The organism is Sinorhizobium sp. (genome assembly GCF_059070375.1).
Genome location: NZ_JCACWC010000003.1, coordinates 255,232 through 478,697, shown reverse-complemented (window position 1 = coordinate 478,697; position 223,466 = coordinate 255,232). Strand labels below are relative to the sequence as shown.

Annotated in this window: 220 protein-coding genes, 2 tRNA genes, 1 other RNA gene and 3 pseudogenes (1 of these 226 running past the window's edge); 112 read left to right on the top strand and 114 right to left on the bottom strand. The window is 63.6% G+C overall.

Features of this window, described 5'->3' with window-relative positions; translation table 11 throughout:
* On the top strand, nt 1-673 hold the 3' portion of the coding sequence (locus tag AC5J09_RS14330; RefSeq protein ID WP_100669737.1) for a pyrimidine 5'-nucleotidase. Its footprint begins 41 nt before the window's first position; 673 of the gene's 714 nt are visible here — the last part of the coding sequence; its start codon lies off the left edge, out of view; the stop codon is at nt 671-673.
* Here AC5J09_RS14330 and AC5J09_RS14325 read toward each other — a convergent pair whose 3' ends face one another.
* Nucleotides 674-1,573 carry an LOG family protein gene (locus tag AC5J09_RS14325; protein ID WP_100669738.1) on the bottom strand — a complete coding sequence of 300 codons (900 nt, stop codon included), beginning with the start codon at nt 1,571-1,573 and terminating at the stop codon, nt 674-676. It abuts the gene before it with no gap.
* A gap of 294 nt (nt 1,574-1,867) precedes the next feature.
* Here AC5J09_RS14325 and dapD point away from each other — a divergent pair, with 294 nt between their 5' ends.
* The 3 genes from dapD to AC5J09_RS14310 all read left to right on the top strand — a co-directional run bounded on the left by dapD (nt 1,868) and on the right by AC5J09_RS14310 (nt 5,159).
* Nucleotides 1,868-2,725, top strand: coding sequence for a 2,3,4,5-tetrahydropyridine-2,6-dicarboxylate N-succinyltransferase (dapD, locus tag AC5J09_RS14320; protein ID WP_026168518.1), 858 nt, complete (start codon nt 1,868-1,870; stop codon nt 2,723-2,725).
* Between the two features lie 2 nt (nt 2,726-2,727).
* Complete coding sequence (locus tag AC5J09_RS14315) at nt 2,728-3,114, top strand: DUF805 domain-containing protein (protein WP_494297866.1); 387 nt, start codon at nt 2,728-2,730, stop codon at nt 3,112-3,114.
* A gap of 152 nt (nt 3,115-3,266) precedes the next feature.
* The gene (locus tag AC5J09_RS14310) at nt 3,267-5,159 is read left to right on the top strand and encodes a DEAD/DEAH box helicase (RefSeq protein ID WP_494297865.1); all 1,893 of its coding nucleotides are present in this window, start codon (nt 3,267-3,269) and stop codon (nt 5,157-5,159) included.
* A 64-nt stretch (nt 5,160-5,223) separates the two neighbouring features.
* Here the strand turns inward: AC5J09_RS14310 and AC5J09_RS14305 are convergent, their stop codons facing one another.
* Nucleotides 5,224-5,541 carry a DMT family transporter gene (locus tag AC5J09_RS14305; RefSeq protein ID WP_018094031.1) on the bottom strand — a complete coding sequence of 106 codons (318 nt, stop codon included), beginning with the start codon at nt 5,539-5,541 and terminating at the stop codon, nt 5,224-5,226.
* 87 nt (nt 5,542-5,628) lie between these two features.
* Here AC5J09_RS14305 and AC5J09_RS14300 point away from each other — a divergent pair, with 87 nt between their 5' ends.
* Complete coding sequence (locus AC5J09_RS14300; RefSeq protein WP_494297864.1) at nt 5,629-6,033, top strand: winged helix-turn-helix transcriptional regulator; 405 nt, start codon at nt 5,629-5,631, stop codon at nt 6,031-6,033.
* A gap of 10 nt (nt 6,034-6,043) precedes the next feature.
* Here the strand turns inward: AC5J09_RS14300 and AC5J09_RS14295 are convergent, their stop codons facing one another.
* Nucleotides 6,044-6,952, bottom strand: a complete 909-nt coding sequence (locus AC5J09_RS14295; protein WP_437407929.1) for a LysR family transcriptional regulator — start codon at nt 6,950-6,952, stop codon at nt 6,044-6,046.
* A gap of 139 nt (nt 6,953-7,091) precedes the next feature.
* Between AC5J09_RS14295 and AC5J09_RS14290 the strand changes: the two genes are divergently transcribed.
* From AC5J09_RS14290 to AC5J09_RS14270, 5 genes are all read left to right on the top strand, one after another.
* Nucleotides 7,092-7,907, top strand: a complete 816-nt coding sequence (locus tag AC5J09_RS14290; protein ID WP_100669742.1) for an alpha/beta hydrolase — start codon at nt 7,092-7,094, stop codon at nt 7,905-7,907.
* 51 nt (nt 7,908-7,958) lie between these two features.
* A complete protein-coding gene (locus AC5J09_RS14285; RefSeq protein ID WP_018094027.1) occupies nt 7,959-9,173 on the top strand; it encodes an efflux RND transporter periplasmic adaptor subunit in 1,215 nt (404 codons plus the stop codon).
* A gap of 131 nt (nt 9,174-9,304) precedes the next feature.
* Nucleotides 9,305-12,490: an efflux RND transporter permease subunit gene (locus AC5J09_RS14280; RefSeq protein WP_100669743.1), complete on the top strand. Its 3,186-nt coding sequence runs from the start codon at nt 9,305-9,307 to the stop codon at nt 12,488-12,490.
* Nucleotides 12,491-12,677: 187 nt separating this feature from the next.
* Entirely contained in the window at nt 12,678-13,871 is a 1,194-nt protein-coding gene (gene dapE / locus AC5J09_RS14275; RefSeq protein ID WP_100669744.1) for a succinyl-diaminopimelate desuccinylase, read from the top strand.
* Nucleotides 13,858-14,454 carry a hypothetical protein gene (locus AC5J09_RS14270; RefSeq protein ID WP_100669745.1) on the top strand — a complete coding sequence of 199 codons (597 nt, stop codon included), beginning with the start codon at nt 13,858-13,860 and terminating at the stop codon, nt 14,452-14,454. Before dapE ends, AC5J09_RS14270 begins: the two co-directional genes overlap by 14 nt.
* Before the next feature lie 201 nt (nt 14,455-14,655).
* On the opposite strand, the gene truA is transcribed toward AC5J09_RS14270, so the two are convergent.
* The 3 genes from truA to def all read right to left on the bottom strand — a co-directional run bounded on the left by truA (nt 14,656) and on the right by def (nt 16,972).
* Nucleotides 14,656-15,399, bottom strand: a complete 744-nt coding sequence (truA, locus tag AC5J09_RS14265) for a tRNA pseudouridine(38-40) synthase TruA (protein ID WP_018094023.1) — start codon at nt 15,397-15,399, stop codon at nt 14,656-14,658.
* Complete coding sequence (gene fmt / locus AC5J09_RS14260) at nt 15,399-16,334, bottom strand: methionyl-tRNA formyltransferase (RefSeq protein WP_100669746.1); 936 nt, start codon at nt 16,332-16,334, stop codon at nt 15,399-15,401. Before fmt ends, truA begins: the two co-directional genes overlap by 1 nt.
* Before the next feature lie 113 nt (nt 16,335-16,447).
* Complete coding sequence (gene def, locus AC5J09_RS14255) at nt 16,448-16,972, bottom strand: peptide deformylase (RefSeq protein WP_003527648.1); 525 nt, start codon at nt 16,970-16,972, stop codon at nt 16,448-16,450.
* Between the two features lie 149 nt (nt 16,973-17,121).
* On the opposite strand from def, the gene AC5J09_RS14250 reads away from it, so the two are divergent.
* The 3 genes from AC5J09_RS14250 (at nt 17,122) to AC5J09_RS14240 (ending at nt 22,045) form a co-directional block, all read left to right on the top strand.
* The gene (locus AC5J09_RS14250) at nt 17,122-18,327 is read left to right on the top strand and encodes a DNA recombination protein RmuC (RefSeq protein WP_494297863.1); all 1,206 of its coding nucleotides are present in this window, start codon (nt 17,122-17,124) and stop codon (nt 18,325-18,327) included.
* Nucleotides 18,328-18,430: 103 nt separating this feature from the next.
* Nucleotides 18,431-19,330, top strand: coding sequence for a ribokinase (locus AC5J09_RS14245; RefSeq protein ID WP_494297862.1), 900 nt, complete (start codon nt 18,431-18,433; stop codon nt 19,328-19,330).
* A 348-nt stretch (nt 19,331-19,678) separates the two neighbouring features.
* Entirely contained in the window at nt 19,679-22,045 is a 2,367-nt protein-coding gene (locus AC5J09_RS14240) for a methyl-accepting chemotaxis protein (RefSeq protein ID WP_494297861.1), read from the top strand.
* Nucleotides 22,046-22,126: 81 nt separating this feature from the next.
* Here the strand turns inward: AC5J09_RS14240 and AC5J09_RS14235 are convergent, their stop codons facing one another.
* A complete protein-coding gene (locus AC5J09_RS14235) occupies nt 22,127-23,071 on the bottom strand; it encodes a nucleoside hydrolase (protein WP_494297860.1) in 945 nt (314 codons plus the stop codon).
* 164 nt (nt 23,072-23,235) lie between these two features.
* Between AC5J09_RS14235 and AC5J09_RS14230 the strand changes: the two genes are divergently transcribed.
* Nucleotides 23,236-23,667 carry an Hsp20 family protein gene (locus tag AC5J09_RS14230; RefSeq protein WP_018094017.1) on the top strand — a complete coding sequence of 144 codons (432 nt, stop codon included), beginning with the start codon at nt 23,236-23,238 and terminating at the stop codon, nt 23,665-23,667.
* A 48-nt stretch (nt 23,668-23,715) separates the two neighbouring features.
* Entirely contained in the window at nt 23,716-23,973 is a 258-nt protein-coding gene (locus tag AC5J09_RS14225; protein WP_018094016.1) for a BQ00720 family protein, read from the top strand.
* A gap of 131 nt (nt 23,974-24,104) precedes the next feature.
* Here AC5J09_RS14225 and trmB read toward each other — a convergent pair whose 3' ends face one another.
* From trmB to mutS, 18 genes are all read right to left on the bottom strand, one after another.
* Nucleotides 24,105-24,803, bottom strand: a complete 699-nt coding sequence (gene trmB / locus AC5J09_RS14220; protein WP_275596886.1) for a tRNA (guanine(46)-N(7))-methyltransferase TrmB — start codon at nt 24,801-24,803, stop codon at nt 24,105-24,107.
* Between the two features lie 224 nt (nt 24,804-25,027).
* Nucleotides 25,028-26,308: a methionine adenosyltransferase gene (gene metK, locus AC5J09_RS14215; RefSeq protein WP_100669750.1), complete on the bottom strand. Its 1,281-nt coding sequence runs from the start codon at nt 26,306-26,308 to the stop codon at nt 25,028-25,030.
* 302 nt (nt 26,309-26,610) lie between these two features.
* Nucleotides 26,611-27,030, bottom strand: coding sequence for a helix-turn-helix domain-containing protein (locus AC5J09_RS14210; protein WP_003527670.1), 420 nt, complete (start codon nt 27,028-27,030; stop codon nt 26,611-26,613).
* Nucleotides 27,031-27,166: 136 nt separating this feature from the next.
* Nucleotides 27,167-28,762 (bottom strand): apolipoprotein N-acyltransferase, encoded by a 1,596-nt coding sequence (gene lnt, locus AC5J09_RS14205; RefSeq protein WP_494297859.1) that lies wholly within the window; start codon nt 28,760-28,762, stop codon nt 27,167-27,169.
* A 153-nt stretch (nt 28,763-28,915) separates the two neighbouring features.
* On the bottom strand, nt 28,916-30,079 hold the full coding sequence (locus AC5J09_RS14200) for a hemolysin family protein (protein WP_275596888.1): 1,164 nt from the start codon (nt 30,077-30,079) through the stop codon (nt 28,916-28,918).
* A 12-nt stretch (nt 30,080-30,091) separates the two neighbouring features.
* Nucleotides 30,092-30,598, bottom strand: a complete 507-nt coding sequence (ybeY, locus tag AC5J09_RS14195; RefSeq protein ID WP_494297858.1) for an rRNA maturation RNase YbeY — start codon at nt 30,596-30,598, stop codon at nt 30,092-30,094.
* Nucleotides 30,599-30,614: 16 nt separating this feature from the next.
* Nucleotides 30,615-31,670 (bottom strand): PhoH family protein, encoded by a 1,056-nt coding sequence (locus AC5J09_RS14190; RefSeq protein ID WP_100669754.1) that lies wholly within the window; start codon nt 31,668-31,670, stop codon nt 30,615-30,617.
* 4 nt (nt 31,671-31,674) lie between these two features.
* On the bottom strand, nt 31,675-33,093 hold the full coding sequence (gene miaB / locus AC5J09_RS14185; RefSeq protein WP_018094010.1) for a tRNA (N6-isopentenyl adenosine(37)-C2)-methylthiotransferase MiaB: 1,419 nt from the start codon (nt 33,091-33,093) through the stop codon (nt 31,675-31,677).
* A gap of 113 nt (nt 33,094-33,206) precedes the next feature.
* Nucleotides 33,207-34,076, bottom strand: coding sequence for a lyso-ornithine lipid O-acyltransferase (gene olsA / locus AC5J09_RS14180; protein WP_494297857.1), 870 nt, complete (start codon nt 34,074-34,076; stop codon nt 33,207-33,209).
* Between the two features lie 220 nt (nt 34,077-34,296).
* Nucleotides 34,297-34,800, bottom strand: coding sequence for a GNAT family N-acetyltransferase (locus AC5J09_RS14175; protein ID WP_275596890.1), 504 nt, complete (start codon nt 34,798-34,800; stop codon nt 34,297-34,299).
* 60 nt (nt 34,801-34,860) lie between these two features.
* Nucleotides 34,861-35,517 (bottom strand): tRNA (adenosine(37)-N6)-threonylcarbamoyltransferase complex dimerization subunit type 1 TsaB, encoded by a 657-nt coding sequence (gene tsaB / locus AC5J09_RS14170; protein ID WP_494297856.1) that lies wholly within the window; start codon nt 35,515-35,517, stop codon nt 34,861-34,863.
* Between the two features lie 235 nt (nt 35,518-35,752).
* Nucleotides 35,753-36,319, bottom strand: a complete 567-nt coding sequence (locus AC5J09_RS14165) for a NifU family protein (protein WP_100669759.1) — start codon at nt 36,317-36,319, stop codon at nt 35,753-35,755.
* A gap of 156 nt (nt 36,320-36,475) precedes the next feature.
* Nucleotides 36,476-36,967: a universal stress protein gene (locus AC5J09_RS14160; protein ID WP_003527692.1), complete on the bottom strand. Its 492-nt coding sequence runs from the start codon at nt 36,965-36,967 to the stop codon at nt 36,476-36,478.
* 52 nt (nt 36,968-37,019) lie between these two features.
* Nucleotides 37,020-38,084 carry a tryptophan--tRNA ligase gene (gene trpS / locus AC5J09_RS14155; protein WP_018094004.1) on the bottom strand — a complete coding sequence of 355 codons (1,065 nt, stop codon included), beginning with the start codon at nt 38,082-38,084 and terminating at the stop codon, nt 37,020-37,022.
* Between the two features lie 91 nt (nt 38,085-38,175).
* Nucleotides 38,176-38,565: a VOC family protein gene (locus AC5J09_RS14150; protein ID WP_275596892.1), complete on the bottom strand. Its 390-nt coding sequence runs from the start codon at nt 38,563-38,565 to the stop codon at nt 38,176-38,178.
* Entirely contained in the window at nt 38,562-40,169 is a 1,608-nt protein-coding gene (gene murJ, locus AC5J09_RS14145; protein WP_494297855.1) for a murein biosynthesis integral membrane protein MurJ, read from the bottom strand. Before murJ ends, AC5J09_RS14150 begins: the two co-directional genes overlap by 4 nt.
* Entirely contained in the window at nt 40,166-43,015 is a 2,850-nt protein-coding gene (locus tag AC5J09_RS14140; RefSeq protein WP_494297854.1) for a [protein-PII] uridylyltransferase, read from the bottom strand. The genes murJ and AC5J09_RS14140 overlap by 4 nt, the downstream gene beginning before the upstream one ends.
* Nucleotides 43,016-43,116: 101 nt before the next feature.
* Entirely contained in the window at nt 43,117-45,867 is a 2,751-nt protein-coding gene (mutS, locus tag AC5J09_RS14135; protein ID WP_494297853.1) for a DNA mismatch repair protein MutS, read from the bottom strand.
* A 102-nt stretch (nt 45,868-45,969) separates the two neighbouring features.
* Between mutS and AC5J09_RS14130 the strand changes: the two genes are divergently transcribed.
* Entirely contained in the window at nt 45,970-48,255 is a 2,286-nt protein-coding gene (locus tag AC5J09_RS14130) for an NADP-dependent malic enzyme (protein WP_100669765.1), read from the top strand.
* A gap of 278 nt (nt 48,256-48,533) precedes the next feature.
* Here the strand turns inward: AC5J09_RS14130 and olsB are convergent, their stop codons facing one another.
* The 5 genes from olsB to AC5J09_RS14105 form a co-directional block, all read right to left on the bottom strand.
* Complete coding sequence (gene olsB, locus AC5J09_RS14125; RefSeq protein ID WP_018093998.1) at nt 48,534-49,424, bottom strand: l-ornithine N(alpha)-acyltransferase; 891 nt, start codon at nt 49,422-49,424, stop codon at nt 48,534-48,536.
* 117 nt (nt 49,425-49,541) lie between these two features.
* Nucleotides 49,542-51,824, bottom strand: a complete 2,283-nt coding sequence (locus AC5J09_RS14120) for a hybrid sensor histidine kinase/response regulator (RefSeq protein ID WP_494297852.1) — start codon at nt 51,822-51,824, stop codon at nt 49,542-49,544.
* A 47-nt stretch (nt 51,825-51,871) separates the two neighbouring features.
* Nucleotides 51,872-52,372, bottom strand: coding sequence for a signal peptidase II (lspA, locus tag AC5J09_RS14115; RefSeq protein WP_100669767.1), 501 nt, complete (start codon nt 52,370-52,372; stop codon nt 51,872-51,874).
* Nucleotides 52,369-53,229, bottom strand: a complete 861-nt coding sequence (locus AC5J09_RS14110; protein WP_275596897.1) for a TrmH family RNA methyltransferase — start codon at nt 53,227-53,229, stop codon at nt 52,369-52,371. Before AC5J09_RS14110 ends, lspA begins: the two co-directional genes overlap by 4 nt.
* The gene (locus AC5J09_RS14105) at nt 53,226-54,401 is read right to left on the bottom strand and encodes a class I SAM-dependent methyltransferase (RefSeq protein ID WP_494297851.1); all 1,176 of its coding nucleotides are present in this window, start codon (nt 54,399-54,401) and stop codon (nt 53,226-53,228) included. Before AC5J09_RS14105 ends, AC5J09_RS14110 begins: the two co-directional genes overlap by 4 nt.
* Before the next feature lie 171 nt (nt 54,402-54,572).
* Here AC5J09_RS14105 and AC5J09_RS14100 point away from each other — a divergent pair, with 171 nt between their 5' ends.
* Nucleotides 54,573-55,031 (top strand): SRPBCC family protein, encoded by a 459-nt coding sequence (locus AC5J09_RS14100; RefSeq protein WP_018093993.1) that lies wholly within the window; start codon nt 54,573-54,575, stop codon nt 55,029-55,031.
* 28 nt (nt 55,032-55,059) lie between these two features.
* On the opposite strand, the gene AC5J09_RS14095 is transcribed toward AC5J09_RS14100, so the two are convergent.
* From AC5J09_RS14095 to sppA, 3 genes are all read right to left on the bottom strand, one after another.
* Nucleotides 55,060-55,404, bottom strand: a complete 345-nt coding sequence (locus tag AC5J09_RS14095) for a hypothetical protein (protein WP_018093992.1) — start codon at nt 55,402-55,404, stop codon at nt 55,060-55,062.
* 191 nt (nt 55,405-55,595) lie between these two features.
* Nucleotides 55,596-55,907, bottom strand: a complete 312-nt coding sequence (locus AC5J09_RS14090; RefSeq protein ID WP_003527713.1) for an integration host factor subunit beta — start codon at nt 55,905-55,907, stop codon at nt 55,596-55,598.
* Between the two features lie 104 nt (nt 55,908-56,011).
* Complete coding sequence (gene sppA / locus AC5J09_RS14085) at nt 56,012-56,971, bottom strand: signal peptide peptidase SppA (RefSeq protein ID WP_275596899.1); 960 nt, start codon at nt 56,969-56,971, stop codon at nt 56,012-56,014.
* 339 nt (nt 56,972-57,310) lie between these two features.
* Between sppA and lptC the strand changes: the two genes are divergently transcribed.
* The 6 genes from lptC (at nt 57,311) to ptsN (ending at nt 62,591) form a co-directional block, all read left to right on the top strand.
* Nucleotides 57,311-57,979: an LPS export ABC transporter periplasmic protein LptC gene (gene lptC, locus AC5J09_RS14080; protein WP_494297850.1), complete on the top strand. Its 669-nt coding sequence runs from the start codon at nt 57,311-57,313 to the stop codon at nt 57,977-57,979.
* Between the two features lie 31 nt (nt 57,980-58,010).
* Nucleotides 58,011-58,571: an LptA/OstA family protein gene (locus AC5J09_RS14075; RefSeq protein WP_018093989.1), complete on the top strand. Its 561-nt coding sequence runs from the start codon at nt 58,011-58,013 to the stop codon at nt 58,569-58,571.
* Between the two features lie 19 nt (nt 58,572-58,590).
* Entirely contained in the window at nt 58,591-59,397 is an 807-nt protein-coding gene (gene lptB, locus AC5J09_RS14070; protein WP_379937238.1) for an LPS export ABC transporter ATP-binding protein, read from the top strand.
* 173 nt (nt 59,398-59,570) lie between these two features.
* Entirely contained in the window at nt 59,571-61,115 is a 1,545-nt protein-coding gene (gene rpoN, locus AC5J09_RS14065; RefSeq protein WP_494297849.1) for an RNA polymerase factor sigma-54, read from the top strand.
* 264 nt (nt 61,116-61,379) lie between these two features.
* The gene (gene hpf, locus AC5J09_RS14060) at nt 61,380-61,952 is read left to right on the top strand and encodes a ribosome hibernation-promoting factor, HPF/YfiA family (protein ID WP_100669775.1); all 573 of its coding nucleotides are present in this window, start codon (nt 61,380-61,382) and stop codon (nt 61,950-61,952) included.
* Between the two features lie 174 nt (nt 61,953-62,126).
* Complete coding sequence (gene ptsN / locus AC5J09_RS14055; RefSeq protein ID WP_100669776.1) at nt 62,127-62,591, top strand: PTS IIA-like nitrogen regulatory protein PtsN; 465 nt, start codon at nt 62,127-62,129, stop codon at nt 62,589-62,591.
* A 121-nt stretch (nt 62,592-62,712) separates the two neighbouring features.
* On the opposite strand, the gene grpE is transcribed toward ptsN, so the two are convergent.
* Both grpE and hrcA read right to left on the bottom strand, forming a co-directional pair.
* On the bottom strand, nt 62,713-63,339 hold the full coding sequence (gene grpE / locus AC5J09_RS14050; RefSeq protein WP_026168514.1) for a nucleotide exchange factor GrpE: 627 nt from the start codon (nt 63,337-63,339) through the stop codon (nt 62,713-62,715).
* 158 nt (nt 63,340-63,497) lie between these two features.
* On the bottom strand, nt 63,498-64,577 hold the full coding sequence (gene hrcA / locus AC5J09_RS14045) for a heat-inducible transcriptional repressor HrcA (RefSeq protein WP_003527730.1): 1,080 nt from the start codon (nt 64,575-64,577) through the stop codon (nt 63,498-63,500).
* Nucleotides 64,578-64,834: 257 nt separating this feature from the next.
* On the opposite strand from hrcA, the gene rph reads away from it, so the two are divergent.
* From rph to hemW, 4 genes are all read left to right on the top strand, one after another.
* Nucleotides 64,835-65,554 carry a ribonuclease PH gene (rph, locus tag AC5J09_RS14040; RefSeq protein ID WP_018093983.1) on the top strand — a complete coding sequence of 240 codons (720 nt, stop codon included), beginning with the start codon at nt 64,835-64,837 and terminating at the stop codon, nt 65,552-65,554.
* Between the two features lie 122 nt (nt 65,555-65,676).
* Entirely contained in the window at nt 65,677-66,090 is a 414-nt protein-coding gene (locus AC5J09_RS14035; protein WP_494297848.1) for a VOC family protein, read from the top strand.
* A 30-nt stretch (nt 66,091-66,120) separates the two neighbouring features.
* Entirely contained in the window at nt 66,121-66,765 is a 645-nt protein-coding gene (gene rdgB / locus AC5J09_RS14030) for an RdgB/HAM1 family non-canonical purine NTP pyrophosphatase (protein ID WP_018093981.1), read from the top strand.
* Nucleotides 66,766-66,776: 11 nt separating this feature from the next.
* Nucleotides 66,777-67,958: a radical SAM family heme chaperone HemW gene (gene hemW, locus AC5J09_RS14025; protein ID WP_324762777.1), complete on the top strand. Its 1,182-nt coding sequence runs from the start codon at nt 66,777-66,779 to the stop codon at nt 67,956-67,958.
* 16 nt (nt 67,959-67,974) lie between these two features.
* Here hemW and AC5J09_RS14020 read toward each other — a convergent pair whose 3' ends face one another.
* The 8 genes from AC5J09_RS14020 to mutM all read right to left on the bottom strand — a co-directional run bounded on the left by AC5J09_RS14020 (nt 67,975) and on the right by mutM (nt 75,816).
* Nucleotides 67,975-68,841, bottom strand: a complete 867-nt coding sequence (locus AC5J09_RS14020) for a nuclear transport factor 2 family protein (protein ID WP_411932582.1) — start codon at nt 68,839-68,841, stop codon at nt 67,975-67,977.
* Between the two features lie 15 nt (nt 68,842-68,856).
* Nucleotides 68,857-69,339 (bottom strand): SRPBCC family protein, encoded by a 483-nt coding sequence (locus AC5J09_RS14015; RefSeq protein ID WP_100669778.1) that lies wholly within the window; start codon nt 69,337-69,339, stop codon nt 68,857-68,859.
* 73 nt (nt 69,340-69,412) lie between these two features.
* Nucleotides 69,413-70,684, bottom strand: a complete 1,272-nt coding sequence (locus AC5J09_RS14010) for an RNA polymerase sigma factor (protein ID WP_494297847.1) — start codon at nt 70,682-70,684, stop codon at nt 69,413-69,415.
* A complete protein-coding gene (locus AC5J09_RS14005) occupies nt 70,681-71,055 on the bottom strand; it encodes a YciI family protein (protein WP_018093976.1) in 375 nt (124 codons plus the stop codon). The genes AC5J09_RS14010 and AC5J09_RS14005 overlap by 4 nt, the downstream gene beginning before the upstream one ends.
* A gap of 124 nt (nt 71,056-71,179) precedes the next feature.
* Nucleotides 71,180-72,622: a chromosomal replication initiator protein DnaA gene (gene dnaA / locus AC5J09_RS14000; protein WP_033047210.1), complete on the bottom strand. Its 1,443-nt coding sequence runs from the start codon at nt 72,620-72,622 to the stop codon at nt 71,180-71,182.
* Between the two features lie 1,003 nt (nt 72,623-73,625).
* The gene (gene rpsT, locus AC5J09_RS13995; protein ID WP_003527759.1) at nt 73,626-73,892 is read right to left on the bottom strand and encodes a 30S ribosomal protein S20; all 267 of its coding nucleotides are present in this window, start codon (nt 73,890-73,892) and stop codon (nt 73,626-73,628) included.
* A 191-nt stretch (nt 73,893-74,083) separates the two neighbouring features.
* Nucleotides 74,084-74,857: an enoyl-CoA hydratase gene (locus AC5J09_RS13990; RefSeq protein WP_494297846.1), complete on the bottom strand. Its 774-nt coding sequence runs from the start codon at nt 74,855-74,857 to the stop codon at nt 74,084-74,086.
* Between the two features lie 53 nt (nt 74,858-74,910).
* Entirely contained in the window at nt 74,911-75,816 is a 906-nt protein-coding gene (gene mutM / locus AC5J09_RS13985) for a bifunctional DNA-formamidopyrimidine glycosylase/DNA-(apurinic or apyrimidinic site) lyase (protein WP_494297845.1), read from the bottom strand.
* A 181-nt stretch (nt 75,817-75,997) separates the two neighbouring features.
* Here mutM and ubiE point away from each other — a divergent pair, with 181 nt between their 5' ends.
* From ubiE to AC5J09_RS13965, 4 genes are all read left to right on the top strand, one after another.
* Nucleotides 75,998-76,774 (top strand): bifunctional demethylmenaquinone methyltransferase/2-methoxy-6-polyprenyl-1,4-benzoquinol methylase UbiE, encoded by a 777-nt coding sequence (ubiE, locus tag AC5J09_RS13980; protein ID WP_494297844.1) that lies wholly within the window; start codon nt 75,998-76,000, stop codon nt 76,772-76,774.
* A gap of 4 nt (nt 76,775-76,778) precedes the next feature.
* Entirely contained in the window at nt 76,779-78,353 is a 1,575-nt protein-coding gene (gene ubiB, locus AC5J09_RS13975) for a 2-polyprenylphenol 6-hydroxylase (protein ID WP_494297843.1), read from the top strand.
* Nucleotides 78,354-78,440: 87 nt separating this feature from the next.
* Nucleotides 78,441-79,220 (top strand): SDR family oxidoreductase, encoded by a 780-nt coding sequence (locus tag AC5J09_RS13970; RefSeq protein WP_494297842.1) that lies wholly within the window; start codon nt 78,441-78,443, stop codon nt 79,218-79,220.
* A 104-nt stretch (nt 79,221-79,324) separates the two neighbouring features.
* Nucleotides 79,325-79,930 carry an ankyrin repeat domain-containing protein gene (locus AC5J09_RS13965; protein WP_026168511.1) on the top strand — a complete coding sequence of 202 codons (606 nt, stop codon included), beginning with the start codon at nt 79,325-79,327 and terminating at the stop codon, nt 79,928-79,930.
* A 4-nt stretch (nt 79,931-79,934) separates the two neighbouring features.
* Here AC5J09_RS13965 and AC5J09_RS13960 read toward each other — a convergent pair whose 3' ends face one another.
* On the bottom strand, nt 79,935-80,840 hold the full coding sequence (locus AC5J09_RS13960) for an NAD(P)/FAD-dependent oxidoreductase (RefSeq protein ID WP_100669784.1): 906 nt from the start codon (nt 80,838-80,840) through the stop codon (nt 79,935-79,937).
* A complete protein-coding gene (locus tag AC5J09_RS13955; RefSeq protein WP_100669785.1) occupies nt 80,830-81,288 on the bottom strand; it encodes an Rrf2 family transcriptional regulator in 459 nt (152 codons plus the stop codon). The genes AC5J09_RS13960 and AC5J09_RS13955 overlap by 11 nt, the downstream gene beginning before the upstream one ends.
* 141 nt (nt 81,289-81,429) lie before the next feature.
* Between AC5J09_RS13955 and coaBC the strand changes: the two genes are divergently transcribed.
* On the top strand, nt 81,430-82,635 hold the full coding sequence (coaBC, locus tag AC5J09_RS13950; RefSeq protein WP_324762770.1) for a bifunctional phosphopantothenoylcysteine decarboxylase/phosphopantothenate--cysteine ligase CoaBC: 1,206 nt from the start codon (nt 81,430-81,432) through the stop codon (nt 82,633-82,635).
* On the opposite strand, the gene AC5J09_RS13945 is transcribed toward coaBC, so the two are convergent.
* Nucleotides 82,627-83,442, bottom strand: coding sequence for a class II glutamine amidotransferase (locus AC5J09_RS13945; protein WP_100669787.1), 816 nt, complete (start codon nt 83,440-83,442; stop codon nt 82,627-82,629). The genes coaBC and AC5J09_RS13945 overlap by 9 nt on opposite strands.
* A 250-nt stretch (nt 83,443-83,692) precedes the next feature.
* Between AC5J09_RS13945 and AC5J09_RS13940 the strand changes: the two genes are divergently transcribed.
* The 7 genes from AC5J09_RS13940 (at nt 83,693) to AC5J09_RS13910 (ending at nt 92,438) form a co-directional block, all read left to right on the top strand.
* Nucleotides 83,693-84,823 (top strand): Gfo/Idh/MocA family protein, encoded by a 1,131-nt coding sequence (locus AC5J09_RS13940; protein WP_100669788.1) that lies wholly within the window; start codon nt 83,693-83,695, stop codon nt 84,821-84,823.
* A 276-nt stretch (nt 84,824-85,099) separates the two neighbouring features.
* Nucleotides 85,100-85,954, top strand: a complete 855-nt coding sequence (locus AC5J09_RS13935; protein ID WP_100669789.1) for a MurR/RpiR family transcriptional regulator — start codon at nt 85,100-85,102, stop codon at nt 85,952-85,954.
* A 119-nt stretch (nt 85,955-86,073) separates the two neighbouring features.
* Nucleotides 86,074-88,026 (top strand): bifunctional 5-dehydro-2-deoxygluconokinase/5-dehydro-2-deoxyphosphogluconate aldolase, encoded by a 1,953-nt coding sequence (locus AC5J09_RS13930; protein ID WP_275596915.1) that lies wholly within the window; start codon nt 86,074-86,076, stop codon nt 88,024-88,026.
* Nucleotides 88,027-88,075: 49 nt separating this feature from the next.
* The gene (iolD, locus tag AC5J09_RS13925; RefSeq protein WP_411922675.1) at nt 88,076-89,929 is read left to right on the top strand and encodes a 3D-(3,5/4)-trihydroxycyclohexane-1,2-dione acylhydrolase (decyclizing); all 1,854 of its coding nucleotides are present in this window, start codon (nt 88,076-88,078) and stop codon (nt 89,927-89,929) included.
* Nucleotides 89,930-90,172: 243 nt separating this feature from the next.
* Nucleotides 90,173-91,072, top strand: coding sequence for a myo-inosose-2 dehydratase (iolE, locus tag AC5J09_RS13920; protein ID WP_440852717.1), 900 nt, complete (start codon nt 90,173-90,175; stop codon nt 91,070-91,072).
* An 84-nt stretch (nt 91,073-91,156) separates the two neighbouring features.
* A complete protein-coding gene (gene iolB, locus AC5J09_RS13915; protein WP_100669792.1) occupies nt 91,157-91,957 on the top strand; it encodes a 5-deoxy-glucuronate isomerase in 801 nt (266 codons plus the stop codon).
* Between the two features lie 76 nt (nt 91,958-92,033).
* The gene (locus AC5J09_RS13910) at nt 92,034-92,438 is read left to right on the top strand and encodes a GFA family protein (protein WP_018093958.1); all 405 of its coding nucleotides are present in this window, start codon (nt 92,034-92,036) and stop codon (nt 92,436-92,438) included.
* 4 nt (nt 92,439-92,442) lie between these two features.
* Here the strand turns inward: AC5J09_RS13910 and AC5J09_RS13905 are convergent, their stop codons facing one another.
* Both AC5J09_RS13905 and AC5J09_RS13900 read right to left on the bottom strand, forming a co-directional pair.
* Entirely contained in the window at nt 92,443-93,426 is a 984-nt protein-coding gene (locus AC5J09_RS13905; RefSeq protein ID WP_494297841.1) for an NAD-dependent epimerase/dehydratase family protein, read from the bottom strand.
* A gap of 71 nt (nt 93,427-93,497) precedes the next feature.
* Nucleotides 93,498-94,022 carry a helix-turn-helix transcriptional regulator gene (locus AC5J09_RS13900; protein WP_494297840.1) on the bottom strand — a complete coding sequence of 175 codons (525 nt, stop codon included), beginning with the start codon at nt 94,020-94,022 and terminating at the stop codon, nt 93,498-93,500.
* Nucleotides 94,023-94,134: 112 nt separating this feature from the next.
* Here AC5J09_RS13900 and AC5J09_RS13895 point away from each other — a divergent pair, with 112 nt between their 5' ends.
* Nucleotides 94,135-94,944 carry an AraC family transcriptional regulator gene (locus AC5J09_RS13895; protein ID WP_494297839.1) on the top strand — a complete coding sequence of 270 codons (810 nt, stop codon included), beginning with the start codon at nt 94,135-94,137 and terminating at the stop codon, nt 94,942-94,944.
* 84 nt (nt 94,945-95,028) lie between these two features.
* Nucleotides 95,029-95,973 (top strand): DMT family transporter, encoded by a 945-nt coding sequence (locus AC5J09_RS13890; protein ID WP_494297838.1) that lies wholly within the window; start codon nt 95,029-95,031, stop codon nt 95,971-95,973.
* Here AC5J09_RS13890 and AC5J09_RS13885 read toward each other — a convergent pair.
* The gene (locus AC5J09_RS13885; protein ID WP_018093953.1) at nt 95,942-97,525 is read right to left on the bottom strand and encodes a peptide chain release factor 3; all 1,584 of its coding nucleotides are present in this window, start codon (nt 97,523-97,525) and stop codon (nt 95,942-95,944) included. The two genes, AC5J09_RS13890 and AC5J09_RS13885, sit on opposite strands and share 32 nt — an antisense overlap.
* Nucleotides 97,526-97,623: 98 nt before the next feature.
* Between AC5J09_RS13885 and dut the strand changes: the two genes are divergently transcribed.
* Nucleotides 97,624-98,106 (top strand): dUTP diphosphatase, encoded by a 483-nt coding sequence (gene dut, locus AC5J09_RS13880; protein WP_100670033.1) that lies wholly within the window; start codon nt 97,624-97,626, stop codon nt 98,104-98,106.
* Here dut and AC5J09_RS13875 read toward each other — a convergent pair.
* Nucleotides 98,099-98,536, bottom strand: a complete 438-nt coding sequence (locus tag AC5J09_RS13875) for an Lrp/AsnC family transcriptional regulator (protein ID WP_003527801.1) — start codon at nt 98,534-98,536, stop codon at nt 98,099-98,101. The two genes, dut and AC5J09_RS13875, sit on opposite strands and share 8 nt — an antisense overlap.
* 135 nt (nt 98,537-98,671) lie before the next feature.
* On the opposite strand from AC5J09_RS13875, the gene AC5J09_RS13870 reads away from it, so the two are divergent.
* Nucleotides 98,672-99,586 (top strand): DMT family transporter, encoded by a 915-nt coding sequence (locus AC5J09_RS13870; protein ID WP_494297837.1) that lies wholly within the window; start codon nt 98,672-98,674, stop codon nt 99,584-99,586.
* On the opposite strand, the gene AC5J09_RS13865 is transcribed toward AC5J09_RS13870, so the two are convergent.
* Nucleotides 99,583-100,215, bottom strand: coding sequence for a LysE family translocator (locus AC5J09_RS13865; protein WP_494297836.1), 633 nt, complete (start codon nt 100,213-100,215; stop codon nt 99,583-99,585). The genes AC5J09_RS13870 and AC5J09_RS13865 overlap by 4 nt on opposite strands.
* A 164-nt stretch (nt 100,216-100,379) precedes the next feature.
* Here AC5J09_RS13865 and AC5J09_RS13860 point away from each other — a divergent pair, with 164 nt between their 5' ends.
* The gene (locus AC5J09_RS13860; RefSeq protein ID WP_494297835.1) at nt 100,380-100,997 is read left to right on the top strand and encodes a LysE family translocator; all 618 of its coding nucleotides are present in this window, start codon (nt 100,380-100,382) and stop codon (nt 100,995-100,997) included.
* A gap of 137 nt (nt 100,998-101,134) precedes the next feature.
* The gene (gene cysK, locus AC5J09_RS13855) at nt 101,135-102,103 is read left to right on the top strand and encodes a cysteine synthase A (RefSeq protein WP_494297834.1); all 969 of its coding nucleotides are present in this window, start codon (nt 101,135-101,137) and stop codon (nt 102,101-102,103) included.
* Nucleotides 102,104-102,293: 190 nt separating this feature from the next.
* Here cysK and AC5J09_RS13850 read toward each other — a convergent pair whose 3' ends face one another.
* The 4 genes from AC5J09_RS13850 to rsmI form a co-directional block, all read right to left on the bottom strand.
* Nucleotides 102,294-103,826 (bottom strand): YifB family Mg chelatase-like AAA ATPase, encoded by a 1,533-nt coding sequence (locus AC5J09_RS13850; protein ID WP_411922685.1) that lies wholly within the window; start codon nt 103,824-103,826, stop codon nt 102,294-102,296.
* Between the two features lie 179 nt (nt 103,827-104,005).
* Entirely contained in the window at nt 104,006-104,953 is a 948-nt protein-coding gene (gene gshB, locus AC5J09_RS13845) for a glutathione synthase (protein WP_026168508.1), read from the bottom strand.
* A 191-nt stretch (nt 104,954-105,144) separates the two neighbouring features.
* The gene (locus AC5J09_RS13840; RefSeq protein ID WP_018093945.1) at nt 105,145-105,513 is read right to left on the bottom strand and encodes a YraN family protein; all 369 of its coding nucleotides are present in this window, start codon (nt 105,511-105,513) and stop codon (nt 105,145-105,147) included.
* Entirely contained in the window at nt 105,503-106,465 is a 963-nt protein-coding gene (gene rsmI / locus AC5J09_RS13835; RefSeq protein WP_494297833.1) for a 16S rRNA (cytidine(1402)-2'-O)-methyltransferase, read from the bottom strand. Before rsmI ends, AC5J09_RS13840 begins: the two co-directional genes overlap by 11 nt.
* Nucleotides 106,466-106,708: 243 nt before the next feature.
* Here rsmI and dnaN point away from each other — a divergent pair, with 243 nt between their 5' ends.
* A complete protein-coding gene (gene dnaN / locus AC5J09_RS13830; RefSeq protein WP_100669803.1) occupies nt 106,709-107,827 on the top strand; it encodes a DNA polymerase III subunit beta in 1,119 nt (372 codons plus the stop codon).
* Between the two features lie 437 nt (nt 107,828-108,264).
* Here dnaN and AC5J09_RS13825 read toward each other — a convergent pair whose 3' ends face one another.
* Together AC5J09_RS13825 and AC5J09_RS13820 are read right to left on the bottom strand one after the other, a co-directional pair.
* Complete coding sequence (locus tag AC5J09_RS13825; RefSeq protein ID WP_018093942.1) at nt 108,265-108,543, bottom strand: helix-turn-helix domain-containing protein; 279 nt, start codon at nt 108,541-108,543, stop codon at nt 108,265-108,267.
* Nucleotides 108,512-108,784, bottom strand: a complete 273-nt coding sequence (locus AC5J09_RS13820; protein ID WP_411932564.1) for a BrnT family toxin — start codon at nt 108,782-108,784, stop codon at nt 108,512-108,514. The genes AC5J09_RS13825 and AC5J09_RS13820 overlap by 32 nt, the downstream gene beginning before the upstream one ends.
* 266 nt (nt 108,785-109,050) lie before the next feature.
* On the opposite strand from AC5J09_RS13820, the gene pmtA reads away from it, so the two are divergent.
* From pmtA to AC5J09_RS13790, 6 genes are all read left to right on the top strand, one after another.
* Entirely contained in the window at nt 109,051-109,653 is a 603-nt protein-coding gene (gene pmtA, locus AC5J09_RS13815; RefSeq protein WP_494297832.1) for a phospholipid N-methyltransferase PmtA, read from the top strand.
* Between the two features lie 14 nt (nt 109,654-109,667).
* Nucleotides 109,668-110,249 carry a histidine phosphatase family protein gene (locus tag AC5J09_RS13810; protein WP_494298908.1) on the top strand — a complete coding sequence of 194 codons (582 nt, stop codon included), beginning with the start codon at nt 109,668-109,670 and terminating at the stop codon, nt 110,247-110,249.
* A 7-nt stretch (nt 110,250-110,256) separates the two neighbouring features.
* Nucleotides 110,257-110,973 (top strand): orotidine-5'-phosphate decarboxylase, encoded by a 717-nt coding sequence (gene pyrF, locus AC5J09_RS13805; RefSeq protein WP_275596929.1) that lies wholly within the window; start codon nt 110,257-110,259, stop codon nt 110,971-110,973.
* Nucleotides 110,974-111,066: 93 nt separating this feature from the next.
* On the top strand, nt 111,067-111,354 hold the full coding sequence (locus tag AC5J09_RS13800; protein ID WP_100670036.1) for a DUF1330 domain-containing protein: 288 nt from the start codon (nt 111,067-111,069) through the stop codon (nt 111,352-111,354).
* Nucleotides 111,355-111,474: 120 nt separating this feature from the next.
* Nucleotides 111,475-112,455: a complex I NDUFA9 subunit family protein gene (locus tag AC5J09_RS13795; RefSeq protein ID WP_494297831.1), complete on the top strand. Its 981-nt coding sequence runs from the start codon at nt 111,475-111,477 to the stop codon at nt 112,453-112,455.
* Nucleotides 112,456-112,675: 220 nt separating this feature from the next.
* Complete coding sequence (locus tag AC5J09_RS13790) at nt 112,676-112,837, top strand: hypothetical protein (protein WP_100669808.1); 162 nt, start codon at nt 112,676-112,678, stop codon at nt 112,835-112,837.
* A gap of 110 nt (nt 112,838-112,947) precedes the next feature.
* On the opposite strand, the gene AC5J09_RS13785 is transcribed toward AC5J09_RS13790, so the two are convergent.
* Nucleotides 112,948-113,754, bottom strand: coding sequence for an undecaprenyl-diphosphate phosphatase (locus AC5J09_RS13785; RefSeq protein ID WP_324762750.1), 807 nt, complete (start codon nt 113,752-113,754; stop codon nt 112,948-112,950).
* Nucleotides 113,755-113,910: 156 nt separating this feature from the next.
* Between AC5J09_RS13785 and AC5J09_RS13780 the strand changes: the two genes are divergently transcribed.
* The 10 genes from AC5J09_RS13780 (at nt 113,911) to AC5J09_RS13735 (ending at nt 125,470) form a co-directional block, all read left to right on the top strand.
* Nucleotides 113,911-114,603, top strand: coding sequence for a glutathione S-transferase family protein (locus tag AC5J09_RS13780; RefSeq protein ID WP_018093934.1), 693 nt, complete (start codon nt 113,911-113,913; stop codon nt 114,601-114,603).
* A gap of 10 nt (nt 114,604-114,613) precedes the next feature.
* Nucleotides 114,614-115,777, top strand: a complete 1,164-nt coding sequence (queG, locus tag AC5J09_RS13775) for a tRNA epoxyqueuosine(34) reductase QueG (RefSeq protein ID WP_494297830.1) — start codon at nt 114,614-114,616, stop codon at nt 115,775-115,777.
* Complete coding sequence (locus AC5J09_RS13770) at nt 115,774-116,649, top strand: SDR family oxidoreductase (protein WP_494297829.1); 876 nt, start codon at nt 115,774-115,776, stop codon at nt 116,647-116,649. The genes queG and AC5J09_RS13770 overlap by 4 nt, the downstream gene beginning before the upstream one ends.
* A gap of 461 nt (nt 116,650-117,110) precedes the next feature.
* Nucleotides 117,111-117,485, top strand: a complete 375-nt coding sequence (locus AC5J09_RS13765; RefSeq protein WP_324762747.1) for a septal ring lytic transglycosylase RlpA family protein — start codon at nt 117,111-117,113, stop codon at nt 117,483-117,485.
* Between the two features lie 136 nt (nt 117,486-117,621).
* Complete coding sequence (locus AC5J09_RS13760; protein ID WP_494297828.1) at nt 117,622-118,911, top strand: RsmB/NOP family class I SAM-dependent RNA methyltransferase; 1,290 nt, start codon at nt 117,622-117,624, stop codon at nt 118,909-118,911.
* 153 nt (nt 118,912-119,064) lie between these two features.
* On the top strand, nt 119,065-120,345 hold the full coding sequence (locus AC5J09_RS13755) for an imelysin family protein (RefSeq protein ID WP_494297827.1): 1,281 nt from the start codon (nt 119,065-119,067) through the stop codon (nt 120,343-120,345).
* Nucleotides 120,346-120,393: 48 nt separating this feature from the next.
* Nucleotides 120,394-121,944: a di-heme oxidoreductase family protein gene (locus AC5J09_RS13750; protein WP_494297826.1), complete on the top strand. Its 1,551-nt coding sequence runs from the start codon at nt 120,394-120,396 to the stop codon at nt 121,942-121,944.
* Nucleotides 121,944-123,071 (top strand): imelysin family protein, encoded by a 1,128-nt coding sequence (locus tag AC5J09_RS13745; RefSeq protein WP_494297825.1) that lies wholly within the window; start codon nt 121,944-121,946, stop codon nt 123,069-123,071. Before AC5J09_RS13750 ends, AC5J09_RS13745 begins: the two co-directional genes overlap by 1 nt.
* A gap of 218 nt (nt 123,072-123,289) precedes the next feature.
* A complete protein-coding gene (gene corA / locus AC5J09_RS13740; RefSeq protein ID WP_494297824.1) occupies nt 123,290-124,279 on the top strand; it encodes a magnesium/cobalt transporter CorA in 990 nt (329 codons plus the stop codon).
* 51 nt (nt 124,280-124,330) lie between these two features.
* The gene (locus AC5J09_RS13735; protein ID WP_494297823.1) at nt 124,331-125,470 is read left to right on the top strand and encodes a DUF1513 domain-containing protein; all 1,140 of its coding nucleotides are present in this window, start codon (nt 124,331-124,333) and stop codon (nt 125,468-125,470) included.
* Here AC5J09_RS13735 and AC5J09_RS13730 read toward each other — a convergent pair.
* Nucleotides 125,416-125,970, bottom strand: a complete 555-nt coding sequence (locus AC5J09_RS13730) for a GNAT family N-acetyltransferase (RefSeq protein ID WP_494298907.1) — start codon at nt 125,968-125,970, stop codon at nt 125,416-125,418. The two genes, AC5J09_RS13735 and AC5J09_RS13730, sit on opposite strands and share 55 nt — an antisense overlap.
* Before the next feature lie 81 nt (nt 125,971-126,051).
* Between AC5J09_RS13730 and AC5J09_RS13725 the strand changes: the two genes are divergently transcribed.
* From AC5J09_RS13725 to guaA, 4 genes are all read left to right on the top strand, one after another.
* A complete protein-coding gene (locus tag AC5J09_RS13725) occupies nt 126,052-126,507 on the top strand; it encodes a TspO/MBR family protein (RefSeq protein ID WP_494297822.1) in 456 nt (151 codons plus the stop codon).
* A gap of 80 nt (nt 126,508-126,587) precedes the next feature.
* Complete coding sequence (locus AC5J09_RS13720) at nt 126,588-127,040, top strand: PaaI family thioesterase (protein WP_018093923.1); 453 nt, start codon at nt 126,588-126,590, stop codon at nt 127,038-127,040.
* Nucleotides 127,037-127,675 (top strand): 5'-methylthioadenosine/S-adenosylhomocysteine nucleosidase, encoded by a 639-nt coding sequence (locus tag AC5J09_RS13715; protein ID WP_324762740.1) that lies wholly within the window; start codon nt 127,037-127,039, stop codon nt 127,673-127,675. The genes AC5J09_RS13720 and AC5J09_RS13715 overlap by 4 nt, the downstream gene beginning before the upstream one ends.
* Nucleotides 127,676-127,780: 105 nt before the next feature.
* Nucleotides 127,781-129,343 (top strand): glutamine-hydrolyzing GMP synthase, encoded by a 1,563-nt coding sequence (gene guaA, locus AC5J09_RS13710; RefSeq protein ID WP_324762739.1) that lies wholly within the window; start codon nt 127,781-127,783, stop codon nt 129,341-129,343.
* A gap of 76 nt (nt 129,344-129,419) precedes the next feature.
* Here guaA and AC5J09_RS13705 read toward each other — a convergent pair.
* From AC5J09_RS13705 to AC5J09_RS13695, 3 genes and pseudogenes are all read right to left on the bottom strand, one after another.
* Nucleotides 129,420-129,530, bottom strand: a pseudogene (locus tag AC5J09_RS13705) (DUF5131 family protein); the annotation flags it as partial.
* 35 nt (nt 129,531-129,565) lie between these two features.
* On the bottom strand, nt 129,566-129,997 hold the full coding sequence (locus AC5J09_RS13700) for a type II toxin-antitoxin system VapC family toxin (RefSeq protein WP_494297821.1): 432 nt from the start codon (nt 129,995-129,997) through the stop codon (nt 129,566-129,568).
* A complete protein-coding gene (locus tag AC5J09_RS13695; RefSeq protein WP_494297820.1) occupies nt 129,994-130,293 on the bottom strand; it encodes a hypothetical protein in 300 nt (99 codons plus the stop codon). Before AC5J09_RS13695 ends, AC5J09_RS13700 begins: the two co-directional genes overlap by 4 nt.
* Before the next feature lie 380 nt (nt 130,294-130,673).
* Here AC5J09_RS13695 and AC5J09_RS13690 point away from each other — a divergent pair, with 380 nt between their 5' ends.
* From AC5J09_RS13690 to ybaK, 5 genes are all read left to right on the top strand, one after another.
* Entirely contained in the window at nt 130,674-131,261 is a 588-nt protein-coding gene (locus AC5J09_RS13690; RefSeq protein WP_494297819.1) for a hypothetical protein, read from the top strand.
* Between the two features lie 94 nt (nt 131,262-131,355).
* A complete protein-coding gene (locus tag AC5J09_RS13685) occupies nt 131,356-132,417 on the top strand; it encodes a peptidase M14 (RefSeq protein WP_494297818.1) in 1,062 nt (353 codons plus the stop codon).
* A 96-nt stretch (nt 132,418-132,513) separates the two neighbouring features.
* Nucleotides 132,514-133,683 (top strand): tyrosine aminotransferase, encoded by a 1,170-nt coding sequence (gene tatA / locus AC5J09_RS13680; RefSeq protein WP_494297817.1) that lies wholly within the window; start codon nt 132,514-132,516, stop codon nt 133,681-133,683.
* An 84-nt stretch (nt 133,684-133,767) separates the two neighbouring features.
* Nucleotides 133,768-134,118: an ArsC family reductase gene (locus tag AC5J09_RS13675; protein ID WP_100669823.1), complete on the top strand. Its 351-nt coding sequence runs from the start codon at nt 133,768-133,770 to the stop codon at nt 134,116-134,118.
* Between the two features lie 3 nt (nt 134,119-134,121).
* Nucleotides 134,122-134,595 (top strand): Cys-tRNA(Pro) deacylase, encoded by a 474-nt coding sequence (gene ybaK, locus AC5J09_RS13670; RefSeq protein ID WP_494297816.1) that lies wholly within the window; start codon nt 134,122-134,124, stop codon nt 134,593-134,595.
* Between the two features lie 25 nt (nt 134,596-134,620).
* Here the strand turns inward: ybaK and AC5J09_RS13665 are convergent, their stop codons facing one another.
* Complete coding sequence (locus AC5J09_RS13665) at nt 134,621-135,073, bottom strand: MarR family winged helix-turn-helix transcriptional regulator (protein ID WP_494297815.1); 453 nt, start codon at nt 135,071-135,073, stop codon at nt 134,621-134,623.
* An 80-nt stretch (nt 135,074-135,153) separates the two neighbouring features.
* Between AC5J09_RS13665 and AC5J09_RS13660 the strand changes: the two genes are divergently transcribed.
* Nucleotides 135,154-135,840: a glutathione S-transferase family protein gene (locus AC5J09_RS13660; RefSeq protein ID WP_494297814.1), complete on the top strand. Its 687-nt coding sequence runs from the start codon at nt 135,154-135,156 to the stop codon at nt 135,838-135,840.
* A gap of 71 nt (nt 135,841-135,911) precedes the next feature.
* Nucleotides 135,912-137,168, top strand: a complete 1,257-nt coding sequence (locus AC5J09_RS13655) for an aminopeptidase (protein ID WP_324762732.1) — start codon at nt 135,912-135,914, stop codon at nt 137,166-137,168.
* Nucleotides 137,169-137,304: 136 nt separating this feature from the next.
* Here the strand turns inward: AC5J09_RS13655 and AC5J09_RS13650 are convergent, their stop codons facing one another.
* Nucleotides 137,305-138,189, bottom strand: a complete 885-nt coding sequence (locus tag AC5J09_RS13650; RefSeq protein ID WP_494297813.1) for an EamA family transporter — start codon at nt 138,187-138,189, stop codon at nt 137,305-137,307.
* A 215-nt stretch (nt 138,190-138,404) separates the two neighbouring features.
* Here AC5J09_RS13650 and AC5J09_RS13645 point away from each other — a divergent pair, with 215 nt between their 5' ends.
* Entirely contained in the window at nt 138,405-138,899 is a 495-nt protein-coding gene (locus AC5J09_RS13645) for a MarR family winged helix-turn-helix transcriptional regulator (protein WP_275596948.1), read from the top strand.
* A gap of 8 nt (nt 138,900-138,907) precedes the next feature.
* On the opposite strand, the gene AC5J09_RS13640 is transcribed toward AC5J09_RS13645, so the two are convergent.
* From AC5J09_RS13640 to AC5J09_RS13630, 3 genes are all read right to left on the bottom strand, one after another.
* Entirely contained in the window at nt 138,908-139,498 is a 591-nt protein-coding gene (locus AC5J09_RS13640) for an NAD(P)H-dependent oxidoreductase (protein WP_494297812.1), read from the bottom strand.
* Nucleotides 139,498-141,078, bottom strand: coding sequence for an exodeoxyribonuclease VII large subunit (gene xseA, locus AC5J09_RS13635; RefSeq protein WP_324762728.1), 1,581 nt, complete (start codon nt 141,076-141,078; stop codon nt 139,498-139,500). The genes AC5J09_RS13640 and xseA overlap by 1 nt, the downstream gene beginning before the upstream one ends.
* 134 nt (nt 141,079-141,212) lie before the next feature.
* Nucleotides 141,213-142,004, bottom strand: a complete 792-nt coding sequence (locus AC5J09_RS13630; RefSeq protein WP_100669831.1) for a helix-turn-helix domain-containing protein — start codon at nt 142,002-142,004, stop codon at nt 141,213-141,215.
* Between the two features lie 126 nt (nt 142,005-142,130).
* Between AC5J09_RS13630 and AC5J09_RS13625 the strand changes: the two genes are divergently transcribed.
* Entirely contained in the window at nt 142,131-142,541 is a 411-nt protein-coding gene (locus AC5J09_RS13625) for a hypothetical protein (protein ID WP_379937113.1), read from the top strand.
* Nucleotides 142,542-142,585: 44 nt separating this feature from the next.
* Here the strand turns inward: AC5J09_RS13625 and AC5J09_RS13620 are convergent, their stop codons facing one another.
* Nucleotides 142,586-143,572: a Gfo/Idh/MocA family protein gene (locus tag AC5J09_RS13620; RefSeq protein WP_379937114.1), complete on the bottom strand. Its 987-nt coding sequence runs from the start codon at nt 143,570-143,572 to the stop codon at nt 142,586-142,588.
* A gap of 217 nt (nt 143,573-143,789) precedes the next feature.
* Here AC5J09_RS13620 and AC5J09_RS13615 point away from each other — a divergent pair, with 217 nt between their 5' ends.
* Nucleotides 143,790-144,740 (top strand): aldo/keto reductase, encoded by a 951-nt coding sequence (locus AC5J09_RS13615; protein WP_275596953.1) that lies wholly within the window; start codon nt 143,790-143,792, stop codon nt 144,738-144,740.
* A gap of 16 nt (nt 144,741-144,756) precedes the next feature.
* Here AC5J09_RS13615 and AC5J09_RS13610 read toward each other — a convergent pair whose 3' ends face one another.
* Nucleotides 144,757-145,389 (bottom strand): hypothetical protein, encoded by a 633-nt coding sequence (locus AC5J09_RS13610; protein WP_275599951.1) that lies wholly within the window; start codon nt 145,387-145,389, stop codon nt 144,757-144,759.
* 38 nt (nt 145,390-145,427) lie between these two features.
* On the bottom strand, nt 145,428-146,198 hold the full coding sequence (locus AC5J09_RS13605; protein WP_324762723.1) for an SDR family oxidoreductase: 771 nt from the start codon (nt 146,196-146,198) through the stop codon (nt 145,428-145,430).
* Nucleotides 146,199-146,419: 221 nt separating this feature from the next.
* Between AC5J09_RS13605 and AC5J09_RS13600 the strand changes: the two genes are divergently transcribed.
* Nucleotides 146,420-146,911 carry a YciE/YciF ferroxidase family protein gene (locus tag AC5J09_RS13600; protein WP_018093900.1) on the top strand — a complete coding sequence of 164 codons (492 nt, stop codon included), beginning with the start codon at nt 146,420-146,422 and terminating at the stop codon, nt 146,909-146,911.
* A gap of 33 nt (nt 146,912-146,944) precedes the next feature.
* On the opposite strand, the gene AC5J09_RS13595 is transcribed toward AC5J09_RS13600, so the two are convergent.
* Nucleotides 146,945-147,835: a LysR family transcriptional regulator gene (locus tag AC5J09_RS13595; protein ID WP_018093899.1), complete on the bottom strand. Its 891-nt coding sequence runs from the start codon at nt 147,833-147,835 to the stop codon at nt 146,945-146,947.
* Nucleotides 147,836-148,020: 185 nt separating this feature from the next.
* Here AC5J09_RS13595 and AC5J09_RS13590 point away from each other — a divergent pair, with 185 nt between their 5' ends.
* Nucleotides 148,021-149,016: an aldo/keto reductase gene (locus tag AC5J09_RS13590; RefSeq protein ID WP_494297811.1), complete on the top strand. Its 996-nt coding sequence runs from the start codon at nt 148,021-148,023 to the stop codon at nt 149,014-149,016.
* 151 nt (nt 149,017-149,167) lie between these two features.
* The gene (locus AC5J09_RS13585; protein WP_100669838.1) at nt 149,168-149,527 is read left to right on the top strand and encodes a nuclear transport factor 2 family protein; all 360 of its coding nucleotides are present in this window, start codon (nt 149,168-149,170) and stop codon (nt 149,525-149,527) included.
* Nucleotides 149,528-149,739: 212 nt separating this feature from the next.
* Here the strand turns inward: AC5J09_RS13585 and pheT are convergent, their stop codons facing one another.
* The 5 genes from pheT to infC form a co-directional block, all read right to left on the bottom strand.
* Nucleotides 149,740-152,166: a phenylalanine--tRNA ligase subunit beta gene (gene pheT, locus AC5J09_RS13580; protein WP_494297810.1), complete on the bottom strand. Its 2,427-nt coding sequence runs from the start codon at nt 152,164-152,166 to the stop codon at nt 149,740-149,742.
* 33 nt (nt 152,167-152,199) lie between these two features.
* Nucleotides 152,200-153,282 carry a phenylalanine--tRNA ligase subunit alpha gene (pheS, locus tag AC5J09_RS13575; RefSeq protein WP_004435478.1) on the bottom strand — a complete coding sequence of 361 codons (1,083 nt, stop codon included), beginning with the start codon at nt 153,280-153,282 and terminating at the stop codon, nt 152,200-152,202.
* A gap of 145 nt (nt 153,283-153,427) precedes the next feature.
* Entirely contained in the window at nt 153,428-153,832 is a 405-nt protein-coding gene (gene rplT, locus AC5J09_RS13570) for a 50S ribosomal protein L20 (protein ID WP_004435481.1), read from the bottom strand.
* A gap of 36 nt (nt 153,833-153,868) precedes the next feature.
* Complete coding sequence (gene rpmI, locus AC5J09_RS13565) at nt 153,869-154,072, bottom strand: 50S ribosomal protein L35 (protein ID WP_004435490.1); 204 nt, start codon at nt 154,070-154,072, stop codon at nt 153,869-153,871.
* A 238-nt stretch (nt 154,073-154,310) separates the two neighbouring features.
* Nucleotides 154,311-154,847, bottom strand: coding sequence for a translation initiation factor IF-3 (gene infC, locus AC5J09_RS13560; protein ID WP_014527030.1), 537 nt, complete (start codon nt 154,845-154,847; stop codon nt 154,311-154,313).
* Between the two features lie 217 nt (nt 154,848-155,064).
* On the opposite strand from infC, the gene AC5J09_RS13555 reads away from it, so the two are divergent.
* Together AC5J09_RS13555 and AC5J09_RS13550 are read left to right on the top strand one after the other, a co-directional pair.
* The gene (locus AC5J09_RS13555; protein WP_494298906.1) at nt 155,065-155,916 is read left to right on the top strand and encodes an alpha/beta hydrolase; all 852 of its coding nucleotides are present in this window, start codon (nt 155,065-155,067) and stop codon (nt 155,914-155,916) included.
* Between the two features lie 283 nt (nt 155,917-156,199).
* The gene (locus AC5J09_RS13550; protein ID WP_026168499.1) at nt 156,200-156,820 is read left to right on the top strand and encodes a transglutaminase-like cysteine peptidase; all 621 of its coding nucleotides are present in this window, start codon (nt 156,200-156,202) and stop codon (nt 156,818-156,820) included.
* A gap of 329 nt (nt 156,821-157,149) precedes the next feature.
* Here AC5J09_RS13550 and mbfA read toward each other — a convergent pair.
* The 3 genes and pseudogenes from mbfA to efp all read right to left on the bottom strand — a co-directional run bounded on the left by mbfA (nt 157,150) and on the right by efp (nt 160,289).
* A pseudogene (gene mbfA / locus AC5J09_RS13545) lies at nt 157,150-158,132 on the bottom strand (iron exporter MbfA).
* Nucleotides 158,133-158,281: 149 nt separating this feature from the next.
* Entirely contained in the window at nt 158,282-159,523 is a 1,242-nt protein-coding gene (cfa1, locus tag AC5J09_RS13540; RefSeq protein WP_494297809.1) for a cyclopropane-fatty-acyl-phospholipid synthase, read from the bottom strand.
* Nucleotides 159,524-159,719: 196 nt separating this feature from the next.
* Complete coding sequence (gene efp, locus AC5J09_RS13535) at nt 159,720-160,289, bottom strand: elongation factor P (RefSeq protein WP_004435501.1); 570 nt, start codon at nt 160,287-160,289, stop codon at nt 159,720-159,722.
* 161 nt (nt 160,290-160,450) lie between these two features.
* On the opposite strand from efp, the gene epmA reads away from it, so the two are divergent.
* Both epmA and AC5J09_RS13525 read left to right on the top strand, forming a co-directional pair.
* The gene (gene epmA / locus AC5J09_RS13530; protein ID WP_494297808.1) at nt 160,451-161,503 is read left to right on the top strand and encodes an EF-P lysine aminoacylase EpmA; all 1,053 of its coding nucleotides are present in this window, start codon (nt 160,451-160,453) and stop codon (nt 161,501-161,503) included.
* Entirely contained in the window at nt 161,500-162,552 is a 1,053-nt protein-coding gene (locus tag AC5J09_RS13525) for a lysine-2,3-aminomutase-like protein (protein ID WP_494297807.1), read from the top strand. Before epmA ends, AC5J09_RS13525 begins: the two co-directional genes overlap by 4 nt.
* Before the next feature lie 69 nt (nt 162,553-162,621).
* Here AC5J09_RS13525 and AC5J09_RS13520 read toward each other — a convergent pair whose 3' ends face one another.
* Nucleotides 162,622-163,287, bottom strand: a complete 666-nt coding sequence (locus tag AC5J09_RS13520) for a YiaD family glycine zipper/OmpA-like lipoprotein (protein WP_033047230.1) — start codon at nt 163,285-163,287, stop codon at nt 162,622-162,624.
* A gap of 261 nt (nt 163,288-163,548) precedes the next feature.
* Here AC5J09_RS13520 and AC5J09_RS13515 point away from each other — a divergent pair, with 261 nt between their 5' ends.
* Entirely contained in the window at nt 163,549-164,187 is a 639-nt protein-coding gene (locus AC5J09_RS13515) for an exopolysaccharide biosynthesis protein (protein WP_100669845.1), read from the top strand.
* A gap of 36 nt (nt 164,188-164,223) precedes the next feature.
* Here the strand turns inward: AC5J09_RS13515 and AC5J09_RS13510 are convergent, their stop codons facing one another.
* Nucleotides 164,224-164,751, bottom strand: a complete 528-nt coding sequence (locus AC5J09_RS13510; RefSeq protein WP_379937124.1) for a GNAT family N-acetyltransferase — start codon at nt 164,749-164,751, stop codon at nt 164,224-164,226.
* Nucleotide 164,752: 1 nt separating this feature from the next.
* A complete protein-coding gene (locus AC5J09_RS13505; protein ID WP_494298905.1) occupies nt 164,753-165,331 on the bottom strand; it encodes a helix-turn-helix domain-containing protein in 579 nt (192 codons plus the stop codon).
* 191 nt (nt 165,332-165,522) lie between these two features.
* Here AC5J09_RS13505 and AC5J09_RS13500 point away from each other — a divergent pair, with 191 nt between their 5' ends.
* The 3 genes from AC5J09_RS13500 (at nt 165,523) to rnk (ending at nt 169,524) form a co-directional block, all read left to right on the top strand.
* Nucleotides 165,523-166,788 (top strand): MFS transporter, encoded by a 1,266-nt coding sequence (locus AC5J09_RS13500; protein WP_494297806.1) that lies wholly within the window; start codon nt 165,523-165,525, stop codon nt 166,786-166,788.
* Between the two features lie 49 nt (nt 166,789-166,837).
* The gene (gene lepA / locus AC5J09_RS13495; protein ID WP_018093883.1) at nt 166,838-168,673 is read left to right on the top strand and encodes a translation elongation factor 4; all 1,836 of its coding nucleotides are present in this window, start codon (nt 166,838-166,840) and stop codon (nt 168,671-168,673) included.
* Between the two features lie 443 nt (nt 168,674-169,116).
* The gene (gene rnk / locus AC5J09_RS13490; protein ID WP_018093881.1) at nt 169,117-169,524 is read left to right on the top strand and encodes a nucleoside diphosphate kinase regulator; all 408 of its coding nucleotides are present in this window, start codon (nt 169,117-169,119) and stop codon (nt 169,522-169,524) included.
* Between the two features lie 111 nt (nt 169,525-169,635).
* On the opposite strand, the gene AC5J09_RS13485 is transcribed toward rnk, so the two are convergent.
* Complete coding sequence (locus AC5J09_RS13485) at nt 169,636-170,088, bottom strand: DoxX family protein (RefSeq protein WP_494297805.1); 453 nt, start codon at nt 170,086-170,088, stop codon at nt 169,636-169,638.
* Between the two features lie 202 nt (nt 170,089-170,290).
* On the opposite strand from AC5J09_RS13485, the gene AC5J09_RS13480 reads away from it, so the two are divergent.
* Entirely contained in the window at nt 170,291-170,572 is a 282-nt protein-coding gene (locus AC5J09_RS13480) for an Rdx family protein (RefSeq protein WP_004435540.1), read from the top strand.
* A 149-nt stretch (nt 170,573-170,721) separates the two neighbouring features.
* On the opposite strand, the gene AC5J09_RS13475 is transcribed toward AC5J09_RS13480, so the two are convergent.
* Nucleotides 170,722-171,348, bottom strand: coding sequence for a ribonuclease D (locus tag AC5J09_RS13475; protein ID WP_494297804.1), 627 nt, complete (start codon nt 171,346-171,348; stop codon nt 170,722-170,724).
* A gap of 205 nt (nt 171,349-171,553) precedes the next feature.
* On the opposite strand from AC5J09_RS13475, the gene AC5J09_RS13470 reads away from it, so the two are divergent.
* The 3 genes from AC5J09_RS13470 to cya1 all read left to right on the top strand — a co-directional run bounded on the left by AC5J09_RS13470 (nt 171,554) and on the right by cya1 (nt 175,163).
* Complete coding sequence (locus AC5J09_RS13470) at nt 171,554-171,883, top strand: hypothetical protein (protein WP_437408001.1); 330 nt, start codon at nt 171,554-171,556, stop codon at nt 171,881-171,883.
* A gap of 85 nt (nt 171,884-171,968) precedes the next feature.
* The gene (locus AC5J09_RS13465) at nt 171,969-173,015 is read left to right on the top strand and encodes a hydroxyacid dehydrogenase (protein WP_494297803.1); all 1,047 of its coding nucleotides are present in this window, start codon (nt 171,969-171,971) and stop codon (nt 173,013-173,015) included.
* A 150-nt stretch (nt 173,016-173,165) separates the two neighbouring features.
* Nucleotides 173,166-175,163: an adenylate cyclase Cya1 gene (gene cya1, locus AC5J09_RS13460; protein ID WP_494297802.1), complete on the top strand. Its 1,998-nt coding sequence runs from the start codon at nt 173,166-173,168 to the stop codon at nt 175,161-175,163.
* A gap of 126 nt (nt 175,164-175,289) precedes the next feature.
* Here the strand turns inward: cya1 and AC5J09_RS13455 are convergent.
* Nucleotides 175,290-175,376: transfer RNA gene (locus tag AC5J09_RS13455), tRNA-Leu, on the bottom strand.
* 394 nt (nt 175,377-175,770) lie between these two features.
* On the opposite strand from AC5J09_RS13455, the gene AC5J09_RS13450 reads away from it, so the two are divergent.
* Nucleotides 175,771-176,298 (top strand): BA14K family protein, encoded by a 528-nt coding sequence (locus tag AC5J09_RS13450; RefSeq protein WP_494297801.1) that lies wholly within the window; start codon nt 175,771-175,773, stop codon nt 176,296-176,298.
* 61 nt (nt 176,299-176,359) lie between these two features.
* On the opposite strand, the gene AC5J09_RS13445 is transcribed toward AC5J09_RS13450, so the two are convergent.
* Nucleotides 176,360-176,692, bottom strand: a complete 333-nt coding sequence (locus tag AC5J09_RS13445; RefSeq protein ID WP_026168498.1) for a DUF6665 family protein — start codon at nt 176,690-176,692, stop codon at nt 176,360-176,362.
* A gap of 238 nt (nt 176,693-176,930) precedes the next feature.
* On the opposite strand from AC5J09_RS13445, the gene AC5J09_RS13440 reads away from it, so the two are divergent.
* Together AC5J09_RS13440 and AC5J09_RS13435 are read left to right on the top strand one after the other, a co-directional pair.
* A complete protein-coding gene (locus tag AC5J09_RS13440; RefSeq protein WP_494297800.1) occupies nt 176,931-178,526 on the top strand; it encodes a hypothetical protein in 1,596 nt (531 codons plus the stop codon).
* 255 nt (nt 178,527-178,781) lie between these two features.
* A pseudogene (locus AC5J09_RS13435) lies at nt 178,782-178,865 on the top strand (GIY-YIG nuclease family protein); the annotation flags it as partial.
* A 341-nt stretch (nt 178,866-179,206) separates the two neighbouring features.
* Here AC5J09_RS13435 and rpsA read toward each other — a convergent pair.
* From rpsA to aroA, 3 genes are all read right to left on the bottom strand, one after another.
* Nucleotides 179,207-180,913, bottom strand: a complete 1,707-nt coding sequence (gene rpsA, locus AC5J09_RS13430; protein WP_003534399.1) for a 30S ribosomal protein S1 — start codon at nt 180,911-180,913, stop codon at nt 179,207-179,209.
* Between the two features lie 162 nt (nt 180,914-181,075).
* A complete protein-coding gene (gene cmk, locus AC5J09_RS13425) occupies nt 181,076-181,714 on the bottom strand; it encodes a (d)CMP kinase (protein ID WP_494297799.1) in 639 nt (212 codons plus the stop codon).
* A complete protein-coding gene (gene aroA / locus AC5J09_RS13420; RefSeq protein ID WP_494297798.1) occupies nt 181,714-183,081 on the bottom strand; it encodes a 3-phosphoshikimate 1-carboxyvinyltransferase in 1,368 nt (455 codons plus the stop codon). The genes cmk and aroA overlap by 1 nt, the downstream gene beginning before the upstream one ends.
* Nucleotides 183,082-183,365: 284 nt before the next feature.
* Here aroA and AC5J09_RS13415 point away from each other — a divergent pair, with 284 nt between their 5' ends.
* The 4 genes from AC5J09_RS13415 (at nt 183,366) to AC5J09_RS13400 (ending at nt 185,759) form a co-directional block, all read left to right on the top strand.
* Nucleotides 183,366-183,755, top strand: coding sequence for a TIGR02300 family protein (locus AC5J09_RS13415; protein WP_003534381.1), 390 nt, complete (start codon nt 183,366-183,368; stop codon nt 183,753-183,755).
* Between the two features lie 245 nt (nt 183,756-184,000).
* A tRNA-Ala gene (locus tag AC5J09_RS13410) sits at nt 184,001-184,076 on the top strand.
* Between the two features lie 194 nt (nt 184,077-184,270).
* Nucleotides 184,271-185,059: a YdcF family protein gene (locus AC5J09_RS13405; RefSeq protein ID WP_494297797.1), complete on the top strand. Its 789-nt coding sequence runs from the start codon at nt 184,271-184,273 to the stop codon at nt 185,057-185,059.
* 64 nt (nt 185,060-185,123) lie between these two features.
* The gene (locus AC5J09_RS13400) at nt 185,124-185,759 is read left to right on the top strand and encodes a trimeric intracellular cation channel family protein (RefSeq protein WP_494297796.1); all 636 of its coding nucleotides are present in this window, start codon (nt 185,124-185,126) and stop codon (nt 185,757-185,759) included.
* A gap of 30 nt (nt 185,760-185,789) precedes the next feature.
* Here AC5J09_RS13400 and irrA read toward each other — a convergent pair whose 3' ends face one another.
* Nucleotides 185,790-186,212: an iron response transcriptional regulator IrrA gene (gene irrA, locus AC5J09_RS13395; RefSeq protein ID WP_018093869.1), complete on the bottom strand. Its 423-nt coding sequence runs from the start codon at nt 186,210-186,212 to the stop codon at nt 185,790-185,792.
* 377 nt (nt 186,213-186,589) lie between these two features.
* Between irrA and fabA the strand changes: the two genes are divergently transcribed.
* The 3 genes from fabA to fabI are packed head-to-tail and all read left to right on the top strand — an operon-like array spanning nt 186,590 to nt 189,186.
* Nucleotides 186,590-187,105 (top strand): 3-hydroxyacyl-[acyl-carrier-protein] dehydratase FabA, encoded by a 516-nt coding sequence (fabA, locus tag AC5J09_RS13390; RefSeq protein WP_003534377.1) that lies wholly within the window; start codon nt 186,590-186,592, stop codon nt 187,103-187,105.
* Between the two features lie 49 nt (nt 187,106-187,154).
* Nucleotides 187,155-188,375 (top strand): beta-ketoacyl-ACP synthase I, encoded by a 1,221-nt coding sequence (gene fabB, locus AC5J09_RS13385; RefSeq protein WP_018093868.1) that lies wholly within the window; start codon nt 187,155-187,157, stop codon nt 188,373-188,375.
* 4 nt (nt 188,376-188,379) lie between these two features.
* Nucleotides 188,380-189,186: an enoyl-ACP reductase FabI gene (gene fabI / locus AC5J09_RS13380; RefSeq protein WP_018093867.1), complete on the top strand. Its 807-nt coding sequence runs from the start codon at nt 188,380-188,382 to the stop codon at nt 189,184-189,186.
* An 83-nt stretch (nt 189,187-189,269) separates the two neighbouring features.
* On the opposite strand, the gene AC5J09_RS13375 is transcribed toward fabI, so the two are convergent.
* The 10 genes from AC5J09_RS13375 to rimP form a co-directional block, all read right to left on the bottom strand.
* Entirely contained in the window at nt 189,270-190,286 is a 1,017-nt protein-coding gene (locus AC5J09_RS13375; protein ID WP_494297795.1) for a class I SAM-dependent methyltransferase, read from the bottom strand.
* An 80-nt stretch (nt 190,287-190,366) separates the two neighbouring features.
* Nucleotides 190,367-192,520 (bottom strand): polyribonucleotide nucleotidyltransferase, encoded by a 2,154-nt coding sequence (pnp, locus tag AC5J09_RS13370; RefSeq protein ID WP_411922713.1) that lies wholly within the window; start codon nt 192,518-192,520, stop codon nt 190,367-190,369.
* A gap of 365 nt (nt 192,521-192,885) precedes the next feature.
* The gene (rpsO, locus tag AC5J09_RS13365) at nt 192,886-193,155 is read right to left on the bottom strand and encodes a 30S ribosomal protein S15 (protein WP_003534369.1); all 270 of its coding nucleotides are present in this window, start codon (nt 193,153-193,155) and stop codon (nt 192,886-192,888) included.
* Nucleotides 193,156-193,392: 237 nt separating this feature from the next.
* On the bottom strand, nt 193,393-195,111 hold the full coding sequence (locus AC5J09_RS13360) for a sensor histidine kinase (RefSeq protein ID WP_494297794.1): 1,719 nt from the start codon (nt 195,109-195,111) through the stop codon (nt 193,393-193,395).
* Between the two features lie 193 nt (nt 195,112-195,304).
* A complete protein-coding gene (gene truB / locus AC5J09_RS13355; RefSeq protein WP_100669859.1) occupies nt 195,305-196,240 on the bottom strand; it encodes a tRNA pseudouridine(55) synthase TruB in 936 nt (311 codons plus the stop codon).
* Between the two features lie 12 nt (nt 196,241-196,252).
* Nucleotides 196,253-196,660: a 30S ribosome-binding factor RbfA gene (gene rbfA, locus AC5J09_RS13350; RefSeq protein ID WP_100670045.1), complete on the bottom strand. Its 408-nt coding sequence runs from the start codon at nt 196,658-196,660 to the stop codon at nt 196,253-196,255.
* Between the two features lie 158 nt (nt 196,661-196,818).
* Entirely contained in the window at nt 196,819-199,488 is a 2,670-nt protein-coding gene (gene infB / locus AC5J09_RS13345; RefSeq protein WP_100669860.1) for a translation initiation factor IF-2, read from the bottom strand.
* 105 nt (nt 199,489-199,593) lie between these two features.
* Complete coding sequence (locus tag AC5J09_RS13340) at nt 199,594-200,286, bottom strand: RNA-binding protein (RefSeq protein WP_003534364.1); 693 nt, start codon at nt 200,284-200,286, stop codon at nt 199,594-199,596.
* Nucleotides 200,287-200,291: 5 nt separating this feature from the next.
* Entirely contained in the window at nt 200,292-201,920 is a 1,629-nt protein-coding gene (nusA, locus tag AC5J09_RS13335) for a transcription termination factor NusA (protein WP_275596976.1), read from the bottom strand.
* Between the two features lie 45 nt (nt 201,921-201,965).
* Complete coding sequence (gene rimP / locus AC5J09_RS13330; protein WP_003534362.1) at nt 201,966-202,583, bottom strand: ribosome maturation factor RimP; 618 nt, start codon at nt 202,581-202,583, stop codon at nt 201,966-201,968.
* A 211-nt stretch (nt 202,584-202,794) separates the two neighbouring features.
* Between rimP and AC5J09_RS13325 the strand changes: the two genes are divergently transcribed.
* The gene (locus AC5J09_RS13325) at nt 202,795-204,450 is read left to right on the top strand and encodes an MFS transporter (RefSeq protein ID WP_018093857.1); all 1,656 of its coding nucleotides are present in this window, start codon (nt 202,795-202,797) and stop codon (nt 204,448-204,450) included.
* Between the two features lie 31 nt (nt 204,451-204,481).
* On the opposite strand, the gene AC5J09_RS13320 is transcribed toward AC5J09_RS13325, so the two are convergent.
* From AC5J09_RS13320 to ffs, 6 genes are all read right to left on the bottom strand, one after another.
* A complete protein-coding gene (locus AC5J09_RS13320) occupies nt 204,482-205,720 on the bottom strand; it encodes a lytic murein transglycosylase (protein WP_494297793.1) in 1,239 nt (412 codons plus the stop codon).
* A 37-nt stretch (nt 205,721-205,757) separates the two neighbouring features.
* Nucleotides 205,758-206,363 carry a recombination mediator RecR gene (recR, locus tag AC5J09_RS13315; RefSeq protein WP_494297792.1) on the bottom strand — a complete coding sequence of 202 codons (606 nt, stop codon included), beginning with the start codon at nt 206,361-206,363 and terminating at the stop codon, nt 205,758-205,760.
* Nucleotides 206,364-206,414: 51 nt separating this feature from the next.
* Nucleotides 206,415-207,026: a LysE family translocator gene (locus tag AC5J09_RS13310; protein ID WP_100669865.1), complete on the bottom strand. Its 612-nt coding sequence runs from the start codon at nt 207,024-207,026 to the stop codon at nt 206,415-206,417.
* A gap of 76 nt (nt 207,027-207,102) precedes the next feature.
* Nucleotides 207,103-207,426, bottom strand: coding sequence for a YbaB/EbfC family nucleoid-associated protein (locus tag AC5J09_RS13305; RefSeq protein WP_003533413.1), 324 nt, complete (start codon nt 207,424-207,426; stop codon nt 207,103-207,105).
* Nucleotides 207,427-207,533: 107 nt separating this feature from the next.
* Nucleotides 207,534-209,420 carry a DNA polymerase III subunit gamma/tau gene (locus AC5J09_RS13300; protein ID WP_494297791.1) on the bottom strand — a complete coding sequence of 629 codons (1,887 nt, stop codon included), beginning with the start codon at nt 209,418-209,420 and terminating at the stop codon, nt 207,534-207,536.
* A 97-nt stretch (nt 209,421-209,517) separates the two neighbouring features.
* Nucleotides 209,518-209,615: signal recognition particle sRNA small type (gene ffs, locus AC5J09_RS13295), an RNA gene on the bottom strand.
* A 64-nt stretch (nt 209,616-209,679) separates the two neighbouring features.
* Between ffs and AC5J09_RS13290 the strand changes: the two genes are divergently transcribed.
* From AC5J09_RS13290 to AC5J09_RS13275, 4 genes are all read left to right on the top strand, one after another.
* Nucleotides 209,680-210,126 (top strand): HIT domain-containing protein, encoded by a 447-nt coding sequence (locus tag AC5J09_RS13290; RefSeq protein WP_018093852.1) that lies wholly within the window; start codon nt 209,680-209,682, stop codon nt 210,124-210,126.
* A gap of 2 nt (nt 210,127-210,128) precedes the next feature.
* Nucleotides 210,129-211,109: an NAD(+) diphosphatase gene (gene nudC, locus AC5J09_RS13285; RefSeq protein ID WP_494297790.1), complete on the top strand. Its 981-nt coding sequence runs from the start codon at nt 210,129-210,131 to the stop codon at nt 211,107-211,109.
* A gap of 6 nt (nt 211,110-211,115) precedes the next feature.
* Nucleotides 211,116-211,802 (top strand): helix-turn-helix transcriptional regulator, encoded by a 687-nt coding sequence (locus tag AC5J09_RS13280; protein ID WP_494297789.1) that lies wholly within the window; start codon nt 211,116-211,118, stop codon nt 211,800-211,802.
* A 98-nt stretch (nt 211,803-211,900) separates the two neighbouring features.
* On the top strand, nt 211,901-212,269 hold the full coding sequence (locus AC5J09_RS13275) for a VOC family protein (protein ID WP_100669868.1): 369 nt from the start codon (nt 211,901-211,903) through the stop codon (nt 212,267-212,269).
* A 131-nt stretch (nt 212,270-212,400) separates the two neighbouring features.
* On the opposite strand, the gene AC5J09_RS13270 is transcribed toward AC5J09_RS13275, so the two are convergent.
* The 3 genes from AC5J09_RS13270 to AC5J09_RS13260 form a co-directional block, all read right to left on the bottom strand.
* Nucleotides 212,401-212,538 (bottom strand): DUF1127 domain-containing protein, encoded by a 138-nt coding sequence (locus AC5J09_RS13270; RefSeq protein ID WP_003533421.1) that lies wholly within the window; start codon nt 212,536-212,538, stop codon nt 212,401-212,403.
* A 168-nt stretch (nt 212,539-212,706) separates the two neighbouring features.
* Nucleotides 212,707-213,561 (bottom strand): prephenate dehydratase, encoded by an 855-nt coding sequence (locus AC5J09_RS13265; RefSeq protein ID WP_494297788.1) that lies wholly within the window; start codon nt 213,559-213,561, stop codon nt 212,707-212,709.
* A gap of 24 nt (nt 213,562-213,585) precedes the next feature.
* Entirely contained in the window at nt 213,586-214,338 is a 753-nt protein-coding gene (locus tag AC5J09_RS13260) for a 3-deoxy-manno-octulosonate cytidylyltransferase (RefSeq protein WP_494297787.1), read from the bottom strand.
* A 153-nt stretch (nt 214,339-214,491) separates the two neighbouring features.
* Here AC5J09_RS13260 and AC5J09_RS13255 point away from each other — a divergent pair, with 153 nt between their 5' ends.
* Both AC5J09_RS13255 and AC5J09_RS13250 read left to right on the top strand, forming a co-directional pair.
* Nucleotides 214,492-215,235 (top strand): c-type cytochrome, encoded by a 744-nt coding sequence (locus AC5J09_RS13255; RefSeq protein WP_275596984.1) that lies wholly within the window; start codon nt 214,492-214,494, stop codon nt 215,233-215,235.
* A 172-nt stretch (nt 215,236-215,407) separates the two neighbouring features.
* A complete protein-coding gene (locus AC5J09_RS13250; protein WP_494297786.1) occupies nt 215,408-216,505 on the top strand; it encodes a branched-chain amino acid aminotransferase in 1,098 nt (365 codons plus the stop codon).
* 30 nt (nt 216,506-216,535) lie between these two features.
* On the opposite strand, the gene AC5J09_RS13245 is transcribed toward AC5J09_RS13250, so the two are convergent.
* A complete protein-coding gene (locus AC5J09_RS13245) occupies nt 216,536-217,480 on the bottom strand; it encodes an AEC family transporter (protein ID WP_100669871.1) in 945 nt (314 codons plus the stop codon).
* A gap of 193 nt (nt 217,481-217,673) precedes the next feature.
* Between AC5J09_RS13245 and AC5J09_RS13240 the strand changes: the two genes are divergently transcribed.
* A complete protein-coding gene (locus AC5J09_RS13240) occupies nt 217,674-217,943 on the top strand; it encodes a BON domain-containing protein (protein ID WP_275596985.1) in 270 nt (89 codons plus the stop codon).
* Nucleotides 217,944-217,956: 13 nt separating this feature from the next.
* Here AC5J09_RS13240 and AC5J09_RS13235 read toward each other — a convergent pair whose 3' ends face one another.
* Entirely contained in the window at nt 217,957-218,883 is a 927-nt protein-coding gene (locus AC5J09_RS13235; protein WP_494297785.1) for a LysR family transcriptional regulator, read from the bottom strand.
* Between the two features lie 130 nt (nt 218,884-219,013).
* Here AC5J09_RS13235 and AC5J09_RS13230 point away from each other — a divergent pair, with 130 nt between their 5' ends.
* Complete coding sequence (locus tag AC5J09_RS13230) at nt 219,014-220,489, top strand: MFS transporter (RefSeq protein WP_494297784.1); 1,476 nt, start codon at nt 219,014-219,016, stop codon at nt 220,487-220,489.
* Between the two features lie 368 nt (nt 220,490-220,857).
* Here the strand turns inward: AC5J09_RS13230 and AC5J09_RS13225 are convergent, their stop codons facing one another.
* Together AC5J09_RS13225 and AC5J09_RS13220 are read right to left on the bottom strand one after the other, a co-directional pair.
* Entirely contained in the window at nt 220,858-221,766 is a 909-nt protein-coding gene (locus tag AC5J09_RS13225; RefSeq protein WP_494297783.1) for a DUF8453 domain-containing protein, read from the bottom strand.
* Entirely contained in the window at nt 221,766-222,104 is a 339-nt protein-coding gene (locus AC5J09_RS13220) for a hypothetical protein (RefSeq protein WP_494297782.1), read from the bottom strand. Before AC5J09_RS13220 ends, AC5J09_RS13225 begins: the two co-directional genes overlap by 1 nt.
* A 263-nt stretch (nt 222,105-222,367) precedes the next feature.
* Between AC5J09_RS13220 and AC5J09_RS13215 the strand changes: the two genes are divergently transcribed.
* The gene (locus AC5J09_RS13215) at nt 222,368-222,553 is read left to right on the top strand and encodes a hypothetical protein (protein ID WP_494297781.1); all 186 of its coding nucleotides are present in this window, start codon (nt 222,368-222,370) and stop codon (nt 222,551-222,553) included.
* A 61-nt stretch (nt 222,554-222,614) separates the two neighbouring features.
* Nucleotides 222,615-223,166 (top strand): hypothetical protein, encoded by a 552-nt coding sequence (locus tag AC5J09_RS13210; RefSeq protein WP_494297780.1) that lies wholly within the window; start codon nt 222,615-222,617, stop codon nt 223,164-223,166.
* A 27-nt stretch (nt 223,167-223,193) separates the two neighbouring features.
* On the opposite strand, the gene AC5J09_RS13205 is transcribed toward AC5J09_RS13210, so the two are convergent.
* The gene (locus AC5J09_RS13205) at nt 223,194-223,421 is read right to left on the bottom strand and encodes a hypothetical protein (protein WP_494297779.1); all 228 of its coding nucleotides are present in this window, start codon (nt 223,419-223,421) and stop codon (nt 223,194-223,196) included.
* Nucleotides 223,422-223,466 lie beyond the last annotated feature (45 nt).

Here is a 223,466-nt window from a genome sequence, read left to right as displayed (position 1 = left end):
CCATGTCACCGACTGGGTCTTCGACCTCGACAACACGCTCTATCCGCATCACGTCAATCTGTTCTCACAGATCGACCGCAACATGACGGCCTATGTTGCCGAACTCCTGTCGCTGGAGCCTGCGGAGGCGAAGAAGCTGCAGAAGGAATACTACCGCGACCACGGCACCACGCTTCAGGGCCTGATGCTTCATCACGGCATCGACCCCAACGATTTCCTCGAAAGAGCCCACGCCATCGACTACAGCGTGGTGCCGGCCGACCCGGCGCTCGGCGAGGCGATCAAGGCGCTGCCCGGACGCAAGTTCATCTTTACCAACGGCAGCGTCGCCCATGCGGAGATGACCGCGCGGGCGCTCGGCATCCTGGACCATTTCAACGATATCTTCGACATCGTCGCCGCCGGCTTCATACCGAAGCCCGCCGGCGACACCTACGACAAGTTCATGGGCCTTCACCGCATCGACACGGCGAATGCGGTCATGTTCGAGGATCTGCCGCGCAATCTGGTCGTCCCGAAGGCGCTCGGCATGAAGACCGTGCTGCTCGTGCCGCGCAATCTCGAATACGAATTTGCCGAGGCCTGGGAAACGTCGAGCGACGCGGACGATCAGATCGACTACGTCACGGAAGATCTGGCGGCTTTCCTGCGCGGTGTGGTTTCGACCGCGTAACTACCGCCGTCCGGACGCCATCGGGACCGAGCGGGGGTCGACCTTCTCGTAAAACCCGGCAATGATCTCCCATGCCTCTTCGGCCGTCTCCACGAAGTGCAACAGGTCGATGTCGTTGGGCGCGATGGTTCCGAACTCGGCCAGCGCCTCGAAATTGATGATGCTGCGCCAGAACTTCTCGCCGAACAGGATGAGCGGCACCAGGGCAAGCCGGCCGGTCTGCATCAGCGTCATGGTTTCGAACAACTCGTCGAGCGTGCCGAAGCCGCCGGGAAAGACCGTGACCGCCTTGGCGCGCAGCAGGAAATGCATCTTGCGGATGGCGAAATAGTGGAAATTGAAGGACAGGTCCGGCGTGACGAACTGGTTCGGCGCCTGCTCGTGCGGAAGCACGATGTTCAGGCCGATCGAAGGTGCGCCGACGTCGGCTGCGCCGCGGTTTCCCGCCTCCATGACGCCGGGACCGCCGCCCGTGACCACCACATATTCCTTGTAATCGAGCTTTGCCGACTGCTCCGAGCACAATCGCGCGAACTTGCGCGCCTCGTCATAATAGACCGACGCAGCCTCGAGATTCTTGCGCTGGATGTCGTTCTTGGCGGCCCAGGCTTCGCCGCCGGGCTCCGGAATGCGCGCCCCGCCGAACATCACCACGGTGGAGTTGATACCGCGCTCCTCGAGCATCATCTCGGTCTTCAGGAGCTCGAGCTGCAGGCGGACGGGCCTCAGTTCCTCACGACACAGGAAATCGTCGTCGATATAGGCGAGACGATAGGTGGGCGAAGCCGATTGCGGCGTCAAAGGCACGCTCGATGCACGTTGCCTGCTCTGGGAGCTGTCTGCCAGCGGATCCCAGACCCCATCCTTGCGGCGCAGAGTCCGCTTCTTCATGCGTGCCATGTTTCGTTTCCCGTCGCGTTTCGAACACCCGAGACCTCGTCCGGACGCGTCCCTTCGGGTCTTTCTCGGTCATAGAGGCGTCCCTACTGCCGGATTAGTCGAGACTTGCCAAGTCCCGTTGAGGAGCGCGAGCCGAAAAGGCCTTCAACTTTTTGAGGATCATGCTCCATCGGCGCGAGGTTTCGGCGAAGCCGCGCGACATCTTGAATCGCTGCATAATCCGTGAAGCTGGTTCCGATTCGGGGAATTATGCAGTAGAGCTTGCAGCACAACGCCGAACTCGAAGGAATTCCGATGACGAACCACGACCTCGCCTCCCTGTCGCAGACGATCGAGACCGCTTTCGAAGGGCGCGACGCCGTCAACACCGGCACCCGCGGCGCGGTTCGCGACGCCGTGGAAACGGCGCTGAACCTGCTCGACAGCGGCAAGGTACGCGTCGCGCAACGGGGTGAGGACGGCACCTGGACGGTCAACCAGTGGCTCAAGAAGGCGGTGCTCCTCTCCTTCCGCCTCAATCCGATGGAACTCGTCAAGGGCGGCCCGGGTGAAGCCGTCTGGTGGGACAAGGTCCCCTCCAAATTCGACGGCTGGAGCGTCAACGAATTCGAGAAGGCCGGGTTCCGCGCCGTTCCGAACTGCGTGGTCCGCCGCTCCGCCTATATCGCACCGAATGCGGTGCTGATGCCCTCCTTCGTCAATCTCGGCGCCTATGTCGGCGAGGGTACGATGGTCGACACCTGGGCGACCGTCGGCTCCTGCGCGCAGATCGGCAAGAACGTGCATCTTTCCGGCGGCGTCGGCATCGGCGGCGTGTTGGAGCCCATGCAGGCCGGGCCGACCATCATCGAGGACAATTGCTTCATCGGCGCCCGCTCCGAGGTGGTCGAAGGCTGCATCGTCCGCGAAGGTTCGGTGCTCGGCATGGGCGTCTTCATCGGCAAGTCGACGAAAATCGTCGACCGTGCGACGGGCGAGGTGATGTATGGCGAAGTGCCGCCCTACTCCGTCGTCGTCGCCGGCTCCATGGCCTCCGGCTCCACCATGGCCAATGGGCAGCCGGCGCCGAACCTCTATTGCGCCGTGATCGTCAAGCGGGTCGACGAGAAGACCCGCTCCAAGACCGGTATCAACGAACTGCTCCGGGACTGACGATGGCCAAGGAGGGGCGGCAGCCGAGCATGACGTGGCTGTTCTTCAGCCCCTCCGGCCGTATCGGCCGCCTGCCTTTTCTCCTCGCCTGGCTCTTCTGGTTCGCCGTCGGCTCCATCTTCCTGGCGCAGGTGATGAAGAACGAGGTGGACGACGCGGCGCTCGCGTTCTCGACGCTGGCTCTGATCCTCTCCGGCGTGCTTTCGACCGTCTCCATCGCCATGCTGGCGATCAAGCGCCTGCACGATATCGGCTATCCCGGTCCGCTGGCGCTCTGCCTCTTCATCCCGGTTCTGAGCCCGATCGTTTTCATCGGTCTCTGCCTCTGGCCGGGCGCAAACAGGGCAAACGAGTATGGCAGCCGCCGCAACGCGCCGGCCGGAGATTGATTCCGCCCTGTACATTTCAACGCTCACCAAGTATGTAGCGCGGCAACTGAATAGGGCCGCGACCACGTTGGCCGCGGCAATCGACGCCTGATGACGGCCTGCACCGAGGTCCGCTCTTCCGCCGACGACAACCGAAATCCGAAAGAAGAGACATGACAGAATTCGCAGGGATCGCGCCGGCGATCGCCGAGGCGTTGGCAAAACGCGGTTACGAGACGCTGACGCCGGTTCAGCAAGCCATGCTGGATCCGTCGCTCGGCACCGCCGACGCGCTCGTCTCCGCCCAGACCGGCTCCGGCAAGACCGTGGCCTTCGGCCTCGCACTGGCGCCGACGCTCATCGGTTCGGCGAGGAAATTCGCGCAGGCCGGCGCACCGCTTGCACTCGTCATCGCGCCGACGCGCGAATTGGCGCTGCAGGTCATGCGTGAGCTCGACTGGCTTTACGAGATGGCGGGGGCCACCATCGCCTCCTGCGTGGGCGGCATGGACATGCGCAGCGAACGGCGCACGCTGGAACGCGGCGCCCATATCGTCGTCGGCACGCCGGGGCGGCTTTGCGACCATATCCGCCGTGGATCGCTCGATATATCGGGACTGAAGGCCGTCGTACTCGACGAGGCCGACGAGATGCTGGACCTCGGTTTCCGCGAGGACCTGGAGTTCATTCTCGAGGCGTCGCCGGCGGATCGCCGCACGCTGATGTTCTCTGCCACCGTGCCGCGCTCGATCGCGACGCTCGCCAAGAATTACCAGCGCGACGCCGTCCGCATAGGCGTCACCTCCGAGCAGAAGCAGCATGGCGACATCGAGTACCGCTCGCTGCTCGTGGCGCCGAGCGACCGTGAGAATGCCATTATCAACGTGCTGCGCTTTTACGAAGCGAGGAATGCGATCGTCTTCTGCTCGACGCGCGCCGCGGTCAACCATCTGACCGCCCGCTTCAACAATCGCGGCTTTTCGGTCGTGGCGCTCTCCGGCGAGCTCAGCCAGAACGAACGCACCCACGCACTGCAGGCCATGCGCGACGGCCGCGCCCGCGTGTGCATCGCGACCGACGTTGCGGCGCGCGGGATCGACCTTCCGGGCCTCGAGCTCGTGATCCATGCCGACCTGCCGACCAACTCCGACACGCTGCTGCATCGCAGCGGCCGGACCGGTCGCGCCGGCCAGAAAGGCGTGAGCGCGCTGATCGTGCCCGTGAATGCCCGCCGCAAGGCCGAGCGGCTGCTTGAAAACGCACGGATTACCGCCGCCTGGGCAAAGCCCCCGTCGGCCGACGAGGTGGCACGCCGCGACGACGAGCGCATCGCCGCCGATCCAGCCCTTGCCGAAGCGCCGCGCGAGGATGAACAGGCGATCGTCGAGACGCTGATCAGCCGGTACGGGGCGGAAAAGATCGCCGCGGCCTTCGTCCGGCAGTTCCGCTCGAACCGTTCCGCTCCGGAGGAGCTCGTGGAGGTCGCCGTCTACGACGATCGCAGGAAACCGCGTCGCGACGGCCCGGCTTTCACGGCCGACAGCGACCCGGCTCCGCGAGCCGACTTCGCCGACGGCCAGTGGTTTTCCCTCTCCGTCGGGCGCAAGCAGAACGCCGAGCCCCGTTGGCTGATCCCGATGCTTTGCCGTTACGGCAAGCTGAGCAAGCGCGATATCGGCGCGATCCGCATGCAGCCCGAGGAAACCTATGTCGAGATGACGGCCGACGGCGCAGAACGCCTTCTTGCCGCGATCGGCCCGAACCGGCTGCTGGAAAAGGGTATTCGCGTCAAAACCCTTCCCGGTGCCCCGGACACCTCCCGGCCGCGGCAGGACAAGCCGGACTTCGAGAGGAAGCGGCCGCCGGCGGCCGCATCGGAGCGCGAGCACAAGGACTTCAAGCCGAAGCGCAAGTTCGACAAGCAGCCTCCCGTCGCGCAGGATGCGCATCCGGACAGCCGAGGCGCGAAGCCCTGGAGCAAGAAGAAGGGCAAGCCCGAAGCGCAGAAAACCGGCGACTTCAAGCCTGGTGCCAAGCGCAACAACGCCAAGAAGCGCCAGCCTTGAGATGGCATTTCCCGCCGGGTGATCGGCATCGCGGCGGGAACCTTGAGATGACCCCCCCTACGGATCAGGCCTCCAGGAAGCGCAGACCTGCGACGGCGACGATGATCATGGCAATGCAGGCAAGCCTGAGCCAGGACACCGGATCGCCGAAGAGAACCATGCCCAGCACGGTGATGCCGACCGCACCGATGCCGGTCCATGCGGCATAGGCCGTGCCGGCAGGCAGGTCGCGCATCGCGATGGTGAGCAGATAGACACTGCCCAATGCTGCGCCCACGCCGATGATGCTGGGAACCGGCCGGGTCCAGCCGTCTGCATATTTGAGCGCAAGCCCCATGACGATCTCGACGGCGCTCGCCGCCACAAGCATGATCCACGCCATTCCTGTTCTCCAATGATTTGAACTCTGGCGTCAATCTTGTAGCATGGGCACTGAAGTGCAATTACGCACCTTTTGGTAACCGTCAAAATGTCTGCGAACCCGGCTTCCACGCCCCCGACCGCCATGCAATCGACGCCCAGTGTTTTCGATCCGACATGTTCCTCGCGTCACGCGCTGGAGCTCGTGGCCAGCAAATGGGCGATGCTGATCATCTCCGCGCTGGAGTCCGGCCCGATGCGCAACGCCGCGCTCATGCGCAGGCTCGGCGACGTCTCGCAGAAGATGCTGACGCAGACGCTGAAGGAACTGGAGCGAAACGGGCTGGTGATCCGCGAGGACAAGGGGACCGTGCCGCCGCATGTCGAATATCGGCTGAGCGAGGTGGGCCGCTCGCTGAGCGACGCGCTGGTCGTGCTCGACCGCTGGGCGGAGACGCATTTCGGGAAGCTCGACGCCGCGCGCGAGCGCTACGACGCGCAGACGAACAGGTGAGAACGGGTCGTCACTCCCCGTTCTGCGACTGCGCCATGACCTTCACGACCCAATCGGCGAAAACGCGCAAACGGCTGCTCAAATGACGGTTCGGCGGATAGACGAGATAGATCGGCATCGGCTCGACCTGCCATTCGGGCAGAACCGGAACCATCGTCCCGCTGCGAAGGTCCTCGCGCACCATGAAGAGCGGCGCCTGGATGACGCCCAATCCCGCCCGGGCGGCGGCAAGATAGGTGGTCGATTCGTTCGCAGCCACCGTATAGCGCCCACTGACCTCGATCTCCTCGTTGCCGCGCCGGAAATGGAACGGCATCTGCTGACCGGTCTTCGGCAGAAAATAGCCGACCACGTAGCAATTCTTCTCCAGATCGGAAGGGTGCTGCGGCACCGGGTGCCGCTCGAGAAAATCCCGCGAGGCGCAGGCGACGAACTTCATCTCCGTGATGCGCCTGGCGATCAGCGACTGATCCGTCAGGGTACCGGCACGTATGGCGCAATCGACGTTCTCCGCGAGATAGTCGATCGTTCGGTCGGAAACCCCGAGATCGATCTGGATATCAGGGTACTTCTCGTGGAACTCGGGCAGCGCCGGAATGATTACCAGATTGGCGAAGGCGCTTGCCGTCTCGACTCTCAGCCGCCCCTTCGGCAGGCTCTGGGCCGTCGAGAGGCTGCCGTCCAGTTCGTCGAGGTCGGAAAGCAGCCGTGCGGCGCGTTCGTAATAAAGCGCACCGTCCGGCGTCACCAGGACGCGCCGCGTGGTACGATTGAGCAGTTTCGTGCGCAAATGCGCCTCCAGTCCCTGGATGAGATTGGTGACGGTCGCCTTCGGCATGTTGAGGGAGGCGGAGGCACGGGTAAAATTGCCGGTCTCCACAACCCGAAGAAAGGCGCGCATGGCCGTGAGTTGGTCCATTTTCAATAACCGAATTGTTCGAAATACCGAATAGTGTAATCACAACCCGCGGACTATTCCAGACGAAAGACAATGATATGCTGCAAACATCGCGAGTTGTCCCTCATCTAGGGATTCACCCGTGGCGGAGACAAGAGAGATGAACGCGCAATTTACGGAAGAGACGATGCAGACGAGCAAAGGCTCGTGCCGCGCCCGTGTCTACCGCGGCGCATCGCTGCTCGCGCCGCCGCCGATCGTACTGCATCTCCATGGCGGCGGCTTCGTCGACGATTCGATCGCGGCGGGCGAAAACGTGGCCAATTCCCTGGCGGCCGCGGGCGCGGTCGTCATCTCGCCGGAATATCCTTCGGCTTGCATGAACCCGTTTCCGGCGGCACTCGACTGCGCCTATGCGATGCTTTCGTCGATGCGCAGCCGCTGTCCGCAGTTCGCGCACAAGAAGTCGATGCTGTTCGTCGCCGGCGAAGAGGCGGGCGGCAATCTCGCGGCCGGCCTGGCGCTGATGGCGCGCGATCAGTTTCTGACCGACCTCAAAGGCCAGATCCTGCTGTCGCCGCTGCTCGACCCATGCCTGGCAACGGCTTCGTTTCGCAAGTTCTGTCCGCAGAGTTCGGTGCAATCGATCGCCGAAGGCTGGCAACAATATCTCGGCGAGCGCAGCGGGCTCACGCATCCCTATGCGGCGCCGGGCCATTGCAGCCGGCTCGGCGGTCTCGTTCCGGCCCTCGTCGTCACCAGCGAGGAGTGTCCGATGCGCGACGAGGCCGAAGCCTATGCCGAGCGTCTCCGCAAGGCCGGCGTTCCGGTGGAAACGCATGTGCTGCCGGGGCGTGCCTCATGGCTGCCTGTCGGCGGTGCGGCGCAGGAAATCTTGCCATCGCATGAAGAAATCCTATCCGGCATCTTTTCCCGCTTTTTCAAGCAGGCGGGAGCGAAGCCGGCCAAAGAGTAACAAATAAGACAGTAAGCACAGAGCCGGGCTCCCAACCGGCAAGGAGAAAACATGACATCGACAGTAACCCGCCGGGTCCTGTGGGGCGCCGGCTTGAGCATCCTTTTGTCCGTCGGCGGCGGCGCAGCCGTCTTCTTCGGGCTGCCCCAGCGTTTCCAGGCGGATGCCGCGACCGAAGCGCCCGCAGCAGCAGCGACCCCGCCGGCCGTTCCGGTTTCCGTCGCCAAGGCCGAATCGCGCCGCATCACGACCTGGGAGAGCTTCTCCGGCCGGCTCGAAGCGATCGAGCGCGTCGAGATCCGTCCCCGCGTCGGCGGCGCGATCCTGAGCGCCCATTTCCGTGAAGGCGCGCTGGTCCGGAAAGGCGATCTGCTCGTGACGATCGACCCCGAACCCTTTGCCGCAGCAGTCGAGCGCGCCGAGGCTCAGGTCGCCGCAGCCGAGGCCCGTGTCGCGCTCGCCAAGACCGAACTCGAACGCGGCCGCAAACTGGTGACCACCAACGCTATCCCGCAGAGCGGGGTCGACCAGAGGCTCAGCGTCTACGACGAGGCGCGGGCGAACCTCCGCTCGGCGAAGGCCGCCCTCCAGACCGCCAGACTCGATCTGGAATATACCGAAGTGCGTGCGCCGATCAGCGGCCGCGTCGGCAGGCTCAACGTGACGGCGGGCAATCTGGTCTCCGCCGGCTCCGCCTCGCCGGTGCTGACCACGCTCGTATCCGTCGACCCGATCTATGCCAGCTTCAATGCCAGCGAAGAGGTCGTGGCGGCAGCCCTGGCGAAGCTTTCCGCCTCGGCGGCAAGGACCGAGGCGATCGAACGCATTCCCGTCGAGGTCGGCACTTCCGCCGACGAGGGAACGCCGATCACCGGCCATATCCAGCTCATCAACAACGAGGTGGACGCGGCAACCGGCACGATTCGCCTTCGGGCGGAACTCGCCAATGCCGACGGCCGCCTGATCCCGGGCCAGTTCGTGCGAATCCGGATCGGCGATCCGCAGCCCGAGGAAAAGCTGGTGATCAGCGACCGCGCCATCAGCTCGGATCAGGACAAGAAATTCGTCCTGGTCGTCGGCGCCGACAACAAGGTGGAGTACCGCCAGGTCACGCTCGGGCCCGTCGCGGACGGTCTGCGGATCGTGGAGAACGGCCTGAAGCCGGGTGAGAACATCGTGGTCAACGGCCTGCAGCGCGTGCGCCCCGGAGTCGTGGTTGCCCCGCAACCGGCCGAACAGGCTACCGCCTCGATCGCCAAGCCATAAAGCGCCTGCGCCCTGCCGAACCATAGAGGCAGGGCGCCCACAACACATTCCTACGGCATGCACCGGTGCTCGCAGCGAACATTTTCGCCGCAGACGCTCCCTGCTTGCCTGAAGTTCCCAAGGGGGATGCCATGAATTTCTCACGCTTCTTCGTCGACCGCCCGGTCTTCGCGGGCGTTCTCTCCGTGATCATCTTCGTCGCGGGCCTGATCGGCATGACCGGCCTGCCGATTTCCGAATATCCGGAAGTCGTTCCTCCGCAGATCGTGGTCAGGGCGCAATATCCGGGCGCCAACCCGGCTGTCATCGCCGAAACCGTCGCTACGCCGCTCGAAGAGCAGATCAACGGCGTCGAGGGCATGCTTTACATGCAGAGCCAGGCGACCGCCGACGGTCTGATGACGCTGACCGTCACCTTCGAGCTCGGAACCGACCCGGACCAGGCTCAGCAGCTGGTGCAGAACCGCGTCTCGCAGGCCGAGCCGCGGCTGCCGGAAGAGGTGCGCCGGCTCGGCGTCACCACCGTCAAGAGCTCGCCCGACCTGACGCTCGTCGTGCACCTGATTTCGCCCAACGGGCAATACGACATCAACTATCTGCGCAATTACGGCGTCCTGAACGTCAAGGACCGGCTGGCGCGCGTAGACGGCGTCGGCCAGGTGCAGATATTCGGCGGCGGCGACTATTCCATGCGCGTCTGGATCGACCCCGAAAAGGCCGCAGAGCGCGGGCTTGCAGCGAGCGACATCGCCAATGCCGTCCGTGGACAGAACGTCCAGGCAGCCGCCGGCGTCATCGGCGCTTCGCCGTCGGTTCCCGGCCTCGACCTGCAGCTCTCCGTCAACGCTCAGGGCCGCCTCAAGACACCCGAGGATTTTGCCGACATCGTCGTCAAATCGGGCGATAGCGGGGAGATCACGCGCCTCGGCGACGTCGCCCGCGTCGAAATGGGGGCGGCGGACTATTCGCTGCGCTCGCTTCTCGACAACAAGGCTGCCGTCGGCATGGGCGTGTTTCAGGCGCCCGGCTCCAACGCCATCCAGATCTCCGAAAACGTCCACAAGGTCATGGCCGAGCTGAAGCAGACCATGCCGGATGGCGTCGATTACGAGATCGTCTACGACACGACGCAGTTCGTCCGGGCGTCGATCGAATCGGTCATCCACACCCTGCTCGAAGCCATCGCGCTCGTGGTCGTCGTCGTCATCGTCTTCCTGCAGACCTGGCGCGCCTCGATCATCCCGCTCGTTGCCGTGCCCGTCTCGATCGTCGGTACCTTCGCCGTGATGTATGTCTTCGGCTTCTCGATCAACGCGCTCAGCCTCTTCGGCCTGGTGCTGGCGATCGGCATCGTCGTCGACGACGCCATCGTCGTCGTCGAGAACGTCGAACGAAATATCTCCCAGGGTCTCTCGCCGGTGCAGGCAACCTATCGCGCCATGCAGGAGGTGTCTGGGCCGATCATCGCGATCGCGCTGGTTCTCGTCGCGGTATTCGTGCCGCTCGCCTTCATCACCGGGCTCACCGGCCAGTTCTACCGCCAGTTCGCGCTGACCATCGCGATCTCGACGGTGATTTCAGCCCTCAACTCGCTGACGCTCTCGCCGGCGCTCGCCGCCCTTCTCCTGAAGGACCACCACGCCCCGAAGGACCGTCTGACGCGGGTCATGGATCGGTTGTTCGGCTGGTTCTTCCGCGGCTTCAACCGCTTCTTCGGAGCGAGTTCGGAGGCCTATGGCCGCGGCGTCGGCGGCATCCTTACCCGCAAGTCGCTGGTCATGGGCGTCTATGTCGTCCTCCTCGGGGTCACTTTCGTGCTCTTCCGCGCGGTGCCCGGCGGCTTCGTGCCGGCCCAGGACAAGCAATATCTCATCGGTTTCGCGCAGCTTCCGGACGCGGCGACGCTCGATCGCTCGGAAGACGTCATCCGGCGCATGAGCGAGATCGCCCTCAAGCACCCGGGCGTCGAACACGCCATCGCCTTCCCGGGCCTGTCGATAAACGGCTTCACCAACTCGTCCAACTCCGGCATCGTCTTCGTGTCGCTGAAGCCGTTCGAGGAGCGTACGACGCCCGAACTTTCGGGCGGGGCCATCGCCATGCAATTGAACCAGGAGTTCGGGGCGATCCAGGATGCCTTCATCGCCATGTTCCCGCCACCGCCCGTCCAGGGCCTCGGCACGACCGGCGGCTTCAAGCTGCAGATCGAAGACAGGAACGGCCTCGGCTACCGGACGCTTGACGATGCGACCAAGGCTGTCCTCGCCAAGGCGATGGCGGCACCCGAACTCGCCGGGCTCTATTCGAGCTACCAGATCAACGTGCCGCAGCTCTATGCCGACCTCGACCGCACCAAGGCGCGCCAGCTCGGCGTCGCGGTCACGGACGTGTTCGAGACGCTGCAGATCTATCTGGGCTCGCTCTACGTCAACGACTTCAACGCGTTCGGCCGCACCTACAGCGTGCGCATCCAGGCCGATGCGAGCTATCGCAGCCACGCCGACGACATCGGCAAGCTGAAGGTGCGTTCGCAGACGGGCGAGATGATTCCGCTGTCGGCCCTGCTCAACGTCGAGCAGACGGTCGGCGCCGAGCGGGCGATCCGCTACAACGGCTTCCTCGCCGCCGACATCAATGGCGGACCGGCACCCGGCTTCTCCTCCGGCCAGGCGCAGGCGGCCATCGAGCGGATTGCGGCCGAGACGCTGCCGCCCGGCATTTCGTACGAGTGGACGGACCTGACCTATCAGCAGATCCTCGCCGGCAATTCGGGCATCCTCGTCTTTCCGCTGGCGCTGCTGCTCGTCTATCTCGTGCTTGCGGCCCAGTATGAGAGCCTGCTGCTGCCGATCGCGATCATCCTGATCGTGCCGATGGGCATCATGGCCGCGCTGACGGGCGTCTGGCTGACCGGCGGCGACAACAACGTCTTCACCCAGATCGGCCTCATCGTTCTGGTGGGTCTGTCGGCAAAGAACGCGATCCTGATCGTCGAATTCGCCCGCGAACTGGAACTGTCCGGCAGCAATGCCGTCAGTGCCGCGATCGAGGCGAGCCGCCTCCGGCTCAGACCGATCCTGATGACCTCGATGGCCTTCATCATGGGCGTCGTGCCGCTCGTCACCTCCACCGGTGCCGGGGCGGAAATGCGCTCCGCCATGGGTGTGGCGGTGTTTGCCGGGATGATCGGCGTCACGGCCTTCGGCATCTTCATGACGCCCGTCTTCTATGTGCTCATCCGCAAGCTTTCCGGCGAAAGGCCCCTGAAGCACACCGGAGCGCATATCGAAGCCCCGCATCTCGCCCCCGGCGAGTAGCCTTTCCTGCCCTCCCAAAACGGGGTCGATGGCGGGCCGGACATCTGTCCGGCCCGTTCTCTTTTCAGCGCCCCGGGAAACCCGCTTGGTTCATCGGACGTGACAGCGAGTGGCTGATCGGATAAACCGGCAATCTCTGTTCCCGGACTACCTTTTCTGGCCCACCGGCTTCGCAGGCATACCTTCCATGTTCCCGACCGATCCCGTCTCCAATCTCGCTGCCCTCATTCGCTGCCCCTCCGTCACACCCGCCGAGGGAGGCGCGCTGACGACTCTTGAAGCCATGCTGGCACCGGTCGGCTTCAAGGTCGACCGGGTCGTGGCGAAGGAACCCGGAACGCCCGACATCGAAAACCTTTACGCCCGGATCGGGGGCGACGGACCGCATCTGATGTTCGCCGGTCACACCGATGTGGTGCCGGTCGGCGACGAGGCCGCCTGGAGTCGACCGCCCTTCTCCGCCGCGATCGCCGAAGGTGAAATGTACGGACGCGGCGCAGTCGACATGAAGGGCGGCATTGCCTGTTTCGTGGCGGCCGTCGCCCGCCATATCGAGAAGCATGGCGCGCCTAAGGGCTCGATCTCCTTCCTCATCACCGGCGACGAGGAAGGCCCGGCGATCAACGGCACGGTGAAGCTCCTCGAATGGGCGGCGGCGAGGGGCGAGCGCTGGGACGCCTGTCTCGTCGGCGAGCCGACCAATCCGGACGGCATCGGCGACATGATCAAGATCGGCCGGCGCGGGTCGCTCTCCGGCCGGATCACCGTTCACGGCGTCCAGGGCCACGCGGCCTATCCGCATCTTGCGGACAATCCGGTGCGCAGCATCCTGCAGCTCGCAAAGGCCCTGATGGATCCGCCCTTCGACGAAGGAACGGAAAATTTCCAGCCTTCGAACCTCGAAGTCACGACCATCGACGTCGGCAATTCCGCAGTCAACGTCATTCCCGCGAGGGCGAGCGCCGCCTTCAACATCCGGTTCAACGACCGCTGGACGGCCGAAAGCCTGATGGCGGAGATCGTCGCGCGTCTCGACCGCGCAGCAGCCGATAGCGCGCTGAGGCCCGGGCGGGCTCCGGCCAGATACGAGATCGTCTGGAACGAGCGTCCGAGCCACGTCTTCCTGACGCGCAACAACGCGCTCATCGATTCGCTTTCAGGTGCCGTGGAGGCCGTCACCGGGCGGCAGCCGCAGCTGTCGACCACCGGCGGCACATCGGACGCGCGCTTCATCAAGGACTATTGCCCGGTCGTCGAATTCGGCCTCGTCGGCAAGACCATGCACATGGTTGACGAACGCGTCGCCCTTGCGGATCTCGAAACCCTGACCGGGATCTACGAAACCTTCATCGCCCGCTGGTTCGGTCATGCCGCTGCTTGAGGAAGTCCTTGTCTATATCAAGGGGCTGTGGCTGCTGATCCAGGGCAACCACGAAGGCTATCGCTGGCTGGACATCAGCGAGAGCGGGTTGTGGCGCTCCTTCACGGCGATCCTGTGGACGCTGCCGGCGCTGGCCGTGGGCTGGGCCTCGTGGCGGCTCTATTATCTCTCGGTGATGCCGACCGGCACGACAGTCGGCATCGGCTTCTTCGGGAAGCTTCTCGCCGTCGATCTCGTGAGCTGGCTGCTGCCGATCGTGCTGATCGCCGTCCTCTCGCGCCCGCTCGGCTTTTCCGCCCTGGTGGTGCCGGTAATCGTCACGACCAATTGGCTCCAGGTCCCGTTGACCTATGCCATGGCGGTACCGGCCGCGTTGCTGCTGGTCATACCCGGCAGCGCCGGTATGGCAGCCCTGTTGTGGCTTCTGCTGCTTGTCGCCAGCTCCGCGCTGCTCTTCCGCCTCTTGCGGACCGTTACCGCCAAGCAGAACCTGCTCGCCGCCGCCCTTGCCGCGATCTTTCTGCTGTCACCGCTGATGATCATGCAGTTCCTGCAGCGCCTGCTCGGCTTGATGCCGGGTTGAGCGGCGGCGTTCGTGAAAGCCCCTCATCCGCCTGCCGGCACCTTCTCCCCATATGATGGGGAGAAGGGACAAGCGGCATGCTCTTCGCGCTCCGTGCAGCCGCTTGCGTGAAAGGTGAACCGAGCGAGCGCCGCTTGTCCCTTCGCCCCGCGTGCGGGGAGAAGGTGGCCGGCAGGCCGGATGAGGGGCTGCTGTTTCCAGCTAGTAATCCACCCGCATGAAGTAAAGCCCGTCCGGCGGGGCGACCGGGCCGCACGCCTTGCGGTCGCGTGCTTCGAGTGCGGTCTGCAGGTCATCCGGCGTCCATTTGCCCTCGCCCACGAGCTTCAGGGAGCCCGCGAAGGAACGGATCTGGTTGTGGAGAAAGCTTTGTGCCGTGGCGCGGATTTCGATGAGCTCGCCCGCACGGGTCACGTCCAGCCGGTCGAGCGTGCGCAAGGGGCTCGTCGCCTGGCAGTGGGCCGAGCGGAAGGTGGTGAAATCGTGATGGCCGACGAGGCGCTGCGCCGCCTCGTGCATGGCGTCGTGATCGAGCGGCTTCGGCACCCACCAGGCGCGCCGCGCCTCCAGCGCCAGTGGCGACCGGCGGGAAACGATCCGATAGAGATAATGCCGGCGGATTGCAGAGAAACGCGCATCGAAATCGCCGGGGGCTTCCGCGACATCGAGGATCGAGACCCGTTCGCCGGCGAGCGCCAGATGCGCGTTGAGGGCGTTTTGCAGCGTGTACGACTTCCACTCGCGCGTGAGATCGAGATGCGCCACCTGCCCCCTGGCATGAACGCCGGAATCGGTGCGCCCGGCGCCGCGGATCGAGACCGTCTCGCGGGTGAGCGACAGGACCGCCTTCTCGATGGCGCCCTGGATCGAGGGACCGTTGTCCTGCCTCTGCCAGCCGACATAATCGGAACCGTCATATTCGACGGTCAGGCGATAGCGGGGCATCAGGCGATCCTCGCGCCGGCAGCGATGGGCGTGCCGCGCAGGAAATCGGCCGAGGCGAGCGCCTTGCCGCCCGCACGCTGCAATCTCGTCATCCGCACCGCGCCTTTTCCGCAGGCGATGCTGAGAGTATTATCAAGCACTTCTCCGGGAGCACCTTTCCCTTCCGACATCTCGGAGCCAAGCACCTTGACGCGTTCGTGGCGGCCGGCAATGTCGAGTTCGAACCAGGCGCCGGGAAAAGGCGAGAGGCCGCGGATATGGTTGTGCACGTCGGCCGCCGGCCGGGAGAAATCGATGCGGGTCTCTTCCTTCGAAATCTTGGCGGCATAGGCGACGCCCTCTTGCGCCTGCGGCGCGAGTGGAAGCTCGCCGGCCTCGAGCCTGGCCATGGCCTCCGTCATCAGCACCGCTCCGACCTGCATCAGCCGGTCGTGCAATTCGCCGGCCGTCATCGTCTCGTCGATCGGAACCGACTGCGCGAGAGCGACGGGGCCGGTATCGAGCCCCTTGTCCATTTTCATCACCATCATACCGGTCTCACGGTCGCCGGCCATGACCGCCCGCTGGATCGGCGCCGCCCCCCGCCAGCGCGGCAGGAGCGAGGCATGGCCGTTATAGCAGCCGAAGCGGGTGCCGGAGAGTATTTCCTCCGGCAGCAGCAGCCCGTAGGCAACGACGACCGCCACGTCCGCACCGAAATCCCGGAAGGTCTGACGGTCCGCGGCGTCCTTGAAGTTGACGGGCGCCAACACCGGAATGCCGAGGCGCTCGGCAGCCTGATGCACGGAGGATTTCTTGAGGTCGAGGCCGCGCCGGCCGGCCGGCCGCGGCGGCTGCGTATAGACGGCGGCGATCTCGTGACCCGCCCCGGCGAGCGCCAGGAGCGTCGGTACGGAAAATTCCGGCGTGCCCATGAAGATGATGCGAAGCGGCAAGTGGCGGCCTCCGTCTCTTTCGATTGCCCGTGAGCGGGGCGGCTCCAGCTCGAACGCGGCCGCGACGCTAGATCACAATGTTTCAGGCCGGGTCGACCTAAGACATGAACGGATCAGATCGCCTTTGCGCCGCGCGTCTTGGCCGCCTTGGTGAACCTGCGAATCACCATATCTCGCTTGAGCTTGGAGATGTAATCGATGAACAGGACGCCGTTCAGATGGTCGATCTCGTGCTGCAGGCAGGTGGCGAGCAGGCCCTCGGCCTCGACCGCCTGTTCCTTGCCCTCGCGATCGACATACTCGACCGTGATCGCGGCGGGTCGCTCGACCTCGGCGTAATAGTCGGGGATCGAAAGGCAGCCTTCCTCATAGACCGAACGCTCCTCGGACGAGCGGACGACCTTCGGATTGATGAAGACGAGCGGCTGTTTCTCCTCTCCCTCCTTCGTCACATCCAGAACCAGGAGGCGCTTCGGCACGCCGATCTGTATCGCGGCGAGACCGATGCCCGGCGCGTCGTACATGGTTTCCAGCATATCGTCGGCGAGCCGGCGAATATCGGCGTCAATGGTCTCCACCGGTGTCGACACCTGGCGCAGAACCGGATCGGGAAGAATGATGAGCGGCTTGATCGTCATGTCGATCCCCATAGCCGATCTTTCCCTCGACGCGCAAGAAAATTGCCATTGCCAAACCCGTGGCGCTCCAAGTGGGAACGACCGGCACGCGAAAATGTATGTTCTCGTTTTGATCTGGTTTTCGCACGCGAATCTGTTAGTCTGCGGCCATGGAGCCCATCCCCTTTTCCTTCGATCAGCCGCTGTTCCTCGTCGGCGCCCTGCCCGTCACGGCCGGCCTCCTCGTCACAGCCGCCGCCCTTCTCGTGGTGCTGTTCTCGGCCATTATGGTGCGGCGCGCCCGTTCGGCTCGCGCGATCGACCGCGAAGAGCAAATGTCGGCGCTCATCGCGGCGCAGACGGAGATGCAGGGACGGATCGCCGCCATGACCGAGGTGCTGGGCGCCCGGCAGGCGGAACTGAACCAGTCGCTCAGCCAGCGCATCGACGGAATGACGCATCGCATCGGCGCCTCGATCAGCGAGCAGACGAAGGCGACGCACGAAAATCTGCGGCGGCTCCAGGAGCGGCTCGCGGTGATCGACAACGCGCAGAACAACATCCAGTCGCTCGCCAAGGATATGGCCGGGCTGCAGAGCATCCTCGCCAACAAGCAGACGCGCGGCGCCTTCGGACAGTCGCGCATGGAGGCGATCGTCGCGGACGGCCTGCCGATGGGCGCCTTCGCCTTCCAGGCGACGCTTTCCAACGGCGCGCGGCCGGATTGCACCATCCGCATGCCGAACGGCCAGCCGCCGCTGGTCATCGACGCGAAGTTTCCGCTCGAGGCCTGGAATTCCATGAGGGACGCGGCGAGCGCCGAACGGCGGCAACAGGCCGCGCAGGCCTTCCGCCGCGACATGGAGGTGCATATCCGCGATATCTCCGGCAAATATCTCCTGCCGGGCGAGACCCAGGATATGGCCTTCCTCTTCGTTCCCTCCGAATTGATCTTCGCCGAAATCCATGAGCATTTCGAAGCGATCGTCCAGAAGGCGCACCGCCAGCGGATCGTCATCGTCTCTCCGTCGCTCCTGCTCCTCTCGATCCAGGTCATCCAGGCGATCCTGAAAGACGCCCGCATGCGTGAGCAGGCCCACCTGATCCAGGGCGAAGTCGTACGGCTGATGGAAGACCTCTCGCGTCTCGATGAGCGCGTACGCAAGCTCCAGGGCCATTTCGCCATGACGCAGAAGGATGTCGAGGACATCCTGATCTCCTCGGACAAGCTGACCCGTCGGGGCGCCAAGATCGAGGCGCTCGAGCTGCAGGCCGAGGCCGATCCGAGACACGGCGAAAAGCCGGGCGACGGTAGCGGGCGCCCGATGGACGGGCGCATGGGGCAATTGAAGCTGAGAGTGGTTGACGAGGACTGACGGCGTCGGGCACTCTCCGGCAAATGCGTGTGTCGCCCGAAACCCTGCAGCGGTTTGGAATGACGACAGGCGAAAAACAAAGAAGCCGACGGGACGCCTCCACATGATCACTGTTTTTGGATCCATCAACATGGATCTGATCGCCACCACCGCACGCCTTCCGAAGCCCGGCGAAACTGTTGCCGGAATGGACTTTTCCACTGCGGCGGGCGGCAAGGGCGCAAACCAGGCGCTCGCGGCACGCCGCGCCGGCGCCTCGGTGCGCATGGCAGGTGCCGTCGGCTCCGACGCCTTCGCCGAGGGCGCGCTGGCGCTGCTCAAGGAGGCCGGCACCGATCTCGATCTGACGAAGACCGTCGGCGAGCCGACCGGCACGGCACATATCATCGTCGGCGGCGACGGCGAAAACGTCATCGTTGTGGTCGCCAGCGCCAATGCACGCGTGAGCGAGGACGACGCCGCGAACGCTGTTGCAAGAATGTCTGCTGCCGACACGCTGATGCTCCAGCTCGAAATTCCAGCGGCCTCGGTGGAGAAGGCACTCTCCGAAGCAAAACGGCGCGGCGTCCGATCGATCATCAACATCGCGCCGCTGACGCCGGATGCGGCGCGCCTCGGCCGCATGGCCGATATCGTCATTGCCAACGAGACCGAGTTCGAGCTGCTCGCCGGCAAAGCGGGCATCGCCGGCGCCGAGCGGGAAGAGGCTATGAAGGGGCTGCACGCCGAGACCCGCCAGACCGTGATCGTAACGCTTGGCGCTGAGGGCGTGGTGGCGATTCACGAAGGCGAACTCCATCGCGCGAAGGGGCTCACGATCGAGCCCGTCGATACGGTCGGTGCCGGAGATACCTTCTGCGGCTATCTCGCCGCCGGCCTCGACGCCGGCCTCGCCTTTTCCGAGGCGCTCCGCCGCGCCGCGGTTGCGGGATCGCTGGCCTGCCTCAAGCCCGGCGCGCAGCCCTCGATACCGCTTGCCGCCGAGGTCGCCGCCCGGCTCTAGCGCACCTTGCAGGAAAGTGTGCCACCGTTTTCCGTCCGGAAGCGCACAGGTTCAGACTGTTTCAGTGTTTCCATGAAACATTGAAACGCGCCGGAAGACCGTGAGATAAGCCGCCCGCCGGCAACGCCGACGCGCAAATCCTGCCGCTTGAACCCGGAATCAGGTGCGGCGTTGGCCGTATTTTAATCTTTGATCGTCTAATCAGGTCAGCGAGAAGGCCAACTCCGGTTCGGCCGCTCCTCCATGCCGGTCGGCATCTGGCGCTCCATGAGGGAGCTTCACCCACAGTTCCGAATATGTCGCGCCGCGGGTTCAGCACCTGCGGACCTCTCAGTGCGTGAGGATTTCATGTTCAAGTTCCAAGCCAGATCGCTGGCGACAAAATTGATCGCGGTGACGGGAGGCACGATCGCCCTCGTGCTGCTCGCGTCGAATTACGTGCTTATCTCCCAGACGCGGGATCGTGTCGAAACGCTGGTCTTCGACGGCGCGAAGACGGAAGCGCGGGCGATCGCGGCCGACATCGCGGGAAGCGTCGGCGAACTTGCCGCCGCCGCGCGGACCATGTCGGGCGTTCTCGGGCGCGGCCATGCCGGGCAGTCCACCGACCGTGCAGGCGCAATCAATCTCCTGAAGGCCAACCTGGAGCAGCATAGCTTTGCCTTCGGCAGCTGGTTCGCCGAAGAGCCCAAGGCCTATGACGGGAAGGACGTCGTCGACAACACGGAGCTTGGCGGCAATGCCGACGGTGCGTTCACGCCCTATTGGTCCAAGGACCGCAACGGAAATATCCAGCTCTCGACGTTCAAGGCCGATTATGCGGCCGAGTGGTACGGCCTCGCGGCGAAAAGCGGCAAGGGCGCCATCACGCAGCCATATCTCGCCGAGGGCACCGATGTCCCGACCACGATGACGTCGATCGCCTATCCCGTCATGTCGAACGGCAGAATGATCGGCGTTTCGGGTGTCGATATTTCGCTCGCCGCACTCGCGGACCGTCTCTCGGCGGTCAAGCCTTTCGGCTCCGGCCGGGTCTACCTGCTGTCGCAGAGCGGCAAGTGGCTCGCCGCACCCATCCCCGAACTGCTGATGAAGGAATATGACGGCGAAGGCGCCGAGTTGGTGAAAGACGCCCTTTCCGCCGGCACGCCCCGCATGATCGAGAACCTGACTTACGACGGTAACGAGCCTTTCGACCGTGTGGTCTATCCTTTCAGCCTGCCCGACGTGAGTGCGCAATGGCTGGTTCTGGTCGATGTTCCGCGCTCAGCCATCAATGCGCCGGTACGCGATCAGACCTATATGATGATCGTCGGCGGTCTGATGGTCCTCGGCGCGGTGCTCGCCGGCCTCTATTTCGCCGTTCGCCGCTTCGTCCAGAAGCCGCTTGCCGGCCTCGTGGGCGACGTCGAGACGCTCAGCAACGGAGAATATACCCGGCCGATTTCCGGTCAGGAACGCTCCGACGAGACAGGCGCCGTCGCCAGGTCTCTCGAGGGCTTCCGTCACCAGCTCGCCGACAACAGGCGGCTTGAAAGCGAGGCACGTCACGAGAGAGAGCAGGCCGAACTCGAACGCGGACGTTCGGAAAACGAACGCACCGAGGCCAGCGCTCTGCAGCGCGACATCGTCGCACGTCTCGGCAAGGCCCTGTCGCATCTCTCCGCCGGCGACCTCGCCTTCCGCCTTACCGGCGACTTCCCCGGCGAATACGCCCAGCTGAAACGCGATTTCAACGCGACGATGGAGAGCCTCGAAGAGACGATCCGCACCGTCAACCACTCTGTCGTCAATATCGGCAGCGGCACCAGCGAGATCTCAGGCGCCGCCAACGACCTGTCGCATCGGACGGAACAGCAGGCAGCAAGTCTCGAGGAGACCGCGGCCGCCCTTGACGAACTGACCTCGCAGGTGAACGCCAGCGCCGAAAACGCCAAGGTCGCCGCGAAATCCGTCGAGGTCGCAAGCAGCGACGCGGAACAGTCCGGCGAGGTGGTGCAGAAGGCGATCGCCGCGATGAATGGCATCGAGCAGTCGTCGCATGAAGTCAGCCGGATCATCGGCGTCATCGATGAAATCGCCTTCCAGACCAACCTTCTGGCGCTCAATGCCGGGGTCGAGGCCGCCCGCGCCGGCGATGCCGGCAAGGGCTTCGCGGTCGTCGCACAGGAGGTCCGCGAACTCGCGCAGCGCTCTGCCAATGCCGCAAAGGAAATCAAGACGCTGATCAATACATCGGCGGGCCAGGTTCGCGAGGGCGTCGACCTCGTGGGCAAGGCAGGCGGCGCGCTCGAGAAGATCGCCGAGCAGGTGGTGCAGATCAACGGGCTCATCCGCCAGATCTCAAGCTCCGCCTCGGAACAGGCGGTGGGCCTCAAGGAGATCAATTCCGCCGTCAATCAGATGGACCAGGTGACACAGCAAAACGCTGCCATGGTGGAAGAGACGACCGCCGCCAGCATGGCGCTGAACGACGAGGCTCGCGCCTTAAGCGCGCTGGTCGCCCGTTTCCAGATCGCCCCGCAGGCCGTTCAGACCCAGGCCTCGGCCGAAATGCTGCGCGGTACGGCCGAGCGGATGCGTGCGGCTGCCCCCGCGGAAAACCGTCCCGCCCAGGCGCCGCGCAGTCCCGCCTACTCGAATTCGACTCAAAAGGTGCTTGCCAAAACATCCGGCGCCAATGCGCTCGCGCAGGACAACTGGGAAGAATTCTGATCGCGGTCCGCACCGGCTGCAAGACGGCGTCCGATCCTCATCGGGCGCCGTCGTCTTTTCCGGGCAAGGCGTACATGGCTCTCAGAGACGGGCCAACCGCTCGATCAAGAGCTCGAAGAAGCCCTCGTCGTCGATGTGCCGCATGACCTTGGCGTTGTGCGCGCGGCCGGTGACCTGCCACCAGTCGACCACGGTCATGCCCGTGGTGAGCGGAGACGCCGTTTCGATCTCGACGTTGCAGTCCCGCCCTGTGAAGAGCTCCGGCCGCAGGATATAGGCGATCACGGTCGGATCGTGCAGCGGCCCGCCGTCGGTGCCGTATTTCTCGATGTCGAAACGCTCGAAAAATTCCAGCATCTCGGCAAGGGCCGTTGCCGCCGGGTTGCCGATCGCGCGGATTTTCTCCACGCGAACCTTCCGTGTCAGAACGCGATGGGTGACATCGAGGGGCATCATCACGATCGGGATGCCGGAGCGGAAGACGATCTCGGCTGCCTCCGGATCGACATAGATGTTGAATTCCGCCGCAGGCGTTATGTTGCCGCCCTCGAAGAAGCCGCCGCCCATCATCACGAGCTCGCGTATCGAAGGCGCGATTTCCGGGGCCTTCGTCAAGGCCAGCGCGATATTCGTCAGCGGTCCGAGCGTACAAAGCGTCACGGCGCCCGGCGCCTCCGCACGCAGCGTTTCGACGATGAAGTCGACGGCGTGCTGCTCTTGAAGCGGCATCGTCGGCTCGTCGAGCGCAGGGCCATCGAGCCCCGTCTTCCCGTGCACGTGCTCGGCCGTGACGAGCGGGCGGGCGACCGGCCGCTCGGCACCTGCGAAGATCTTCACGTCGGTCCTGTTGCAGAGCTCGCAGACGATGCGGGCGTTGCGGGCCGTCAGTGTCAGCGGGACATTGCCGGCAACCGCGGTGATGCCGAGGACCTCGATTTCCTCTGGGCTGCCGAGGGCCAGCATGATTGCCGCCGCGTCGTCCTGGCCCGGATCCGTGTCGATGATGATTTTTCTTGCGCTTGACACTTTTCATCTCCCTGCAGGACCGTCACTCTCAAGTCAGAGACTATGATTTGCGCGGCCTGCGGAGGCAAGCCGCTTGCACTCACTGCACACAGCCACCATATTGCAGGCAGGATGCTGCTTGGCAGGTCCGACACATGGTCGCTTGAGCTGCAAGGGCTTGGAGAATGAGCAGAATAACGCCTTTTACGAGCCCGCTTCTGGTGGGTTTCGACAGCATGGAAAAGACCCTTGAGCGCATCGCGAAGGGCAATGACGGCTATCCCCCCTACAATATAGAGCGAATTCGCGGCGATTCTGCCGCCGACGCGCCGGAACGCCTGCGCATAACGCTCGCGGTCGCGGGCTTCTCGGAGGAAGACCTCGACGTGACGACCGAGGAAAACCAGCTCGTGATCCGCGGCCGTCAGATCGAGACCGGTGAAAGGGAATATCTGCATCGGGGCATCGCCGCCCGGCAGTTCCAGCGGACCTTCGTGCTGGCCGATGGAATGCAGGTTCTCGGCGCGGAATTGCGCAACGGCCTCCTTGCGGTGGACCTGGTGCGCCCCGAGCCCGCCCGTATGGTAAAGAAAATTAATATTTCGGTCCCAGAATAGGATAACCGGCGAGATTTTTTCCTGCGCCGGCGACCACGGAGCATGACCATGGGACTGAAAGCCATCAACACATCGCTGTCGAAGAACGACCTTGCGCATCTTGGCGCAGGCGAGGTCGGCTATATCCGCAAGATGCGTTCTGAGGAGGTCTCCCGTTGCTTTCCGGAAGCGCCCGAGATGGGGCCTGGAATCGATCTGTGGGCCCTGTTCGGCGCCGATGGAACGCCTATCCTGCTGACGGACAACCGCTCCAGCACCTTCTTCAAGGCGGCGGAAGACGACCTTCGCACCGTCACTTTGCATTGAGCGGGTAAGAATTGCCCCTCTCCTCGCAGACGGAGAGGGGACTTAAGCAGCGGCCGCGAACCCCCTTCGCCCCGCGCGCGGGAGAAGGTGGCCGGCAGGCCGGATGAGGGGCCAAACTCCAGACGCCCGGTTCACCTACGCCGAAAGGTCAGATAGGCCGAACTGCGCCCTTCCCGGCGGGCCTTGGCTTCGTAGCGCGTGCTCGGCCATCCGGCGAAAGGCGTCAGCCAGTCGGCCGCTGTCTCCGCCGTCCATTCGAAAGCCGCGTGGTCGCGGCAATGGATGAGCGTCCAGTTGATATAGCTGTCGATGTCCGAGGCAAAGCAGAAGACGCCGCCCGGCTTCAGGATGCGTGCGAAGCGGTCGAGATTGACCGCGGAGACGAAACGCCGCTTCCAGTGCTTCCGCTTCGGCCATGGATCGGGATAAAGCAGGTCGATCTGGTCGACGGATGCCGCCGGCAGCCAATCCAGCACCTGCGTCGCGTCGTCATCGTAGAGGCGGACGTTCCTGATCGCCTTCGCCTCGATCTGCCCGAGCAGCTTCGCCATCGAATTGACGAAGGGCTCCACCCCGATGAAGCCGGTCGCGGGGTCTTCCGCAGCACGGTGGATCAGGTGCTCTCCGCCGCCGAAGCCGATCTCCAGGCGGATTCTTTCGACGGGCTCGGGAAAAAGCGCCGTCAGATCGGCCGGAGCCGGCTTCTCGAGATCGAGCTTCAAAAGGGGCAGTAGGTGTTCGAGATGGGCCGCTTGGCGCTCCCGCAAGGGCTTGCCCTTGCGGCGGCCGAAGAAAGCCTCCGTTGCTCTGGCACCGCGCGTTTCGGTCATGTCGTTCTTCCCATAGATGAAGCAGGCTGCGGGTAGAGGACGCACATCGTTTTCCTCATCCAGCTCCGCATCCATGATTTCCGATCGAGCCAAGCCCGAAATCACAATGAAGGAGGCGGACGCTCCTCTCCGGAGCGCCCGCCTGACTGTTGCCACGGCTGATAACAGGCGGCTGCGATATCTTCAATACGCGGCTTCTTCCGAAGCTGCCTCGCCGGCAGGGCTTACGCCGCGCGGCTCGCCGCTCTTCCGTTGACGGACGAGGAGTCGCTCTCGATCGCCTCTTTCAGCGGCTTGACCAGGTCGAGCTTCTCCCAGGAGAAGGAACCGTCGCGGCCGGCCTTGCGGCCGAAATGGCCGTAGGCGGAGGTCTTGGCATAGATCGGCCGGTTGAGGTCGAGATGGCGGCGGATGCCCGTCGGCGACAGGTCCATCGTCTTGCGGATGGCGCTCTCCACCTGATCTTCCGAGACCTTTCCGGTGCCGTGCAGGTCGACATAGATCGACAGCGGCTGGGCTACGCCGATCGCGTAGGAAAGCTGGATGGTGCAGCGCTCGGCGAGACCCGCCGCTACGACGTTCTTGGCAAGGTAGCGGGCCGCATAGGCGGCCGAGCGGTCGACCTTGGTCGTGTCCTTGCCGGAGAAGGCACCGCCGCCATGCGGAGCTGCGCCGCCATAGGTGTCGACGATGATCTTGCGGCCGGTAAGGCCCGCGTCGCCGTCCGGTCCACCGATGACGAACTTGCCGGTAGGATTGATGTACCAGGTGCAGTCGTCGGCGATCTTCAGGTCCCCGAGCGCCTCACGGATATAGGGTTCGACCACGGAGCGGACCTTGGTGGAATCCCAGCTCTCGTCGAGATGCTGGGTGGAAAGAACGATCGAGGTGGCCTCGGCCGGCTTGCCGTCGACGTACCGCACCGTCACCTGGCTCTTGGCGTCCGGACCAAGCTTGGCGACTTCGCCTTCGCCCTTCTTGCGGGCCGCGGCGAGCAGATTGAGGATGCGGTGCGAATAGTAGATCGGCGCCGGCATGAGCTCGGCGGTCTCGCGGCAGGCATAGCCGAACATGATGCCCTGATCGCCCGCGCCTTCTTCGCCCTGCTTGTCGGCGGCATTATCCACGCCCTGCGCGATGTGTGCGGACTGGAAGTGCAGAAGAACGTCGATTTTCGCAGTCTTCCAATGGAAGCCGTCCTGCTCATAGCCGATGTCGCGGATCGCCTTGCGGGCCGCCGACTTGAACTTCGAGGGATTGATGACGTCGACGCCGTTCTTGTCTTTCTTGAGAAGGCTCGGCGGCAGCCTGACCTCTCCGGCGATGACCACACGATTGGTCGTCGCCAGCGTCTCACAGGCGATGCGCACAGTCCACGGATCGACGCCGGTCTTTGCGGCTTCGCGGTAGACCAGATCCACGATTTCGTCGGAGATACGGTCACACACTTTGTCCGGATGACCTTCGGCTACGGATTCACTTGTGAACAGGTAGTTTGCGCGCATGCGGGAAGTCCCCTCAATGAAAGAAGCGGTCCAAACGTTTAGTGGTTTTGCCGGTGAAAAACAAGCACACAACGACATAAATATATCTTTATATCGGCATCGCTGCGACGTTCCGCTTTCCCGAAAATGCGGACTTGAGGGAAAATTTTCGCTCGCGGGAGTGAGCCGCCGCCAGCGCGCCTTGTCGGATGCGCAGCATCGAAGCGCTGCCGTCCCTATCGGCAGGGTTGGAGCCCGGACAGCAGTCTCCATACGAAAAAAGCGGCTTGATGCCGCTTCTTTCGTGCCGGGCGACTTGCCGCCTATTCGCTCTCCGCCTCGGCGGCCAGTGCTTTAACGAGGTCTACCAGCTTGCGCCGGACCTTCGGGTCGGAAATTTTCACGAAGGCGCGGTTGAGCTGCAGCCCTTCCGAGGAGGACAGGAAATCGACGACGTAGTTGGAGCTCGACGCCTCGGCCATCCCCGGCCCGGTGCCGCCGCCATCGCCCGGAGCATCCTCGAAGAAGAACGACACCGGCACGTTGAGTATCTGCGAAATGTTCTGCAGCCGGCTCGCACCGACGCGGTTCGTGCCTTTTTCGTACTTCTGGATCTGCTGGAAGGTAATCCCCAGACTCTCGCCGAGCTTCTCCTGGCTCATGCCAAGCATCGTCCGACGAAGGCGAATCCTGCTACCGACATGAATGTCGATCGGGTTCGGTTTCTTCTTATTCTCGATCATATTCGCCTTCCTAAACACGCTGTTTACGTTACCAGCAACCCCGCATTGCAAAATATGCGCTGCGGCAACCCTGTCACGCTCGACGGCAGGCGAAGGTTGATGGCGAAATACACTATGCAATTTTAGGGGTTTTACGTCAATTCTTCCTAATATTAAAACCTGAGCGCGATATTACTGCAACCACAAATAGAATTCCCATCGTCAGCCAAAAAATTTGGCTGCGCGTTGCGATATTTGTGAGCGTAGGCAGTTTTCCCGGCAGAATTGTGTCTAGAACCCCCTTGTAATTGTAGCCCAATACTAGCACTAAAACACCACGTGCATCAACAACTGCTGAAATACCAGTATTCGCGGCACGAATCATCGGAGTTCCGGTTTCGACCGCGCGGAGCTGCGCCTGATGGAAATGCTGGCGCGGGCCGGGGGTATCGCCGAACCAGGCGTCGTTGGTGATGTTGAGGAGCGCGTCTGCGAGCCGGGCATTGCCGTCCACCTCGTCGGCGAAGATCGCCTCGTAACAGATCATCGGATAGATCCGCCGGCCGCCCGGCAAGGTCAGCATCGGGCGGGTGCTGGCCGCCGAGAAACCGCCCGGCATCGAGGCCGCGACGGAGCTCAGGCCCCAGGAGGTCAGCAGATCCTCGAACGGGAGGTATTCACCGAAAGGCACCAGATGCACCTTGTCCGCCGCACCGACGATCTGCCCTCGATCGTCGATGACATAGACCGAATTGTAATAGCGCGGCGGCAGTCCGGCACCGGCATCCTCGACCCTGACGGCGCCGGCGACGAGAACTTGCCCGTCCTGGAGAACATCGGCGATCCGCGCCAGGGCGTCGGGATTGTCGGTGAGGATGAAAGGGATCGACGTTTCCGGCCAGACGACGATGTCCGGCCGTTTGGCGCCATCCTGGACCGGAGCGGCCGTCAGCGAGAGATGGTCCTCGAAAATCGACGCACGCTCGCGGTCGTCGAGCTTCTTGGCCTGGTCGATCACCGGCTGGACGACGCGGACGGTCATCTCCGGCTGGAGCGGCACCGGTGCCGGCTGGGCGAGCCGGTAAAAGCCGAAAGCGACATGCGCCACAAAGAGCGCTGCGGCGATGGCGAGACCGGCGCGCGCGCCCTTGCCCGTCCAGATCAGAGCCGGCGCGGCGAAGACGAAAACGGCCAGCATGTTGATCGTCGAAAGATTGACGACGCTGGCGGACTGCATCATCAAGGGCATCGGCATGGCCGCATAGCCGATGGCATTCCAAGGGAAGCCGGTAAAGAGAAAGCCGCGCAGCCATTCGGCGATGCCGAAGCCGAGCGCGAGGGCGGCGATCCGGCCCCAGCCGTCCGACCAGAGGCTGCGGGCAATGACGACCGCCAGCGCGTAAAAGAGCCCCAGAACGGCCGGGAGGCCGACGACGGTGAGCGGCAGCGCCCAGGCGAACGCGTCCGCCTCGACCAGAAGCGCATTGCCCAGCCACCAGAGACCACCCAGGAAATATCCGAAGCCGAAGGACCAGCCGATCGCCGCGGGCGGCATCAGCCGCCGCAGCACGCCGTCGCCGGGATCGGGCGCCACCCCGTCGATCAGCCAGACAAGGACGGGAAAGGAGACGAAAGCCGCCGCGAAAATGCCGAAAGGCGGCTGGGCAAGCACCGCCAGAAGGCCGGCGAGAAAGCCGACGAATGTTCGGGACACGCCCGAGAGAAGTATGATTCTGCCTGCCAGTCTTTCCATTCAACCTCCCGTCGGCGCCGGACGTGGGGGAGACCTTGCGCGGGACCCTGTCCTCGAGGATTCAAGGACACACGCAGCACGACCGAATCAATCGGCGGCAGTCTTCCAAAAAAGTGGCTGCTTGTCCCCTCTCAAGGCGACGGCGAGCCGGCCCTATTCGAACGAGGACGGGGGCTGGGCACCCGCCCCAGTGGGGCCGGCCGTGGTGAACGCATCGGGCAACGGCTCCTTCTCGACCTTCGGCAGGCGGCGGCGTGACGGCGGACGCTTGCGCATGATCCTGACGCGTTTGACGCGACGCGGATCGGCATCGAGAATCTGGAATTCGAAGCCGGGAATCGCCTGGACCACCTCGCCGCGGACAGGAATCCGGCCGAGCGATGCGAAGACGAGTCCGCCCAGCGTATCGACATCCTCGAGTTGCTCGCGCACGTCGAAGTCCGGTCCGACGGCCTCGGCGATCTCCTCGAGCTCCACCCGGGCGTCGGCGACGAAGACGTCGTCCGAGCTGCGCGCGAACATCACTTCCTCGTCGTCATGCTCGTCCTCGATGTCGCCGACCACCATTTCGACGATGTCCTCGAGTGATACGAGACCGTCCGTTCCGCCGTATTCATCGATGACGAGTGCCATCTGGATGCGCGCGGCCTGCATGCGCTGCATGAGATCCGAGGCGAGCATCGACGGCGGCACGAACAGGAGCTGCCGGACGATCCCCGCCTCCTCCACCGTCTTGTCGAGATCGACGCGAGAAAGATCGAAGCCTGCCTTCATCTGCCGGGGCGCCCTTTCGGGCTTGTCGCCATTCGCCGTCGTCGCCGCATGGGCTTTGCCGTTGCGGCGGCGGTTGCGCGCCTGCTTGGTCACATAGGCAAGAAGGTCACGGATGTGCACCATGCCGCGAGGGTCGTCGAGCCCCTCGCTGTAAACCGGCATGCGCGAGCGTCCCGACTCCTCGAAGAGCACCATGAGCTCGCCGATGGTGATATTCTGGTCCACCGCTTCGATGTCGGCTCGCGGAACCATCACGTCCTCGACCCGAACCTCGCGGAAGCGGAGGATGTTGTTGAGCATAGCCCGCTCTTCGGGCGAGAAAGCCGCATTGCCTTCGGCGTCCGTCATGAGCGCATCGGCGAGATCCTCGCGCAGGCTCGACGGGCTCACACCGCGCAACAGACGCGCGGCACGGCTCCAAAATGATGATGTGGATTTGCTGCCCTCGAATCGGGCGGCGGTACTACTACCGGCCTCGGTGTCGCCGGAGGCTTCCGCCTCCTCGGTCGCGACAGCGGCCGGCTGTGTCTTGAAGTCGCTCATCGTTCCAAACTGTCAATGCGGGGGTTGGTCCCCGTAGGGATCAGATAGGCCAAGACGCGCCAAAATGCGAGTCTCCAACCCCTCCATTCTCTCCGCTTCGTCGTCTTCGATATGATCATACCCGAAAAGATGCAGGAATCCATGAACGAGAAGATGCGTCAAATGGGCGTCGAAGGGCTTTTCGAGCTCCACCGCCTCCCGCCTGAGCGTCTCATGGGCGACCACGATGTCGCCGAGCATCGGCCCCGGCAACCTGCCCGGCGTCACCGGAAAGGCGGGAAAGGACAGAACATTCGTCGCCTTGTCCTGGCCTCGCCACTCCGCGTTGATCGCCCTGATCGACTGATCGTCGGTGAAGACCAGCGACAGCTCCGCCGCCTGTGCCGGCAGCGGCTGCTTCTCCTCACGCGCGAGAAAATCGGCCGCTGCCTCGAGAACACGCTCGCAAAAAGACCGAAGCTCGTCTTCGGGCGGCCAGTCTCCTGCCTCGACGCTGATCTGAATGTCCAATGCCGTCATGATAAACGCGGCCGCCTCAGCGATCGCTCTGCTCGCTCTCGTCGTGAACCGCCGTCTGGCTGTCATAGGCCCTGACGATCCGCGCCACCAGAGGATGACGGACGACGTCGGCATCCTTGAAGCGGATCACCGAGACTCCCTCCACGCCCTTGAGTATCTGCAGCGCCTCCACGAGCCCGGACTTTACGCCGCGCGGCAGGTCGACCTGACTCGGATCGCCGGTGACGATCATCCGACCGTTCTCGCCGAGACGGGTCAGGAACATCTTCATCTGCATCGACGTCGTGTTCTGCGCCTCGTCGAGGATCACGGCGGCATTGGCAAGCGTGCGCCCGCGCATGAAGGCGAGCGGCGCGATCTCGATGACCCCCGCGGTGATTGCCCGCTCGACCTTGTCGCCCGGCATCATGTCGTACAGCGCGTCATAGAGCGGACGCAGATAGGGATCGACCTTCTCCTTCATGTCGCCGGGCAGGAACCCGAGACGCTCGCCCGCCTCTACAGCCGGACGCGAGAGGATGATCCGGTCGACCGCGCCACGCTCCAGGAGCTGGGCGGCATGGGCGACGGCGAGATAGGTCTTGCCCGTGCCCGCAGGACCGACGCCGAAGACGAGCTCGGCCCGCTCCATGGCGCGGATATAGGAATCCTGCATCGGCGTGCGCGCAGCGATTGTCTTCTTGCGCGTCGAAATCTGCGCCATTGTCAATTTGGCTTTGCGCTCCATCGTCGGCAACTGCAGCTGATCGTCGGCGGCGACCGCCATGCGGATCGCACCTTCGACATCGGATGTATCGATCGAAGCGCCACTCTGCAGCCTTCCGTAGAGATAGTCGAGGGCACGGCGCGCCTGATTGGTTGCGACGACGTCACCGGAGATGGCGACGGAGTTTCCCCGCGGCCGGGCGTCGATGCGCAATCGCTCTTCCAGCAATTTCAGATTCTGGTCGAACTGACCGAAGAGCTCGCTCGCAAAGCGGTTGTTCTCGAAGGTGAGCACGAAGTGATTGGCGTCCGTCGCGGATGTCTTCGACTGGCGAGATGAGGAAGAAATCAGTTCGTGTCCGTTCAAGCGGTCAGCTCCTCGCGTCCGATTCCCCGATCATCTCGGCAAACAGGCTGTTCGGCCCGGCCTTGGTGATTCGCACTCTGATAATGTCACCGATTTGCGATGCTTTTGCATCAACATTCACGGGCTGCAGCCACGGCGACCGGCCGACGAGCTGCCCCGGCATGCGGCCCGGCTTCTCCAGGAGCAGGTCGATCTCCCGACCCACACAGGCCTCGGCGAAACCGCGCTGCTGCTTTACGAGCAAAGCCTGCAATATTTCCAAACGCTTGGCCTTCACGTCCTCGGGAACCTGTTCCTTGAGCTCGGCGCCCGGCGTGCCGGGACGCGTCGAATACTTAAACGAGAAAGCCTGTGCATAGTTCACTTCCTCGACAAGTCGGAGGGTATCCTCGAAGTCCTGATCGGTCTCGCCGGGAAAGCCGACGATGAAATCGCCCGAAAGCGCAAGGTCGGGCTGCGCCGCACGAATGCGCTCGACGAGCGCCAGGTATTCGGCAGCCGTATGGCGCCGGTTCATCGCCTTCAGGATACGGTCGGAGCCCGACTGGACCGGCAGGTGCAGATAGGGCATCAGCTTCGCCATCGACCGGTGCGCCTCTATGAGGCTGTCGTCCATGTCGCGCGGATGGCTGGTGGTATAGCGCAGGCGTGCAAGGCCGTCGATTTCGCCGAGGCGCCGCAAGAGGTCGCCAAGGCTCCATTCGCGCCCATGCGGACCCTCGCCGTGCCAGGCGTTGACATTCTGTCCGAGCAGGGTGATTTCGCGCACGCCGCCCTCGACGAGCTTCTCCGCCTCCGCCACGATCTGTGACACCGGGCGCGAGACTTCCGAGCCGCGCGTGTAGGGTACCACGCAGAAAGTGCAGAACTTGTCGCAGCCTTCCTGGACGGTCAGGAAAGCCGTGACGCCCCGCGCACGGGTCTTGGCCTTATCGGGCGCCGGCAGATGGACGAACTTGTCCTCGATGGCATAGTCCGTTTCCACGATACGCTGGCCGGCGCGAGCCCGCTTCAGCGCCTCGGGAAGGCGATGATAGGTCTGAGGGCCTATGACGAGATCGACCGCCGGGACGCGGCGGAGAATCTCGTCGCCCTCCGCCTGGGCCACGCAGCCGGCGACGCCGATCAGCATCTCGCGGCCCTCGCGCGCCTTTGCCTTCTTCAGTTCGCGCAGGCGACCGAGCTCGGAATAGACCTTCTCGGCAGCCTTTTCGCGGATATGACAGGTGTTGAGCAGCACGAAATCGGCGTCTTCCAGGACATCGGTCGCAACATAGCCGTCGCGCGAGAGCGCATCCGACATGCGGTCGGAGTCATAGACGTTCATCTGACAGCCATAGGTCTTGACGAAGACCTTGCGCGCCGGAACGTTCAGGTCGCCCGCCTCGGGCGACGTCGACAGAAGAGCGGTTTCCTGGGTCATGCGGGTTCTTTAGTGCATAGCGCCCCAAAGTTGAAGCATTTTCGGGCCGGCACGGCGCGAGCCGCGACCGGCCACCCTTTCAGGGTGATCCCGGATTGAGGCATTTGAGAGTGCTACCGCGACCTTCGCGCGTCCGACGGGACGTCGGGCGCCGCAGAGAGCGCGGCAGCCGGCTCGACCTTCGCGGCGGATCGGGAACGCCCTCGCAGCCGATCCGACAGCATTTTGCGGATCCGCTGCTCGATGAGGCGGCTCACTTCCTTGCGGTTCGCGTGCCGGTCATAATCCACCGCCTCGCCGAAATCGACATCGACCTCCAGGGCTCCCTCTCTGAGCACCCCGAGAAGGTGCGGCACCAGACCGATGTCGCCCGGCCATGCGGCGATCGGCCGATGATAGCGACCCATCGGCATGCCGTGGATGCCGGTGTAGGAAATCGCCAGCGGCTGGACATGAACCACGCCGGTCGGCGACTGCGGGACCGCCGAAGCGGCCGCGCCGAACAGCGAGGTCTTGATGTCGAGCAGCCGGTTGCCGTCGGAGGTCGTTCCTTCCGGGAAGAGCACGACGATTTCCCCATCGGCGAGCCGTCGCCCGATATCATTGACCTGGTGACCGGTGGTGCGCTTCTGCTCGCGCTCCACGAAAACCGATGCCTGAAGGCGGGCGAGAAGCCCGAATACCGGCCAGCTCTTGACGTCCGACTTGGCAACGAAAACGACGTCCGCCACCGAGGAAAGCACCAGGATATCCTTCCAGGAGACGTGATTGGCGCTGAGGAGCAAGGGACGCCGGCGGTCGAGCTCGCCATGGACGCGGACGCGCAGGCCGAGCAGCAGGCAGGCGACGCGATGCCAGTGACGCGGCAGCCGGCGCCGCGGTTTCAGATCGAGCCAGAGACAAAGGATCTGGACCGGCATCAGCACCAGCGAGACCATGACGAGCAGCATGCCGCAAAGAGCGACCCGCACCCAATTGATCATCCGCAGGCACCTTCCAAACTGCGCTTCACCGTTTGCGTGAAATCATGAACGTGATCTATTCCAATGGGTTGAGACGCGGGATACGGGCGAAAACCGCACACGCCTTCCTCATCTCGCTCCAGAGCATTTCCAGGAAAAGTGTGTAACGATTTTCCGTCCGGAAGTGCGTTGGCCCAAAGGGTTAGAGCGTTTCAGTGTTTCCATGAAACAGCGAGATGCTCTAACGAAGATCGAGCCGCATGACAAGCGCCGCGCTGCGCTCGCCGGGCCGCACCTGGTAATAGGCCTTCCGCTCCCCGACCTTACGGAAGCCGAGCTTTCCGTAGAGACCGATCGCGGCCTGGTTCGTCTCGTCGACTTCCAGGAACAGTGCCTCTGCTCCCTTGACGGCGGCCTCCCGCATCGCCGCCTGCATGAGGCGCCAGCCGAGACCGGAGCGCGCGTAGCGGGGGTCGACCCCAATCGTCAGTATCTCGGCCTCGCCGGCGACCGCCCGCGACAGGACGAAGCCGCCGAAGGCCGGCCGGAACATGCCGTTGGCATTGGTCTGGCGCGCGACGAATCCGAACACTGTCTCCTGACTCAGGAGCCCATGGATTTCGCCGTCGCTCCAGGCGGCGGCAAAGCGCTGGCGATGCAGCGCGGCCGCGGCGCCGAGATCGGCCTCTTCAAGCGCAAAAATGTCGAATTCGGCGCGGCGGGTGAAATAGTCGGTAAGGCTCATCGGGGCGTTTCTTGGACGTTCTGGAGAGTATACGGGCGAATGGCGCTTGGCGTCTTCCGGTCAGGCACGGGTCACGGCGAATCCGGCCTGGGGCTTGGCGTCCGGTCCGCGCAGATAAAGCGGCTTAGGACGCGCAGAAGCCGGATCGGCCGCCGCGCCCAGCCGGGCGAGGATCGCCATATCGATCTCGTCCGGCTTGCCGCCCGCCGCGCCGGTGACGGCAAAGGCACCGGAGCCGCAGACGATGCCGGCGAAACCGGAAAAGCGCCGGCGCGCTTCCTCGGCGGCCAGGATTTCCGCCTCCCCTTGCGGCCGTCCCGAAGCATCGAAGGCCTGGAGGTAAAGCTCGCCCCGTTTGGCGTCGAGGACGACGAGCACCGGCTGGCCTGCCTGTTTCAGCCGCGCGCTTTCGGCGACGACCTGAAGCGTCGTGACCCCGACTGCCGGCTTTCCGAGCGCCAGGGCAAGGCCGCGCGCAGCGGCAACGCCGACACGGATTCCGGTGAACGATCCTGGACCTATCGTCACGGCAATCCGATCGATCTCGCCGAGTTCCCGGCCCGAGACGCTCAAGGCCTCATCCACGAATTCCATGAGGCGCTCCGCATGGCCACGTCCGATTTCCGCGCCCGCGCATGCCAGAAGCTCTCCGGAGCCGCCGTCGTAGACGGCAGCGAAACAACCGGACCCGGATGTATCAATGGCAAGAACTAGCATTTCAGCCGCGGTCTCCTCCCTGCGTCCTGCGATCGGTGCGGCTGCGAGGGTGCGCAACCGCAATTACCGCATCTACAAGTCGCTGCGGCACGTCAGAATCACACCTGTGATTCTATCCCAAAAACCACACCGGCATAAGGAATATGGAAAACGATATAAGGAAAATGAAGCCGAACTGGAAGCGAAGGATGCGCGGGCCCGCCATGCAGGTTTCCGCGCCTCGACCCGCTTCGGATCAGACGGATTCGACCGCTTCGACTTCAGGAACGAAGTGGCGCAACAGGTTCTGCACGCCGTGCCTCAAGGTCGCGGTCGAAGAGGGGCAGCCGGCGCATGCGCCTTTCATGTTCAGGAACACCGTTCCGTCCTTGAAGCCGCGGAAGGTGATGTCGCCGCCGTCCTGGGCGACGGCGGGCCGAACCCGCGTCTCGAGCAGTTCCTTGATCGTGGCGACGATCGCCTCGTCGCCCTCGTCGAAGAACTCGTCCTCCTCATCCGTCTGCTCGGCACGACCGGCGCCCGACATGATCGGCTGCCCCGACATGAAATGCTCCATGATCGAGCCGAGGATCGCGGGCTTCAGGTGCTGCCACTCCTGCGCTTCCTTGCTAACGGTTATGAAGTCATAGCCGAAATAGACGCCAGTGACGCCGGGGATCGAGAAGAGCCGAGCCGCAAGGGGCGATCCTGCAAGGGCCTCTTCTTCGCTCCGGAATTCGGCGGTGCCGTTCTCCATCACCACCTTGCCCGGCAGGAATTTCAAAGTGGCGGGATTCGGTGTGGCTTCGGTCTGGATGAACATGTCTCACTCCGTTCTGCCGGGAGCGCTCCTCGACCGGCTTTTTAGAATTGTTCCAAAATATAGGAGCCTCGGGTGGAGCCCGCAAGGCGTAATAGCGTGATTCAAAGCGCTACAGCGACCTTTGCTCATGTGATGGGACGCGCAGCGCTGTGGAGATCAGGTCAACGCGTCGATTTCCTCATCCGTCAGAAGGTCTGGAATGACCGTGACCGGAATCGGGAAGGCCGCGGCCTTCCCGGCAATGGACGAAACGAGCGGCCCCGGGCCTTCCTTCGCCGATCCGGCCGCCAGCACCAGGATCGCGATGTCACGGTCCTCTTCGATGGCGGCGTGAATCTGTTCCGTGGCGATGCCCTCGCGAATGACGATTTCCGGCTCGATGCCGATCCGTTCGCGCACCGTCTGCGCGATCTTGGCGAGCGTCGCCTCGGCCTCATCCCGCGCTTCGGCGCGCATGATCTCCTCGACGCCCAGCCATTGCTGGAAGTCGCCGTCGGCGATCACGTAGAGCAGCACGAGGCCGCCATTGGAGTTCTTCGCGCGCATACCGGCATAATGCACGGCGCGGCCGCATTCGGGCGTGTCGTCGATCACCGCCATGAACTTGCGGCGATGGCCTTCCATTCGTGAGAGTCGGGTTGAAACCATGCGGTGAACATTACAACGCCGCGCGGCGCCCGCAAGGTCTCATTTTCGTGAACTACTGCAAAAAGCCGATGATTTCGCGGACCTCGCGCATGGTCTTCTCGGCGCGTTCCCGGGCGCGCTCCCCGCCCTTGCGCAGGATAGCGTCGATATGCGCGGTATCGCCCATCAACCGGCGCATCTCGCCCGTGATCGGCGAAAGCACGCTGACGGCGAGGTCGGCCAGAGCCGGCTTGAAGGTCGAGAATTGCTGGCCGCCGAATTCGGCAAGCACCTCTTCTTTCGACCTGTCGGCGAGCGCGGCGTAAATTCCGACGAGATTTTCGGCCTCCGGTCGATCCTTAAGACCGTCCGCTTCGCTCGGAAGCGCGTCCGGATCGGTTTTGGCCTTGCGGATCTTCTTCAGGATCGTATCGGCGTCGTCCATCAGATTGATCCGCGACAGGTCGGATGGATCCGATTTCGACATCTTCTTGGTGCCGTCGCGCAGCGACATGACGCGCGGTGCCGGGCCGCCGATCAGGGGTTCGACCGGGGGGAAATAGGCATGGATCGGCTCTTCTCCGACGACGATGTCGACGCCGTAACCCCGCGTCCGAATATGCTCCATGAAGTCGATGTTGAACTTCTGGGCGATGTCGCGGGTGAGTTCCAGGTGCTGCTTCTGGTCGTCGCCGACGGGCACGTGGGTGGCGCGATAAACGAGGATGTCGGCCGCCATCAGGCTGGGATAGGCGAGCAGGCCGAGCGAAGCGTTTTCACGGTCCTTGCCGGCCTTGTCCTTGAACTGGGTCATCCGGTTCATCCAGCCGATGCGGGCGACGCAGTTGAAGATCCAGGCGAGCTCGGCATGCTGCGGCACGGCCGACTGGTTGAAGACGATGTGCTTTTCGGGGTCGATGCCCGAGGCGATGAAAGCCGCCGCGATCGACCGGATCTGGCCCGGCAGGTCCTCATGCACGAGCTGCGCGGTGATCGAGTGCAGGTCGACGACGCAATAGATGCAATCGTTGTTTTCCTGAAGGGCGACGAACTTGCGGATCGCGCCGAGATAATTGCCGAGATGCAGGTTGCCGGTCGGCTGAACACCGGAAAATACGAGCGGCTTGAATTCGTTCATGTCGTCCCCAATCGGGCTTGTGGAGGGCCCGGCTCCAGTTGATATCCGCCGCGCTTATGCACGGCGGGCCGGGCGCAATCAAGAGGCATGGTCACGCGGGCTGGAGGAGATCCCACCTATTGCCGAAGGGATCGGCGAAGACGGCAACGGTTCCGTAGACCTCATGGCGGGGCGCCTCGAGGAACGTCACGCCTGCCGAAAGCATGGCGGCGTGATCGCGGCCGAAGTCGTCGGTAAACAGAAAGAAGCCGACCCGCCCGCCGGTCTGATTGCCGATCGCGGCGCGCTGCCTTTCGCCCTCGGCCCTGGCGAGCAGGAGCGCGGTCTCCGCCGCACCTTTCGGCCGCACGACGACCCAGCGCTTGCCGCCGCCGAGATCGCTGTCATCGAGGAGGTCGAAGCCGAGCTTGCCGCAGTAAAAGGCGATGCCCTCGTCGTAGTCGGGCACGACGATGGCGACGCGGGCAATCGACTGTCTCATTGCCGATCCGCCCCTTCGCTCGCCCGCTCGGCGGACGAGGCCGGTCCGCCCCGTTTGACGCTGCGGCGGATCATCGAGAGGCTTGCGCCGCCGGTCCCGAACGCGACCGCGAAATAGATCGCCATCGCGGCGGCGATCAGGCCGCAGAGCGTAAGGGCGCGGGTCGCAAGCGGTGCGGCGGAAGAAAGGGGCAAGGCGAGCCAATCCACGGCAAAGTGCAACGCGGCCGCCATGACGGCAGCGGCGATCACCAGCCGGGGAATCCTCGTCAGCAAGGGAATATCGCGCCCCCAGTGCCCACGCCAGACGAGCGTCGCGAAAAGAAGCAGGGCGTTCACCCAGCCGGCGACGATTTCGGCCGTCGCGATGCCGCTGGCGGCAAGCGACGGAAAGAGCGTCAGCGCCAGGGAGACGTTCACGGCCACGGAAATTCCGGCGAAGATCATCGGCGTGCGGGTGTCCTCGCGGGCGAAGAAACCGGGAATGAAGGCCTTGATCAGCACGAAGGCCGGCAGGCCGAGGCCGTAGATCGCCAGAATATGCCCGACGACGACGGTGGATTCCGGCGAGAACTGGCCACGCTCGAAGAGGAGCCGGACGATCGGCTCCGACATGACGAGCAGTGCCGCCGCGGCGGGAAGTGTCAGGAACAGCGTGAATTCGACGGAACGGTTCTGCAGGTTTGCCGCCTCGTTGAGATTGCCGCCGCGCAGAGCCCGCGCAAGCTCGGGCAGAAGCACGGTCGCAACGGCAATGCCGACGACGCCGAGCGGCAGTTGATAGATGCGGTCGGCATAGACGAGCGACGAGACGGCGCCTTCCTTTGCAGAAGCGATATTGGTGTTGATCAGGAGGTTGATCTGCGTGATGCCGCCGGTGATCGCCGCGGGAAGCGCCAGCACCAGCAGGCGTTTGACGTTCGCCGTCAGCCGGGGTCGGCGAAAGCCGATCCGGATTCCGGCATTGCGCACCGCGACCCAGACGATCGCCAGTTGCACGAGGCCCGCGGCCAGCACCCCCCAGGAGAGATCATAGCCGACCGCGACCGCATCCTGGCCGCTGTACCAGGCATAGGCCAGCACGCCGATCAGGATGAAGTTCAGGAAGACCGGCGCGATGGCTGCCGCGAAATAGCGGTGCAGCGAATTGAGCATGCCCGCCATCATTGCCGCCAGCGACATGCAGGCGAGATAGGGAAACATGATCGTCGCGAAGGTGACGGTGCTTGTGAATTTCGCGGGGTCGTCGGCAAATCCGGGAGCGATCAACTGCCCGACGATGAAAGGCATCGCCAGTTCCATGGCGATCGTCAGCAGAACAAGAACGGTGAAGAGGACGCCGAAGACCTCCTCGGAAAAGCGCCGTGCGCCTTCCATGCCGTGCGCCTCGATCTCCCTGGCGAAAAGCGGCACGAAGGCCGAATTGAACGCCCCTTCGGCAAAAAGCCTGCGAAAGGTGTTCGGCAGCCGGAAGGCGGTGTTGAAGGCGTCGGCGACCGGGCCGGTGCCGAGCGCGGCCGCCATGAAGGTTTCCCGGATAAAGCCGAAGAGCCGGCTTCCGAGCGTTGCGCCGCCGACGGTAGCGAATTTCTTGACCAGACTCATGTTTCGGCTTTTGTCGTTTTGGAACCGTGGGGTACGCGGGACACAGGGGTCGGCGCAATGATGCCGGAGGGCATGCGCTCGCGCGCTTCGTCCACCTCGCCCGCCAGTACCGCCTTGAGGCGCGCCGCGATGTTCATCTGCCGGTTCTCGCTGGTGATCTTCGAGCCGACCAGATCGGTGACGTAGAAGGTGTCGATCACCTTTTCGCCGAAGGTGGTGATATGGGCCGAGGCGATGTCGAGCGACAGGTCTGACAGCACCGCGGTCACTTCGGAAAGCAGACCGGTCCGGTCGAGGCCTTCGACCTCGATGACGGTGAACTTGTTCGACAGCGTATTGCTGATGGTCACCTCCGGCGTCACGGTGAAGGCCCTGCTGCGCTTCTTCACACGCGTCCGGCTGGCGATCACCTCGGGCAGCCTCTTGCGGCCGGAGAGCACGTCCTCGATCAGCTTGCCGATGCTTGCCGCCCGGCGCGTCTCGTCCTCGGCGACCGAGAACTCGCGGTTGACGAGAATGGTATCGAGCGCCCGGCCGTCCGATGTCGTGTGGATCTGCGCGCCGACGATGTTGGCGCCAGCCGCGGCGCAAGCACCGGCGATGACGGTCAGCAGGCGCGGATGGTCGGGCGACAGCACCGTGATTTCGGTGATGGCGTGGAAGTCATGGGTCCGCACCATGGTCGCGAGCGTCCGGCCCGCATTGTCCGCCTCACGGATGAAGCCCGCATGACGCACCTGCTCCTCGAGCGCCACGGTCAGAAGATAGGGCTGGTAATGCAGCCGCACATAAGCCTGGCGCTCTTTCTTCGGCCAGTCGGCGAGCGCCTCCTCCAGCATATGGGCGGCGTGCTTCGCCCGCTCCTTGCGCGACAGTTCCGAAAAGCCGCCCGAGAGCAGAAGCTCGGTCTCGTAGTAGAGCGTGCGCAGGAGCTGGCCCTTCCAGCCGTTCCAGACGCCGGGCCCGACGGCGCGGATGTCGCAGACGGTGAGGATGAGCAGCATCTTCAGTCGTTCGAGGGATTGGACCCGTTCGGCGAAATCGACGATGGTCTTGCGGTCGTTAAGGTCGCGGGTCTGCGCGACCATCGACATGGTCAGATGTTCCTCGACCAGCCAGACCACCATTTCCGTCTGTTTCGGGGTCAGCCTGAAGCGCGGGCAAAGCTTTCGCGCGACCTTGGCGCCGGCCACCGAATGATCCTCCGGGCGGCCCTTGGCGATGTCGTGCAGCAGAACGGCGACGTAGAGCGCCTCGCGGTCCTCGATGCCAGGCATCAGCATCGCCGTCAGGGGATGCGCCTCCTCCTCCAGGCCCCGCTCGATGCGGGAGAGGACGTCGACCGAGCGCAGGAGATGCTCGTCCACCGTATAGTGGTGATACATGTTGAACTGCATCATCGAGACGATCTTGCCGAATTCGGGAATGAAACGGCCGAGCACCCCCGCTTCATTCATCCGGCGAAGGATCAGTTCCGGATTGCGCCGCGAGGTAAGTATCGACAGGAAGAGCCGGTTGGCCTCTTCGTTTTCGCGCAAGTGGGGCGTGATCAGGCTCAAAGAACGGGTCACCTGCTTCAGCGCCGCCGGATGAAATTCGAGCCCGTTGATGTCGGCGATGTGGAACAGGCGCATGAGGTTTACCGGGTCGCGCTTGAACACGTCGGTGCTCGCAAGTGCGATGCGCCCGCCGTCATCGACGAAATCGAGCGTGCCCGCGATCTTGCGGACGCGATTGCGGAAGCGGCTTATGACGCCCGTTATCCCGGGCGTGTCCTTGGCCTGCTGGTCCTCCAGCGCCGAGCAGAAGATGCGGGTCAGGTCGCCGACGTCCTTGGCCACCAGGAAGTAGTGCTTCATGAAGCGTTCGACCGCCGAGAGCCCGGGGTGATCGTGATAGCCGAGCGCCTCGGCGATCTCGCGCTGGATGTCGAATGAGAGGCGCTCCTCCGCCTTGCCGGTCAGGAAATGCATGTGGCAGCGCACCGCCCAGAGAAAATCCTCGGCCTTCTGGAAGAGCTTGTACTCCTGCTTCGAAAGCACGCCGAGCTTGACGAGATCGGCGGAGTCCTTGACGCGGTAGAAATATTTCGAAATCCAGAAGAGCGTGTGCAGGTCGCGCAAGCCGCCCTTGCTTTCCTTGACATTCGGCTCGACGAGGTAGCGCGTGTCGCCCGCCTTGCGATGGCGCTCGTCCCGCTCTGCGAGCTTGGCGGCAATGAATTCCGGGCCGGTATTGCGGACGATCTCGTGGTCGAAGCGCGTTTCGAGTTCGTTCGCCAAGACCGCGGACCCGCAGACATAGCGGCATTCGAGGATTGCCGTGCGGATGGTCATGTCTGCACGCGACAGGCGGATGCATTCCTCGATCGTTCGCGTTGCGTGGCCGACCTTGAAGCCGAGGTCCCACAGGATATAGAGCATGAATTCGATCGCCGGCTCCGCCCAGACCGCCTTCTTGGCGGGCAGGAGGAAGAGCAGGTCGATATCCGAGCCGGGCGCGAGCGTTCCGCGGCCGTAGCCACCGACGGCGGTGACCGCGATGCGCGAAGCCTCGGGAGCCTTCGCGGCGTCGAAAATCTGGTTCAGCACGAAGTCGTGCAAGAGGGTAATCAGCTGGTCCTGAAGCCAGGAGATGCGCTCCGCGCATTTTATTCCTGCGCCGTCTGCGGCGAGCAGTTCGCGCGCTTTTGCGCGGCCCGCGACATTTGCCTCCTTGAAGGCCGCAAGCAAGGCCCGGCGCATCGGTTCGCGCTGTTCGGCATGAGCGGAGGCGATGAAGTCGCACCTGGCCCGAAGCGCCGACACGTCCAGGATTTCGGGAAAGGAGGTTTGGTGTCTGGCCATGAAGTGCCGAGGGGCGTCCTGTCCGACTTAGATCATTTGTTGCAAGCGCCGCTGTATAGCCCTTTTGCCGGCCGAATGACAGGGGAAATAGCCCGGCGAAATCAGCGGTTGGAAAGCTCCTTCTTGAGCGCGTAAAGCGCGTCGAGCGCCTCGCGCGGCGTCATGTCGTCCGGGTTGAGCGCCTTCAGGGACTCCTCGACCTTCGAAGGACCCGACGATGCCCTCGCCGCCTCCTCTCGCCGGACGGCGACCTGGAACAGCGGCAGGTCGTCGATCAGCTGGCTCGCCGGATTCTTGCGGTCGGCATCCTCGAGCTTGGCGAGCACATCCCTCGCGCGGGCGACGACCGACGGCGGCAAGCCTGCAAGGCGGGCGACCTGGATGCCGTAGGAGCGGTCGGCTGCGCCCGGGCCCACTTCGTGCAGGAATATGACGTCGCCGTCCCACTCCTTGACGCGCATGGTCGCGTTCGACAGCCGCACGAGCTTTTCGGAGAGCACGGTCAACTCGTGGAAATGGGTCGCGAAGAGCCCGCGGCAGCGATTGACCTCGTGCAGATGCTCGACCGCCGCCCAGGCGATTGACAGGCCGTCGAAGGTCGCGGTGCCGCGCCCGATCTCGTCGAGGATCACCAGCGAGCGGTCCGTCGCCTGGTTGAGGATCGCCGCCGTTTCGACCATCTCGACCATGAAGGTCGAGCGCCCGCGGGCGAGATCGTCCGAAGCGCCGACGCGCGAGAAGAGCCGGTCGACCACGCCGATATGCGCGGCGGCCGCGGGCACGAAGGATCCCGTCTGGGCCATGATCGCGATCAGCGCGTTCTGGCGCAGGAAAGTCGACTTGCCGCCCATGTTGGGACCGGTGAGGAGCCAGATCGCGCCGCCCTGCTCGCCGTTCGGCGGAGAAAGATCGCAGCCGTTGGCGACGAAAGGATTGGCAGCCTGGCGCCGCAAGGCCTGCTCCACGACGGGGTGGCGTCCTCCCTCGATCGCGAACATTCGCGAGCGGTCGACCGTAGGGCGCGTGTAATTCTGCTCCTCCGCAAGCACCGCGAGCCCGGCCGAGACGTCGATCGTCGCGAGCGCCAGCGCTGCCGCCTTGATCGCCTCGGCCTCGGCGACCACCTCGCGCGTCATGGCCTCGAAGGTCTCGACCTCGATCGCCAGCGCCCGGTCCGCGGCATTGGCGATCTTCGTTTCGAGCTCGGCAAGCTCGGTCGTGGTAAAGCGCATCGCATTCGCCATGGTCTGGCGATGAATGAAGCGGGCGCGGCCGGCATCGGTGTCGGTCATCGATCCGGCGTTGCCGGCGGTCACCTCGATGAAGTACCCCAGCACGTTGTTGTGCTTGATCTTCAGCGACTTGATGCCGGTTTCTTCGCAATATTGCAGCTGCAGCCCTGCGACCACGCGGCGCGACTGATCGCGCAGCGCCCGCATCTCGTCGAGTTCGGCGCTCGCGCCCTCGCGGACGAAGCCGCCGTCGCGTTTCAGAAGCGGCAGTTCCTCGGCAAGGGTTGCGTCGAGGCGCGCGAGCAATTCCCCCGGCAAGGCCGCGATCGTGTTGCGCGCTTCGGTCAATTCCGCCGAGAGCTCGGCGCCCGTAAGGAGCGCCGATATCGCCGCCGCGGCCCGCATGCCGGCCTGGATGGCACCGAGATCGCGAGGGCCGCCGCGGCCGAGCGCGAGCCGCGACAGGGCCCGCGGCATGTCCGGCGCCCTGCGAAGAGCGTCGCGAACATCCGTCGTAAACCGCGGCTGATCGGCCAGCACCTCGATCGAATCGAGCCGCTGGTTGATCCGCTCCGGGTCGGTCAGAGGCGACATCAGCCTTTCGGCGAGCAGCCTGGCGCCCCCGCTCGTCATCGTACGGTCGAGCGACTTGAGCAGGCTGCCTTCGCGGGAGCCGAAAAGCGTCTTGGCGAGCTCCAGATTGGCGCGGGTCGCCGGATCGATGAAGAGTGTCGAGGCGGCGCTTTCCCTTTCCGGAATGCCCAGCGCCGGGCGCTCCTGGAGCTGGGTTTTCTCGACATAGGAGACCGCCGCCGAAGCGGCCGCGAGCTCGGCGCGCGAGAAGCTGCCGAAACCGTCGAGCGTCCCGACGCCGTAATAGCGCGATATGCGCCCCTCCGCCGTCGCGCTGTCGAAGAGGACGGCCGGCTGCGGCACCGCGACGCGCCCGAGCACGTCGAAGACGGCCCTGAGATCGGGATCGTGAAACACGGTGTCGGGCACGATCAGCTCGCGCGGTTCGATGCGCAATATGTCGGCGAGCAGGCGGCTCTCCGCCGTCTCGGCGAGGCGGAAGATGCCCGTCGAAATGTCGATCCAGGCAAGGGCGTAGGCCGGCTCCGAGCCGCTCCTGATGCGCGCCAGCGCCATCAGATAGTTCGATTCCGAAGGCGAGAGCAGCTTCTCCTCGGTGATCGTTCCCGGCGTCACCAGGCGCACGACATCGCGGCGCACGACCGATTTGCTGCCGCGCTTCTTCGCTTCGGCCGGGTCCTCCACCTGTTCGCAGACGGCGACACGGTAGCCGGATGCGATCAGCTTCTGCAGGTAATCGTCGGCCGCATGCACCGGCACGCCGCACATCGGAATTTCCTGCCCCATGTGCTGGCCGCGTTTCGTCAGCGTGATACCGAGCGCGCGCGAGGCCTCGACCGCATCCTGGAAGAACAGCTCGTAGAAATCGCCCATGCGGTAGAACAGGAGCGAATCCGGATTGTTCGCCTTGATCTCGATGAACTGCTCCATCATCGGCGTGGCAGTGGAGCGGCTCTCCTCGCTTGCGAGATCGGACACGGAAAGGACGTCGCCCGAACGGTTCGATGCATCCATCAGGAAATTCATGATTGTTCCAAAAAAAGAGATGTCACACTATCCGCAAGCATTTATAGACGACAACAACAAAGAGGCTGACCAGGAGGGTCGCCCACAGGAGGTTGAGGAAACATGCCGGGTATCGACAAGACCGACCGCGCAATGACCAGCGTCACGGCGCAGGAAGCGCTCGATTTTCACTCTCAAGGTCGCCCCGGAAAACTGGAAATCTCGCCGACCAAGCCGATGGCGACGCAGCGCGACCTTTCGCTTGCCTATTCGCCCGGGGTCGCCGTTCCAGTCAAGGCGATCGCCGACGATCCGGCGACGGCATACGACTACACGGCTCGCGGCAACATGGTTGCGGTGATTTCCAACGGCACGGCGATCCTCGGCCTCGGCAATCTCGGCGCACTCGCCTCGAAGCCCGTCATGGAGGGCAAGTCCGTCCTCTTCAAGCGCTTCGCCGACGTCGATTCGATCGACCTCGAGGTGGATACCGAAAACGTCGACGAATTCATCAACTGCGTCCGCTTTCTCGGTCCCTCCTTCGGCGGAATCAATCTCGAGGACATCAGGGCGCCGGACTGTTTCATCATCGAGCAGCGGCTGCGCGAAGTCATGGACATTCCCGTCTTCCATGACGACCAGCACGGCACCGCGATCATCGCCGCGGCAGGCCTCGTCAATGCGCTGACCCTGACCGGCCGCGACTTCAAGACGGCCAAGCTCGTCTGCAACGGCGCGGGCGCGGCGGCGATCGCCTGCATCGAGCTCATCAAGGCGATGGGCTTCAACCCGGCGAACATCATCCTCTGCGATACCAAGGGGGTCATCTACAAGGGCCGTACCGACGGCATGAACCAGTGGAAGTCCGCCCATGCGGTCGAGACCGACCGCAGGACGCTCGCCGAGGCACTTGACGGCGCCGACGTATTCTTCGGCCTTTCGGCCAAGGGCGCGCTTTCCGCCGACATGGTCCGCTCCATGGGCGCACGGCCGATCATCTTCGCCATGGCCAATCCCGATCCGGAAATCACGCCTGAAGAAGTGGCCCTGATCCGCGACGACGCGATCGTCGCGACCGGCCGCTCGGATTATCCGAACCAGGTCAACAATGTTCTCGGCTTCCCCTATATCTTCCGCGGCGCGCTCGACGTGCGCGCCTCGACGATCAACGATGCGATGAAAATCGCCGCGGCGGAAGCGCTCGCCAATCTCGCCAAGGAAGACGTTCCGGACGACGTCGCCGCTGCCTATCAGGGCAACCGCCCGCGTTTCGGGCCGCAATATATCATTCCCGTCCCCTTCGATCCGCGCCTCATATCGGCGATCCCGATGGCTGTTGCAAAGGCGGCCATGGAGACGGGCGTCGCCCGCAAGCCGATCGAGGACCTCAAGGCCTATGGACAGCAGCTTTCGGCGCGGCGCGACCCGATCGCCTCGACGCTGCAGCGCATCGTCGAGCGCGTTCGCCGCCAGCCGAAGCGGATCGTCTTTGCCGAAGGCGAGGAAGTGCAGATGATGCGCTCGGCGATCGCCTATGCCAACCAGCAACTCGGCACGGCGCTCCTGCTCGGGCGCGAGGAAGTGATGCGCGAAACGGCCGAGCGCGAAGGCATCGACCTCGACCGTGCCGGCATTCAGATCGTCAATGCGCGCCTGTCGAAGCGCGTCGGCGCCTATACCGATTTCCTCTATTCGCGCCTGCAGCGGAAGGGCTATCTCTTCCGCGACGTGCAGCGTCTGATCAATACCGACCGCAACCATTTCGCCGCCTCGATGGTGGCGCTCGGCGATGCGGACGGTATGGTGACGGGCCTTACGCGCAACTATTCGACCGCGCTCGAAGACGTGCGCCGCTGCATCGACCCAAAGCCCGGCCACCGGGTGATCGGCGTGTCCATTGCGCTCTGCCGCGGCCGTACGGTGCTCGTCGCCGATACCGCGGTGCACGACATGCCGACGTCCGAGGAGCTGGCGGATATTGCCGAGGAAGCGGCCGGCCTCGCCAAGCGGCTGGGCTATGTCCCGCGGGTGGCGATGCTCGCCTATTCGACCTTCGGCCACCCTTCCGGCGAACGCTCGGAGCGGGTACGCGAGGCGGTAAAGATCCTCGACCGGCGCCGCGTGGATTTCGAATATGACGGCGAAATGGCCGCCGACGTGGCACTCAATGCGCGGGTGATGGAGCAGTATCCGTTCTGCAGGCTTTCCGGCACCGCGAACGTGCTCGTCATGCCGGCTTTCCACTCGGCCTCGATCTCGACGAAGATGCTCCAGGAGCTGGGCGGCTCGACCGTGATCGGCCCGCTGCTGGTCGGCCTCGACAAGTCGGTCCAGATCGCCTCCATGTCGGCAAAGGACTCCGACCTCGTCAACCTGGCCGCGATCGCTGCCTATAACGCCGGGACGTGACGCGGGTCGGCGGAAAGCCGGAAAGCTGCTGACACTTCGGCTGTTGCGCGTCGCCAGGCTATGGTTGGAGCAAGCCTCAAGATCGCGCGAGCGCTCAAAACAAGAGCCCGCTTCCCGGGAACGGAGGCGGGCTCAATGTATCATGGCTGACCAATTTCGTTCGTGATGAAAAGTCGAGATTTGCTCGCGGAGCTACCCTCGCAGGCAGAGCGGCGAATGTTCTCCTTTATGGTTCAATATGCTTCCGTCATGAAAATTCGAGGTGCGGCGATAGACGATCAGGACACCGACGAGGAGAAACGCCCCGCATCGGCGCCGTAATAGTTCAGGTAACGCCCGGAAATATTGCTGATCGGCAGGACGATCAGAACGTCGGTGGTGCGGAACGCTTGATCGACCACCGCCCCCTCGCCGACCATCGCACCGAGCCGCATATAGCCCTTGATCAGCGGCGGAAGCGCCGCGAGCGCTTTCTTCGGGTTGATCGCCTCCGGAGGCATCAGATCCATCGTCCGGTAGAGCTCCGGCCGGGCGGAAACCGCCCACTCGTCCCGGACCCGGACGTTATGATGCAGAAAGGAGAGCGCGAGCGCGTGCTCTTCGGGAACCACGCCCGGAAACGAACCGCAGCCGAACATCGCATCGATCCCGTGCTTCAGCGCATAGGCCCAATTGCCCTGCCACAGCAGTTCGACCGTGCGCCTGGTGCGATATTCCGGCAGCACGCAGGAACGTCCGAGTTCCATGAAGCGCTTGTCGGGATGACGCGAGAGAAGTTCGCCTATCGCAAACTCCGAGGCCGAGTAGAAGCCGCCGGTCCGCTCGGCAACGTCCTGGCGCAGCAGGCGGTAGGTTCCGACGATCTGCTCCTCCGCATCGCCCTCGATGGATGTATCGAGGACCAGCAGGTGGTCGCAGATCGCATCCCAGCTGTCGATGTCGCGCTTGCGTCGGCCGGCCTCGGGCGCCACCTGCGCCTTCATCTCCTCGACGAACACCCTGTAGCGGACTGCCTGCGCCGCATCGACCTCGGCTGCCGAACGGGCAAGGCGGGTCTCGAGATTGGCGATCCGTCCGAGAACATCGCCAGCCGGAGCCGCAACTGCCTTGCGGATGTAAGCATTGGAGGTGTCAACCACGCCCATCGAATCCAGAAGTTCGATCGTCATATCGTGTCATCCCGAACCGTCATTGCTGCCGGGCTTAGACCACGTTTCTGCAACAACATAGTGACACCAGGGCCGTATACAACCCCGACGCGGCCCGGTGCCCCGAAGCGAGGGATTCTAATTCGTAACGGGGTCCATGAGGCGGGTGACTTCGGCAAGGAGCCGCTGCGGGTCGGCGGGTTTCGCCAGCACGGCGTCCGCTCCCGCGGCTCGAAGGCGCTCATCGAGATCGCCGCGCGCGTCCGCGGTCAGGACGAGGACCGGCACCCGCCGCCTGCCTCCCGCGGCCTCCGCTTCACGAAGACGCCGGAGCACGTCGAGACCATCTCCGCCCGGCATGTTGAGGTCGGTGACGATCAGCGGCGGCGGGGCGGAACCGGCCGAGCGGAGTGCGGCTTCGAGCGTCTTGAAGTCCCCGACATGATCGACGGCACGCCCGGTACGGCTGAGAACCGACCGCAGGACGAGTGCATTCACAGGGTCGTCCTCGGCAAGCAGGATGGCGCGAATGTCCGCCGTCGCGACCATCGACGCCGGCTCCTCCCGCAGCACCGGTCTGTTGTCGTTGATCGCGTCGCGTTTCTCCATTCCTCTGAGCCGCCCGAGCAGCACCTCGACCAGCGATCTCTCTCGAAGCGGGCGGATCAGCCAGGCCTCATATCCGCCGAGCCGGCTCACCGGATGGCTTGCGCGCTCCTCGGGGCTGATGAGATAGGTTCTGCGCAAACGCACGCCGGCGATCGCCGGCTCGCGAGCAAGAAGCTCGCGAAACTGCGCCGCATGACGGTGATCGACGATGACATCCGTCAGCGGCAGCCGATTGCCGAGCGCGCCGGCCACGACCCGTTCTGCGATTGCAAGTGTCGAAGCCCGGTGGCACGTACCGCCCAGCGTCTGGATCGTGGCGGCAAGCGCGGCCGAGGAGGGCCCCTCGGGCGCCATGACAAGCACCTGTGCACCCGCCAGAATGCCGCGCCGAACGGGAACGGTCGAGAGACCGGCGCCAGCCATCGGGAAGCGGATCTCGAACCGGCTTCCCTCGCCGGACATGCTCGTGGCGGTCAGGCTGCCGCCGAAGGCCTCCATGATCCGCCGGGATATCGCGAGGCCGAGCCCGGTGCCTTTGGCACGCTGGGCGTCATCGCCTGCCTGCTCGAACTCTTCGAAAACGCGCGCGAGCTCGTCGGCGGACATGCCGGGGCCGCTATCGTCGATCCGGATGCGCATGGAGCCGTTCTCGATATCGACGGAGACGAAGACGCCGCCCTTCTCGGTGAATTTCACCGCGTTGCCGACCACGTTGAACAGCACCTGGCGCAGGCGCGCCGCATCGAAGAGCATCCGCTCCGGTACCTCGATGGCGACCGTTGCGCCGATCTCGATGTTCTTCTCGTGCGCGCGGGGCGAAAGCATCTCGACCACGTTCTCGACTGTCTGGCGCAGATCCTCCTGCGACGGGCGCAGCTGGAACCGTCCGGCGGCAAGCGACGAAAAATCGATCAGGTCCTCGACCAGTTGAACGAGGGTGTGGCCGGACTGCTGCATGCCGGCGAGATAGTTCTTCTGCTCTTCCGACAACCGCGTCTCGGCAAGCAGCCGGCTCATGCCGAGGATGCCGGAGAGCGGGGTACGGATTTCGTGACTGACGGTGGCGAGCAGACGGGACTTCGCCCGGCTCGCCTCCTCGGCGCGCCGCCGCGCCTCCTCCCTCCGGCTTGCTGCCAGCATTTCCTCGGTAACATCGCGAGCGATGCTGTGGCGCATCAACCGGCCGCGCGCCGGGTCGCGGACATGCACGTCGTGCCAGTCGTAGAGCCGCGTGCCCGCGGGCGTATAGATATGCACAAAGTAGCGGTCTGGGCCCGGCTTCGGCTCGAAGCGCAGTCCCAGCTCCGCGCAGGTCAGCCCTCGCGCGTCCCCGCATCCGCAAAGCTCATGGAAGGCGCCATTGGCCTGCATGATCCTGCCATCAGGGTCGCGGACGATGGCGAGATCGCCCATGGCGTCATGGATCGTCGCAAGCGCCGCGGGTTCAATGCCTTGCCGTGCGGGGTCCTGCGCAGTCTCGCCGGCACCGACGACCCATTTCCCGGACGCCTCGTCGCGGCCGGACAAGAGCAGGAAGGCGCCGGCCATGCCGCCAGCCGCGATGATCGCCGGCAGCAGGTGCAGACCCGCGCTCGCACCGACGGCGAGGAGCAGCATTGCGGCAACGATGCCGGCGAGAGCATAGGCGATGCGCGCGACCGGCGGCCCTGCCGAGGGGTAGCCCAACGACCGGCGCTGCCAGATGACGGCGGCGCCGAGCTTCACCGTGGGTGCCGCTGATGCCGTCCTGCCGGCTCCCGACCCCGTGTCCGCGCCAGCCCTCATCCGCTCTCGAAACATCCGCTCGCTCATGCCCGCGGACTAGCACGGCAAGCCTTCCGAATGCCTTCAGCCGACGCCTAAAGTTTTAGGGAACGCTCCTTTTTCGCCTGCAGCAGTTCATCGAGAATGATCGCGCCGGCGCCGACGGTGATGAAACTGTCCGCAAGGTTGAAGACGGCAAAGGACCAGGTGGCCGTGTAGAACAGGATATAGTCGATGACATAGCCGAAGAGCAGCCGGTCGACGAGATTGCCGAGCGCCCCGGCAATGATCATCGCGTAGCCCAGATGGGCGAAGAACCGGTCCTTCGGCGTGCGGCGCCACAGCCAGAGCACGAAGGTGACGACCGCCAGCCGGATGCCGACGATGAACCACCCCTCCATGCCGGAGAGCATCGAGAAGGCGACGCCGTAATTGTAGGTTCGGTAGAGGGCGAGCATCGGCACGACCGGCACGCCCTGTTGGAACGGCAGATACGCCTCCACCAGATATTTGACGAACTGGTCGGCGGCGAGCGCGACCAGAATGAAGAGCGCGATCGGGAGCGGCCGCGAGAAAAGTGTCTGCTCCTCCTTCATCGGCCGCCATCCAGAGACAGGAGGTGGCGCCGAGCCTCGAACAGCATGATGCCGGTCGCGATGGCGAGATTGAGCGAATCGGCACGCCCCGCCTGCGGAATGCGGGCGAGTGCGCCAGCCTCGCGCGCGAGTTCCACCGGCAGGCCCGCCTGTTCATTGCCCATCAGAAGCACGACCGGCTTCGATTTGTAGTCGATCGTGCGATAGTCGACGGAACCCGCCAGATGGGTCGCGACCACCTGAACGCCGGCCGCTCTCTGCCAGCGTATGAAATCCTCCGTATTCGCCCGCGCGATCGGCATGGCGAAAACCGAACCCATGGTTGCCCGCACGGTCTCGAGCGAAAAGGGATCCGTGGTTTCGCCGACCAGGATTATCCCGGAAGCCCCGGCCGCGTCGGCGGTGCGGATGATGGTGCCGAGATTGCCCGGGTCGCGCACGCGGTCGAGCGCCACATAGGTCTCCCCCTCCTGGGGACGAATATCCTTGAGCGGAGAGTAGCGCTGCTCGAAGATGCCGACGACCATCTGCGGATTGTCGCGTCGTGTGATGGTGGAGATCACCTTCTCGTTGACTTCGAGGACGAGCCCGCCTCTGGCGACCGTTTTCGCGGCCACCTGCTCGACCTGAGGCTTGCCCTTCGCCGCCTTGGCATAGACGAGCGTCTTGATCTTCCAGCCGAGATCGAGCGCGTCGATGACGAGCTTCAGCCCCTCGGCCATGAAGGAGCGCGTCTCGTCGCGATGCTTCTTCTGCGTCAGGGCCCGGATATCCTTGACGATCGGATTGGTGAGGCTGGTGACCTCCTTCACCTGCCCGACGCGTGCCGTGCCGTGGTCGCTTCTTTCGTTGATCATTTCGGCACCCAGCGGCTGAAGAGAGAGGTGGAGAGTGCGCGGCCCGGTGCAGTGCCGTCGAGGCCGCCCTCGCGGATGATGAGTTCGCCCGATTCCACCCGACCGCCACGCCCGCGCATGGTCTCGCGCATGAGCTCGTGGATCGAATAGAAGCTCGCCCGGATCGAATAGGCGGTGAGCACGAGGCCCCGGGCGTCCGGCGACAGGATCTCGCGGCAGATGTCCAGCATCGCGGCCAGGTGATCGAACAATTGCCATACTTCGCCGTTCGGACCGCGGCCGAACTTCGGCGGGTCGGCGAGGATGATGTCGTAACGGCTGCCCCGCCGCTCCTCGCGTTGGATGAACTTCATGGCGTCGTCGCAGATCCAGCGGATCGGCAATGTCTCGGCGCGCGCCAGGACCTGGTTCTCGCGCGCCCAGCCGATCGCCTTTTTGGAGGCATCGACATGCGTGACCTCCGCGCCCGCCTTGGCGGCGATCAGCGAGGCGACGCCGGTATAGCCGAATAGATTGAGAACCTTCAGAGGCCGGCCGGCTGCGGCTACCTGGTCGCGCATCCACGACCAGTGGGCGAGCTGTTCCGGAAAGACGCCGACATGGCGGAAGGAGGTGAACCGGCCGAGGAAATCCGTATCGAGGAGCTGCATCGGCCAGGTCTCGCCGAGCACCTCGCCCGGAAAACGCCAACGCCCCATGCCGTCCTCTTCGGTATCGCCGGTGAAGACGGCATCGGCCCGCTCCCATATCGATGCCGGCAGGGCCTTCGGCCAAAGCGCCTGTGCCTCGGGGCGGACGATACGATAGGGACCGTATTGTTCGAGCTTCTCCCCATCACCGCTGTCGACCAGGTGATAGCCCGCAGCAGCGGCGGTCTCGAGGATAAGCGGCACCCTCTCGGCCGGCTTCTCGCCGCTTCTCGGCTCGATGCGCCGCGTCGGAGCACTCTCCTGGACGGACGGCCGCTCGCCCTTGCGCGGCGCCGTTTCCGGGGGCGGCCCTCCTGCCGCTGTCTTGGGCCCGGTCTTCGCCCTGGCCCCCCCCTTCGTCCTGGGCCCGGCGCCTTTTGCGGGCGGCAGCCGTTGGTCGTGGCGGCCGCCGCGCGCCTCGGCGCCCCGGCTTTTTGCCGCCGTCACCGATGCGTTCTTCGATCGCCGGTCTTTTTCCTTCACGCGCTGATCCTTGGACTTCGTTCAACCATTCGGCGCAGCCACTCTCGACCGATTTTACGCGCCTTCGCCACGTCCGTAGCATGTTCAGCCTGCAAATAGCATCGCCGGTGCTCTTGGCAAAGCCGTTTCCGATTGCGAAGATCGCCAACAAGAGTGGACGGGAGGACCGGCATGAATATGAGCGGAGAGGAACGTATCGCGGCTGACCGAGACGCGGTTTGGCGTGGCCTGAACGATGCGGACATTCTGAAGCGATGCATTCCCGGCTGCCAGTCTCTTGAATTGAAATCGCCAACCGAGCTTGCGGCCGTGGTCAAGATCAAGATCGGCCCCGTTTCCGCATCCTTCAACGGCACGGTCGTTCTGTCGAACCTCAATCCCCCCGCGAGCTACACCATATCCGGCGAGGGCAAGGGCGGAATAGCAGGCTTCGCCAAGGGCGGCGCCGACGTCACGCTACTGGACGAGGGCGCGGAAACCGTGCTGCGCTACGACGTCACGGCGGAGATCGGCGGCAAGCTTGCCCAGCTTGGCTCGCGCCTCGTCGATTCGACGGCGCGCAAGCTCGCCCAGCAATTCTTCGCGGATTTCAACTTGGCGGTCAGCGGCAAGGCCGAGGCGGCGAGCTGAGGGCTCGGAACGCGCTCAGCACCGATCCTCAGCCTTGCGGCGCGGGTAGGCTCGCTTGCGTCGCCAGCTTCTCCGCCTGGCCGCGCTGCTTTTCGGCCTCGCGATGCCATTTCAGCGCCTCGTGGGCCTCGCTGCGCGCGCGACGCCGATATTTTCCCTGGGTGAACCAGGTCACGGCAGCGCCGAGCACGAGACCGACAATGACGGCGAGAAAGAGAAATACGAAAAACGGAGCCGAGATCGAAAGCACGCTGTCGGCGGGATTGAACGGATTCAGCGCAAGCGTTGCCGTCTGGCGGTTGGCCACGCTCAGGACGATCAGCAGCACTCCGAGCGGAACGAAGACGACGATATTGATGAGTTTCTTGAGCATGCACCCGCTCCGACCAGAATGTTAATGCATGTCGCCCGGAATTGTGGGGCGGCTTCGCGACAACGACATGCATACGAATAGTGACATAAAGCGGGCCGCCTTGTTTCGACACGCTTATGAGGCGGAGAGCCGCACGATGTGCGGAACTCGGCGCCCGCGCGAGAGGCGCCGATCCCTGTGCGCCTCGTTCGTCAGTCGTCTTCACCGTTATTGTTGTCGTTCATCCCCGGATTGAGCCGCTCACGCAGTTCCTTGCCGGTCTTGAAGAAGGGCACCCACTTTTCTTCGACGAAGACGGAATCGCCGGTGCGTGGGTTGCGGCCGGACCGCGATGGCCGGTTCTTGACCGAGAATGCGCCGAAACCGCGCAGCTCCACCCGGTTGCCGGCAGCAAGCGCGTCCGTGATCTCATCGAGTACCGCATTGACGATATTTTCGACATCGCGGTGGTAGAGATGCGGATTGCGCGCCGCCACAATCTGCACCAGCTCTGACTTGATCACGTTCGCCCCCCTTGGTTTTTTTGGCTTGTTTGTCTGCGTTTGCGCATTCGGGAAGGCTCGCCTGGAGCTACGGCCTCGTGACGCGGCTAGCACACGTGCCTTCCTCAATGCCCTTCAACCTGCCAAACCGAAACAAGACCGTCAAGAAACAACTTGTCCAGGCCGGTCTTTTCGAGGCTCTTCATCGTCGGAAAAGCCTCATATCCCAACGCCTTGACCGCTTCGGCCAGGAGCGATCCGAGGCCGAAGGACAGCGCGCCGCTCGGCGCTTCCCAGTCGAGGACGGGAAGGTCCTTCGAGACCTTTCGTTCGGCCAGAAACGCCCTGATTTCATCATCGCCGCCGAGCTCGTCTACCAGTTTACCTTCCAGCGCCTGCCGCCCGGTGAAGATCCGGCCATCCGCAAGGGCCAGCGCTTCCGGCCGCTGCAGTTTGCGCCGCTCGGCCACCAGATCGACGAACCATCCGTAGCTGTCGTCGATCATCGCCTGAATCATGGCTCTCGCCTCGTCGCTCGGAGGATGAAACGGCGACGGTTCGGCTTTGAGAGGCCTCGATTTTATCGATTCAAGCGAGACGCCGAGTTTGTCCATGAGGGTCTTGACCTGCGGATACTGGAAAATGACGCCGATGGAGCCGGTGATCGAGGTCTCCCCGGCAACGATCCGGTCGCCTGCAAGGGCGATCAGATAGCCGGCCGACGCGGCAAGCGTGCGCACATCCGAGACCACCGGCTTCTTCTCGGCGACCTTGCGGATGGCCTTGTAGATGACCTCGCCGCCATAGGTGGTGCCGCCCGGCGACGAGATCGTCACGATCAGCGCCTTGACGGACTGGTTGTCGGCGATCCGCTCAAGCCGCTCGACCAGCTCCCGGTCGTCCTGGATAAGACCTGTAACGGCGACGCGCGCGACGTGATCGCGCGCACGCTCCGTCACGTCGCCCCAGCCTGAAAAGGCAAACAGCGCGAGGCCGCCGGCGACGAGAACGGCCACCGCCGCCCAACGCCAGAAGCTCAGCTTTCTGCGCAGGCTGCGGCGGTCGGCAATGGCGAGTTCGTCCATGGGTGTCTCCGATTTGTGGTAAGGGGTTCTGTCAGTTTCCCGCGGAACATGCTATCCGCCTGAGACGCGGCAAGCTAGGGCAGTCTGCAACGCGACGCACGGGAATACACGCCGGGCCGACGCGGGTTGCTGCATGAAACCCCTTGGGGTTTGACGCGGCATGGAGTAGAGCATGCCCGGCGGATTGAAATAGTGCGGCCGGATTGTCTTACAATGCAAAGTTTGCACCGCTCCATTGCCGGGCGGCAGCAAGATAACCATATTCGCCGTGGCTTACGCCGATGTATGTATATGTGTCCCTCGGACTGCCCGAGGTCAGAGGAAACTGACAGGCCCTTGATGCTGAACGAAGCCCGATCCCCCGCAATCTTCGCCGATGTGGGTACGAGCTCTGCCGATGCCTATGCTTCGGCGGCGCGGCATTCGGCGCGCGTAAGGCGCCTGAAAGTCCTGCTGCCGCTCATCGCCGGCGCGGTTGCGCTGATCTTCGTCGCCGTTTCCTTCGTGCGCGCTTTCCTGCCCGAAGAGCTGCAGCTCGAGACGGCCACGATCGAGAACGGCAAGATCGTCATGCAGAACCCGGCGATTTCCGGCCGCAACAAGCAGGATATCAGCTATTCGATGAAGGCTGAGCGGGCGCTTCAGGATATCGCCAACCCGAACCTGATCACACTCGAGATCATTCACGCCGAGATGCCGGTCAACGATACGCTGATCGCCACGGTCGATGCGACGAGCGGTATCTACGACCGCGGCGCGAATACGCTCGACATGAACGCCCCGTTCACGATTTCCATGAATAATGGCGTCAATGCCGATTTCCAGTCCGCCTATCTGGACATCAATGCCGGCGAAATGGAGACGAAACAACCGATTGCCATCAGCATGAAGGGCGGATCGATCATTGCGCAGAAGCTGCGAATGACAGATAAGGGACGTGTCGTAACATTCGAAGGCATGGTAAGGGTCAATATCGAACCCAGCGCCATTCGCAAAAACGCAAAATAACAGGACCCCAAGAACAGGATCCCCTGCAGCCATGTCGGTCAAACCTGCCGCTCTCATAAGGATTTCAGCCGCTCTGGCCGTGGCCGGGCTCGGCGCTTCGCTGATTGCTTCCGCCGCCCTCGCGCAGGCAACCTCCAGTCGCATGCAGGGCCTTCAGCTTTCAAACGACCAGCCGATCCAGATCGAGAGCGACAAGCTGGAGATCAAGGATCCGGAAAGCAAGGCGATCTTCACCGGTAATGTGAAGGTCGTCCAGGGCACGACGACGCTGCAGGCCGGCAACATGACCGTCTTCTACAAGGCGGGTGGCGGCTCGGTCACCAGCGGCAACGCCGATATCGATCGGATCGAGGTCAGCAACAAGGTGTTCCTCAGCTCCGGTGCGCAACAGGCGACGGGCGAAAGCGGCATCGTCAACCTCACCAACCAGACGATCGTGCTCAAGGGCAAGAAGGTCGTGCTGTCGGAAGGCAAGAACGTCTTCGTGGGCTGCCAGTTGAACGTCCAGATGGACACCGGCGAAGCGCAGCTCGACGCCTGCGGCGGCCGCGTACAGATCCAGCTCGATCCGCAGTCCCGCAAGACGAACTGACATAGACCCGCTCGTGCAGATTCCTTTCCTCCAAAAACGCAAACGGGGCAAAAAGCCGTCGGCGGCAGCGACAGCTGCCCGCGCGGTCGACAAGGCGCGCTACGACGGCACGCTGATTGCCCGGGGCCTGACGAAATCATACCGCTCGCGCCGCGTCGTCAACGGTGTCTCGCTCGTCGTGCGCCGCGGCGAGGCTGTCGGCCTGCTTGGTCCGAACGGCGCAGGCAAGACGACCTGCTTCTACATGATCACCGGCCTCGTGCCGGTGGACGAGGGCTCGATCGAGATCAACGGCAACGACGTCACGACGATGCCCATGTATCGCCGGGCGCGCCTTGGCGTCGGCTACCTGCCTCAGGAGGCCTCGATCTTTCGCGGGCTGACGGTCGAGGATAACATCCGCGCGGTGCTGGAGGTTCACGACGAGAACGTCGACCGCCGCGAGAGCAAGCTCAACGATCTGCTTGGTGAATTTTCGATCACGCACCTGCGCAAATCGCCGGCCATCGCGCTATCGGGCGGCGAACGCCGGCGCCTCGAAATCGCCCGTGCGCTTGCGACCGACCCGACCTTCATGCTGCTCGACGAACCCTTTGCAGGCGTCGATCCGATCTCCGTCGCCGATATCCAGGCGCTCGTGCGTCACCTCACTTCGCGCGGCATCGGCGTCCTCATCACCGACCACAATGTGCGCGAGACGCTCGGGCTGATCGATCGGGCCTATATCATCCATGCCGGCGAAGTGCTGACGCATGGCCGCGCCAACGACATCGTCACCAACCCGGACGTGCGCCGGCTTTATCTCGGCGACAATTTCAGCCTCTGACATCTGCCGGCAGCGTGCATTCCGGCAGAACGGACGACCGCCGGCTGAATTGGCACCTCCGCCGCCGTCCGTGCTTGACCAAATTCCAGTTATAAGCAATTTTTGGGCCAACTAAAAAAGGGCCCGTCCAAGCGGACACGGCTCGGAGAACTCGACGGGAGTTTCACGCCAGCATGGCCTTGTCCGCCAGCCTTCATCTGAGACAGTCGCAGTCGCTGGTCATGACGCCGCAGCTGATGCAGTCGATCCAGCTGCTTCAGATGAACCATCTGGAGCTCAGCCATTTCATCGCGCAGGAAGTCGAGAAGAACCCGCTGCTGGAGGTCCAATCAGCCGATGAGGCAACGACATCGGATCGCGAGGATGGCAGTCCGCATCCGGCTGAGACCGGCGGCGAAATCGACGAAGCGGCAGGTCAGAGCGACCTATACGACAGCGCCATGTCGAGATCCGGCGAGAGGCTCAGCGAAGGCTTTGACGCCGACTTCGCCAACGTCTTCCCCGACGATACGGCGCCGCAGCGGGCGGATGCGCCCGAGCTTCTCGGCCAATGGAAATCCATGCCGGGCGCCGGCGACGCCGAGGGCTACGATCTCGACGATTTCGTTGCCGGCCGCAAGACGTTGAGGGAGGCGCTCGCCGAGCAGCTGCCCTTCGCACTCAGCACTGCCTCCGATCGGCTGATCGCCCTGCATTTCATCGACCAGCTCGACGATGCCGGCTACCTGCACGCCGACCTCGCCGAGACGGCCGAGAAGCTGGGCGCGGCCGGCGAGGACGTGGCGCGCGTGCTGCAGGTGCTTCAGCAGTTCGATCCGCCGGGGGTCTTTGCGCGCACGCTCGGCGAATGTCTTGCCATTCAGCTGCGCGCCCGCAATCGCCTCGACCCGGCGATGGAAGCGCTCGTGGCCAATCTCGAGCTCCTGGCACGGCGCGATTTCGCAAGTCTCAAGAAGATCTGCGGCGTCGACGAGGAAGACCTGGTCGATATGCTCGCCGAGATCCGCAAGCTCGATCCGAAACCGGGCACCAGCTTCGAAACCGGTGTCTTCGAGGCCATCGTTCCCGACGTCGTCGTGCGTGCCGCACCCGATGGCGGCTGGCTGGTCGAGCTCAATCCGGATGCCCTGCCCCGGGTTCTCGTCAACCACGACTATTTCACCGAAATATCGCGCTCCAGCAGGAAGAACAGCGGCGAACAGGCCTTTCTCAACGAGTGTCTGCAAAATGCGAACTGGCTGACGCGCAGCCTCGATCAGCGCGCCAGGACGATCATGAAGGTGGCAAGCGAAATCGTCCGGCAGCAGGACGCCTTTCTGGTCCACGGCGTCGGCCACCTGCGCCCGCTGAACCTCAGGATCGTCGCGGATGCGATCAAGATGCACGAGTCGACGGTGAGCCGGGTCACCTCCAACAAATACGTGCTGACCCCGCGCGGGCTCTTCGAATTGAAATATTTCTTCACCGTTTCGATCGGCTCGGCGGAAAACGGCGATGCACATTCGGCCGAGTCCGTGCGCCATCGCATCCGCACGATGATCAATCAGGAAAGCGCCGATGCCGTGCTCTCGGACGACGATATCGTCGACGTCCTCAAGAAAGCCGGCGTCGATATCGCCAGACGCACCGTCGCAAAATATCGCGAGACGATGAGCATCCCTTCCTCCGTCCAGCGCCGCCGCGAGAAACGCGCGCTGGCCAAAACCACAGCATTCTGAGCATTTCCGGGCGGCCGCAAGCGCGTAAGCCGGGTTGCGCTTTGGGCTCTCGCCTGCGGAACCGCCGGGGCTCGATGAACGTTTAATCCCACGACGCGCAATTGACTCTCCGCGGTACAGCGGATATGAGGCCGCCGCGCTTGCATAGAGGCAGCGCGCGCTCACGATTTCGGTTGTTCGGGACTCCCGTCGCTGAAGTGCTTGGATGACGGGGGCGCTTGGAATAGACTGGGCACGCAATTCACGAACAAGAGAGGAAACTCCATGAGTGTGCGTGTATCCGGTAAACATATGGAAATCGGCGATTCGTTTCGCGTCCGCATCGGCGAGCAGATCGAGCAGGCCGTAACCAAATATTTCGACGGAGGATATTCGAGCCAGGTCACTGTGGAAAAGTCAGGGTCGCGATTCAGCGCCGACTGCAAGCTTCATCTCGATACGGGCGTGGTATTGCAGGCAAACGGCCAGGCGAACGAGCCACAGTCAGCCTTCGACGCGGCTTCGGAGCGCATCGAGAAGCGGCTCCGGCGCTACAAGCGCAAGCTCAAGGACCATCACAACGGCAACGGGCAGAATGCCACCGAAGTGGCCTATCGAGTGATGGACTCGGTGCCCTTCGAGGACGAGGAAGTCCCCGACGATTATGCGCCGACGATCGTTGCCGAAACGACGAAACAGTTGAGAACAATGTCCGTCGCCAATGCCGTTATGGCCTTGGACATGACGGATGAACCGGTGCTGATGTTCCGCAGCCCCGGCAAGGATGACCTGAACATCGTCTATCGGCGCAACGATGGGAATATTGGCTGGATCGACGCCGCCAATATCAAGGCATGAGTGGGGATGGGGGAAGCCAGCCGGACTGGCGTCCCCCGTCTTTCCGATCAGCGGGACGGCGGAAAAGCTCGACTTTTCTGTGCATTCGACCCGCCAAGACAAAGATGGGTAGAGCCATCACGGCGCATTTGTGATGAGATTGCCAGGCTCTAACCGGCGAACGAGGATAAAAGAATGGCATTGGCAGGCTTGCTGCATCAAAATGCGATCATCCCGGCCATGAGGGCCAACTCGAAGAAGCAACTCCTTCAGGAATTGGCGGCAAAAGCATCGAAGCTCACCGGTCTTCCGGAGCGGGAGATCTTCGACGTCATCCTGCAGCGAGAAAGACTCGGCTCGACCGGGGTGGGCAACGGCATCGCCATCCCGCACGGCAAGCTCAGCAGTCTGCCGTCGATCGTCGGTATCTTTGCGCGGCTCGATACGCCGGTGGATTTCGAGGCATTGGACGACCAGCCGGTCGACCTCGTCTTTCTGCTGCTTGCACCGGAAGGTGCCGGCGCCGACCACCTCAAGGCGCTCTCGCGCATCGCCCGCGTGCTGCGCGACCACGACATGGTGTCGCGTATCCGAGCGAGCGACTCGGCAAGCGCGATCTACACGCTGCTTAGCGACGACACGACCTCGCACGCTGCCTGAATATCTTCTGCCTGCTGCCCTGCCGAAGCCGGTTGGAAGAGGATGCGATATTTCGAACAATGACGAAGGGCCGCGCACCTTGCAGAGTGCGCGGCCCTTCGCAAATCGCATTCATGCGCCGTCAGGCAGCAGGCGTCTCGCTTTCAGAGGACGCGGCTTTCGGGCCGCCCTTGGCAACACCGACCATTGCCGGGCGCAGAACGCGTTCGCCGATCGTGTATCCCGCCTGGACCACCTGGACGACCGTGTTGTTCGGGACCTCGGTGTTCGGGACCTCGAACATGGCCTGGTGGAAATTCGGATCGAACTTCTGGCCGGTGGGGTCCAGCTGCTTCACGCCGTGACGCTCGAGCGCCGCGAGCATCGACCGTTCGGTCATCTCCACGCCCTCGATGAGTGCTTTCAGGCCGGCATCGCCCGCCTCTCTGGCGTCGGCCGGAATCGCATCCAGCGCGCGGCGCAGGTTGTCGGAGACCGCCAGCATGTCGCGCGCGAAGCCCGCGACGGAATAGGACTTCGCGTCCTTCACGTCACGTTCGGTGCGCCGGCGCAGGTTGTCCATCTCCGCAGCGAGGCGAAGATATTTGTCGCGCAGTTCCGCACTCTCGGCCCTGGCAAGCTCAAGCGGATCCGGCGCGGTCGTGGAAGCATCCGCCTCCGGCTTCTCCGCGGCTTGCGGCTCAGCGGCTGTTTCGAATTCTTCAGGCGCCGCGGCCTCGGGTCCGTTCTTGTTCGTTTCGTCGGTCATGACGTTCTCCGAATTTCTGTCTTTTGCTCTGTTCGGCATCATCAAACCAGCGGAAGTCGCTTTGCTTGAACGTTCTGTTGCCTGGATTTGAAGCCCGATATCGATGTTTGGGCCCGAAAAATCAAGGGTCGATTGCTTCATCGATCAAAAGGATTCGCTCAGCGCGACAGCCGCGACATGAGCTGCGCGGTGTAATCGACCATGGGAACGATGCGGGAATAGTTGAGTCGGGTCGGCCCGATGACACCGACCGCGCCGACGATGCGGTCGTCGCTGTCGCGATAAGGAGCGACGATCAACGAGGATCCGGAGAGTGAAAACAGCTTGTTTTCGGAACCGATGAAGATGCGCACGCCCGGGCCGCTCTCGGCGAGGTTGAGGATCTCGATCAGGCTATCCTTCTTTTCGAGGTCATCGAAGAGCATGCGCAGCCGCTCAATGTCGTCCGTCCCTTCCAATCCTTCGAGCAGATTGGCGCGGCCCCTGACGATCAGCCGCGCCGGCTGGCCGTCGCCCTCGCTTCCGGACCAGATCGCCAGCCCGCGCTCGACCAGGTCCTGCGAGAGCGCGTCGAGCTCGCCGCGCACCGTCTCCTTGACCTTTTCCAGTTGCGTCCGCAATTCGGGGATCGTCTGACCGGCAAGGTGAGCGTTGACGAAGTTCGCCGCTTCGGTGAGCTGGGCGCTGGTGATCCCGGCCGGCAGCTCGATGATCCGATTCTCCACCTGATCGTGCTCGCCGACAAGCACCGCCAGTGCCTTGGTCGGCGCCAGCCGGATAAACTCGACATGCTTGAGAACGGGATCGCTCTTGGTGGTGATGACGAGACCTGCGCCGCGCGACATGCCGGACAGCATCTGGCTCGCCTCGGTAAGAAGGTTTTCGACCGACCGGTCGCGATTTCCCGGGTGAACCTGCCTTTCGATCGAGGCGCGTTCCTCCGGCGAGAGATTGCCCACCTGCATGAAGGCGTCCACGAAGAAGCGCAGGCCCAGCTGCGTCGGAAGCCGGCCGGCGCTGACATGGGGGGAATAGATCAGGCCCAGATCTTCGAGGTCGCTCATCACGTTGCGAACCGAGGCCGGCGACAGCGACACCGGCAACAGCCGAGAGAGATTGCGCGAGCCCAGCGGCTCCCCGCTTTCCAGATAGCTCTCGACAATGCGGCGGAAGATCTCGCCGGAGCGCTCGTCCAGCGCCGATGCGATCCCCTTCGTTCCAGGGTTGCGCAGTACCATGTCACTCCGTGATCAGTATTCCGTGTTCGCAAAGAATATAGTGATCCGCACGGGGAATGGCAAAAGGGAAAAATCACTGCGAAGCTTCGACATCAAGCGGTTCCCTTTGCCCACGCCATGATCTAGAAGGCTCACGAAAGCGCCGCGTGTCTTCAGACGCGCAAAGGCCGCTGGAGCACTTTGAATTCTGCATGGTCTTGTCCTTGAACCGAACAGGACTCGAAGCAACATGCAGTCGGGATCGACAGGAGTTGACGATGCGGCCATCCGGTAGAAAAATCGACCAAATGCGCAAGGTCTCGTTCGAGCGCAATTTCTCCAAGCATGCGGAAGGATCCTGCCTGGTACGCTTCGGCGACACGCATGTTCTGTGCACCGCCAGCCTGGAGGAAAAAGTTCCGGCGTGGCTGCGCAACGGCGGCAAGGGCTGGATCACCGCGGAATACGGCATGCTGCCGCGTGCGACCGGCGAGCGCATGAGGCGCGAGGCGGCGACCGGCAAGCAGAGCGGCCGCACGCAGGAGATCCAGCGGCTGATCGGGCGGTCGCTCAGAGCCGTGGTCGATCTTCCGGCGCTCGGCGAACGTCAGATCTCGATCGACTGCGACGTGCTTCAGGCCGACGGCGGCACGCGCACTGCGTCGATCACCGGCGCCTGGATCGCCCTCCACGACTGTTTGAAGTGGATGGAAGCGCGCAACATGGTCAAGCTGGAGAAGGTCCTGAAAGATCATGTGGCCGCCATTTCCTGCGGCATCTTCGCCAATCAGCCGGTCATCGACCTCGATTATCTCGAAGACTCGGCTGCGGAGACGGACGCCAATTTCGTGATGACGGGCAGCGGCGGCCTGGTCGAGATCCAGGGAACGGCGGAAGGCAAGCCCTTCAGCGAAGAAGAATTCGCAAGCCTGATGCTGCTCGCCAAGAACGGCATTGCCGAACTCGTCGAAATGCAGAAGCAGGCGATAGCAGGCTAGACTGCTCTCTGCTGCACGGCAGCAGTGAGATGATCTGACGCTTCGACAATATGCACCTCCGGACGGAACACCGTCATGGCTTTTCCGGAAGTGCTCTGGATCACTTGAGAGGAACCGGTCCGGTGCCGACATTCGAAGGCATTCTGGAAACCGCGCTTTACGCGGACGATCTCGATCAGGCCGAGGCCTTCTACGGAACGGTCCTCGGCCTTGAAAGGATCACGCGCGCCGGCAGTCGCCATGTCTTCTTCCGCTGCGGCGAAGGCGTGTTGTTGATCTTCAACCCGGCGGAGACGGTGAGGCCGCCTGCACCGGGCGCACTTCCCGTGCCTCCGCACGGGACGAAGGGCAACGGGCACATGTGCTTCCGGGTCGCCGCGGAGGCGCTCGACGCCTGGAAGGCGAAACTGGAGGCAGCCGGGGTTGCGATCGAGGCGGATATCCGCTGGCCGAACGGCGCCCGCTCCTTCTATTTCCGCGATCCGGCCGGCAACAGCCTGGAATGCGCGGAAGCGGGCCTCTGGGCCAGGGATTGATTTCGGCAGAACCTGAACGGAACGGAACAGATGCGCAGACTGATCGACAAGACGCTCGTCGTCGCCAGCCATAATGCCGGCAAGATCCGTGAGATCCGCGACCTCATCGGGCCGCTCGGCTTCGAGGCGAAATCGGCAGCCGATCTCGATTTCGTCGAGCCGGAAGAGACCGGCACGACCTTCGAGGAGAACGCGACGATCAAGGCGCTCGCCTCGGCCAGGGCTTCCGGACTGCCGGCGCTTTCGGACGATTCCGGTCTTGCCATCGACGCGCTCGGCGGCGCCCCCGGCGTCTACACGGCCAACTGGGCCGAACGTGAGGACGGCAGCCGCGACTTCCAGATGGCCATGGAGAAGGTCGAAGAGGCGCTCCGCGACAAGGGTGCGGTGACGCCCGAAAGCCGTACCGCACGCTTCGTGTCCGTTCTCTGCCTTGCCTGGCCGGACGGGCATGTCGAGCTCTTTCGCGGCGAGGTCGAGGGTTATGTCGTCTGGCCGCCGCGCGGCACCAGCGGCTTTGGCTACGATCCGGTCTTCCAACCGAAGGGCTACGACACCACATTCGGCGAAATGAGTGCGGAGGAGAAGCATGGCTGGAAGCCCGGCGATCCCGAGGCTCTGTCGCACCGCGCCCGCGCATTCAAGCTGTTCGCCGAAACCTGTCTCGGCGCCTGAGTAGAGAGACGATGCAGATAGCCCCGCTTTCAGCGATCGGTGACGGCATGGATCCCGGTTTCGGGGTCTATGTGCACTGGCCGTTCTGCGCGGCGAAATGCCCCTATTGCGACTTCAATAGCCATGTGCGCCACCAGCCGGTGGATCAGCCTCGCTTCGTCGCCGCATTTCTGAAGGAAATGGCTGCGGTGCGCGCGCTTTCCGGTCCGAGAACCGTCACCAGCATTTTCATGGGCGGGGGTACCCCGTCACTGATGGAGCCTCAGACGGTGGAGGCGATCCTCGACGGCATTGCCCGGCATTGGCACGTGCCCGATGGCATCGAGATCACCATGGAGGCGAACCCCTCCAGCGTCGAGGCGACGCGCTTCCGCGGCTATAGGGCGGCCGGCGTCAACCGCGTCTCGCTCGGCGTCCAGGCTCTCAACGACCGTGACCTCAAATTTCTCGGGCGGCTGCACGATGTCGAGAATGCGTTGAAGGCCGTGCGGCTCGCCCGCGAGATCTTTCCGCGGATGTCCTTCGACCTGATCTATGCGCGGCCGAACCAGACGGTCGAGGAATGGGAGCGCGAACTGAAGGAGGCGGTTTCCTACGCCGTCGATCATCTGTCGCTCTACCAGCTTACCATCGAGGAAGGGACGCCCTTCTACGGCCTGCACAAGGCAGGCAAGCTCGTCGTTCCGGATGGCGAGCAGTCGGCTGTTCTCTACGAGGCCACGCAGGAGATCACCGCCGCGATCGGCATGCCGGCCTATGAGGTCTCCAACCATGCCCGGCCGGGGGCCGAGAGCCGGCACAACCTCACCTATTGGCGCTACGGCGACTATGCGGGCATCGGCCCCGGCGCCCACGGGCGGCTGGCGATCGGATCAGGTAAGATCGCGACCGCAACCGAGCGCAACCCCGAGGCATGGCTGCAACGCGTCGAAGAGTGCGGCGAAGGCCTGATCGAGCGGGAACTGCTTGATTTCGAGGCGCAGGCCGACGAGCTTTTGCTGATGGGGTTGAGGCTGCGCGAAGGCGTCGATCTCGCCCGCTGGCAGACCCTCTCGGGCCGCGATCCGGATCCGGCCCGGGAAGAGTTCCTGATCGAGCATGGTTTCATCGAACGGATCGGCAATTCGCGGCTGCGCTGCACGCCCGCCGGAATGCTGATCCTCGACGCCGTGGTGGCCGACCTCGCCTGCTGATCGCGGGCCGAGCGGCTCAACCGCCTTCCTTCACCGGTGCGACGATCCCCCAGGTAACCCCGAAGGGATCCTTGAGCTGGCCGTAATGATCGCCCCAGAAGGCGATCTCCAGCGGCATCGTCACCTCCGCGCCGGCCTCCACCGCCCGTTTCCACCAGAAATCCGCGTCGTCGACGACGAGGTGCAGCACGAAGCCCTCCGGTGGCTTCCAGGGATGGCCGAATTCCGGGAAGGGATCGTTCAGCATCAATGCACCGCCATTGATCGTCAGGTGGCAGTGGATGAGGCGCTTTCCGTCCTGGGCAAGTTTGCGGTCCTCCTCCTTGGCGCCGAAAGCGCGGACGTAGAAGGCCGCCGCCGCATCTGCATCCTCCACGTTGAGGTAGGCGATGACACCGGGCATGGGCGGGCGCGACGGTGCTTGCCAGTCGACCTCGGATCGAGGATCGAGATCGATCGCCGCCTTGAAGCTCCCGTCCATGTAGAAGGGAACGGATTCGTGCTGATGGGCGATCTTCCATCCCCTGTCGGTGCGCGTCAGGCCCAAGGTCAGGCGATACCAGAGCGCCGCCTTCTGACCGTCGTGCTTCTCGCCGGAAAGATGCGTCAGCGCAGTGGCGAAGGCGACGTCGCCGCTCACCGAAACGTCGAGATCCTCAAGGGTGAAGCCGAGCGGTCCTTTCCACGTGGAGAACCACTGCTCGAGGCCGCCGGCATCTGCGTCGGAGGCCTTGAGGGGCGGCGCCAGGGAAAAGACGAGGCAATCGTCCGTGCCGTGGGCGAGGACGCGGGCGGCATCCTTCCGGCGCAGCGCCTCCGCCCAGCCCCCGATTACCTCCTCGATTTCCGCAATGGCCGCATTGCTGCTCGCGGTAATGGTCATGACCCCGTCCTCCTCTCAGAGTTTCGCAACGAGTGTTGCAAGCTGATCGGCGCATTGGCCCCAGCCCTCGTGGAAGCCCATCTTCTCATGGGCATCGCGGTCCTCGACGCTCCAATGGAGCGCGCGGGCCGTATAGCGGGTCTTGCCGCCCTCGTTCTCGAAGGTCATGACCGCCGTCATGAACGGCTTCTCGGACGGCTTCCAGGCTTCCGTAAAGGCATCGGTGACGACGATCTTCTCGTTCGGCACGACTTCCAGATAGACGCCCTGATTGGGATAGAGTTCGCCCTCGGGCGAGCGCATGACAAAGCGGTTGATGCCGCCCGCCCTCACGTCGAGCTCCGCTTCCGTGATCGTCCACGGCAGAGGGGCGAACCACTGCTTCAGAAGCCCGGCTTCGGTGAAGGCCCGGTAGACCTTCTCGCGCGGGGCATCGATCAGCCGGGTCAGAACCAGTTCGCGTTCGCCGCCGGAATTGGTGTCGGTCGCTGCAGTCATTTTCGAATTCCTCCATGTTGGTTCATTCCAAGGACGAAAGAGGATGCCGCCTGCCGACAGGGGTCAGAAAAAATTATCGCTCTTCTTCTTCCGCGACCGTCGCCGGCTCGGCCGCGAGGTGATCGAGCTGCATGCGGATATAGGCCGCTTCGGCCGCGTTGGTGGCCAGCGCGATCGCCCGGTCGAAGGCGGCGCGCGCCTCGCATGCCCGGCCGAGTTGCTTCAAAAGGCCGCCGCGCAGGCCATGATAATAGAAATAGCCGGAAAGCCTCTCGCCAAGGGGCTCCACCATAGCCAGTGCGGCCTCCGCTCCCTCCCGTTTGGAGACGGCGACCGCGCGATTGAGCGTGACGACCGGAGAGGGCTGCAGGCGCTCGAGCGCCTGGTAGAGGAGGTCGATCTCCTCCCAATCCGTCTGCTCCGGACGTTCGGCGCGGGCATGCAGGGCGGCGATTGCTGCCTGTATCTGGTAAGGCCCGGGGCGGCGATGGCGCATTGCCTTGTCGATCATCGCCAGCGCCTCGGTAATCATCGGCCGGCTCCAGAGCCGCCGATCCTGATCTTCGAGCAGGACGACGGCGCCAGTGGCATCGAAGCGCGCGCGGGCGCGCGAATGCTGGAGCAGCAGAAGTGCCGTCAGTCCCATGATTTCCGGCTCGGCGGGAAACAGCCGCAGCAGCAGCCGCGACAGGCGGATCGCCTCGTCGCAAAGATCGGCGGAGACGCCCTCGGCGCCGTTCATCGCCGAATAGCCCTCGTTGAAGACAAGATAGATCATCGTCGCGACCGCAGCGAGCCGCTCGGCGCGATCGACGGCATCGGGTGTCTCGAACGGGATGCCGGCGGCCGCCACGCGGGCCTTGGCGCGGGTGATGCGCTGCTCCATCGCGGCTTCGCTGACGAGAAAAGCACGGGCGATCTGCCTGACGGAGAGCCCCGATACGATGCGCAGTGCAAGCGCGATCTGCTGGGTTGCCGGAAGCGTCGGATTGCTGCAGACGAAGAGCAGCCGCAGGATGTCGTCGCGGTAATGCGCCCCGTCGAGCCGATCGGCGAGCTCACTCTCCCGGTCGTCGAGATCGGAGAGCAGTTCCTCCGGGGGCAGCGCCGTCTCGCGCGACTGCCGCCGCACCTTGTCGATGCCGCTATTGCGTCCGACGAAGATGAGCCAGGCGGCGGGATCGCGCGGCGGACCGGTACGGGGCCAGTTTTTCAGCGCCCGGATACAGGCCTCCTGAAATGCCTCCTCCGCCAGATCGAGATTGCGAAAGTAGCGCAGCAGCGCACCCATTGCCTGCGGCCGCGCGGAAACAAGAGCAAGATCGATCCAGCCTGTGTCGGTCATGAGGGCAACTCACCGGGTTTATAAAGCGCGAGCGGCCGGACTTCGTAGGAGCCCGTGCTCGGATTGGCGTTACTCAGATCGCGCGCGAAGTCGAGCGCCTCGTCCAGCGAGGCGCAATCGATCAGGTAGAAGCCGAGCAACTGTTCCTTGGTCTCGGCGAAGGGCCCGTCGATGACGATCGTCTCGCCGGCGCTGTGGCGCAGCGTCGCCGCCGCCGTCGTCGGCACCAGCCGCGCCACGGGCCCCAGCTTGCCCGCTTCGACATATTTGCGTTGGACGGCGCTCAGATCACGCATGACCCGCTCGTCCTCCTCCTTGCTCCAGGCACTGGTGACGCTTTCATCGTTGTAGCAAAGCACGGCGTAAAGCATTGAAAATCTCCGCTCTGGTCTGAAGACGAATGGCGGTATTGATAGCCGACAAGCGGGGCGAAAAAAACGCTCAACAAAAAAGCCCGGCGGACCGGGCTTTTCGTAACTTCGAGCTTACCTGATTCTATTCGTTGATCAGTCGCTTCAAAAGCTCGATCTCGTGGCTGAGCTTGGTGTCGGCAGAAATCAGTTCCTCGATCTTGCGCACCGCATGGAGCACGGTCGTGTGATCGCGCCCGCCGAAGCGGCGGCCGATTTCGGGGAAGGAGCGTGGGGTCAGTGTCTTCGACAGATACATGGCGATCTGGCGCGGCTTGACGATGACGCGGGTGCGGCGGTTCGAAACCAGTTCCTGACGCGAGACGTTGTAGTGCTTGGCGACCACGCGCTGAATATCTTCGATGCGGACGCGGCGCGGTTCCCCGGCATTGACGAGATGGCCGAGCAGTTCGTCGACCCGCTCGATCGAGAGCTGCGGCTCGAAGGAGCGACGGAAGAGAAGCTGATTGAAGGCGCCCTCGAGTTCGCGGCCGCTGGCTGTCACGTTGCGGGCGACATGGCTCAGGATCTCGGGCGGAATTTCGAGCGAGGCATCGTCCTGGCGCGCCGCTTCGAGACGACGCTTCAGCATTTCCAGGCGCATCTCGTAGTCCGGCCCTTCCATCTCGATCGCCACGCCGCCTTGCAGGCGCGAGCGAACGCGGCTGTCGAGCGATTCCAGCTCCCAGGGTGCACGGTCCGCGGCGACGACCACCTGTTTGGCGGAGTCGAGCAGCATGTTCAACAGATGGCAGAACTCGTGCTGGATCGACTTGCCCTGCAGGAACTGCATGTCGTCGATAATGAGAAGGTCGATGTTGCGAAGCGATTCCTTCAGCGACAGCGCGTCGTTGTCGCGGATCGCCGTTGCGAAACGCCACATGAAATATTCGGCCGTCAGATAGACGACGCGCGGCGCGCGCGCACTCTGGAGGGCCGCGAGAGCGATCGCCTGCAGGAGATGCGTCTTGCCGAGACCAACGCTCGAATGGATGAAGAGCGGATTGAAGCGCACGGCGCCGGCGCCGGCCTCGGCAATCGTACGCGCTGCCGCGAGCGCGACCCGGTTCGACGAGCCCTCTACGAAACTATCGAAACCGTAGCGCTGATCGAGAGGCGAGCCAAAAAGCGGCGCCTGGACGGGTCTCGCCGGAGCTGCCGCAACCGTGGCGGCGGCAATTGCCACGGAGGGGGCCGCCGAACGGCGGGAAGGAGAGACGGGCGCCGCTTCGGCAACCGCGGCAACGCTCTCCTCAGGAGCCGTCGGGCGATGACCGCGGGTCGCAGTGCGCACGAGGATCTCCACCTTCAGTATTTCGCCGTCCTCCTGCTGGACGAGCGTGGTGATCAGATCGAGATAGCGATTATTGATCCAGGACTTCAGAAAAGTCGTCGGGACCGAGAGGCGCACGACGCTTTTCGACACTGAATGGAGCTTGAGGCGTCCAAACCAACTTGCGAAGACATCCGGTCCGACCTGGGCTTTCAAGCGCGCACTTACCCGCTCAAACAGTGCGTCATGCCGCATGTCGTGTTTTTCCCCCGCCGCCTGAGACTGATTGCTTCCGGCCTGAAAACCTTCAGGTGCCGTCGCCAAATTCATCCGCATCTTGCCGCCTTCCAATTTCATTATTCCGACGCCGTCATTTCTGGCGGCCTCATCTTTATGTCCGCCCGCCACGGCCGCTCAAAGCCATGCCGCGTCAGCCGGACGCTCTGATACGCACCGAACCCGGGCTCCTCATATCCCGTCACGGCGCGCTGCGCTCATTCGCTCGCCTTCGCCTCAAGCAAATGTCCCCTCGCACTTCGCCTTACCGATTCTGCACGGCTATTTTCAAGCCGACCAGAACCGTTTTTCCTCGTTGTCGGCTGACCGCACCCTCGTACGTAGCGGACAGCCCGAGCCTCCTTCTTCCTATCCCATGCATTCGCAAGGCTAAGCCCGGCCGGCAACCATAAGACGAAACGTCCTCGCTCCGGTGCGAAGGCTCGCCCGGTTTTATCGTCTCGACTTGTTTGATTGATCGACGTGGAATTAACCCCGCCACAGGCGACGGAAAGCCCAAAGTCACCCCGATTGGAATGACCCTTAAACTTCCTCGTACAGATGTGATCTGTGTCCCCTGTGGAAGGCATTTAGGCAGGATCGCCCGGCAAGATCAATGGCGTTTTTTACCCGCTCGTAAGCGTCGACAGTTGACTCTCGTGCCGGGTTTTGCATGCCGCTCCCGAGTCCGGCGAGAATCCCTGTTGAATCAAGGGTTTTGTTTTTTGTGTTCTTGCTTAGCTGGCGAAAAAGAAAAAAAATAAAAAATGGCTTGACTCACTTCGGACTCAATCCGCCCGCGCCGCGAGACCACATTTTTGCCGCAACCTCTCATAAGCCACTGAAAAAACTGCGTATTTTTTGTCACGCGATTGACATGAGCGTGACCAGGTCAATCGCGCGCACCGTTGACCACGGCACGAATCGGAAAAGCCCGGCGGTAACGCCGGGCGCTTGATCAACAGCTTTTTTCTTAGCCGGGTTAGGCCGAAAGGCTCTTCACGCGCTGCGCCAGGCGCGAAACCTTGCGCGATGCCGTGTTGGAATGCATTACGCCTTTCGTGGCGGCGCGCATCAGTTCCGGCTGTGCCGCCTTCAGGGCGGCGGCTGCGAGTGCCTGATCGCCGGAAGCGATCGCTTCCTCGACCTTGCGGACGAAGCTGCGGATGCGCGAACGACGGGCCTTGTTCACTGCGGTACGGCGTGCGATCTTGCGGGTCGCCTTTTTCGCCGAAGTTGTATTGGCCATTGATGCCTCTCTTCGAAAACTGACATGGACTCCGCCTCGCCGTGCCGGGTCACTGCGACCTGTCATACAAGCAATTCGGGAGTATTATCGGAAAGCCTCGAACGAGGGCGTTCCAAACTGAGGGCGGCGTATAAAGGGAAACCGCCCGCACGTCAACGCGCAATTTGAGAAAACAGAGTCCTGTCCGTGGCTCACCTGTGTTTGAATTCGGCTTTGCGCTTGGCGGCGAAGGCGGCCATGCCCTCTTTCTGGTCCTCCGTTGCGAAAAGCGACTGGAAGAGCCGCCGCTCGAAGCGCAGGCCCTCGGCGAGCGTCAGTTCCAGAGAGCGGTTGACTGCCTCCTTGGCCATCATCGCCGCCGGCAGCGAGAATGACGCGATCTTCTTCGCGGCGTCGAGCGCCTCCTCCAGGAGCCTGTCCGGAGCCACCACGCGCGAAACGAGCCCGGAGCGCTCGGCCTCCGCCGCGTCCATCATGCGGCCGGTGAGAATGAGGTCCATGGCCTTCGCCTTGCCGACTGCGCGGGTCAGGCGCTGCGATCCGCCCATGCCGGGAATGACGCCGAGGGTAATCTCCGGCTGGCCGAACTTCGCCGTTTCGGAGGCGATGATGAAGTCGCACATCATGGCGAGCTCGCAGCCGCCGCCGAGCGCGAAACCGGATACGGCGGCGATCATCGGTTTGCGGGCGTTCGCGACATGCTCCCAGCCGCCAAGGAAATCGGCGAGGTAACCATCGACGAAATCGAGCCCCTGCATCTCCTTGATGTCGGCGCCGGCGGCAAAGGCCTTCTCGGAGCCGGCAAGGACGATGGCGCCGACGTCCCTGTCGGCGTCGAAGACCTTCAGCGCGGCATCGAGCTCGCGCATGAGCACCGCATTCAGCGCATTGAGCGCCTGCGGCCGGTTGAGCGTGATCAGGCCCACGCGGCCCTGCGTTTCGACCAGCAACGTCTCGTAACTCATTCCCGTCTCCTTCACGCGTTGTCGCAAGATTGAGCGGAATGTGCCATGCCGCCCTATTTCTGGCAGTGCGGGCAATAAAAGGTCGAACGTCCCGCCTGTACTATGCGGGCGACCGTACCGTGGCAGCCGGGCGTGCGGCAAGCCTCGCCTTCCCTGTCATAGACGGAGAAGCTGTGCTGGAAATAGCCGAGACTGCCGTCCGCCTGAATGTGATCCTTGAGCGAGGAGCCGCCGGCGGCGATCGCATCGGCAATCACGGCGCGGATCCTATCCGTCAGTGCAATCAGCGCCTGTTTCGGGCGGCCCCGCCTGTCGACGAGCGTGCCTGCCGCCCTTTTCGGCGAGAGGCCCGAGCGCCACAACGCCTCGCAGACATAGATATTTCCGAGCCCCGCGATCGTCCTCTGGTCAAGAAGAGCGGCTTTCAGCGGCTGGACCTTGCCGGCGAAGCGGGCGGCGAGATAGGCGGCGTCGAGGGCATTGCCGGTCGGCTCCTCGCCGAGGCCGCGGAGATAGACGTGGTCGGCGAGCGCAGAGCGCCGTGCCAGATCCATGAAACCGAAGCGACGCGGATCGTTATAGATCACCCGTGCCGGACCGGAGCCGCCATCGAGATGGAAGATGACATGATCGTGCTTCTCGTCCTTGCCGCGCGGGTGGTGGAAAGCGCCGGGCGTGGCCGGATTCGCGCCAGCCTCTATCGGGCCCTTCTCGATCCGGAACGAGCCGGACATGCCGAGATGGGCGATGATGACGTTGCCGCCCTCGAGCTCGATCATCAGATATTTGGCGCGCCGTGAGAGGGCGATGATACGGCGGCCCGCAACCGCGTTGGCGAAATTCTCGGGGAACGGAAAGCGCAGATCCGGCCGGCGCAACTCCGCCCGCACCAGAAGCGCGCCCTCCATGGTCGGCGCCAGTCCGCGCCTGACCGTTTCCACCTCGGGCAATTCCGGCATCGGCCGTGTTCCTTCATCCTTTATTCATCGCACCCGCCCACGTGAGCGGCACGCCATTCCCATGACGCCGTCGATAGCCTATATCCGGCTGCATGCGGCAGCCGGTCGCCTCTCGCTCAGATAGCGTGCACGGAGCGATTTCGCTATGGTGCCGGCAAAATTCGTTGAAGTGGAGTTTCGTATGGCGGATGAGCGCGTATCGGCGAGGGGCGGGATGGAGACCTCATTCGGTTTCCGCGAAGTCGGCACGGGCGAGAAGCAGCCGCTCGTCAACGACGTCTTCCACAAGGTCGCCAAACGCTACGACATCATGAACGACGTGATGTCGGCCGGGCTGCACCGCGTCTGGAAGGATGCGATGATCGCGGCGCTCAACCCGCCGAGCCGCGAGGGCTATCGGGTTCTCGATGTCGCCGGCGGCACCGGTGACATCGCCTTCCGCATCGTCGAGCGCTCCGGGCGCAAGGCCCATGCGACCGTCCTCGACATCAACGGCTCGATGCTCTCCGTGGGCGCCGAGCGCGCCCGCAAGAGGGGGATCGAGGCCAATCTCGACTTCGTAGAGGCCAACGCCGAAGACCTGCCCTTCGCGGCGAATTCATTCGACGCCTACACGATCGCCTTCGGCATCCGCAACGTGCCGCGCATCGAGGTCGCGCTCAAGGAGGCCTACCGCGTGCTCAAGCGCGGCGGCCGGCTCCTCGTGCTCGAATTCTCCGAAGTGGAGATGCCGCTGCTCGACCGCTTCTACGACGCCTGGTCCTTCAATGCGATTCCGAAATTCGGCAAGCTCATCACCGGCGACGATGCGCCCTACCAATATCTGGTGGAATCGATCCGCAAGTTTCCGAACCAGCGTGATTTCGCCGCCATGATCCGTGATGCCGGCTTCGCCCGCGTCTCCTTCACCAATTATACCGGCGGCATCGCAGCGCTGCATTCCGGCTGGAAAATCTGAGCGCATGAGCACTCCCGGAGCATATTTCCGTCTCATACGGATCGGCTGGGTCCTTGCGCGCGAGAATGCGTTTGCCGCGGTCCCCTCCGAACACCTGCCCCCGCTCGCACGATTCGTGCAGAAACTCGCCGGCCTGCTCGCCAGCCGCGAGGCCCGGTTCGGTGCGCGCAGCGGCCGCCTCGCCCGGGCGGTGGAACGGCTCGGCCCTTCCTATGTCAAGATCGGCCAGTTCCTCGCGACCCGCCCGGACGTGGTCGGCGCCGAACTTGCCGCCGACCTCTCGCTGCTCCAGGACCGCATGGCGACGTTTCCCGAGAGCGCGTCCAGGGCCGCGATAGAGGCGTCTCTCGGGCGCCCCGTCGGCGAGCTCTTCGTCGAATTCTCCGAGCCGATCGCAGCCGCATCGATCGCCCAGGTTCATCCCGCCGTGGTCATGCGCGACGGCAGACGCGAAAGGGTGGCCGTCAAGGTCATCCGCCCGGGCGTGCGCCAACGCTTTGTGGCCGACATCGAGGCCATGTATCTGGTCTCGCGCATGCAGGAGCGATTCCTGCCCTATACGCGCCGCCTGAGGCCGGTCGAGGTGACGAAGACGCTGGAGCAGACGACCAAGGTCGAAATGGATCTGAGACTCGAGGCCGCGGCGCTTTCCGAACTTGGCGAGAACACCAAAGAGGATTCCGGGTTTCGCGTGCCCAGGGTCGATTGGGAGCGCACCGGCCGCGACGTCGTGACGATGGAATGGATCGACGGCGTCAAGATGTCGGACATCGAAGGGCTGAAAAGGGCCGGCCACGACCTGAACCGCCTGGCCGAAACGCTGATCCAGTCCTTTCTGCGCCACACGCTCCGGGACGGCTTCTTCCACGCGGACATGCATCAGGGCAACCTCTTCGTCGACGATGCGGGCCATATCGTCGCCGTCGACATGGGGATCGTCGGCCGCCTCGGCCGGAAGGAACGACGCTTCCTGGCCGAGATCCTCTACGGCTTCATCATGCGCGATTATCAGCGCGTCGCGGATGTGCATTTCGAGGCCGGTTACGTTCCCTCGCACCACGACGCGGCAAGCTTCGCCCAGGCGATCCGCGCCATCGGCGAGCCGATCCACGGCCAGCCGGCCGAGACGATCTCGATGGCGAAGCTGCTGACGCTGCTGTTCGAGGTCACCGAACTTTTCGACATGCAGACCCGCCCCGAACTGGTGATGCTGCAGAAGACGATGGTCGTCGTCGAGGGCGTCGCCCGAACGCTCAATCCGCGCTTCAACATGTGGAAGGCGTCCGAACCGGTGGTCGGCAAGTGGATAAGGGACAATCTCGGGCCGAAACGCATCGTCGCCGACCTGCGCGACGGCGTTCATGCGGCGCTGCGGGTTGCCGAAGCGCTGCCGGAGATCGCAGCCCGGACCGAGCGGTTCTCGGCGGAAATCATGGCAATGAGCGAGAACGGCCTGCGCTTCGATCCGGAGACCGCGGAAGCGATCGGCAGAGCCGAGGCGCGCCATACGCGCTCGGGCCGTATCGCGCTATGGCTTATCGCGGCGACGCTCGTCTACATCGCCTGGCAGCTTGCGTGAACGGAGCGGCGGGCCGCCTTGCCAGCCGGCCGGGGAGAAGTGCCAGGCAGCCAGGCGTTGCCATCGATCAAAGCAGGAGGAAGGAATATGGATCTCGGCATTAGCGGCAAAAAGGCGCTCGTTCTCGGTGGCAGCAAAGGGCTCGGGCGCGGTATCGCCGAAGCGCTTGCGGGGGAAGGCGTTGCGGTCGCGCTGACCGGCCGGAACGGAGAAACCGCAGCGAAGGCCGCAGCGGAAATCGGCCCGAATGCTGCCGGCTTTTCGCTGGACCTGGCAAAGCCTGAAGTCGTCGACCCCTTCCTCGATCGGCTCGCCGCTTCATTCGGACAGATCGATATTCTGGTGCTGAACGGTGGCGGTCCGCCGCCGACGAATGCTGCCGACATCGATCCCGGCTTCTGGCGGGCCCAGTTCGAGGCGATGGTGCTTTCCGGCATGCGCATTTCGCACCGCCTGCTGCCGTCCATGCGGGAGCGCCGCTTCGGCCGCATCGTTGCCGTCGCCTCCACCAGCATCCGCGAACCGATCCCCGGCCTGACGGCGTCCAATGCGTTGCGCAGCGCGCTTGCCGGCTGGATGAAGACGCTCGCCAGCGAGGTGGCAGCCGACGGGGTGACCGTCAACATGCTCCTGCCCGGCCGGCTTGCGACGGACCGGACCCTGAGCTTCGATCGCAAGGATGCGGAGGCCGAGGGCGTCAGCGTCGAAACCGTTGCAGTGCGCAGCCAGTCGGAAATTCCGCTCGGGCGCTATGGGACGCCGGCCGAGTTCGGTGCTGCCGCAGCCTTTCTCGCAAGCCGGCAGGCCGCCTACATCACCGGGATTGCGCTGCCCGTCGACGGCGGGCTCAGCCGTTCGATGCTCTGACCATGTTCATCCCGCTTCAGAGATCGGCTGCACGAGGCCTGCTGCGCTACGCCGTCATCGCTCTCGTCACTCTTTTCAGTCTAACAGGGGTCGCGAAGGCCGCCATGCTGGATAAAGAACTCCTCACGGCCGCCCGGCTGGGCAATGCCGCCGAAATCAGCGCTCTCGTAGAGCGCGGCGCACACGTGGATGCGCGCGACGAAACAGGCGCGACGGCCCTGCTCATCGCCACGCATGAGAACAATATCGAGGCCGCAAGGGCTCTCATCGCGGCCGGTGCCGACGTCAATGCCAAGGACCGCATCGAGGACAGCCCTTATCTCTATGCCGGCGCGCGCGGCCATCTCGAAATATTGAAGATGACGCTCGCGCATGGCGCCGATCTCAAAAGCACCAACCGCTACGGCGGCACCGCCCTCATTCCAGCCGCCGAGCGCGGCCATGTCGAAACCGTGAAGACGCTGATCGATGCCGGGGTTGCCGTCGACCATGTAAACCGCCTCGGCTGGACGGCGCTCCTCGAGGCGATCATCCTCGGCAACGGAGGCGACAGCCATACGGACATCGTCAGGCTGCTGATCGAGGCCGGTGCGGATGTCGATCTGGCGGACGGCGAAGGCGTTACGCCCCTCGCCCATGCTAAAAGGCGAGGGTTCCGGCGGATCGAGCGCCTCCTCCTCGCCGCCGGCGCTCATCAAACGGCGGAATGAAGGCTCAATGTACGTCGAAAATCAGTGACTTATGCGCGGCCACGGCTGCCGTAACGCCATCGCCGACCGCATGCGAGACCGAGCCCGCGCCCCGCGCGGCATCGCCACAGGCATAGATGCGCTCGACGCTCGTCTCCTTTGCCTCGTTCGTCCGGATATAGGGTCCGAGCGGCCCGTCCTCAAATTCGCAGCCGAGCGCTGCAGGCAGATCGCTCGCCATGCGGGTACGCGACGCGACGAACAGGCCTTCGAGAGAAACGGTCCGGCCGCCATCGAGAACCACGCTCGCCTTCGCTCCGTCGACAGCGACGACCCTCTCCCTTTCGATCTCCACACCGCGCGCTTCCAGCATGGCGGCCTGAGCGGCATCGGGCTCGAACGCGCCATTGGCGAAAAGGGTGGTCGGCCCCCAGTCCGGCAGCATCATGGCCTGGTGAAAACTGGACTCACCGGTTGCGAGAACGCCGATGCGGCCCTGCCCGAGCTCATAACCATGGCAATAGGGGCAATGAAAGACGGCGCGGCCCCAGCGTTCCTGAAGCCCCGGTATCGACGGCAGCTCATCGACGACGCCCGTTGCCAGGATCAGCCGCCGCGCCGCGATCTTTTCGCCCTGCACCGAGACGACCAGATTGGCGCCGTCGCGGCGCGCCGTATCGGCCGTTCCTTCGACGAAACGCACATTGGGATAGGCCAGCAACTGTTCCCGGCCGTGCGCCGCGATCGTCGCAGGCGCCTCGCCGTCCCGGCTGAGGAACCCATGCGACGATTCGGCAAAGCGGTTCCTGCGCGCGCCCGCATCGACGACGACCACGGAGCGTCTGGCTCTGGCCAATTGCAATGCCGCCGACAGCCCTGCATAGCTTCCACCCACGATCGCCACGTCTACCGGCATCACATCAACCGCCATGGTTCTGCTCCTTCATCTGCTGGCGACGGATCGCCATTCGTCGCTGGAAATCGTTTGAAAGATCTGCGAGGCTTATTCGTTCCAATCGCTGCATGAGAAGCGCCTCGGCATCCCGGAGCGCTCCGTCCATCGCGGCATTGACCGCCTGCTCCACCACACAGCCGGGAGCCTCGGTTCGGTTGCCGATTGCAAACACGGGCGGTTCACCGAGCGCGGCATGCACGTCCGCAAGGCTGATGGTTGCGAGATCGCGCACGAGCGACCAGCCTCCGCCATGCCCCTTTTCGGAGCGGACGAGACCCGCTTCCCGTAAACCCGCCATGGTGCGTCGGACCACGACGGGATTGGTGGAGAGGCAGGCTGCCAACTCCTCCGAGGTGATGGTTTCACGCTCCGCCATGTGGAGGAGCGCATGCAAAGTAATGGAAAGTCGGCTATCGCGTTTCATGTAACTCAACGTGTTACGTGAAGCGCGGAAAGTCAAGCTTCAAATTCGGCCTGCACTCGAAATCAGGCGCGCAATTGCGTGCGGGAAGACGGTCGAGTAGGGTCGCCGGAAACGAACGGGAGCGGCTGGAGCCGAAGCGGAATGACACTGTCGGGCAAGCGCATTCTTCTCATCATAGCCGGCGGAATCGCGGCCTATAAGAGCCTCGACCTGATCCGCCGCCTGCGCGAGCGCGGTGCCGACGTGCGCCCGGTGATGACGGCGGCGGCGCAGCGTTTCGTCACGCCGCTGACCGTTGGCGCGCTTTCGGCCTCTCACGTTTTCACGGAGCTTTTCTCGCGCGAGGACGAGCAGGATGTCGGTCACATCCGGCTGGCGCGGCATTGCGATCTCGTGGTCGTGGCCCCGGCAACGGCCGACCTGATGGCAAAGATGGCGCACGGTCACGCCGACGACCTCGCCTCGACGGTGCTCCTGGCGACCGACCGACCGGTGCTGCTCGCGCCGGCGATGAACCCGAGGATGTGGTCGCACCCGGCCACGCACCGCAACCGCGCGACGCTCGCCGGCGACGGCGTCCGCTTCGTCGGACCTGCCACTGGCGAAATGGCCGAGAGCGGCGAGGCAGGGGAAGGCCGCATGGCCGAAGCTCTGGAGATCGTCGCGGCGGTCGAGGAATTTTTCAACGGAGCAGGCCCGCTCGCCGGTCGCAAGGCCATCGTCACATCCGGACCGACGCACGAGCCGATCGATCCGGTGCGCTACATCGCCAACCGGTCGTCCGGCAAGCAGGGCCACGCGATCGCCGCAGCACTGGCGCGGCTCGGCGCCGAGGTCACGCTCGTTTCCGGGCCGGTGACGATCGCGGACCCCGCCGGCGTCCGCGTCGTACGGGTCGAGCGCGCCGAGGAGATGCGCGATGCGGTGTTGGCCGCGCTGCCGGCCGATGTGGCCGTCATGGTGGCAGCCGTTGCCGACTGGCGCGTCGCATTGGCCGCCGGCAACAAGATCAAGAAGCGGCCGGGCGAGGCCCCTCCTCCGCTGCAGCTTGCAGAGAATCCCGATATCCTGAAGACCGTCGGCCACCACGCATCGCGGCCGAAGCTCGTGATCGGCTTTGCCGCCGAGACCGAGAACGTCGCCGAGAACGGCCGCGCCAAGCTCCAGAAGAAGGGGGCCGATTACATTCTGGCCAACGACGTTTCGCCCGCAACCGGCATCATGGGCGGCGACCGAAATCGGGTTAAGCTGATCGGCCGTGACGGTACCGAGGAATGGCCGGAAATGGGCAAGGACGATGTCGCGGCGAAGCTCGCCGCGCTGATCGCGGCGAAGCTTTCATCCTGAGGACAGGCCGGAGGTGGGCGCTATTGCCAGGTCGGCCGTCCCGAAAAGGCGAACGTCGACGCCGTTTTCCCCGACGATGATCGCGGATCCGTCCGGAACCTCCACCCAGGCGCTGTCATCGTCATTGAGCGGCTCGGAGACGAGGCAATAGCCGCCACTCGACCCCATCGGACCTGCATAGAGCGTGGGAGCTTTCCAATCCGTGGCATAGCGGACCGCATAAAGATCGCGGCCGTCGGAGAAGGCCGCCGTGAAGCGCACGAGTGCCGGGCGTCCCAGGCGTTCGGCAAGCCGCTCGACGAAGGCGAGCGCCTCGGCAACGGCACCGAGGGGATCACGGTCGAGACCGAACTGCAGGGCAAGCAGGAAGAGCAGCTCCGAATCCGTCGTGCCGCTGCGCGCCGAATAGAGCTCGTTGTCGAGCATGGTCTCCATCGGCCGCCGCAAATGCTCGAAATCGCCGATCTGCCCATTATGCATGAAGGACCAGCGGCCGAAGACGAAGGGATGGCAATTGTCGCGGCGCGTGCCGCCGCCGGTGGCCGCGCGAACATGGGCGAGGAACAGCGGAGAGCGAATCTGCCTCGCAATGCTCTTGAGATTGCAATCCGACCAGGCGGGCAGGATGTCCCGGTAGCGGCCCGGCTCAGGACGGTCGCCGTACCACGCTATTCCGAAGCCGTCGCCATTGGTCGCCGTTTTCGCCCTGACGGCGCAATGGGATTGCTCGATCAGGGAATGCTTGGGCGACGTCACGAGTTCTTCGAGATAAAGCGGCTCTCCGCGATAGGCTGCCCAACGGCACATGCTCGATCACTCCGATTTCGCCCCGCCATATGAAAGCGATTCGTCCACCACCGTCACCAGTGATGTTTCAACGCAACATGGTAAAAATGCGTTAACACATTCTGCCCAAGCATAGCGGACCGGGCGGACACGCCCTGTTCCATCAGGCACGCGGGACCGGATTTTCGAACAAATATTCCATATTGACAATTCGCGCGCATTTCATTTCATTTCGCCGAGCACAGACAGGGCTTGGCCCGGGAGAAACGAGATGAGCGGCAAGCGCAGGCTGGGCATTGGCCTGATCGGGACGGGCTTCATGGGCAAGGCGCATGCCCTTGGGTTCACGATTGCGTCACGAGTCTTCGGCCTGCCCTTCGAGCTGGATCTCGTATCCGTCGCGGACGTGACGCAGGAGGGCGCGGAGGCGGCCCGCGGACAACTCGGCTTCCGCAAGGCGACGGCCGACTGGCGCGAACTTCTGACCGATCCCGAGATCGACATCATCGACATCACCACGCCGAACCTCCTGCACAAGGAAATGGCGCTCGCTGCGATTGCACACGGCAAGCACGTCTATTGCGAAAAGCCGCTGGCACCGACTGTCGCCGACTGCGCCGAGATGGTCGCCGCCGCGCAAAGGGCCGGCGTCGTCACCCAGGTCGGCTTCAACTATCTCAAGAACCCGCTCATTTTTCTCGCCAGGGACATTATCGAAAGCGGCGAGATCGGCGAAATACGGTCGTTTCGCGGCATTCATGCGGAAGATTTCATGGCTGATGAGAGCGTTCCGTGGGGTTGGCGGCTGGACCCGCGTAGCGGCGGCGGTGCGCTCGCCGACATCGGCAGCCACATTATCGCCTGCATGCGCCATCTCGTCGGGCCGATCCGGTCCGTACTGGCAGAGACCGTCATCCACGTTCCGCAGCGCCCTGTCACGCGCGGCGCCACAGAGACCCGGACGGTCGAGGTCGACGACGTCACGAGGGCCTTCGTCCGTTTCGAGAGCGGCGCGAGCGGAAGCTTCGAAGCGAGCTGGATCGCGACCGGCCGCAAGATGCAGCACGATTTCGAGATTTACGGCTCCAAGGGAAGCATCGTCTTCACCCAGGAACGGCTGAACGAGATCAGGGTCTACTCCGCCGGCGACGACATCAGGAGCCGCGGCTTCCGGACGATCTGGGCGGGACCGGAGCATCCGCCCTACGGAGCTTTCTGCGTGGCACCCGGCCACCAGATCGGCTTCAACGAGCTGAAGGCGATCGAGGCCAACGAGTTCCTGGAAGCGATCGCCAAGGGCGGCAAAACCTCGACCGATTTCCGCGAGGGCTACGAAGTCCAGAAGGTCCTTTCCGCGACCTATCACTCCGCAAGGACGAACGATTGGGTGGAGATCGGCTGATCTTGACGTCCGACTCGCTGCTGTCTTTGCCCCTCACCCTTACCCTCTCCCCGCGCGCGGGAGAGGGGACGTGCCCGATGGTTGGCCGGGGGTCATGGTTGCGAAGGTAGCGCCGCGCGTTTCCTTCGCCCCGCCTGCGCGGGACAAGCCTGAGGCGATGCGGGCTTGCGCACTTCCCGCTGGATAAGGAACCAAAATGGAACGTCCATTCTATCGCTGCAATGGTTAGTCGATTAAACTGAGGCAAACGACGAGAACGAGCCGGAGGCCCGAACCATGCCCACGCCTGAAACGATTGCCGATGTCCCGCAGGATTTCGAAACGCTGAAGGCGGTTATCCTCGAGCGCAAGGCGCAGCTGCCGAAACGGCTGAAACAGGTGGCCGCCTACTCGCTCGACAATCCGGACGAGATCGCCTTCGGGACGGCGGCGAGTATTGCGACTTCGGCCGACGTCCAGCCCTCGACGCTCGTGCGCTTCGCCCAGCACTTCGGCTTCGAAGGCTTTTCGAGCCTGCAGCAGATTTTTCGCGCACGCCTGCGGGAGCGTACGCCCGGCTACGAGGAACGGCTGAAGGCGCTGCGCCAGAACGATCACAGCAAGCTCGAAAGCGGATCGATCTTCAACGGCTTCGTTGCGGCCGCCCATCGCTCGCTCGACAACATCGCGACCTCGGTCGATCCCGAGGCATTCGAGCGCGCCGTCGGCATTCTCGCCAAGGCGAACACGATCTATCTCATCGCCAAGCGGCGCTCCTATCCGATCTCCAGCTACATGGCCTATGCTTTCGGCAAGCTGAAGGTGAAGTATCAGCATGTCGGAACGGCCGCCGGGATCGACGAGGACATGCTGGCTATGGCGACAAAGGAGGATGCCGCCTTTGCCGTCAGCTTCTCGCCCTACGCGTCGGAAAGCGCCAGCCAGGCGCGCTTGCTCGCCAACCGCAAGGTACCCGTGGTCTCGTTGACTGACTCCGCCTTCTCGCCGCTCGCCGAATCCTCCAGGGTCTGGTTCGAACTGGTCGAGGCCGATCATGCCGGCTTCCGTTCGCTCTCCGCCAGCATGGCCTTCGCCATGGCGCTGACCGTCGCAATTGCCGAGAAACGGCGCCGCATCGCCGAGGGCGAGTGAGACAATATAGAACGGAAATTCCATATTGACGAAACAACGGAATTTATGTTTCATATGCTCGTCACCCATGGCATAGGCATATTTGTCGGCGCCGGTCCGGCGTCCGCGGGGAGGAAGCAGTGAGCCAGATTTCGTCGGCCCAAGTTCCATCAGGTGCGGGTGCCAAGCCCCTCGACCTCATCACGATCGGCAGAGCTTCGGTCGACCTCTACGGACAGCAGATCGGCACGCGGCTCGAAGACGTGGCGAGCTTCGCCAAATCGGTCGGCGGCTGCCCCTGCAACATTTCCGTGGGCACAGCGCGCCTCGGCCTGAAATCGGCGCTCCTGACGCGCGTCGGCGACGAACAGATGGGCCGCTTCATCCGCGAGCAGCTTCAGCGCGAAGGCGTGGAGACGCGCGGCATCGTCACCGACCCGGAGCGGCTGACCGCACTTGCGATCCTCTCCGTCGAGAACGACAAATCCTTCCCGCTCCTTTTCTATCGCGACAATTGCGCCGACAACGCGCTTTGCGAGGACGATATTTCGGAGGATTTCATCGGTTCCGCGCGCGCGGTCCTCGTCACCGGCACGCATTTTGCCAAGCCGAATGCGGACGCCGCCCAGCGCAAGGCGATGAGGATCGCCAAGGAAAGCGGCGCCAGGATCGTCTTCGACATCGATTACCGCCCTAATCTATGGGGTCTTGCGGGTCACGATGCGGGCGAGAGCCGCTACATCGCCTCGGACCGCGTTTCGGCGCATCTGAAGACCGTGCTCGGGTATTGCGACCTCATTGTCGGCACCGAGGAAGAGGTGCTGATCGCGTCGGGCGAAAGCGACCTCCTCGCGGCACTCAAAACCATCCGCTCCCTCTCCGAAGCCACGATCGTGCTCAAACGTGGACCGATGGGCTGCATTGTCTATGATGGACCGATCTCGGACGATCTCGAAGACGGTATCGTCGGCAAGGGTTTTCCAATCGAAGTCTATAACGTTCTCGGCGCCGGCGACGCTTTCATGTCGGGCTTTCTGCGCGGCTGGCTCACCGGCGAGCCGCACGCGACGTCCGCTACCTGGGCCAATGCCTGCGGCGCCTTCGCGGTCTCGCGCCTGCTCTGCGCGCCGGAAATCCCGACCTGGACCGAACTGCAATATTTCCTCGAGCACGGCAGCAAGGAGAAGGCGCTGCGCAAGGACGAGGCGATCAACCACGTGCACTGGGCGACGACGCGCCGGCGCGACATCCCGCTCCTGATGGCGCTCGCCGTCGACCATCGCAGTCAGCTCGAGGACATTGCCGAGGGAAATCCGGAACTGCTCTCGCGCATCCCGGCCTTCAAGGTGCTTGCCGTCAGGGCTGCGGCAGAGGTAGCTCAAGGCCGTTCCGGCTTCGGCATGCTGATCGACGACAAATACGGCCGCGATGCGCTCTATGCCGCCGGCGCCCATCGCGACTTCTGGATCGGCAAGCCGATCGAGCTTCCGGGATCACGGCCGCTTACCTTCGAATTCAGCCAGGACCTCGGCAGCCGCCTCGTCGACTGGCCGGTCGACCACTGCATCAAGGTGCTTTCCTTCTACCATCCCGACGATCCGGCCGAACTCAAGGCCGCTCAGGTCGCAAAGTTGCGTTCGGCCTTCGAGGCGGCGCGCAAGGTCGGGCGCGAGATCCTGATCGAGATCATCGCCGGCAAGCACGGGACACTCGACGACCGGACCATTCCGCGGGCGCTGGAGGAGCTCTATGATGCCGGCTTGAAGCCGGACTGGTGGAAGCTCGAGCCGCAAGCGAGCCGCGCCGCCTGGGCTGCGATCGACGCCGTGATCGAGGCGCGCGATCCGCTTTGCCGGGGCGTGGTGCTCCTCGGCCTGGAAGCACCCTATGAGGTGTTGAAAGACGGTTTCGCCGCCGCCAGAATGTCGAAGACGGTCAAGGGATTTGCCGTCGGCCGGACGATCTTCGCCGACGCTGCCAAGGCCTGGCTTTCCGGCAGGATGACCGACGAGCAGGCAGTCTCCGACATGGCGGCGAAGTTCAAGGCGCTCGTCGATCTCTGGCTGCAATTGGGTGAGACCAAGGCGGCGTAGCGGTCAAATACAAAGGCGGCGCTAGGATGCGGCCGCGAGGAGGAAACAAATGAGCCAGAAAACCGTGCGCCTGACCATGGCACAGGCCGTGGCGCGGTTCCTGACCCGGCAGATGACGATCATCGACGGCGAGCGCGTGCCGATCTTCGGCGGCGTCTTCGCGATCTTCGGCCACGGCAACGTCGCCGGCGTCGGCGAGGCGCTTTACGGCGTTCGCGAAACGCTCCCGACCTACCGCGCCCAGAACGAACAGGGCATGGCGAATGCGGCGATCGCCTTCGCCAAGGCGAGCTTCCGCCGCCGCTTCATGGCCTGCACCACCTCGATCGGCCCGGGCGCGCTCAACATGGTGACCTCGGCCGCGCTGGCACATGTCAATCGACTGCCGGTTCTCCTCCTTCCCGGCGACGTCTTCGCCAACCGCAGGCCCGATCCGGTGCTGCAGCAGGTGGAGAGTTTCGGGGACGGCACGATCTCGGCGAATGACTGCTTCAAGCCCGTCTCGCGGTATTTCGATCGCATCACCCGGCCCGAGCAGATCATCCCGGCGCTCCGCCGCGCCATGCAGGTCCTGACCGATCCTGCCGAATGCGGGCCGGTGACGCTATCGCTCTGCCAGGACGTGCAGGCGGAAGCCTACGACTATCCGGAAACCTTCTTCGACGAGAAGGTCTGGGTTCCGCGCCGCATCGAGCCTGACCTCGACGAGCTGGCATCGGCAATCGAGGCGCTCAGATCCGCGAAGAAGCCGATCATCATCGCCGGTGGCGGCGTGCTCTACTCGGAAGCGAGCGCCGAACTCGCTGCGTTCGCCGAGAAACACGGCATTCCGGTCATGGAGACCCAGGCCGGCAAGTCCGCTCTGCCGCATTCGCATCCGCTGAATATGGGTTCCATCGGCGTCACCGGCACGTCCGCCTCCAACGCATTGGCGGAAGAGGCCGATGTCGTGCTCGCCGTCGGCTCACGGCTGCAGGATTTCACCACCGGTTCCTGGGCGCTCTTCAAAAACGAGGCGCTGAAGATCATCGGCCTCAACGTCCAGGCCTTCGACGCCGGCAAGCACCAGGGACAGCCGCTGATTGCCGACGCGCGGGCCGGCCTCAACCGCATTTCCGGCGGTCTCGGCAGCTACAAGGCCGATACAGCCTGGACCGAGAGGGCAAAAGCGGGCAAGGCTGAGTGGCTTGCTGAAGCCGAGAGGGCGACCGCCACCACCAATGCCGCACTTCCCTCCGACGCTCAGGTCATCGGCGCCGTCCAGCGCGCCCGCGGCGGCAGGCAAACGACGCTCGTCTGCGCCGCCGGGGGACTTCCGGGCGAGCTGCACAAACTGTGGCAGGCGGAGGAGCCGGGCGGCTATCACATGGAATACGGCTTTTCGACCATGGGCTACGAAGTCGCCGGCGGTCTGGGCGTAAAGCTTGCCAAGCCCGATAGCGACGTGATCGTCATGGTGGGCGACGGCAGCTACATGATGCTGAACTCGGAGATCGCCTCTTCCGTCATGCTCGGCGCCAAATTCACCGTCGTGCTGCTCGACAATGCCGGCTATGGCTGCATCAACCGGCTGCAGATGGGAACGGGCGGCGCCAACTTCAACAATCTGCTGAAGGACACCCATCATGTGGAGCTGCCTCGGATCGACTTCGCCGCGCACGCCGCCGCCATGGGCGCCGTGACCCGCAAGGTCGGCTCGATCCCCGAGCTCGAAGCTGCGCTCGCGGAGACCGCCGACGAGGCGCGCACGACCGTGATCGTCATCGATACCGATCCGCTGATCACAACGGAGGCCGGCGGGCACTGGTGGGACGTCGCGGTACCGGAGGTTTCGGACCGAGACCAGGTGAAGGCCGCCCGCGAAGGCTACGAGAAGGCCCTCCAGGCCCAGCGGTTTGGTTGACACTGGCGCCCGGCCAGCGGCCCCTAACCCTCTCCGCGCAGGGCGGGGAGAGGGGACGTGCCCGGCGGTCAGCCGTGGCTTGCGGGTTGGGGCGGGGACAGCGCGGCTTGTCCCTTCTCCCCGCACGCGGGGAGAAGATGCCGGCGGGCGGATGAGGGGCCACACTGCGGCATCCTCGGCGCACCAAAAACGAAACTACGAACCGACTGCCCCAAACAGACCACGCAGCAGAAAGCAAAACACATGATCCGTTACGGAACCAACCCGATCGCCTGGAGCAATGACGACGACCATTCGATCGGCGCGCATCTGACGCTCGAGGACTGCCTCTCCGATTGCAAGAAGATCGGCTTCGACGGCATCGAGAAGGGCCACAAGATGCCGTCCGACCCAGAAGCGCTGAAGCAGAAGCTCTCAAGTTACGATCTCGTCTTCGTCTCGGGCTGGCACTCGACCAACCTCCTCACCCATGATGTCGAAGCGGAGAAGAAGGCTATCCAGCCGCATCTCGACCTTCTGAAGCATAATGGCTGCCGGGTGGCGATCGTCTGCGAAACCTCGAACGCCATTCACGGCGACGATTCCAAGTCGCTCGTGAAGGACAAGCCGGTTCTGCCGGCGGACAAGTGGGAGAAATTCGGCGCCGACCTCGAGGCGATCGCCGAATATTGCGCCGGCCAGGGCATCGATCTGGTCTACCACCACCACATGGGCACAATCGTCCAGACCGGCGAGGAGATCGACCTCCTGATGCGGAACACCGGTCCGGCGACCAAACTGCTGCTCGACACCGGCCATGCCTGGTTCGGCGGTTCCGACCCGGCGGACGTGGCGCGGAGATATATGGACCGCGTCCGCCACATTCATTGCAAGAACGTCCGCCCGGCGGTCCGCGCGGTGGTCGAAAGCGAAGGTCTGTCCTTTCTCGAGGGTGTGCGACGCGGCGTCTTTACCGTTCCGGGCGATGCGGAAGGGAGCGTCGACTTCCTGCCGGTTCTGAAGATCGCCGCCCAGCACGGCTATGATGGCTGGCTGGTCATCGAGGCCGAGCAGGACTCGGCCGTACGCAATCCGTTCGAGTACCAATCGCTCGGGCTGAAGTCGCTGAAGGCCTTTGCGAAGGAAGCGGGGCTCGACGCGTAGACGCCCCTCACCCGGCTGCCGCCTCCCTTCCAGAGGGCTATGGAGAGGGGCAGACCTACAGACGCGAGATCAGGAGACCGCCGAATGTCCAAACTGCTCATCAAACCGAAAGCGCAATCCGGCCTGATGCAGGAGATCACGCCGGAAAGTGCCGGCTGGACCTATGTCGGTTTCGCCCTCCATCGGCTGCGGCCCAGCGAGACGACCGGCGGCGAAGCGGGCGAGAAGGAACTCTGCCTGGTACTCGTCAGCGGAAAAGCCAGGGTTTCGGTCGATGGCGAGGACTTCGGCGAGCTCGGCGAGCGCATGACGCCTTTCGAGGGCCAGCCCTATGCGGTCTATGTGCCGAGGGGCAGCAGCTGGCAGGCCGAAGCGACCACGGATCTCGACCTCGCCGTCTGCTCCGCGCCGGGCGGGGAAGGCTTCGAGGCGAAAATCATCCGCCCGGGCACGCACCCGCAGATGACGCGCGGCCGGGGCACCAACACACGCTACGTCACCAACATCATGCCGGAAGACGACGAATCGGCGCAGTCGCTGCTGGTCGTCGAGGTGATCACGCCGGGCGGCCACACCTCCTCCTACCCGCCGCACAAACACGACCAGGACAACCTGCCGGCCGAAAGCTATCTCGAGGAGACCTATTACCACCGCCTCAACCCGCCGCAGGGTTTTGCAATGCAGCGCGTCTATACCGACGACCGTTCGCTGGACGAGGCCATGGCGGTGGAGGATGGGGACGTGACGCTGGTACCGAGGGGCTACCATCCGGTGGCTGCGGTCCACGGCTACGATTCCTATTATCTCAACGTCATGGCGGGGCCGAAGCGGATCTGGAAGTTCCACAATGCGAGGGAACACGAGTGGCTGTTCACCGGCGTCTGACCGGCGGACGTCGCACTGGACGAATGGAGCCTTCGCCCTATCGTATCTTGCCGAAGCAAGCGACGAGGAGCGTTTCATGCATATCGACGGCCAGTGCCATTGCGGCTTCGTTACCTACGAGGCGGAGATCGATCCGGAGCACGTAACGATCTGCCATTGTAACGATTGCCAACGGCTGACCGGCACCGCCTACCGCGTCAGCACCAGCACGCCGCGATCATCGTTCCGGCTGACGGGCGGCGAGCCGAAGCTTTACGTCAAGACCGGCGAAAACGGACGCAAGCGGCTGCAATTTTTCTGCCCCGATTGCGGCTCGCCGGTCTACACGACGGGCACCGACGAGGACGCAGAGGAGATCGGCATCCGCGTCGGCACCATAAATCAGCGGCGCGAACTTGCACCCCGCAAGCAGATCTGGTGTTCCTCCGCCCTGCCCTGGTCCGGCGAGATCGGCAAGCTGCCGGGGCTGCCACGGGATTGACGGTTCAGGCGACCGGATAGGGGCCATCCGCAAAGACCGTGTCGTGGTAGCCCTTGGACCCGATCTCGATTGCGAGCGGGCTGCGGAAATCCTCGCCGCGGCGCAGGCATTTCAACACATGGCCAAAATCGTATTTCGGCCGCCAGCCGAGACAAGCCGTCGTGCGGGCACTCACATAGACCCGATCGATCGTCGGAAACAGCCGCCACCCCCGTTGCGCATAAAGCGCCTCGCATTCGGGAAAGCGGCTGAAGACGACGGATGGGGCATCCTCCCGCAGAGACGCGAGATCGTCGTGCGTGAACGGCGTCGGGGCCGAGACGATGAAACGGCCAAAGCCGATCTCCATCGCCCGGTCGAGGGCCGATAGATGGGCGCTCGCGACGTCCTCGATATCCGCGCGCCGGTAGAGCAATTCATTCGCCTGCGCATTGGCCGTTTCAAAGCGGCCGCGGATTTCCGCATCGTCATCGGGCTCGGGAAAGAAGCGCGAGGTCCGGAGAATGACGGCGGGCAGACCGTGCCGCCGCGCGAAAAGCTCGCAGAATCCCTCCGCCGCAACTTTGCTCACACCATAGATGTTGCGCGGGATCGGCTGGACGTCCTCCGTGATCCAGGCTGCCGGCTCGCCGGGCGCCGGCGTCAGGGCCGAACCGAAGGCGCTCGTGGTGCTGGTGAAGACAAAGGCGCCGACGCCCGCCCCGGCTGCCTCTTCCAGCAGATTGACCGTTCCCGCGACATTGGTATCGACGAACTCGCAATAACCGTGCGTCGCCACATGCGGTTTGTGCAGGGTCGCGGAATGGATGACTGCGCGAACGTCCTTCATTGCGTGACGGACGAAGCGGCGGTCGGCGACCGACCCGACCGCATCGGTGAATGGGGAGCTCTTGATGTCGATGCCGCGAACATCGCGGCCGGCCGCGCGCAGTACCCTTATCAATGCCTCACCCAGATGGCCGGCGCTTCCCGTCACCAGTATCGTCATGCGTCGCTCCTTGTTGCCTTGAGGCTAGGCGCAGCGCGGCGAAGCCGGCAAGGCATAAATTATGCGTTCGCTCAGGAGATCGCGGTGACCAGCCGGCCCATCGCGCCGTCGGCGAGTGGTATGCGCTCCCAAAGCACGCGACCAGCAGAGATGGGAACGTCATCGCGGCCGTTGGGCCCGGTCTCGACGGCCAGGAAAGCCAAACGGCCATCGTGCCAGCCGAGCTCCGCGAGATCGCGTTCCGCATTCCGGATCTCCTGCGAGGCATAACGGAACATCGGCTCGCCGACCATTTCCCGCCGCCACTCCGCCCGCCGCCGGGGCGAAGCAGCCAGCAGCCGGTGCGAGTGGTCGCAGATCAGGTGAACCCTCGCGCTCGAGCTTTCGACCAGCCGCTTGAGAGCCGCATCGGCGGCTGCGGGCACCCTGGCGAATAGGCACTCCAGCGCCTGCTGCTGATTTTCGGAAGGTGTGAGGACGCCCGCTTCCCAGCGCGATATCGTCGCCTGCGTCACCCGCATGAGCTCCGCCACATGGCTCTGTTTCATGCCGTTCAGGAGCCGCAGCCGCTTCAGCGTCCGTGCCGTGTAGAGCATCTCGGTTTCCTCCTGATCCGGCGAAGCTATCGGCCACCTGCGCTAGGCGGCAGGGAATGGAAACGCTATACCACCATAAGGGCTCAACGTGGAACGGGACAGCGAACTGTACATGGCGAAAGGGCATTTCAGAATGCTGCCGCGCCGCATCGCCGGCGTCGACGTGGTGGAAGCGACGACGAATCACAGTTTCGCGCGCCATACGCACGAGCAGTTCGGCATCGGCCTGATTCATGCGGGTGCGCAGACGTCGCTGAGCGGCCGCGGAACCGTCGAGGCGGAAGCGGGCGACGTGATCACCGTTAATCCCGGTGAGGTCCACGACGGAGCCCCGATCGGCGACGCGGGCCGGTCCTGGCGGATGCTCTATCTCGATCCGCCGCTGGTCGCCTCGCTCGTCGATGACGTCACCGATGGGAAGAGGGCGGATTGCGAATTCTCGGACCCGGTGATCAGAAGTACCGGGCTGGCTGCCCGCTTCGGCGCGATCTTTGCGGCTGCCGCGGCCGCCGACGGCACCGAGACGATGCTTCGCTGGGATGAACTGGCCGTCACCCTGTTCGCGGAGGCGATGCAGCTTGCCTCGCCGGATGCGCCGGCAGGCGTGCCGAAGTCGGTCGCCTCGGCCGTATGCCTTATCGAGGACGATCCGCTGGCGTCGCTTACGCTCGCGGACCTCGCCCGCGAGAGCGGCCTGAGCCGCTTCCAGCTCGTGCGCGGTTTCTCCAAGGCGACGGGACTGACGCCCCATGCCTATCTCCTCCAACGCCGGATAGACGTCGTCCGGCGGCTGATCGCCGGGGGCACGCCGCTCGCGGAAGCGGCAGCTGCCGGCGGCTTCGTCGACCAGAGCCACATGACACGCGTGTTCGTGCGCAAATACGGCTTCTCCCCCGGTGTCTACGCGCAAGCGGTGAACTGATTTCGCCGCCTTGCAATTTCGTACAAGACCGTGCGCTGCCGATCGGTCTTTCTGCCCCCATCATCAATCGGGAACGGTGGCAGAATGTCGAAGCAGGTTCAGGGATATGTCTTTTTGTCGCTCGCCATGGTGCTCGTCGGCAGCACCGTGATCGCGAGCAAGATCATCGCCGCCGGCCTGCCGCCGTTCACGGCAACGGCGCTGCGTTTTGCCATCGCCTTCCCTCTTTTCCTGGGCCTGATGCGCGCGACCGGGGCGTCCTGGCCCAAGCTGCCGAAGAGCGATTGGCTCATCCTCCTGTTTCAGGCAGGCGCCGGCAGCGTCGGCTACACGACTCTGCTCATTTCCGGCCTGAAGCTCACCTCTGCGGCCGATGCCGGCGTCATCATCGGGACGCTCCCCGTCGTCTCCGCCGCAATCGCCATCATGGTTCTCGGCGAGCGTCCGCATCGCTCCGTGTTCGCGGCCGTTTGTCTGGCGGCGGCCGGCGTTCTCGCGATCGTCTTCCGGCCGGATGCAAACGCCGCGCATTCGCTCGCCGGCAGCGCGCTGATCTTCGGCGCGGTCATCTGCGAAGGCCTGTTCATCCTGCTTAACAAGCGCGTCAGCGTCGCGATTCCGCCGCTTGGCCTGTCGGCGCTGATGACGGGCTTCGGTGGTGCCATTGCGCTCCCGTTCGCCCTTGCAGAACTTCCGTCGATGGGCGCGACAGGCGCCCCGGCGCTCGCGGCGGTCGCCTATTACGCGCTCGTGCCGACGGTCGGGGGCTTCGTGCTCTGGTATGCGGGACTTCAGAAGGTGAGCGGCACCGAGGCCTCGGTCTTCACCGCCTTGGCACCGGTTTCCGCGCTGCTCCTCGCCGCTGCCGTTCTCGGCGAGACGATCACCGCCAATCAGATGATCGGCATGGCATGCGTGCTGATCGCCGTACTGAGCCTCGGCCTTCGCAGGGCCAGTCCCGGAGCGGGCCGGATAGGGGAATCCGGTGCAGGCGCGATCACGCCGCCTTGGCGACGTGATACTCCTTGATCGCCACCATCTTGACCGCCGGATAGCGCTCCGATTCGTAGCGCAGCGAGAACCCGTCCTGCGCCAGGTATACCGGGTCGCCGTCAAGGTCCCGCGCAATGTCGCCGCGGTGGGTCGCGATGAACTTTTCGAGTTCGGCCGGGTTCTCGGCGGAGATCCAGCGGCAGATGGAGAAGCGGGACATCTCGAAGGAGACCGGCAGACTGTATTCCGCCTGCAGGCGTTCCTTGAGCACGTCAAGCTGGAGCGCGCCGACGACGCCGACGATCGCAGGCGCGCCGTCGTCCGGAGAAAAGAGCTGCACGACGCCCTCTTCCGCCATCTGCTGCAGCGCCTCTTTCAGCTTCTTCGCCTTCATCGCATCCTCCAGCCGGACGCGGCGGAGAATTTCCGGTGCGAAGTTCGGCACGCCCTGGAAGACGAGCGGCTCGCCCTCGGTCAGCGTATCGCCGATCCTGAGCGTGCCGTGGTTCGGGATGCCGACGACGTCGCCGGCGAAAGCCGTATCGGCGAGCTGGCGCTGCGAGGCGAAGAAGAACTGCGGCGCCGTCAACCCCATCTGCTTGCCGGTGCGCGAAAGCCGCGCCTTCATGCCGCGCTCGAGCTTGCCCGAGCAGACGCGGACGAAGGCGATGCGGTCGCGGTGGTTCGGGTCCATGTTCGCCTGGATCTTGAAGACGAAGGCGGTCATTCTGTCGTCCGTCGCCTCGACGGTGCGGATGTCGGCAACCTGGGCCCGCGGCGGCGGCGCGAAGTCGGCGAGCCCATTGATCAGGTCGCGCACGCCGAAGTTCCGCAGCGCCGAGCCGAAGTACACCGGCGTGAGGTGCCCTTCGAGGAAAGCCTTACGGTCGAAGGGCTTGCAGGCCTCGATCGCCAGCGACGCTTCTTCGATGAACGTGTCGCGTTCGTTCTCGGGCAGACGGTGCGAAGCCATTTCCGGATCGTTGACCTTTGTCAGCCGCTCCTGCGTGTCGGCGCCGCGCACCTCGTCGGTGGCAAGATGATAGGTGCCGCAGAAGGTCTTGGAGCGGCCGATCGGCCAGGTGACCGGCGCGCAGTCGAGCGCCAGCTTCTGCTCGACCTCGTCGAGGATTTCGAACGGATCGCGGCTTTCGCGGTCCATCTTGTTAACGAAGGTGATGATCGGGATATCGCGCAGGCGGCAGACCTCGAAGAGCTTGAGCGTGCGCGGCTCGATACCCTTTGCCGCGTCGATCACCATGACAGCCGCATCGACCGCCGTCAGCGTGCGGTAGGTGTCGTCGGCAAAGTCCTCGTGACCGGGCGTATCGAGCAGGTTGAAAACAGTATCGTTATATTCGAAGGTCATCACCGAGGTGACGACGGAGATGCCGCGCTCGCGCTCGATCTTCATCCAATCCGAGCGGGTCTGGATGCGGTCCTTCTTGGCCTTGACCTCGCCGGCGAGCTGGATCGCGCCGCCGAAGAGCAGAAGCTTCTCGGTGAGCGTCGTCTTACCGGCGTCCGGGTGCGAAATGATCGCAAATGTGCGGCGGCGGGAGACCGCCTCGGCAATGCTTTCGGCCATGATCTGAGTATCCTGTGAGTTGCGGCGTCCTTTACAGGCTCGGGGGCCAATATGCAATTGACTGCGGCAAGCCCGGCCGTGCTTATGACGGAATGACCATGCACACGCCCGAAAATCGTCCTGCCCCGACCCCTGGCCTCACCCTCGTCCGCCTGCCTCATGGCGAGGGTCTCGACCTGCCGGCCTATGAGACCACGGGTGCCGCCGGCATGGACCTGCGCGCGGCCGTGCCGGCCGAGGACCCGATGACGATCCGGCCGGGAGAGCGCGCATTGGTCCCGACGGGCTTTATCTTCGAGATCCCCGCCGGTCATGAAGGACAGATCCGGCCACGCTCCGGGCTGGCCTTCAAGCACGGCATCACCTGCCTCAACACGCCGGGCACCGTCGACAGCGACTATCGCGGAGAGGTGAAGGTGCTACTCGTCAATCTCGGTGCGGAGGACTTCGCGGTCGAGCGCGGCATGCGTATCGCCCAGATCGTGATCGCCCCGGTGACCCAGCTGGCGATCCGCGAGGCAGATGGCGCGACGGCGACGGCGCGCGGGGCCGGCGGCTTCGGCTCGACCGGAACTAAATAAGCGGCGGCAGGCGCCGCTTGACCGGCGAGGATTTGACGATCGACGTGTTCGTCTGCGCCTTTTCCGCGATGCGATCGAGGATCGTGTCGAGTTCCGCCATGTCGCGCACCAGCATCTTGGCGATGAAGCAGTCGTCCCCCGTGACCTTGTCGCATTCGATGAATTCGGGCGTTTCCTGGATCAGCCTTTCGACGATATGCAGCATGCCCGGCATCGGCCGGATGCGGACGATCGCCTGCAGCGGATAGCCGAGACGCGCCGGATTGACCGAGATCGTGAAACCATCGAGCACGCCGCGCTCCTCGAGCTTGCGCAGCCGCTCCGCCGCGCTCGGCGAGGAAAGGCCGGCCTCCTGCGCCAGCTCCTTCAACGACACCCGGGCATTGGCGGCCAGAATTTCGAGAATGCGGCGGTCGAGCTCGTCCAGCATCCAACTCCCTCGTAAGTCAATTTAGCCTTATCGCCTTAATCTGTTAGGTATCCTCCCATAATTTCCTCTCAAAATCCATATCCCTGCGCCACCAGGCTCATTATTCTTGCAGCATAATGGATGGAGCAAAAGGCCATGGATAAGGACATACGGCGCGGAAGCGCGGAAATGACGGCGGCGATGCTGATTTCGGGAACGATCGGCTGGTTCGTTCTGATGTCGGGCCAGCCCGTCGCGGGCGTCGTCTTCTGGCGTTGCGTTTTCGGGGCTGCAACGCTCGCCGCGCTTGCGGCGGTCTTCGGCCTTATCGACCTGAGACATTTGCGGATGCAGGTCATTATTCTTTCCGCTCTGGGCGGCGTCGCGATCGTCGTGAACTGGCTCCTGCTCTTCGCCGCCTATCCCCGCGCCTCGATCTCCATCGCGACCATGGTCTACAACACGCAGCCCTTCATGCTGCTCGGCCTCGGTGCGCTCTTTATCGGAGAGAAGATCACCGCCAGCAAACTCCTCTGGCTGTCGCTCTCCTTCGCAGGCATGATCGCGATCGTCCTCGCCAAGCCCGCGGGCACTTATGAGCCAAGCGACTACCTCACCGGGATAGCACTGTCGCTCGGCGCCGCCTTCTTCTACGCCATCGCGGCGCTCGTTACCAAGCTCCTCAAGGGCACGCCGCCGCATCTGATCGCGCTGGTGCAGGTCATCACCGGAGCGGCCATGCTCGCCCCCTTCGCCCTCGTCGCGCCGCTGCCGCAGGGAACGCTCCAGTGGACGCTGCTCCTGACCGTCGGCGTGGTTCATACCGGCATCATGTATATTCTGCTTTACGGCGCCATACAGAAGCTGCCGACCCACATGACCGGCGCCCTTTCCTTCATCTATCCGGTGGCCGCGATCCTGGTTGACCGCATCGCGTTCGGCCACGCCCTGCAGCCGGTGCAGATCGCGGGCTCGGTCGCGATCCTCTTCGCTGCCGCGGGCACCAATCTCGGCTGGACACTTCGGCCATCGTCATCGTCCGCCAAGCGTCCGGCGGAGGGAAGCCTCTAACGCCGGGCCTCCGAGGCCATGCTGATGGCAAGACCCGCCAGCGCCGTGCTCATGAGCCAACGCTGCACCAGCATGAAGGACGGCCGACCGGAGAGGAAGGCGGCCACCGCTCCGGCGGTCATCGCGATCAGCGCATTGACGCTGACGCTGATCGCGATCTGCACGCTGCCGAAGACGAGCGACTGCGCGAGCACGTTGCCGGCCTCGGGGCGGATGAATTGCGGCAGCAGCGACACGTAAAGGATGGCCACCTTCGGATTGAGCAGGCTGGTGAAGAGGCCCATTGCGAAGAGCTTGCGCGGGCGATCCTTCGGGAGGTCCCGCACTTGAAAAATCGAGCGGCCGCCGGGACGAACGGCCTGCCAGGCAAGGTAAAGCAGGTAAAGCGCACCTGCGAAACGAAGGGCGTCATAGGCAAAGGGAACCGCCAGAAGCAGGGCGGTAATGCCGAGCGCGGCAGACACCATGTAACAGACGAAGCCGAGGGCTATGCCCCCGAGCGAGATCAGTCCCGCCCCCGGTCCCTGGCAGATCGAGCGGGAGATCAGATAGATCATGTTCGGCCCCGGCGTCAGCACCATGCCGAATGCGATCAGGGCGAAGCCCAGGAGGTTCTGAATTTCGGGCATGGTGCGCCGGTCTCCCATGTTTTTCCGGAAAGTGTACGGCTCTACCGCCAAGGGCAACGCCGTTCTTGTCACCCGATCAATTTTCGCGCGTAGATGCGGGATGCCACCCGGATTTTCCTTTGCGGCAGACTGCGGTACACCTGCCCCTATCAGGAGGAACGATCGTGACACTTGCGGCTCTTCTCGCCTATAGCGGCGCTCTCTTCATCGCCGGCATCATTCCCGGCCCGGGCGTGACGGCGCTCGTTGCCCGAGCCCTGGGATCGGGGTTTCGGGAAACCTTCTTCATGGGCCTCGGCCTCATCGTCGGCGACATGGTCTATCTGACGGCGGTGGTTCTCGGGCTCGCCTTCATCGCCCAGACATTCACGACCGCGTTTCTGGTCGTGAAGATCGCCGGAGCGCTCTATCTCGGCTATATCGCCTGGAAGCTCTGGACGGCCGGGCTCCTGTCGCAGAACATCGAGGCGCGGAAGTCGACGAGTGCGGCGCTCTCCTTCCTCTCCGGCCTGACGGTCACGCTCGGCAATCCGAAGACGATGCTTTTCTACGTGGCGCTCATTCCGACGCTGATCGACCTCGCCTCGATAGGGATCCGTGACTACGGCCTGCTGCTCGTCGCGACTTTCCTCGTGCTTCTTGCCGTGCTGCTGCCCTATATGCTGCTTGCGGCCCGCGCCCGCTCGCTCCTGAAAGAGCCGCAGGCGCTGAAGGTCCTGAACCGGGCCGCGGCGGGCATTCTCGCCGGAACGGCCGCCTACATTGCGACCCGCGCGACCTGAAAAAAGATTTCCCTGCCGGCCGCTTCTCAACGGTTTTTTCCTTCAGCCTCATCGATCCGAGGCTTTCCCGCTCTGGAAGCAAGCGCGCATAGCTCCTATTGTCGCAGCGACAATTTTAAAAACGAAGGGAGAAACCTATGCCTGAAGCGCGCAAGCCCGGCCGCGGCCGCGTCTTTTCCTCGATAACCGAGACGATCGGCGACACTCCCATCGTGCGGCTGGACAAGCTCGCCGAGGAAAAGGGCGTGAAGGCGAACCTGCTCGCCAAGCTCGAATTCTTCAACCCGATCGGCTCCGTCAAGGACCGCATCGGCGTCGCGATGATCGAATCGCTCGAGGCGCAAGGGAAGATCACGCCCGGCCGCACGACGCTGGTAGAGCCGACTTCGGGCAATACGGGCATAGCACTCGCCTTCGTCGCGGCCGCCAAGGGCTACAGGCTGATCCTCACCATGCCCGAGACCATGTCGGTCGAGCGCCGCAAGATGCTGACGCTTCTCGGCGCCGAACTGGTGCTGACGGAAGGCGCCAAGGGCATGAAGGGCGCAATCGCCAAGGCCCAGGAACTCACCGAGACGCTGCCCGACGCGATCATTCCGCAGCAGTTCGAAAACCCGGCCAATCCGGAAATCCACCGCACGACGACCGCCGAGGAGATCTGGAACGACACGGAAGGCGCAGTCGACATCCTCGTGTCCGGCATCGGCACCGGCGGCACCATCACCGGTGCCGGCCAGGTGCTTAAAGCCCGCAAGCCGTCGGTCAAGGTGATCGCCGTCGAGCCCGAAGAATCCCCTATCCTTTCCGGCGGCGCCCCGGGTCCGCACAAGATCCAGGGTATCGGCGCGGGTTTCGCACCGGCGATCCTCGACACGAGCGTCTATGACGAAGTCGTCACGGTAAATGCCGGCGAGGCCATAGAGGCGGCGCGGCTCGTCGCAAGACTCGAAGGCGTGCCGGTCGGCATCTCCGCCGGTGCCGCGCTCCAGGCGGCGATAGAGGTGGGACAGCGCGGGGAAAATGCCGGGAAGAATATCGTCGTGATCATACCGTCCTTTGCCGAACGGTATCTTTCGACGGTGCTGTTCGAGGGATTGGGAGCGTAGCGCCGGAGGCGCCGGCGAGCGCCCCTGATCGGCCTGCCGGCCACCTTCTCCCCGCTGGCGGGGCGGAGGGACTCGCGGCAAACCCGCAGCTCCCTTCTCCTCCGTCGAAATGAAATCAAATCGAACTTTCGGCCCTTTGCCCGGCCTCTCCCGCCCATAGGGTGACGGCTTTTCCATCGACGTCGGCCCCTTACGCGGCGACGGGCAGTCTCTCTCCCGCCACCCTGTAGGAGATCGCTTCGGCGAGATGGATGCGGCCGACCGTCGGCGCCTCGTCGAGGTCGGCGAGGGTGCGGGCGACCTTCAGCACCCGGTGGTAGCCGCGCGCCGAAAATTTCATCTTCTCCGCCGCGTCGCGCAGAAGCTGCAGGCCGGCGGCGTCGGGCTCGGCGATCTTTTCGATCATCGTCGTCGATGAGCGGGCGTTGCTCGTCAGCTCGGGATGACCGAGGCCGGCGAAGCGGTCTCTCTGCAGCTCGCGGGCGCGGGCGACGCGGCGGGCGACGGCGGCGCTCGGCTCGGATGTGCCGGGGCGGATCAAGTCGGCGGCGCTGACGGCCGGGACGTCGACGCGGATATCGATGCGATCCATCAGCGGCCCGGAGATCCGCGCCTGATAATCGGCCATGCAGCGCGGCCCGCGGGCGCAGCTCCGGCCCGGCTCGCCGGCCATGCCGCAGCGGCAGGGGTTCATGGCGGCAATGAGCTGGATCGCCGCCGGATAGGTGACGCGATGATTGGCCCGCGCGATGATGCAGGTGGCGGTTTCGAGCGGCTGGCGCAGAGCGTCGAGCGTCTGTGGTGCAAATTCCGGAAGCTCGTCGAGAAAGAGCACGCCGTTATGGGCGAGCGACGCCTCTCCCGGCTTCGCGCGGAAGCCGCCGCCGATCAGCGCCGCCATGGTGGCGGAATGGTGCGGCGCGCGGAAGGGCCGGCGGTCCGAGAGCTTGCCGCCCGGCAATTGCCCGGCGATCGAATGGATCATCGAGACTTCGAGCAGTTCGGCGGGCGAAAGCGGCGGCAGGATGGAGGGGAGCCGCGCCGCAAGCATCGACTTGCCCGACCCGGGCGGGCCGACCATCAGCAGATTGTGATTGCCCGCCGCCGCGACCTCCAGCGCCCGCTTGGCGCTTTCCTGGCCCTTGATGTCGGCAAGATCGGGAAGGCCCTCGGCGGCCGCCCGAACCGCCGGCTCGGGGCGGGAGAGCACCTGCGTGCCGCGGAAATGATTGGCGATGGCGATCAGGCTGCGCGGGGCGAGAATATCGATCTCCGATCCGGCCCAGGCCGCCTCGGGCCCGCTTTCCGCCGGGCAGATCAGTCCCTTGCCGAGCGCATTCGCGCCGATCGCCGCCGGCAGCGCGCCGGCGACGGCTGCGATGGTGCCGTCGAGATTGAGTTCGCCGATAACGACATAGCCGGACAGCGCGTCCGCAGGCACAGCGCCGAGCGCCGCCATCAGGCCGAGCGCGATGGCGAGATCGAAATGACTTCCTTCTTTCGGTAGGTCCGCCGGCGCCAGATTGACGGTCACCCGCTTGGCGGGAAGCGCCAGTCCCGATGCATGAAGCGCCGCCTGGACGCGCTCGCGGCTTTCGGCCACCGCCTTGTCCGGCAGTCCGACGATCTGCATACCGACCTTGCCGGGTGCAACCATCACCTGGACGTCGACCGGAACGCCCTCGATACCCTGAAACGCAACCGTGCTGACGCGCGCGACCATACTGCCCCCTGATTTCGAGCGGAGCGCGGAGGATCATCGTCCCTCCGCAATCCCGCTCAAGCACGGCGGCCCACACACGCCGTCACAACCAAACCGGTTGCAACCGCAAATCTTGCACGGAATACGCTTAAAAACAAGAACAATGACAGAACACAAGAGCGAAAGTGGCGGCCCGTAGATCAGGCGCGCTTCTTCTCGATCGCGTCCCAGAGCAGGCTTGCGACATCGGCACCGCCGAACTTCTTCACTTCGCGGATGCCGGTCGGCGAAGTGACGTTGATCTCGGTCAGGTAGTCGCCGATCACGTCGATGCCGACGAAGAGGAAGCCGCGTTCCTTCAGCGCCGGGCCGATGCGGTTGCAGATCTCCCGCTCGCGCGCCGTCAGGTCGGTTGCCTCCGCGCGCCCACCCACATGCATGTTGGAGCGCGAATCGTGCTCGGCCGGAACGCGATTGATCGCGCCGACCGGCTCGCCGTCGACGAGCAGGATGCGCTTGTCGCCCTTGCGCACCGCCGGCAGATATTCCTGGGCGATATAGGGCTCGCGGAACATCTGCGCGAACATTTCGAGGAGCGACGAGAAATTGCGGTCGTCACGGGCGGAGTGGAACACGCCGGCGCCGCCATTGCCGTAGAGCGGTTTCAGGATGATGTCGCCCATCTCCTGGCGGAAGCGGGCGATCTCGTCCGGGTCGCGAGTGATCAGGGTCTTGGGCATCAGATCCGGAAACTCGGTCACGAAGATCTTCTCAGGCGAGTTCCTGACCCAGGCCGGATCGTTGACGACCAGCGTCTTCGGGTGCAGCCGTTCGAGCAGATGCGTCGAAGTGATATAGGCCATGTCGAATGGCGGATCCTGGCGAAGCAGGATGACGTCCATGGTCGAAAGATCGATCCGCTCCTCTTCGCCGAGGGTGAAGTGGTCGCCCTTGACGTCGCGCAACCGCATCTGCTGCGCGGTCGCATAGACCCTGCCGTCCCGGAGCGACAGCTTTTCGGGCGTGTAGTGGAACAGGCGGTAGCCTCGGGCCTGCGCCTCCAGGCTCATCGCGAAGGTCGAATCGCCCGCAATGGTGATGCCCGAAACATGGTCCATCTGGACCCCGACATTGACGATTCCTGCCATTTTCCCGTTCCCGATTGGATCCACGATGCGCATAGTTCCTTCGACCGGCGCCGGTCAGAAATCGAATTATACGGCAATTCGACGCGATGCTCCGCCCCTCGTCTTCGCGACGAGGCGGCACCGCCGAAATGCCCGCAAGATGTAGAATGCGTGCCGTGGTTAGGCAAGAAGGCTCCTGCCGCTCCCGGCTATCAAAAGGCGTCCGGCAGGTGTCGCGGCCAACGCCACGGCGCTACGGCGACAATGTCGTATCGCACCGACAGGCGGTGGAAATCGCCCTGACGCGACAGCCAGAGATCGCTTGCCGCTCGGATGCGCCGCTGCGCCGTGTCGGTCACGGCGAAGACCGCATCGTCCAGGCTCATCCGGGCCTTTACTTCGACGCAGGCGACCAGGTCGCCGCGCCGGGCGATGATGTCGATCTCGCCGAGCCTGGTGCGATAGCGCATGGCAACGATGCGATAGCCCTTCAGCATCAGGCAGAGTGCGGCGCGGTATTCGGCGATGTGGCCCCGCTTCAGCGCCTTCAGCTTGCGGGTGTCCGGTCGCTCAGCCTTCATCGCTATCCTTGAGATGAAGGAGCCGGTCGTAAAGCTCCTTGCGCGCCAGCCCCGTGCGGCGCGCCGCCTCGGTCGCGGCCTTGCCCATCGGCAGGTCGCGGGCGAGTTCCTTGAGCAAAGCGTCGACGTCGGCCGCCTCCGGCTGGGGCTTTGCCTCCGGCGGACCGATCACGAGGACGATCTCGCCTTTCACATTGGCGCTTTCGTCGTAACTCGCCGCGAGTTCGCCGAGCGTTCCGCGGCGGAACTCCTCGAAGGTCTTGGTCAGTTCGCGGCAGACGGCCGCCCTCCTGTCTGCGCCGAGGACCTGCGCGGCAGCAGTGACGGTCGCGGCAATGCGATGCGGGGATTCGAAGAAGATGAGAGTGGCGGGAACGGACGAGAGTTCGGCGAGCCGGTCGCGCTTCGCCTTGTCCTTCACCGGCAGAAAGCCTGCGAAGAGGAAGGCATCGCTCGGCAGGCCGGAGCCGACGAGGGCCGCAAGCGGCGCCGAGGGGCCAGGTATGGGAACGACCCGGTATCCCGCCTCGACCGCCTGCTGCGCCAGGCGGTAGCCCGGATCGGAGACGAGCGGCGTACCGGCATCGGAGACGAGCGCCACCGATTTCCCATCACCGAGTGCTGCAAGCAGCCGCGGCCCCGCCTCGGCGGCATTGTGCTCGTGATAGGCGGTGGGCCGATTGACGATACCGTAGCGGTCCAGCAGCACCCGCGTCACCCGCGTGTCCTCGCAGGCGAGCACATCGGCCCCCGCAAGCGTCTCGAGAGCTCTCAGCGTGATGTCGCCGAGATTGCCGATCGGCGTTGCCACGAGATAAAGGCACGGTTCCAGCGGGCGCGCAGGAATGTTGATATCGTGCAGGCGAAAACCGCGCCGCCGGTCCTTTTCGGATGCATCCGTGGATTGCTGCTTTTGCAACGCCGCCTTCCCAATCACTCCCGGCCCGATCATTCCGATCGACCATTCCGGCCAAGCCGGGTTCGCGCCCTTTATGAGTGAGCGGGGAGCCCGGGGCAAGGGCGGGCCGCGCATGCAGTCTCGCATTTGGGGAAGAGGCCTCAAAACCCCTTGCTTTTGCGGCTCTCTTTCTGCCATTTTGCCGGTCCACATCCTTCCGGCCGAGCGGCCGGGCACGCAGTTGACGCCGCGGCGGTCCCCTCGCCCGCGCGGCAATGGTTGAAAGCGGTAGCATCCATGCGTATTACTCTCGAGCGGTCCAACCTTTTGAAATCGCTGAACCATGTCCACCGCGTGGTCGAACGGCGAAACACCATCCCGATCCTTTCGAACGTGCTCCTGCGCTCCGACGGCGCCAGCCTCGAAATGAAGGCGACCGACCTCGACCTGGAGATCACCGAGGCGACGCCGGCGCAGGTGGAACAGGCCGGCGCCACCACCGTTCCGGCGCATCTGCTCTACGACATCGTCCGCAAGCTGCCGGACGGCTCGGAGGTGCTGCTGGTCACCAATGCGGAAGGCACGGCGATGACGGTCGCCTCCGGCCGCTCCAAGTTTTCGCTGCAGTGCCTGCCGCAGTCGGATTTTCCCGATCTGACCGCCGGCACGTTCTCGCACTCCTTCCGCCTGAAGGCGCCCGATCTCAAGATGCTGATCGACCGCACCCAGTTCGCCATCTCGACGGAAGAGACACGCTACTATTTGAACGGCATCTTCGTGCACACGGTCGAGAGCAACGGCGACCTGAAGCTGCGCGCCGTCGCGACCGACGGCCACCGGCTCGCCCGTGCGGATGTCGAAGCGCCCTCCGGCTCCGAGGGCATGCCCGGCATCATCATTCCGCGCAAGACCGTCAGCGAGCTGCAGAAACTGCTCGACAATCCGGACGTGGTGGTGACGGTCGAGGTATCGGACGCGAAGATCCGCCTGACGATCGGCTCCATCGTCATGACGTCAAAGCTGATCGACGGAACCTTCCCCGACTATCAGCGCGTGATCCCCGCCAGCAACGACAAGGAATTGCGCGTCGATTGCCAGTCCTTCTCGCAGGCCGTCGACCGTGTCTCCACGATCTCTTCCGAACGCGGCCGCGCGGTGAAGCTTGCGCTCGCCGACGGCCAGATGACGCTCACCGTGAACAATCCGGATTCCGGCAGCGCCACCGAAGAACTGCCGGTCGGCTACGAAAGCGATCCGCTCGAGATCGGGTTCAACGCCAAATATCTGCTCGACATTACCGGGCAACTGACCGGCAGCGAGGCGGTCTTCCTGCTGGCCGATCCCGGTTCGCCGACGCTCGTGCGCGATCTTGCCGCGGAGGATGCGCTCTACGTGCTGATGCCGATGCGAGTCTAAGGCGTGTTGAGATTCATCTTGAGTTTATGACGGCCGCTGCGAGATGGATAATGGCGTTGAAGCTCTGGTCGGTTTTGTCGGCACGCATGGCTCGATGCGCTTGAATTCCTTGAGTACCGACTGCGCGGCGTACTGCATGGTTCCTTTGATCGTTGCCGATCAAGGACAAAAACATGCAGCAGATCGAAGTGCTACAACGACCGTTGCGCGTCTGATAAGACGCGCGGCGCTGTAGGAAACGTATCGGAGGACTGCACTCTCTCCTCTGCTCTCGTCTCTGTGCTTGTCACACAGATGAGAGCAGCGCCGCGTCGGCGGCGCGGGGAAATGTTCTTTCAGCCCAAGGACTTGGTCTGGCTGGATCCCTATGACGCGCACAGGGATGAGGAGATCAAACAGGCCGCAGCACCGCGCTTAATCGAATTCCAGAGGCGCGCTCACGCGACGGCCTGCGCAACCAAATCGGGGTGCTGCGCGATCACGCGCACATAAGCAACGGCAAAATCCGGAGCAGTGGCGCGTGCTTGCTCCCAGTCCCGCAGCGTACCAACGGGAACGCGAAAGCGATTTGCGAACTCCGATTGCGACAAACCAAGCGCGGTCCTTGTCTTGCGAATCAGGCGAGCCCGCTGGCCGCGATTCATTGCTTCGGCCGTCACGTCGAAATCTTCCGCATCGGCCGGATCAGCAGGGGACGTAATATGCTCGTTCTTCACCCTTGTTGCTCCTTCTCACAGATATGAACCGGGGTAAATTATCCCGCCAAACGAACACGCCGGTGAACAGCCTCTCGCCGACGACCTCGACCACCTTGAACCGTTCCTCGCCGTCGATCTCGCGAATGGAGGGGATGATCAAGTGATCCCCGTCGTCGAAAATACGCAGGCCAAAGGCCAACGATAGTTTATGTTTCTCGCGATTGGCGGCGTCTTTCGCAGGATCGAACCGGTCTTCCATGTTGGCACAATACGGGAATCCCGTATAAGACGCAAATGTGTCGTTTTGCTGAAAAAATGGACGCTAACTTCTAGTTCAACTAATTCAAGCTTTCAGACCGTACCGGATTTCGAGTTCAACCGTCGCGCATCGTTCATGATTTGTCGTTTCTAGACGCAGTCGGACTTGTTTTTGCCGCAGATGGAAGCACATTATGAATAAGCGCTCACGCAGCCGCACGAATCACGATAAGAGCGCAACTGCAAATCATACTGTGAGGGGATTCGATGAGCTTGCGCTTGAGGGTGAAGGAAAAATTCGGTCGGAAATTCGACGAAGAGATCCGCTTCTTCAAGGGCTGGATGAGCAATACTCGCGCGGTCGGCGCGATCCTCCCGACATCCGCCATCACCGCACGCCGCATGGCCAGCATAGTCGATCCGGAATCCGGTCTGCCGGTCCTCGAGCTTGGCCCCGGCACCGGGGTGATCACCAAGGCGATCCTCGAGCGCGGCATAGAGCCTGAAAAGCTGGTTTCCATCGAATACTCCACCGAGTTCTACAATCAGCTCAAGGCGCATTTCGACGGCGTGCATTTCATCAACGGCGACGCCTTCGATCTTTCCCGCACGCTTGGGGCCTTCAAGGATCAGCAGTTCGACAGCGTCATTTCCGCCGTGCCGCTGTTGAATTTCCCGATGCATCGCCGCGTCGAACTCATCGAGGACCTGCTCTCGCGCATTCCCTTCAGCCGCCCGGTCGTTCAGATCTCCTACGGTCCGATGTCGCCGGTCGTCGCCATGCCGGACCGCTACCGAATCCAGCATTTCGACTTCGTCGTGCGCAACATTCCGCCGGCGCAGCTGTGGATCTACCGCAAGACGCACTGACGGCGCCACCTCCGGTGTTCGGCATCTATCTCACCCATCCGCAGGTCAGAATCGATCCCGCCGTCTCCGTGCCACAATGGGATCTGTCCGAACTCGGCGAAGAACGCATGCACGCCACGGCGAAACAGCCATGGGTCCGTTCGCTCGGACGCATCGCCGCCAGTGGCGAGAAGAAGGCGATCGAAACGGCGCGGTTCCTGGCCGACGCTGCCGGCATCCCGGTCGAAACTGACGAGGAGATGGGCGAGAACGATCGTTCCGCGACCGGCTTTCTGCCGCCGGAGGAGTTCGAGAAGGCGGCCGATCGGTTCTTTGCCCGACCCGAAGAGAGCTTCAAGGGCTGGGAGCGTGCCGTCGACGCCCAGGCGCGAATCTCAAGGGCCGTCTTCCAGGTCCTCGACCGGCACGATCCGGCGGTACCCATCGCCTTCATCGGCCATGGCGGTGTCGGTACGCTGCTCAAATGCCGGATGACGGGCACGGCGATCGCCCGTAGCGCCGATCAACCGCCGGGCGGCGGCAATCTCTTCGCCTTCCGTCTTGCGGATCGCGCCGTCACATGCGACTGGACGCCGATGGAGTTCTGGCAGGGGTGATCTCGATATGAGCACAAGCGCGCGCGACCGGCTGATCGTCGGCCTTGATCTTCCAACGGTGACCGAGGCCGAGAAAATCGTCTCGACGCTCGGCGAGGAAGTCCTCTTCTATAAGATCGGCTATCAACTGGCCTTCGCCGGCGGCCTCGACTTCGCGCGCGACCTCGCTGCAGGCGGCAAGCAGGTCTTCCTCGACATGAAGCTGCTCGACATCGACAACACGGTGGCCAAGGGCGTGGAGAACATCGTCAAGATGGGCGTGTCGATGCTGACGCTGCACGCCTATCCGAAGGCGATGAAATCGGCCGTCGAAGCGGCACGAGGCTCGAACCTCTGCCTGCTTGGCGTGACGGTGCTCACCTCGATGGACGAACAGGACGTCATCGATGCCGGTTATGAATATGATCCGCACAGCCTGGTCTTGCGCCGCGCGGAACAGGCCCGCGCCGCCGGCATGGGGGGCATCGTCTGCTCGGCGGAGGAGGCCGCCGCCGTGCGCAAGATCATCGGCGGCGACATGGCGCTGGTGACGCCGGGCATCCGCCCGGCCGGCGCGGAAAAAGGCGACCAGAAGCGGGTGATGACGCCGGCCGATGCGCTTCGCGCCGGCTCGAGCCACCTCGTCGTCGGGCGGCCGATCGTTGCCGCGCCCGACCCTCTCGCAGCAGGCCGCGCGATCCTGGCCGAAATGGAGAGCGCCCTCTCCCGTCGATCCGCCGTATAGCGCTCCGGCGCGGTTCGGGCCTGCTTGACCTGAGGCTCATTTTGCCGGAAGTAACCATCCCGTCTGCATGTCGTGAAAGACGAGGAGTTCATCATGGCCAAAGGATACTGGATCGCTCGGGTCGATATAAGGGACCCCGAACGCTATAAGGATTACGTGGCAGCTGCGAAGCCCGCCTTCGAAAAATACGGCGCGACCTTCCTTGCGCGCGGCGGCGAGTTCCATCGGCTCGAAGGTGCCGCTCGCACCCGCAACGTCGTTATCGAATTCCCCTCGCTGCAGGCGGCCGTCGACTGTTACAATTCGCCCGAATACCAGATTGCCGCGGCCATCCGCCAGGAAGTCGCCGATGCCGAAATGGTGGTCGTCGAAGGCGTTTGAGGCGAAGTCCCGCGGCGCATCGGGGCACGCCTCCGAAGCGCGCGGATTGGCCTTCACCTCGCTCGACGCTTGGGCTATGTAGCAAGCAATTCTACCATTGACATCAGGAGTGCGTTTCTCATGACCTTGTCCAACCTTCCGCCGCTGGTGACGATTTTCGGCGGATCCGGATTTGTCGGCCGTCATGTGGTGCGCGCGCTCGCCAAACGCGGCTACCGCATTCGCGTCGCTGTTCGCCGTCCGGATCTCGCCGGCCACCTGCAACCGCTCGGCAATGTCGGGCAAATCTCCTTCGTTCAGGCCAATCTGCGCTACCGCAAGTCGGTCGATCGCGCTGTCGACGGCGCCGACCATGTGATCAACTGCGTCGGTGTGCTCTTCGAAAGTGGCCGCAACACCTTCGAGGCGGTCCAGGATTTCGGCGCGCGGGCGGTCGCCGAGGCGGCTCGGGCGACGGGCGCCACGCTCACCCATATCTCGGCGATCGGCGCCGACGCGAGCTCCCAAGCGAGCTATGCCCGGACAAAGGGGCGCGCCGAGGCTGCGATCCTCGAAACGCTTCCGGCCGCGGTGATCCTCCGCCCGTCGATCATCTTCGGGCCTGAAGACGGATTTTTCAACAAGTTCGCCGAAATGGCCCGATTCTCGCCGGTCCTGCCGCTCATCGGCGGCGGCAAAACCAGGTTTCAGCCGGTGTACGTCACCGACGTTGCCGAGGCCGTGGCCCGCTCCGTCGACGGCAAGCTGACCGGTGGGACGATCTACGAGCTCGGCGGGCCGCAGGTGCTCTCCTTCCGCGAATGTCTCGATATCATGCTGAAGACGATCGACCGCAAGCGCTCCTTCGTGTCGCTGCCCTTCGGCATCGCCTCGCTGATGGGCAGCGTCGCCTCGCTTGTGCCGTTCATCACGCCGCCGCTCACCGCCGACCAGGTGGTGTTGCTGAAATCGGACAATGTCGTCTCGGCAAAGGCCGAAGCGGAAGGCCGCACGCTTGCCGGTATCGGCATCGAGCCGACAATGCTCGAGTCGATCCTGCCGACTTATCTCGTACGCTATCGCCCGCATGGGCAATACACGCGCAGCGGCCGCGCCGCCTGAGCGGTCCCATCACTATCGGACACATTCAAGCCGCCCCCGCTGTGCCCATCCGGCAACAGCGTTGCAGTTCTGCCGCAGTCGAAAATCCGAATCTCGTTTACCGCAGATTCAGCTCGCACTGATATTGATCATGACATGGTCGCAGAATAAACACCGCTCGCACTGACTGCTCGGCGAGCGACGCCGGTGCAGACATCTCACTCGAAAGGCATAACGTCCCATGGGCAAGTCGATCGCAATCTTTTTTGCGTCTGCGGCACTGATCATTCTGGCTGGCTCGTTCATGGCACCCGGCACCGGGGCTAGCAGCGACAAGGGCTGCACGCCGGCCTACGGTGTCAACCCGTGCACGACGGCGTCGATCGGGTTTGCCGGCGAGTAAGCCGGACATTTTCGCCTCGGCTTCGAGCCGGGCATGTTGAGTTTTGGCGGGGGCCAGGAGCCGGGTGCGTTTCGAAAGAGACGCATCCGGCTTTATGTTTCCGGACTGTGTTATCCGAGCAGCCACAGGCCGACCAACCCGGCGGTCCCGACGAGGATGCGCCAGATCGCAAAGGGCGTAAAGCCGCGATGCGAGACGAAGTCGAGCAGCGAACGCACCACGAAAATTCCGGCGATGAATGCAGCGATGAAACCGGCCGCGATCATGCCGACATCGTCGAAGGAGAGCGCATCGCGGTTCTTGTAGAGATCGAGCGCAAAAGCTCCGACCATGGTCGGCATGGCCAGGAAAAAGGAAAATTCAGCCGCGGAGCGCTTGTCGGTCCCCATCAGCAGGGCCCCGGCAATGGTCGCGCCGGAACGCGACGTTCCCGGGATCATGGCGAGACACTGGAAGAGGCCGATCTTCAGCGCGAGCGAAGGCGGATAGTCGAACACGTCGGTGTAGCGAGGCGTCAAAGGGAGCCGGTCGATCGCATAAAGAATGACGCCGCCGACGATCAGCACGACGCAGATGAGCATCGGCGTCTCGAAAAGCACCGACTTGATGAATCCATGCGCGGCAGCACCGATAAGCGCCGCCGGCAGGAAGGCGAGGAGAACCGAGAAGACGAAACGGCGAGCCTTGACGCTCGTCGGAAGGGCGAGCGCGATCGCCAGCAGCTTCTGGAAGTAGACGAGCAGGATCGCCAAGATGGCGCCGAGCTGGATCAGAACGGCAAAGGTGTTTCCCGGCGATTTGAACCCGAGGAAGTGTCCGGCAAGCAGCACATGCGCCGTCGACGAGACCGGGATGAACTCCGTCAGCCCTTCGATGAGGCCGAGGACGAGCGCGCTTATGATCGATTGATCCGCCATGTAAAAGCTATTCCTGATATAATTGGATGTGGGAGGAGAAAGTCGATTCTCTTGTGTTTGCCACCGCAACTACCTATAGCTCGTTGTAACGAGCCGTGGCCAGTTGCATATGCCGCGACGCCGATATCCCCGAAAACAGCTGCAATCTGATCATCGATGCCGACACTGTATCATCACCCCATGTCCCCAGCTTCGCGGTTCGTACGCCTTATTCTCTCAGAATATGGCTATCAGACGGAACTGAGCGAAGAGCAGCCATGGGAGAACCGGCGCGACTTCCTGACGCTGAATCCTGCCGGCACTCTGCCGGTCTATGTCGATGACAGCATGCGCGCGCTCTGCGGCGCCACGATCATCTCCGAATATCTCGACGAGACCAGCGGCATCATGAAGCGCGACCGCCGCCTTCTTGCCGAGGACCCGTTTCAGCGCGCCGAAATCCGCCGCCTCACCGAATGGTTCCTGCAGAAGATGGAAGCCGACGTGACGCGCCCGCTCGTGCGCGAGCGCATTTTCAAGCTGCAGATGACCCCGGACCAGGGCGGCGGTGCGCCGGATTCGAAAATTCTCCGCACCTCGCGCAGCAATATCCGCCAGCATATGAAGTATCTCTCGTGGCTCGCCGGATCGCGCCCCTGGCTCGCCGGAGATCGCATCTCCTATGGGGATCTCGCCGCGGCCGCGGCGATTTCCGTGCTCGACTATCTCGGAGAGATCGACTGGTCCGATGCGCCGAGCGCCAAGGAATGGTATCAGCGGCTGAAGTCGCGCCCGTCCTTCCGGCCGCTGCTCGCCGAGCGGGTGCGCGGCGTGACCCCGGTCTCACATTATGCGGATCTCGACTTTTAAGGACCAGATCATGCCCGGCGACGCTGCAAAAGCGGAGAACCAGGGCAGGAAACGACGGACCCTCACCGCCTTCCTGAAAGAGGAAGCCGCGGCCAAGGGATTCGACATCTGTCGCATCACCCATCCGGATGCCATACCCCACGCGCCCGAGCGGCTGAGGCAGTTCCTGGCTGCCGGCGCTCATGGTACGATGGACTGGCTCGCCGAGACAGCCGAGCGCCGATCCGATCCGCGCGTCCTCTGGAGCGAAGTGCGCTCGATCGTCCTCTTCGGCATGAATTACGCTCCCGAGGACGACCCACGCGACGTCCTCGCCAGACGCGATCGCGGCGCGATCTCCGTCTACGCCCGCAATCGCGACTATCACGACGTGGTCAAGGGCCGGCTGAAGGAGATCGCCACGCGCTTTGCCGCGCGGGCGGGCGAGGACGTGAAGGTCTTCGTCGACACCGCCCCCGTCATGGAGAAACCGCTTGCGGAAAAGGCCGGCATCGGCTGGCAGGGCAAGCACACCAATCTGGTCAGCCGCGAATTCGGCTCCTGGCTCTTTCTCGGCAGCCTCTTCACGACAGCCGAACTGGAACTGGACGAGCCGGAACGCGACCATTGCGGCTCTTGCCGGGCCTGCCTCGACGCCTGTCCGACCGATGCCTTCCCGGCGCCCTACCGCATCGATGCGCGACGCTGCATCTCCTATCTCACGATCGAGCACAAGGGATCGATTGCGCCTGAGTTACGGCCGCTGATCGGTAACCGCATCTATGGCTGCGACGACTGTCTCGCCGCCTGTCCCTGGAACAAGTTCGCGCGCTCGGCATCGGAAATGAAGCTCCAGGCGCGAGATGATCTCAAGGAACCGGAGCTCTCCTTCCTGCTGACGCTCGACGACACAGGTTTCCGGGCCTTCTTTTCCGGATCGCCGGTAAAGCGCATCGGGCGTGATCGTTTCGTCCGAAATGCCTTGATCGCCGCCGGAAATTCCGGTGAGAAGAACCTGACAGAGGTCTGCAAGGCGCTGGCGGCCGATGCGTCGCCCACCGTCAGGGGAATGGCGGTCTGGGCGCTTTCGCGACTGATTTCATCCACCGATCTGGCGGTCTTCGCCCGGCAATGCGGGCCTGAAACCGATGACGAGGTTCTTGCGGAATGGCAAATGGCGGGAGTGAACCGATGAATGTCCTGATCCTTGGTGCCGGCTATTCCGGCACGGCGATCGCGAGCGCGCTCTCTCCCCTGGCGACGTCCGTGACCGGCACCACCCGGTCCGCAGAAAAGCTCCCCCGTCTGCAGGCTGCCGGTATCCGCCCGATCCTCTTCGACGGCACGGAAATATCGGACGAGCTCGAGGATGCGATGAGGGAGACCACCCACCTCGTTCAGTCGATTGCGCCGGGCCGCGATGGCGACCCCATGTTTCGCGCCGGAACGCCGCCGCTTGCCGACCTTCTGCCGCGGCTGGAGTGGGTGGGCTATCTTTCGACGGTCGGCGTCTATGGCGATCACGGCGGCGCCTGGGTCACCGAGGATACGCCGCTCAACCCGGTCTCGCAGCGCTCGCTCGAGCGTGTGGAAGCCGAAAACGCCTGGCTCGAGCACGGTGCGCAGCACGACATTCCGGTGGCAGTGCTGCGGCTCGCCGGCATCTACGGCCCAGGCCGCAATGCCTTCCGCAACCTCGCTGAGGGGACGGCGCGCCGCGTCATCAAGCCGAACCAGGTCTTCAACCGTATCCGCGTCGAAGATATCGGCGCGGCGAGCGCCTTTCTCGCAAAGCGCGGCGTGAGCGGCGTCTTCAACGTGACCGACGACGAGCCGGCGCCGCCACAGGACGTGGTCCAGGAAGCCGCCCGGCTGATGGGCGTCGAGCCGCCGCCCGAGATCCCGTTCGAAACCGCAGATATGTCCCCCATGGCCCGTTCTTTCTACGGCGAGAACAAGCGCGTCTCCAATGCGCGACTGCGCCAGGCGGGCTTCGATCCGGAGTTCCCCAACTATCGCGTTTCGCTTGCACAGCTGTGGACATCAGGAACCTGGAACCGGAATTAAGCACCTATTTCGTCAAGGCCGATCAGAATATCGCGCGCGAACACAAGCAAGTCTGATGCAGTTTTGAAAGTATTGATTTCACGCGAATCGCCTTGACACGATTATGCTGTCATTATTCGGTCTATACTTCGCCATTTTCCACAACCCTGGCGCTAGTAGCATGGATTCAACGGTCGCGATTCCCGACTTTTCATCCAAAGCGAAATTTTTAATGATTTTATTTCCGGGAGGCGTCACTGCGCGGCCCGGAGCGCCACCGGCAGGGCTTAGTGGCTGATTCCAAAGAACTTCCATCGCAATTCTAAACTATTTCAATCTGTTGTTTATTTTTAAAATCGATCAGCCTTCAGACATTCCTAATGAAAACTTAACGGTTGAAGCACGTTTTTGCCATGTTTCACCTCAATTAGCTCGATCAACAAAGGGAACTGACGAATTTTTCAAACCGAAGGGGGCATCGCTTGACGCCAGCGAAAATCAAGACTGCTGCCGCGGCAGCACTATTCACCGTCGGGATGGGCTTCGTCTCGGCATCGGAAAGTCAGGCAGCAGGCGCTGGCTGCGGGGGAGCATCCTGGTACGCGCTTTCGTCCAAAACGGCCTCCGGCGAAAGAATGAATGCCGCGCACCTGACCGCCGCGCATCGCAAACTGAAATTCGGCACGAAGGTCCAGGTGACCAACAAGCGCAACGGCAAGTCCGTCGTCGTCCGGATCAATGATCGCGGTCCGTTCATTCGCGGCCGGGTGATCGATCTTTCCAAGGCGGCTGCCTCCAAGATCGGCATGATCCGCTCCGGTACCGCCAGCATCTGTTACACCGTCGTCAACTCCTGACGATGCGCAGGTTTCGCTCGATTCATCTCGGGCGAGCCAGACTGCAAGGGCCGGTCGCGCCCCTTACATAATGCGGCCGCCGTCTTGCTCTTCGATGTCATCGCCGCTACCACGGCGAAAAAGGAGTTCATCGAAGATGCGATTGGGCGGAAGGCTCTCCGGAGCCATCGAGGTTCTTGACGATATCGAAAAGCGTAGGCGACCCGTCGCCGATGCCCTCAAGGATTGGGGCCTGTCCCACCGCTTCGCCGGCTCCGGCGACCGCGCCGCCATCGGCAACATCGTCTATGATGCCCTGCGGATGAAACTCTCCCACGCCTTTCTCATGGATAGCGACACCCCGGTAGCCCTCGGCCATGCGGTCATGTACCGGCAATGGGGCTATCGCGCCGACACGCTTGCAGCGGAACTTGCCGACGACCGGTTCGCGCCCGAAGCGCCTTCGGAAGCGATGATGAAGGCCTTCGCTCAGCGACGGCTCGAAGATGCTCCCCTGCATGTGCAGGGCGATATTCCGGAATGGACGCAGGCCTCGTTCGAAGAGAATTTCTCCGACGACTGGCTCGCCGAGGCGAAGGCTCTTGCCGGCCGGCCGACTCTCGATCTGCGCGTCAACACGCTGAAGGCGACGCGCGAAAAGGTGCTGAAGGCGCTGGAGCGCAGCGGCGCCGAGCCTGCGGCGATTGCCCGGCATGGCTTGCGCATTCCCGCCGGCGAGGGCGCTTCGCGCCTGCCGAACGTAACGGCGGAAATCTCGTTCCAGAAGGGTTGGTTCGAGGTGCAGGACGAGGGGTCGCAGATTGTCGCAGACCTCGCCTTGCCCGGCGAGGGCGAGCAGGTGCTCGATTATTGCGCCGGCGGCGGCGGCAAGACGCTGGCCATGTCGGCGGCGATGAACAATAAGGGCCAGGTCCACGCTTACGACGCCGACCGGAAACGGCTGGCGCCCATTATCGAGCGGCTGAAGCGTGCCGGCACCCGCAACGTGCAGGTGCACGAGTCGACCGAGTCGCTCGCATCGCTCATAGGGCGGGTCGATCGCGTGCTTGTCGATGCGCCATGCACCGGGACCGGAACCTGGCGGCGGCGTCCCGACACGAAATGGCGCCTGACGCAGAAGAACCTCGAGGAGCGATTGGCCCAGCAGGAGGAGGCGCTTGCCGGTGCCGCCCAGTTCGTGCGCCCCGGCGGACATCTGATATACGTCACCTGTTCCGTCCTTCCGGAGGAGAACGAGGCGCAGGTCTACGGCTTCTGCGAGGACAATCCGGAATTCGAAGTCCTCTCGGCCGCCGACAACTGGGCGGCGCTCTTCGGCACCGACAAGGCGCAGCCCTGGTCCGCCGATATGAAGACCGTGACGCTGACGCCGGCATCGACCGGAACCGACGGATTCTTCTTCTGTCTCATGGGCAGGAAGAGTTAGGCCGGCGCGGATTCCCGCCATCCAGGCAGGGCTGCACCTTCAAGCCGTTCTAAACTATACACTTTGACACCAGTTTGCTTTTGGTCCATGACTCTTGCGCTTTTCACGGGGTTGGAGCTGTACGCTCTATCGACGAGCAACAAGGAGAGGGTCATGACCAAGAATTTCATCCGCGCCGCGGCGCTGGCGCTCATGACGGCGACATCTGCGCTGGCATTGCAGCCGGCGAATGCGGCGACGGACGCAGCCGCGGTCGTCAAGCATTACGCGGCCGTTGCGCACGCCAAATACGAAGATGCCCTGGCCACGGCAGAAGCGCTGGAAAAGGCCGTAGATGCGCTGATTGCAAGCCCGAGCGAGGAGACCTTGAAGGCCGCGCGGGAGGCCTGGCTGAAGGCGCGCAACCCCTATCAGGAAACGGAAGTCTATCGCTTCGGCAACACGATCGTCGACGAATGGGAGGGCAAGGTGAATGCCTGGCCGCTGGACGAGGGCCTGATCGACTATGTCGACGCAAGCTACGGCAGCGAGAGCGACGAGAACGCCCTTTTCACCGCCAATGTCATCGCCAACAAGGCGATCAAGATCGACGGGCAGGACGTCGATGCCACCGAGATCACGCCGGAGCTCCTTTCCGGCACGCTGCAGGAGGCAGGCGGCATCGAGGCGAATGTCGCGACCGGCTATCACGCGATCGAATTCCTGTTGTGGGGACAGGATCTGAACGGAACGGGCCCGGGTGCCGGCAACCGGCCCTACACGGATTTCGACACCAAGGCCTGCACCAACGGCAATTGCGACCGCCGCGCCGCCTATCTGAAGGCAGCGACGAGCCTGCTCGTCTCCGACCTCAAGGAGATGGTCGCAAACTGGACGCCGGACGGCGCTGCGACCAAGGCGGTCGAGGCGGACCCGAAAGCCGGCCTCGTGGCGATCCTTACCGGCATGGGCTCGCTCTCCTACGGCGAACTTGCGGGCGAGCGCATGAAGCTCGGCCTGCTCCTCCACGACCCGGAAGAGGAGCACGACTGCTTCTCCGACAACACCCACAACTCGCACCTGCACGACGCGATCGGCATCCAGTCCGCCTATAGCGGCGAGTATACCCGCGTCGACGGCAGCAAGCTCACCGGCCCTTCGCTTTCCGAGCTCGTCGCTGCCAAGGATGCGGCCCTCGACAAGGAAATGAAGGATGGTCTCGCCACCACGGTCGAGAAGATGCAGGCGATGGCCAAGCGCGCAGAAGCGGGCGAGGCCTATGACCAGATGATCGGCGAGGGCAATGCGGAGGGCAATGCGACGGTTCAGGCGGCGATCGACGGGCTGATCGCCCAGGCGAAGACCGTCGAGCGCGTCATCGCCGCACTCGATCTCGGCACGGTGGAGCTTGAAGGTTCCGAAAGCCTGGATAATCCTGGCGCCGTCTTCCAATAAGCTGAAAAGGCGGGCCGCGACGGACAGGTGGCGGCCCGGCCTCCCTCGATGAATGTCTTCGCCCGCTTTTTCGCGCTAACCGTTGCCGCTCTCATTTGCGTCGCCCCCGCGGCGTCGCGCGATGGCGGTATCGCGGAAAAGGCGGATGCCGGGTGCGCGCCTGTTCGCGACGACCTTTCCGCCGATGACCTCGAGCGCGTTCTGTCGGTCACACGCCCGACCACCGATTTTTCCAGGCCTGAGCCCTTCGAAGCGATGCCGGCCGGTGCTGCGACGACGATTGCACGGGCGGATCGGATGATCTTCTCCCGGGCATCGGACAACCTCCCCTTCGAGGACGAACAGGATTTTCACCTCGGCAAGGCGCTCTTCGAAAAGCTCTGGGTCTCCTCACCCTCTTCCACGCAGGCCTCGGACGGGCTGGGGCCGCTCTACAATGCGAGGGCCTGCGAGAGCTGTCATGCCCGCGACGGACGCGGCCGCCCGCCCGAGGGGGCCGCCGACGCGACGTCGATGCTCCTTCGGCTCGCCCGTGCCCCGCGCGACGATGCCGAGCGCGCGGAGATCGCCTCCCGTGCACGGCTCAACTTTCCCGACCCGGTCTATGGTGCTCAGCTTCAGGACAGCGCCGTGCCGGGGCTTGCTGCCGAGGGCCGCCTCGACATCACCTATACGGAAGAACTGGTGGCGCTTGCCGGCGGCGATACGGTCCCGCTCCGCAAGCCGCATTATGCGATCGCCGATCCCGGTTACGGACCGCTCGATGCGGCGACGACGCTGTCGCCGCGCGTCGCCTCGCCGATGATCGGCATCGGTCTCATCGAGGCCATCCACGAGGCCGACATTCTGGCGCGTGCCGATCCGGAGGATCGCGACGGCGACGGCATCAGCGGACGGCCGGCCCTCGTGCGCGAGCGCCGGACCGGCCGCGTCACCCTCGGCCGCTTCGGCTGGAAAGCCCAGAACCCGTCCGTGCGCCAGCAGGTCGCCGATGCCTTTGCCGTCGATATCGGCATCTCCACCTCCGATTTCGACCGCAGTCATGGCGATTGCACGGCTGCCCAGACGGGCTGCCTCGATCTGCCGGACGGCGTGCAGCCGCGGCTCGGAGCGGTCGAGGCCCCCGACCCGGTGCTCGACCTCGTGACGTTCTATTCCTCCAATCTTGCCGTGCCTGCTCGCCGCAAGGCGAGCTTTCCGGAAACCTTGAAGGGCAAACGGCTATTCCATGAAGCCGGCTGCGCCGCCTGCCATGCGCCGAAATTCGTGACCCGCCGGGACGCCACCCACAAGGCGCAGGCGTTTCAGCTCATTTGGCCCTATTCCGACTTCCTCCTGCACGACATGGGCGAAGGCCTCGCCGACGGCCAGCAGGTCGGCGAGGCCAGTGGCCGCGAATGGCGTACGCCCCCGCTTTGGGGCATAGGCTTGACCAAGACCGTGAGTGGGCACAGCTTCCTTCTCCATGACGGACGCGCCCGAAACCTGGCCGAAGCCATTCTCTGGCACGGCGGCGAAGCGGCGAAGGCACGCAATGCCTTCGCCGCCATGCCGAAGGACGACCGCAAAGCCCTGATCACATTCCTGGAGTCCCTCTGATGCGCCTTCCGTTCGCGAGCCTTCCTCTCGCCCTTAGCCTGATATTCCTCGCTGCCCCCGCGGCGGCGCAGGAAGGCGGTGCGCTTTCCCCGCGTGTCGTCGAAGAGGCGGCCGTGCCGAGGGTGATGGCGCAGGCCGTGGACGGCTTCATCATCCCCGGCTATCGAGACCTCGCAGAGGCGACGAACGCCCTCTCCGAAGCGAGCGCCGGGCTCTGCAAGTCACCTTCCGAGACGACCCTCGAAGCGGCGCGGTCGGCCTTTTCGAGCGTCGTCGAGAGATGGTCCGCGATCGAGATCATCCGCCTCGGTCCGGCCCTCGAACAGAACCGTTTCGAACGCTTCCTCTTCTATCCCGACCGGAAAAGCACGGGCTTGAAGCAGGTCCAGGCAATTCTCGCCAAGAAAGACGAGAGCGCCACAAGCCCGGACACCCTCAAGGGGAAGAGCGTCGCCGTCCAGGGCCTCGGGGCACTCGAATTCGTGCTCTACGGTACCGGCGCGGAGGTTCTCTCCGGCAAGGAAGGGGACTTTCGCTGCCGATATGGGCTTGCTGTCTCGCAGAATTTGAGGAGCATCGCGGGCGAGCTCCTTGCCGCATGGGAAAAGCCGGACGGGATCCAGGCGGCCTGGAAGGAGCCAGGCCCGGGCAATCCGCTCTTCCGGGACAACAGGGAAGCCGCGACCGAGCTTCTGGGCGTGCTCGTCCACAGCGTCGAGATGATAAAGGACCAGCGGCTGCGGCCCTTCTACGCCGGAACGGTCCACGGGACGCCCGACAGGGGCCGTCCGAAACTTGCCATCTACTGGCGCTCGGCCAACACGATGCCGGCGATCTCGGCGAATCTCGGTGGTCTCCAGAGACTCTTCGATACGGCCGGCATGGAGAGCCTTCTGCCAGCCGACAGCCGCTCGATCGCCGGTTCCATCGACTTCCTCTTCAAGGCTCTGATCGCCGCTACGGACGGTCTCGACGGGCCGATCGAGGATGCGCTTGCCGACGAGAGGCAGCGCGCCAAGCTGGATTTCATCGCGCTCAACACGGCCGATCTGCTCGACCGGCTCAATCGCGAATTCGGCGGTTCGATCGGCCTCGGCGCCGGATTCTCCTTCGCCGACGGCGACTGACACGGGAACGTGAAAACGCTGCGGAACCCGATGGTTGACAAGCAGGGCATTTCGGAGCAAAGCGCATCCATGGCCGCCTGCGCGGACATGTCTCACCAACAAGGATCAACTCAAGATGAACCCCGACAGTCGAAGTCGAGCCTTCATGCTCACGGCCGTCCGGACCTGATTTGATCAGGGCTCCGCCGGTCGGATGACTCGGCCCCATGGAGCCTGAAATGCTGCGCATCTACAAAAGCCAGAACAGCCGACTTGTGCACGTCGACCTCCTCGACGGCCTGGCATGCCAGGAACCGGTGATCTGGTTCGATCTCTTCAATCCGTCGAGCGAAGAAACGCGCCTTGTCGAGGAGCGCCTCGGCATTGCCATTCCGACCCGTGACGAGATGCAGGAAATCGAGCTTTCCGACCGGCTTTACCAGGAGGACGGCGCCGAGTTCATGACGATGACGGCGACCGCCAAACTCGACAGCGATTACCCGGCCAAGGTGCCCGTCACCTTCATCCTCAAAGGCGCGACTCTCGTGACCGTCCGCCATGCGGAGCCGAAGCCGTTCCAGGTCTATGCCAACCGCATCATGAAGCCGAACGGCGCGGCGTGCGAGACGGGAGAGCTCGTGATGCTCGGCCTGCTCGAGGCGATGATCGACCGTACGGCGGATGCTCTGGAGCGCGCAGGCAACGACGTCGATCAGATCTCACGGGAGGTCTTCCGCAAGTCGAACGCCAGCGCCACCAAGAAGACGCGCGACCTGCAGTCGCTGATCGAGCAGATCGGCCAGAAGGGCGACCTGCTGACCGTCATCCGCGAAAGCCTCGTCAGCATTGGCAGGCTCGTCGCCTATCACGTCGCCATTGAGGGGAGCACGCACCGCAAGGCGGCCAAGGAGAGCCGGCAGCGGATAAAGCTCGTTCAGCGCGACGCGGCATCCCTCGGAGACCACGCGCTGTTCCTGTCGAACAAGATCAATTTCCTGCTCGACGCGACGCTGGGGCTCATCAACCTCGAACAGAACCAAATCATCAAGATCTTCTCGGTCGCCGCCGTCGTGTTCCTGCCGCCGACCCTGGTCGCCTCGATTTACGGGATGAACTTCGAGGTGATGCCGGAACTCACCTGGCGGTTCGGCTATCCCTATGCGCTGATGCTGATGGTCGCCTCGGCCCTGTTGCCGTATGTCTATTTCAAACGGCGAGGTTGGCTGTGACAGCGGAGTGACCTCGACCGTTGCAGGAAATCGCCCGCTGCAGGAAATCGCATGAAGACCAATACCCTCATCGACCGCCGCAGCTTCGTCAAAATGGCGGGTGCCGCGTGGGTGGCCGCCCTTGCCCCCCGGGGCGCCTTCGCCCTCGAAAGGGCCGATGCCGTCTTCGCCTCGGCCTTCATGGCGCAGGACGGCAGCTACGGTGTCGCGACGCTCACGGAAACGGGCGAGATCGTGGAGCGCAGGCTGCTGCCGGCGCGCGCGCATGGCATGACCTTCTCCCCGGTAAGCCGGCGCGCGGTCGCCTTTGCCCGGCGGCCGGGCACCTATGCCATGATCTTTGCGCCGGACGGCACCGCCGAGCCGCTCGTCATCACCTCCGCCGAGGGCCGGCACTTCTTCGGCCATGGCTGCTTCTCGGCCGACGGCCGGCTGCTCTATGCGACCGAAAACGACTTCTCCGCCAATCGCGGCATGGTCGGCATCTATGATGGCCGCCGGGATTTTACCCGTATCGGCGAGTTCCCGACTTACGGCATCGGTCCGCACGACATGACGCTTGCCGCCGACGGACGCACGCTCGCAATAGCCAATGGCGGCATCGAGACCCATCCGGATTTCGGCCGCACCAAGCTCAACCTCGACCGCATGGAGCCGAGCCTCGCACTCGTGGACGCCGCGACGGGGGCGCTCATCGAGAAGCATGTGCTGCCGCCTCACCTCAATCGCCTTTCGACCCGCCATGTCGACATCGGAGCCGACGGACGTGTCTGGTTCGCCTGCCAGTACGAAGGTGCGCGCAACGACCTTCCGCCGCTGGTCGGGCACTTCGCCAAGGGCGAGGACCTGACCTTCGTAGACCTGCCGGAACGAACGACCGCGGCGCTCGCCAACTACGTCGGCGCTATTGCGGTCAACCGCCGCGCAGGGCTTGTCGGCCTCACCTCTCCCAAGGGCAGCGTCGCGGTGACCCTCAACGCCAAAACCGGTGCCGTCCTCAAGGAGGAACCGGTTGCGGACGCAGCAGGCATTGCCGCCGCGAAGCACGGTTTCGCCGTCTCCTCCTACCGCGGCCTATTCAAGGAGCAAGGAAGCCCCGTTGCCTGGGATCAGCACATAATCCGGCTGGCGGCGGATCAGATAGACGCGTCTCCGAAGTCGGAGAGCGCCGCCAGATCGTCCCAGCGATAGGCCACCTGATCCAGGCTTTCTCTGCCGACGCTGACCCGGCCCTCGCCGACGGCGCGGGCACCGAGCCGCTCATAGAAAACCCGGTTGGGGTTATCCTTCAGCACCCAGGCAAAAAGCGACGATCCTCCTGTGTCGCGGCAATGGCCGGCGACGCTGCGCACCAGCGCGGAGCCGAGGCCTGCGCCGTGGAACTCCGGCAGAAGATAGAGTTCGTAGAGCTCCCGGTCGAATGCTGGCGGCATTCCCCTTGCCTTGCCGCAATTTGCAAAGCCGATCACCCGGTCGTCGGTCATGTCGGCCGCGACCATGATGAAGCCGCCCGGAAGACGCATGCGCCGCGCATGCCGTATCGCCTGGTCCTCGACGGTCATGGCATCGAGATAGGCGTCGGATATGATGCCGCGAAACGTCGCGCGCCAGGTCCTGACCAGGACCGACGCGATCGTCATGAGGTCGTCAGGCACGGCCGGGCGGATTTCGATGCGCCGGAAGTTTTTCATAGACCACATATAGGTGGCGCCGCTTCGCCGCCAAACGGTGCAGCGACTGGAAATCGCCGCCCCCGTCTCCATTTAGCAAGCATGAACAGAACCGTGGTGCATGTCCTCTTCGTCATTGCCGTTCTCGGCCTCGGCCTTGCCATCGGCTACATCAACATCCCCGACGCATGGTATCGGTCGCTGGCAAAGCCGAGCTTCACGCCGCCGAACTGGGTCTTCGCTCCCGCCTGGTCGATCCTTTACGTGATGATCGGAATTGCCGGTGCCCGCAGCTTTCTCGATCATCGCGGCCACTCCGTCCTGTGGCCGCTGTGGCTCACCCAGATGATCCTGAACTTTCTCTGGTCGCCGCTGTTTTTCGGGCTGCACCAGATCGCTGCCGCGCTGGTCGTCATCTTCACCCTGTTCGCGTCCATCGTGGCATTCATCCTCGCAAGCCTGCGCAAGGACAGGATTTCGGCTCTGTTGTTTGTGCCCTACCTTGCATGGGTGGCCTTCGCGACCCTTCTCAACGGTTCGATTTTCCTCATGAATTGAGCTTGCCGGGCCGCAGCCGGCGTGCCAGTCTCCGGGAAAATCCGGGCAGCGTTGTCCGCGGAATCAAGGCAAACCGACACATGGACGAAAGCGATCCTCACGACTTCAGGAAGCGCATCCGGGAAAGCTTCAGACGGCAGGCCGCGATGCGCACGATCGGAGCCGAGCTCACGCGCGTCGAACCGGGGACCGTCGAGATCGAGCTTTCCTTCGATCCCAAGCTGACGCAGCAGCACGGCCTTCTGCATGCCGGCGTAATTTCCGCCGCGCTCGATGCGGCGGGTACCTATGCCGGCTATTCGGTGATCGACCCCGACGCATCGCTGCTGACGATCGAGTTCAAGGTCAATCTGCTTTCGCCCGGACGGGGCGAGCGGTTCCTCTTTCGCGGCGAGGTGACGAAGCCCGGCACGACGATCATCGTCTCGGACGGGCGGGCCTATGCGGTCAGGTCCGACGGACCGGCCAAGCTCATCGCCTCGATGACAGGCACGATGATGGTGGTGCGCGGACGCGAGGGGATCGAAGGATGAGCTTCGAACTCAAGCCGGTAGCGGGGCGCACTATTCTCTATGTCATGGCTGTGGACGCCGAGTACGGTCCGTCCCTCCGTGCCAGGATCGCACCCCTGATGACGGGCGTCGGTCCGGTCGAGGCGGCCGTCAGCCTGACCAGGGCGCTCGCGGAGCTCCACGCCGGAGGCAGCCTGCCGGACCTCGTCGTCTCGCTCGGCTCGGCCGGGTCCGCGACGCTCGAACAGACCGAAATCTACCAGGCGGTCTCGGTCGCCTACCGCGACATGGACGCCTCGCCCCTCGGCTTCGAGAAGGGTGCGACGCCCTTCCTCGATCTGCCTGCCGTCGTTAAACTGCCGCTCAGCATTTCCGGCGTGAAGAAGGCACGGCTTTCGACCGGCGCCGACATCGTCTCCGGCAGGACCTATGACGAGATCGACGCCGACATGGTCGAGATGGAGACCTTTGCGATCCTGCGCGCCTGCCAGTCGTACGGCGTGCCGCTCATCGGCCTGCGCGGCATTTCGGACGGGAAGGCGGAGCTGAAGCATGTCGGCGACTGGACCGAGTACCTGAACGTGATAGACGAGAAGCTCGCAGCCACCATCGACCGGCTCGAGGCGGCGCTGGAGGCGGGCGAAATCCGGCTCTGAGCCTTCTGCCCGGGCGCCTGATTGTCCGGGTGCAATGTTATCGTTGCGCCAAAGGCGGGCTTTCATTAAAGGCTCGCCATGATCAAGCTTGCTTGAAGGCCCGCTATGACCCAGACAGCCCATCCCGATACCGTCCTGATCGTCGACTTCGGCAGCCAGGTGACGCAGCTCATCGCCCGGCGCGTACGCGAATCCGGCGTCTATTGCGAGATCGTGCCGTTCCAGTCGGCCGAGGAAGGCTTCAACCGGCTGAAGCCGAAGGCGGTGATCCTGTCCGGCAGCCCGGCTTCGACCCTCGACATCGGCTCGCCCCGCGCGCCTTCCGTCATCTTCGACAGCGGCCTGCCGGTCTTCGGCATCTGCTACGGCCAGCAGACCATGTGCGCCCAGCTCGGGGGGAAGGTCGAGAGCGGCCATCACCGTGAATTCGGACGGGCGTTCCTGGAAGTCGAGAAGGACTGCGCACTCTTCGACGGGCTCTGGTCGCTCGGCTCGCGCCACCAGGTGTGGATGTCGCATGGCGACCGGGTCACCGCATTGCCCGACGGCTTCGAGGTCGTCGCCACCTCTTCCAACGCACCCTTTGCCTTCATCGCCGACGAAAAGCGCAAATACTATGCCGTCCAGTTCCATCCGGAAGTCGTGCATACGCCCGACGGCGCAAAGCTCATCGCCAACTTCGTCCACAAGGTCGCCGGCATTACGGGGGACTGGACCATGTCGGCCTACCGCGCCAAGGCGGTCGAGGCGATCCGCAAGCAGGTCGGCGACAAGAAGGTCATCTGCGCGCTTTCCGGCGGCGTCGACTCGTCTGTGGCGGCCCTCCTTATCCACGAAGCGGTCGGCGACCAGCTCACCTGCATCCTCGTCGATCATGGTCTGATGCGAAAGGACGAGGCGGCGAACGTCGTCGCCATGTTCCAGGAGCATTACAACCTTCATCTGCTCCACATCGACGCCTCCGATCGCTTCATCGGCGAACTCGAAGGCGTCAGTGACCCGGAAACGAAGCGCAAGATCATCGGACGTCTCTTCATCGAGGTTTTCGAGGAAGAGGCCAAGAAGCTCGGCGGCGCCGACTTCCTCGCCCAGGGCACGCTCTACCCTGACGTCATCGAAAGCGTCTCCTTCACCGGCGGTCCCTCGGTGACGATCAAGTCGCATCACAATGTCGGCGGCCTGCCGGAGCGCATGAACATGCAGCTCGTCGAGCCGCTGCGCGAGCTCTTCAAGGACGAAGTCCGCGTGCTCGGCCGCGAACTCGGCCTGCCCGAAAGCTTCATCGGCCGCCATCCCTTCCCCGGCCCCGGCCTCGCGATCCGCTGCCCCGGCGGCATCACGCGCGAGAAGCTGGAAATCCTGCGCGAAGCGGATGCGATCTATCTCGACGAGATCCGCAAGGCGGGCCTCTATGACGCCATCTGGCAGGCCTTCGCCGTGCTGCTTCCCGTGCAGACGGTCGGCGTCATGGGCGACGGTCGCACCTACGAATTCGTCTGCGCGCTGCGTGCGGTCACCTCGGTCGACGGCATGACCGCCGACTTCTACCACTATGACATGGAATTCCTCGGCCGCGCCGCCACCCGCATCATCAACGAGGTCCGCGGCATCAATCGCGTCGTCTACGACGTCACCTCCAAGCCGCCGGGCACGATCGAATGGGAGTGAGGAAACGGCGCGATCGGCGGCTACAGCGTAGAATATCGTAGAAAAGGCGGGAAAATCAGAGGTTCGGCTGTTTCGGGCGTTTGGCCATTTCCATTGCATAGCAGTGCGTGCAGCCGGCGGTGATGATCGAACACCCTGCCACAGGGTTCCAAGTGGAATCCGTCCACTCTATTTGAGTTTCAGCCATCAGATCCCCCACGCATTCGTCCGACCGGCGCTGCATTAGATCGCTCCGCGCATAGGATTGAGGATCTCAACTCCGGCAAAATCCCTTTCATTATCTGTTACCACCACGCAGTCGTTTGCGCCGGCGACAGCAGCGATGATCATGTCGAGCCCGCCGCGCGGCTTACCGGCCGCTTTGCCCGCCGCCATTAGCTGCGCCCAGATCAGGCCCGCTTTGTCGTCGAACGACAGGATGCGGCCAGCAAACAGAGCCTGAGGCCCTTCAGGCCCAGAGAACCACTTATCGAGGGCCTCGCGCTTCTTGCCTTGTGGCTTCTCCAAAATTCCGCGGCGAATTTCTGCCACCGTCAGTGACGCAATGAAGAGATTCTCATCGCGTTGCGTCGACATCCACGCCAGTAGCGAGTCAGATGGCTGCGGTCTAACAACATTGCTGATGATGTTGGTGTCCAGCAGATAGCGCGTCACAGATCGACCTTACGTCCCTCTTCACGGGGGCGGGAAAGATCGAGTTCCCCACCCACCAGTGGCGAACGCCGCAGCGCCGCGAGGATGCCGCCACGCTTCGGGGGATCGCCTGCGATTGATTTGCTGACGGTGGCGCGAAGCTCTGAGGCCTCGGGCGTGTCTTCGGACAGGCGCCTGGCTAGCGATCGGATAAGGTCGCGATCAGCGTCCCGGCCAAGCACTTCGAAGCGAGCAAGGCCGCGCTTGCCAAGGCGAGAGCGATAATTCTGGATGGCGCGCTTCTGTGAACTTCCCATGACTGGCTCCGATATTTCCAGTAATATAGCCAGAATTCGGGCGTATAGCAAGGTCGCGCGGTCGGTGGACGGTCTGGTCGCGGCGCAGTGGTATCGTCGCTAATCGTGTGATACGCCTTACTTGACGGTACTTTATGCGAAAGCGAAGGCACGATTTTCGCAAATGGCCCCAAAATCCAATGATTTCAAAAGCGCCGTTTTTTGACGGTCCACATGACGGTATTTCGGAGAGCGAAAAAATAATTTTTCAAGGGAAAAACAATGACTTAAGTCAGAGATAACAATCGAGTGGGAGTCATTTTGCCCATCCGGCGATGTGAAAAATAATCAAAACCGTCCTCCACCTTGTTCACGTGAGGCTTTAATTTAATCTGGATGTCATGCGCCGCTCGGAGATCGACAGTCAAAACCGCTATCTGCTCAAACTGCAGCATGATTACCGCCTGGCGGCGGACATCGTCGCCCGCGCCTGGGCCGGGTTCCCTGAAGTTCAGGCGATCTCCGTCATCGGCTCGGTTGCAAAGCCGCTCTGGAAGGAGGTCCCTCGCTTCAGGGGTTTCCGCAGCAGCGGCATCGAGGTCTGGCACGAATGCAGTGATCTCGACATGGCGCTCTGGCTCGACACGCAAGAGCGCCTCACCGAACTGAGCAAGGCATGCGCCCGCTCCTTGCGAGAGGCATTCGAATCCGGAGCCGGCATGAGTGTTCCGGGCAACAAGGTCGATACCTTCCTGTTCGAGCCGGGAAGTGATCGCTATCTCGGTCGCCTCTGCCGCTTCAACGAATGTCCCAAGGGCAAACTCGATTGCCTTACGCCCGGTTGCGGTGCGATTCCATTCAACAAGACCATTCCCGGGTTCACGCCCGGGGCCGATCTGCTGGCGCCGGCGCGATATGCGATGCTCTACAAGCGCGGCGTCGGCGTGCTGCGCTCGGCTCTTGACCTTCCGAAGGTCGATGAGGATTGAGATCGGCGGCAGCTAGGGTCTACAGCCGTCGTCGGGCTTGCAATACGGCAATGCCAAGTCTCATAACCGGTTTTCGAGTTTGAGGACGAAACGAGTGGACATTTCCGAAATCATCTTCGCCGGCGATACGCCGGGCATCGAGTGGCGGCTGCCGGTGTTCCGGTTCAAGGGGGCAAACGGCGCAGCGCCGCGGACCTATATCCAGGCGGCGCTCCATGCCAACGAGCTGCCGGGAACGGCACTTCTTCATTTCCTGCTCGAACGGCTCCGCCAGGCGGAGAATGACGGCGCCGTTCTCGGGGATATCACCATCGTTCCTCAGGCAAATCCGATCGGCGCGGCGCAGTCGCATTTCGGCGAACTGCAGGGCCGCTTCGATCTGGGCTCCCGCACCAATTTCAACCGGGATTTCCCGTTGATCTCCCTTGGCGAGCGTGACGGTCTGCTTGAAGGGCCGGACCGTTACTCGGCCGTCGATCGGCTGAAGCGGCACCTTCTTCATATGGCGCTCGGCGCGGATCTGGTGCTCGACCTCCATTGCGACGACGAGGGGCTGCAATATGCCTATATCGACGAGGTATTCTGGCCGGAGGCCGCCGACCTTGCAGCGGCCCTCGACATGGAGGCGGTGTTCCTTTCCGACGGGCAAAGCTCGGCCTTCGAGGAGGCGGTCGCCCATGCATGGAAGCACGAGAGCGAAGGCGAGCGCAGGACCGCCCTGCCCGGCCGCCTGTCGGTGACCGTGGAATTGCGCGGCACGCGCGACGTCTATCCGGAAATTGCGCGCAAGGACGCCGAAAGCATGTTTCGCTTTCTTGCCGGCCGCGGAGTCGTTGCGAGCACCGGCGTCGGCCTTCCGGCTTTTGCCGGCAAAGCCGTGCCGCTCGACAATATCGAGATGATCCGCGCACCGGAGGCCGGTGCGGTCCTCTTCCACCGCGATATCGGCGACAGCGTCGAGGCCGGAGAACTGCTGGCGACCATCCTGGTCCGCCCCGGCGTGCCGGGCGGCACCGTCGAGGTTCGGGCGCCGCAGGATGGGCTCATCGTCACGCGCGTCTCCACCCGTCTCGCCCGCCGCCGGTCCGACCTGATGAAGATCGCCTGCGCCGGGCCTTCGCGTGCGGCGCGCAAGCCGGGGACGCTGGAGGCCTGAACCCGCCGTTTCGACCAGTCGCGGTGCGGAACCGCTTGCCTTTCCGCCTGTGGGAAACGACTATGATCCGATCCACTGCTCCACAAGGAATACCGGATGTTCGACGCCCTCGCCCGCCAAGCCGACGATCCCTTGCTGGCCCTGATCGGCCTGTTCAGGAAGGATGAGCGCCCCGGAAAGGTCGATCTCGGCGTCGGTGTCTATCGCGACGAGACCGGACGCACGCCGATCTTCCGGGCCGTCAAGGCGGCGGAAAGGCGGCTGCTCGAAACACAGGACAGCAAGGCCTATATCGGCCCCGAAGGCGACCTCGTCTTCCTCGATCGGCTATGGGAACTCGTCGGCGGCGACACGGTCGAGCGGAGCCACGTTGCGGGCGTCCAGACGCCCGGCGGCTCCGGCGCCCTCCGCCTGGCGGCTGACCTCATTGCGCGCATGGGCGGCCGAGGCATCTGGCTCGGGCTGCCGAGCTGGCCGAACCACGCGCCGATCTTCAAGGCGGCCGGGCTCGATATCGCCACCTACGACTTCTTCGACATTCCGTCGCAGTCGGTAATCTTCGATAACCTCGTGAGCGCGCTGGAAGGTGCCGCACCCGGCGACGCCGTGCTGCTGCATGCAAGCTGCCACAACCCGACCGGCGGCGTCCTGAGCGAAGCGCAATGGATGGAAATCGCCGCCCTGGTCGCCGAGCGCGGCCTGCTGCCGCTCGTCGATCTCGCCTATCAGGGGTTCGGCCGCGGGCTCGACCAGGATGTCGCGGGCCTCAGGCATCTTCTCGGCGTCGTCCCGGAAGCGCTCGTCGCGGTTTCCTGCTCGAAGTCCTTCGGGCTTTATCGCGAGCGCACGGGCGCGATCTTCGCGCGGACCAGCTCTTCTGCGTCGGCGGACAGGGTGCGCTCAAACCTCGCGGGTCTCGCCCGCACCAGCTATTCCATGCCGCCGGATCACGGCGCAGCGGTGGTGCGGACGATCCTTGACGACCCGGAACTCAGGCGCGACTGGGCGGAGGAGCTCGAGACGATGCGGCTCAGGATGACCGGCCTGCGGCGGTCGCTTGCCGAGGGACTCCGCACCCGCTGGCAGAGCCTCGGCGCGGTCGCCGATCAGGAGGGCATGTTTTCCATGCTGCCGCTTTCCGAAGCGGAAGTGATGCGGCTGAGGGCCGAGCACGGCATCTATATGCCGGCATCCGGCCGCATCAACATCGCCGGGCTCAAGACGGCGGAAGCCGCCGAGGTTGCCGGCAAGTTCACCAGTCTCTGATCTCTTGTCTTATGCTCCGGGCCTTTTCCGACGCGCGGCGCCCGGCTATGTCCTCCCGCATCTGGAAGTACGGAGAGATTCGGCATGACGGTTACGATCTACGGCATCAAGAACTGCGATACGATGAAGAAGGCGCGGAACTGGCTCGACAGCCGCGGCACTTCCTACGATTTCCACGACTACAAGGCGGAAGGCATCGATCGTGCGCGACTCGAGCGCTGGTGCGCCGAACTCGGTTGGGAGACGCTGCTCAATCGCTCGGGCACCACTTTCCGCAAGCTGGATGAGGCCGACAAGCGGGACCTGACGGCCGACAAGGCGATCGCGCTGATGCTCGAGCAGCCGTCGATGATCAAGCGCCCGGTGCTCGAGGCCCAGGGCAGGCTGCTCGTCGGCTTCAAGCCGGAACTCTACGAAGCCGCGTTCGGGGCTTAGACCATGTCGAAGACGACCCGGGCGACGCAGGCTCTCGCAAAGGCCGGCGTGATCTTCACCGTTCACAGCTATGACTACGATCCCGGTGCCGAACGCGTCGGACTGCAGGCGGCTGAGGCGCTCGGCGAAGACCCTTCCCGCGTGCTGAAGACGCTGATGGCCGAGGTGGACGGCAAGCCGGTCTGCTGCATCGTGCCCTCGGACCGGGAGGTGAGCATGAAGAAGCTCGCCGCAGCCTTCGGCGGCAAGTCGGCGAGCATGATGAAGCCGGCGGACGCCGAGCGGCTCACCGGCTATCACGTCGGCGGCATCAGCCCCTTCGGGCAAAAGAAGACCGTTCCGGCCGCAATCGAGGAAGCGGCGCTTGCCGAAGAACTGGTGTTCATCAATGGCGGGCAAAGAGGTCTGCAGGTACGGCTTGCACCGAAGGACGCGCAGGCCGTGTTGCGGGCAGTCGCCGCGCCTTTGATCGCCTGATCTCTGCGCAGAAGAAGGGCGCGCGTCAGCCGAGTCTCGAAAGCAGCGTCGCGAGCTCGCGTGCCTCTCCTTCGCTCAGTTTCGCGCCGACATGGCGCGCAATCGAAGGCGCATAGGTCTGCCACATGCGCTTCCGGGTGTCCCGCCCCTTCTCGGTCACCACGACCCAGCAGCCGCGGGCGTCTTCGTCGAAGGCCTTCCGTTGCACGAGTCCTTCCCTCTCCAGCCGGTCGATCAGGCGCGAAAGATTGTACTGGGCAAGCAGCGTGCGCGTCTCGATCTCGAAGGGGCGCAGTCTCCCGCCATCCGCCTTCACCAGTTCCCACAGCACGTCGTACCAGGCCAGCGGCGGCAGGTCCGCCTCCTTGAAATCCTTTTCGATGGCGGATAGCAGGCGCTGCTGTGCCCGCATCAGACCGATCCATGCAAGGGTAGCGGCCTCGGTCGGCTCGCTGCGTTCCGTCTTCTTCGTGCTCATAGATGCAATTACATCTATCTTGACCCATCTGGCAAGACAAGTTATATGCAGATGCATCTAAATCGAACCGGGAGCGACCGATGACCGCGCAACTCACCCTGATCAGCCACCATCTCTGCCCCTATGTGCAACGCGCCGCGATCGTGCTTGCGGAAAAGGGCGTGCCCTTCCAACGCGTCAATATCGATCTCGCCGACAAGCCGGACTGGTTCCTGAGGATTTCACCGCTCGGCAAGGTGCCGCTGCTGCGCATTCCCCAAAGCGAGAGCGAAGCGATCCTCTTCGAGAGCAGCGTCATCTGCGAGTATCTGGAGGAGACGCAGACCGGACCGAAGCTTCATCCCGCCGATCCGTTGCTGCGCGCGCGCCATCGCGGCTGGATGGAGTTCGGCTCTTCCATCCTTGCCGATCTCTGGGTCTACGAAACGACGCAGGACCCCGCGGCACTGGAGGCCAAGCGCAAGGTCCTCCAGGCGAAATTCGCGACCGCGGAGGCGGAGCTTGCCGAGGGTCCGTATTTTGCAGGCAGCCGCTTCAGCCTCGTCGATGCGGTCTTTGCGCCGATCTTCCGCTATTTCGACGTGTTCGATCAGATCTCCGACCGCGGCATCTTCAAGGGTCTGCCGCGGGTCGTCGCCTGGCGCGAGGCGCTGGCCGGGAGGCCGAGCGTGAAAGCCGCAGTGGGCGAGGACTATCCACAACGGCTGATGGCGTTCCTCGAGCAGCACCAAGCGGCGTTGCTCGACACCGGAAGAGTGGCGGCCTGAAGAACCCTTCTGTTTTCCGCGGAACCGGTCTAAAACCGCTGACATCCGCAAGAAGACGAGCAGGAGCCGCCATGAACGCCCCCCTCCAATCCACGAGGAATCCAATCGATCCCGTCAAGCTCGAAAAGCTCGCCGAGGTCGCCATCAAGATCGGTCTGCAATTGCAGAAGGGTCAGGACCTGGTGATGACCGCGCCGATTGCGGCGCTGCCGCTCGTGCGTCTCATCACCAAGCACGCCTATATGGCAGGCGCCGGACTGGTGACGACCTTCTACGCCGACGAGGAAGCGACGCTTGCCCGCTATGCCCATGCGCCCGACGAGAGCTTCGACCGCGCCAGCGACTGGCTCTATGAAGGCATGGCCAAAGCCTATGCCGGAGGAGCTGCGCGCCTGGCCATCGCCGGCGACAACCCGATGCTGCTTTCGGCTCAGGACCCGGCGAAGGTCGCCCGCGCCAACAAGGCGAACTCGATCGCCTACAAGCCGGCGCTCGAGAAGATCTCCAATTTCGACATCAACTGGAACATCGTCTCCTATCCGAACCCCTCCTGGGCGAAGCAGATGTTCCCGGACGATCCGGAAGCGGTCGCCGTCGAAAAACTCGCAAACGCCATCTTCGCAGCGTCGCGGGTCGACGTCGACGATCCGATCGCCGCATGGAAGGACCATAATGCCGAGCTGCACCGGCGCTCGGCCTGGCTGAACGGAGAGCGCTTCGCCGCCCTGCATTTCACCGGGCCCGGCACCGACCTCACCGTCGGACTCGCCGATGGGCATGAGTGGCACGGCGGCGCCTCGGTCGCCAAGAACGGCATCACCTGCAATCCGAACATCCCGACCGAGGAGGTGTTTACGACGCCGCACGCGCTGCGCGTCGAAGGCCATGTTTCGAGCACCAAACCGCTCTCCCACCAAGGCACGCTGATCGACAATATTCAGGTGCGTTTCGAAGCCGGCCGGATCGTCGAGGCCAAGGCTTCGCGGGGCGAAGAGGTGCTGAACAAGGTGCTCGATACCGACGAGGGCGCCCGGCGGCTCGGCGAAGTGGCGCTGGTGCCTCATTCCTCGCCGATTTCGGCCAGCGGCATCCTCTTCTACAACACGCTCTTCGACGAGAACGCCTCCTGCCACATCGCGCTCGGCCAGTGCTATTCGAAGTGCTTCCTCGACGGTGCAAGCCTCAGCCAGGAGCAGATCCGCGCCCAGGGCGGCAATTCGAGCCTGATCCACATCGACTGGATGATCGGCTCCGGCAAAGTTGACATCGACGGCGTGCGCCTCGATGGCAGCCGTGTGCCCGTCATGCGCAAGGGCGAGTGGGCCTGATCGTTTTGCGGCATGGCGGTGCCCCTCATCCGCCTGCCGCACCTTCTTCCTGCGGACGGGGCGAAGCAGACTCGCGGCAGCGTATCATTGCGGACATCCGCTCTCTCCGCTTGCGGGGAGAAGGTCGGTCCTCTGGTTAAACTCGAAGAGAGGGGGCGGATGCCGCGCGGCGCGTCGCCTGTGCATACTGGCTCATCCACACGCTTGCGAAGACGGTTGCGATCCCAAGCACCTGCACCGCCGTCAGCTGCTGATCGAGTACGGTCCAGCCGATGAGGATCGCGACGACCGGGCTCAAGAAGCCGAGCGGCGAAACCTGGGAGGGTTCGAGCCGCGATAACCCGCGGAACCAGAGCAGGTAGGTGAAGGCCGTGCCGATCAGACCGAGATAGGTAAAGCCCAGAATATTGGCTGCAGTGAGCGATGGCAAAGAGGGTTCCAGCAGGAAGGCGACCGGCACCAGAAGCAGTCCGCCGGCCGCCAATTGCCAGGCGGTGAAGGTGAGCGGCGAGACCGGCGGCGTCCAGTGTCGGCTCAGCACCGTGCCGAATGCCATGGAGACGGCGCCTGCCAAGCCAGCCGCGACGCCCATCGGATCCAGCGCCGCTTTCGGCGTCAGCACCAGGAGCGCGACCCCCGCCATGCCGGCAACGCCGGCAACGACGCTCAAGGCACGGGCCGGCGAGCCGAGAACGATGCGCGACAGGACGATCACGATCAATGGCTGAATGGCTCCGACGGTTGCCGCAACACCGCCGGGCAGCCGGTAGGCGGAAACGAAAAGCATCGTCTGGAAGAACGAGAAGTTGAGCGCGCCGAGCACGAAACTGCGCGCCAGCCATACACCCGTCGGCATTTGCCGGACGACAAGCAGCAGCAGCAGCCCTGCCGGAAGCGCCCTGAGCATTGCGACCGTGACCGGGTAACCCGCCGGCAGAAATTCCGTTGTGACCAGATAGGTACTGCCCCATATGGCCGGCGCTATGGCCGTAAGCAGAATATCGGAGCTGCGGATACCCATATCTTCACCTCAAGAATCTCTACGTCAAGTTAACTCTAATCCAATTTATCTTGACGTCAAGATACATGGTGGCTACGACTTCAGGAAGGATGAAGCGTTCACTCCGATCGCTAGAGCATTTCAACGTTTCATAGAAACACTGAAATGCTCTAACCATTTGATCCAACGCACTTCCGGACGGAAAACCGTTACACACTTTTCCTGGAAGTACTCTAATGCAGACGGATATGGATCACGTAGACAAAATCCTGGCGCAGTGGCGCAGAGAGCGGCCGGAGCTGGATGTGACGGCCATGGGTCTGCTCGGCCGACTATCGCGGCTCCGGGCCCATCTCGCTCGTGAGGTGGAAAGCACCCTTGCCGAACATGGCCTGAACTCGGCGAGTTTCGACGTGCTCGCAACGCTGCGGCGCTCCGGCCCGCCCTTCCGGCTCTCGCCGGGCGATCTGTTGGGAACGACGATGGTCACCTCCGGCACGATGACCAACCGCATCGACCAGCTCGAGAAAGCCGGGCTTGTCGAACGCCTGGACAATCCGGAAGACCGGCGCGGCGTCCTCATCGCCCTGACGCCGCAGGGTCTCAAGCGCGTGGACGCCGCAGTCACTGACCATGTTGCCAACCAGCAGCGCCTCGTTGCAGGCATAGAACCCGACGAACGGGAGGCTCTGGACGCGCTGCTCAGGAAATTCCTCGCGGTCTTCGAATAGGTCGCCGGTCAGATCCGGCTCACCAGAGCCCTCACACGCTGGAGATGGCGTTTCCGCTTCGCCTCCGTCACCCGATCCATGTCGTGCAGAGTGAGCATGCGGAAGTCCAGCCCCTTGCCGCAGAAGGCGGCGATGCCGCGCTTCAGCAGCCGCCGCACCGGATTTCCCATGTAGAGATGCACGACCCACCAGGGGGATCCGGTACTGGTCAGCGCCCAGAACAGCTTGATGTTGCCGAGGCGAGGAATGATACGGCCGCCCGCCGCATCATGGTCGAAAGCGACCCCGGGCGCAAAGACGCGATCGAAGAAACCTTTGAGGATCGCCGGAAAATTGAACCACCATTGCGGAAAGACGAGCACGAGTCCGTCCGCAGCCCGCAGCCGCTCGACCCAGCGCGATACCCCGGAGGCGTCGTAACCTTTATCGAAATAGCTGCCCCGCTCGGCCACGGTCAGCCGCGGATCGAATCCTTCGCGATAAAGGTCGAGCAGATCGACCGTATGGCCTTTGGCCTCGAGCGTCTCCCTGGCCACGCGCGCGACACTCGCAGCGAAGCTCTCTTCTAGCGGATGGGCGAGCACCATCAGGATATGCATCAGAAGAGGCTGCCCTGCTTCGTCGGCTCGCCGGAGCGCGCAGGCCGCTTCTTCGGTGACTGCGGCGGAGTGCCGTCCTCGCCGGCGACCGCCGCCACGCGGCCGTCGGCGAATTCCAGCGAAAGCGCCATCCCGGGATGCACGGCAGCTGCCTGTTTCACCGGCTCGCCCGCGGCATCGCGCACCAGCGCGAAGCCCCGCTGCAGAACGCTGTGATAGGAGAGCGACTGCAGCACGCGATCCTGCGCCGAAAGCGCGCTTTTCATCCTGCGCAGATCGGCGGCGATCGCCGCATCCCCACGCCTGCTCAGGCTGGAGACGCGATCCGATGCGCGATGAACCTGGCCGATCAGCCGTGACGGCAGAACGCGGAGCGAGGCATCGGCGGACGAAATGCGCTGAGCGCCACGTTGAAGCTTGCGCTCGACGATGCGCTCGGCCCGGTTTACGGCATCTAAGACGCGCTGGCGCCGATCGACGATCCTTGCGGTCAGGAGCTCCGGCCGGAGATGGGCCGCATTGCGCTCGAAGCTTCGCCGCTTATTGGCCGTGTTCATCTGGAGGCCACGGCCGAGTCCGGCGGCCGCCTCGTCGAAGCGACGCCGCGGCAGGGCGAGCAATTGGTCGAGCGAGGGCAGCGCCCGTGCAAGCGAACGCAGCGTCTGGCGGCGATTGTCCATCTGCCGCGCCGCGGCGCCCTTGAGCCGGGCTGCGAGACCGGCGAGCTGGGCCTCGAGATCGGCCTTCACCGGTACCGCCATCTCGGCTGCACCGGTCGGCGTCGGCGCCCGCTGGTCGGCCGCATGATCGATCAGCGTCCAGTCCGTCTCGTGACCGACGGCCGAGATCAGAGGGATGGCGGAAGCCGCCGCGGCGCGCACCATGGCCTCGTCGTTGAAGCACCAGAGATCCTCGAGGCTGCCGCCGCCGCGCGCGACGATCAGCACGTCCGGCCGAGGAATGGCGCCGCCCGGCTGCAGCGCATTGAAACCTTCGATCGCTGCCACAATCTCCTCGCAGGCGCCGTCGCCCTGCACGCGCACCGGCCAGACGATGACATGGACCGGGAAACGGTCGGCAATGCGGTGCAGGATGTCGCGGATCACAGCCCCGGTCGGCGAGGTCACGACGCCGATGACCCTCGGCATGAAAGGCAGCGGCCGCTTGCGGCCCGCATCGAAAAGCCCTTCCGCGGCAAGCTTACGCTTGCGTTCCTCGATCAGCGCCATCAGCGCACCTGCACCCGCGGGCTCCAGCGAGTCGATGACGATCTGGTACTTGGACGAGCCGGGGAAAGTCGTGACCCGGCCGGTCGCGATCACCTCCATCCCCTCCTCCGGCCGGAACTTCAGCCGCGCGAAGGTGCCCTTCCAGACGACCGCGTCGATGCGGGCGCGATCGTCCTTCAAGGCAAAATACGCGTGGCCCGACGAATGCGGACCGCGATAGCCGGAAATCTCGCCCCGCACCCGGACATGCTCGAAGGTCTGCTCGATCGTGCGCTTGATCGAGCCGGACAGTTCCGACACCGAATATTCGGCGACGTTGGAGGGAGATTCGGAATCAAAGAACGAAGTCATACGTCACTTGTAGCCGACAGAGCGGCGAAGATCAGCAGCAAGGCGCGTTTTTCTACATCGTTTCCCGTCCCGTGTGGAATGGTGAAACGATCCGGAGCAATTCTGGAAGAGTGTGCGCCTCTCCCGATATTGCTCTATTGGACGTCGCGCCCGCCCTGCCCGAAGAAGCGCCGGGTCGCGTCGTCGGCCGGAAAGAAGGATTCGATCAGAACGCCCTCGACGAGCGCGTCCTGAGTCGAGCCGAAGGTCGAAAGCGTCGTGATGAAGCTGAGCGACGCTTCGCCGACGCGCAGTTCGATGGGCAGCACCGGCAAGCGGTCCGTCGCCGGGAAGTTCTCGATCGCCATTGCCACCGCCGGGTCGGCAACCAGCCTGTCCAGCCTTCGCTGCAATGGGCTGCGCGGCCCCTGCAGCCACGCCTCCATGCGAACCCGCTGAACGAGATCGGCTGCGGCGGCTTCCCAATTGACCACGAGACCGCGGACCTTCTCCGCACCGAGAAAGCCGTCGAGGAAGTTCTCCCCCGGCTTGAACGGAACGCCCGTGGCACCGACAAGCGCGTCGAAAGCCGGGTTGGTCAGCAGCACCGTATACTGATGGTCGAAAACGAGGCCTGGATAGGGATCGTGCCGGTCGAGCATCAGCCGGATGGCATGCGCGACAGCCGGAGGCATTGCATCGAGACCCGTCGCAGGCCGCGCCGCAACGCGCGGCCGGTAGCCCGCCGCGGTGAAGAGCGTGCCCTGTTCACGCGCGGGGACGTCGAGAACCGAGGCGAGCCGCAGGATCATTCCCTCGGACGGCTTGGAGCGGCCCGTCTCCAGAAACGAGAGATGGCGCGCGGAAATGCCCGCCGCCATTGCGAGGTCGAGTTGGCTCATGCGGCGATGTCCTCGCCATTCCTTCAGGCGGCTGCCGAATTCCATCTTTATCTTCCCTGTTGCGGGGGCAGCGTCGCCCGAACGCGGCACAAAATACATTACCTCGGAGGTAATTGGTTTAATGACCGCTCTGGTCCAGCATCTGCCCATCGACAACCGATGGAGACAGATATGTTCGACCTTTCCACCCGCTCTCTTCTCAACAAGACATTTCTCGCCGACGGCATCTTTTCGCTGATCGCCGGCTCGGCTCTCCTCGCGGCAGCGCCACCGATTGCGGCGGTCGTCAGTCCCGCCCTGTCGCCTGCGGTGATCATGGCGCTTGGCGCTGGGCTCCTCGTCTGGGGCGCCTTCCACCTTGCCGCGGCCAGAAAAGAAGGGCCGAGCGCCCTCGCAACGCGGATCAGCATCGCCGGCGACATACTCTGGCAGGTCGGAAGCCTGGCCATTCTTGCGTCTGCCTATTCGGCCTTGACGATCGCAGGACTGGCGCTGATCGTCGTGGCCATGGTGGGCGTCGCCGACTTTCTCTTCTTCAAGATGCGGGGCGCGTCTCAGGCGCGGCTGATCCAGGCGGCATGAAAGGATAGGCCCGGCGCAAAAGGCGCCGGGCCGATCCTTTAGCTTCAGACGGGCTCCCAGCCGTCTTTTTCGCTGGCGCGGTAGATCGCGTCGATGAACATCTGGTTCAGGCGCGAGTTTTCCAGCGTCACCACATCCTCCGCTTCACCTTTCGCAGCACGTGCGAAGGCCTCGGCCTCGAGCTTGTACTGACGCGCATCCTGGAAGCGGAAGAGCTGCGACTGGCCGTGGTTCTGGTTGGTCAATTCCACCTCTTCCCGGCCGTAGCGATCGGCATTGAAGGGCGATTTCACCTCGATGTAGCCCTTGTCGCCGTGGAAGACCATGACCTGGCGGGCGGCGAGCTGTGTCGAGATATAGAAGCTCAGCTCGAAATCGCCGAAGTCGGCACGAACGCTCGAATAGATGTCGGTGCCGAATTCCGGATCGCGCTCGGTACTGGCCTGGACGCGCAGCGGCTCCCTGCCGGTCGAAAACCGGGTCGTGATTGCCGGATAGACGCCGATATCCGGCAGACCGCCGCCGCCGAGTGAGGGGACGTTGCGCATGTTGCCGGGATCGCGGTTGTAATAGGTGAAGGCGCCCTGGACATGCCTGAGGCGCCCGATGGCACCTTCCGCGATGAGCGAGCGCACCTTCCGCCAGACGGGGCTGTAGGTCACCATATAGGCTTCCGAGATCAGCACCCTGTTGCGCTCGCGCGCCGCGATCACGGCATCGATCTCTTCGGCCTTGAGCGCCAGCGGCTTCTCGCAAAGCACATGCTTTCCGGCATCCGCCGCCTTGATCGCCCATTCGACATGTTGCGACGTCGGCAGCGGGATATAGACGGCGTCGATCGTGTCGGAGGCGAGCATTTCTTCATAGGAGCCGAAGGCATGCGGCACGGAGAAACGGTCGGCCATGGTCCTCGCCTTGGCGAGATCGCGGCTCGCGATCGCCGTGACGACGCAGTTCTCGGCGTCCTGGATGGCGGGTACGACGAGCTCGCGGCCAATCTTGGCCGTCGACAAAATTCCGAAACGCAGCATGAGGCAGACTCCTTTTCGTGCGCGGCGCGAAGGACGCGCGACATTCCCCTGGGTCACTAGCTGCGCCGAGACTATCCCCGAGGTACGTACCTAGCAAGCCGTGGCGAGGTCAGAAAAACCACGAATGCCGGTGTCATTCGATGGCGAGCTGGCCTATGTTTTTGCCGCAATCCTCCCCATCGCAGCTTGTTTTCATCCAACCACATGGAGCGAAACCATGAAAATGCGCAGACTTGGCCGTACCGGCCTCTCGATTGCCCCGCTCGTCTTCGGCGGCAACGTCTTCGGCTGGACCGCGGATGAGAAAACGTCGTTCTCGCTTCTCGATGCCTTTTTCGATGCAGGTTTTAACGCCGTCGACACCGCCGACGTCTATTCCTCCTGGGCGCCGGGCAACAGAGGCGGCGAGTCGGAAACGATCATCGGCAAATGGCTGAAGCAATCCGGACGCTCGCGCGACAGCGCCGTCATCGTCACCAAGGTCGGTTCGGAGCTCGGACCCGACCGCAAGGGCCTCTCGCGGCACTGGATCATGCAGGCAGTCGAGGAATCGCTGAAACGCCTGCAGACCGATTATATCGACCTCTATCTCTCCCACTGGCCGGACCCCGACACACCCTATGAAGAGACGCTTGCCGCCTACGATGCGCTTCTCTCCCAGGGCAAGCTGCGGGCGATCGGCGCATCGAATCTCGATGCGCAGCAGATGCGCGACGCTCTCGACGTCGCGGCGGCGAACGGCCTGCCCCGCTACGACGTGCTGCAGCCCGAATACAATCTCTACGACCGCGCTTCCTATGACGGTCCGCTACGCAATCTCTGCATCGCCGAGGAGATCGGCGTCATCACCTATTTCAGCCTTGCGAGAGGCTTTCTTTCCGGCAAGTACCGCTCACACAAGGATCTGGAAGGCTCCGCTCGCGGCGGCGGCGTCGAAAAATATCTCGACGGACGCGGCATGCGGATTCTCGGCGTCTTGGATGAAATCGCCGAGGAGACCGGCGCGAAACAGGCGGAGATCGCGCTGGCCTGGATCATCGCCCGCGACGGCGTCACCGCACCGATCGCCAGCGCCACCAATGCCGACCAGCTGGCAAGTCTGGTGAGATCGGCGGAATTGACGTTGCCGGAAGAGGCGATAAGACGGCTGAACGAAGTGAGCGAATAGAGGGGATTTGCCCTCGTCAGGAAGACCCGCCCCCGGCCGCAAGCTTCGGAAACCCTGGGTAAAGTTGCGCATGACTGCCCTCGTGGTTGGCCATGCCGGGCCTGGTCAGCAGCCCGCGCGGCTCGGCGTAGCTGCTGATCCTGCGGCGCGGCCTCTCGTGCCACTGGATGTTGAAGGCCCAAAGCTTGGGAAAAAAGCAGAGCGAGGCGTAGGGAAGGTGGTCGTGAATCCACCAGGCCAGGCTCTGCCAGCCGCCTTCGTGACGTTCCCGGTCCCAGACCCAGGGAATGGCGATGCAGGCGGTGGCCCCCATGCAGCCCTCCGCATCGCGCATGTCCCAGATATGGTCGGCGGCCGTTGCCGCATTCGTCGAGCAGTTGAGCCTGTTGGCGTTGCCAAAGGCGTTCACGGCACGGTTTCGGTAGCCCGAGCGGATGTGCAGCCGACCGAAGGTCGCCTCGAGCGGTTCCAGAAGTTCGCCGCACAGTTTCCGTCCGGCCTCGATCGCCAGTTCCGGATCGTCGGGGATATTCGGAATCCCGTAGAACTCCGCGATCTCGGAGTGAAGGAAATCGCGCAGGAAAAAGTTCTTCGAGAGGCGTACGCGCCCGAGGTCTTCAAGCGATTTCATCGACCCAGGTTTCTTCATGCTTCCCTGCTTTCAGTTGCTGTGCTCACGCTCTGCGCTCACGCCTTCGCCACCGAAGCGCCGCCGTCGGCCAGCAGCGCCGCGCCGGTCACGAAGCTGGCACCGTCCGAGGCGAGATAAAGCGCCGCTTCGGCGATTTCCTCGGGTCGCGCAATGCGCTTCAATGCGTGCAGCCCTTCCACGAAACCGCGCGTCTCGGGCGCCGCTCCCGGGAGGTTCGCGAAATTGGCGGGCGTGTCGGTGCCGCCGGGCAGCAGCGCGTTCACGCGGATGCCGCGCGCGCCAAGCTCGACGGCCAGCGCCTGCACCAGCCCGATCAGTCCCGCCTTGCTCGCCGCATAGGGGGCGACCCCGGCAAAGCCGGCCGTGTGGCCGACGAAGCTCGAAGTGAAGGTGAGCGAACCACTGCCCCGCGCCGCGATTGCCGGAACCTGATACTTCACCGCCAGGAAGGCGCTCGTCAAATTGGTATCGAGCGTCTCGCGCCAGCCTTCGACGCTGAGCGACGAAATCTCTCCCATCGCACCGAGCGCCCCGGCATTGTTGAAGGCGGTATCGAGCCCGCCGAAGCGGCGCACCGCCAGTTCGACCAGCGCCTCATGCAGGGCTTCGTCGCGCACGTCGCCGGCAAGCGCTGCCGCCTCGCCGCCCTCTCGGGCAATCTCGTCGGTAAGCTCCGCAAGCGCATTCTCGTTGCGGGCGGTGACCACGACCTTTGCCGCCTCGCGCGCAAAGAGCAGCGCGGCGGCGCGGCCGATACCCGAGCTTGCGCCGGTGACGATCGCGATCTTACCTTCCAGTCTCGACATGATTCTTCTCCATCCGATTGCGTTGACGGCGGGACCATTGCCGATGCGCCACGCTGCAACCACCCGATTTCCGCCTGAAGTGAAACGGACACCCTTCGCGAAAGCGACGAATTTGACCCGCGTCTCATGCGCTTTTTGCAGTCGCGAGGAACAAATCTTCGCCCTTTGCTGTTGATTGCGGGTCGAAGGCAACACGAAGCAGACGAGGAAGGAAACCCGAAATGGCCAAAGAAAAAACGCTGGACGACCTGTTCCACGATACGCTCAAGGACATCTATTATGCCGAGCGGAAAATCCTGAAGGCTTTGCCGAAGATGGCGCGCGCAGCCCAGGCCCCTGAGCTAAAGGCCGCGTTCGAGAAGCACAAGGAGCAGACCGAGACCCATGTGGAGCGGCTGCAGCAGGTATTCGAAATGATCGGCAAGCGGCCGCAGGGCAAGACCTGTGAGGCGATCGAGGGCATCGTCGCCGAGGGCGAAGAGATCATGGACGAATTCAAGGGCACGGCCGCGCTCGATGCGGGCCTCATCTCCGCCGCGCAAGCGGTCGAGCATTATGAAATCTCCCGCTACGGCACCCTGAAGACCTGGGCAAAGACCATCGGTCTCAAGGATGCGGTATCGCTGCTCGACGCGACTTTGAAGGAAGAAGTCGTCACCGACGAGGACCTGACGAAACTCGCGATGGCCCAAGTGAACAAGAAGGCCGCGTAAGCCGTCACGACGGCCGGCGCTCCCCGCCGGCCGTCACCCGCTGTGGCGGAAGAAATCGATGAAGGCCCGGAGCGCCGGACGCATCAGCCGGCGGGTTGGATAATAGAGGAAGGGGCCCGCATAGGGCGCGCACCAGTCCTCGAGCACCCGGACCAATTTGCCCTCACCTACATATCCGCTGACGCGCGGCTCGAAGAGATAGGCGAGCCCCGCACCGCCGATCGCAGCCTCGATGATCGGCCGGTCCTCGCCCAGAATGAGCGGGCCGTTCACCGAAACGGTCAGTTCCTCCCCCTCTTTCTCGAACTCCCAGCGATATAAGGTGCCGTTGGAGAAGCGGCGGCGGATGCAGCGATGGCCCGCCAGATCGCGCGGGTGCCGCGGCCGCTGGAAGCGCTCGAAATAGGTCGGTGCGGCGACGACCGCGCTTTTCAGTTCCGGCCCGACCTTCACCGCGACCATATCGGCCTCCAGGCTCTCGCCGAGCCTGATGCCGGCGTCATACCCCTCCTCGACAATATCGGTGAAGCCGTCCTCATTGGCGATTTCGAGGACGATGTCCGGATAGCGCCCGAGGAAGTCGCCAAGGCGCGGCGCCAGAATGAGGTCGGCTGCAAAACGAGGGGCGGTGACGCGCAGTTTTCCGGCCGGACGATCGCGCGCCTCCGCCGCCCGCTGCAGCGCCTCGGCAATGTCGTCGAGCGCCGGCCGCAGCCGCTCCAGCAGGCGCTTTCCCTCCTCCGTGGCCGCGACGCTGCGCGTCGTGCGCGCGAGGAGACGAACGCCGAGGCTCGCCTCCAGACTGCCCACGGCGTGGCTGACGGCAGATGGCGCGATGCCGAGTTCCTTCGCCGCCCCGCGAAAGCTGCCATGGGCGGCGACGGCGGAAAGGACGGCCAGTTGGGAGAGCTGTGTGCGGTTCATTGATCGAAATAATAGAACAGCCCGTGAGAATTGACAGAGATTTTCAACCGGCCGCGCGGCACCTATCTTCGCCTTGTCGTCGGGCCCATGCCGAAAGGCTCAGTCCAGCGATATGCTTCTCCATCTTCTTCGCGAACGCCGTATGCCACCCCGCAGGCCGCGCGTTCAGCCCGAAAGGAAATCCAATGAAGACCCGCAAGCTCGGCAATGAACTCACCGTTTCGGCCGTCGGCCTCGGCTGCATGGGCATGAGCTTCGCCTATGGCGAAGCCGACGAGAGCCAATCGATCCGCACGCTACACCGCGCCATCGAACTCGGCGTCGACTTCTTCGATACGGCGGAAGTTTATGGGCCTTATGAGAACGAGAAGCTCCTGGGCAAGGCGCTGAAGAACCGGCGAGACCAGGTGGTGATCGCCACCAAGTTCGGTTTCCGCATCGACCCCGACAAACCCGCCGCCGAGGCAGTCAAAGGCGTCGACGGCCGGCCGGAAAATGCGAAAGCCGTCGCCGAGGCCTCCCTCAAGCGACTCGGAACGGACGTCATCGACCTCTATTACCAGCACCGCATCGATCCCGCCGTGCCGATCGAGGAAACCGTCGGCGCGATGGCGGAACTGGTGAAGGAGGGCAAGGTGCGCGCACTCGGGCTTTCCGAGGCAAGCGCCGCCACCATACGCCGTGCCCATGCCGTGCATCCGATCGCAGCGATACAAAGCGAGTATTCGCTCTGGTCGCGCGACCCGGAACAGGAGGTGCTCGATACCTGCCGCGAACTGGGGATCGGCTTCGTGCCCTACAGTCCGCTCGGGCGTGGCATGCTGACGGGCACCATCCGCAAGGTCGAAGACCTCGCTGCCGACGATTTTCGCCGGTCGCTGCCGCGCTTCCAACAGGAGAACTTCGAGGCCAACGCCGCGCTGGTCGCAACCCTCGAAAGGCTGGCCGCGGAAAGAGGCGTGACGGCCGCCCAACTCGCACTCGCCTGGGTGGTCAACCAGGGAGATGACATCGTTCCGATCCCGGGCGCGCGCAGGATCGAGCATCTGGAGCAGAACGTGGCTGCCGCCGGAATCGTCCTCACCGACAGGGAACGCGCCGAACTCGGCGAAGCGCTCTCGCCAACGCTGGTCGCTGGAAAACGCTATTCCGACGCGTCGCTGGCAATGACGAACAGGTGAAGACCCGGCCGGCAGCGTCGAAGTCCTGGAGGGCATCGCAATTCCATTGCGATGTCCTACCTATGAGAAGATGTCCGCCTTCGTGGGAACAGGAGCGGCCTGCGGGGCGGATAGCCGCGTCTGTCACCGCTCCGGAAAGGAGGAAAAAACCATGTCCGAAGAGCAGGCCATCAGCGCGGTCGTCCATCTTTATGTCGACGGCATGGCCTTCGCCAACGAGGGAGCTTTGCGCAAGGCCTTCCATCCGAGCGCATCGATCGTCGGCAACGCAGGAGGAGCCGTCGAGTGGCAGACACGCGACGCCTTCATCGCCTCCATCGTGAGGGAAGGCGCGGCGTCCCCGGATACGCAGCCGCTCATGGAAGTGGAGATGGTCCACATCACCGGCGACGTCGCCAGCGTGAAGGTGATCGATGAATTCGCCGGCGCGCGCTATTCCGATTACCTGTCCTTGCTGAAGGTCGACGGGCGATGGCTGATCGTCAACAAGGTCTGGCACCGGCATGGCTAGTTGCGCGTCTCATAAGACGCGGCGGCGCTGTAGGACTTTTCGGAGGATTGCAATCTCTGCTTTTTCCTCATCCCTGCGCTCGTCACAGGGATGAGAGCAGCGCCGCGTGTGCGGCGCGGAAGCGTTCTTTCAGCCCAAGGACTTGGGCTGGCTGGATTCCTGTGACGAGCACAGGAATGAGGAAACCAAACCGGCTCCCCCTCACCTATTCATCAAGCGCGCAGCACGCCCCCGGTGCTCTTTGCCACGTTGGCGACGATGCGCGAGGTCAGCGCCTCGAAATCCTCATCGGTCAGCGTGCGCTCTACCGGCTGGATCGTTACCTCGATCGCTACCGACTTCCTGCCCTCGCCGAGAGATGCGCCTTCGAAGACGTCGAAGACGTTGACGGCCGCAACCAGTTTGCGGTCGGCGCCGGACGCGGCCCTGACGATCGCAGCGGCCTCGACCGCCTTGTCTACGACGAAGGCGAAGTCGCGTTTGACTGCCTGGAAGGGCGAAAGCTCCAGTGCCGGCTTGGTGCGGGTCGCCTTCTTCTTCGGCTCCGGCATGGCATCGATATAGATCTCGAAGCCTGAAAGCGGCCCGGAGACGTCGAGGGCGTCCAAGGTCTTCGGGTGGAACTCCCCGAAAGCGCCGAGCACGATCTTCGGGCCCAGCTTGATCGTTGCCGAGCGGCCGGGATGATACCAGGCGGGACCGCCGGCTTCGAACTGGACATTGGCCATCGGCACGCCGCAGGCCTCGAGCACGGCGATGGCATCGGCCTTCGCGTCGAAAACATCGACCGGCTTGCCGCCGCCCTTTACGGCGTTCGACCACGACCGGCCGGTGCCGTTGAGCGATGCGGTGCCGCGGCGGATGCCGCCGGCGACGCGGCGCTGCGCCTCGGGCGTGTCGCCCTCATAGATGCCGGAAACCTCGAAGATCGCGACATCGCCGTAGCCCTTGTCGGCATTGCGCTGCGCCGCGGCCAGGAGGCCCGGCAGGAGCGACGGCCGCATGTCCGACATGTCGGCGGCGATCGGATTGGCCAGCTTCAGTTCCGGCCGGCCGCCGCCGAAGAGTTTTGCATGCTCTTCCGGGATGAAGGACCAGGTGACGGCTTCGAGCATGCCGCGGCTTGCGAGCGCACGCCGCGCCTGGCGCGTGCGGATCTGCAGCACCGTCAGGATCTTGCCGTTGACGGCATTGTGGCTTGCAAGCGGCGCGGCGACGATGTTGTCGACGCCATGGATGCGCATGACCTCCTCTACGAGGTCCGCCTTGCCGTCGATGTCCGGCCGCCAGGAAGGGACGGTTACCGTCAGGCGTTCGCCGGAGCCCTCGACGCCGAAGCCGAGCTTCCTGAGGATGGAAACGCTCTCCTCGGAGGAGACCTCGAGGCCGGTCAGGCGCTTGACCTCTGAGACCGGGAAATCGAGGGACTTGGGCTCGTGGCCCTCATAACCGACGACGTCCATCTTGGCCGCGGTACCACCGCAGAGCTCCAGCACCAGTTCGGTCGCCCGTTCGAGGCCAGGCGCCATGTATTCCGGATCGACGCCGCGCTCGAAGCGGTAGCGCGCATCGGTGATGATGCCGAGCGTGCGGCCGGTCTTGGCGATGTTCATCGGATCCCAGAGCGCCGATTCGATCAGCACGTCGGTCGTCGCCTCGTCACAGCCGGAATGCTCGCCGCCCATGATGCCGCCGATCGACTCGACGCCTTCTTCGTCGGCGATCACCACATTGGCGGGCGACAGCGTATATTCGCGCGTGTCGAGCGCCAGCACCTTTTCGCCTTCCCTGGCACGGCGGACCGTCAGGTTGCCCTCGACCTTCGCCGCGTCGAAGACATGCAGCGGCCGGCCCTGGTCGAAGGTCAGGTAATTGGTGATATCGACCAGCGCGTTGATCGGGCGGAGGCCGATGGCAGTCAGCCGCTGGCGCATCCAGGCGGGGCTCGGGCCGTTCTTCACGCCGCGCACGAGGCGAAGCGCGAAGCCGGGGCAGAGATGCCTGTCCTCGCCGAGATCGAGGCGGACCTTGACGGGCGTCTCGCCTTCCACGGCGAAGGACGGCGCCGGCCGCGTCTTCAAGGTGCCGAGACCGGATGCCGCGAGATCGCGGGCAATGCCGTGGACGCTGGTGCAATCCGGCCGGTTCGGCGTCAGGTTGATTTCGATGACCGGGTCGTCGAGGCCGGCATAGGTCGCATAGCTGGTGCCGACCGGCGCGTTCTCGGGCAGATCGATGATGCCGGTGTGGTCGTCGGAGATCTCCAGCTCCTTTTCCGAGCACATCATGCCGCGGCTTTCGACGCCACGGATGTTGCCGACGGAGAGCGTCACGCCGATGCCGGGCACATGGGTGCCGGGCGCGGCAAAGGCACCGACGAGGCCCTTGCGCGCGTTCGGCGCGCCGCAGACGACCTGCACCGGCTCGCCGGAGCCGGTGTCGACCATCAGCACTCTGAGCTTGTCGGCATTCGGGTGCTGCTCGGCGGAGATCACCCTGGCGATGACGAAGGGCTTGAACGCCGCCTTGTCGTCGACATCCTCGACTTCCAGCCCGATCATCGTCAGGCGGGCGCAGATTTCCTCGAGCGAGGCGTCGGTTTCCAGATGGTCCTTCAGCCAGGAAAGCGTGAACTTCATGATGTCACCTGTGTCCTTGATTTTCTGCGCGGGTCACGCCGAGAGGCCGCCGAAGAGCGTCGGCATGTCGAGCGGGCGGAAGCCGTAATGGGTCATCCAGCGGACATCGGCATTGAAGAAGTCGCGCAGGTCGGGCATGCCGTATTTCAGCATGGCGATGCGATCGAGGCCCATGCCCCAAGCGAAGCCTTGATATTCGTCCGGATCGAGGCCGCCGGCCCTGAGCACGTTCGGATGCACCATGCCGCAGCCGAGAATCTCCATCCAGTCCTTGCCCTCGCCGAACTTGACGATCGGGCCGGAGCGGTCGCACTGGATGTCGACCTCGAAGGAGGGTTCCGTGAACGGGAAGAAGGACGGGCGGAAGCGCATCGTCACCTGATCGACCTCGAAGAAGGCCTTGCAGAATTCCTCGAGCACCCAACGCATATTGGCGACATTCGCCGTCCTGTCGATGACGAGACCTTCCACCTGATGAAACATCGGCGAGTGGGTCGCGTCGGAATCCTGGCGGTAGGTCTTGCCCGGAATGATGATGCGGATCGGCGGCTGCCCAGCCTCCATCGTGCGTATCTGCACCGGCGAGGTGTGCGTGCGCAGCACCTTGCGCTCACCCTTCTCGTCGGGCGCGAAGAAGAAGGTGTCGTGCATCTCGCGGGCCGGATGACCTTCGGGGAAGTTCAGGGCCGTGAAGTTGTAGTAGTCCGTCTCGATATCCGGCCCCTCGGCAATCGAGAAACCCATGTCGCCGAAGATCGCGGTGATCTCGTCCACGATCTGGCTGATCGGATGGATGCGGCCGCGCTCGGCCGGCGAGGAGCGGACGGGCAGGCTGATGTCCACCGTCTCGCGCGCCAGCCGTTCGGCGATCGCCGCGTCCTTGAGCGCCGTCTTGCGGGCGGAGATCGCCTCCGTCACCGTGTTCTTCAGCGCATTGATGCGCGCGCCGCGGGTCTGGCGCTCCTCCGGGCTCATCGAACCGAGCGTCTTCAGCAGTTCCGAGATCGATCCCTTCTTGCCGAGCGCGCCGACGCGCACCGCCTCGATCGCACCCTCGTCGGCGGCGGCGTCGATTTCCGCCAGCAAGGTCCGTTCCAATGTTTCCAGTTCGCTCATTCTGTCCTGCCTCGATGCGGTTCGTGTATCGGTTCGACACTTCGGCGCTAGGACCGCCCCGCGAGCCGAACAAGAAAAACCCGCGCCAGCCCTGCCAGCGCGGGTTTCCCAACAATTTCAGAAACGGTCTTGGGAAAACGCTGGCTTAACGGACAGCGCTTTCAAACTCGTTTGCCGTGCCGGCTTCCTTGAGATAGGCGAGCGCCTTCTTGGAAGCTTCGACCAGGGCGCCGAATGCTGCCGGCTCATGGATTGCCATGTCGGACAGAACCTTGCGATCGACTTCGATACCGGCCTTGTTCAGACCGTCGATGAAGCGGCCGTAGGTAAGGCCGAACTCGCGGACGGCAGCGTTGATGCGCTGGATCCAGAGCGCGCGGAAATTGCGCTTGTTGACCTTGCGGTCGCGGTAAGCAAACTGCTTGGAACGATCCACCGCTGCCTTGGCGGCGCGGATGGTGTTCTTGCGGCGGCCGTAGAAGCCCTTGGCGGCCTTGAGCGTCTTCTTGTGCTTGGCGTGGGAGGTTACGCCGCGTTTTACACGTGCCATGTCATGATCTCCTTAAAATCCAAATCGCCAGACGTCTTAAAGACCGTTAGGCAGGTAGTTCTTGACGACCTTCTTGCCATCGGGCTCAGCGAGAACCATGGTTCCGCGCGCGTCGCGAATGAACTTGTTGGACCGCTTGATCATGCCGTGGCGCTTGCCAGCAGCAGCAGCTCGAACTTTGCCGGTTGCGGTGATTTTGAACCGCTTTTTGGCAGACGATTTCGTCTTCATCTTGGGCATTTTGCTACTCCATTGTTCTTGATATGCGAAACAGGCAGACGAAGCCCATTTCCAGCGTTAAGAACGGCCACGGCATGCCCTGCCGGACCGTTCGGACGGGGGCTTATAACCGCACATCCCGGAAAAGGCAAGCGGTCCGGAGGTCGCTCGCGTAAGCTTTCCCAAAAAGGAAAGCCGCCCCACGAACTCCTCCCGGGGCGGCTTCACCAAGCGTGTCTGGTCTGTCAGGCTCCGCCGATCACTTCGGCGCAAGAACCATCATCATCTGGCGGCCTTCGAGCTTGGGTTCGGCTTCCACCTTGGCGATTTCCTGGGTGTCGTCCTTGACCTGCATCAGAAGTTTCATGCCGAGTTCCTGGTGGGCCATTTCGCGGCCGCGGAACTTCAGCGTCACCTTGACCTTGTCGCCTTCCTCGAAGAAACGGTTCATGGCCTTCATCTTCACCTCATAATCATGGGTGTCGATGTTGGGGCGCATCTTGATTTCCTTGATCTCGACGATCTTCTGCTTCTTGCGCGCCTCGGCGGCTTTCTTCTGGTTCGCGTATTTCAGCTTGCCGAGGTCGAGGATCTTGCACACCGGCGGATCGGAGTTCGGTGCGATCTCTACGAGGTCGAGACCGGCCTCGTCCGCCATGCGGAGCGCCTGGTCGATCGGAATGCTGCCCAAGTTCTGGCCTTCGGCATCGATAAGCTGAACCCGGGGGACCCGGATTTCCTTGTTTGCGCGCGGTCCTTCCTTGACTGGAGCGTCCGCTTTGAAGGGTCTGCGAATGGTCGTACTCTCCTCGAGCTATTGATAGTAAATATTCGGTCAAACGGTCAGCGCGATCTCAAACAGAAGCGCTTGAAACAGTCACTGACGGCAATGTGTGAATTGCGGCTCCAGAGTCAATAGCATGGCCCGCAATGAAAATCATCCTCTGTCGATGCCCGAAAGAATCTGTTTTAGAAGGAAATCCGTCATGATCAGGCCTTCAGGGAGTTACTCGATGTCGACCACGCCGGCTGAAACCGAGATCACGCGGATCGAAGTGGGAACGGGAGATGCGGCCAGAAGCATCGCCATGCGTATCTTCCGCGCCGGAAATCCGTCGGATGTCCAATCGAAAGACCGGCAGCATCCAGGCCATCCGGCGCTCGTCTGGCTCGGCGGCTACCGATCCGACATGACCGGAACGAAGGCGGTGGAGGTCGAGCGGCACGCGCGCGAGGCCGGCACCGACTGCATTCGCTTCGACTATTCGGGCCACGGCGCGTCGGACGGCGACTACAGGGACGGCACCATCTCGCGCTGGGTCGAGGAGAGTCTCGCCGTGATCGATCACGCCGCGACGGCGCGCATGATCCTGATCGGTTCCTCCATGGGTGCCTGGGTCGCGCTGCGCCTTGCCGAGAAGCTCAAAAGCCGCGCCCGCCTCGGGGAAGGTGGGGTCGGCCGCCTCTGCGGCCTCGTGCTGATCGCCCCGGCCCCCGACTTCACCGCCGAGCTCATCGAGCCCAATCTTACCGATGCCGAAAGGACCTCGCTCGCCGAACGGGGTTATTTCGAAGAGCCATCGGAATACAGCCCCGAACCCAATGTTTTCACCCGCGCGCTGATCGAGGATGGCCGCAACAACCTCGTCATGAAAGGGCCGATCGAAACCGGCTGCCCGGTGCACATTCTCCAGGGCATGCGCGATCCGGACGTCCCCTACACGCATGCCCTCAAACTGATGGAGCACATGCCGGCTGACGACGTCGTCATGACCCTGATCCGCGATGGCGACCACCGGTTGTCCCGCGAGGAGGACATTGCCAAATTGAAACAGGCGATCGACGCCATGCTGACCAAGGCCTGAGCGCACGACTAGTCCATCCGGCCTAATCAAAATTCCCTGAAATTGCTTCGCAAGGCACTGCCAAACCCCTGCGCTGGCGGGCTTCGGCGTCCGTCTGCCGCGAGCCTTAACCATAAAACGGACTAGTCCGAATCAGGCGATTGACTCCGACAAGCGGAGTATATTAACTCTTTATTAACGATTAGAGCAGCGCAGGGGAAATTCCTAATAAAGCTGTCGACAACTTTTGATTGCGCGGATCGATCCGGAAGGTACGGATGCGGGCGCGTTGCAGGGGATCTGTATGCAGTCTTGGACCGGGGTTAAGGCAAGTTTCGCGGCGCTGTGTGCGCTTTTCATCTCCACGAACACGGCAATTCCCGCACAGGCGGGAGCTACTCCCTGGATGCAGACCGGCGCGGTGACCTCGCAGCCGATCGGGCATTACGAGTTCTGTCAGAAGCACAGGGGCGAGTGCAGCGTCCGTTCGAAGGCGACGGTGCCGCCGCGTGTCACCGCCGGCGGCTGGGCTGCCATTCGCCAGGTCAACGCTTCCGTCAACCGGCAGATCGCGCCGGTAACAGACATCGAGCTTACCGGCCGGGACGAGGTGTGGTCCTATCCGGGGAGACAGGGCGATTGCGAGGACTTCGCGCTCGAAAAGCGCAGACGCCTCATGCAGAAGGGCTTCTCCGCCGGCAACCTGCTGATGACGGTGGTGCGCAAGCCGGATGGCGAGGGCCATGCGGTGCTGACGGTACGCACAGCGCAGGGCGACTTCGTTCTCGACAATCTCGACGATGGGGTGAAGCTGTGGACGCACACGCCCTACCGCTTCCTCAAGCGGCAGGCGACGACCCACAGCGGCCGTTGGGTCACCATCGACAATGGCGGGGAAGTGCTCGTCGGTTCCGTCGGAAACTGATCCCGTCGAACGGTTCCTTTCAAAAAGGCCGCATCCTGCGGCCTTTTTTACGCGTGTCGGTGAAATCCTCAGATACCAAAGCGGGCGTTGAAGTAACGCGTACGCGTCGTCAAAACTCCTCCCGCCTGTGCTCGTCACAGGAATCCACCAAGACCACGTCCTTGGGCTGAAAGAGCTCATCACCGCGCCGCAGACGCGGTGCTGCTGCTCGCTGTAACGAGCACGACTCCAGAGCACTTCCAGGAAAAGTGTCTAACGGTTTTCGTCCGGAAGTCCGTTGATTCAAATGGGTAGAGCGCTTCAGTGTCTCTACGGAACATTGAAATGCTCTAAGCATTCCCGATGACGATGCCGGTGGCAAGAACCAGGCCGCCACCGAGCACCACCTGGAAGGCGGCCCTCAGGAAGGGCGTTTCCATATAGCGATTCTGGATGAAGGCGATTGCCCATAGTTCGAAGAAGACGATTGCCGCTGCCGTCATTGTCGCGGTCCAGAAATGCGGAATGAGATAGGGCAGAGCGTGGCCGAGACCGCCGAGTGCCGTCATGATGCCCGAGGCAAGCCCGCGCTTGACCGGCGAGCCGCGCCCGGAAAGCTTGCCGTCATCATGCGCCGCCTCGGTGAAACCCATCGATATGCCTGCGCCGACGGAGGCCGACAGACCGACGAGAAAGGTCTGCCATGTATCCTGCGTGGCGAAGGCTGCGGCGAAGATCGGCGCGAGCGTCGAAACGGACCCATCCATCAGTCCCGCGAGGCCCGGCTGCACATAGGTGAGTATGAACTGGCGGCGTGAGGTCTCATCTTCCTCGTCGCGCACGTCCACGGGCGTATGCTCCTCACCGAGCCGGCGGGCGAGCGATTCATGCGACTTCTCGGCAATCGCCAGATCGCCCAAGAGCTTGCGCGTCGCCGCGTCCCGCGTGCGCGCCGCAGCCTCGACGTAAAACCGGTGCGCCGCCTCCTCCATCGCCTCGGCTTCGGCGCGCGCCTTCTCGATCGGCATCTCGGCGATCAGCCAATCGGGTTTGCGCTCCGGAAAATCGCGCACGTGTTCGCGCCGAACGAGCGGGATGCGGTTGCCGAAACGGGCGACGTGCAGGTCGATCAAGGCCTGCGGTGGTGGCTCTCCTCCTCCGCCATTTCCTCGAAGACCCTTGCGGAATGGGGATATTTTTGGCGCAGAGCGTCGGCATAGGCGAGATAGATGCGTCCGTCATCCTCTTCCGAGGATATGGCCAGGGCAAGGATTTCCTGTTCGCTCAAGGACAGGAACGGACGTTTGTAACGGGAGAAAAGCCGGGAGAGCATCGCAAGACCTTCTTTAGAATAATTCTAAATAAGCGCCGATGCGTGAGGCGTCAAGGCGGTGGATCGGCGGCAACGCGTCCATCTTCGCGGCGCGCACTCGCCCCCTCCCCTTGTGGGGAGGGATTGGAAGGGGCAACCCTGAGGTTGAGTCAAACCGCCAGATCGAGCGCCTTTTCCTTCTCGATATAGGTGCGCTGCAGATCGGTGATGTAATCACGAACGATCGGCGCCGCGTCGCGTGATCGCGACAGCTGCATATGGAAGACGAGCTGGCTGCCGGTGCGGAACATCATTTCCGCGCTGATCAGGTAGAACTCCCACATGCGGGCAAAGCGCTCGTCGTACATCGTCACCACCTTGTCGCGATTCTCGTCGAAACGCGCGCCCCAATGGGCGAGCGTCGTAGCATAATGCACGCGCAGGAATTCGAGATCGGTCACCCAAAGGCTGTTGCGTTCGACCACCTCGAAGACCTCCGACAATGCCGGGGAATAGGCGCCGGGGAAGATGTATTTGCGGAGCCAGGCGCTCGCCATGCCGGGCGGGCTCATATGGCCGATCGAATGGAGCACGGCCAGCCCGTCATCCGGCATCAACGCATTCAGTTTCTTGAAGAACTCGTCATAGTGATGGACGCCGACATGCTCGAACATGCCGACCGAAACGATCCGGTCGAACGGCCCCTCGACGTCGCGGTAGTCCTTGAGTTCGAAGCGCACGCGGTCCGCCATTCCGGCCGCACGTGCCCGCTCGGAGGCGAGTGCCTGCTGTTCCTTGGAAAGGGTCACACCCAGCACCTCGACGTCTTCGAGCGAGGCGAGATAGAGGGCGAGATCTCCCCAGCCGCAGCCGATGTCGAGTACCCTCATGCCCGGCTTCAGACAGAGCTTTGCCGCAAGCAGCCTCAGCTTATTTCGTTGCGCAGCCTCCAAAGTCTCGTGCGGCTCGCGGAAATAGGCGCAGGAATAGAGCATGTTTTCGTCGAGGAAGAGCTTGTAGAAATCATTGCCGAGATCGTAATGATGCGCGACGTTCTGCTGCGCCTTGCCCTTGGGGTTGGCCTGCTGGCGCTTGCGAAAGCGCATCTTCACCGCCCGTAGCAGCTTCTGAATAGGATAGGAGCCGAGTGACAGGCGGTTGATCGAAAAGAGCGTCAGGAAGTCCCGCAGCGTCGAGCCTTCCTCGAACCGCATGGTCCCGTTCATATAGGCTTCGCCGGCGGCGAGCTCGGCATTGAAGACGAGGCTGCGATAGAGCCGCTTGTCGGTGAGCCGCATCGTCACGCTCGGCCCCGGCTCGCCGGCAAAGACGTGCCGCTTGCCGTCGGCATCGATTACCGTGAGCGTCCCCTTGCGAATGAACGACTTCATCATATGCGATAATGGAAACATGCAGTGCCGCGCCTCTCATCCCGATCCGGAGGGCGGCATCCTAAGCACTTCCAGAAAAAATGTGTAACGGTTTTCCGTGCGGAAGCGCTCGGTTTCACAGGCTTCGAGCGTTTCGCCGCTTCAATTGAACGGTGAAACGAGAACGGGGACGGCAGTCATCGACTACCGTCCCCGTTTCGATCTCCGTCAGGACAGATCAGTCCTTGGCGCGCTCGACATAGGACCCGTCTTCCGTCGCAATGACGACGCGGGTGCCGGCCTGGATGTGCGGCGGCACCAGGGTACGAACCCCGTTCGAAAGCACGGCGGGCTTGTAGGAGGAGGAGGCCGTCTGGCCCTTGACGACCGGCTCCGTCTCGGTGATTTCGAGAGTGACGTGGCGCGGCAGGTCGATGGCGATGGCAATGCCTTCGTGGATCGACAGCATCACGGCCATGCCTTCCTGAAGATAGGCCTTCAAGTCGCCGATGTCTTCGGAGCTCATGACGAGCTGGTCGTAGCTTTCCGGGTTCATGAAGTGGAAGCCTTCGCCATCTTCATAAAGGAAGGTGTGCTCGCGGTCTTCGACGAAGGCGCGCTCGACCTGCTCGGTCGTGCGGTAGCGCTCGGAGACCTTCACGCCGTCGGAGATGCGGCGCATGTCGACCTGCGTGACCGGCGTGCCCTTGCCCGGATGGAAGTTCTGCGCGGTGAGCACGACATAAAGCTTGCCGTCGACGTCGAGAACGTTGCCCTTGCGGACCGAAGAAGCGATGACCTTGACCATTAGTCTTCCTTGTAACAGAGGTATCAGCGACACGAGCGGGCCGGAGATCGGCCCGGAAGGGACGCGAAAATTCAGTTTTCGCGCCGCCACTATCCTAATTTCGCGCAAATAGCCAGCCTGAGCGGGCATTCGCGCGGAAGAAAGCCTGGACCGAACCGACCATGCCGCATGCTTCTCCCTGGTGGACACCCGATGTCCATGCCGACCGGCGCCCCTTCCTGATCGGGCGCAATCGCATCCAGTCGGCGCTCCGCCGGTTCTTCGACGAACGCAGCTTCGTCGAGGTCGACACGGCAGCGCTGCAGGTATCGCCGGGCAACGAGGCGCATCTGCATGCCTTTGCGACCGAGGCGCTTGGGCTCGACGGCTCCGTCCAGCCGCTCTATCTCCACACCTCTCCCGAATTCGCCTGCAAGAAGCTCATTGCCGCCGGCGAACGGCGCATCGCCTGTTTCGCCCATGTCTACCGCAACCGCGAGCGCGGCCCGCTGCATCATCCGGAATTCACCATGCTCGAATGGTACCGCGCCGAGGAGAGCTACGAGACGCTGATGAATGACTGCGCCGGAATTCTCGCGCTCGCCGCCGAGACAGTCGCCGCGCGGTCCCTCGTCTATCAGGGAAGAGCGTGCGATCCTTTCGCCGAGCCGGAGCGGCTCTCGGTCGCCGAGGCCTTCGCGCGCTTCGCGGGGATCGACCTTCTCGCCTCCATCCGGGAAGACGGCTCCACCGACCGCGACGGCCTCGCGGCGGCCATGCGGGAGGTGGGCCTGCGTGTCGCCGGAGACGATAGCTGGGCCGATCTCTTCAGCCGCGTGCTCGTCGAAAGGGTCGAGCCCAATCTCGGCTTCGGGCGCGCCACGATCCTCGACGAATATCCGGTCGCCGAGGCCGCACTTGCCCGGCCTGCAGCCGGCGACCCTCGCGTGGCAGAGCGTTTCGAGCTCTATGCCTGCGGCGTCGAACTCGCAAATGCCTTCGGCGAATTGACCGATGCCGCCGAGCAGCGCCGCCGGTTCGAGCTGGAAATGGCGGAAAAGGCGCGGGTCTACGGCGAGACCTACCCGATCGACGAGGATTTCCTCGCGGCGCTCGGCGGCATGCCCGAGGCGAGCGGCATCGCGCTCGGCTTCGACCGTCTTGTCATGCTGGCAACGGGCGCATCCCGCATCGATCAGGTTCTTTGGGCCCCGGTCGCGGAGGCCAGGCCATGACCGCGGAACGCGCCATCAGAACAGCGCGTGAGCTCGCCGACGCCGGTCTCGTCGGTCGAGAGCAGGAAGAGGCGATTTCCCGTGTCGCGTCCCGCTACGCCGTAGCCATCAGCCCAGCAATCGCGCGCCTTGTGAACCGGGACGATCCGAACGACCCGATTGCGCGGCAGTTCGTGCCCGACATGGCCGAACTCACGCTCATGCCGGAAGAGCGTGCCGATCCGATCGGCGACGGCACGCACAGCCCGGTTGCCGGCATCGTCCACCGTTATCCGGACCGGGTGCTCCTGAAGGCGGTTCATGTCTGCCCGGTCTACTGCCGCTTCTGCTTCCGCCGCGAGATGGTCGGCCCCGAGGGTCTCGGCACGCTCACGCCCGCGGAACTCGATGCGGCGCTCGCCTATATCGCCGGGCGCCCGGAAATCTGGGAGGTGATCCTGACCGGCGGCGATCCGCTGGTGCTCTCGCCCCGGCGGCTTGGCGAAATCATGGTGCGGCTCGCAGAAATCGAGCACGTCAAGGTCGTGCGCTTCCACACGCGCGTGCCGGTGGTCGAGCCCGAACGGGTGGATGCGGGGCTGATCGCCGCTTTGAGGAGCAGCGGCAAGGCGACCTATGTGGCGCTTCATGCCAACCATCCGCGGGAACTCACCGCCGAGGCGCGCGCCGCCGCCGCGCGGCTGATCGATGCGGGCATCGTCATGGTGAGCCAGTCGGTGCTGCTGAAGGGCGTCAACGACGACCCGGACGTGCTCGCCGCGCTGATGCGCGCCTTCGTCGAGACGCGGATCAAGCCCTATTACCTGCACCATCCGGATCTTGCGCCCGGCACCGGCCATTTCCGGCTGTCCATCGAGGAGGGCCAGGCGCTCGTCGCCTCGCTGCGTGGACGCGTCTCGGGCCTTTGCCAACCCGCCTACATCCTCGACATCCCCGGCGGCCACGGCAAGGCCATCATCAGCGCCAGCGCGATCGAGGCGGAGGGCGGCGGCTGCTACACGGTCACCGACTTCCGCGGGAACAGGCACGACTATCCGCCGAAGGGGTGAGGCCGTATCGGAACGTGAAAAGGCCGCCCGGATGATCCGCGCGGCCCTTCGCCATAACGTTGAAGCCGTTCAGCCCTGTTTGATCGGCGCGATCGAGATTTCGACGCGGCGGTTCTGGGCGCGGCCGACCTCGGTGGCGTTCGACGCAATCGGCCGCTCCAGGCCGTAGCCCACTGCCGACATGCGCCGCTGGTCGACGCCGCGGCTGGCGAGATAGTTGGCGACCGAGGCCGCGCGCCGCTCCGAAAGTCCCTGGTTATAGGAGGCGCTGCCGGTCGAGTCGGTGTGACCGTCGACGTCGATCAGTGTCTTGTTGAACTTGCGCAGCACGATCGCAACCGAGTCGAGGGTCGGGTAGAAGGCCGGAATCACCTGGTCGCGGTCGGTCGCGAAGGTGATGTTCGACGGCATGTTCAGGATGATGCGGTCGCCGGCGCGGGTGACCGAAACGCCGGTGCCCTGCAGCTGCGCCCGCAGTTCCGATTCCTGCTGATCCATGTAGTTTCCGACCAGGCCGCCGCCGAGAGCGCCGATGCCTGCGCCGACAAGAGCGGCATCACGCCGGCCCGCTGCGCTGCCGCCCACCAGAAGACCGGTCGCAGCGCCGAGACCCGCGCCGATCAAAGCGCCTCCGGCCGTGTTCGACATCTTCTGTTCTCCCGTATAGGGATCGGTGGTGGTGCATCCGGAAAGATAGACGGCCACGACAGCCAGGATGGCGCATTTCTTGATCATCGAATCAATTGTCCCCATTGGTGCTCAGGATCGGTTCATACTATCGATTGCGGCAGGAAGATGAAGGGGCCTTCTACTTTCCCCGATCGGGAGTATTGCGGTGCACCATTTCTGCCGGACCTCGCCATATTGCTGACCAGAGGGCCCGCTAACCGAAGGTTCACGCGCTTGGCGCTATGGTCTGCCGGGCCCGGTTCGGCGTAAAGAATGCGAACCGCGGGCGCCGCATGGAGCGCCCGCAAATCGTGAAGGGAAAAAATCATGGCGGTCGAGTTCGGCGATTCGCAACGCAGCCTCAGCGACACGCTCACCGGCATGATCGCGTCGATCAGAGGCAATACGATCACGCTGCGCGAGCTGATGATCGAGATCGGCGAGCAGGGCTTCCTCCTTCTTTGCGCGCTGCTGACCCTGCCGTTCCTGATCCCTGTTTCCATTCCGGGCGTCAGCACCGTCTTCGGGGCGGCCATCATTCTCATTTCGCTCGCGATCACCCTCAACCGCATGCCCTGGCTGCCGAAGCGCATCCTCGATCGGGAGATCGACACGGAAAAGCTCGTGCCGACGCTCCGCAAAGGTGCGGCACTGGTCTCGAAGCTCGACCGCTATGTGCGCCCGCGAGTCAATTTTTTGACCGAAGGCGCCCTGATGAACCGTTTCAACGGCCTGATGATCATGGCCGGTGGCGTGCTTCTCATGTTTCCGCTCGGGCTGATTCCGCTGTCGAACACGCTGCCCGGCATCGCCATCCTGCTCCTGTCGCTCGGCATCATCCAACGCGACGGGCTGATGGTGGCCGGCGGCTATTTCTTCCTGTTCGCGACCACCGTCTATTTCGCAGTTCTCGGCTATGCCGCTTTCGCCGCCGGCCAGGGGCTCTCGCACTTCTTCGTTTCGTGATTGCGACGGCAACCGGGCGGGTCCATCCGAGCCGCCCTATATGGCAAGGTGCTTGTAGAAGAACGTCGTCGCGCAATAGCGGCCGTCCGGCATCAGCGCGTAGTCGGGAACGACACCGGCGCGCGTCCAGCCGAAGCGCTCGTAGATCGCTTCGGCCGGCTCTCCGGTCGCCGTGTCGAGGACCAGGACTCTTCTGCCGCGCCTGAGGGCTTCCGCCTCGGCTGCGTCCATCAGGCAACGCGACAGGCCGAGACCGCGGGCGTCGCGGTGGACGAGCAGTTTCCTGACATCGGCGCGATGCGGCTGGTTCGGCATGGTGCCGACGCCGAGCTGCACGGTGCCCGCCATTCGGCCATCGACTTCGGCCGCGAGGAGAACCGTTTCGCCGCGCCCGACGGCGGCGGCGACGCCCTCCCAGAATTGAACGGCGGCGTGCGGCGAAAAGGGATGCATGAAGCCGACCGAAGCGCCGCCTTCGACGCAATCGGAGAGGATTTCGGCCAGAGCCGGCAGGGCGGCCAGGGTTTCTTCTGCGGTGAGCACGCGTATATCGGCGTCGGGCATGTCAGACCTTGTTGCGGCAGAGGATGACGGCGTAATGCGCCGGTTCCTCGTGGGGATTGTAAAAGATGTGGGCCTCTTCAAGCCCCATGAAGATGCAGTCGCCCGGCTCCAAGAGCTGCCGTCCGCTTTCCATCGTCAGTTCGAGGCGGCCGGAAAAAAGCCAGAGGTGCTGCGTGATGCCGCGGTCCATCGGCTGTCGCTCGAAGACGACGCGGGCGCCGGGCGGAAACTCGACCTCGACGATGTCGACCGGCGAACCGACGCCTTCGGGTGAAACGGAACGGCGCAGGTAGCCGCTTTCTGGATCGCGCCACAGCCGCTGCTCCGCGCGCCGGGCCAAGGGCGAGGCCTCGCCCCTCTCGGAAGCAAAAAGCGCCGAAAGCGTCGTGCCCAACGCGCTGCATAGCTTCGCCAGAAGCTGCGCGGTCGGGCTCGCCTCGCCGCGCTCGATGCGCGAAATCATGGCGCGGCTGACGCCGGAGCGGCCGGCCAGGTCGTCAAGCGTCAGATCCCGCGCCATGCGCAGCTCGCGCAGGCGCATGCCGATGGACTCTTCGAGAGGGGCGAGTACTTTTTCCATTATCTGAGAGTGCATTTCTCATATCATGGAGTCAAGATGATCGAAGCGAGAAATAAATTCACGCATGCCGCTTTGACGACAGCGCCGGTCCGCGTCCTGCTTTATCGTCCCGGACTCTGCGCCGATTCTTAAAAAACATCCAACTTCAATAATTTAGATCATCTTCATACGATTGGCAGAAGGACAGGCAGATGCATCGATCTCCTTCGTCGCTGCTGTCGATCGCGAGCATAGTCGCCTCCATGACATCGGTCGCGGTCGGCAACGGCATGATGCTCGCCTATGTGCCCTTCGTGCTGACGCGCTCGGCGGCGCCGGATTGGGTCCCGGGAGCCGCCGTGACGGCGATTGCCTTCGGCGGGCTGATCGGCTGCCTCATGGGCGGCTCGCTCATTCGCCGCGTTGGCCACGCCCGCGCCTTTTCCTGCTCGATGGCGCTGGTCATTCTCGCGGCGCTGATGATCAGCCTCGGCGTCCACCCGCTGCTTTGGGTCGTCGCACGCGGCCTCTACGGCATTGCCGCCAACATGAATTTCATCATCACGCAGAGCTGGCTCAACCATGCCAGCGAGAACCACTGGCGCGGCCGGGCGATGGCGCTCTTCTACATGGCCTACGTCATCGGGCTCGGCGCCGGCGCCTGGCTCTTCGGGCAAATCCCGGTCGAGGGCAATCTCGCCCCGATCGTCACGATCTTCTTCACCGCGGTCGCCATCCTGCCGATCGGCCTCACGCGCCTGCCCACGCCGCCCGCCCCTGCCCGGGTCAGCATCGACATTCCCATGGTCTGGCGGATTTCTCCGGTCGCCTTCATCGGCGTGCTTGCATCCGGCGGCCTCTCCATGCTGGTACAGGGCTTTACGCCGATCTATGCCGCCGTCAATTCCGTCAGTCAGAAAGACGTAGCGGCATTGATGTTCGTCATGCAGTTCGGCCTGCTCTTCATCCAGTATCCGATGGGCGCCCTTTCAGACCGCACCGACCGCCGGATCGTCCTCATCGCCACCTGTATGCTCGTCATCGCCGCGGGCATCGCTGCGCTCGCCGCCTCCTTCGACAACCTGCTCCTGCTCATGCTGGTTTTCGCGATGTTCGCGGGGGCGGTCGAGACGGTCTATTCGATCGCCAATGCGCATGCCAACGATCGCACCGATCCGGCAGATTTCGTGCCGCTCGCCAGCACCATGCTGGTCGCCTGGTCGGCAGCGGCGACCCTCGTTCCGATGCTCGTGACCTTGCTGACGCCGGCCTTCGGCCAACGGACCTTCATCTATGCGACGATGACGGTGGCGCTCCTCTACGCCCTTTTCGTGCTCGTTCGCCTCCGCTCTCGCGAACGCGTCCCGCCCGAGCACTGCGACACCTTCGAATTCAAAAGCGCCCAGGTGCCGAATGCCGCGGCACTCGCCGAGACGGAAGCGCGAGCGGAACGGCCGGTCAGACGCCCGAATTTATAGTGAACGAAGCCTTCATTTCCCGCTTTGCGCCGCCTGATCGCGCTGCTATATGCGGCCCATGAGCACACCATCTTCCAAGACGCCCCTGTCGCATATCCGCAACTTCTCGATCGTGGCGCATATCGATCACGGCAAATCGACGCTTGCCGACCGGCTGATCCAGTCGACCGGCGGCCTCGCCGAACGAGAAATGTCCGAGCAGGTCCTGGACAGCATGGACATCGAGCGCGAGCGCGGCATCACCATCAAGGCCCAGACCGTGCGCCTGCACTACAAGGCGAACGACGGCGAGACCTATGTGCTGAACCTCATCGACACGCCCGGCCACGTCGACTTCGCCTACGAGGTCTCGCGCTCGCTTTCAGCCTGCGAAGGTTCGCTGCTCGTCGTCGACGCCAGCCAAGGCGTCGAAGCCCAGACGCTCGCCAATGTCTACCAGGCGATCGACAACAATCACGAGCTCGTCACCGTTCTGAACAAGATCGACCTGCCTGCGGCCGAGCCGGAGCGGATCAAGGAGCAGATCGAGGAAGTGATCGGCATCGACGCCTCCGACGCCGTGCTGATCTCCGCCAAGACCGGTCTCGGCATTCCGGATGTGCTGGAGGCGATCGTCCATAGGCTGCCCGCCCCGAAGAGCGAGGGCGGCGACGCCGCGCCCTTGAAGGCGCTGCTCGTCGACAGCTGGTACGACGCTTATCTCGGCGTCATGGTTCTGGTGCGCGTAATCGACGGAACGCTGAAAAAGGGCATGACCATCCGCATGATGGGGACGGATGCGAAGTACCAGGTGGAGCGCGTCGGCGTGCTGACGCCGAAGATGGTTGCCATGGAGGCGCTCGGCCCCGGCGAAATCGGGTTCATCACGGCTTCTATCAAGGAAGTGGCGGACACCCGCGTCGGCGATACGATCACCGAGGACAAGCGGCCGACGGCCAAGGCGCTGCCCGGCTTCAAGCCGGCCCAGCCGGTCGTGTTCTGCGGCCTCTTCCCGGTCGACGCCGCCGACTTCGAGGACCTGCGCTCGGCCATGGGCAAGCTGCGCCTCAACGACGCCTCCTTCTCCTTCGAAATGGAATCCTCCGCCGCGCTCGGCTTCGGTTTCCGCTGCGGCTTCCTCGGCCTCCTGCATCTCGAAATCATCCAGGAGCGTCTGGAGCGCGAATTCGATCTCGATCTGATCGCGACGGCACCCTCGGTCGTCTACAAGCTGTTTATGACCGATGGCTCGGAGCGCGAGCTTCACAACCCTGCCGACATGCCGGACGTGGTCAAGATCGCCGAAATTCACGAGCCGTGGATCCGTGCGACGATCCTGACGCCCGACGAATATCTCGGCGGCATCCTGAAGCTCTGCCAGGACCGTCGCGGCATCCAGATCGAGCTGACCTATGTCGGCACCCGCGCGATGCTCACCTATGACCTGCCGCTGAACGAAGTCGTGTTCGATTTCTACGACCGGCTGAAGTCGATCTCCAAGGGATACGCCTCCTTCGACTACCAGATCACCGAGCACAAAGAAGGCAACCTCGTGAAGATGTCGATCCTCGTCAACGGCGAGCCGGTGGACGCGCTGTCGATGATGGTGCACCGGATGGCGGCGGAAAAGCGCGGCCGCGAAATGTGCGAAAAGCTGAAGGAACTGATCCCGAAGCACATGTTCAAGATCCCGATCCAGGCCGCCATCGGCGGCAACGTGATCGCCCGCGAAACCATCTCGGCGCTGCGCAAGGACGTGACCGCAAAGTGCTACGGCGGCGACGCCACCCGAAAGCGCAAGCTGCTGGAGAAGCAGAAGGCCGGCAAGAAGCGGATGCGCCAGTTCGGCAAGGTGGAAATCCCGCAGGAAGCCTTCATCGCCGCGCTGAAGATGAGCGACGAGTGATTTCCAATCAGGTCGACGCGCATAGAATATGCGCATCGGCCTGAAGCAAGGCGAAACGCGCGTCGTCGACCTGCGGGCCGCGTGACGAAAAGCGCCGCCGCCACGGACTTTGCGTTTCAAGGCTTCCGATCTTCTTGCGCGATCCGCCATGATCACCACGGGCGCTGCGGTATCTCAAGTGGCGACGCGAGCTTGACTTCGTTGGCGAAGTTTCCGACCTTCAGACCATGCCAGTGCTCGCGATCCATTTCCGCTGTTCTTTCCGGGTCTGCCCCATCGCAGGAACCTGACCCCGGCCCGGATGCGTGCGCTCTCCGGGTAAGGGGGCCTGCGCATCGGCGAGCGGAGGGCCAAGCCTCCACCCCCGAGCGGCGAGCGTAAATCATCCTCGACATTTCACTTTCGGCGCAAGCAGAGCGGTGCGCCCAGGCACAGGTATCATCATGGCGGACAAGACAACCCGCAAGAAGCTTCCCTCGATCGTCATCAATGCCGAAGACCATGCACGTCTGACGGCGATCGCCTCCTCGGCGCTCGACCGTGTCCCGGAAGTCGCGGAGGCGCTGCTTTCCGAACTCGACCGCGCGCGAATCGCCGCGCCCGGCAAGCTGCCCAAAGACAGCGTGCAGATGGGCTCGACCGTCGCCTTTGACGCCGACAACGGTTTTGCGAAGGAAGTGAGGCTCGTCTATCCGGGGGAGGCCGACATCGAAGCCGGCAAGATTTCCGTACTGACGCCGATCGGAGCGGCGCTTATCGGCCTTTCCGTCGGACAGTCGATCGACTGGGTCGACAGGGCCGGCAAGGTACACCGTATGACGATCCGCAGCGTGATGCCGCAGGCGGGCTGAGCGTGCCGCCGGTGCAATTGCTCGAAGCGGCCGGATCGAGCCGGCCGCTTTCAAAGCCCTTCCAGGCAAAATGTGTCGTCGCCCGGAAGCGCTCCAATTCAAAGAGTGAGATCAGAATTGCCGGCCGAGCTTGGCATCGACGGACTGGCTGTTGGCGCCGCGAATGGCAAAGAAGAGCGTGATCGCCGCCCAGAGAATGGACTTCTCCGCCCCGCCAAGGCCCTGTCCCTGGACGATGCCGTGGAAATAGACGGTGACGAGCAGCACGATCGTCGCCGCGAAGGCAGCAGGCCGCGTCAGTAAGCCGATGGCAATGAAGATGCCGCCGAAGAACTCGGTCGCCGAAAGCAGGGGCGACCAGAAAACGCCCGGATAGAACCCAAGCCCCTCCACCATGCCGGCCGCGCCGAAGGGATTGAGGATCTTGCCGTAGCCGTGGGTGACGAGCAGCAGGCCTGCCACGACGCGCAGCAACGTCTCGGCGAAAGTATCGAGCGGCAGATAAATCTTTTCGAGCGCCGGCAGGATCGCGCGCGGTCGATTGTTGGCAGCGGTATCGGTCATGAAATCCCTTTCGTATCCATTGCAAATCAGGGGTTTCTCTTGCCTCAGGCCTTTTGGAAAACAAGGGCTCAGCGTCAAAAACATGACCGCTCAAGCTGACATTTATGTGAGACATGCGTGAAGGCGTGGATTGCGGCGCTTGCGCGACGACGCTGCTCCATGTTTCCTGTGGCGCGAAAGCCAAGTGAACAGGACATGCGAGATGAGCGAAAAGCCACGCGTCACCATCCTCTATTGCACCCAGTGCAACTGGCTGCTGCGCGCCGGATGGATGGCGCAGGAATTGCTGTCGACATTCGCCGACACGCTTGGGGAAGTGGCGCTCATCCCCGGGACCGGCGGCAATTTCGAGATTCGCGTCGATGGCGCGTTGATCTGGGAACGCAAGCGCGACGGCGGCTTTCCCGGGCCCAAGGAGCTGAAGCAACGCATTCGCGACGTGATCGAGCCCGAGCGCGATCTCGGCCACACGGACAGGAGCTAGAGCACTTCCAGGAAAAGTATGTAACGGTTTTCCGTCCGGAAATGCGTTAGAGCAAATGGTTAGAGCATTTCAGGGTTTCTATGAAACATTGAAATGCTCCAGGCTATCGTAACCGGCGCCTGCTCCCGCACCGGTGGGCGCCGTAGAACTCAGCTATGGGCGAAAATGTCCGTTTCCTCCCAGCCGAGCAGATCGAGCTTGGCACGCGTCGGGAGAAACGAAAAGCAGGCCTCGGCGAGTTCCATCCGCCCATCGCGCAGGAGCCGCGCCGTCAGCTTGTCGCGCAACGCATGCAGGTGGAGCACATCGGAGGCGGCATATTCGAGCTGCGCTGGCGAAAGAATGTCGGCGGCCCAATCGGAAGACTGCTGCTGCTTGGAAATGTCGATGTCGAGCAGTTCCTTGAGATTGTCCTTGAGGCCGTGCCGGTCCGTATAGGTGCGGGCGAGGCGCGAGGCGATCTTGGTACAGAAGACCGGCGACGCGGTGACGCCGAAGGTATGGAACAGCACGGCGATGTCGAAGCGGCCGAAATGGAAGATCTTCTGGCGCGTCGGATCGGCGAGCATCGAGACGAGATTCGGCGCCTGTTTCTGGCCGGCGGCAATGCGGATCACATCGGCAGTCCCGTCGCCCGACGAGAGCTGCACGACGCAGAGGCGGTCGCGACGCGGGACCAGGCCGAGCGTCTCCGTATCGATCGCGATCGCGCCCGTATAAAGGGCGGCGTCGGTCTCGGAAATGTCCCCCTCGTGGAACCTTATTGTATTCGCCATCGAAAATCCCCAGATCGTTACTTGCATGATTCCCGGAGAACGGTTCAGGAAACCTGCTGAGATACAAGTGCTGCAGCGACCCGGCCAGTCTGATCAGGCGCGCGGCGCTGTGGAGCGTAGCTGGCCTATAGCGCATGTTGGCCGGCCGCGATACCTTGTCCTTCGGCAGACGTTCCGTTTGCCGGCACCCCGAGAAAGTTCGCATATGACCTGGTTCCGTTTCGCCCTGGCGCCTCCCCTCGTCGCCCTGATGTCGACCCTCTCGCCCGGTACCGGCCTCGCCGGCGGGGCGACATTCGAGCTGGCGCAGGTCTTTCACGACCTGCCGGGCGTACGGCCGGCGAACCCGCTGGGCGACGATAAGAACATCGTTTGCCGGCAGGTTTTCATCGACCGCTACGGCCCCTTCGAGTCGTCTCACGGCCGTCCCCGTTACGATACGGTCTACCGCTGCCGCGAGGGAAGCGGCCCGATCTTCCAGAGCGGCGAGCTGCCGCCGTCGCTCGAGCGGCAGAAGCGCGGCCTCAACTACTGAGTTCGAACCAAGACAAAGGCACGCTTGCATTGCGCGCTCGGGACAGGCGAAACTGCGCCCCGGACGGCACTGACTGGAGGAAACCATGCCCGAAACCAACAGGCCGCAAAGCGACAGGCCACTTGTCATCAGCGCGCCCGCGCCGCGTACGCTCGATCTGATCTTCACGCCCGACGCGCTCGAGCGTCTTCACCGGCGCTACCGCGTGATCGAAGCCGATCCGGAGAACATCGCCGGGCTCGGCTCCGCCGTCCTCTCCGAGGTCCGCTATATCGTCGGACAGCCGCCGCTTTCCGCAGAAACGCTCGAACGCATGCCGCAGCTGCGGGCCGTTCTCAACGTCGAAAGCAACCTCATCGACAACATGCCCTACGACGTGGTTTTCCAGCGCGGCATCCACGTGCTCACCACCGGCCAGGTCTTCGCCGAACCGGTGGCGGAGATGGGGCTCGCCATGGCGCTGAACCTCGCCCGCGGCATCGTCGATGCGGATGTCGATTTCCGCGAGGGCCGCGAACGCTGGGGCGGTGAGGGAAACAAGTCCGCCCGGCTCCTCTCGGGTTCGGAGATCGGCATCATCGGCTTCGGCGATCTCGGCAAGGCGCTTAACCGCGTCCTTTCGGGATTTCGTGCGAAGATCCGCGTCCATGATCCCTGGCTGCCGGCCTCCGTTCTTCTCGACGCCGGCGTCGAACCGGCGTCGCTCGAGACGGTCCTCGCCGAGAGCGACTTCCTGTTTGTTGTCGCAGCGGTAACCAGTGACAATGAGGGCTTCCTCGACGCCAGGGCCTTCGCGGCCATGCGTTCGGGCGCCGCCTTCATTCTCCTGAGCCGCGCCGGCGTCGTGGATTTCGATGCATTGATCGCAGCCGTGGAAAGCGGCCATATCCGCGCGGCAAGCGACGTCTTCCCGGAGGAGCCCCTGCCCCCTGGACATCCCGTCCGCCGGCTGGCCGGCTTCCTGCGCTCGGCGCACCGGGCCGGTGCGCTCGACGTCGCCTTCAAGAGGATGGGCGAGATGGTGCTCGAGGATATGGAACTGATGGACCGCAGCCTGCCGCCGATGCGCTGCAAGCGGGCGGAGCGGGAGACGGTGGCCCGAATGCGCTCGAAGCCCGTCACCGTCAACTGAAGAGTGATGGGCCGCAAAACTGTCGTAGCCGACCAACGACAAAACACGCAGCAGATCGAAGTGCTGCAGCGATCTTTGCGCGTCCGACCGGACACGCGGCGCTGTAGCGCAGGTCGTAAACGGCCGGTGGTGCTATGAAAATGCGTTGCAATGCTGCAAAGATCGGAATCCGGATTCAAGGACATCGAAAGCATGCAAGATTCCAACGCGGACAAGCCTTCCCGGACCTGGACCAGCTCTCTGCGGTCGCTGCTCGGTCTCGTGATGATTGCTATGCTCATCGTCGTGTCCGCGACGCTGGTGGGACTTGACTACCACCGCGCACGCAGCGCTTCGATCGCCGATGCCGAAGACAATATGGACGCCTTCGTCGGCCGCCTGGTCGATCGGCTCGGCGCTCTTTCCGGGGACACCTCCGCGCTCGTCAGTCTCGTCGCATCCGTCGCCAATGCCTTTCTCGTGCCGCCGCCCGAACGCATGAACGACAAGGTGGCGGTGCTGCGCGAGGGCATCGCCCGCTCGCCGCACATCGACGGCGTCTATGTCGGTTATCCGAGCGGTGCGTTCTTTCATGTGGTCGATCTGGACTCGGCCGCCTGGCGCATGGCGCTCGACGCACCGCGGGGAGCGGCCATCGCCGTGCGCTCGATGGAGAGGGACGACCGGGGCAAGCCGTTCGACCGGATCCTGTTCCTCGACGCGAGCGGTCTGCAGTTCGCCGAACGCCGCGCTGCTTCCAACGGCTTCGACCCGAGGACGCGGCCCTGGTATCGCGCAGCCGTCAACGGCAAGGCACCGGTGGCGATCGGTCCCTATGAGATGGCCACGACAGGCAATCTCGGGATGACCATATCGCAAGCGCACCGCGGCAACCCGCAGATCGTCATCGGTGCCGATGTGGTGCTCGATACGATCACGGACTTCCTCTCCCGCGAGCGGCTGACGGACGAATCCGTCTCGTTCATTCTCGATGCGGTCGGACGGCCGATCATCCATTCCGACACCGTGATGATGCGACGCATCATGGCATCGAAGGGTAGGGACCAACCGGTGGCCACGCCGCAGGAGGATGGCCTGATCGAAAGCATCCGGCGCAACCCGCCACCGGCCGGGAAGGCAACTCTCGTCGAAGTCGGAAACCGCACCTATCTCGTCACGGTGGCGCCGCTCGAATCGGCATTGCTTCTGTCCGGGCACCGGGTGGTCGTCGCGGCCCCGCTCGACGAGCTGCTGGCGGCCGCAAACGAGACCCTCGTCCAGGGACTTGCCGTCTCGGGCGCCGTGGTGGTGGTCGCCGTTCTCCTGGCCCTCGTGCTTGCGCATCTGATCACGAAGTCCCTCAACCAGCTCACCGACAGCGCCAACCGCCTGCAGGACCTGGATTTCGCCACTCCGATCGACGTTTCATCGCATGTGGCGGAAATCTCGACGCTCAACGGCGCAATGAACAGAGCTCGCGACGCGATCTTCACCTTCGCGCTCTATGTTCCGAAGGAGCTGGTGCGCAAGGGCATCGAATCCGGCCATTTCGGCGGCCGCGCCGCATGGCGGCAGGAAGTGACGGCGATGTTCACCGACATCTACGACTTCACCACCATCAGTGAGGGCCGTTCGCCGGAAGAAGTGGTCGCGATGCTCTCGGAGTATTTCGACCTGTTCAGCGAGGTCGTTGCCGCCCACGACGGAACCATCATCCAGTTCCATGGAGACTCGGTCTTCGCCATGTGGAACGCGCCGGTCGCCGATACCAGGCATGCCGAGCATGCCTGTCGCTGCGCACTCGCGGTCGAGGAGAGGCTCCAGGCCTTCAATTCCGCGCAACGCGCCAAGGGATTGCCGGAGTTCCGCACGCGCTTCGGCATCCACACCGGAACGGCCGTCGTCGGCAGCGTCGGCGCCAGGGAACGGCTGCAATATACGGCGATGGGCGACACGGTGAACGTCGCCTCCCGGCTCGAGGGCATGAACAAGGATTACGGCACGAGCGTTCTTGCAAGCGGTGCGGTGGTCGCCCAATGCAAGGACATGGTGAAGTTCCGCCCGCTCGGCACCGCCAAGGCAAAGGGCCGTTCGACGGCGCTCGACATTTACGAAGTCGTGGGCGTCGTCCGCACGGTTGACACTACCGAAGCCGGAACGGCCGCCTGAGGAAGGGCAGATGCCGCGGCGAACGGCGGCCCCGCCGAATTCGCTTCGGAACTCTGAAAGCAAAAAAGCCCGGAAACCGGGCTTTTTTGACTTCCGAACCGCAAAAGCGGTTACTGGAAAAAGGAATGGTGCCCAGAAGAGGACTCGAACCTCCACACCCTTTCGAGTACCAGCACCTGAAGCTGGCGCGTCTACCAATTCCGCCATCTGGGCGACGGACCGGCATGTAAAAGGCCGTGACCGAAGTGTCAACAGGCATTTTGAAGTTTTCGTCTCGCATCGCGAAAAAGCGCGGTAAAGCGCGTCCGGGTCCTCGATGATAGGGCAAGAATTCCAGTGACATGGGGGCCGGAGAGGCGCATTCTAGAGCAACGGCGAAGGAGCGGAATCCGGAACGCGCCCGCGTCGACACGTGGAGCGCACGCCCACGAATAAACATGCGGCGCCAAACGTCTACTGCATGTTTCGTCGGTCGACCCGATCGACGCCAAAGCATGCAGCAACTTGAAGAGTTACAGCGATCTTTGCGCGTCTGATAAGTCGCGCCGCGCTGAAAGGAGCAGGGACAAAAACCGGAAAGCAACGGCTTTCGGAAAGTGAGGAGAAAATGACGAAATTTCGGAATTTCGTTGTGAGCTGCGCACTCGCCGCCGTCTCCGCGGTTCCCCCTGTAACGTCCGTTCAGGCCATGCCGCGCCCGGCGCTCGACATTGCGGTCAAAGCGCCGGCCGGCATCGAGAATGCCACGCATCGCGGCCGTTACGGGTGGCGCGGCGGCTATTCTCGCCGCGGTTATTACGGAGGGTCCGGCTTCTATCCGGGCTGGAGCCCCTATTACCGACGGTCCGGGATCAGCTTCTATTTCGGACCCAGCTACCGCTACCGGCCGTACTACGGGAACCGCTATTACTACGGGCCGCGCTACTATGGCCCCGGCTATTACAGCTATCCCGGGCCCGGATATTACGGTTATCGCTCCTATAGACCACGCTACTATAGCGGCGGCTATGTCCGGAGCGGCGGCAACAGCCATGTCGGCTGGTGCCTGTCGCGCTATCGGTCCTATAACCCGGCCACCAACCGGTACCTGACCTATGGCGGGGTTTATCGGGTGTGCTATTCGCCCTATCGGTAGGGGAGCGTACCCTTTTCATCGAGTTCCGCGCGTTCCATCCGGCGCGCGGCTCTCCCGTCGGTCAGCGCTTCCTGACGATCCCGACGCGCGCCATGACTTCCTTCGGAATGCCGTAGCGTCGCACGGCATCGCGGCTGTCGCGAAGGCCGCAGGTCTCGCGCTGGATGAGGAAGGCCCAAACCGCGTCGGCTGCCTCGTCGAGCAGTCGCTCGCGTTCGGAAGGCGGGTGCCTGTTGCCGTCATAGGCATTCAGGGCGGCCATTGCCTTCTCGACCTTCAGGCCATTGCGCCCCAGAGCGTCGGCGCGCTCGGCCATCAGTTCGTATTCGAGAACGTTCACCCCGTTACCGGTGAGATCGAAACGGCGCAGCGATTGCGGCGGGCGAAATGTCATCGGCGGCTCCATCAAGCTCATGCCAGGATGGGCCGTGAATGAGCTTCCCGCAAGGGGCCGCGCAAGACTGCGGCGTGGCACCACGTCATCGTCATGGTTAACACTCCCTAAACTCGTTTGGCCTAAGCATTTCAATGTTTCATGGAAACACTGAAATGCTCTAACCCTTTGGTCCAACGCACTTCCGGTCGGAAGACCGTTAGATACTTTTCCTGGAAGTGCTCTAGGCTTGCGGATCATGCCCGAACTGCCCGCCTTCATCGCCATCAGGACAGCCGTCGGAACTGCCGAGGAGACGACGCAGGGCCTGCGCCGCCCGCTACCGGCGACGGAGCGTAGCGAGGCGATCCGGAAGATCGTCGATGCGCTGACCCGCCATGTCTCCGGCAGGGAGGTCCTATCCAAGGACGCGCTGGTGAAGTTGGTCGAAGACCTGGCGCTCATCCTCAAATTTCCACCCCTGCCGCAGGAGACCGGACGCGCCTTCATTCGGCGGTTGACCGGCTTCATCGAGGCATTGCCAATGCCGGAACGCCAGCTTCTGGAGAAGCAGCTGTCAGCGCGCAACCTTGCGCAGCGCGTCGCCGTCGCGGCGGCGATAACGGCCGACCGCCGGGGCGCGATGCCGCCCGATCGGACCCCGCTCCGCAGCCTGCCCCTGCCTGCACACGCCCCGCCGGCGCTTCCGGGCGCCAAGGCACCGATCCCTGGCGACCTCGCGCTCCTGCAAGCGATGCTCAGGAAGACCTACGGCGCCGATACGGATAGCGTCCGGATCGAGACGCCATCCGCAGGCGCGGCAATCGAAGCGGCGCACGAGGAGGCTCCGGCCGGGCCGCAACGTTCGCCGAAGACGCCCACGAACGCTCCTGCAGCGCCGCGAGGTGCGGAAGTTGCAGCGAGAGATGCTTCGGCAAGCCCGCTTGAGAGCGAGATGGCGGAGATGGCGGAAACGCCGGCCGTCACGCCGGAAGGCTCCGATAAGCAGCTCCCGGATAGCGAAGCGGATTCTGCGCAACCATCGGCGCCACGCTCCAGTCAGGCGGAGGACCTGAACGGGAGTGCGCGCGCTGTGCTGAAGGATGCAAAACCTGCGACGGCCGAGAACAAGGCTGCAGCCGACGACAAGGCTGCAGCCGCAGAAGCCGGCGCTGAAAAACTCCCTGGCGGCGAAGTCTCGGAGGGCACCGACGGCCCGTCGCGCTCCGCGAGGGACAACGACAGGCCACGCGTGCGGATGCCAAGTGCCGCGCGCATGGCGCAACCGCCGGCGGAGGCCTTGAGAACGATCATACGCGACAGCCTTGCGTTGCCGGGGACGATCAAGAGCTGGCAACCTCGGGATACGGGAGACACAGGACCGGCCGTGCCCCTGACGCCGAAGAACGAGACGCCGGCGCGGCCACGGGAGACCACCGGCGCGATCAGAAGCGCAGCAGCAGCCGGCGAACCGACGGTGGATATCGCACCCGACGCCGAAACGGGCGCACCGCTTCGCGACCTGCCTCCTCCTCAGGCAGAACGTCGGACCGGCGAGGACGCGATGGCGCCGCAGGGCTTCGCCCGTGTCCCCGAAAGCGGACTTCCGCGCGAAATGTTTCCCTTCGCCCTGGTTCCCTACCCGCCGGCCGAAGAAAGCGATGCCGACGAGGTGAACCGGCGCAAGCGGGAAAGCGAGAGCGAGCCGGAGAAAGACGCAAGGGACGACGAGGGAGAAACGGAAAGCGACGACCGGCAGCAGGGACATGGCGCCGGCGGCGAAGGGGATCAGACCGAAGAGCGACCGGCAGTCGACGCCTATGACCTCTACCGAAAGCTCGGCGGCCTGGCTTAGATCAAGATGTCTTCAGGTCGGGTCGACCTAAGGCCTGTTGAGGTTCGGGCACCTGCCGCCGCTTGCTTGATTCCCTCATTCCTGTGCTCGTCACAGGGATGAGAGCAGCGCCGCGTCTGCGGCGCGGGAAGCGTTCTTTCAGCCCAAGGACTTGGTCTGGCTGGATTCCTGTGACGAGCACAGGAATGAGGGACCGGGATGTGCGGCTACTACAACTTCCGTTGCGAATATGGGATTGGTCAAACCTGTCACGCAATGAAAGGTTACGTCTACATTCTCGCGTCCAAACGAAGCGGGACGTCGTATACGGGCGTGCCCCGGGGCCTGCCGCGCCGCCTAACTATCTTATCTTCACGGTTTATGAAGCGCGCCGAGGGACCGCACCCTCTCCGCCCTCATTCCTGTGCTCGTCACAGGAATCCAGCAGCGCCGCGTCTGCGGCGCGGGAGAGCCTTTCCAGCCCAAGGACTTGGTCTGGCTGGATTCCTGTGACAAGCACAGGAATGAGGAAATCAAACAAGCGGCGCCGGTGACCCGAATCTCAACAGGCCTTAGAGCACAAGTGTAACGGTTTTCCCACTGCGCCGCGCGTCTCATAAGACGCGCAGAGGTCGCTGTAGCCCGCGAAAAAGCCCGCGGAGATCGCTCTCCGCGGGCTTATCATTTCAAGCCGTCAACGATTACTCGTTGTTCTGGCGGTTCTTGAGCGCAGCGCCCAGAATGTCGCCCAGCGAAGCACCCGAGTCGGAAGAGCCGAACTGAGCGACGGCTTCCTTCTCTTCCGCGATTTCCAGAGCCTTGATCGACAGCTGGATCTTGCGGTCCTTCTTGGAGAAGTTGGTGACCCGCGCGTCGACGGTCTGGCCGACCGAGAAACGCTCCGGACGCTGTTCGTCGCGATCGCGCGAGAGGTCGGCGCGACGGATGAAGGCGGTGACGTCCTCGTGGTTGACGAGCCGCACTTCGATGCCGCCATCGTTGACGCCGATGACTTCTGCCGAAACGACGGCGTTCTTGCGCAGTTCGCCGGAAGCGGCAGCTTCACCGACCGCATCGCGGCCGAGCTGCTTGATGCCGAGCGAGATGCGCTCCTTGTCGACGTCCACGTCGAGAACGACAGCACGAACGACGTCGCCCTTGTTGAACTCTTCGATGACCTGTTCGCCCGGACGGTTCCAGTCGAGGTCGGAGAGGTGGACCATGCCGTCGACATCGCCATCGAGGCCGATGAACAGACCGAATTCGGTCTTGTTCTTGACTTCGCCTTCGACTTCCGTGCCAGCCGGATGGCTATGCGCGAAGGCCTGCCACGGGTTCTCGAGCGTCTGCTTGAGGCCGAGCGAGATGCGGCGCTTGGTCGGGTCGACTTCGAGAACGACCACGTCGACTTCCTGGCTCGTGGACAGGATCTTGCCGGGGTGAACGTTCTTCTTCGTCCAGGACATTTCGGAGATGTGTATCAGGCCTTCGATGCCCGGCTCCAGCTCGACGAAGGCACCGTAGTCGGTGATGTTCGTGACGGTACCGGAGATCTTCTTGCCGACCGGATACTTCGCACCGATGCCGTCCCACGGATCGGACTCGAGCTGCTTCATGCCGAGCGAGATGCGGTGGGTTTCCTGGTTGATGCGGATGATCTGAACCTTGACCTGCTGGCCGATGTTCAGGATTTCCGACGGATGGTTGACGCGGCGCCACGCCATGTCGGTGACGTGCAGCAGGCCATCGATGCCGCCGAGGTCGACGAACGCACCGTAATCGGTGATGTTCTTGACGACACCCTCGACAACCTGGCCTTCCTCGAGGTTCTGAACGATTTCAGAACGCTGCTCGGCGCGGGACTCTTCGAGAACCGTGCGGCGCGAAACGACGATGTTGCCGCGGCGCTTGTCCATCTTGAGGATTTCGAAGGGCTGCGGGTTGTGCATCAGCGGCGTCACGTCGCGGATCGGACGGATGTCGACCTGCGAACGCGGCAGGAAGGCTACGGCGCCGTCGAGATCGACGGTGAAGCCGCCCTTGACCTGGTTGAATATGATGCCTTCGACGCGTTCGCCGGCTTCAAACTTGACTTCCAGGCGCTGCCAGCTCTCTTCGCGGCGGGCCTTCTCGCGCGAAAGGACTGCTTCGCCGAGTGCGTTTTCAATGCGCTCGACATAGACTTCGACTTCGTCGCCGACCTTCAGCGTGCCGTCCTTGGCCTTGGCGCCGAATTCCTTCAGCGGTACGCGGCCTTCGACCTTAAGGCCGACGTCGACGATTGCGACGTCTTTTTCGATCGCCGTGACGATGCCCTTGGCGACATAGCCTTCGGCGAGGTCCGTCTTGGCGAAGGACTCTTCCAGAAGCGCTGCGAAATCATCACGGGTGGGGTTGGTTGCAGACATATAATCTCCTGCTGCGTCTCCTGCCGGAAACGCATGTGCGCCGGGGGTTGGTGTTAGACAGGCCTGAACCCAGTCCGCTCCTGTCATGGAGCAATCCGGCGCGTGGACGGAATTTCAGGCTATTTTCAAGAAGGAGACCGGCTGGGCCGGATCAGGCCTTCTTCAAATCTTCTCTTTCAGGGCGGCGTCGACCAGCGTCTTCGCCGCCTGGAATGCCGCCTCTATACTCATTTCGGAAGTATCAAGCAAGTGCGCGTCCTCGGCAGGTCTCAAAGGACTGTCGGCACGGCCCATGTCGCGCTCGTCGCGCTTCTTCACATCCTCGAAAACCGCGGCGTAGTGAGCCTTTCCGCCGCCGGCGATGATCTCGTCATGGCGCCGTTTCGCCCGCACTTCGGGGGAAGCGGTCACATAGAGCTTCACCGCCGCATCAGGGCAGACGACCGTGCCGATGTCGCGTCCGTCGAGGACGGTACCCGGCTCCTTGCGCGCGAAGGCCCGCTGCGCCTCGACCAGTGCCCGGCGCACGGCCGGCATGACGGCGATCTTCGACGCCGCCTCGCCGATCGAATGCTCCGAAAGCACGGCGCGATCGAGCCCGGAAAGGTCCACCTCGCGCGCCATCGTCTCGGCCACCGCCTCGTCGCCGAGCGGCAGTCCGGCATCCATGAGCGCCTTGGCGGTGGCGCGGTAGGTGAGCCCCGTGTCGAGATGGTGGAAGCCGTATTGCTCGGCGATCCGGCGCGAGAGCGTTCCCTTGCCGGCGGCCGCAGGCCCATCGATGGCGATTACGAAGGTCATCAGGCTGCCTTGTTCTCTGCCTCTTCGATTTTCGCGCCCAGTCCGGTCATCAGGCCCATGAATTCGGGGAAGGACGTCGCGATCATCGTCGCATCGTCGACCGTCACCGGATGCTCCGAGGCAAGTCCCATGACAAGGAAGCTCATGGCGATGCGGTGGTCGAGATGGGTCTTCACCTGGCCGCCCGCGATATTGCCCAGGCCCTTGCCGCCGGGCCGGCCGCGCACGACCAGCGAGGCCTCGCCCTCGTCGCAATCCACCCCGTTGAGCTTCAGGCCGTCCGCAACGGCGGACAGGCGGTCGGACTCCTTGACGCGGAGCTCTTCCAGCCCGTTCATCACGGTTGTGCCCTCGGCGAAGGCGGCGGCGACCGCGAGCACCGGATATTCGTCGATCATCGACGGGGCGCGCTCCTCCGGCACGGTGACGCCCTTCAGCTCCGAATAGCAAACGCGCAGATCGGCGACATCCTCGCCGCCGGCAAGCCGCTTGTTCATGACCTCGATATTGGCGCCCATCTCCTGCAGCGTCAGGATGAGGCCGGTACGGGTCGGGTTCATCAGCACGTTGAGGATGGTGATGTCCGAGCCCGGAACGATGAGCGCCGCCACCAGCGGAAAGGCCGTGGAGGACGGATCGCCCGGTACGTCGATCACCTGGCCCGTCAGCTTGCCGCGGCCCTCGAGGCGAATGGTGCGCACACCCTCGGCATCGGTCTCGACCGTCAGCTTGGCACCGAAGCCCTGCAGCATCTTTTCCGTATGGTCGCGGGTCATCACCGGCTCGACGACGGTCGTGATGCCGGGCGTGTTGAGGCCGGCGAGCAGCACGGCGGATTTCACCTGGGCAGACGCCATCGGCACGCGATAGGTGATCGGGTTCGGCGTCTTCGGCCCGCGCAGGGTCACCGGCAGCCGGTCGCCCTCCGCCGACTTCACCTGAACGCCCATTTCGCGGAGCGGATCGAGCACGCGGCCCATCGGGCGCTTGGTCAGCGAGGCATCGCCGATGAAAGTGGAATCGAAATCATAGACGCCGACAAGGCCCATCGTCAGCCGGCAGCCGGTGCCGGCATTGCCGAAGTCGAGCGGCGCCTCCGGCGCGAGCAGCGCGCCGTTCCCGACACCGTCGATGATCCAGGTGTCGCCCTCCTTGCGGATCCGGGCGCCCATCGCCTGCATGGCCTTGCCGGTATTGATCACGTCTTCGCCTTCGAGGAGACCGGTGATGCGCGTCTCGCCCGCGGCAAGGCCGCCGAACATGAAGGAGCGGTGCGAGATCGACTTGTCGCCCGGAATGCGCAAAGTGCCCTTGAGGTCGTAAGACTTGCGTGCGGTGGCGGGCCGCGGGTTCGAGCCGTGAGACATCGTGGTTTTCCTCTGACAATCCGGCTGACGGCTGGCGCGGAAGGTGGTGCTTTCCGGCGCGTTGGTGGCGGACCGCCGGTCTCGCCGGCTCCCTAACACAATGCGCGAAAAGGGTCATCCTCCTGCTGCGAAGAAAATGACGGCCGGAGCTCGCGGAAGTTTATCTTTGACAGAACTCGCCAAGATGATTATGGGGACCGGCTAATCATCATAAGCTTGATACGTTTCTAACCGCCGGCTTTCCGGCAAGAGCCGGCTCGCCGGCCATTCAAGAGGCTTTGACTGTGGCAAAACCGGAACTTGGAACAAAGCGCATCGACCCGGAAACGGGGCGCAAATTCTACGATCTGAACCGTGATCCGATCGTCTCCCCCTACACGGGCAAGTCCTATCCGCTGTCCTTCTTCGAGGAAACCTCCGTCGCCAAGGTGCTCGAGAAGGAAGAAGAGGAAGACGTCAAGGAAGTCGATACCGAGAACACGGAAGTCGAACTCGTCTCGCTCGAGGAAGCGGACGACGAAGCCTCGGGCGGCGACGATCTGCCGGATCTCGGCGACGACGATGTCGAGATCGAGGGTGACGACGACGACACCTTCCTCCAGACCGACGACGAAGACGATGACGACGACATGAGCGACATCATCGGCGTTTCCGACGAGGACGACGACGTCTGAACAGACTGGCGACGCGGGCGGATCAGCGCCCGCATGCCTGCACGCAAGCGTTTCGAAAGGCGCACGAAACCGCCCTATCCGTCGAACGCGATCGGCATCGAAGCATCCGGCCGGAACCAAAAAATAATTCGTCCCGGCCCTCACTTTTCGGCTTGCCATCTGCACCTAGCAGAAGTAATAAGCCGCCACTCGCCGGGCGCAACGCGCCTCGCGATCTTCCCGGACCGGCAAAGCCGGACCCTGATGGGGCTATAGCTCAGCTGGGAGAGCGCTTGCATGGCATGCAAGAGGTCAGCGGTTCGATCCCGCTTAGCTCCACCAAAATCTTTTTCGATCCCCCGACGTAAAGAATTCAGCAGCTTGAACGCTACCTCGCAATGCGCGCCGTAGAAAAGCCTTGCCGTGCAGCAACCGGCGAGGCGGACCGGGCTATCGTCCTGTATTGTGCACGCCGCCAGACGCGGCGCCGTCATTCATGAAATCTTTACCGGCCGAGGCCGAAGAACGATCTGCCCATGTTTCTCGTCTCGAAAATCTTCTGGCTCGCAGCCCAGCCGCTGTCCCTCGCCTTCCTCGCCCTCTTCGCCGGCGTGCTGCTTATGCTCGGCCGTTTCCGCCGCAGCGGCGGTACTTTGAGCGCCTTCGGGCTCGCCGTCCTCTTCGTCACTCTCTTCACCACCGCCGGCTCCTATTTCCTGCAGATCCTCGAGGACCGGTTTCCCCGCCCCGCGACGGAGCCCACGGAGCTTGCCTGCATCATCGTGCTCGGCGGCGCCTTCGAGAATGTGGTGATGGCTAGCCGCGGCGGCATGGAGCTGAACCAGGCGGCCGAGCGCTTCGTCGAAACCTTGAGACTCGCGCGGGCCTATCCGCAGGCCCGCATCCTTGTCTCGGGCGGAGACGGCTCGCTCAGCGGCATCTACGAGGGCGACGCGCATGCCTCGCAGAAATTCTTCGGGACCTTCGGCATCGGTTCCAACCGGCTGATCCGCGAGGGAGAATCGCGGACGACCTTCGAAAACGCACGCTATACCAGGGATTTGCTGGCCAGGAACGGGCTTGAGCGTTGTGCGCTCGTGACCTCCGCCTACCACATGCCGCGCTCGATCGGCCTCTTTCGCGCAAACGACATGGAAGTCACGCCCTGGCCGACGGATTATCGCACGAGCGGCAAGGTGCGGCTCGGCTTCGATTTCACCCAGCCCTCGCTCAATGCCCAATTGGCGACGACGGCCGCCAAGGAATGGACAGGGCTCGTTGCCTATTATCTCCTCGGCCGGACTGAGACGCTGCTGCCGCGGTAGCCTACCGCATGTTTTCTTTAATAGGTTACGATTAGAGGAGACCTGCAGCCAAGCGGAGCAGCCCATGCCGATCCTCGAATTCCTCGACTATGCGGGCGTCGCAATCTTTGCGGCGACCGGCGCGCTGTCGGCCTCCCGCAAGCAGCTCGACATCATCGGCTATCTGTTTCTCGCTTCCGCGACGGGCATTGGCGGCGGCACCATCCGCGACCTCGTTCTCGGCGCGACGCCGGTGTTCTGGGTGGTGAACCCTAATTTCATCATCGTCTGCGCGGCGGTGGCGGTGGCCGTCTTCCTCACGTCCCATTTGCTCGAATCGCGCTACCGCATGCTCGTATGGCTCGACGCGCTCGGCCTCTCGGCCTATTGCGTGATGGGCGCGGCAAAGGGGCTGGCGGCGACCGGCTCGCCTATCGTCGCCCTGGTCACGGGCGCCCTGACGGCGACCTTCGGCGGGGTTCTGCGTGATCTTCTGGCCGGCGAGCCCTCTGTCCTCCTGAGACCGGAGATCTACGTCAGCGCCGCCCTCATCGGCGCCGGCGCCTTCGTCCTGGCCAGCCTGGTCGGATTGCCGCTTGCCGCAGCGTCCGCACTCGGCGTCGTCACGGCCTTCGCCGTGCGGGGCGGCGCGCTTCGATACGGCTGGACGCTGCCGACGGGCAAGGCCGGTCCCGGACGCGACCCGAAGGACGTGATGTGACGAGACTTCGTGGCGCGAGAGCGACGACGCTCAGCGCTCGCTCTTGTGACGCAGCCGGATTACCACGTCGACATGGGAAATTTCCATGCCTTCCGGCGGTTCGGGGAGATTGTCGATCTGAATATTGCTCACCGGAATGTCGAGGACTTCGTTTTCGCCCTCGATGAAGAAATGGTGATGATCCGAGACATTCGTATCGAAATAGGTCCTGGCGCTCTCGACGGCGAGGACGCGGATCATGCCGGCTTCGGTGAACTGGTGGAGCGTGTTGTAGACGGTCGCGAGCGAAACGGGAACGCCGGCCGTGACGGCCTCTTCGTGGAGTTCCTCCACCGTCAGGTGACGGTCGCCCTTGGCGAAGATCAGATCGGCAAGCGCAACGCGCTGGCGCGTCGGGCGCAAACCCGAACTGCGCAGCCTCTCCTGTGAGGACATGTGCGTTGCTTTCGTCATCGACAGCCGTTCCGATATACCTGCGGGATCCGTGGATTATCAATTTGCGATATAACTTCTGGCGCCGCGGCTTTCAATAGATTCCGCACGTGCGAAGGCCGCAAACGCCTGAAAATCGGCCCAAAGCGGGGGAAGGCGGGCATTTAACTCTGGCCGCCGCCACATTCATACTGTAAGCGACGGCGGAATGATGTCACCATTCCGAGCGGTTCGGCGACGATGAGAGAGCTTTCCTACACCCGCATGCCGCCCTATTTGGAACGTCACGAGCCGCAGCCCGCATCGCAGCCGCGGATGACAGGTTGCGCTTCAAATCAGACCGAACTTGCACTAAAGCAGGTCGGAGAACACATAATAGACTCGGGAAGCAACCATTCATGACCACCAGACAATCCAGCTTCAGCTATGAGGAAATCCTGATCTGCGGCCGAGGCGAAATGTTTGGCCCCGGCAATGCGCAGTTGCCGCTGCCGCCGATGCTGATGTTCAACCGCATCACCGACATTTCGGAAACGGGCGGGCCAAACGACAAGGGTTATGTCCGCGCCGAATTCGACATTACGCCGGATCTCTGGTTCTTTCCCTGCCACTTCATGGGCGATCCGGTCATGCCCGGCTGCCTCGGTCTCGACGCAATGTGGCAATTGACCGGTTTCTTCCTCGGCTGGCTCGGCGAGGCCGGCAAGGGCCGCGCCATCTCGACCGGGGAAGTGAAGTTCACCGGCATGGTGACGCCGAAGACCAAGCTGGTAGAATACGGCATCGACTTCAAGCGCGTCATGCGCGGCCGTCTGGTTCTTGGCATCGCCGACGGCTGGATGAAGGCCGATGGCGAAACGATCTACAAGGCCACCGATCTCAGGGTCGGCCTCTTCCAGGAAAAGGCCGACTGAACTGCGGGCGATCCCCGCACGGTTCCAATCGAAGAAAAGGTCATCTGACATGAGACGGGTTGTTGTAACGGGCCTCGGCATCGTTTCCTCGATCGGCAGCGATGCCGACGAAGTCACCGCGTCGCTCCGCGATGCGCGGTCGGGCATCACGTTTTCTCCGGATTTTGCCGAGCACGGCTTCAAGTGCCAGGTCTGGGGAGCGCCGACGCTCGATCCGAGCGACCTCGTCGACCGCCGCGCCATGCGCTTCCTGTCCCAGGGCGGCGCCTGGAACCATGTGGCGATGAAGCAGGCGATCGCCGATTCCGGGCTCGAGGCCGGCGACATCACCAATGAGCGCACCGGCATCATCATGGGTTCGGGCGGCCCTTCTACCCGCGCGATCGTCGAAGCGGCGGAGATCACCCGCAAGAACAACAGCCCGAAGCGGATCGGTCCCTTCGTGGTGCCGAAGGCGATGTCGTCTACGGCTTCGGCGACGCTTGCGACCTGGTTCCAGATCCACGGCGTCAACTACTCGATCTCGTCGGCCTGCTCGACTTCGGCGCATTGCATCGGCAATGCCGCGGAAATGATCCAGTGGGGCAAGCAGGACGTCATGTTCGCGGGCGGCCACGAGGATCTCGACTGGACCATGTCCAATCTCTTCGACGCCATGGGCGCCATGTCGTCGAAGTACAACGACACGCCATCCGTCGCCTCACGCGCCTATGACGCGAACCGCGACGGCTTCGTCATCGCCGGCGGTGCCGGCGTTCTCGTTTTGGAAGAACTGGAGCGCGCCAAGGCGCGCGGCGCCAAGATCTATGCGGAAATCGTCGGTTACGGCGCCACTTCGGACGGCTACGACATGGTCGCGCCTTCCGGCGAGGGCGCGGTGCGCTGCATGCGCCAGGCGCTGGCCACGGTGAAGGGCGAGGTCGACTACATCAATACCCACGGTACCTCGACGCCGGTCGGCGATCAGAAGGAGATCGGCGCCATCCGCGAGGTCTTCGGCGAAAAGATGCCGCATGTGCAGTCCACGAAATCGCTGACCGGCCACTCGCTCGGCGCCGCCGGCGTGCAGGAATCGATCTACGGTCTCCTGATGATGCAGGCCGGCTTCATCGGCGAAAGCGCTCACATCACCGAGCTCGACCCCGAATTCGAAGGCGTGCCGATCGTCCGCAAGCGCATCGACAATGCCAAGATCGACACGGTTCTTTCGAACTCCTTCGGCTTCGGCGGCACGAACGCGACGCTCGTCTTCCAGCGCTATAACGGATAACACGATGAACGGACTGATGAACGGAAAGCGCGGCCTCATCATGGGCGTCGCCAACAACCATTCTATTGCCTGGGGTATCGCCAAGTCTCTCGCCGCTCAGGGCGCCGAGCTCGCCTTCACCTATCAGGGCGAAGCTCTCGGCAAGCGCGTCAAGCCGCTGGCTGCGGAGGTCAATTCCGACTTCCTGCTCCCCTGCGACGTCGAGGACCTCGACTCCGTCGACGCAGTCGTCGACGCCATAAGGGAGCGCTGGGGCAAGCTCGATTTCGTCGTCCACGCCATCGGCTTCTCGGACAAGAACGAGCTCAAGGGTCTCTATGCCGACACGACGCGGGACAATTTCAGCCGCACCATGGTGATCTCCTGCTTCTCCTTTACCGAGATTGCCAAGCGTGCAGCGGAGCTGATGAGCGAGGGCGGCACCATGCTGACGCTCACCTATGGCGGCTCGATGCGGGTCATGCCGAACTACAACGTCATGGGCGTCGCCAAAGCCGCGCTCGAAGCTTCGGTCCGCTACCTGGCCGCCGACTACGGAGCGCGCGGCATCCGCGTCAACGCGATCTCGGCCGGTCCGATCCGGACGCTTGCAGGCGCCGGCATTTCCGACGCGCGCGCGATGCTCTCCTGGCAGCAGAAGAACTCGCCCCTGCGCCGGACCGTCACCATAGAAGACGTCGGCAGTTCCGCACTTTATCTGCTCTCGGACCTCTCGCGCGGCGTCACCGGCGAAATTCACTATGTGGATTCCGGCTACAACATCACTTCGATGCCGACGCTCGAAGCCTTGCGGGTCGCAGACGCGGATTAAGCAGGGATTGCCCCTTACCTAACCTTCTCCCCGCTTGCGGGGAGAAGGTGGCCGTCAGGCCGGATGAGGGGCTGTTCACTGGGTCAGCGTTTCGCCCAGAGCACCTTGAAGCGCGCATTGCGGCAGGTCTCGCCGATTTCCTTGAAATTCTCCGCCAGGACCGGCTCATAGGGAAGTCCGCGATTGGCGACGAGCATCAGCCGGCCACCATGCTTCAGCGCCTTGGCGGCCGCCTTGATCATTGCCGCGCCGAGCGCGGGCTCGGCAGCATGGCCCTCGTGGAAGGGTGGGTTCATGACGATAAGGTCGTATTTGTCGCGCGTCTCTTCCACCGTCAGGTCGTGCCAAAAGAAGCGAGCCGCCGTCGAAGGCGCATTTGCCGCCATGTTTGCCCGTGCCGCCTCCAGTGCTTCGAAATCCGCTTCGAACAGATCGATGCCCTTGAGGCTCGGCGAAGCCTCGGCAAGCTTGACCGAGAGATAACCCCAGCCGGCGCCGAAATCCGCCGCGTGGCCGGTGAAATCGCGCGGCAGCCGCGACGCGAGCAGTTCCGAGCCGGCATCGACGCGGTCATGCGAGAACATGCCGGGCGATGCCACGAACAGGCCGTCGACGCGCACCGGGACCTTGGCGAGCGCCGAGATGGCCTCGGCGACCTCCTCCGGGCGGGTGAACCAGAAGGCCACACCGTGATATTTGGGCATCGAGTCGCTATCCCAGCCGAACTTGTCGATCCGCTTGCGCAGCGACTGAATGCCGTCCTCCTTGCCGCCGGCGACCACGATCAGCGCGCCGGCGCGGGTGCGTTTCAACGCCTGCGCAATGCGGTCTTCGTTCTCGCCCTTGTGCCTGCCGCACAGAACGAGCGCGGCGTCGTAGCCGTCGCCGGCCGCGACCGGCGCCACATCGGCGCGAGCTGCCGTCAGCGCGCGGTAAAGGGGCTTCAGCGGCTGTACGGCGGAGACGTCCGCAGCAAAGCCCTCCGGCAAGCGGTAGCCCGCCTCGGCGCCGAGGAAGAGCACCCGCTCTCCCTCTCCCGGCGGATCGATGATCCCCGTTGCGAAAGGATGGAACAGTGTTTTCAGCGCGTCGCGGCTCATGGGTTCGATTCCGTTTTCGTCACGAGAAAGGGCGCGAAGCGATCCGCTCCGCGCCCTGAATGGTTTCAGCCGAGAGCGGCTTACTCGGCGGCTTCGCCGCCGTCCTTCTTTTCGCCCTTCTCGGCAACGATCTCCTTGCCGGTCGCCTGATCGACGACCTTCATGGAGAGGCGAACCTTGCCGCGCTCGTCGAAGCCCATCAGCTTGACCCAGACCTTATCGCCTTCCTTGACGACGTCGGTTGTCTTGGCAACGCGCTCGGAAGCGAGCTGCGAGATGTGAACGAGACCATCGCGGGCGCCGAAGAAGTTGACGAAGGCGCCGAAATCGGCCGTCTTGACGACGGTGCCTTCATAGACCTGACCGACTTCCGGCTCGGCGACGATCGAGTGGATCCACTTGCGGGCGGCCTCGATCTCCTTGGCGGAAGCCGAGGCGATCTTGACGGTGCCGTCGTCGTCGATATTGATCTTGGCGCCGGTCTTTTCGACGATTTCGCGGATGACCTTGCCGCCCGAGCCGATGACTTCACGGATCTTGTCGACCGGAATGTTCATGACTTCGATGCGCGGCGCGAACTCGCCGAGCTGGCCGCGGCTCTCGGAGATGGCCTTGGCCATTTCGGCGAGAATGTGCAGGCGGCCTCCCTTGGCCTGGTTGAGAGCAACACCCATGATCTCCTCGGTGATGCCTTCGATCTTGATGTCCATCTGCAGCGAGGTGATGCCGGTGTCCGTACCCGCGACCTTGAAGTCCATATCGCCGAGGTGGTCTTCATCGCCGAGAATGTCGGAGAGGACGGCGAAACGGTCGTCTTCCTTGATGAGGCCCATGGCAATGCCGGCAACCGGCTTGGCGAGCGGAACGCCCGCGTCCATCAGTGCAAGCGACGTGCCGCAGACGGTTGCCATGGAGGACGAACCGTTGGACTCGGTAATCTCGGAAACGACGCGCAGCGTGTATGGGAACTGTTCCGTGGTCGGCAGCATCGGATGGATGGCGCGCCAGGCGAGCTTGCCGTGGCCGATCTCGCGGCGGCCCGGAGAACCCATGCGGCCCGTTTCACCGACCGAATAGGGCGGGAAGTTGTAATGCAGCATGAAGTTTTCCTTGTACATGCCGGTCAAGGAATCGACATACTGCTCGTCTTCGCCGGTGCCGAGCGTGGCAACGACGATCGCCTGCGTTTCACCGCGGGTAAAGAGCGCCGAACCGTGCGTGCGCGGCAGGATGCCGACTTCGGCGACGATCGGGCGAACCGTGACGAGGTCGCGGCCATCGATGCGGCTCTTCGTGTCGAGGATGTTCCAGCGAACGATCTTGGCCTGCAGGTGCTTGAAGACAGCGGCGATCTCTTCGGCGGTATGGGCCGGGTTCTCGACGCCTTCCGGCAGGAAATGTTCTTTGACCTTTGCCTTTACCGCGTCCACGGCGGCATAGCGTGCGGCCTTCTCGGTGATCTTATAGGCGTTGCGCAGCTCGTCTTCGGCGATCGAAAGCATCGCGTTTTCGAGAGCGGAATGATCTTCCGGATTGAATTCGCGCGGCTCCTTGGCGGCAACTTCTGCGAGCCTGATGACAGCGTCGATCACCGGCTGGAAGCCCTTCTGGCCGAAAACGACGGCGCCGAGCATGACATCTTCCGGCAGCTCTTTCGCTTCCGACTCCACCATCAGCACGGCTTCCTGCGTGCCGGCGACGACGAGGTCGAGCGTGGATTCGTCCATTTCGTCGAGATGCGGGTTGAGAACGTATTCGCCGTTGATGTAGCCAACGCGGGCACCGCCGACCGGGCCCATGAAGGGAACGCCGGAAAGCGTCAATGCAGCGGATGCCGCGACCATCGCGACGACGTCCGGGTTGTTCTCGAGGTCATGCTGCATGACCGTGACGATGACCTGGGTATCGTTCTTGTAGCCCTCCGGGAAGAGCGGGCGGATCGGCCGGTCGATCAGACGCGACACCAGCGTCTCGTTTTCGCTGGGGCGGCCCTCACGCTTGAAATAGCCGCCGGGAATCTTGCCGGCAGCGTAGGTCTTTTCCTGATAGTTGACGGTGAGCGGGAAGAAATCCTGGCCTGGCTTCGGTGCCTTCGCCGAAACCACCGTGGCGAGCACGACGGTTTCGCCGTAGGTCGCGAGAACGGCACCATCGGCCTGCCGCGCGATTTTTCCGGTTTCGAGCTTGAGCGGACGCCCCGCCCATTCGATTTCTACCTTGTGTGTCTCGAACATGTTCTGTCCTTCGTGTGCGACAGACCTTCCGCGGCTCAAAAAGCGCGGGCGATCTCAAAGCCGCATGGTGGCGCATCACGGGCAAGACAACGGGAGGCTTCAAAGAAAACCGGCCGCATACCGCTTTGCCGCGCTGCGTATAGCAGCCGCTTCGGCAAGCAGGCGCCGAAGCATCCTGCAATCCTGCCCCATGACGGGCCATTGGTTGATCCGCGATCCCGGCCCATCCGGTCCGCTGGACGTTGCGCGTCCGATAGGATGCGCGGCGCTGTGGCGCCCTGTACAATACCCTAGGCCTTTTGAAGAGCGCACGGGCTGTAGAAAAAAGCCGGCGGGTTGCCGAGGCAACCCGCCGGACCAGTCGTTTAGCGACGGATGCCCAGGGCACCGATCAGCTTGGTGTAGCGCGCCTCGTCCTTCTTCTTCAGATAGTCGAGGAGCGAGCGCCGGCTGGAAACCAGCGCGAGGAGGCCACGTCGGGAGTGATTGTCCTTCTTGTGGTCCTTGAAGTGTTCGGTCAGGTTGTTGATCCGTTCCGTCAGGATGGCAACCTGAACTTCCGGAGAACCGGTGTCGCCTTCTACGGTTGCGAATTCCTTGATGATCTGAGCTTTGCGCTCTGCAGTAACCGACATCGTTTGATCCTTTCGTTCGAGGATTTGAGGGTCGCCGGCAGCCGGGATGTCGTCCAGCTACGGCCGTTCGCACGAAGAGGCGGCGCCTTTCGCTGGCGTGCCTATAACCGAATCCGTTCCAAAAGGAAAGGGTCATGAAACCGCTGCGCGGCACCGCCTCCCGCGCACCGTCAATTCCGGTTGCGCACCGATGCTCCGGTATCCATTTGTTGTGGTTTGCTCAGGACGATCCGCCCCTCAACCGCCTGGCTCCTGCGAGGAAAGGTCCTCGCCGCGCGGGATGCGTATCCGCCATTCGATGCCATCCGCATGCATCGTCCTTTCGAGCTCCGCACGAAGCGCAAGGCCGAGCATGCGCTCGAGCACGACCGTGCCGAAGCCTCGGCGGGCCTTCTTTCCGGAAGGCGCGACGATATCGGCACCCTTCTCGCGCCAGCGAATGTCGATCGCACCCTCCGCCACCGACCACTCGACCTGGATCATGCCGGTCTGGTTGGCGAGCGCTCCATGCTTTATGGCATTGGTAGCCAGTTCATGCAGCGCCATGCCAAGGGTCTGCGCCATCTGGGCGTCCAGCCGCAGGGCAGGTCCGCTGAGCACGACGCGGTCGGACTCCGCCGGCATGAACGGCTGAAGCTGGTTGCGCACGAGCTCGCGGAAGTCGACTCCGGAGGCGGCGTTGGCCACCATGAGGTCGGTCGAGCGCGCGAGGCCCGCAAGGCGCTTGCGAAACGCCTCGACGAAATCCGACGGCTCCTCGGCCGAATTTGCCGACTGCGCCAGCATCGACTGGATGACGGTGAGCTGGTTCTTCGCGCGATGCGCGACCTCCCGCATCAGCAGGCGAATCTCGCCTTCGGCCTTGGCCCTGGCCGTCGCTGCGCTTGCGAGCGCGGTCGATACCGCCTCGACCTCGGTGATCATGTAGCGGCGCGCTTCGACGGGCTCGCCCGCTCCCAATCGCCGTGCATCCATGGCCAGCAACCGGACGCCCTGTGTGAGCAGCCGCGCGATGGTTAATGAACCGGCGACCGCGATGCTTGCGAAAATGATCCCGCCGAAGGAGAGCCAGAGGAAGGACCATAGCATCGGCTGATCGACGATGGCGCTCGGCGCCCAAGCGACGATTCGCCACCCGGTCACCACCGAAAACTCGGACGCGACGCGATAGTCCACACCCCTCGCGGTGGTATTGCTGACGCCGATGCTGAGCAACGGCAATTCGTCGAGAAAGAACGGGTCGCCGGATTTCACCGACGAGTCCGAGGAGACGATCACCTTGCCTTTTCCGTCGACGAGCGCGGCATTCCACCCGGGCGAAAGCGTGTCGCGGTTGACGGCTTTCGTCATGCGCTGGGCATCCTGCCTAAGGCCCAGCAGATACTTCTTTCCGTCGGGCGTCGTGACCGGCAGATACACGGTGAAGACCCAGCCCTCTCCGATTTCGGCCGGGAAAGCCCCTGAAACCAGCGGTGCGGTACTCTGCAGGGCGAGATCGACCTCCGGATCCTTCGCCTGCCCGAGCGGCGTCCCGAAGGGAACGCGGGTGCTCAGGAGAAGATCATGGTCGGCGTCGACGATGATCAGGTGGGAATCGGTGTTGGCCAATGCGACCGATGCACGGTCGTATAAGCCTCGCATGTCGGCGAGGTCCACGGCGCCGGATTTCGCCAGCACCCGGAGCGTCGTCAGCATGCCGTCGACCTCGCGTTCGACGATGCGCGTGACCGAGCCGGTGGAAGCGCGCAGCAGAGACGTGACTTCCTCCCTCTGCGCGTCGAGATTGCGCTGCAGGATCACGAAGGAAAAGATGAAAGGCGGTATGATGGCGATCAGCAGCAGCGAGATCAGGTAGAAGCTGAAGGGCCTGCGAAGATAATCGCGGACGAAGCCGGCGGCGGCCTGCAGGCTGCCGGATGAAGCATCTTCCCGGCTCTTCTCTGACGCTTCCACCATATGTACGCCTCTTGCCGATTCCCTGCCGCATTACCGGAGCGGGTGCCGTGTGCTTCCGGGCCGCCCGTCCATGATTCGAGCGCGGCCGGCAGGCCCACAATGACAATATGGGCTTCGGCGCACAACGAGTATACGCCGCGCGTGCCGCGCCGCTCGACTTTAAACGCGCAAGATCGATTTTCGACCAGCAGAATTATTGGGAAGCGAAAACGCGCTTCGGCCGGAACTCGCCCTCGGCGATCTCACCGATCGCCACGAGCTTGCCCTGAACGGTGGCATAGGCCTCGGGCGCGGGCAGCGGTGCGTCACGCCCGCGCAGGATGATCGGATTGCCCATTTTGAGCCGGTGCGCCTGGTCGTCGCTGACCGCGATATGCGGCAGGTCTGACAGGGCCTCCCCCGTGTCGATCAGATAGGCGTCGAGCGCGGCGAGACGCTCCGCCTCGTCCTCGATCTTTTCCAGTGCCACGAGGTCGGCGAGCGGCACCATGTCCTCCTCGCCGAAAGGAGCGACGAAGGTGCGGCGCAGCGACGCGATATGACCGAAGCAGCCGAGATCGCGGCCCATGTCTCGGGCAAGCGAACGGACATAGGTGCCCTTACCGCATTCGATCTCGAAGTGAGCGAGATTCGGAGCCGAACCGATGAGCGACAGGCGGAAGACCTCCACCTCCCGCGCCGGTATCTCGACGGTTTCGCCGTCGCGGGCGAGATCATAGGCGCGCTCGCCGCCGATCTTAATCGCGGAGAACTGCGGCGGCACCTGCGCGATTACGCCGGTATATTTCGGCAGCAGGGCGCGGATCGCCTCTTCCTCCGGACGCGCGGCGGAAGAGCGGACGGCTTCGCCTTCGAGATCGTCGGTGGAGCGCTCCTCGCCCCAGGCCACCGTGAATTCGTAGATCTTGCGGCCGTCCATGACGTAGGGAACGGTTTTCGTCGCGTCGCCGAGCGCGATCGGCAGCATGCCGGAGGCGAGCGGATCGAGCGTGCCGGCATGGCCCGCCTTCTGCGCCTTGAACAGCCACTTGATCTTGGATACGGCCTCGGTCGAACCGAAATCGAGGGGTTTGTCGAGGATCAGCCATCCCGAAATCGGGCGGCCCTTTGGTTTGCGGGGTCTGGACATCGGTTCTGTCGCTTACTCTTCGTCGTCGGCGTCGCGATCGAGGTCGCGACTGACCTCCGGCGAGCGCAGCAGCGAGTCGATCTTCTGATAGTTGTCGAAGCTGGTATCGTCCCGGAACCGGACGTCCGGCATGTATTTCATCTGCCGCAATTGCGGGCCGAGCCGCCCGCGAATGAATTTCGCATGCCTGTTCAGCGCTTCGATAACCGCCGCGTGATCGGCGACCCCGAGTGGGGTCACATAGGCCGTGGCGATCTTCAGATCGGGCGACATGCGCACCTCGGAAATGGAAATCACCGTGTTTTCGATCAGCGGATCGAGTACTTCACCGCGTTGCAGCACCTGCGTGATCGCTGCGCGCACCTGTTCGCCGACGCGCAGCATGCGCTGGGACGGAGCGGAGGATGTGGATTTGGCCATCGTTTCACCCTGGACCGCGCCGATCGGGCGTATCAAACCCTCATCGAAACGCGATCGGTTCCAACATGCGAGAGGCGGGCGGAGTCGCGCGCTTCTCACTCAAAAAAAAGCGAGCGCCGGAGCCGATCCGGCGCTCGCCAATACCCTGCCGGATCGGATCAGAGCGTCCGCGTGACATGTTCGACGCGGAAGCACTCGATCGTGTCGCCGGCACGGATGTCCTCGTAGTTCTCGAAGGCCATACCGCATTCCTGGCCGGACTGAACTTCGGAGACTTCGTCCTTGAAGCGCTTGAGCGTCTTGAGCTTGCCTTCGTGGATGACGACGTTGTCGCGTACCAGACGGACGCCGACGCCACGTTCGACCTTGCCCTCGGTGACGCGGCAACCCGCGACCTTGCCGACCTTGGTGATGTTGAACACCTCCAGGATTTCGGCATTGCCGAGGAAGGTCTCGCGCCGCTCCGGCGACAAGAGACCGGACATCGCCGCCTTCACGTCATCCACCAGGTCGTAGATGATGTTGTAGTAGCGGATCTCGATGCCGGCACGCTCGGACGCATCCCGCGCCTGCTTGTTGGCACGGACGTTGAAGCCGATGATGGCTGCGTTCGAAGCTTCCGCAAGCGAGACGTCCGACTCGGTGATGCCGCCGGCACCCGAGTGAACGATGCGGGCGCGCACTTCGTCGGTGCCCAGCTTGTCCAGAGCGCCGGAGATCGCTTCGATCGAGCCCTGCACGTCGCCCTTGATGACCAGCGGGAACTCCTTGACGCCGGAGGTCTGGAGCTGGGTCATCATCTGCTCGAGCGAACCGCGCGAACCGGACTGGCGGGCAACCGCCTTCTCGCGGGCGAGCCGCTGGCGATATTCCGAAATCTCGCGCGCCCGGCTCTCGCTCTCGACGACGGCGAAGCGATCGCCCGCCGCCGGCGTTCCGGAGAGGCCGAGAACCTCGACCGGCGTCGACGGCCCGGCGGCCTTCACATGTTCACCCTTGTCGTTGACGAGTGCGCGCACACGGCCCCACTGATCGCCCGCGACGATAATCTGGCCCGGAGTGAGCGTACCCTTCTGTACGAGGACGGTCGCAACCGCACCGCGGCCGCGGTCGAGCTCGGCTTCCACCACCGTGCCTTCGGCCGTCCGGTTCGGATTGGCCTTGAGGTCGAGGATTTCGGACTGCAGCAGGATCGCCTCGAGAAGCTTGTCGAGGTTGGTCTGGTTCTTGGCCGAAACCTCGACGTCGAGAACCTCACCGCCCATGGATTCGACGAAGACTTCGTGCTGAAGCAGCTCGGTGCGGACCTTCTGCGGATTCGCGGACGGCTTGTCGATCTTGTTGATCGCCACGATGATCGGAACGCCGGCCGCCTTGGCATGGTTGATCGACTCGATCGTCTGCGGCATCACGCTGTCGTCGGCCGCGACGACGAGGACGGCGATGTCCGTCGCCTGGGCGCCGCGGGCGCGCATGGCCGTGAAGGCCGCGTGGCCGGGCGTGTCGATGAAGGTGATCTTCTGGCCGTTCTGCTCGACCTGGTAGGCACCGATGTGCTGCGTGATGCCGCCTGCCTCGCCGGCAACCACGTTGGCGTGGCGGATGGCGTCGAGCAGCGACGTCTTGCCGTGGTCGACGTGACCCATGATCGTCACGATCGGCGGCCGCGACTGCATGTCGTCGTCCACGTCGGAGATGTTGAAGATGCCTTCCTCGACGTCCGATTCGGAAACGCGCTTGACCGTGTGGCCGAATTCGCCGGCGATGAGCTCCGCGAGATCGGCGTCGATCAGGTCGCCGGGCTTCATCATCTGGCCTTCCTTCATCAGGAACTTGATGACGTCGACCGCACGCTCGGACATGCGCTGCGACAATTCCTGAATCGTGATGGTTTCCGGCAGGACGACTTCGCGGGAGATCTTCTCGCGCGTTTCCTGCATCTGGCTGCGCTTGAACTTCTCCTGGCGGCGGCGCATCGCCGAAAGCGAACGGCCGCGCTGGCTGCCATCCTCGTCCACGGCAGCCGTCGTAAGCGTCAGCTTGCCCTGGCGGCGGCCCTCGTCACCCTTTGCACGGGGAGCGGGCTTGGCCGGCTCCGGACGCACGACCTTGCCGCGGGGAGCACCGGCGCCGCTGCGGCGGCGTTCGTCTTCCTCGCTCTCGGTCCCGCGGCGGCCGCGAAGTGCTGCACCGTCCGGCCCCGCCGGCGTTGCAGCCGGAGCCGGGCGTCCCGGCTGCGGGCGCGTCTCGACACGGCGTTCGCCGACGGCGGGACTTGCAGCCTCGACCTTCTCCTCGATCTTTTCAGCCTCTACCGGCGGGCGTGCAGCCTCTTCGGCGGCACGGCGCGCAGCCTCTTCCTTCTCGCGGGCGAGGCGCTCTTCCTCCTCGCGCTGGCGGCGCACTTCGTCCTCGGCGCGACGCTTGGCTTCCTCGGCGTCGCGAATCTGGGCTTCCGCCAGGGCGCGGCGGCGGGCTTCCATCTCACCGGCAGAGAGGTCGTTCAGGACGACACCGCCGCGAGGGCGGTTCTGTTCCTGGCGCGGCTGGTGCGGCTGCGGCTGAGGAGCCGGACGACCCGAGGGCTGCGGCGGCATCGGACGCTGCTCAGCCGGGCGGGCGGCAGGCGTGGCGGCAACCGGCGTGATCGGGCGCTCGTCCTTGTGCTTCAGCGGACCGCGCGTTCTCTTGGTCTCGACCACGACCGCCTTGGTGCGACCGCGACCCATATCCTGACGCACCGTGCCCTGCGTCACCCCGGAGGGCTTCAGGGTCAGCGTCTTCTTGCCCGCTACGCTGAGTGTCTTGTCGTCTTTGTTGTCCGTCATTCCGTTCCGTTCCTAGCGATCAGGGCCGGATACGAAACCCCTGACCCTGTCTTCCAAATTGTCTCAAACAATGCTCGCTATGCCGGTCTCTGCCGGTGACGCGCTTCATTGCTGTGGCTTGCCAGCGCCGCCTTCGGCCCGGACCGGGACGGATCCTCGGTACTTTTCGAGCATGATTGCGCGCTTCACTACACCTTCACCTGCCTGCCCTGCAAGCGCTGCGGCATGGATAAAGGCATTACTTCCCAAAAGTCCCTCCATTTCCGCCCCCGTGAAGGGGCGGAAAGCGGGTATTTCCGTTTCGTCCTCGCTGACGAAGCTCATCGCCTTGCGGGCCTGATCGATCTTGCGGACGCCATCCGCGGCCGCATCGATCGCATGAAAGACGGCCAGCGCGGCAAGGCCGCGCACCGCCTGCTCCGTCTTCGTCGCGCCGGAGATGAACTGGCCCGCCTTGCGCGCCATGTTCATCATGCCCGCGAGCTGCTCGGCGAGAAGTCTCTCGACCTCGTCCGCGAGCCCGGCATTCGCCTTCACTTCGGCGCGAAGAGCGCGGGCGAAGAGCTTCTTCGCCACCGCTTTTTCTACGAGCTGCCGCTCGGACTTGACCCAACATCCGCGCCCCGGGAGCTGCCGCTTCAGATCCGCAACGACGACGCCGTCGGGGCCGGCGACAAAGCGGATCAACTCTTCAGGAGAGCCGCTCTCACGCGTGACGATACAGGTCCGGTTGTTGCCGTTCCGGTCCTTCGGACCCTTGTCCGCAGGCAGGCTGTCGGCATCGATCTCGACGATCATCGCGATCAGGCGTCCTGATCCGCGCCTTCGGCGACCTCGATCGTCTCATCCTGCTCCTGCTCCTCCTCCTGCTGCTTGACCAGATCCTCTTCGGTGATCCAGCCGGCGGCCAGGCGAGCCTGCACGATCATCGTTTCGGCCTCTTCCCGGGTGACTTCGAACTTCGAGAAGATGCCCTCGAAGCGCTTGGTCTCGCCATCCTTGCGCTCGGTCCAGCCGACGAGGTCGTCGGCGGCGCAGCCGGCAAAGTCCTCGATCGTCTTGATGCCTTCCTCGCCGAGAGCGACCAGCATCTGGCTGGTGAGGCCATCGATCGTCCGCAGCTCGTCGGAAACGCCGAGCTCCTTGCGTTTGGCATCCATTTCCGCCTCGATCTTTTCGAGATATTCGCGGGCGCGGGTCTGGAGCTCGTTTGCCGTATCCTCGTCGAAGCCCTCGATGGAGGAGATTTCGTCGAGCTCGACATAGGCGAGCTCTTCGACCTGGGCGAAGCCCTCGGAGGCGAGCACCTGACCGACCATCTCGTCGACGTCCAGCGCATCCATGAAGAGCTGCGTGCGCTCGTTGAATTCCTTCTGGCGACGTTCGCTTTCCTCCTGCTCGGTGAGGATATCGATGTCCCAGCCGGTCAGCTGCGAGGCAAGGCGCACGTTCTGGCCGCGGCGGCCGATCGCGAGCGAAAGCTGCTCGTCCGGAACCACGACCTCGATGCGTTCCGCGTCCTCGTCGAGAACCACCTTGGCAACTTCCGCCGGCTGCAGCGCATTGACGATGAAAGAAGCCGGATCCGGCGACCAGGGAATGATATCAATCTTCTCGCCCTGAAGCTCGCCGACCACGGCCTGCACGCGCGAGCCGCGCATACCGACGCAGGCGCCGACCGGATCGATCGACGAATCGTTGGAGACGACGGCGATCTTGGCGCGCGAGCCCGGGTCGCGGGCAACCGACTTGATGTGGATGATACCGTCATAGATTTCCGGCACCTCCATGGTGAAGAGCTTCACCATGAACTGCGGATGCGTGCGCGACAGGAAGATCTGCGGTCCGCGCTGCTCGCGGCGGACGTCGTAGACGAAGGCGCGGACGCGGTCGCCATAGCGCATGTTCTCACGCGGGATCATCTCGTCGCGGCGGATGATGCCCTCGCCACGGCCGAGATCGACGATGACGTTGCCGTATTCGACGCGCTTGACGGTGCCGTTGACGATCTCGCCGACACGATCCTTGAACTCCTCGTACTGACGATCGCGCTCGGCTTCGCGCACCTTCTGCACGATCACCTGCTTGGCGGACTGGGCGGCGATGCGGCCGAAATCCATGGGCGGCAGCGGATCGGCGATGAAATCGCCGAGCTTTGCATCGGGATTGCGGTCGCGGGCGAGCTCGATCGGGATCTGGGTCGAATAGTCCTCGGCCTTCTCGACCACTTCCAGGAGACGCTGGAGACGGATTTCACCGGTCTTCGGATTGATGTCGGCGCGGATGTTCGATTCCGAACCGTAGCGCGAACGAGCCGCCTTCTGGATCGCGTCCGCCATCGCGGCCAGAACGATCTCACGGTCGATGACCTTTTCGCGTGCCACAGCATCTGCGATCTGCAGAAGTTCGAGCCGGTTAGCACTGACTGCCATGTCTTGTCTCCGTCTGTTGCAGGCGCATCGAAAGCGCACCCAGCCTTATTCGTTGTCTGTGTCTTCGTCTTCGAAGTTTTCGTTGGCGGCGCGCGCGGCCTTGGCTTTCTTGTCGGCCGTTAGCGCGTCGCGGATGAGCTCGTCCGTCAGGATCAGTCGCGCCTCCGAAAGCGCCGTGAACGGGATCGCGACTGCCGCCTCTTCACCATAGGCGGGCTGGTCGCGCTCGAGCCGGAAGCCATCCTCGTCCACCGAAACGATCTTGCCGCGAAAGCGCTTGCGCCCGTCGACCATGACCGACGTCTCGCACTTCACCAGATGGCCCTGCCAGCGGATGAAGTCGGACCTGCGCACCATGGGGCGATCGATCCCCGGGGACGACACTTCGAGATGATACGCCTTGTCGATCGGATCTTCCACATCGAGAACCGGCGAGATCGCTTTGGAGACCTCCTCGCAATCCTCGACCGTCATGGTGCCGTCGTTGCGTTCGGTCATGACCTGCAGCGTCAGGCCGTTCTGACCGGACATACGCACGCGCACCAGGCGGAAACCCATATCCACGAGCACCGGCTCGATGATGTCGGCAACACGCCGGTCGAGGCCGGTTTCGGTAATCAGCCGGGGTTCATTCGTATTTTCAGCCGTTGTCGTATCGGACAAACGATCCTCTCCTCGTCGGACCGGCTAATAAAAAAGAGCGGGTCCTCACGGCCCCACTCTTCATCTAACCGATCAAGAATTTGAGGCTCATATACGCTTCATTGCCGTAAATTGCAAGGGTCGCGCAGGCGCCGGGTCGGACCTTTCAGCCCGAACGCAAGTTTCAGCGTCTGGCGCATCGCGTTCCGAGGTTTATAACGAAGCAATCCACATGACGAGCAACCGAAAGAGATCAGAGGTGACGAACCGCATATCGCCGTTGGCGCCCTTCAGGCACGACATCTTCCGCACCATCTGGATCGCGAGCCTTGCCTCCAATTTCGGCGGGCTGATCCAGGCCGTGGGTGCGGCCTGGCTCATGACGTCCATTTCGCAATCGGTGAACATGGTGGCGCTGGTGCAGGCCTCGACCTCGCTGCCGATCATGCTCTTCTCGCTGGTTTCCGGCGCACTTGCCGACAATTTCGACCGGCGGCGGATCATGCTCGTCGCGCAGAGCTTCATGCTCGCCGTCTCGGCGCTGCTCACCGTCTGCGCCTATTACGGTATCGTTACGCCGTGGCTACTGCTCATATTCACCTTTCTTCTCGGCTGCGGCACCGCTCTCAACAACCCGTCCTGGCAAGCCTCGGTCGGCGACATGGTTCCGCGCGACGACCTGCCGGCTGCAGTCGCGCTGAACAGCATGGGATTCAATCTTACCCGCAGCGTCGGTCCGGCGATCGGCGGCGCCATCGTGGCGGCCGCGGGTGCGGCGGCTGCCTTTGCCGCCAACACGCTCAGCTATTTCGCGATTCTCTTCGCGCTCGCTCGGTGGAAACCGGTCGCTCCCGAAAACCGGCTGCCGCGCGAGACGCTCGGGCGCGCGGTTTCTGCGGGGCTGCGCTACGTGGCGATGTCGCCGAATATCGGTAAAGTGCTCGTGCGCGGCTTCGCCTTCGGCCTTTCGGCGAGCGCCATACTTGCACTGCTGCCGCTGGTGGCACGCGACCTCGTCGGCGGCGGCCCCCTCACCTACGGCGTCATGCTCGGCGCCTTCGGCGTCGGCGCGATCGGCGGCGCGCTCCTGAGTGCAAGACTGAGGGAATTCCTCACCAGCGAGGCGATCGTGCGCTATGCCTTCGCCGGCTTCGCCTTCAGCGCCCTGGTCACGGCCATCAGCTCGCAGGCCTGGCTGACCTGCCTCGTGCTCGCCGTTTCCGGTGCCTGCTGGGTGCTGGCGCTGTCGCTCTTCAACACGACGGTGCAGCTCTCCACGCCGCGCTGGGTCGTCGGCCGGGCGCTTTCGCTCTACCAGACCATGACCTTCGGCGGGATTGCCGGCGGCAGCTGGCTCTGGGGCGTCACTGCCGAACAATACGGCGCGGCCAACGCACTCATCGGCTCCTGTCTGCTGATGCTCGCGGGGGCGGCAATCGGACTGCGCTTCGCCCTGCCGGAGTTCAAGTCGCTCAATCTCGACCCGCTCAACCGCTTCAACGAGCCGCTGCTCGAGCTCGACCTGAAGCCGCGCAGCGGCCCCATCGTCGTCATGATCGACTACGAAATCGCCGATGAGGACATCCCCGAGTTCCTGAAAACGATGGCGGAGCGGAGGCGCATCCGCATCCGCGACGGAGCCGGCCACTGGGCGCTGATGCGCGACCTCGAAAACCCGACCACCTGGACCGAGACCTACCACGTGCCGACCTGGGTCGAATATGTCCGCCACAATCAGCGGCGCACCCAGGCCGACGCCGCCGTCGGCGACAAGCTGACCGCGTTCCATCGCGGCCCGAACCCGCCGCGTGTCCATCGCATGATCGAGCGCCAGACGATCGTTCCCGATCACTACGAGCGCTACAAGCGATCCGTCGAGATGCATTGAGGAGGGCGGAGCCGCCCATCCGCCACGTCACTCACCGAAGCTTTGCTTTCAGCGAAACATCGGGAAAGCATGTCGGCTCGAGGCCGCTCTTCGCCTGCCAGTCGCCGAGCGAGCGGCGCGTCTTGTAGCCCGGCAGCCCGTCGGCCTTGCCGACGTCGTAGCCTTTCGCGACCAGCGCCTTCTGCATTGCGAGCACATCGGATCGCAACATGCCGCCGACATCGCCCCATCTGCCGCGGAAGGCACCGCCGCCGGAAGCGATGCGATCGGCCAGATTGCCGATATACAGCGCGTAGAGATCGGAATTATTGTATTCCTTGATCACGTAGAAATTCGGCGTGACGATGAATTGCGGTCCATGGGTCCCCGCCGGCACGAGCATCATGCCTGCCGCGGCACGCTCTGCCGCCGGGAAGGCCTTTCCCGAAATGCGGCCGATCCCCATGCCGGCCCATTCGGCGATCGGGCGGGCAAGGTCAGGGCCTTCCTGGGCGCAGGAGACGCCCGAGGGGATCGCGACCTCGAAACCCCAGTCGCGCCCGCTCTGCCAACCCTTCTGCGCCAGATAATTGGCAATCGAAGCGAGGCTGTCCGGCACGGAATTCCAGATGTCGCGGCGTCCGTCCCCGTCGAAATCGACGGCGTATTTCAGAAAGCTCGAAGGCAGGAACTGCGGCTGGCCCATGGCACCTGCCCAGGAACCGCGCATCTGCGCCTCCTTGACGTCACCGCTTTCGAGAATATGCAGCGCCGCGATCAGTTCGCGCCGGAAAAGCTCGGGCCGGGTCGACATGAAAGCCTTGGTCGCCAGCACATCCATGATCGGATGCGGGATCTTCGCCCGGCCGAAGCCGGATTCCTTGCCCCATATGGCAAGGACGATCGGACCGGGAACACCATAGGTCCTCTCGATCCGCTTCAAGGTCGAGGCGTGGGCGGAGGCGAGGCTGCGGCCCGTCGCAGCAAGACCCTGCAGGCGCTTTTCCGAAAAATAGGATCCGGGAGAGGAAAATTCGGCCTGGCTCTGCTTGCGCTGCTTCGGTTTCGGAAAGCCGGGCGGCGCGAGGTCGGGCAGGTCCCAGTCGAGCCGGACGTCCTCGAAGGCTGCTTCGAAGGCCGCATTCGATACGCCGGCCTTCTGCGCCTCCGGCCAGAGATCGTTTCGAAGCCACTGCCGGAACTGCGCTTCGACGTCGGCCTTGGAAGCGGCGAAGGAGAAGGTAGCGAAAGACAGGCAGGCCAGGAGCAGAATGGAAAGGAATCTCAGCATTTCTTTTCCTTGAAACTGAAGCTGCGGAGGCGAATGCTCAAATCACCGTTCTCGCCCGGAGCGCGGCGGCCAGCGTTCCCTCGTCGAGATAGTCGAGCTCGCCGCCGACGGGCACGCCGTGGGCGAGGCGCGTGATCCTCACCTGCATGCCCTCGAGTCGATCGGTGATGTAATGCGCCGTCGTCTGGCCCTCGACGGTCGCGTTGACGGCGATGATCAGCTCGCGCACGTCGCCCTTGGCGACGCGGTCGATGAGGCCCCTGATGTTCAGATCCTCCGGCCCGATGCCGTCGAGCGGCGACAGCGTGCCGCCGAGCACGTGATAGGCGGCGTTCATGGCGCCGGCGCGCTCCAGCGCCCAAAGATCGGCGACGTCTTCGACCACGATGATCACCGCCTGGTCGCGCTGTTCGTCGGTGCAGACGGTGCAGGGGTCGATAGTGTCGACATTGCCGCAGCAGGAGCAGATCTTGACCTTGCGATGGGCCTCGCCCATGGCCTCGGCAAGGGGGCCGAGCAACTGTTCCTTCTTCTTGACGAGATGCAGCGCCGCGCGGCGGGCGGAACGAGGCCCGAGGCCCGGGACCTTCGCCAGGAGCTGGATCAGCTTTTCGATTTCGGGGCCGGTGACTCGCTTTGCCATGCCCGGCTTTTAGACCAACCGTCTATCGCCGCCAATCGGAATCGTAGCGCTTCAGCGCGTGGCGATGGCCACCGCCGCGCCGGCCATCGTGCCTGCGCTGGCACGGTTCACGATCCTTACCGCCCGGCGGCTCTTGAGGAACTGCCGCGCCTTTGCGGCCATAAGCACCCAGGTGACATCGATCGCGACGAGGACTACGAACATGGTCGCGACCAGTTCGGCCCAGCCCAAGAGGGTGACGGAGCCGAGATCGATGATCGAGGGCAGCAGCGCCACATAGAACATCATGATCTTGGGATTGCCGAGCGTGATCGTCAGCCCGGCGAAGAACATCTTCGATGCCGAACGCGCCTCCGGCAGGCTTTCGCCGGGCGTTTGCGGCTCGGCCGACCACATCTTCCAGGCGAGGAAGAGGAGATAGGCGACGCCCGCCCATTTGATCGCGACGAACATCCAATGGAACGTCTCGGCGATCGCCGCGAGACCGGCAACCGCAAAGGAGAGCCAGATCGCCTCACCGATCCACATGGCCGCGAGGAACGGCAAGACGTCGCGGGCGCCCTTGGACAGCACCCGGGCGACGAGCGCGGCAATGCTCGGCCCCGGCGACCCGGCGGCAATCAGCAGCGCCCCGGCAAAGACGAGCAGCGTTGCGACGGTCATGTCACTCCCTCCCCCGGAAAACGGTCCGCAAGATAGCACGCATCTCGGCTGGCGCCAGCCTCTGCGGGGCCGAGGATCAGAACGGCAGCTTCATGCCCGGGGGGATCGGCAGACCGGCGGTCAGTTCGCGGGTTTTTTCCGCCTGCACCGCCTCGGCTTTGTCCTTGGCATCCTTATGGGCCGCGACGATCAGATCTTCGAGGATCTCGACATCGTCTTCCTTGAAGAGCGAGGGATCGACCTTAAGGCTTTTCATGTGGCCCTTGCCGTCGAGACGGACGGTGACGAGCCCGCCGCCGGAGGTGCCGTCGATTTCGAGCGCGGCGATCTCCGCCTGCATCTTCTCCATCTTGGCCTGCATTTCCTTGACCTTGCCCATCATGCCCATGATGTCGCGCATCGTCGTCTCCTGTTCTCTGGTATTCTTTGGCCCTACGCACTTCCGGACGAAAACCGTTACACGCTTTTCCTGGAAATACTCTGAAGCGCCGCGCCTGTGCGACGCGGCTACTCGATGTCGTCGCCCGGGACGATGTCGCCGTCCTCGGATTCGGCCGCGGCCGGAGCGAGGCTCTCGACCTCCTCTACCGCCGCGCGGATGCGCACGTCGGTGATCCTGGCGCCTGGAAAGCGCGCAAGAATGGCAGCGACGTCCGGGTCCTGGCGCGCATCGTTGACGCGCTGCTCCTGCGCGCGCTGCTCGGCCTCGACCAGCGTCGGTTCGCCCTGCTCCCGGCTGTAGCTCACGACCCAATGGATACCCGTCCATTCCTTGAGCTTGACTGCGAGTTCGTTCAGCAGCGTCTTCGGTGCGTCGTCGGGCAGATTGACGTCGAGCCGGCCGGGTTCGATATGCACGAGCCTCAGGAAACCGCGCACCATCGTCTTCAGCTTGATGTCGCGGTTCTTGGCGCAGAGATCGGCGATGTCGCCGATGGAACTGACAGCAACCTTCGGTTCGGGTTTAGGAGCGGCGCTCGCCACCGTGCGCTCTTCGATGCGGCCGATACCGATCGGCTGGGGCCCGGAGCTCGGCACGGAGCTCGGCACGGCGCGCAGCATGGTCGCGCCATTGCCGCTTGGACGCGAAACGGCCGTCTCCACGGCGCGGGCCTCGACCGGGGTGCCTGCAGGCGCCTGCGCACCGCCGCCACCGCCGCCGTTCGGGGCCGGGCGTCCGCCGCCTTCGCCACCCGGAAGATCGAGAAGCCGCCGCGCGGCCTCTTCGGGCGAAGGCAGATGGGCGGCATGGGCGAGCCTGATCAGCACCATCTCGGCAGCACCTGCGGGGCGCGCCGAGCTCTCCGCCTCGGGAATGCCCTTGAGCAGCATCTGCCAGACGCGCGACAGCGTCGTCACGGCAACGCTGCCGGCGAATTCGGCCCCGCGCGTGCGCTCGATCTCGCTCAGCGACTGGTCGTTGACCGCGTCGGGCACATATTTCAGCCTTGTCACGAGGTGGGTGAAGTCGGCAAGGTCGGTGAGGACCACGGTCGGATTGGCGCCGGCTTCGTATTGCGCCGTGAACTCGCCAAGCGCAGCGGCGACATCGCCCTTGATGACATGCTCGAACAGATCGACGATCCGCGCCCGGTCGGCAAGGCCGAGCATCGAACGCACGGTTTCGATCTCGACCGAACCGCCGCCATGGGCGATCGCCTGATCGAGCAGCGACAGGCCGTCGCGCGCCGAGCCTTCCGCTGCCCGCGCCACCATCGCCAGCGCCTCCGGATCGAAGGGCACTCCCTCCTTGCCGAGAATGGTGGAGAAAAGGCCGACCAGATCGGAAGCGCTGATGCGCCGGAGATCGAAGCGCTGGCAGCGCGACAAGACGGTAATCGGAACCTTGCGGATTTCGGTCGTCGCGAAAATGAACTTCACATGCTCCGGCGGCTCCTCGAGCGTCTTCAGCAAGCCATTGAAGGCCTGCGTCGAGAGCATGTGCACTTCGTCGATGATATAGACCTTGTAGCGCGCGGAGACCGGCCGATAGCGTACCTGCTCGATGATCTCACGTATGTCGTCGATCCCGGTATGCGAGGCGGCGTCCATCTCGATCACGTCGACATGGCGGCCGTCCATGATCGCCTGGCAATGTTCGCCGGGGACGCGAAGGTCGATGGTGGGCTTGTCGATCTCGGCGGTCTTGTAGTTCAGCGCCCGTGCCAGGATACGCGCCGTCGTCGTCTTGCCGACGCCGCGAACACCGGTCAGCATATAGGCCTGGGCGATGCGGCCGGTTTCGAAGGCGTTGGTGAGCGTGCGCACCATCGGCTCCTGGCCGACCATCAGGTCGGAGAAGTCCTTGGGGCGGTATTTGCGCGCCAGAACACGGTAGGCGGCCGGTTTCTCGACGGGTAAAATCGGGGATGAAGTGGGCGCTTCGTCGCTCATCGACCCTGCCGCTGTTCGAACTCTTGTCCCGACAGGGACAAAGAAAGTGGTGCCCCGACAGGGACGAAGAAGGTGGTGTCCCGACAGGACGGAGAAGGTGGGAGGCTGGCACGATGACCCGTGCCTGGGCTCGTTAGGGCTGCTTCCTTCCGGACCTGACCCGGTTGGCGAGTGGCTCGTCCACCACCAACCTCCCGGCTTTCATATCGGCAATATCCGCAGCAAATGCAAGCCAAGCCTTTAAAAAACTGGTATCGATATGCAAAACAAAGCGAATCCGTTTGATGCCGAGGAGAGTTTCTTGACGACCTTCACGCTTGACGAGCGACTTGAGCGCGACGGCATACCGATCGGCACGCTCGGGCTGTGCCAGATGCGGCTGATGAACGATCGGCGCTGGCCCTGGCTGATCCTCGTACCCCAGCGCGCCGACATAACGGAGGTCTTCGAACTGACGCCGCTCGACCAGGCGATGCTCACCTTCGAGACCAATATGGTAGCGGCAGGCCTGAAGAAGGCGACCGGCGCCGAAAAGATCAATATCGGCGCGCTCGGCAACATCGTCCGGCAGCTTCACGTGCATATCATCGCCCGTCGTGAAGGCGATCCGAACTGGCCGGGCCCGGTCTGGGGCTTCGGCAAGGCCGAACCGTGGCCGGAGGAGGAGCACAGGGCATTCGCAGCACGCATCATGGAAAATCTCTGAGCATGACGAAAACGATCTTCGATCTTCACAGCCCGCACCCCGAGCCGAGCACGCTCGTCGCCTTCGCGGAGAACCACCTGGACCGCCGGTCCGAGCATCGCCCCGACGACTGCATCGAGGCGGCGCTCAAGCATCCCGGCGCGCATTTCCTGGCTTTTTCCGGGGCGAAGCTGATCGTCAAGCACGACGAGAAGGTCATCGATCCGCTTTTCGCACCCTATGAACTGGCGGGGCTCGAGCCGACCATGGACGATGCGGTCCTGCTCGGCTTTCTGCCGAACGGCGAGCCGCGTCTTGCCGTGCCTTCGGGGCTGACGGAGGAGACGGTGCCGGAGCCCTTCAAGATCGCCGATGCCCGCATGCTCTATCGCCAGCAGATGCTGCCGGAAAACCTGCTGGGGCAGTTTGCGCAGGCGTCGAGCCTGATCGTCTGGAACGCCGGCAACCGGTTCTGCGGCCGCTGCGGCGGCCCGATGGACGGTGCGGCCGGCGGCTATAGGCGCATCTGCACGGCCTGCGGGCACATGGTCTTCCCGCGTACCGATCCGGTCGTTATCATGCTGACGATCAATGTCGAGCGCGATCAATGCCTGCTCGGCCGCAGCCCGCATTTTACGCCGGGCATGTATTCCTGCCTCGCCGGTTTCGTCGAGCCGGGCGAGACGATCGAAAACGCGGTGCGCCGGGAAACGCTCGAGGAGTCCGGCATCCGGATCGGCCGCGTGCGCTATCATGCGTCGCAGCCCTGGCCGCTCCCCCATTCGCTGATGATCGGCTGCTATGCGGAAGCGAAGTCGACCGCCATCAAGCGCGACGAACAGGAACTGGAAGACGTCCGCTGGTTCACGCGGGCGGAAACCGAGGCGATGCTGGAGCGCGCCACGGGCGTCGCCGACACCGGAGACGAGCACATTCCGCCGCCGAAGGGCGCCATTGCGCACCAGCTCATGCGCGACTGGCTGGCCTGGCCCGAGCGCAGCTGAGGTGCCATGTCCCGATCGGAACGCCTGCTCGAACTCATGCAGGTGCTGAGGCGTTATCGCCAGCCGGTCAGCGGCCGGCGGCTCGCCGAGGAGACCGGCGTCAGTCTCAGAACCCTCTACCGGGACATAGCCAGCCTGCAGGCGCGGGGCGCGCATATAGAAGGCGAGCCCGGCGTCGGCTACGTGCTCAGGCCCGGCTTCATGCTTCCCCCCATGATGCTTTCCGAGGAGGAGATCGAGGCGCTGGTGCTAGGGTCTCGCTGGGTCGCCAAACGCGGCGACCCAAGGCTCGCGACCGCAGCCGCCGATGCGCTGGCAAAGATCGGCTCGGTGCTTCCGGCGGACCTGAAAGAGAAACTCGAGCATTCGACCCTTCTGGTGGGCCCGCGAAAGCCGGGTGCCGAAACGATCGACCTTAGCCTCTTGCGCAAAGCGATCCGCAGCGAACACAAGGTCGAACTGCACTATCTCGACAATGACGGCCGCGACAGCCGCCGGACGGTCTGGCCCTTCGCGCTTGGTTTCTTCGAAGAGGTCCGGGTGCTCGCGGCGTGGTGCGAGCTGAGGCAGGATTTCCGCCATTTCCGGACGGACCGGATTGCAGAAGCGGCGATGCTCGACAATCGCTATCCGCGCCGCCGCCAAGCCCTGCTCAAGGACTGGCGCGCCGTGAACGGCATCGATCCCGCCTGAATCCGATGCGCGGATGTTTCTTTGCCGCCTCGCAGACTGCTGACAAAAACTGGCAGCATGCCGGGCTAGACTTCAGGTCTCGAAACAAGGAGACCATCATGGCAACACCCAATCTCATCGTCCTCTATGTCATGGACCCACCGGCCAGCGTCGAATTCTACAGGAAGCTTCTGGCCAAAGAGCCGACCGCCACCTTTCCGACCTTCTCGTCCTTCGAGGTGCAGGACGGTTTCGTTCTCGGCTTGTGGGCAAGGGAGAAAGTGCAGCCTCAGCCTATCGGTGACGGCGCCCGAGCCGAAGTCGCCTTCATGGTAAAAGGGGAAGAGGCTGTGCGTGCGCGTTACGAGGAATGGCGCGCAATGGGCCTGCCGATCGCCCAGGAACTGACACGGATGGATTTCGGACCGACTTTCGTCGCACTCGATCCGGACGGGCATCGCCTGCGTGTTTGCCTTTACGACGAATAGCCATGCCGCGTGAGAAACGTTGAACGCCCGTAAGCAACCGTGTGTATAAAACGCTCACACCCCGCACGGAGGCGGGGTGTGGAAGACTTCGGATGTCGCGCGGTCAAATGCGGCGCGGGGTCATCCCGGTATTAACGGCCGTAAACGGCAGCCTGAATCTGGGAACGGGAAATACCGATATCGCTCAGGGCGTGATCGTCGAGGGCGTTCAGCTCGCGGACCGCACGGCGCATCTTTACGTATTCCGTAATCTTCTGACGGATTTTCATCTTTTTAGCTCCTTCTTTGTACGAGAGCTAAATAGGCATTTGCCTAAGATTTAAGTAGTTCCACGATTGCAAATTAGGCATGCACTGGACGCGTGGCCGGTTAACGAGTTTTGCCATTTTCTCGTGCCGTCCGGGGTGAAGCGGGTCGGCCGAAGCCGCACCGCATGGTCAGAGCATGCCGCGCATCGGATGCGCCGGATAGGTGCCGAGGATGCGCACATTTTCCGAGAAGAAGCGCAACTCGTCCATCGCATGGCGCACGCCTGTATCGTCGGGATGCCCCTCGATGTCCGCATAGAACTGGGTCGCCACGAACTTGCCGCCGAGCTGATAGCTCTCGAGCTTGGTCATGTTGATACCGTTCGTCGCGAAACCGCCCATCGCCTTGTAGAGCGCCGCCGGGATATTGCGCACGTTGAAGACGAAGGTCGTGATGATCAGTTCGTCCTTCGAGGTGCGGTCAACCCTGCTCTCCTCTCTGGACAGCACGACGAAGCGCGTGACGTTGCTGTCGGTGTCCTCGACGTTCTCGGCGATGATGTCGAGGCCGTAGAGGTCGGCGGCAAGGCGCGGAGCAAGCGCCGCCATCGAGCGGTCGCCCACTTCCTTGACGAGCTTGGCGGCGCCGGCCGTATCGCCCGCGACCACCGGCTTCCACCCATTGGCACGCACGATCTTGCGACACTGGCCGAGCGCGTGGATATGGCTGTGCACGGTGCGGATTTCCTCGCGCCCGACGCCGGGCAGCACCATCAGCTGGAAGCGAATCGGCATGAAATATTCGCCGACGATATGCAGGCGCGATTCCGGCAGGAGGTGATGGATGTCGGCGACGCGTCCGGCAATCGTGTTTTCGATCGGGATCATGGCGAGATCGGCCTCGCCGTTTTCCACCGCGAGGAAGGCATCCTCGAAGGTCTGGCACGGCAGCGGCTCCATCGACGGGAACATGTCGCGGCAGGCCATGTCGGAATTGGCGCCGTAGTCGCCCTGGAATGAAATCCGGTTGGTCTTGGCGGTCACTTTGGTCCCCTTGATGTCGGAGTGTCAGACGCGGGCGGAAAGGATGCGGCGGGCCTTGTCGAGATCGGCCGGCGTGTCGACCCCGAGCGGCACGGAATCCACGATCTCGACATCGATGCGCATGCCCGCTTCGAGTGCCCGCAACTGCTCGAGCGATTCGCGTTTCTCGAGCGTCGACGGCTTCAGCGAAACGAAGCTTTCCAGCGCCTTGCGACGATAGGCGTAAAGCCCGATGTGGTGATAGAGGGGGCCTTCGCCGTAGGGTGCGGTGGCGCGGGTGAAATAGAGCGCGCGAAAGCGGCTTTCGGAAAGCGGCGAACCGACGACCTTGACGACGTTGGGATTGGTCTTTTCGTGTTCGTCGGTGATCGCCACGGTCAGCGTGGCGATGTCGGTCGAGGCATTTTCCAGCGGCTTCAGCGCCGCACGAATAGGACCCGGCTCGATCGTCGGAAGATCGCCCTGAACGTTGATGACGATTTCCGCTTCGCCATGCGGATCGGCTTTCAGGAGCGCCTCGTGGATCCGGTCGGAGCCCGACTGGTGATCGACGCGCGTCATGATCGCTTCGAAGCCGGCGCCGGTCACGGCCGCGAAGACATCGGGATGATCGACTGCCACCACGATCCGCCCGACCTCGGCCTCCGCCGCCCGCCTTGCCACCTGCACGATCATCGGCAGGCCGCAAATGTCGGCAAGCGGCTTGCCGGGAAGGCGCGTCGACGCCATGCGCGCGGGAATGAGTACGAGGGTTTTGCCCGATTTTTCACGATTCATCGTTCGGCCTTCGAAAACCCGGAGAAAGTGTCAAAACGTCTCACTCCGGGGTTGATAATCTCTGTTGCAACGCAGAGCCAAAAGACATAGGTTCCGCGCGATTTCAAGATGGGCCGGTTTTTTGTTTGCCGGTGGCTAAGGGAGCGTTTGCAGATGAATCCATATGTGAACATGGGTGTGGGTGCCTTGTTGGGTACGGTCTTCGTTCTGATGTCCGTATCCATTGCGTCGGAAGGCATTTTCCATTCCGAAGCTCCCGAGAAGGAAGGTTTCGCCATCGTCGCCGAGGAAACGGCAGGCGAAGCGGGGGCTGCCGGCGGCGAGGAAGCGAAGTCCGAACCGATCGGGCCGCTGCTCGCCAGCGCCGATGCCTCCGCCGGCGAGGCCGTGTTCAAGAAATGCGCAAGCTGTCACACCATCGAGAAGGGCGGACCGAACAAGGTCGGCCCGAACCTCTGGGGCGTCGTCAACCGCCCGATCGCCTCGCATGAGGGCTTCAGCTATTCCGCGGGCATGCAGACCTTTTCCGAAGGCGGCAAAGTCGTGTGGGACTACGATCATCTGAGCTACTTCCTCGAAGCGCCGAAGAAGCACGTGCCGGGCACGGCCATGGGCTTTGCCGGCCTCAAGAAGACCGACGAGCGCGCCAACCTCATCGCCTGGCTGCGTGAGCAGGCCGACAGCCCGGCCCCGCTGCCGGACGCCGGCGCGGCAGGCTCCACCGAGGCGGCACCCGCTGCAGGTCAGGAGGCTCCCGCCGCTGCTGAAGCTCCGGCTCCTGCCGAGGGCGGTGCGGCTCCCGCAGCCACTGAAGCCAGCCCGGCCCCTGCTCCTGCCGAAGGCGGAGCAGCTCCGGCAGGTCAGACCGGCGCTCCGGCGCCGGCTCCGGCAAACTGACTGCGGTCAGCACACGGCCAGTCTTTCTGAAAAACCCGGTCGGTCGATCGGGTTTTTTCACATCCCGCAGATGTGATGAGCCTGGCCGCATCATGATATAGAATGGCCTTCACCATTCGACATATGCAACGCGAGCGACACCAACCGCTCGGAACGAAGGAGCAGACGACAGATGACCGGTAGCGGTGAGCAGACTTTCCTGTTCGAGCAGAATCCGACCAGAGTGGCGACCGGCGAGCGCGATGCGCTGCTTGCCAATCCGGGCTTCGGGCGCGTGTTCACCGATCACATGGCGACGATCCGCTATTCCGAGGGCCGCGGCTGGCACGATGCGAAGATCGGCCCGCGTAAGGCGTTCGATCTCGATCCGTCGACACTCGTGCTGCATTATGCCCAGGAGATCTTCGAGGGCATGAAGGCGTATCGCCTGCCCGACGGAGGCGCCACGCTGTTTCGCCCCGACGCCAATGCGCGCCGTTTCCGCAATTCCGCGCTTCGGCTCGCAATGGCGCCGCTGCCGGAGGAGCTGTTCGTCCAATCCGTGCGCGAACTGGTTCGTATCGACCGCGACTGGATTCCCGCCGGTGAAGGAGCCGCGCTCTATCTCCGGCCGTTCATGATCGCGACGGAAGTGCTCCTCGGCGTGAAGCCCTCGGCTGAATATCTCTACTGCGTCATTGCTTCCTCGGTCGGTTCCTACTTCAAGGGCGGCGCCCCGGCCGTCACCATATGGGTTTCGGAGAATTACACCCGGGCAGCGCCCGGTGGCACCGGCGAGGCCAAATGCGGCGGCAACTATGCCGCGAGTCTTGCGGCGCAGGCGGAGGCGATGCAGGAGGGCTGCGAGCAAGTGGTGTTCCTCGACGCGGTCGAGCGCCGCTTCGTCGAAGAGCTCGGCGGCATGAACGTCTTCTTCGTCTTCCGCGACGGCTCGCTGCAGACGCCGCCGCTGACGGGCACGATCCTGCCGGGCATCACGCGCAATTCGCTGATCACGCTCGCCCGCGATATGGGGCTTACGGTGCGCGAAGAGCCCTATGCCATCGATCAATGGCAGGCGGATGCGGAAAGCGGCCGCCTCACCGAGGCCTTCGCCTGCGGGACGGCCGCGGTCGTAACGCCGATCGGCAAGGTCAAGGGCCGCGAACACAGCTTCACCATTGGCGACGGCGGAGCCGGTCCGGTTGCCGGCCGCCTGAAGGCAGCCTTGCTGGACATCCAGAACGGGCGCGCGCCGGACCCGCATGGCTGGCTCGACCGGCTGTTTTGAGCGCAGCCTTCGGTCAGGAATCCCGCCCCGTCACATCAGCAGATAGGCCCACACCGACACGCTGACCACGCCGAGCGCAGTGGTCAGGGTGATGGTCGAGGAGGCGAGCGCATGCCCGACATTGAAGTGGTTGGCGATCAGCCACGCGTTGACGCCGGTCGGGACCGACGAGGTCAGCACCAGCGCCGCGGTCCAGCTGTCGCTCAGCCCTAACAGATGGCAGGCGGCGAAGACGGCGCCGGGGAGCACCAGGAGTTTGAGGGTGCTCGTCACGGCCGCGAGCCCGGTATTGCCGGCAAGACCGTACTTGTCGAGGGCCATGCCGATCGAGACGAGCGCCGCAGGCGCTGCCACGCCCGCAAGCTGGTCGACGACGATCTTCACCGGTCCGCCGAGCGGTTGTCCGAGGAGATGGAACAGAGCGCCGAAGGCAAGGCCGATCACGAGGGGATTGCGGACGAGGTTGCGGGCAACTCCGCCCATGAGCTTCCAGATGCCCTGCCCCGGTGCGCCGGTCGTCTGACGTTCCGCGCGCTCCATCATCACCGTTCCGGCAATCATCATGACCGGCAGATGAACGGAAAGCAGGATCGACAGCGCAACGATACCGTCTTGGCCGACAAGGCGGGAAACGAGCGGCAGGCCGATGAACACCGTATTGGCGAAGGCGGACGAAACGCCGGCAAGCACCCCCATGCGCGCGTCCCGGCCGAAGCCGAGCGTCGCCGCCAGATGGCCGATGGTCCAGGTCACCGCGACGCCGGAGAAATAGGCAACCCAGAGCGGCCAGGGCGACCCTTCCTTGAAATCCGCCTCTGCGATGGTACGGAAGAGCAGCACCGGCACCGCGACGCGGAAGACGAAATCGCCGAGCGCTTCGCCGACGGCCGGCTTCAGATAGCCAAGCCGGACGATGAGCCAGCCTGTCAGGATCAGGACGAAAATCGGTAGAACGTTCAGGAAGACGTCGGACATGGAAGAGCCTTGATGGGTTTCCAAGCCATAGCCCTGTTCGGGCTATGGAGGCAAGGGAGACGCATGCTGCGGGCCTTCTTGATTAGAGGCCAACATGCAGCAATTACAGAAGAATCAGCGCGAACGCGGCCATGCGCGACCGGAACATTCCGGCGCTGCCAAGCGTTGCGATCGAGGACGGGAATGACCAGAAATGCCGAGCGAATACCCGAACTACTCTCACAAGGACGACGATCCTCATCTGACCGATGACGATCTGGCGGAGAAAGTTCTGCACTTCCTTCGCTACGCAACTACGATCGATACGAGCGACATGGAGGTGATCGCTTTAGGCAACATCGTCGTGCTCTCCGGCACGGTTGGAAGCGAAGCGGACATTGCCTCTGCCGGCGAAGCAGCCGCCTCGGTCATCGGTGTTTCGAGCGTGGAGAACGGACTAAGGGCGCGCGAAGATTCAAAGTGAAGGGAGCCGCGTCTCAACTGGCCAGGGCCGGCATGTCTGAGCCTTGCGCCGTGCAAACCTCGCGGATGCAGCCACGCAGCCAGCGATGCGCCGGATCGGCATCGAGCCGCGGATGCCAGAGCAGCGACACCGTGATCTGCGGCAGGGAGAAGGGCAGCGCAAAGCTGTGCATTCCCTGACGCAAGGCGCTGGTGTGGCGTTCTGGAACGCTGGCGATCAGGTCCGTGGAGCGAGCCAGCGCCAAGGCGCTCGAAAAGCCGCCCACAATGGTAACGACCTCGCGCTCCAATCCGATCGACCTCATTGCATCATCGATGCCGACAGCCGCCTTCTCCGGCCCCCGCCTTGGAACAAGGATGTGCCTGCCGGCTGCGTAGCGGGCCGGTGTAACCTCGCCCTCGCTCAAAGCGTGGCCATTGCGCACGACGCCGATGAACCGGTCCCGGAACAGAGCCTGCGTCCGCAACTCCGGCCCTGTCGCCTCGCCCACCACACCAGTTTCGAGATCGACGCTCCCGTCCCGAAGCCGGCCGCTGTCCTTGTCCGATTTCTGCACGAAGGCCAGGCGTACCCCGGGGGCTTCCGCGCCGAGCCGGGCAAGGAGGTTCGGCCCGAAGTTTTCGACGAAGCCGTCGCTGGTGCGCAGCGTGAACGTCCGAACGAGCCGTTTCAGGTCGAGTTTCTCCTGCGGCCGCAGGACGGATTGCGCCTCCTCCACCAGCCGGCCGACCTTCTCGCGCAGCTCGAGCGCACGCGGCGTCGCAACGAGGCCGCGCCCGGCCCGAACCAGAAGCGGGTCGCCGGTCGTCTCGCGCAACCGCTGAAGCGCCCGGCTCATTGCCGAGGGGCTCAGGCGCAGCCGCTTGGCAGCGCGCGCGACGCTGCCTTCCGTGAGCAGCACGTCGAGGATGACGAGGAGATTGAGATCGGGTTTCGCCATGCAGCGACAGTAGCACGGATTTCATTCTGACATGGCGTGAAACGCACGAATCAAGTGCAAATCGTGCGTGTTCCGCCATGATGGTCGAGCGGCTAGCTTCTCCTCGAACGCTTCAGGGTCCAGGGAAGGAATGTTCATGCCGAAACCAGCCGTTGCCGCGCCAGACGATGCCGCAGGTGCAAATCCGCACAGGGCTTCGGCCCGATGGGCGCTCGCCAGCCTTTCGCTCTCCGTGCTGCTGTCCTCGCTCGGCACCAGCATCGCGAATGTCGGCCTGCCGAGCCTCGCCACGGCGTTCTCCGCCTCGTTCCAGCAGGTCCAATGGGTCGTCCTTGCCTATCTCCTTGCCATTACCACCCTCATCGTCGGTGTCGGCCGGCTCGGCGACATGGTCGGGCGCCGGCGGCTGCTGCTTGCCGGGATCCTGCTCTTTACCGTGGCTTCGGGCTTGTGCGGCGCTGCACCGAGCCTGCAGCTCCTCATTGCCGCCCGGGCGGTTCAGGGGCTCGGTGCGGCGGTCATGATGGCGCTCGCCACGGCCCTGGTCGGAGAGACGGTGTCGAAGGAAAAGACCGGTGGCGCCATGGGCCTGCTGGGCACCATGTCGGCGATCGGAACCGCGCTGGGGCCGTCGCTCGGCGGCGTCCTGGTCGCCGGTCTCGGCTGGCAGGCGATCTTCCTCGTTAACGTGCCGCTCGGCGCTTTGGCCCTTCTTCTCGCTCATCGCTCGCTGCCCGCCGATCTCCAAAGGCCTGCGGCCAGGCATGCAGGCTTCGACGTTCCGGGCACGGTGCTGCTCGGCCTGACGCTGGCCGCCTATGCACTGGCCATGACCGTTGCGCGCGATCGTTTCGGTCCGCTCAACATGGCTCTCCTGGCCGCCGCCGTCGTCGGCGCCGGCCTCTTCGTACTGGCCGAGCGGCGAGCGGCGACCCCCTTGATCCGGATCGAGGCTCTGCGGGATCCGGTGCTCGGTGCGGGGCTTGCCATGAGCGCACTCGTCTCGACGGTGATGATGGCAACGCTGGTGGTCGGGCCGTTCTACCTCTCGCGCTCGCTCGGCCTCGGCGAAGCGCTGGTCGGGATCGTCATGTCGGCGGGTCCGGTCGTCTCCGCCCTGAGCGGTCTGCCGGCCGGCCGTGCCGTCGACCGCCTGGGAGCCCCGTTCATGATCGTCGCAGGTCTCCTCGCAATGGCCGCCGGCTCATTCGCCCTGTCGGTGCTTCCGGAGATGTTCGGCGTCGCCGGCTACCTGGCCGCCATGCTCGTCCTGACGCCGGGTTACCAGCTGTTCCAGGCAGCCAACAATACGGCCGTGATGGTGGAAGTCCGCCCGGACCGGCGCGGCGTCGTCTCCGGAATGCTCAATCTCTCGCGCAATCTCGGGCTCGTTACCGGCGCGTCGGTCATGGGAGTCGTCTTCGCCATCGCATCGGCTGCACCCGAGATCGCGTCCGCACCACCCGTGGCCGTTGCCGCCGGCATGCGGATCACTTTCACAGTCGCGGGCGTTCTGGTCATGGCAGCACTCGTCATCGCGCTCCGGAGCCGCGCTCTCTCGATGCGCGCTTCCGCCGGCGCGGCACTACGCGATGAGGATCGGTGAGGTATGGCTGTCGGCACCATCTTGCTTCGTCAGTGGCGGGAACCCTGCCGGCTGCTTTCGACGGCTGGTCCGTCACCGACAACACGGTCGCGAAGGTCGCAGACGTCGGGCTGAGGCGTAAAAACGGCGGCGATCTACGGCGCGCATGTTACTTGGTGACGTTGCGGCCGTCGGCGGCGATCGGCGGCAGTATCGCACTATAGAGGCGATCGCCGAGGAGATTCGCGACGACGCAGGCGGAAGCCCCGCTGAAGAGCCCGCCGAGGCGATCTGCAAGTGGCTGGAGGACGTGGCGGCAACTTATCGGCAGAACGCCAGGGGCGCGGCTAGGTCGCGCCCCTGGCGTTCTGTTGCAAAACGAAAACATCTCAAGTTGAGTACGTTCGCTTCTGGTCCACAACCATGGTTACGAGCCACGGCCGCACGGCAACGCCTTCATGCCCTGGCGCTGGCTCGAAATTCAAGCGGCCACAAAATGACGTTTCGTGCGGTTGCCGAAAGACGTCTTCATAAAACACGCGCGCAAAAAAATACAACGCGTGTCTTCCAGCCACCAGTTTGGAAAAGTCCTCGTCCGTAAGTTCTCGATGTCCGAAAGCTTCTCCGATTGACGATTCGCCCGCTGCGATGGAGAGTTGCGGCATGTCCTGGTTAGGCGCAATCCCACCAAGATGTCCCGTCGTTGGCGGCATGGGATCAGGCAACAGGTCAAACCCAGCAATGTACGCCACTTTGTATGCAGGTGACTGGCCCGTATTCCGAATGTTGAATTCGTGCTGTGGGATCGCCTCTGGCCTTACAACGGGCGTCTGGACGTCAACGGAGACATAGGCTCTTACCTGCGCATGCCCGACTTCTCGATCCGTCGAAATTGCTTGCCGTGTCTGCCGCAGTGATTGCCAGACAAAGAACAGACCAAACCCGCTGATGGCTGTTGCAAATCCTGTCAGCCAAAACGACGCTTCAGCCCAAAAGGCCATATCTTGTTGAGCTTCCAGATCCTTGTCAGTGTTTGCCTTATGTTCATAGGCCTCCAACTCGCGCGCAAGGCATGCGCGGAGAGTTTGGTCAACGTCGAAGATGATGTTGCAGCGACTCGCTATTTCCTCTGTAGCCTCCTGACGTTCACTCTCGGCGCGGGATTTTTCAGCACGGTAGGCTTCTCTATTGACGTTGTGAGCTGAGTACACACCGACGGCAGCGAGACAAATAAATACGATCGCAGTGAATTGAGTGGTCGCCGCTGCAACCCAGCGGAAGATTTCGTAAACAGACATCAGGCACCGGTTTTATTCTTATGCTCGTACTTCGGCGCAGAGGCCGCTGGGCATTCAAACCAGAACTCGAATAGCGGCATTTGCAGAAGGTATCCGCGCGTAATTTTACACCCGCCGCGGCCAGTGTTGGCCAAGTGCTGCTGCGCGGCTGCCTCAAGCCGCTTCTCAGACGGTATGGCGTCGGCCAGCCCGAGGGTGGCACCTTGAGCTGCGCCTATCGCCATCGTCGTACCGAGGCTCGGCGCCACCATTATCGAGTTGTCGGTTTTGTGGTCGTATACGCGGTACGTATCGTCCGCAATTTTGACGTGATGAACCGGGAATTTGTAGCTGGTCATGCGCGACATGCCGTCAGTCGTTCGTTGCGCACGCGGATAAGGTCGTCGCGGCGATGGCTGCCGCGGCAAGGATTTTGGACTTCACGAGTCGCCCCTCTATGTTGCCGAACGAAATGTTGCTCGACTTGGGGTGGTGGTCAAGGTGGAGACGGGCACCTTTTGTCGCGCTAGTTGAGGGCCTCAACATTTTGTTGTGAAATCGAAACGAATATGTATGTATGTCACTTGTATGTCTTAGCGCATACGCTCATCGGGAGAAACTCATGACCGACCAGCAGCGAGAGGCGTTGAAAATGATTCTGCGCGATCACGCTCGTCGCAGCACGGTTGATCGCGATACCGCGCGTCGATCTCTAATCGATGAGGGTATCTACACAGAGGACGGCGACCTCGCCCCGGAATTTGGCGGGAAGAGCGACGTAGAACAAGAGCAGCTCTCTCTGATTTAACGTGACACGGCTAACTACTTCCTTTGTACTCGGCTACCACGGCTGTGACAAAAACGTTGGCATGCGTGTGCTCGCTGGCGAGGATGAACTCCGCTCAAGCAACGAAGATTTCGACTGGTTAGGACCGGGCACCTATTTTTGGGAGAGCGATCCCCGGCGCGCAAAGGAATGGGCTGACTGGAAAGTTCGTACCGGCCGATATTCAGAGTCCTTCGTGCTCGGCGCCGTCATCGACTTGGGAAACTGCCTTGACCTTCTCGTCCGAGAAAATCTCGAACTTCTGCAGGTTGCGTACGAGGCTTTCTGTCAAACTCAAAAGGTAGCCGGCCTTCCGATACCTGAAAATCAGGATCTGAAGCACGGTGGAAATAAAGATAAGCTATTAAGATATCTTGACTGTGCCGTCATCAAGCACCTTCACGCAGTTATCGATGTGCAAGTCAAGCAGGCAGGGTCCTCTTCTCCTGTCGAGCGGTTTGACACAGTGCGTGGCCTGTTTACGGAGGGCGAGCCCGCCTATCCTGGCGGTGGCTTTTTCCAGAAAAGCCACACGCAGATCGCGGTGCTAAACTCGCAGCAGATCAAAGGCTATTTCATCCCGCGCCAGATCTAGAGGTTACGGTTCGACAAATTCGTCAACCTACTGGCTCCTGTTCTGGCGCGAGATCGGCGAGGCTTTTATGTGATGCGCGACGGCGGCAGCCGTTACGAAGGAGGCAATTAACGCTCTCGCCGAATCTTCGGGTTCAGCGAATCCCATATCCGCAATGCCATCGCCGTATTCTATCGCGCCAAAGAAGAGAGCGATCATGAGGACCGCAAAGGATAGGTATTTGTTTGCGTAAACTCTGGCCGATGAATCGGTCATAGCTTCTCCTGCGACCGAAGCAGGGGATCGAAATGAACGAGAACG

Coding starts and splice junctions, on each gene's coding strand:
- AC5J09_RS14325 (WP_100669738.1), bottom strand. CDS start 1,573: ATGGCACGCATGAAGAAGCGGACTCTGCGCCGCAAGGATGGGGTCTGG.
- dapD (WP_026168518.1), top strand. CDS start 1,868: ATGACGAACCACGACCTCGCCTCCCTGTCGCAGACGATCGAGACCGCT.
- AC5J09_RS14315 (WP_494297866.1), top strand. CDS start 2,728: ATGGCCAAGGAGGGGCGGCAGCCGAGCATGACGTGGCTGTTCTTCAGC.
- AC5J09_RS14310 (WP_494297865.1), top strand. CDS start 3,267: ATGACAGAATTCGCAGGGATCGCGCCGGCGATCGCCGAGGCGTTGGCA.
- AC5J09_RS14305 (WP_018094031.1), bottom strand. CDS start 5,541: ATGGCGTGGATCATGCTTGTGGCGGCGAGCGCCGTCGAGATCGTCATG.
- AC5J09_RS14300 (WP_494297864.1), top strand. CDS start 5,629: ATGTCTGCGAACCCGGCTTCCACGCCCCCGACCGCCATGCAATCGACG.
- AC5J09_RS14295 (WP_437407929.1), bottom strand. CDS start 6,952: ATGGACCAACTCACGGCCATGCGCGCCTTTCTTCGGGTTGTGGAGACC.
- AC5J09_RS14290 (WP_100669742.1), top strand. CDS start 7,092: ATGAACGCGCAATTTACGGAAGAGACGATGCAGACGAGCAAAGGCTCG.
- AC5J09_RS14285 (WP_018094027.1), top strand. CDS start 7,959: ATGACATCGACAGTAACCCGCCGGGTCCTGTGGGGCGCCGGCTTGAGC.
- AC5J09_RS14280 (WP_100669743.1), top strand. CDS start 9,305: ATGAATTTCTCACGCTTCTTCGTCGACCGCCCGGTCTTCGCGGGCGTT.
- dapE (WP_100669744.1), top strand. CDS start 12,678: ATGTTCCCGACCGATCCCGTCTCCAATCTCGCTGCCCTCATTCGCTGC.
- AC5J09_RS14270 (WP_100669745.1), top strand. CDS start 13,858: ATGCCGCTGCTTGAGGAAGTCCTTGTCTATATCAAGGGGCTGTGGCTG.
- truA (WP_018094023.1), bottom strand. CDS start 15,399: ATGCCCCGCTATCGCCTGACCGTCGAATATGACGGTTCCGATTATGTC.
- def (WP_003527648.1), bottom strand. CDS start 16,972: ATGACGATCAAGCCGCTCATCATTCTTCCCGATCCGGTTCTGCGCCAG.
- AC5J09_RS14250 (WP_494297863.1), top strand. CDS start 17,122: ATGGAGCCCATCCCCTTTTCCTTCGATCAGCCGCTGTTCCTCGTCGGC.
- AC5J09_RS14245 (WP_494297862.1), top strand. CDS start 18,431: ATGATCACTGTTTTTGGATCCATCAACATGGATCTGATCGCCACCACC.
- AC5J09_RS14240 (WP_494297861.1), top strand. CDS start 19,679: ATGTTCAAGTTCCAAGCCAGATCGCTGGCGACAAAATTGATCGCGGTG.
- AC5J09_RS14230 (WP_018094017.1), top strand. CDS start 23,236: ATGAGCAGAATAACGCCTTTTACGAGCCCGCTTCTGGTGGGTTTCGAC.
- AC5J09_RS14225 (WP_018094016.1), top strand. CDS start 23,716: ATGGGACTGAAAGCCATCAACACATCGCTGTCGAAGAACGACCTTGCG.
- trmB (WP_275596886.1), bottom strand. CDS start 24,803: ATGACCGAAACGCGCGGTGCCAGAGCAACGGAGGCTTTCTTCGGCCGC.
- metK (WP_100669750.1), bottom strand. CDS start 26,308: ATGCGCGCAAACTACCTGTTCACAAGTGAATCCGTAGCCGAAGGTCAT.
- AC5J09_RS14210 (WP_003527670.1), bottom strand. CDS start 27,030: ATGATCGAGAATAAGAAGAAACCGAACCCGATCGACATTCATGTCGGT.
- lnt (WP_494297859.1), bottom strand. CDS start 28,762: ATGGAAAGACTGGCAGGCAGAATCATACTTCTCTCGGGCGTGTCCCGA.
- AC5J09_RS14200 (WP_275596888.1), bottom strand. CDS start 30,079: ATGAGCGACTTCAAGACACAGCCGGCCGCTGTCGCGACCGAGGAGGCG.
- ybeY (WP_494297858.1), bottom strand. CDS start 30,598: ATGACGGCATTGGACATTCAGATCAGCGTCGAGGCAGGAGACTGGCCG.
- miaB (WP_018094010.1), bottom strand. CDS start 33,093: ATGACCCAGGAAACCGCTCTTCTGTCGACGTCGCCCGAGGCGGGCGAC.
- olsA (WP_494297857.1), bottom strand. CDS start 34,076: ATGATCAATTGGGTGCGGGTCGCTCTTTGCGGCATGCTGCTCGTCATG.
- AC5J09_RS14175 (WP_275596890.1), bottom strand. CDS start 34,800: ATGAGCCTTACCGACTATTTCACCCGCCGCGCCGAATTCGACATTTTT.
- tsaB (WP_494297856.1), bottom strand. CDS start 35,517: ATGCTAGTTCTTGCCATTGATACATCCGGGTCCGGTTGTTTCGCTGCC.
- AC5J09_RS14165 (WP_100669759.1), bottom strand. CDS start 36,319: ATGTTCATCCAGACCGAAGCCACACCGAATCCCGCCACTTTGAAATTC.
- AC5J09_RS14160 (WP_003527692.1), bottom strand. CDS start 36,967: ATGGTTTCAACCCGACTCTCACGAATGGAAGGCCATCGCCGCAAGTTC.
- trpS (WP_018094004.1), bottom strand. CDS start 38,084: ATGAACGAATTCAAGCCGCTCGTATTTTCCGGTGTTCAGCCGACCGGC.
- AC5J09_RS14150 (WP_275596892.1), bottom strand. CDS start 38,565: ATGAGACAGTCGATTGCCCGCGTCGCCATCGTCGTGCCCGACTACGAC.
- murJ (WP_494297855.1), bottom strand. CDS start 40,169: ATGAGTCTGGTCAAGAAATTCGCTACCGTCGGCGGCGCAACGCTCGGA.
- AC5J09_RS14140 (WP_494297854.1), bottom strand. CDS start 43,015: ATGGCCAGACACCAAACCTCCTTTCCCGAAATCCTGGACGTGTCGGCG.
- mutS (WP_494297853.1), bottom strand. CDS start 45,867: ATGAATTTCCTGATGGATGCATCGAACCGTTCGGGCGACGTCCTTTCC.
- AC5J09_RS14130 (WP_100669765.1), top strand. CDS start 45,970: ATGCCGGGTATCGACAAGACCGACCGCGCAATGACCAGCGTCACGGCG.
- olsB (WP_018093998.1), bottom strand. CDS start 49,424: ATGACGATCGAACTTCTGGATTCGATGGGCGTGGTTGACACCTCCAAT.
- AC5J09_RS14120 (WP_494297852.1), bottom strand. CDS start 51,824: ATGAGCGAGCGGATGTTTCGAGAGCGGATGAGGGCTGGCGCGGACACG.
- lspA (WP_100669767.1), bottom strand. CDS start 52,372: ATGAAGGAGGAGCAGACACTTTTCTCGCGGCCGCTCCCGATCGCGCTC.
- AC5J09_RS14110 (WP_275596897.1), bottom strand. CDS start 53,229: ATGATCAACGAAAGAAGCGACCACGGCACGGCACGCGTCGGGCAGGTG.
- AC5J09_RS14100 (WP_018093993.1), top strand. CDS start 54,573: ATGAATATGAGCGGAGAGGAACGTATCGCGGCTGACCGAGACGCGGTT.
- AC5J09_RS14095 (WP_018093992.1), bottom strand. CDS start 55,404: ATGCTCAAGAAACTCATCAATATCGTCGTCTTCGTTCCGCTCGGAGTG.
- sppA (WP_275596899.1), bottom strand. CDS start 56,971: ATGGACGAACTCGCCATTGCCGACCGCCGCAGCCTGCGCAGAAAGCTG.
- lptC (WP_494297850.1), top strand. CDS start 57,311: ATGCTGAACGAAGCCCGATCCCCCGCAATCTTCGCCGATGTGGGTACG.
- AC5J09_RS14075 (WP_018093989.1), top strand. CDS start 58,011: ATGTCGGTCAAACCTGCCGCTCTCATAAGGATTTCAGCCGCTCTGGCC.
- rpoN (WP_494297849.1), top strand. CDS start 59,571: ATGGCCTTGTCCGCCAGCCTTCATCTGAGACAGTCGCAGTCGCTGGTC.
- hpf (WP_100669775.1), top strand. CDS start 61,380: ATGAGTGTGCGTGTATCCGGTAAACATATGGAAATCGGCGATTCGTTT.
- ptsN (WP_100669776.1), top strand. CDS start 62,127: ATGGCATTGGCAGGCTTGCTGCATCAAAATGCGATCATCCCGGCCATG.
- grpE (WP_026168514.1), bottom strand. CDS start 63,339: ATGACCGACGAAACGAACAAGAACGGACCCGAGGCCGCGGCGCCTGAA.
- hrcA (WP_003527730.1), bottom strand. CDS start 64,577: ATGGTACTGCGCAACCCTGGAACGAAGGGGATCGCATCGGCGCTGGAC.
- rph (WP_018093983.1), top strand. CDS start 64,835: ATGCGGCCATCCGGTAGAAAAATCGACCAAATGCGCAAGGTCTCGTTC.
- rdgB (WP_018093981.1), top strand. CDS start 66,121: ATGCGCAGACTGATCGACAAGACGCTCGTCGTCGCCAGCCATAATGCC.
- hemW (WP_324762777.1), top strand. CDS start 66,777: ATGCAGATAGCCCCGCTTTCAGCGATCGGTGACGGCATGGATCCCGGT.
- AC5J09_RS14020 (WP_411932582.1), bottom strand. CDS start 68,841: ATGACCATTACCGCGAGCAGCAATGCGGCCATTGCGGAAATCGAGGAG.
- AC5J09_RS14015 (WP_100669778.1), bottom strand. CDS start 69,339: ATGACTGCAGCGACCGACACCAATTCCGGCGGCGAACGCGAACTGGTT.
- AC5J09_RS14010 (WP_494297847.1), bottom strand. CDS start 70,684: ATGACCGACACAGGCTGGATCGATCTTGCTCTTGTTTCCGCGCGGCCG.
- AC5J09_RS14005 (WP_018093976.1), bottom strand. CDS start 71,055: ATGCTTTACGCCGTGCTTTGCTACAACGATGAAAGCGTCACCAGTGCC.
- dnaA (WP_033047210.1), bottom strand. CDS start 72,622: ATGCGGCATGACGCACTGTTTGAGCGGGTAAGTGCGCGCTTGAAAGCC.
- rpsT (WP_003527759.1), bottom strand. CDS start 73,892: ATGGCCAATACAACTTCGGCGAAAAAGGCGACCCGCAAGATCGCACGC.
- AC5J09_RS13990 (WP_494297846.1), bottom strand. CDS start 74,857: ATGAGTTACGAGACGTTGCTGGTCGAAACGCAGGGCCGCGTGGGCCTG.
- mutM (WP_494297845.1), bottom strand. CDS start 75,816: ATGCCGGAATTGCCCGAGGTGGAAACGGTCAGGCGCGGACTGGCGCCG.
- ubiE (WP_494297844.1), top strand. CDS start 75,998: ATGGCGGATGAGCGCGTATCGGCGAGGGGCGGGATGGAGACCTCATTC.
- ubiB (WP_494297843.1), top strand. CDS start 76,779: ATGAGCACTCCCGGAGCATATTTCCGTCTCATACGGATCGGCTGGGTC.
- AC5J09_RS13970 (WP_494297842.1), top strand. CDS start 78,441: ATGGATCTCGGCATTAGCGGCAAAAAGGCGCTCGTTCTCGGTGGCAGC.
- AC5J09_RS13965 (WP_026168511.1), top strand. CDS start 79,325: ATGCTGGATAAAGAACTCCTCACGGCCGCCCGGCTGGGCAATGCCGCC.
- AC5J09_RS13960 (WP_100669784.1), bottom strand. CDS start 80,840: ATGGCGGTTGATGTGATGCCGGTAGACGTGGCGATCGTGGGTGGAAGC.
- AC5J09_RS13955 (WP_100669785.1), bottom strand. CDS start 81,288: ATGAAACGCGATAGCCGACTTTCCATTACTTTGCATGCGCTCCTCCAC.
- coaBC (WP_324762770.1), top strand. CDS start 81,430: ATGACACTGTCGGGCAAGCGCATTCTTCTCATCATAGCCGGCGGAATC.
- AC5J09_RS13945 (WP_100669787.1), bottom strand. CDS start 83,442: ATGTGCCGTTGGGCAGCCTATCGCGGAGAGCCGCTTTATCTCGAAGAA.
- AC5J09_RS13940 (WP_100669788.1), top strand. CDS start 83,693: ATGAGCGGCAAGCGCAGGCTGGGCATTGGCCTGATCGGGACGGGCTTC.
- AC5J09_RS13935 (WP_100669789.1), top strand. CDS start 85,100: ATGCCCACGCCTGAAACGATTGCCGATGTCCCGCAGGATTTCGAAACG.
- iolD (WP_411922675.1), top strand. CDS start 88,076: ATGAGCCAGAAAACCGTGCGCCTGACCATGGCACAGGCCGTGGCGCGG.
- iolE (WP_440852717.1), top strand. CDS start 90,173: ATGATCCGTTACGGAACCAACCCGATCGCCTGGAGCAATGACGACGAC.
- iolB (WP_100669792.1), top strand. CDS start 91,157: ATGTCCAAACTGCTCATCAAACCGAAAGCGCAATCCGGCCTGATGCAG.
- AC5J09_RS13910 (WP_018093958.1), top strand. CDS start 92,034: ATGCATATCGACGGCCAGTGCCATTGCGGCTTCGTTACCTACGAGGCG.
- AC5J09_RS13905 (WP_494297841.1), bottom strand. CDS start 93,426: ATGACGATACTGGTGACGGGAAGCGCCGGCCATCTGGGTGAGGCATTG.
- AC5J09_RS13900 (WP_494297840.1), bottom strand. CDS start 94,022: ATGCTCTACACGGCACGGACGCTGAAGCGGCTGCGGCTCCTGAACGGC.
- AC5J09_RS13895 (WP_494297839.1), top strand. CDS start 94,135: ATGGCGAAAGGGCATTTCAGAATGCTGCCGCGCCGCATCGCCGGCGTC.
- AC5J09_RS13890 (WP_494297838.1), top strand. CDS start 95,029: ATGTCGAAGCAGGTTCAGGGATATGTCTTTTTGTCGCTCGCCATGGTG.
- AC5J09_RS13885 (WP_018093953.1), bottom strand. CDS start 97,525: ATGGCCGAAAGCATTGCCGAGGCGGTCTCCCGCCGCCGCACATTTGCG.
- dut (WP_100670033.1), top strand. CDS start 97,624: ATGCACACGCCCGAAAATCGTCCTGCCCCGACCCCTGGCCTCACCCTC.
- AC5J09_RS13875 (WP_003527801.1), bottom strand. CDS start 98,536: ATGCTGGACGAGCTCGACCGCCGCATTCTCGAAATTCTGGCCGCCAAT.
- AC5J09_RS13870 (WP_494297837.1), top strand. CDS start 98,672: ATGGATAAGGACATACGGCGCGGAAGCGCGGAAATGACGGCGGCGATG.
- AC5J09_RS13865 (WP_494297836.1), bottom strand. CDS start 100,215: ATGCCCGAAATTCAGAACCTCCTGGGCTTCGCCCTGATCGCATTCGGC.
- cysK (WP_494297834.1), top strand. CDS start 101,135: ATGCCTGAAGCGCGCAAGCCCGGCCGCGGCCGCGTCTTTTCCTCGATA.
- AC5J09_RS13850 (WP_411922685.1), bottom strand. CDS start 103,826: ATGGTCGCGCGCGTCAGCACGGTTGCGTTTCAGGGTATCGAGGGCGTT.
- gshB (WP_026168508.1), bottom strand. CDS start 104,953: ATGGCAGGAATCGTCAATGTCGGGGTCCAGATGGACCATGTTTCGGGC.
- AC5J09_RS13840 (WP_018093945.1), bottom strand. CDS start 105,513: ATGAAGGCTGAGCGACCGGACACCCGCAAGCTGAAGGCGCTGAAGCGG.
- rsmI (WP_494297833.1), bottom strand. CDS start 106,465: ATGATCGGGCCGGGAGTGATTGGGAAGGCGGCGTTGCAAAAGCAGCAA.
- dnaN (WP_100669803.1), top strand. CDS start 106,709: ATGCGTATTACTCTCGAGCGGTCCAACCTTTTGAAATCGCTGAACCAT.
- AC5J09_RS13820 (WP_411932564.1), bottom strand. CDS start 108,784: ATGGAAGACCGGTTCGATCCTGCGAAAGACGCCGCCAATCGCGAGAAA.
- pmtA (WP_494297832.1), top strand. CDS start 109,051: ATGAGCTTGCGCTTGAGGGTGAAGGAAAAATTCGGTCGGAAATTCGAC.
- pyrF (WP_275596929.1), top strand. CDS start 110,257: ATGAGCACAAGCGCGCGCGACCGGCTGATCGTCGGCCTTGATCTTCCA.
- AC5J09_RS13800 (WP_100670036.1), top strand. CDS start 111,067: ATGGCCAAAGGATACTGGATCGCTCGGGTCGATATAAGGGACCCCGAA.
- AC5J09_RS13795 (WP_494297831.1), top strand. CDS start 111,475: ATGACCTTGTCCAACCTTCCGCCGCTGGTGACGATTTTCGGCGGATCC.
- AC5J09_RS13790 (WP_100669808.1), top strand. CDS start 112,676: ATGGGCAAGTCGATCGCAATCTTTTTTGCGTCTGCGGCACTGATCATT.
- AC5J09_RS13785 (WP_324762750.1), bottom strand. CDS start 113,754: ATGGCGGATCAATCGATCATAAGCGCGCTCGTCCTCGGCCTCATCGAA.
- AC5J09_RS13780 (WP_018093934.1), top strand. CDS start 113,911: ATGCCGACACTGTATCATCACCCCATGTCCCCAGCTTCGCGGTTCGTA.
- queG (WP_494297830.1), top strand. CDS start 114,614: ATGCCCGGCGACGCTGCAAAAGCGGAGAACCAGGGCAGGAAACGACGG.
- AC5J09_RS13770 (WP_494297829.1), top strand. CDS start 115,774: ATGAATGTCCTGATCCTTGGTGCCGGCTATTCCGGCACGGCGATCGCG.
- AC5J09_RS13760 (WP_494297828.1), top strand. CDS start 117,622: ATGCGATTGGGCGGAAGGCTCTCCGGAGCCATCGAGGTTCTTGACGAT.
- AC5J09_RS13755 (WP_494297827.1), top strand. CDS start 119,065: ATGACCAAGAATTTCATCCGCGCCGCGGCGCTGGCGCTCATGACGGCG.
- AC5J09_RS13750 (WP_494297826.1), top strand. CDS start 120,394: ATGAATGTCTTCGCCCGCTTTTTCGCGCTAACCGTTGCCGCTCTCATT.
- AC5J09_RS13745 (WP_494297825.1), top strand. CDS start 121,944: ATGCGCCTTCCGTTCGCGAGCCTTCCTCTCGCCCTTAGCCTGATATTC.
- corA (WP_494297824.1), top strand. CDS start 123,290: ATGCTGCGCATCTACAAAAGCCAGAACAGCCGACTTGTGCACGTCGAC.
- AC5J09_RS13735 (WP_494297823.1), top strand. CDS start 124,331: ATGAAGACCAATACCCTCATCGACCGCCGCAGCTTCGTCAAAATGGCG.
- AC5J09_RS13730 (WP_494298907.1), bottom strand. CDS start 125,970: ATGAAAAACTTCCGGCGCATCGAAATCCGCCCGGCCGTGCCTGACGAC.
- AC5J09_RS13725 (WP_494297822.1), top strand. CDS start 126,052: ATGAACAGAACCGTGGTGCATGTCCTCTTCGTCATTGCCGTTCTCGGC.
- AC5J09_RS13720 (WP_018093923.1), top strand. CDS start 126,588: ATGGACGAAAGCGATCCTCACGACTTCAGGAAGCGCATCCGGGAAAGC.
- AC5J09_RS13715 (WP_324762740.1), top strand. CDS start 127,037: ATGAGCTTCGAACTCAAGCCGGTAGCGGGGCGCACTATTCTCTATGTC.
- guaA (WP_324762739.1), top strand. CDS start 127,781: ATGACCCAGACAGCCCATCCCGATACCGTCCTGATCGTCGACTTCGGC.
- AC5J09_RS13695 (WP_494297820.1), bottom strand. CDS start 130,293: ATGGGAAGTTCACAGAAGCGCGCCATCCAGAATTATCGCTCTCGCCTT.
- AC5J09_RS13690 (WP_494297819.1), top strand. CDS start 130,674: ATGCGCCGCTCGGAGATCGACAGTCAAAACCGCTATCTGCTCAAACTG.
- tatA (WP_494297817.1), top strand. CDS start 132,514: ATGTTCGACGCCCTCGCCCGCCAAGCCGACGATCCCTTGCTGGCCCTG.
- AC5J09_RS13675 (WP_100669823.1), top strand. CDS start 133,768: ATGACGGTTACGATCTACGGCATCAAGAACTGCGATACGATGAAGAAG.
- ybaK (WP_494297816.1), top strand. CDS start 134,122: ATGTCGAAGACGACCCGGGCGACGCAGGCTCTCGCAAAGGCCGGCGTG.
- AC5J09_RS13665 (WP_494297815.1), bottom strand. CDS start 135,073: ATGAGCACGAAGAAGACGGAACGCAGCGAGCCGACCGAGGCCGCTACC.
- AC5J09_RS13660 (WP_494297814.1), top strand. CDS start 135,154: ATGACCGCGCAACTCACCCTGATCAGCCACCATCTCTGCCCCTATGTG.
- AC5J09_RS13655 (WP_324762732.1), top strand. CDS start 135,912: ATGAACGCCCCCCTCCAATCCACGAGGAATCCAATCGATCCCGTCAAG.
- AC5J09_RS13650 (WP_494297813.1), bottom strand. CDS start 138,189: ATGGGTATCCGCAGCTCCGATATTCTGCTTACGGCCATAGCGCCGGCC.
- AC5J09_RS13645 (WP_275596948.1), top strand. CDS start 138,405: ATGCAGACGGATATGGATCACGTAGACAAAATCCTGGCGCAGTGGCGC.
- AC5J09_RS13640 (WP_494297812.1), bottom strand. CDS start 139,498: ATGCATATCCTGATGGTGCTCGCCCATCCGCTAGAAGAGAGCTTCGCT.
- xseA (WP_324762728.1), bottom strand. CDS start 141,078: ATGACTTCGTTCTTTGATTCCGAATCTCCCTCCAACGTCGCCGAATAT.
- AC5J09_RS13630 (WP_100669831.1), bottom strand. CDS start 142,004: ATGGAATTCGGCAGCCGCCTGAAGGAATGGCGAGGACATCGCCGCATG.
- AC5J09_RS13625 (WP_379937113.1), top strand. CDS start 142,131: ATGTTCGACCTTTCCACCCGCTCTCTTCTCAACAAGACATTTCTCGCC.
- AC5J09_RS13620 (WP_379937114.1), bottom strand. CDS start 143,572: ATGCTGCGTTTCGGAATTTTGTCGACGGCCAAGATTGGCCGCGAGCTC.
- AC5J09_RS13615 (WP_275596953.1), top strand. CDS start 143,790: ATGAAAATGCGCAGACTTGGCCGTACCGGCCTCTCGATTGCCCCGCTC.
- AC5J09_RS13610 (WP_275599951.1), bottom strand. CDS start 145,389: ATGAAGAAACCTGGGTCGATGAAATCGCTTGAAGACCTCGGGCGCGTA.
- AC5J09_RS13605 (WP_324762723.1), bottom strand. CDS start 146,198: ATGTCGAGACTGGAAGGTAAGATCGCGATCGTCACCGGCGCAAGCTCG.
- AC5J09_RS13600 (WP_018093900.1), top strand. CDS start 146,420: ATGGCCAAAGAAAAAACGCTGGACGACCTGTTCCACGATACGCTCAAG.
- AC5J09_RS13595 (WP_018093899.1), bottom strand. CDS start 147,835: ATGAACCGCACACAGCTCTCCCAACTGGCCGTCCTTTCCGCCGTCGCC.
- AC5J09_RS13590 (WP_494297811.1), top strand. CDS start 148,021: ATGAAGACCCGCAAGCTCGGCAATGAACTCACCGTTTCGGCCGTCGGC.
- AC5J09_RS13585 (WP_100669838.1), top strand. CDS start 149,168: ATGTCCGAAGAGCAGGCCATCAGCGCGGTCGTCCATCTTTATGTCGAC.
- pheT (WP_494297810.1), bottom strand. CDS start 152,166: ATGAAGTTCACGCTTTCCTGGCTGAAGGACCATCTGGAAACCGACGCC.
- pheS (WP_004435478.1), bottom strand. CDS start 153,282: ATGAGCGAACTGGAAACATTGGAACGGACCTTGCTGGCGGAAATCGAC.
- rplT (WP_004435481.1), bottom strand. CDS start 153,832: ATGGCACGTGTAAAACGCGGCGTAACCTCCCACGCCAAGCACAAGAAG.
- rpmI (WP_004435490.1), bottom strand. CDS start 154,072: ATGCCCAAGATGAAGACGAAATCGTCTGCCAAAAAGCGGTTCAAAATC.
- AC5J09_RS13555 (WP_494298906.1), top strand. CDS start 155,065: ATGTCGACCACGCCGGCTGAAACCGAGATCACGCGGATCGAAGTGGGA.
- AC5J09_RS13550 (WP_026168499.1), top strand. CDS start 156,200: ATGCAGTCTTGGACCGGGGTTAAGGCAAGTTTCGCGGCGCTGTGTGCG.
- cfa1 (WP_494297809.1), bottom strand. CDS start 159,523: ATGTTTCCATTATCGCATATGATGAAGTCGTTCATTCGCAAGGGGACG.
- efp (WP_004435501.1), bottom strand. CDS start 160,289: ATGGTCAAGGTCATCGCTTCTTCGGTCCGCAAGGGCAACGTTCTCGAC.
- epmA (WP_494297808.1), top strand. CDS start 160,451: ATGCCGCATGCTTCTCCCTGGTGGACACCCGATGTCCATGCCGACCGG.
- AC5J09_RS13525 (WP_494297807.1), top strand. CDS start 161,500: ATGACCGCGGAACGCGCCATCAGAACAGCGCGTGAGCTCGCCGACGCC.
- AC5J09_RS13520 (WP_033047230.1), bottom strand. CDS start 163,287: ATGATCAAGAAATGCGCCATCCTGGCTGTCGTGGCCGTCTATCTTTCC.
- AC5J09_RS13515 (WP_100669845.1), top strand. CDS start 163,549: ATGGCGGTCGAGTTCGGCGATTCGCAACGCAGCCTCAGCGACACGCTC.
- AC5J09_RS13510 (WP_379937124.1), bottom strand. CDS start 164,751: ATGCCCGACGCCGATATACGCGTGCTCACCGCAGAAGAAACCCTGGCC.
- AC5J09_RS13505 (WP_494298905.1), bottom strand. CDS start 165,331: ATGGAAAAAGTACTCGCCCCTCTCGAAGAGTCCATCGGCATGCGCCTG.
- AC5J09_RS13500 (WP_494297806.1), top strand. CDS start 165,523: ATGCATCGATCTCCTTCGTCGCTGCTGTCGATCGCGAGCATAGTCGCC.
- lepA (WP_018093883.1), top strand. CDS start 166,838: ATGCGGCCCATGAGCACACCATCTTCCAAGACGCCCCTGTCGCATATC.
- rnk (WP_018093881.1), top strand. CDS start 169,117: ATGGCGGACAAGACAACCCGCAAGAAGCTTCCCTCGATCGTCATCAAT.
- AC5J09_RS13485 (WP_494297805.1), bottom strand. CDS start 170,088: ATGACCGATACCGCTGCCAACAATCGACCGCGCGCGATCCTGCCGGCG.
- AC5J09_RS13480 (WP_004435540.1), top strand. CDS start 170,291: ATGAGCGAAAAGCCACGCGTCACCATCCTCTATTGCACCCAGTGCAAC.
- AC5J09_RS13475 (WP_494297804.1), bottom strand. CDS start 171,348: ATGGCGAATACAATAAGGTTCCACGAGGGGGACATTTCCGAGACCGAC.
- AC5J09_RS13470 (WP_437408001.1), top strand. CDS start 171,554: ATGACCTGGTTCCGTTTCGCCCTGGCGCCTCCCCTCGTCGCCCTGATG.
- AC5J09_RS13465 (WP_494297803.1), top strand. CDS start 171,969: ATGCCCGAAACCAACAGGCCGCAAAGCGACAGGCCACTTGTCATCAGC.
- cya1 (WP_494297802.1), top strand. CDS start 173,166: ATGCTGCAAAGATCGGAATCCGGATTCAAGGACATCGAAAGCATGCAA.
- AC5J09_RS13450 (WP_494297801.1), top strand. CDS start 175,771: ATGACGAAATTTCGGAATTTCGTTGTGAGCTGCGCACTCGCCGCCGTC.
- AC5J09_RS13445 (WP_026168498.1), bottom strand. CDS start 176,692: ATGACATTTCGCCCGCCGCAATCGCTGCGCCGTTTCGATCTCACCGGT.
- AC5J09_RS13440 (WP_494297800.1), top strand. CDS start 176,931: ATGCCCGAACTGCCCGCCTTCATCGCCATCAGGACAGCCGTCGGAACT.
- rpsA (WP_003534399.1), bottom strand. CDS start 180,913: ATGTCTGCAACCAACCCCACCCGTGATGATTTCGCAGCGCTTCTGGAA.
- cmk (WP_494297799.1), bottom strand. CDS start 181,714: ATGACCTTCGTAATCGCCATCGATGGGCCTGCGGCCGCCGGCAAGGGA.
- aroA (WP_494297798.1), bottom strand. CDS start 183,081: ATGTCTCACGGCTCGAACCCGCGGCCCGCCACCGCACGCAAGTCTTAC.
- AC5J09_RS13405 (WP_494297797.1), top strand. CDS start 184,271: ATGTTTCTCGTCTCGAAAATCTTCTGGCTCGCAGCCCAGCCGCTGTCC.
- AC5J09_RS13400 (WP_494297796.1), top strand. CDS start 185,124: ATGCCGATCCTCGAATTCCTCGACTATGCGGGCGTCGCAATCTTTGCG.
- irrA (WP_018093869.1), bottom strand. CDS start 186,212: ATGACGAAAGCAACGCACATGTCCTCACAGGAGAGGCTGCGCAGTTCG.
- fabA (WP_003534377.1), top strand. CDS start 186,590: ATGACCACCAGACAATCCAGCTTCAGCTATGAGGAAATCCTGATCTGC.
- fabB (WP_018093868.1), top strand. CDS start 187,155: ATGAGACGGGTTGTTGTAACGGGCCTCGGCATCGTTTCCTCGATCGGC.
- fabI (WP_018093867.1), top strand. CDS start 188,380: ATGAACGGACTGATGAACGGAAAGCGCGGCCTCATCATGGGCGTCGCC.
- AC5J09_RS13375 (WP_494297795.1), bottom strand. CDS start 190,286: ATGAGCCGCGACGCGCTGAAAACACTGTTCCATCCTTTCGCAACGGGG.
- pnp (WP_411922713.1), bottom strand. CDS start 192,520: ATGTTCGAGACACACAAGGTAGAAATCGAATGGGCGGGGCGTCCGCTC.
- rpsO (WP_003534369.1), bottom strand. CDS start 193,155: ATGTCGGTTACTGCAGAGCGCAAAGCTCAGATCATCAAGGAATTCGCA.
- AC5J09_RS13360 (WP_494297794.1), bottom strand. CDS start 195,111: ATGGTGGAAGCGTCAGAGAAGAGCCGGGAAGATGCTTCATCCGGCAGC.
- truB (WP_100669859.1), bottom strand. CDS start 196,240: ATGTCCAGACCCCGCAAACCAAAGGGCCGCCCGATTTCGGGATGGCTG.
- rbfA (WP_100670045.1), bottom strand. CDS start 196,660: ATGGCCAAATCCACATCCTCCGCTCCGTCCCAGCGCATGCTGCGCGTC.
- infB (WP_100669860.1), bottom strand. CDS start 199,488: ATGACGGACAACAAAGACGACAAGACACTCAGCGTAGCGGGCAAGAAG.
- AC5J09_RS13340 (WP_003534364.1), bottom strand. CDS start 200,286: ATGATCGTCGAGATCGATGCCGACAGCCTGCCTGCGGACAAGGGTCCG.
- nusA (WP_275596976.1), bottom strand. CDS start 201,920: ATGGCAGTCAGTGCTAACCGGCTCGAACTTCTGCAGATCGCAGATGCT.
- AC5J09_RS13325 (WP_018093857.1), top strand. CDS start 202,795: ATGACGAGCAACCGAAAGAGATCAGAGGTGACGAACCGCATATCGCCG.
- AC5J09_RS13320 (WP_494297793.1), bottom strand. CDS start 205,720: ATGCTGAGATTCCTTTCCATTCTGCTCCTGGCCTGCCTGTCTTTCGCT.
- recR (WP_494297792.1), bottom strand. CDS start 206,363: ATGGCAAAGCGAGTCACCGGCCCCGAAATCGAAAAGCTGATCCAGCTC.
- AC5J09_RS13310 (WP_100669865.1), bottom strand. CDS start 207,026: ATGACCGTCGCAACGCTGCTCGTCTTTGCCGGGGCGCTGCTGATTGCC.
- AC5J09_RS13305 (WP_003533413.1), bottom strand. CDS start 207,426: ATGCGCGACATCATGGGCATGATGGGCAAGGTCAAGGAAATGCAGGCC.
- AC5J09_RS13300 (WP_494297791.1), bottom strand. CDS start 209,420: ATGAGCGACGAAGCGCCCACTTCATCCCCGATTTTACCCGTCGAGAAA.
- AC5J09_RS13290 (WP_018093852.1), top strand. CDS start 209,680: ATGCAAAACAAAGCGAATCCGTTTGATGCCGAGGAGAGTTTCTTGACG.
- nudC (WP_494297790.1), top strand. CDS start 210,129: ATGACGAAAACGATCTTCGATCTTCACAGCCCGCACCCCGAGCCGAGC.
- AC5J09_RS13280 (WP_494297789.1), top strand. CDS start 211,116: ATGTCCCGATCGGAACGCCTGCTCGAACTCATGCAGGTGCTGAGGCGT.
- AC5J09_RS13275 (WP_100669868.1), top strand. CDS start 211,901: ATGGCAACACCCAATCTCATCGTCCTCTATGTCATGGACCCACCGGCC.
- AC5J09_RS13270 (WP_003533421.1), bottom strand. CDS start 212,538: ATGAAAATCCGTCAGAAGATTACGGAATACGTAAAGATGCGCCGTGCG.
- AC5J09_RS13260 (WP_494297787.1), bottom strand. CDS start 214,338: ATGAATCGTGAAAAATCGGGCAAAACCCTCGTACTCATTCCCGCGCGC.
- AC5J09_RS13255 (WP_275596984.1), top strand. CDS start 214,492: ATGAATCCATATGTGAACATGGGTGTGGGTGCCTTGTTGGGTACGGTC.
- AC5J09_RS13250 (WP_494297786.1), top strand. CDS start 215,408: ATGACCGGTAGCGGTGAGCAGACTTTCCTGTTCGAGCAGAATCCGACC.
- AC5J09_RS13245 (WP_100669871.1), bottom strand. CDS start 217,480: ATGTCCGACGTCTTCCTGAACGTTCTACCGATTTTCGTCCTGATCCTG.
- AC5J09_RS13240 (WP_275596985.1), top strand. CDS start 217,674: ATGCCGAGCGAATACCCGAACTACTCTCACAAGGACGACGATCCTCAT.
- AC5J09_RS13235 (WP_494297785.1), bottom strand. CDS start 218,883: ATGGCGAAACCCGATCTCAATCTCCTCGTCATCCTCGACGTGCTGCTC.
- AC5J09_RS13230 (WP_494297784.1), top strand. CDS start 219,014: ATGTTCATGCCGAAACCAGCCGTTGCCGCGCCAGACGATGCCGCAGGT.
- AC5J09_RS13225 (WP_494297783.1), bottom strand. CDS start 221,766: ATGTCTGTTTACGAAATCTTCCGCTGGGTTGCAGCGGCGACCACTCAA.
- AC5J09_RS13220 (WP_494297782.1), bottom strand. CDS start 222,104: ATGACCAGCTACAAATTCCCGGTTCATCACGTCAAAATTGCGGACGAT.
- AC5J09_RS13215 (WP_494297781.1), top strand. CDS start 222,368: ATGACCGACCAGCAGCGAGAGGCGTTGAAAATGATTCTGCGCGATCAC.
- AC5J09_RS13210 (WP_494297780.1), top strand. CDS start 222,615: ATGCGTGTGCTCGCTGGCGAGGATGAACTCCGCTCAAGCAACGAAGAT.
- AC5J09_RS13205 (WP_494297779.1), bottom strand. CDS start 223,421: ATGACCGATTCATCGGCCAGAGTTTACGCAAACAAATACCTATCCTTT.